The sequence below is a fragment of the Pseudomonas sp. PvP100 genome (assembly GCF_017833055.1).
Classification (GTDB): domain Bacteria; phylum Pseudomonadota; class Gammaproteobacteria; order Pseudomonadales; family Pseudomonadaceae; genus Aquipseudomonas; species Aquipseudomonas syringae.
Genome location: NZ_JAFIBO010000001.1, coordinates 4,885,775 through 5,116,460, shown reverse-complemented (window position 1 = coordinate 5,116,460; position 230,686 = coordinate 4,885,775). Strand labels below are relative to the sequence as shown.

Annotated in this window: 191 protein-coding genes, 1 other RNA gene, 2 pseudogenes and 1 riboswitch (1 of these 195 only partly in view); of the genes and pseudogenes, 110 read left to right on the top strand and 84 right to left on the bottom strand. The window is 60.5% G+C overall.

The genetic code is table 11. The features are described 5' to 3' along the window. The first annotated feature begins 267 nt into the window (after positions 1–267). On the top strand, positions 268–939 hold the full coding sequence (locus JOE39_RS22115; RefSeq protein ID WP_003318160.1) for a polysaccharide lyase family 7 protein: 672 nt from the start codon (positions 268–270) through the stop codon (positions 937–939). Positions 940–1,022: 83 nt separating this feature from the next. Here the strand turns inward: JOE39_RS22115 and putP are convergent, their stop codons facing one another. Continuing rightward, a complete protein-coding gene (gene putP, locus JOE39_RS22110; protein ID WP_010419844.1) occupies positions 1,023–2,510 on the bottom strand; it encodes a sodium/proline symporter PutP in 1,488 nt (495 codons plus the stop codon). A 129-nt stretch (positions 2,511–2,639) separates the two neighbouring features. Here putP and JOE39_RS22105 point away from each other — a divergent pair, with 129 nt between their 5' ends. Together JOE39_RS22105 and putA are read left to right on the top strand one after the other, a co-directional pair. Further along, positions 2,640–2,810: a hypothetical protein gene (locus JOE39_RS22105; protein WP_154218214.1), complete on the top strand. Its 171-nt coding sequence runs from the start codon at positions 2,640–2,642 to the stop codon at positions 2,808–2,810. A 157-nt stretch (positions 2,811–2,967) separates the two neighbouring features. Next, a complete protein-coding gene (gene putA / locus JOE39_RS22100) occupies positions 2,968–6,921 on the top strand; it encodes a trifunctional transcriptional regulator/proline dehydrogenase/L-glutamate gamma-semialdehyde dehydrogenase (RefSeq protein ID WP_004414757.1) in 3,954 nt (1,317 codons plus the stop codon). Between the two features lie 228 nt (positions 6,922–7,149). Here the strand turns inward: putA and JOE39_RS22095 are convergent, their stop codons facing one another. Next, complete coding sequence (locus tag JOE39_RS22095) at positions 7,150–7,989, bottom strand: syringactin (RefSeq protein WP_003392183.1); 840 nt, start codon at positions 7,987–7,989, stop codon at positions 7,150–7,152. 242 nt (positions 7,990–8,231) lie between these two features. On the opposite strand from JOE39_RS22095, the gene JOE39_RS22090 reads away from it, so the two are divergent. Further along, a complete protein-coding gene (locus JOE39_RS22090; RefSeq protein ID WP_210078275.1) occupies positions 8,232–10,034 on the top strand; it encodes an acyl-CoA dehydrogenase in 1,803 nt (600 codons plus the stop codon). A gap of 22 nt (positions 10,035–10,056) precedes the next feature. Here the strand turns inward: JOE39_RS22090 and JOE39_RS22085 are convergent, their stop codons facing one another. Further along, positions 10,057–12,678 carry a DUF6543 domain-containing protein gene (locus JOE39_RS22085; RefSeq protein ID WP_210078665.1) on the bottom strand — a complete coding sequence of 874 codons (2,622 nt, stop codon included), beginning with the start codon at positions 12,676–12,678 and terminating at the stop codon, positions 10,057–10,059. Positions 12,679–12,814: 136 nt separating this feature from the next. After that, positions 12,815–15,946 carry a DUF6543 domain-containing protein gene (locus JOE39_RS22080; RefSeq protein ID WP_210078277.1) on the bottom strand — a complete coding sequence of 1,044 codons (3,132 nt, stop codon included), beginning with the start codon at positions 15,944–15,946 and terminating at the stop codon, positions 12,815–12,817. A gap of 249 nt (positions 15,947–16,195) precedes the next feature. Here JOE39_RS22080 and JOE39_RS22075 point away from each other — a divergent pair, with 249 nt between their 5' ends. Together JOE39_RS22075 and mscK are read left to right on the top strand one after the other, a co-directional pair. After that, on the top strand, positions 16,196–17,938 hold the full coding sequence (locus JOE39_RS22075; RefSeq protein ID WP_003422423.1) for a potassium/proton antiporter: 1,743 nt from the start codon (positions 16,196–16,198) through the stop codon (positions 17,936–17,938). 38 nt (positions 17,939–17,976) lie between these two features. Beyond that, complete coding sequence (gene mscK, locus JOE39_RS22070; protein ID WP_024648809.1) at positions 17,977–21,366, top strand: mechanosensitive channel MscK; 3,390 nt, start codon at positions 17,977–17,979, stop codon at positions 21,364–21,366. Positions 21,367–21,431: 65 nt separating this feature from the next. On the opposite strand, the gene JOE39_RS22065 is transcribed toward mscK, so the two are convergent. Genes JOE39_RS22065 through JOE39_RS22045 form a run of 5 tightly spaced genes read right to left on the bottom strand, consistent with a single transcriptional unit; the run spans position 21,432 to position 27,586 of the window. Then, positions 21,432–23,165, bottom strand: a complete 1,734-nt coding sequence (locus tag JOE39_RS22065; protein ID WP_210078279.1) for a biotin carboxylase N-terminal domain-containing protein — start codon at positions 23,163–23,165, stop codon at positions 21,432–21,434. After that, positions 23,162–24,766: a 5-oxoprolinase/urea amidolyase family protein gene (locus tag JOE39_RS22060; protein ID WP_210078281.1), complete on the bottom strand. Its 1,605-nt coding sequence runs from the start codon at positions 24,764–24,766 to the stop codon at positions 23,162–23,164. Before JOE39_RS22060 ends, JOE39_RS22065 begins: the two co-directional genes overlap by 4 nt. 9 nt (positions 24,767–24,775) lie before the next feature. Continuing rightward, the gene (locus JOE39_RS22055) at positions 24,776–25,570 is read right to left on the bottom strand and encodes a putative hydro-lyase (RefSeq protein WP_046265962.1); all 795 of its coding nucleotides are present in this window, start codon (positions 25,568–25,570) and stop codon (positions 24,776–24,778) included. Between the two features lie 2 nt (positions 25,571–25,572). Beyond that, entirely contained in the window at positions 25,573–26,337 is a 765-nt protein-coding gene (locus JOE39_RS22050; RefSeq protein WP_003422431.1) for a 5-oxoprolinase subunit PxpA, read from the bottom strand. 16 nt (positions 26,338–26,353) lie between these two features. Further along, positions 26,354–27,586, bottom strand: a complete 1,233-nt coding sequence (locus JOE39_RS22045; protein WP_003345192.1) for an NRAMP family divalent metal transporter — start codon at positions 27,584–27,586, stop codon at positions 26,354–26,356. A gap of 253 nt (positions 27,587–27,839) precedes the next feature. Between JOE39_RS22045 and JOE39_RS22040 the strand changes: the two genes are divergently transcribed. Both JOE39_RS22040 and selO read left to right on the top strand, forming a co-directional pair. Continuing rightward, entirely contained in the window at positions 27,840–28,505 is a 666-nt protein-coding gene (locus tag JOE39_RS22040) for a GntR family transcriptional regulator (protein ID WP_080341290.1), read from the top strand. 138 nt (positions 28,506–28,643) lie between these two features. Further along, entirely contained in the window at positions 28,644–30,107 is a 1,464-nt protein-coding gene (gene selO, locus JOE39_RS22035) for a protein adenylyltransferase SelO (RefSeq protein WP_210078283.1), read from the top strand. 190 nt (positions 30,108–30,297) lie between these two features. Here the strand turns inward: selO and JOE39_RS22030 are convergent, their stop codons facing one another. Genes JOE39_RS22030 through pilG form a run of 6 tightly spaced genes read right to left on the bottom strand, consistent with a single transcriptional unit; the run spans position 30,298 to position 40,262 of the window. Further along, positions 30,298–30,768: a chemotaxis protein CheW gene (locus JOE39_RS22030; protein ID WP_003392217.1), complete on the bottom strand. Its 471-nt coding sequence runs from the start codon at positions 30,766–30,768 to the stop codon at positions 30,298–30,300. Then, a complete protein-coding gene (locus JOE39_RS22025; protein ID WP_210078285.1) occupies positions 30,761–36,745 on the bottom strand; it encodes an Hpt domain-containing protein in 5,985 nt (1,994 codons plus the stop codon). Before JOE39_RS22025 ends, JOE39_RS22030 begins: the two co-directional genes overlap by 8 nt. Before the next feature lie 47 nt (positions 36,746–36,792). Further along, a complete protein-coding gene (locus JOE39_RS22020) occupies positions 36,793–38,835 on the bottom strand; it encodes a methyl-accepting chemotaxis protein (protein WP_003414357.1) in 2,043 nt (680 codons plus the stop codon). A gap of 50 nt (positions 38,836–38,885) precedes the next feature. Then, entirely contained in the window at positions 38,886–39,425 is a 540-nt protein-coding gene (locus tag JOE39_RS22015; RefSeq protein ID WP_024682800.1) for a chemotaxis protein CheW, read from the bottom strand. A 14-nt stretch (positions 39,426–39,439) separates the two neighbouring features. Continuing rightward, positions 39,440–39,805: a twitching motility response regulator PilH gene (gene pilH / locus JOE39_RS22010; RefSeq protein ID WP_003316741.1), complete on the bottom strand. Its 366-nt coding sequence runs from the start codon at positions 39,803–39,805 to the stop codon at positions 39,440–39,442. 46 nt (positions 39,806–39,851) lie between these two features. After that, positions 39,852–40,262 carry a twitching motility response regulator PilG gene (gene pilG / locus JOE39_RS22005; protein ID WP_002551738.1) on the bottom strand — a complete coding sequence of 137 codons (411 nt, stop codon included), beginning with the start codon at positions 40,260–40,262 and terminating at the stop codon, positions 39,852–39,854. 254 nt (positions 40,263–40,516) lie between these two features. Between pilG and gshB the strand changes: the two genes are divergently transcribed. The 7 genes from gshB (at position 40,517) to JOE39_RS21970 (ending at position 46,673) form a co-directional block, all read left to right on the top strand. Next, positions 40,517–41,476 carry a glutathione synthase gene (gshB, locus tag JOE39_RS22000; protein WP_003316740.1) on the top strand — a complete coding sequence of 320 codons (960 nt, stop codon included), beginning with the start codon at positions 40,517–40,519 and terminating at the stop codon, positions 41,474–41,476. Positions 41,477–41,642: 166 nt separating this feature from the next. Further along, entirely contained in the window at positions 41,643–42,545 is a 903-nt protein-coding gene (locus JOE39_RS21995) for an energy transducer TonB (protein ID WP_003316738.1), read from the top strand. A gap of 75 nt (positions 42,546–42,620) precedes the next feature. After that, the gene (locus tag JOE39_RS21990; protein WP_003392236.1) at positions 42,621–43,193 is read left to right on the top strand and encodes a YqgE/AlgH family protein; all 573 of its coding nucleotides are present in this window, start codon (positions 42,621–42,623) and stop codon (positions 43,191–43,193) included. Continuing rightward, positions 43,193–43,633 carry a Holliday junction resolvase RuvX gene (gene ruvX, locus JOE39_RS21985; RefSeq protein WP_002551734.1) on the top strand — a complete coding sequence of 147 codons (441 nt, stop codon included), beginning with the start codon at positions 43,193–43,195 and terminating at the stop codon, positions 43,631–43,633. The genes JOE39_RS21990 and ruvX overlap by 1 nt, the downstream gene beginning before the upstream one ends. Before the next feature lie 242 nt (positions 43,634–43,875). Next, positions 43,876–44,388 carry a bifunctional pyr operon transcriptional regulator/uracil phosphoribosyltransferase PyrR gene (pyrR, locus tag JOE39_RS21980; RefSeq protein ID WP_003316735.1) on the top strand — a complete coding sequence of 171 codons (513 nt, stop codon included), beginning with the start codon at positions 43,876–43,878 and terminating at the stop codon, positions 44,386–44,388. 12 nt (positions 44,389–44,400) lie between these two features. Then, the gene (locus JOE39_RS21975; RefSeq protein ID WP_003316734.1) at positions 44,401–45,405 is read left to right on the top strand and encodes an aspartate carbamoyltransferase catalytic subunit; all 1,005 of its coding nucleotides are present in this window, start codon (positions 44,401–44,403) and stop codon (positions 45,403–45,405) included. Beyond that, the gene (locus JOE39_RS21970; protein WP_003366140.1) at positions 45,402–46,673 is read left to right on the top strand and encodes a dihydroorotase; all 1,272 of its coding nucleotides are present in this window, start codon (positions 45,402–45,404) and stop codon (positions 46,671–46,673) included. The genes JOE39_RS21975 and JOE39_RS21970 overlap by 4 nt, the downstream gene beginning before the upstream one ends. A gap of 282 nt (positions 46,674–46,955) precedes the next feature. Here the strand turns inward: JOE39_RS21970 and JOE39_RS21965 are convergent, their stop codons facing one another. Further along, a complete protein-coding gene (locus tag JOE39_RS21965; protein ID WP_003345171.1) occupies positions 46,956–47,360 on the bottom strand; it encodes a TM2 domain-containing protein in 405 nt (134 codons plus the stop codon). Positions 47,361–47,610: 250 nt separating this feature from the next. Here JOE39_RS21965 and JOE39_RS21960 point away from each other — a divergent pair, with 250 nt between their 5' ends. Further along, positions 47,611–48,291 carry a C40 family peptidase gene (locus JOE39_RS21960; RefSeq protein ID WP_096124419.1) on the top strand — a complete coding sequence of 227 codons (681 nt, stop codon included), beginning with the start codon at positions 47,611–47,613 and terminating at the stop codon, positions 48,289–48,291. A 94-nt stretch (positions 48,292–48,385) separates the two neighbouring features. Here the strand turns inward: JOE39_RS21960 and JOE39_RS21955 are convergent, their stop codons facing one another. Beyond that, positions 48,386–49,420, bottom strand: a complete 1,035-nt coding sequence (locus tag JOE39_RS21955; protein ID WP_003345166.1) for a type IV pilus twitching motility protein PilT — start codon at positions 49,418–49,420, stop codon at positions 48,386–48,388. 55 nt (positions 49,421–49,475) lie between these two features. Between JOE39_RS21955 and JOE39_RS21950 the strand changes: the two genes are divergently transcribed. The 8 genes from JOE39_RS21950 to JOE39_RS21915 all read left to right on the top strand — a co-directional run bounded on the left by JOE39_RS21950 (position 49,476) and on the right by JOE39_RS21915 (position 55,823). Beyond that, complete coding sequence (locus JOE39_RS21950; RefSeq protein WP_003422448.1) at positions 49,476–50,162, top strand: YggS family pyridoxal phosphate-dependent enzyme; 687 nt, start codon at positions 49,476–49,478, stop codon at positions 50,160–50,162. Between the two features lie 21 nt (positions 50,163–50,183). Continuing rightward, positions 50,184–51,002: a pyrroline-5-carboxylate reductase gene (gene proC / locus JOE39_RS21945; RefSeq protein ID WP_003422450.1), complete on the top strand. Its 819-nt coding sequence runs from the start codon at positions 50,184–50,186 to the stop codon at positions 51,000–51,002. A 25-nt stretch (positions 51,003–51,027) separates the two neighbouring features. Beyond that, entirely contained in the window at positions 51,028–51,618 is a 591-nt protein-coding gene (locus JOE39_RS21940; RefSeq protein ID WP_003345162.1) for a YggT family protein, read from the top strand. Positions 51,619–51,884: 266 nt separating this feature from the next. Then, complete coding sequence (locus JOE39_RS21935; RefSeq protein WP_003316725.1) at positions 51,885–53,024, top strand: homoserine O-acetyltransferase; 1,140 nt, start codon at positions 51,885–51,887, stop codon at positions 53,022–53,024. A gap of 7 nt (positions 53,025–53,031) precedes the next feature. Then, positions 53,032–53,652: a methionine biosynthesis protein MetW gene (metW, locus tag JOE39_RS21930; protein WP_024650313.1), complete on the top strand. Its 621-nt coding sequence runs from the start codon at positions 53,032–53,034 to the stop codon at positions 53,650–53,652. Positions 53,653–53,685: 33 nt separating this feature from the next. Next, entirely contained in the window at positions 53,686–54,279 is a 594-nt protein-coding gene (gene rdgB, locus JOE39_RS21925; protein WP_003366128.1) for an RdgB/HAM1 family non-canonical purine NTP pyrophosphatase, read from the top strand. Beyond that, a complete protein-coding gene (gene hemW, locus JOE39_RS21920) occupies positions 54,276–55,490 on the top strand; it encodes a radical SAM family heme chaperone HemW (protein ID WP_003316722.1) in 1,215 nt (404 codons plus the stop codon). The genes rdgB and hemW overlap by 4 nt, the downstream gene beginning before the upstream one ends. Positions 55,491–55,499: 9 nt before the next feature. Next, positions 55,500–55,823: a DUF3392 domain-containing protein gene (locus JOE39_RS21915; RefSeq protein ID WP_002551720.1), complete on the top strand. Its 324-nt coding sequence runs from the start codon at positions 55,500–55,502 to the stop codon at positions 55,821–55,823. A 68-nt stretch (positions 55,824–55,891) separates the two neighbouring features. On the opposite strand, the gene ilvD is transcribed toward JOE39_RS21915, so the two are convergent. Beyond that, positions 55,892–57,739, bottom strand: a complete 1,848-nt coding sequence (gene ilvD, locus JOE39_RS21910) for a dihydroxy-acid dehydratase (protein WP_003316721.1) — start codon at positions 57,737–57,739, stop codon at positions 55,892–55,894. Positions 57,740–58,076: 337 nt separating this feature from the next. Between ilvD and alaC the strand changes: the two genes are divergently transcribed. The 7 genes from alaC to otnI all read left to right on the top strand — a co-directional run bounded on the left by alaC (position 58,077) and on the right by otnI (position 65,384). Continuing rightward, the gene (alaC, locus tag JOE39_RS21905; RefSeq protein ID WP_003392250.1) at positions 58,077–59,285 is read left to right on the top strand and encodes an alanine transaminase; all 1,209 of its coding nucleotides are present in this window, start codon (positions 58,077–58,079) and stop codon (positions 59,283–59,285) included. A 173-nt stretch (positions 59,286–59,458) separates the two neighbouring features. Continuing rightward, positions 59,459–59,914, top strand: a complete 456-nt coding sequence (locus JOE39_RS21900; protein WP_002551717.1) for a YkgJ family cysteine cluster protein — start codon at positions 59,459–59,461, stop codon at positions 59,912–59,914. Positions 59,915–60,139: 225 nt separating this feature from the next. Further along, positions 60,140–61,045, top strand: coding sequence for an L-threonate dehydrogenase (gene ltnD, locus JOE39_RS21895; RefSeq protein ID WP_003316718.1), 906 nt, complete (start codon positions 60,140–60,142; stop codon positions 61,043–61,045). Between the two features lie 10 nt (positions 61,046–61,055). Beyond that, complete coding sequence (gene otnK, locus JOE39_RS21890; protein WP_004414687.1) at positions 61,056–62,345, top strand: 3-oxo-tetronate kinase; 1,290 nt, start codon at positions 61,056–61,058, stop codon at positions 62,343–62,345. Continuing rightward, positions 62,345–62,983, top strand: coding sequence for an aldolase (locus JOE39_RS21885; protein ID WP_210078288.1), 639 nt, complete (start codon positions 62,345–62,347; stop codon positions 62,981–62,983). The genes otnK and JOE39_RS21885 overlap by 1 nt, the downstream gene beginning before the upstream one ends. Before the next feature lie 135 nt (positions 62,984–63,118). Beyond that, positions 63,119–64,576 carry a GntP family transporter gene (locus tag JOE39_RS21880; RefSeq protein ID WP_003414329.1) on the top strand — a complete coding sequence of 486 codons (1,458 nt, stop codon included), beginning with the start codon at positions 63,119–63,121 and terminating at the stop codon, positions 64,574–64,576. Between the two features lie 22 nt (positions 64,577–64,598). Beyond that, a complete protein-coding gene (gene otnI / locus JOE39_RS21875) occupies positions 64,599–65,384 on the top strand; it encodes a 2-oxo-tetronate isomerase (RefSeq protein ID WP_116817244.1) in 786 nt (261 codons plus the stop codon). Positions 65,385–65,501: 117 nt separating this feature from the next. Here otnI and JOE39_RS21870 read toward each other — a convergent pair whose 3' ends face one another. Then, positions 65,502–65,897 (bottom strand): hotdog domain-containing protein, encoded by a 396-nt coding sequence (locus JOE39_RS21870; RefSeq protein ID WP_003316713.1) that lies wholly within the window; start codon positions 65,895–65,897, stop codon positions 65,502–65,504. 220 nt (positions 65,898–66,117) lie between these two features. Then, positions 66,118–66,228, top strand: a riboswitch (S-adenosyl-L-homocysteine riboswitch). A 23-nt stretch (positions 66,229–66,251) separates the two neighbouring features. On the opposite strand from JOE39_RS21870, the gene ahcY reads away from it, so the two are divergent. The 3 genes from ahcY to JOE39_RS21855 all read left to right on the top strand — a co-directional run bounded on the left by ahcY (position 66,252) and on the right by JOE39_RS21855 (position 70,897). Next, positions 66,252–67,661 carry an adenosylhomocysteinase gene (gene ahcY, locus JOE39_RS21865; RefSeq protein ID WP_003392259.1) on the top strand — a complete coding sequence of 470 codons (1,410 nt, stop codon included), beginning with the start codon at positions 66,252–66,254 and terminating at the stop codon, positions 67,659–67,661. Between the two features lie 189 nt (positions 67,662–67,850). Next, on the top strand, positions 67,851–68,696 hold the full coding sequence (gene metF, locus JOE39_RS21860) for a methylenetetrahydrofolate reductase [NAD(P)H] (RefSeq protein ID WP_003346344.1): 846 nt from the start codon (positions 67,851–67,853) through the stop codon (positions 68,694–68,696). Between the two features lie 311 nt (positions 68,697–69,007). After that, on the top strand, positions 69,008–70,897 hold the full coding sequence (locus JOE39_RS21855) for a DEAD/DEAH box helicase (protein ID WP_003316710.1): 1,890 nt from the start codon (positions 69,008–69,010) through the stop codon (positions 70,895–70,897). 424 nt (positions 70,898–71,321) lie between these two features. Here the strand turns inward: JOE39_RS21855 and JOE39_RS21850 are convergent, their stop codons facing one another. The 3 genes from JOE39_RS21850 to JOE39_RS21840 all read right to left on the bottom strand — a co-directional run bounded on the left by JOE39_RS21850 (position 71,322) and on the right by JOE39_RS21840 (position 74,708). Further along, a complete protein-coding gene (locus JOE39_RS21850; RefSeq protein WP_003346342.1) occupies positions 71,322–71,900 on the bottom strand; it encodes a YceI family protein in 579 nt (192 codons plus the stop codon). 27 nt (positions 71,901–71,927) lie between these two features. Beyond that, on the bottom strand, positions 71,928–72,476 hold the full coding sequence (locus JOE39_RS21845) for a cytochrome b (protein WP_003316708.1): 549 nt from the start codon (positions 72,474–72,476) through the stop codon (positions 71,928–71,930). Between the two features lie 357 nt (positions 72,477–72,833). Continuing rightward, positions 72,834–74,708, bottom strand: coding sequence for a flavin monoamine oxidase family protein (locus tag JOE39_RS21840; protein ID WP_210078290.1), 1,875 nt, complete (start codon positions 74,706–74,708; stop codon positions 72,834–72,836). A gap of 209 nt (positions 74,709–74,917) precedes the next feature. On the opposite strand from JOE39_RS21840, the gene JOE39_RS21835 reads away from it, so the two are divergent. Both JOE39_RS21835 and JOE39_RS21830 read left to right on the top strand, forming a co-directional pair. Next, the gene (locus JOE39_RS21835) at positions 74,918–76,324 is read left to right on the top strand and encodes an adenosylmethionine--8-amino-7-oxononanoate transaminase (protein WP_011266413.1); all 1,407 of its coding nucleotides are present in this window, start codon (positions 74,918–74,920) and stop codon (positions 76,322–76,324) included. A gap of 131 nt (positions 76,325–76,455) precedes the next feature. Further along, entirely contained in the window at positions 76,456–77,175 is a 720-nt protein-coding gene (locus JOE39_RS21830; RefSeq protein WP_210078292.1) for a 16S rRNA (uracil(1498)-N(3))-methyltransferase, read from the top strand. A gap of 266 nt (positions 77,176–77,441) precedes the next feature. On the opposite strand, the gene JOE39_RS21825 is transcribed toward JOE39_RS21830, so the two are convergent. Then, complete coding sequence (locus JOE39_RS21825; protein ID WP_074997482.1) at positions 77,442–78,056, bottom strand: hemolysin III family protein; 615 nt, start codon at positions 78,054–78,056, stop codon at positions 77,442–77,444. A 156-nt stretch (positions 78,057–78,212) separates the two neighbouring features. On the opposite strand from JOE39_RS21825, the gene JOE39_RS21820 reads away from it, so the two are divergent. Beyond that, entirely contained in the window at positions 78,213–79,139 is a 927-nt protein-coding gene (locus tag JOE39_RS21820; RefSeq protein WP_024649800.1) for a LysR substrate-binding domain-containing protein, read from the top strand. A 174-nt stretch (positions 79,140–79,313) separates the two neighbouring features. On the opposite strand, the gene madM is transcribed toward JOE39_RS21820, so the two are convergent. From madM to mdcA, 9 genes are all read right to left on the bottom strand, one after another. Continuing rightward, complete coding sequence (gene madM / locus JOE39_RS21815) at positions 79,314–80,078, bottom strand: malonate transporter subunit MadM (protein ID WP_003316700.1); 765 nt, start codon at positions 80,076–80,078, stop codon at positions 79,314–79,316. Position 80,079: 1 nt separating this feature from the next. Next, positions 80,080–80,496: a malonate transporter subunit MadL gene (gene madL, locus JOE39_RS21810; protein WP_003366092.1), complete on the bottom strand. Its 417-nt coding sequence runs from the start codon at positions 80,494–80,496 to the stop codon at positions 80,080–80,082. Positions 80,497–80,565: 69 nt separating this feature from the next. Continuing rightward, on the bottom strand, positions 80,566–81,501 hold the full coding sequence (gene mdcH, locus JOE39_RS21805; RefSeq protein WP_032663030.1) for a malonate decarboxylase subunit epsilon: 936 nt from the start codon (positions 81,499–81,501) through the stop codon (positions 80,566–80,568). Further along, positions 81,498–82,136, bottom strand: coding sequence for a malonate decarboxylase holo-ACP synthase (locus JOE39_RS21800; protein ID WP_032663028.1), 639 nt, complete (start codon positions 82,134–82,136; stop codon positions 81,498–81,500). The genes mdcH and JOE39_RS21800 overlap by 4 nt, the downstream gene beginning before the upstream one ends. Then, positions 82,130–82,930 carry a biotin-independent malonate decarboxylase subunit gamma gene (mdcE, locus tag JOE39_RS21795; RefSeq protein ID WP_032663027.1) on the bottom strand — a complete coding sequence of 267 codons (801 nt, stop codon included), beginning with the start codon at positions 82,928–82,930 and terminating at the stop codon, positions 82,130–82,132. The genes JOE39_RS21800 and mdcE overlap by 7 nt, the downstream gene beginning before the upstream one ends. Then, complete coding sequence (locus JOE39_RS21790) at positions 82,927–83,778, bottom strand: biotin-independent malonate decarboxylase subunit beta (RefSeq protein ID WP_032663025.1); 852 nt, start codon at positions 83,776–83,778, stop codon at positions 82,927–82,929. Before JOE39_RS21790 ends, mdcE begins: the two co-directional genes overlap by 4 nt. After that, a complete protein-coding gene (locus tag JOE39_RS21785; RefSeq protein ID WP_003346322.1) occupies positions 83,771–84,070 on the bottom strand; it encodes a malonate decarboxylase subunit delta in 300 nt (99 codons plus the stop codon). The genes JOE39_RS21790 and JOE39_RS21785 overlap by 8 nt, the downstream gene beginning before the upstream one ends. A 1-nt stretch (position 84,071) precedes the next feature. Continuing rightward, positions 84,072–84,947, bottom strand: coding sequence for a triphosphoribosyl-dephospho-CoA synthase (locus JOE39_RS21780; protein WP_210078295.1), 876 nt, complete (start codon positions 84,945–84,947; stop codon positions 84,072–84,074). Continuing rightward, a complete protein-coding gene (gene mdcA, locus JOE39_RS21775) occupies positions 84,947–86,623 on the bottom strand; it encodes a malonate decarboxylase subunit alpha (protein WP_003402963.1) in 1,677 nt (558 codons plus the stop codon). The genes JOE39_RS21780 and mdcA overlap by 1 nt, the downstream gene beginning before the upstream one ends. Before the next feature lie 262 nt (positions 86,624–86,885). Here mdcA and JOE39_RS21770 point away from each other — a divergent pair, with 262 nt between their 5' ends. Then, complete coding sequence (locus JOE39_RS21770; RefSeq protein WP_003392277.1) at positions 86,886–87,281, top strand: PAAR domain-containing protein; 396 nt, start codon at positions 86,886–86,888, stop codon at positions 87,279–87,281. 313 nt (positions 87,282–87,594) lie between these two features. Here the strand turns inward: JOE39_RS21770 and JOE39_RS21765 are convergent, their stop codons facing one another. Then, the gene (locus tag JOE39_RS21765; RefSeq protein ID WP_003304810.1) at positions 87,595–88,374 is read right to left on the bottom strand and encodes a ParA family protein; all 780 of its coding nucleotides are present in this window, start codon (positions 88,372–88,374) and stop codon (positions 87,595–87,597) included. A 307-nt stretch (positions 88,375–88,681) separates the two neighbouring features. Here JOE39_RS21765 and JOE39_RS21760 point away from each other — a divergent pair, with 307 nt between their 5' ends. The 18 genes from JOE39_RS21760 to JOE39_RS21675 all read left to right on the top strand — a co-directional run bounded on the left by JOE39_RS21760 (position 88,682) and on the right by JOE39_RS21675 (position 104,175). Next, positions 88,682–89,401, top strand: coding sequence for a beta-ketoacyl synthase chain length factor (locus tag JOE39_RS21760; protein ID WP_003316690.1), 720 nt, complete (start codon positions 88,682–88,684; stop codon positions 89,399–89,401). Continuing rightward, on the top strand, positions 89,377–90,189 hold the full coding sequence (locus tag JOE39_RS21755; protein ID WP_003392280.1) for a lysophospholipid acyltransferase family protein: 813 nt from the start codon (positions 89,377–89,379) through the stop codon (positions 90,187–90,189). The genes JOE39_RS21760 and JOE39_RS21755 overlap by 25 nt, the downstream gene beginning before the upstream one ends. Continuing rightward, a complete protein-coding gene (locus tag JOE39_RS21750; RefSeq protein ID WP_003316688.1) occupies positions 90,164–90,424 on the top strand; it encodes a phosphopantetheine-binding protein in 261 nt (86 codons plus the stop codon). The genes JOE39_RS21755 and JOE39_RS21750 overlap by 26 nt, the downstream gene beginning before the upstream one ends. Before the next feature lie 9 nt (positions 90,425–90,433). Then, a complete protein-coding gene (locus JOE39_RS21745; RefSeq protein WP_003316687.1) occupies positions 90,434–90,688 on the top strand; it encodes an acyl carrier protein in 255 nt (84 codons plus the stop codon). Continuing rightward, positions 90,685–91,230 (top strand): hypothetical protein, encoded by a 546-nt coding sequence (locus JOE39_RS21740; RefSeq protein WP_003346314.1) that lies wholly within the window; start codon positions 90,685–90,687, stop codon positions 91,228–91,230. The genes JOE39_RS21745 and JOE39_RS21740 overlap by 4 nt, the downstream gene beginning before the upstream one ends. 10 nt (positions 91,231–91,240) lie before the next feature. Further along, on the top strand, positions 91,241–92,923 hold the full coding sequence (locus JOE39_RS21735; protein ID WP_026175223.1) for an acyl-CoA synthetase family protein: 1,683 nt from the start codon (positions 91,241–91,243) through the stop codon (positions 92,921–92,923). After that, positions 92,916–93,650, top strand: a complete 735-nt coding sequence (locus tag JOE39_RS21730; RefSeq protein WP_003316683.1) for a glycosyltransferase family 2 protein — start codon at positions 92,916–92,918, stop codon at positions 93,648–93,650. The genes JOE39_RS21735 and JOE39_RS21730 overlap by 8 nt, the downstream gene beginning before the upstream one ends. Further along, positions 93,647–94,594 (top strand): glycosyl transferase, encoded by a 948-nt coding sequence (locus JOE39_RS21725; protein ID WP_024692114.1) that lies wholly within the window; start codon positions 93,647–93,649, stop codon positions 94,592–94,594. Before JOE39_RS21730 ends, JOE39_RS21725 begins: the two co-directional genes overlap by 4 nt. A 65-nt stretch (positions 94,595–94,659) precedes the next feature. Then, positions 94,660–95,109: an acyl-CoA thioesterase gene (locus JOE39_RS21720; protein ID WP_024663862.1), complete on the top strand. Its 450-nt coding sequence runs from the start codon at positions 94,660–94,662 to the stop codon at positions 95,107–95,109. Beyond that, positions 95,106–95,720 carry an outer membrane lipoprotein carrier protein LolA gene (locus JOE39_RS21715; protein WP_003402978.1) on the top strand — a complete coding sequence of 205 codons (615 nt, stop codon included), beginning with the start codon at positions 95,106–95,108 and terminating at the stop codon, positions 95,718–95,720. Before JOE39_RS21720 ends, JOE39_RS21715 begins: the two co-directional genes overlap by 4 nt. Then, positions 95,704–98,067, top strand: a complete 2,364-nt coding sequence (locus JOE39_RS21710) for a hypothetical protein (RefSeq protein WP_057419697.1) — start codon at positions 95,704–95,706, stop codon at positions 98,065–98,067. Before JOE39_RS21715 ends, JOE39_RS21710 begins: the two co-directional genes overlap by 17 nt. Before the next feature lie 54 nt (positions 98,068–98,121). Then, on the top strand, positions 98,122–99,369 hold the full coding sequence (locus JOE39_RS21705) for an NAD(P)/FAD-dependent oxidoreductase (protein ID WP_029573026.1): 1,248 nt from the start codon (positions 98,122–98,124) through the stop codon (positions 99,367–99,369). Then, complete coding sequence (locus tag JOE39_RS21700; RefSeq protein WP_029573027.1) at positions 99,366–100,100, top strand: class I SAM-dependent methyltransferase; 735 nt, start codon at positions 99,366–99,368, stop codon at positions 100,098–100,100. Before JOE39_RS21705 ends, JOE39_RS21700 begins: the two co-directional genes overlap by 4 nt. Then, the gene (locus tag JOE39_RS21695; protein ID WP_003422500.1) at positions 100,097–100,579 is read left to right on the top strand and encodes a lipoprotein; all 483 of its coding nucleotides are present in this window, start codon (positions 100,097–100,099) and stop codon (positions 100,577–100,579) included. Before JOE39_RS21700 ends, JOE39_RS21695 begins: the two co-directional genes overlap by 4 nt. After that, on the top strand, positions 100,576–101,772 hold the full coding sequence (locus tag JOE39_RS21690) for a beta-ketoacyl-[acyl-carrier-protein] synthase family protein (RefSeq protein WP_057419696.1): 1,197 nt from the start codon (positions 100,576–100,578) through the stop codon (positions 101,770–101,772). Before JOE39_RS21695 ends, JOE39_RS21690 begins: the two co-directional genes overlap by 4 nt. Then, a complete protein-coding gene (locus JOE39_RS21685) occupies positions 101,769–102,224 on the top strand; it encodes a hotdog family protein (RefSeq protein ID WP_210078297.1) in 456 nt (151 codons plus the stop codon). Before JOE39_RS21690 ends, JOE39_RS21685 begins: the two co-directional genes overlap by 4 nt. Further along, positions 102,221–102,949, top strand: a complete 729-nt coding sequence (gene fabG, locus JOE39_RS21680) for a 3-oxoacyl-ACP reductase FabG (RefSeq protein WP_017278453.1) — start codon at positions 102,221–102,223, stop codon at positions 102,947–102,949. Before JOE39_RS21685 ends, fabG begins: the two co-directional genes overlap by 4 nt. Continuing rightward, on the top strand, positions 102,949–104,175 hold the full coding sequence (locus tag JOE39_RS21675) for a beta-ketoacyl-ACP synthase (RefSeq protein WP_017278454.1): 1,227 nt from the start codon (positions 102,949–102,951) through the stop codon (positions 104,173–104,175). The genes fabG and JOE39_RS21675 overlap by 1 nt, the downstream gene beginning before the upstream one ends. 152 nt (positions 104,176–104,327) lie before the next feature. Here the strand turns inward: JOE39_RS21675 and JOE39_RS21670 are convergent, their stop codons facing one another. Both JOE39_RS21670 and JOE39_RS21665 read right to left on the bottom strand, forming a co-directional pair. Next, entirely contained in the window at positions 104,328–105,170 is an 843-nt protein-coding gene (locus tag JOE39_RS21670) for a serine protease (protein WP_029571733.1), read from the bottom strand. A gap of 122 nt (positions 105,171–105,292) precedes the next feature. Next, a complete protein-coding gene (locus tag JOE39_RS21665) occupies positions 105,293–106,183 on the bottom strand; it encodes a LysR family transcriptional regulator (RefSeq protein ID WP_003316669.1) in 891 nt (296 codons plus the stop codon). A 115-nt stretch (positions 106,184–106,298) separates the two neighbouring features. On the opposite strand from JOE39_RS21665, the gene JOE39_RS21660 reads away from it, so the two are divergent. Beyond that, a complete protein-coding gene (locus JOE39_RS21660; protein WP_096134664.1) occupies positions 106,299–107,567 on the top strand; it encodes an MFS transporter in 1,269 nt (422 codons plus the stop codon). Between the two features lie 143 nt (positions 107,568–107,710). Here the strand turns inward: JOE39_RS21660 and JOE39_RS21655 are convergent, their stop codons facing one another. Beyond that, positions 107,711–108,847 carry a hypothetical protein gene (locus JOE39_RS21655; protein WP_210078299.1) on the bottom strand — a complete coding sequence of 379 codons (1,137 nt, stop codon included), beginning with the start codon at positions 108,845–108,847 and terminating at the stop codon, positions 107,711–107,713. A 420-nt stretch (positions 108,848–109,267) separates the two neighbouring features. On the opposite strand from JOE39_RS21655, the gene JOE39_RS21650 reads away from it, so the two are divergent. The 3 genes from JOE39_RS21650 to JOE39_RS21640 are packed head-to-tail and all read left to right on the top strand — an operon-like array spanning position 109,268 to position 112,957. Next, positions 109,268–110,617, top strand: coding sequence for a GntP family permease (locus JOE39_RS21650; RefSeq protein ID WP_096113184.1), 1,350 nt, complete (start codon positions 109,268–109,270; stop codon positions 110,615–110,617). After that, the gene (locus tag JOE39_RS21645; RefSeq protein WP_003316665.1) at positions 110,618–111,478 is read left to right on the top strand and encodes a MurR/RpiR family transcriptional regulator; all 861 of its coding nucleotides are present in this window, start codon (positions 110,618–110,620) and stop codon (positions 111,476–111,478) included. Positions 111,479–111,481: 3 nt separating this feature from the next. Next, positions 111,482–112,957 (top strand): D-aminoacylase, encoded by a 1,476-nt coding sequence (locus JOE39_RS21640; protein WP_003392298.1) that lies wholly within the window; start codon positions 111,482–111,484, stop codon positions 112,955–112,957. A 44-nt stretch (positions 112,958–113,001) separates the two neighbouring features. On the opposite strand, the gene JOE39_RS21635 is transcribed toward JOE39_RS21640, so the two are convergent. The 14 genes from JOE39_RS21635 to JOE39_RS21570 all read right to left on the bottom strand — a co-directional run bounded on the left by JOE39_RS21635 (position 113,002) and on the right by JOE39_RS21570 (position 135,568). Beyond that, entirely contained in the window at positions 113,002–114,183 is a 1,182-nt protein-coding gene (locus JOE39_RS21635; protein ID WP_003341370.1) for a Fic family protein, read from the bottom strand. 229 nt (positions 114,184–114,412) lie between these two features. Next, positions 114,413–115,477 carry a uroporphyrinogen decarboxylase gene (gene hemE / locus JOE39_RS21630; protein WP_003392301.1) on the bottom strand — a complete coding sequence of 355 codons (1,065 nt, stop codon included), beginning with the start codon at positions 115,475–115,477 and terminating at the stop codon, positions 114,413–114,415. A 139-nt stretch (positions 115,478–115,616) separates the two neighbouring features. Further along, on the bottom strand, positions 115,617–118,877 hold the full coding sequence (locus tag JOE39_RS21625) for a DUF6543 domain-containing protein (protein WP_116826596.1): 3,261 nt from the start codon (positions 118,875–118,877) through the stop codon (positions 115,617–115,619). A gap of 323 nt (positions 118,878–119,200) precedes the next feature. After that, complete coding sequence (locus tag JOE39_RS21620; protein ID WP_122220509.1) at positions 119,201–120,748, bottom strand: amidase family protein; 1,548 nt, start codon at positions 120,746–120,748, stop codon at positions 119,201–119,203. A gap of 165 nt (positions 120,749–120,913) precedes the next feature. Further along, a complete protein-coding gene (locus JOE39_RS21615) occupies positions 120,914–122,332 on the bottom strand; it encodes an FAD-dependent oxidoreductase (protein WP_003422526.1) in 1,419 nt (472 codons plus the stop codon). Positions 122,333–122,453: 121 nt separating this feature from the next. Beyond that, positions 122,454–126,899: a glutamate synthase large subunit gene (gene gltB, locus JOE39_RS21610; RefSeq protein WP_024665235.1), complete on the bottom strand. Its 4,446-nt coding sequence runs from the start codon at positions 126,897–126,899 to the stop codon at positions 122,454–122,456. Between the two features lie 357 nt (positions 126,900–127,256). Continuing rightward, entirely contained in the window at positions 127,257–128,873 is a 1,617-nt protein-coding gene (locus tag JOE39_RS21605) for an AAA family ATPase (protein WP_003316656.1), read from the bottom strand. 10 nt (positions 128,874–128,883) lie between these two features. After that, complete coding sequence (gene aroB, locus JOE39_RS21600) at positions 128,884–129,987, bottom strand: 3-dehydroquinate synthase (protein WP_024665234.1); 1,104 nt, start codon at positions 129,985–129,987, stop codon at positions 128,884–128,886. Between the two features lie 115 nt (positions 129,988–130,102). Beyond that, the gene (gene aroK, locus JOE39_RS21595; RefSeq protein ID WP_003341387.1) at positions 130,103–130,621 is read right to left on the bottom strand and encodes a shikimate kinase AroK; all 519 of its coding nucleotides are present in this window, start codon (positions 130,619–130,621) and stop codon (positions 130,103–130,105) included. A 4-nt stretch (positions 130,622–130,625) separates the two neighbouring features. Further along, positions 130,626–132,731: a type IV pilus secretin PilQ gene (pilQ, locus tag JOE39_RS21590; RefSeq protein WP_024665233.1), complete on the bottom strand. Its 2,106-nt coding sequence runs from the start codon at positions 132,729–132,731 to the stop codon at positions 130,626–130,628. Positions 132,732–132,778: 47 nt separating this feature from the next. Next, on the bottom strand, positions 132,779–133,306 hold the full coding sequence (gene pilP, locus JOE39_RS21585; RefSeq protein ID WP_003316653.1) for a type 4a pilus biogenesis lipoprotein PilP: 528 nt from the start codon (positions 133,304–133,306) through the stop codon (positions 132,779–132,781). After that, positions 133,303–133,926, bottom strand: coding sequence for a type 4a pilus biogenesis protein PilO (gene pilO, locus JOE39_RS21580; protein ID WP_003316652.1), 624 nt, complete (start codon positions 133,924–133,926; stop codon positions 133,303–133,305). Before pilO ends, pilP begins: the two co-directional genes overlap by 4 nt. Continuing rightward, complete coding sequence (locus tag JOE39_RS21575; RefSeq protein ID WP_003316651.1) at positions 133,923–134,504, bottom strand: PilN domain-containing protein; 582 nt, start codon at positions 134,502–134,504, stop codon at positions 133,923–133,925. The genes pilO and JOE39_RS21575 overlap by 4 nt, the downstream gene beginning before the upstream one ends. Then, the gene (locus JOE39_RS21570; protein WP_003341394.1) at positions 134,504–135,568 is read right to left on the bottom strand and encodes a pilus assembly protein PilM; all 1,065 of its coding nucleotides are present in this window, start codon (positions 135,566–135,568) and stop codon (positions 134,504–134,506) included. The genes JOE39_RS21575 and JOE39_RS21570 overlap by 1 nt, the downstream gene beginning before the upstream one ends. Before the next feature lie 206 nt (positions 135,569–135,774). Here JOE39_RS21570 and JOE39_RS21565 point away from each other — a divergent pair, with 206 nt between their 5' ends. Beyond that, entirely contained in the window at positions 135,775–138,219 is a 2,445-nt protein-coding gene (locus tag JOE39_RS21565) for a penicillin-binding protein 1A (RefSeq protein ID WP_003341396.1), read from the top strand. A gap of 218 nt (positions 138,220–138,437) precedes the next feature. On the opposite strand, the gene JOE39_RS21560 is transcribed toward JOE39_RS21565, so the two are convergent. The 3 genes from JOE39_RS21560 to rpmE form a co-directional block, all read right to left on the bottom strand. Next, complete coding sequence (locus JOE39_RS21560; RefSeq protein ID WP_003316648.1) at positions 138,438–139,706, bottom strand: malic enzyme-like NAD(P)-binding protein; 1,269 nt, start codon at positions 139,704–139,706, stop codon at positions 138,438–138,440. 182 nt (positions 139,707–139,888) lie between these two features. Then, entirely contained in the window at positions 139,889–140,692 is an 804-nt protein-coding gene (locus JOE39_RS21555) for a thermonuclease family protein (RefSeq protein ID WP_210078301.1), read from the bottom strand. 13 nt (positions 140,693–140,705) lie between these two features. Next, on the bottom strand, positions 140,706–140,927 hold the full coding sequence (gene rpmE / locus JOE39_RS21550) for a 50S ribosomal protein L31 (RefSeq protein ID WP_002551648.1): 222 nt from the start codon (positions 140,925–140,927) through the stop codon (positions 140,706–140,708). A gap of 169 nt (positions 140,928–141,096) precedes the next feature. Here rpmE and JOE39_RS21545 point away from each other — a divergent pair, with 169 nt between their 5' ends. The 6 genes from JOE39_RS21545 (at position 141,097) to JOE39_RS21520 (ending at position 148,682) form a co-directional block, all read left to right on the top strand. Beyond that, positions 141,097–143,316: a primosomal protein N' gene (locus tag JOE39_RS21545; protein WP_003341399.1), complete on the top strand. Its 2,220-nt coding sequence runs from the start codon at positions 141,097–141,099 to the stop codon at positions 143,314–143,316. 97 nt (positions 143,317–143,413) lie between these two features. Beyond that, positions 143,414–145,150, top strand: a complete 1,737-nt coding sequence (gene argS, locus JOE39_RS21540; RefSeq protein WP_210078303.1) for an arginine--tRNA ligase — start codon at positions 143,414–143,416, stop codon at positions 145,148–145,150. A 1-nt stretch (position 145,151) separates the two neighbouring features. Next, positions 145,152–145,847 carry an SPOR domain-containing protein gene (locus JOE39_RS21535; protein WP_004414617.1) on the top strand — a complete coding sequence of 232 codons (696 nt, stop codon included), beginning with the start codon at positions 145,152–145,154 and terminating at the stop codon, positions 145,845–145,847. Positions 145,848–146,261: 414 nt separating this feature from the next. Then, positions 146,262–146,792 carry an ATP-dependent protease subunit HslV gene (gene hslV / locus JOE39_RS21530; protein WP_003392345.1) on the top strand — a complete coding sequence of 177 codons (531 nt, stop codon included), beginning with the start codon at positions 146,262–146,264 and terminating at the stop codon, positions 146,790–146,792. A 66-nt stretch (positions 146,793–146,858) separates the two neighbouring features. After that, positions 146,859–148,196 (top strand): ATP-dependent protease ATPase subunit HslU, encoded by a 1,338-nt coding sequence (hslU, locus tag JOE39_RS21525; RefSeq protein WP_003316641.1) that lies wholly within the window; start codon positions 146,859–146,861, stop codon positions 148,194–148,196. Positions 148,197–148,310: 114 nt separating this feature from the next. After that, entirely contained in the window at positions 148,311–148,682 is a 372-nt protein-coding gene (locus JOE39_RS21520) for a DUF971 domain-containing protein (protein ID WP_003392349.1), read from the top strand. A gap of 152 nt (positions 148,683–148,834) precedes the next feature. On the opposite strand, the gene JOE39_RS21515 is transcribed toward JOE39_RS21520, so the two are convergent. From JOE39_RS21515 to JOE39_RS21505, 3 genes and pseudogenes are all read right to left on the bottom strand, one after another. After that, positions 148,835–149,566 carry a phasin family protein gene (locus JOE39_RS21515; protein WP_096113178.1) on the bottom strand — a complete coding sequence of 244 codons (732 nt, stop codon included), beginning with the start codon at positions 149,564–149,566 and terminating at the stop codon, positions 148,835–148,837. A gap of 10 nt (positions 149,567–149,576) precedes the next feature. Continuing rightward, positions 149,577–149,775: pseudogene (locus JOE39_RS21510) on the bottom strand (phasin family protein); the annotation flags it as partial. A 65-nt stretch (positions 149,776–149,840) separates the two neighbouring features. After that, complete coding sequence (locus JOE39_RS21505; protein ID WP_003316638.1) at positions 149,841–150,119, bottom strand: polyhydroxyalkanoic acid system family protein; 279 nt, start codon at positions 150,117–150,119, stop codon at positions 149,841–149,843. A 144-nt stretch (positions 150,120–150,263) separates the two neighbouring features. Here JOE39_RS21505 and ubiE point away from each other — a divergent pair, with 144 nt between their 5' ends. The 11 genes from ubiE (at position 150,264) to JOE39_RS21450 (ending at position 160,521) form a co-directional block, all read left to right on the top strand. Then, positions 150,264–151,034: a bifunctional demethylmenaquinone methyltransferase/2-methoxy-6-polyprenyl-1,4-benzoquinol methylase UbiE gene (ubiE, locus tag JOE39_RS21500; RefSeq protein WP_003341410.1), complete on the top strand. Its 771-nt coding sequence runs from the start codon at positions 150,264–150,266 to the stop codon at positions 151,032–151,034. After that, on the top strand, positions 151,034–151,657 hold the full coding sequence (locus JOE39_RS21495; protein WP_003392353.1) for an SCP2 sterol-binding domain-containing protein: 624 nt from the start codon (positions 151,034–151,036) through the stop codon (positions 151,655–151,657). The genes ubiE and JOE39_RS21495 overlap by 1 nt, the downstream gene beginning before the upstream one ends. Continuing rightward, positions 151,654–153,273 carry a ubiquinone biosynthesis regulatory protein kinase UbiB gene (gene ubiB, locus JOE39_RS21490; protein WP_004414605.1) on the top strand — a complete coding sequence of 540 codons (1,620 nt, stop codon included), beginning with the start codon at positions 151,654–151,656 and terminating at the stop codon, positions 153,271–153,273. The genes JOE39_RS21495 and ubiB overlap by 4 nt, the downstream gene beginning before the upstream one ends. Before the next feature lie 67 nt (positions 153,274–153,340). Further along, a complete protein-coding gene (gene hisI, locus JOE39_RS21485) occupies positions 153,341–153,733 on the top strand; it encodes a phosphoribosyl-AMP cyclohydrolase (RefSeq protein ID WP_003341415.1) in 393 nt (130 codons plus the stop codon). A gap of 2 nt (positions 153,734–153,735) precedes the next feature. Next, positions 153,736–154,068 carry a phosphoribosyl-ATP diphosphatase gene (locus JOE39_RS21480; protein WP_002551631.1) on the top strand — a complete coding sequence of 111 codons (333 nt, stop codon included), beginning with the start codon at positions 153,736–153,738 and terminating at the stop codon, positions 154,066–154,068. Between the two features lie 44 nt (positions 154,069–154,112). Beyond that, positions 154,113–154,388, top strand: coding sequence for a twin-arginine translocase TatA/TatE family subunit (locus JOE39_RS21475; protein WP_003316632.1), 276 nt, complete (start codon positions 154,113–154,115; stop codon positions 154,386–154,388). 4 nt (positions 154,389–154,392) lie between these two features. Beyond that, complete coding sequence (gene tatB / locus JOE39_RS21470; RefSeq protein WP_003316631.1) at positions 154,393–154,869, top strand: Sec-independent protein translocase protein TatB; 477 nt, start codon at positions 154,393–154,395, stop codon at positions 154,867–154,869. Beyond that, positions 154,866–155,666, top strand: a complete 801-nt coding sequence (gene tatC / locus JOE39_RS21465) for a twin-arginine translocase subunit TatC (RefSeq protein WP_003392361.1) — start codon at positions 154,866–154,868, stop codon at positions 155,664–155,666. The genes tatB and tatC overlap by 4 nt, the downstream gene beginning before the upstream one ends. Next, on the top strand, positions 155,663–156,370 hold the full coding sequence (locus JOE39_RS21460; RefSeq protein WP_024664069.1) for a 16S rRNA (uracil(1498)-N(3))-methyltransferase: 708 nt from the start codon (positions 155,663–155,665) through the stop codon (positions 156,368–156,370). Before tatC ends, JOE39_RS21460 begins: the two co-directional genes overlap by 4 nt. Before the next feature lie 88 nt (positions 156,371–156,458). Further along, a complete protein-coding gene (locus JOE39_RS21455) occupies positions 156,459–158,375 on the top strand; it encodes a methyl-accepting chemotaxis protein (RefSeq protein ID WP_024664070.1) in 1,917 nt (638 codons plus the stop codon). 202 nt (positions 158,376–158,577) lie between these two features. Further along, positions 158,578–160,521: a methyl-accepting chemotaxis protein gene (locus JOE39_RS21450; protein ID WP_024664071.1), complete on the top strand. Its 1,944-nt coding sequence runs from the start codon at positions 158,578–158,580 to the stop codon at positions 160,519–160,521. A gap of 1,166 nt (positions 160,522–161,687) precedes the next feature. Here the strand turns inward: JOE39_RS21450 and mdoH are convergent. The 4 genes from mdoH to pip all read right to left on the bottom strand — a co-directional run bounded on the left by mdoH (position 161,688) and on the right by pip (position 167,918). Then, complete coding sequence (mdoH, locus tag JOE39_RS21445) at positions 161,688–164,270, bottom strand: glucans biosynthesis glucosyltransferase MdoH (RefSeq protein WP_003427702.1); 2,583 nt, start codon at positions 164,268–164,270, stop codon at positions 161,688–161,690. Then, positions 164,263–166,206, bottom strand: coding sequence for a glucan biosynthesis protein G (locus tag JOE39_RS21440; protein WP_210078304.1), 1,944 nt, complete (start codon positions 166,204–166,206; stop codon positions 164,263–164,265). Before JOE39_RS21440 ends, mdoH begins: the two co-directional genes overlap by 8 nt. Before the next feature lie 263 nt (positions 166,207–166,469). Continuing rightward, positions 166,470–166,907, bottom strand: a complete 438-nt coding sequence (dtd, locus tag JOE39_RS21435) for a D-aminoacyl-tRNA deacylase (protein WP_210078306.1) — start codon at positions 166,905–166,907, stop codon at positions 166,470–166,472. A 39-nt stretch (positions 166,908–166,946) separates the two neighbouring features. Next, a complete protein-coding gene (pip, locus tag JOE39_RS21430; RefSeq protein WP_003365948.1) occupies positions 166,947–167,918 on the bottom strand; it encodes a prolyl aminopeptidase in 972 nt (323 codons plus the stop codon). Between the two features lie 280 nt (positions 167,919–168,198). Here pip and JOE39_RS21425 point away from each other — a divergent pair, with 280 nt between their 5' ends. From JOE39_RS21425 to JOE39_RS21400, 6 genes are all read left to right on the top strand, one after another. Then, positions 168,199–170,649 (top strand): glycogen/starch/alpha-glucan phosphorylase, encoded by a 2,451-nt coding sequence (locus tag JOE39_RS21425; protein WP_003427706.1) that lies wholly within the window; start codon positions 168,199–168,201, stop codon positions 170,647–170,649. Between the two features lie 437 nt (positions 170,650–171,086). Further along, positions 171,087–173,900: a DUF2339 domain-containing protein gene (locus JOE39_RS21420; protein ID WP_210078308.1), complete on the top strand. Its 2,814-nt coding sequence runs from the start codon at positions 171,087–171,089 to the stop codon at positions 173,898–173,900. A gap of 26 nt (positions 173,901–173,926) precedes the next feature. Then, positions 173,927–175,276, top strand: a complete 1,350-nt coding sequence (locus tag JOE39_RS21415; RefSeq protein WP_192874856.1) for a DUF3999 domain-containing protein — start codon at positions 173,927–173,929, stop codon at positions 175,274–175,276. Between the two features lie 133 nt (positions 175,277–175,409). Continuing rightward, on the top strand, positions 175,410–176,420 hold the full coding sequence (locus JOE39_RS21410; RefSeq protein WP_003341445.1) for a class 1 fructose-bisphosphatase: 1,011 nt from the start codon (positions 175,410–175,412) through the stop codon (positions 176,418–176,420). Positions 176,421–176,671: 251 nt separating this feature from the next. Next, positions 176,672–176,926, top strand: a complete 255-nt coding sequence (gene bamE / locus JOE39_RS21405; RefSeq protein WP_003304592.1) for an outer membrane protein assembly factor BamE — start codon at positions 176,672–176,674, stop codon at positions 176,924–176,926. A 3-nt stretch (positions 176,927–176,929) separates the two neighbouring features. Continuing rightward, positions 176,930–177,508: a lipocalin family protein gene (locus JOE39_RS21400; RefSeq protein WP_004409176.1), complete on the top strand. Its 579-nt coding sequence runs from the start codon at positions 176,930–176,932 to the stop codon at positions 177,506–177,508. A 180-nt stretch (positions 177,509–177,688) separates the two neighbouring features. Here JOE39_RS21400 and JOE39_RS21395 read toward each other — a convergent pair whose 3' ends face one another. Continuing rightward, positions 177,689–179,053: a formimidoylglutamate deiminase gene (locus JOE39_RS21395; RefSeq protein ID WP_210078310.1), complete on the bottom strand. Its 1,365-nt coding sequence runs from the start codon at positions 179,051–179,053 to the stop codon at positions 177,689–177,691. 204 nt (positions 179,054–179,257) lie between these two features. Here JOE39_RS21395 and hutC point away from each other — a divergent pair, with 204 nt between their 5' ends. The 6 genes from hutC (at position 179,258) to JOE39_RS21365 (ending at position 183,799) form a co-directional block, all read left to right on the top strand. After that, positions 179,258–179,968, top strand: a complete 711-nt coding sequence (gene hutC, locus JOE39_RS21390; protein WP_161420743.1) for a histidine utilization repressor — start codon at positions 179,258–179,260, stop codon at positions 179,966–179,968. After that, complete coding sequence (locus tag JOE39_RS21385) at positions 179,965–180,561, top strand: HutD family protein (RefSeq protein ID WP_032662993.1); 597 nt, start codon at positions 179,965–179,967, stop codon at positions 180,559–180,561. The genes hutC and JOE39_RS21385 overlap by 4 nt, the downstream gene beginning before the upstream one ends. Positions 180,562–180,610: 49 nt before the next feature. Continuing rightward, the gene (gene nhaA / locus JOE39_RS21380) at positions 180,611–181,786 is read left to right on the top strand and encodes a Na+/H+ antiporter NhaA (RefSeq protein WP_210078311.1); all 1,176 of its coding nucleotides are present in this window, start codon (positions 180,611–180,613) and stop codon (positions 181,784–181,786) included. Positions 181,787–181,891: 105 nt separating this feature from the next. Then, positions 181,892–182,425, top strand: a complete 534-nt coding sequence (locus JOE39_RS21375) for a DUF3455 domain-containing protein (RefSeq protein WP_003392415.1) — start codon at positions 181,892–181,894, stop codon at positions 182,423–182,425. A gap of 103 nt (positions 182,426–182,528) precedes the next feature. Continuing rightward, positions 182,529–183,095 carry a sigma-70 family RNA polymerase sigma factor gene (locus tag JOE39_RS21370; protein WP_210078313.1) on the top strand — a complete coding sequence of 189 codons (567 nt, stop codon included), beginning with the start codon at positions 182,529–182,531 and terminating at the stop codon, positions 183,093–183,095. After that, on the top strand, positions 183,092–183,799 hold the full coding sequence (locus JOE39_RS21365; RefSeq protein ID WP_003392419.1) for an anti-sigma factor: 708 nt from the start codon (positions 183,092–183,094) through the stop codon (positions 183,797–183,799). The genes JOE39_RS21370 and JOE39_RS21365 overlap by 4 nt, the downstream gene beginning before the upstream one ends. A gap of 12 nt (positions 183,800–183,811) precedes the next feature. Here the strand turns inward: JOE39_RS21365 and epsC are convergent, their stop codons facing one another. Then, entirely contained in the window at positions 183,812–184,765 is a 954-nt protein-coding gene (gene epsC, locus JOE39_RS21360; RefSeq protein ID WP_003341466.1) for a serine O-acetyltransferase EpsC, read from the bottom strand. 197 nt (positions 184,766–184,962) lie between these two features. Between epsC and JOE39_RS21355 the strand changes: the two genes are divergently transcribed. The 12 genes from JOE39_RS21355 (at position 184,963) to JOE39_RS21300 (ending at position 198,319) form a co-directional block, all read left to right on the top strand. After that, entirely contained in the window at positions 184,963–185,961 is a 999-nt protein-coding gene (locus JOE39_RS21355; protein ID WP_003317287.1) for a D-cysteine desulfhydrase, read from the top strand. A gap of 220 nt (positions 185,962–186,181) precedes the next feature. Then, entirely contained in the window at positions 186,182–186,979 is a 798-nt protein-coding gene (gene tcyJ / locus JOE39_RS21350; RefSeq protein ID WP_003317288.1) for a cystine ABC transporter substrate-binding protein, read from the top strand. After that, the gene (tcyL, locus tag JOE39_RS21345) at positions 186,976–187,644 is read left to right on the top strand and encodes a cystine ABC transporter permease (protein WP_003341471.1); all 669 of its coding nucleotides are present in this window, start codon (positions 186,976–186,978) and stop codon (positions 187,642–187,644) included. Before tcyJ ends, tcyL begins: the two co-directional genes overlap by 4 nt. Positions 187,645–187,647: 3 nt before the next feature. Further along, positions 187,648–188,391, top strand: coding sequence for an L-cystine ABC transporter ATP-binding protein TcyN (gene tcyN, locus JOE39_RS21340; RefSeq protein ID WP_003430230.1), 744 nt, complete (start codon positions 187,648–187,650; stop codon positions 188,389–188,391). A 577-nt stretch (positions 188,392–188,968) separates the two neighbouring features. Next, positions 188,969–189,688 carry a hypothetical protein gene (locus JOE39_RS21335; RefSeq protein WP_003430232.1) on the top strand — a complete coding sequence of 240 codons (720 nt, stop codon included), beginning with the start codon at positions 188,969–188,971 and terminating at the stop codon, positions 189,686–189,688. A 538-nt stretch (positions 189,689–190,226) separates the two neighbouring features. Continuing rightward, a complete protein-coding gene (locus JOE39_RS21330; protein WP_235815277.1) occupies positions 190,227–191,399 on the top strand; it encodes an SfnB family sulfur acquisition oxidoreductase in 1,173 nt (390 codons plus the stop codon). 25 nt (positions 191,400–191,424) lie between these two features. Further along, on the top strand, positions 191,425–192,630 hold the full coding sequence (locus tag JOE39_RS21325) for an SfnB family sulfur acquisition oxidoreductase (protein ID WP_003392430.1): 1,206 nt from the start codon (positions 191,425–191,427) through the stop codon (positions 192,628–192,630). Continuing rightward, positions 192,630–193,988, top strand: coding sequence for an LLM class flavin-dependent oxidoreductase (locus JOE39_RS21320; RefSeq protein ID WP_024649743.1), 1,359 nt, complete (start codon positions 192,630–192,632; stop codon positions 193,986–193,988). Before JOE39_RS21325 ends, JOE39_RS21320 begins: the two co-directional genes overlap by 1 nt. Positions 193,989–195,089: 1,101 nt before the next feature. Continuing rightward, complete coding sequence (locus JOE39_RS21315; RefSeq protein WP_057406573.1) at positions 195,090–195,878, top strand: MetQ/NlpA family ABC transporter substrate-binding protein; 789 nt, start codon at positions 195,090–195,092, stop codon at positions 195,876–195,878. Continuing rightward, positions 195,875–197,005: a methionine ABC transporter ATP-binding protein gene (locus JOE39_RS21310; protein ID WP_103362818.1), complete on the top strand. Its 1,131-nt coding sequence runs from the start codon at positions 195,875–195,877 to the stop codon at positions 197,003–197,005. The genes JOE39_RS21315 and JOE39_RS21310 overlap by 4 nt, the downstream gene beginning before the upstream one ends. Beyond that, positions 196,995–197,639: a methionine ABC transporter permease gene (locus JOE39_RS21305; protein ID WP_003341491.1), complete on the top strand. Its 645-nt coding sequence runs from the start codon at positions 196,995–196,997 to the stop codon at positions 197,637–197,639. Before JOE39_RS21310 ends, JOE39_RS21305 begins: the two co-directional genes overlap by 11 nt. 56 nt (positions 197,640–197,695) lie before the next feature. After that, positions 197,696–198,319, top strand: a complete 624-nt coding sequence (locus JOE39_RS21300; RefSeq protein WP_003392437.1) for a class I SAM-dependent methyltransferase — start codon at positions 197,696–197,698, stop codon at positions 198,317–198,319. Positions 198,320–198,388: 69 nt separating this feature from the next. Here JOE39_RS21300 and JOE39_RS21295 read toward each other — a convergent pair whose 3' ends face one another. From JOE39_RS21295 to JOE39_RS21245, 11 genes and pseudogenes are all read right to left on the bottom strand, one after another. Then, a complete protein-coding gene (locus tag JOE39_RS21295; protein ID WP_003426051.1) occupies positions 198,389–201,490 on the bottom strand; it encodes an efflux RND transporter permease subunit in 3,102 nt (1,033 codons plus the stop codon). After that, complete coding sequence (locus JOE39_RS21290) at positions 201,487–202,572, bottom strand: efflux RND transporter periplasmic adaptor subunit (protein WP_210078315.1); 1,086 nt, start codon at positions 202,570–202,572, stop codon at positions 201,487–201,489. The genes JOE39_RS21295 and JOE39_RS21290 overlap by 4 nt, the downstream gene beginning before the upstream one ends. Further along, entirely contained in the window at positions 202,569–203,687 is a 1,119-nt protein-coding gene (locus tag JOE39_RS21285) for an efflux RND transporter periplasmic adaptor subunit (protein WP_044312640.1), read from the bottom strand. Before JOE39_RS21285 ends, JOE39_RS21290 begins: the two co-directional genes overlap by 4 nt. A 451-nt stretch (positions 203,688–204,138) precedes the next feature. Further along, positions 204,139–204,368, bottom strand: a pseudogene (locus JOE39_RS21280) (RHS repeat-associated core domain-containing protein); the annotation flags it as partial. Positions 204,369–204,564: 196 nt separating this feature from the next. After that, positions 204,565–205,623 carry an RHS repeat-associated core domain-containing protein gene (locus tag JOE39_RS26415; RefSeq protein WP_074996787.1) on the bottom strand — a complete coding sequence of 353 codons (1,059 nt, stop codon included), beginning with the start codon at positions 205,621–205,623 and terminating at the stop codon, positions 204,565–204,567. A 70-nt stretch (positions 205,624–205,693) separates the two neighbouring features. After that, on the bottom strand, positions 205,694–206,641 hold the full coding sequence (locus JOE39_RS21270; RefSeq protein WP_024661706.1) for an RHS repeat-associated core domain-containing protein: 948 nt from the start codon (positions 206,639–206,641) through the stop codon (positions 205,694–205,696). A gap of 110 nt (positions 206,642–206,751) precedes the next feature. Continuing rightward, a complete protein-coding gene (locus JOE39_RS21265; RefSeq protein WP_003392450.1) occupies positions 206,752–206,967 on the bottom strand; it encodes a hypothetical protein in 216 nt (71 codons plus the stop codon). A 493-nt stretch (positions 206,968–207,460) separates the two neighbouring features. Continuing rightward, positions 207,461–208,480, bottom strand: coding sequence for an ABC transporter substrate-binding protein (locus tag JOE39_RS21260; protein ID WP_003341510.1), 1,020 nt, complete (start codon positions 208,478–208,480; stop codon positions 207,461–207,463). A gap of 38 nt (positions 208,481–208,518) precedes the next feature. Next, the gene (locus JOE39_RS21255; RefSeq protein WP_003317308.1) at positions 208,519–209,385 is read right to left on the bottom strand and encodes an ABC transporter permease; all 867 of its coding nucleotides are present in this window, start codon (positions 209,383–209,385) and stop codon (positions 208,519–208,521) included. Between the two features lie 232 nt (positions 209,386–209,617). Beyond that, positions 209,618–210,499: an ABC transporter ATP-binding protein gene (locus tag JOE39_RS21250; protein ID WP_016566951.1), complete on the bottom strand. Its 882-nt coding sequence runs from the start codon at positions 210,497–210,499 to the stop codon at positions 209,618–209,620. Positions 210,500–210,515: 16 nt separating this feature from the next. Next, on the bottom strand, positions 210,516–211,412 hold the full coding sequence (locus tag JOE39_RS21245) for a TauD/TfdA family dioxygenase (protein ID WP_024664039.1): 897 nt from the start codon (positions 211,410–211,412) through the stop codon (positions 210,516–210,518). A 218-nt stretch (positions 211,413–211,630) separates the two neighbouring features. On the opposite strand from JOE39_RS21245, the gene JOE39_RS21240 reads away from it, so the two are divergent. Further along, positions 211,631–214,729, top strand: coding sequence for an autotransporter domain-containing protein (locus JOE39_RS21240; RefSeq protein WP_024664040.1), 3,099 nt, complete (start codon positions 211,631–211,633; stop codon positions 214,727–214,729). Between the two features lie 115 nt (positions 214,730–214,844). Here the strand turns inward: JOE39_RS21240 and JOE39_RS21235 are convergent, their stop codons facing one another. Continuing rightward, positions 214,845–216,071, bottom strand: coding sequence for an MFS transporter (locus tag JOE39_RS21235; protein ID WP_017278830.1), 1,227 nt, complete (start codon positions 216,069–216,071; stop codon positions 214,845–214,847). Positions 216,072–216,249: 178 nt separating this feature from the next. On the opposite strand from JOE39_RS21235, the gene JOE39_RS21230 reads away from it, so the two are divergent. After that, positions 216,250–217,503 carry a lipase family protein gene (locus JOE39_RS21230; protein ID WP_017278831.1) on the top strand — a complete coding sequence of 418 codons (1,254 nt, stop codon included), beginning with the start codon at positions 216,250–216,252 and terminating at the stop codon, positions 217,501–217,503. Positions 217,504–217,760: 257 nt separating this feature from the next. Here the strand turns inward: JOE39_RS21230 and JOE39_RS21225 are convergent, their stop codons facing one another. From JOE39_RS21225 to JOE39_RS21210, 4 genes are all read right to left on the bottom strand, one after another. After that, a complete protein-coding gene (locus JOE39_RS21225; RefSeq protein WP_003317320.1) occupies positions 217,761–218,543 on the bottom strand; it encodes a MetQ/NlpA family ABC transporter substrate-binding protein in 783 nt (260 codons plus the stop codon). Between the two features lie 203 nt (positions 218,544–218,746). Further along, positions 218,747–219,697 (bottom strand): sigma 54-interacting transcriptional regulator, encoded by a 951-nt coding sequence (locus tag JOE39_RS21220; protein WP_024664945.1) that lies wholly within the window; start codon positions 219,695–219,697, stop codon positions 218,747–218,749. An 83-nt stretch (positions 219,698–219,780) separates the two neighbouring features. After that, a complete protein-coding gene (locus JOE39_RS21215; RefSeq protein WP_003317322.1) occupies positions 219,781–220,362 on the bottom strand; it encodes an alpha/beta hydrolase in 582 nt (193 codons plus the stop codon). A 213-nt stretch (positions 220,363–220,575) separates the two neighbouring features. Further along, entirely contained in the window at positions 220,576–221,859 is a 1,284-nt protein-coding gene (locus tag JOE39_RS21210) for an MFS transporter (RefSeq protein ID WP_210078666.1), read from the bottom strand. A 637-nt stretch (positions 221,860–222,496) separates the two neighbouring features. Here JOE39_RS21210 and JOE39_RS21205 point away from each other — a divergent pair. Further along, positions 222,497–223,489: an AraC family transcriptional regulator gene (locus JOE39_RS21205; RefSeq protein ID WP_198705505.1), complete on the top strand. Its 993-nt coding sequence runs from the start codon at positions 222,497–222,499 to the stop codon at positions 223,487–223,489. Between the two features lie 171 nt (positions 223,490–223,660). Here the strand turns inward: JOE39_RS21205 and JOE39_RS21200 are convergent, their stop codons facing one another. The 4 genes from JOE39_RS21200 to JOE39_RS21185 all read right to left on the bottom strand — a co-directional run bounded on the left by JOE39_RS21200 (position 223,661) and on the right by JOE39_RS21185 (position 228,090). Continuing rightward, a complete protein-coding gene (locus JOE39_RS21200) occupies positions 223,661–224,890 on the bottom strand; it encodes a 2-octaprenyl-3-methyl-6-methoxy-1,4-benzoquinol hydroxylase (protein WP_046266888.1) in 1,230 nt (409 codons plus the stop codon). A gap of 51 nt (positions 224,891–224,941) precedes the next feature. Next, positions 224,942–226,129, bottom strand: coding sequence for a 2-octaprenyl-6-methoxyphenyl hydroxylase (gene ubiH, locus JOE39_RS21195; protein WP_032662969.1), 1,188 nt, complete (start codon positions 226,127–226,129; stop codon positions 224,942–224,944). Continuing rightward, a complete protein-coding gene (gene pepP / locus JOE39_RS21190) occupies positions 226,126–227,460 on the bottom strand; it encodes a Xaa-Pro aminopeptidase (protein ID WP_210078318.1) in 1,335 nt (444 codons plus the stop codon). Before pepP ends, ubiH begins: the two co-directional genes overlap by 4 nt. Positions 227,461–227,535: 75 nt before the next feature. After that, positions 227,536–228,090, bottom strand: a complete 555-nt coding sequence (locus tag JOE39_RS21185; RefSeq protein WP_004414488.1) for a YecA family protein — start codon at positions 228,088–228,090, stop codon at positions 227,536–227,538. 150 nt (positions 228,091–228,240) lie between these two features. On the opposite strand from JOE39_RS21185, the gene JOE39_RS21180 reads away from it, so the two are divergent. The 4 genes from JOE39_RS21180 (at position 228,241) to JOE39_RS21165 (ending at position 229,691) form a co-directional block, all read left to right on the top strand. After that, positions 228,241–228,450, top strand: a complete 210-nt coding sequence (locus tag JOE39_RS21180; protein WP_002551573.1) for a TIGR02449 family protein — start codon at positions 228,241–228,243, stop codon at positions 228,448–228,450. Further along, complete coding sequence (locus tag JOE39_RS21175) at positions 228,447–228,776, top strand: cell division protein ZapA (protein ID WP_003317331.1); 330 nt, start codon at positions 228,447–228,449, stop codon at positions 228,774–228,776. The genes JOE39_RS21180 and JOE39_RS21175 overlap by 4 nt, the downstream gene beginning before the upstream one ends. A gap of 30 nt (positions 228,777–228,806) precedes the next feature. Next, positions 228,807–228,985: non-coding RNA, 6S RNA (ssrS, locus tag JOE39_RS21170), on the top strand. 94 nt (positions 228,986–229,079) lie between these two features. Beyond that, positions 229,080–229,691 carry a 5-formyltetrahydrofolate cyclo-ligase gene (locus JOE39_RS21165; RefSeq protein ID WP_210078321.1) on the top strand — a complete coding sequence of 204 codons (612 nt, stop codon included), beginning with the start codon at positions 229,080–229,082 and terminating at the stop codon, positions 229,689–229,691. Positions 229,692–229,736: 45 nt separating this feature from the next. On the opposite strand, the gene JOE39_RS21160 is transcribed toward JOE39_RS21165, so the two are convergent. Continuing rightward, positions 229,737–229,889, bottom strand: coding sequence for a hypothetical protein (locus tag JOE39_RS21160; RefSeq protein ID WP_003317333.1), 153 nt, complete (start codon positions 229,887–229,889; stop codon positions 229,737–229,739). A gap of 193 nt (positions 229,890–230,082) precedes the next feature. On the opposite strand from JOE39_RS21160, the gene JOE39_RS21155 reads away from it, so the two are divergent. Further along, positions 230,083–230,532 (top strand): EVE domain-containing protein, encoded by a 450-nt coding sequence (locus tag JOE39_RS21155; protein ID WP_122336176.1) that lies wholly within the window; start codon positions 230,083–230,085, stop codon positions 230,530–230,532. Between the two features lie 6 nt (positions 230,533–230,538). Here the strand turns inward: JOE39_RS21155 and JOE39_RS21150 are convergent, their stop codons facing one another. Continuing rightward, positions 230,539–230,686: the 3' portion of a flagellar basal body-associated protein FliL gene (locus tag JOE39_RS21150; protein WP_003392476.1), read on the bottom strand. 260 nt of this gene lie beyond the right edge of the window; the window shows 148 of its 408 coding nt (coding positions 261–408); the start codon falls outside the window, past its right edge; it ends in the stop codon at positions 230,539–230,541.

Below are 230,686 nucleotides of genomic sequence, written 5' to 3'. Positions count from 1 at the left end.
TTTGGAATAACTCTAGCCTCGTCTCGCCAAAAGCAGAAGCAAGGCGCCTCTTCCCTACTGTCAAAGTTCGATCTAGCCGACTAACGGTCATTCTCTACACCCCTTGCAGGCTCTGCCCTGCAGAAGAAGTGACAGCACTTTGACGCCATCCGTTCGACATTTTTTTATTAACAAATTGTCCTACAAGTCGTATAAAAGTCGGCTGAAGCCTCGCGCCAGAGGCTTTTTCTATGAGCGATACAAAGACATTTAGGGACGGAGACAAAAATGGTAGATCTTGGATCGTGGAATCTCAGCATCCCGGTGGGGTCACCCCCCAAGACCATCGAAACCGCTCAGTTAGTAAAAGGCTACGACGGTAAATATTTCAAATCCAAAACCGACGCCATTGTGTTCTGGTCGCCCGTCACCGGCAGTAAAACCGAGAACGCAAAATATTCCCGTAGCGAACTTCGGGAAACATGGGCAGACGGCTCTCTGCATAATTGGGTCTATCCGGACGCCGACAACTATCTGAACGCCAAACTGGAAGTCGACCAGGTGCCGTCCAGCGGCAAGATTGTCATCGGACAAATACATGCATACGAAAGCACAGAGCCGCTCCTGAAAGTCGAGTTCCAATACAAGGAAGACACCAAGACCGGCGACATCGTTGCAAAAGTCCGCAACCGCTATGACGACGACGAAAGCAAGGTTTACACCATCGTAGAAGGTGTGAAGCTGAATGAGACATTCAATTACGTGATCAACCTGAGCAAGGGCGGAAAACTGTCCGTCAGCGCCAAGGATAAGGACTGGAGCACGCGCATCAGCGAGACCTGGCGGGACAAGCCTCTGTACTTCAAGGCGGGGGTGTATACCCAGGACAATACCGGGTACACCTCGGAGGGCGGCAAGGCGACGTTCTACAACCTCGACATCGATCACAACCAGAGCTGATCGGCACGCTGTTCACAGCCCGCATACAAAACGGCCCGCGCTTCACGAAGAAGAACGGGCCGTTTGTGTTTCAGTCAGACCTGTCAGCGGTTAGCTTTGAAATCCTGTTCGGCTGCCAGGAAACGGGTCTGCATGGACGCAGAAGCGGGCTTGCCGATCAGGCTGAACACCACGATAGCGATGCTGGCCAGGATGAACCCGGGGATGATTTCATACAGCCCCATCGTACTGAACTGTTTCCAGAGCACCACAGTGGCCGCCCCCACAATCACTCCGGCCAGTGCGCCGTTACGGGTCATGCCCTTCCACAGTACCGAAATCAGCACCACAGGGCCGAAAGCTGCGCCGAAACCGGCCCAGGCGTAACTCACCAGACCCAGCACGCGGTTTTCAGGATTGGCCGCCAGCAGAATGGCAATGATCGCGATCAGCAGTACCATTGCCCGACCTACCCAGACCAGTTCGACCTGCGAAGCGTCTTTGCGCAGATAAGCCTTGTAGAAGTCCTCGGTCAACGCACTGGAGCACACCAGCAACTGGCAGCTCAGCGTACTCATCACCGCAGCCAGGATGGCCGACAGCAGCACGCCCGCAACCCAAGGGTTGAACAGCAGCTTGGCCAGCTCGATGAACACCCGCTCCGGGTTTTCAGTCACCGGCCCGGCAACATCCGGGTGCGCCGAGAAATAGGCGATGCCGAAGAAACCCACCGCCACGGTGCCGCCCAGGCACAGGATCATCCAGGCCATCGAGATGCGTCGGGCGCTGGCAATCGACTTGACCGAATCGGCCGCCATGAAACGCGCCAGGATGTGCGGCTGGCCGAAATAACCCAGGCCCCAGCCGAGCAGGGAAATGATGCCGATGAAAGTCGTGTTCTTGAACATGTCGAAGCTGGTCGGATCTTTCGCTTCAATTGCCAGAAAGGTGGTATCGACACCGCCCGTTGCCAGCAGAACGATGATCGGCGTAAGGATCAGCGCGAAGATCATCAGCGTGGCCTGCACGGTGTCTGTCCAGCTCACTGCCAGAAAACCACCGACGAAAGTGTAGGCGATGGTCGCCGCAGCACCGGCCCACAGGGCGGTTTCATAGGACATGCCGAAGGTACTTTCAAACAGACGCGCACCCGCAACGATGCCCGATGCGCAATAGATGGTAAAGAACACCAGAATCACGATGGCCGAGATGATGCGCAGCAGGCCGCTGTTGTCTTCGAAACGGCTGCTGAAGTAATCCGGCAGGGTCAGTGCGTCGCCGTTGTGCTCTGTCTGCACGCGCAGACGGCCGGCCACGAACAGCCAGTTCAGGTAGGCGCCGATGATCAGGCCAATGGCGATCCAGCTTTCCGACAGGCCGGACATATAGATGGCACCGGGCAAGCCCATCAACAGCCAGCCGCTCATGTCAGAGGCACCTGCTGAAAGAGCGGTGACCACGCTGCCAAGACTGCGTCCGCCGAGGATGTAATCCGAAAGGTTGTTGGTAGAGCGATAGGCCATCAGGCCGATCAATACCATTGCCGCTATATAGATCACGAACGTGATCAAGGTAGGGTTGCTGACACTCATGAGTTCTGCCTTGGCATTATTTTTATGTTGGCACCCGATGCCAAAGGGAATAGCGACCGAAATTCGGCACATCCCTGCTTTTGCACCCGACACCGCGTTGACTGATCGCTCCGCAAGGATTGGCAATCAATGACTGGCGGTTGCACCGCGGGAACGAATCCTATTAAACAAAGCAAACAAGGTGCAACCCATTTCATCATGCAAGTTACACCTGTTACAAAAAACCCGGCGCAGGTGCATTTACGCGCCATTTTAGGGCGTTTTCCGCGCAATCTACAAAAAATCACGCACCAGCATTGAGCGTCGCGCTGGTTTTATGGGTCACCCGCCGGAAACGTCACAAAATATTCTGCAAATAGGGTTGCACCCGGTTGCACCTGACCCCGTCCCGAGGCTAATCTGCGCCAAAGCCGATGCCACCTTCGCGTGCCTATAAAGCCTATAAAGAGGACAACACATGGCCACCACCACTCTTGGCGTCAAACTTGACGACCCGACCCGCGAGCGATTGAAAGCCGCAGCCCACTCTATCGACCGTACACCGCACTGGTTGATCAAGCAGGCGATCTTCAATTACCTGGAAAAGCTCGAGAGTGGTGCAACCCTGTTGGAGCTCGACGGTGCTGCCGGCAAGGAAAACGAAGACCGCGGCGAGCTGGCAGAAGACGCGGGGCTGCAATGCTTTCTGGATTTTGCCGAGAGCATTCAACCGCAGTCCGTATTACGTGCAGCCATCACTTCCGCCTACCGCCGCCCCGAGCAGGAAGTGGTGCCGATGCTGCTCGAACAGGCCCGCCTGAGCGCGCCTGTTGCCGAAGCAACCAACAAGATGGCCGCTTCGATTGCAGAGAAACTGCGTAACCAGAAAAGCGCGGGCGGTCGCGCAGGCATCGTTCAAGGCCTGTTGCAGGAGTTTTCGCTGTCCTCTCAGGAGGGCGTTGCGCTGATGTGTCTGGCCGAAGCGCTGCTGCGTATTCCGGACAAGGGCACCCGCGATGCCTTGATTCGCGACAAGATCAGCAACGGCAACTGGCAGCCGCACCTGGGCAACAGCCCGTCGCTGTTCGTCAACGCCGCCACCTGGGGCCTGCTGCTTACCGGCAGGCTGGTTGCCACTCACAATGAGGCGGGCCTTACGTCCTCGTTGAGCCGCATTATCGGCAAAAGCGGCGAACCGATGATCCGCAAGGGCGTCGACATGGCCATGCGCCTGATGGGCGAGCAATTCGTCACGGGCGAAACCATCGGTGAAGCCCTGGCCAACGCCAGCCGCTTCGAAGCCAAAGGCTTCCGCTATTCCTACGACATGCTGGGTGAAGCGGCGCTGACCGAACATGACGCACAGAAGTACCTCGCGTCCTACGAGCAGGCTATCCACTCCATCGGCAAAGCCTCCCACGGTCGCGGCATCTACGAAGGCCCGGGGATTTCCATCAAGCTGTCGGCACTGCATCCACGCTACAGCCGCGCCCAGTACGAGCGGGTGATGGATGAGCTGTACCCGCGCCTGCTGTCGCTGACCCTGCTGGCCAAGCAATACGACATCGGTCTGAACATCGACGCCGAAGAAGCCGATCGCCTGGAGCTGTCGCTGGATCTGCTCGAGCGCCTGTGTTTCGAACCACAGCTCACCGGCTGGAACGGTATCGGTTTCGTTATTCAGGCGTATCAGAAGCGCTGCCCTTATGTGATCGATTACGTGATCGACCTGGCACGCCGCAGCCGCCATCGTCTGATGATCCGCCTGGTCAAGGGCGCGTACTGGGACAGCGAAATCAAGCGCGCCCAGGTCGAAGGCCTGGAAGGCTATCCGGTGTACACGCGCAAGGTGTACACCGACGTGTCCTACATTGCCTGCGCCCGCAAGTTGCTCGCGGCACCGGAAGTCATCTATCCACAATTCGCTACGCACAACGCCCATACCCTGGCGGCCATCTACCAGATTGCCGGTCAGAATTATTACCCCGGCCAGTATGAATTCCAGTGCCTGCACGGCATGGGCGAGCCGTTGTACGAGCAGGTCGTGGGCAAAGTCGCCGACGGCAAACTGAATCGCCCTTGCCGCGTGTACGCCCCGGTCGGCACTCATGAAACACTGCTGGCCTATCTGGTGCGTCGCCTGCTGGAAAACGGCGCCAACACGTCGTTCGTCAACCGGATTGCCGACCACTCGATCTCCATTCAGGAACTGGTGGCCGATCCAGTCAGCCAGATCGAACGCATGGCAACCCAGGAAGGCGGTTTCGGCCTGCCGCACCCGCGCATTCCGCTGCCACGTGATCTGTACGGAACCGAACGCGCCAACTCCAGCGGCATCGACATGGCCAACGAACATCGTCTGGCTTCGCTGTCTTCGGCCCTGCTGGCTACCGCGCACAACGACTGGAAAGCCGCCCCGATGCTGGGCTGCCCGGCCAGCGCTGGCACGCTGAGTGCTGCGCTGAACCCATCGGATCTGCGCGACGTGGTCGGTCATGTGCAGGAAGCTTCCCTGCCAGATGTCGATAACGCCATCCAGTGCGCCTTGAGCGCCGGTCCGATCTGGCAGGCCACTCCGCCTGGCGAGCGCGCTGCGATTCTGGAGCGTGCCGCTGACTTGATGGAGGCTGAAATCCAGCCGCTGATGGGCCTGCTGGTCCGTGAAGCGGGCAAGACTTTCGCCAACGCCATCGCCGAAGTGCGCGAAGCCGTGGACTTCCTGCGTTACTACGCCGTGCAGGCGCGCAACGACTTCACCAACGACGGCCATCGTCCGCTGGGTCCGGTGGTCTGCATCAGCCCGTGGAACTTCCCGCTGGCAATTTTCAGTGGTCAGGTGGCTGCTGCGCTGGCTGCGGGTAACCCGGTGCTGGCCAAACCTGCCGAGCAGACACCACTGATCGCTGCACAGGCCGTGCGCCTGCTGCTTGAAGCGGGCATTCCGGAAGGCGTGGTGCAATTGCTGCCGGGTCGCGGCGAAACCGTAGGTGCCGGGCTGGTCGGCGACGAGCGTGTCAAAGGCGTCATGTTCACCGGCTCCACCGAAGTCGCCCGCCTGCTGCAGCGCAACGTGGCAGGTCGCCTCGACTCACAGGGTCGCCCCATTCCGCTGATCGCCGAAACCGGTGGCCAGAACGCGATGATTGTCGACTCTTCGGCGCTGACCGAACAGGTGGTGATCGACGTGGTGTCTTCGGCGTTCGACAGCGCCGGTCAACGCTGCTCGGCACTGCGCGTGCTGTGCCTGCAGGAAGACTCTGCCGATCGCGTCATCGAAATGCTCAAGGGCGCGATGGCCGAGAACCGCCTCGGCAATCCGGAGCGCCTGTCCGTGGACATCGGCCCGGTGATCGACGCAGAGGCCAAGGCAGGTATCGAAAAACACATCCAGGCCATGCGCGACAAGGGCCGCACGGTCTATCAGGTGGCCATTGCCGACAGCGCCGAACTCAAGCGCGGCACTTATGTGATGCCGACCTTGATCGAACTGGAAAGCTTCGATGAGCTGCAACGCGAAATCTTCGGTCCGGTACTGCACGTGGTGCGTTACAAGCGCAAGGAGCTCGGTCTGCTGATTGATCAGATCAATGCTTCCGGTTACGGCCTGACCCTGGGCGTGCACACCCGCATCGACGAGACCATCGCCAAGGTCATCGACAACGTCAATGCCGGCAACGTCTACGTCAACCGCAACATCGTCGGCGCGGTGGTGGGTGTTCAGCCATTCGGCGGCGAAGGCCTGTCCGGCACCGGCCCCAAAGCCGGTGGCCCGCTGTACCTGTATCGCCTGCTGTCGACGCGCCCGCAGGACGCTATCGAGAAATCGTTCGTCCGCAGCGACGCGCTGTCTGCACCGGATACACGCCTGCGTGAAGTTTTGGGCAAGCCGTTGCAGGCACTCAAGGCCTGGGCTGCCAGCAACCAGCAAAGCGATCTCGACGCCCTGTGCAGTCAATACGCCGAGCAATCGCAAAGCGGCATCACCCGCCAGCTGGCGGGCCCGACCGGCGAACGCAACAGCTATGCGATCCTGCCGCGTGAACACGTACTTTGCCTGGCTGACGACGAGAACGACCTGCTGATTCAACTGGCAGCCGTACTGGCGGTCGGCAGCTCTGCCGTGTGGCCGGAAACCGACATCAGCAAACCGCTCCGGGCTCGCCTGCCAAAGGACGTTCAAGCGCGCATCAAGCTGGTACCTGACTGGGCCAAGGACGAAGTCACCTTCGACGCCGTCCTGCACCACGGCGACTCCGATCAGCTACGTGCCATCTGCCAGCAGATCGCACAACGCAGCGGTGCCATCGTCGGCGTCAACGGCCTGTCCCACGGCGAAACCAACGTGCCGCTGGAACGTCTGGTGATCGAGCGGGCATTGAGCGTCAACACTGCGGCGGCGGGTGGCAATGCGAGCCTGATGACGATCGGCTGATGCCGCCCGGTAACAGATGACGCGGAGCGTCACGAACGGCATTCCCACGCTGGAGCGTGCGGAACGAGAGGTGTCCGAAAGACACCGACCGTTCCCATGCTCTGCAATGAATATCGTGCTACTCAGCGATGGCACGCAGTGATGGACGCTCTGCGTCAGCAATCTTCAAACTGTCAATACAGTACGCATAGACCGCCGCTAGTACAGCCACATTAAAACGGACATTTACTATGAACCTGCACTGTAATGGTCATAGTCCTGCTTGGTTACTGCGCCTCCAACAACCCCTTCAGTAGCGGCATACATGGCTGCACCTCGCCATGCGGCACTTTCCGGCTTAGGATCAAGCGTCATACCAATCAGTGCTCCCTTGGGCGCTTTTTCAGTAATACTCTTTTTAAGCTTCTCATAAAACCCTGACTCATTAACTCTGCTACCTGACAGCACCAGGTTTTTATAAAGCAATGAGCGAACATCAACATTAGTTCTTTGCACAGCCAGCACAATCGTATCGGCCAAGATATTAATAGAATCGTCAGACAATGCGAACTGAGGATCGAACGAGCCTTCCCAATTATTTTTGGTCAGCTTCAGTGCCGCCGAAGGAAGTAGTACACCCTGAAAAACAGGGTCAACCGTGATGATAGCCGTTTTTTTATCCGTCCTTATTGCGACCCCGGTTACATTCGGAACCGTTTCACCCTCCAGCGTCGTTTTTGTACGATCCAATGAAAAAAGAATTGCAGAAGCAGCCGACTTCAGAAAAACCCCCTTCAGCCTATATTTGTCGTCGTCAAAGCTTAGCTGAAGAAGCTTTTCCTTGCCCGCCTTCGGCATCAGCGAGGGGACGACATACATAATCGTCACCTCGTCATTGTCTGACCATTTAAACTTATCCAGCAGTACCGTATCCAACAGCGCTGAAACTGCCCCCCACTCGACAACCTCTCCCTGTCCATTGAAAAGCTTCTCCGGCACCGGGAGGTCAACACTGGGCACAGCCTCTCCCCTCCAACCTGCCTGAATAGTAGCCGGACTTATATCCATTACAATAACCTTTGAGTCCATAACTCTTCTCCTTGATAGTCGTAGCTCATTAACTTACGCCTATACTCTGAAATAAAAATCGGGCAGGAGAACCTGATAAAAATACCAGCAGTTAGATTTTTTTCGACAACAGATGCGTGGAAAGCTGACGGCCGATTTCCAGGCGTGTCCTTTTTACACCCCCATCACGCTCGTCAATCCTCCTGTTCATCGCGTACGCCCGGCTCTAGACTCGGAAGATTCCAAAAATCAGGTACGCCATCATGTCCGAGTCGCTGCTCAGTTCCAGAAATCTGGCTTTCGAGCTGTATGAAGTTCTGGACGCCGAAGGTCTGACGCGTCGCGAGCGCTTTGCCGAGCATTCGCGGGAAACCTTTGATGCGGCGCTGGGAACGGCGCGCGCCATTGCGGAAAAGTACTTTGCACCGCACAACCGCAAGGCCGACGAAAACGAGCCACGCTATGAAAATGGCGAAGCCATCCTGATACCGGAAGTCAAACCCGCGATAGACGCGTTTCTCGAGGCCGGCTTTCTCAATGCATCACGCGATTTCGACGCAGGCGGCATGCAGTTGCCTACCCTGCTGTCGCAAGCCTGTTTTGCCCACTTTCAGGCGGCCAATGTCGGGACCACGTCGTACCCGTTTCTGACGATGGGCGCGGCCAATCTGATCGAGAGTTTTGCCGACGACGAGCAGAAGCAGCGTTTTCTGCAACCCATGATCGAAGGCCGCTTCTTCGGCACCATGGCGCTGACCGAGCCGCATGCCGGTTCGTCGCTGTCAGATATCCGCACACGCGCCGAACCGGCAGGCGACGGCACTTATCGGCTGCGTGGCAACAAGATATTCATTTCCTGCGGGGATCATTCGCTGTCGGAGAACATCGTGCACATGGTCCTGGCAAAACTGCCGGATGCGCCGGCCGGGGTCAAAGGTATCTCGCTGTTCATCGTGCCCAAGTTTCTGGTCAGCGATGACGGCAGCCTCGGCCAACGCAATGATGTGCTGCTGGCGGGTCTGTTTCACAAGATGGGCTGGAAAGGCACCACCTCCACCGCGCTGAATTTCGGCGATAACGGCGAGTGTGTCGGCTATCTGGTGGGCAAGCCTCATCACGGCCTGAATTACATGTTCCAGATGATGAACGAAGCGCGCATCGGCGTCGGGCTTGGCGCGGCGATGCTGGGTTATTCCGGCTACCTTTATTCACTGGAGTACGCCCGCGAGCGGCCGCAAGGGCGCTTGCCGGATAGCAAAAGCCCGGACAGCAAACCGGTATCCATCATTGAGCATGCTGATGTGCGGCGCATGCTGCTGACCGAGAAAGCTTACGTGGAAGGCGCGTTTGACCTGTGCCTGTACGCCTCGCGGCTGTTCGATGACACACAGACCGGCGAAAGCGAAGACGATCGCAAGCACGCGCATGAATTGCTGGACCTGCTGACCCCGGTGGTCAAGTCATGGCCGTCGGAGTTCTGCCTGAAGGCCAACGAACTGGCGATCCAGGTCCTGGGCGGCCACGGTTACACCCGCGAATACCCGGTCGAGCAGTATTACCGGGATAACCGCCTCAATGCGATCCATGAAGGCACTCACGGCATCCAGTCGCTCGACCTGCTTGGCCGCAAGCTGGCGCAGAATGGCGGCACCGGCCTCAAGCAACTGCTGCGCCTGATCTCGGCGACCTGCGAACGCGCCCAGGCCCATCAGACACTCGACGAACTGCGCCAACCCCTGCAGCAACTGCTCGCACGCGTGCAGACCGTCACCCTCGGGCTGCTGACCGATCTGGCACAGGGCAGAATCACCAGCACGCTGGCCAACTCGGCGCTGTACCTAAAGGCATTCGGCCACACGGTAGTCGGTTGGCGATGGCTCGAACAGGCGATCCGCGCAGAAGAAGGTTTGATTGGTGGCAATCAGGCCGACGGCGACTTTTATCGCGGCAAACTGCAGGCAGCCAGGTACTTCCTGACGTGGGAAGTACCGGGTTGCCATCACGAACTGACGATTCTAGAGAACCGCGATGACACCTGCCTGGCAATGCGCGACGACTGGTTCTGATAAAAACCTGACTAGCACTTGATCAGTGAAAGCCGAACAGATCCGCCAGTGGCTCCTGCGGGAAAAACCGGTCGACCAGTGGCTTGGCATCGTTACCCAGCTTGAGTGCGTACTGCTCTCGGCTGAAGGGCTCGCCCGTGCGCATGTCGTAAAGCGCGCGTCCTTGAGCAGGACGATCCACCTCCTGCATCTGGATTTTCATGATGCGGTAAAACTCGCCGCTCACCTCTTCGATGCTGTCGATCTGAAAGTAGCAGCCGGGCAAAAAGATTGATTCGGCTTCCTCGGGCGAGGCTGAAAACGGTGCAATCGGCGTGGCCCTCAGGTATCGGCCCTTGGGCAAAACGAAGACCACCGACGTGTCATCGAAAGTTACCGGGCCAATCATGGCGTTAATGGGCGCACCGGCCCGACTGCTGGCGAAGGCGCTGACCACATAGGGGTTTTCACTGAACGAGGTGACATCGGTATTGACCAGCACATCACCGACCTTGATCTGCCCGCTGCGGAACACGGCACCCGAAGTCCCGCGATCACCACTGCCGCCGCGGTACAACTCGACATCATTGTTGTACCCCACCACCTGGATGTCATCGGCCAGTCGTTCGATGAGTTGTACCTGATTGGCCCTTTTGCTCTCGCCCGTGCGCAGGAACTGATTGAATTCAGCGTCATCCTGGGTATAGAGCATGATATTTCTGCCGTAATAGTCGTCCTCACCGAGCTTGAAAACCCGGTGTTTGCCATGCCAAGGGTCTTTGTACACCTCGTCGCCGTCGGGTGATGAGTCCGACATAGGGGCCTCCTCAGGGCCTGGCTCCCAAATCGTCATCACGTCTTTCTGCCGAGCCAACGCCACTTCGGCATAGTGCTGCTCATTGAACAGATCGGTTTGCAGATACCTGTCCCAAAAGGCCGAGTGCACGGTCACATAAGGCTTGCCCGTCGCGGCGGATGCACTGCTTGACGGCACCGGCACATCCATCGGGGCACCGCCCTGCAGACCGGGCGAGTCAAGTAACGCCCACTCCCCGTCGGCACTCAGACGCACCGGCTTGCTGCCTGCGAATGCAAACGGGTTGTCTGGGTTGACGATAAGCCAGCATTGCTGCTGCTCATTGAACATCACGCGATAGGGCAGTTGCGCAAGCTTGATCCAGGTTTCGCCATTGCCCAGCGTGTAGATGCCGCGAAACCTGCCCTCCGCAGTTGAAGGCGTCAGGCTGTCGAGCAGCAGGTTACCTTCCATATTGTCCAGTGGATGGGCCGGCGCGCTGCTGCTTTCCAGCACCTCGCTGGAGATCGGCAGCCCTTCGGTTGCAGCCACCGGCACAGGCTGAGGGACGGCACGCAGGGACATCAACAGCGGCAGGTTGAAGAGCAGATAAATAATGTTGTTGATCGCGCCCAACACGCCAGCCTTGCGCTGCGCCGCGGTCTCGCCATTGACCGCCTGATCAATGTTCAAACCGGTATTGGCGAGACTTGCGCCAACCAGCGTCAAGGCGATTGGCCAACCCAAAGCCGCAAGCCCGCCAAACGCCTGCATGAACGCGCCCAGGTAGCCGATCCACATCTGCTTGCGCAGATCCGCGTTGGAAGTCAGCCGTTCACGCGCATCGGCGGCCATGCCCTGTCGAACGACGTCTCGCAGATACACGAAGGGGTCACCCACAATAGGTGCCTGCCCCAGGTTGACGAGTGGGATGTCGGCACGCCAGTCGTGCGCGAGCAACTGGCTCACCGCGCGAAAGAATCGCTCACCGTCCTTTTTACGGGACGCCTCACCACGCAGAAACTGACGTGTTATCGCCTTGTCTGTGTGCTCGCCCATGAACCGGGCCTTGAGCCAGCGGTACACCGCACGTTCGCTATCGAACGCCATGAACGGCTGCTCGGCATCGGGCCAGTAGATGATCTCGCGGCCAGCGGCGGTGACGATACGCAAAATGTCATGGGCCTTGATGCCATCGATATCCAGCGTATGTAGCGTGATACCGGGAGTCGCAGGGAGCGGGCCCTGCAACGCCTTCAGCGTAGGCGTCTGCAAGGGGTCGGCGATGACGACGCTCGTGACATGCTTGAAATCGACGGCTGAAAGCTGGCCCTTGCGCAGACAATGACTGGCTGCAACCAGATAGCGTGCCTTGGCCAGGGTGCAGAAGTTCTCGCTGTGCAGGCTCCAGAAACGCTCCATACGGCGGGTGTACAGCGCGCTGAAATCAAGCGTCCACATGTCTCTGAGCACGTCCTGAGGCAGCATGGGCACCTCGTTGCGCTCGTCGAAAACCCCATGATCCGGGCCATCGGTATAGAAACCGCCGTACAGGGAAAGCTCGTCGCTGGCTTCCTGATCGTGGGCGCTGAAGTGCCGCATGAGCAACTCGATCAAAGTCATCGACTGCACCGGCGTTCCGGAATGCTGCCAGCCGGTAAACGTGCGTGGACTGCTGCTGGCACTGCTGAAACGATGCCAATACACCCGCTCCGGAGCGAACACGCGGTGGGTGTGCTGAAGAATGATCCTGCTGGCGGCGCTATGGGCCAAATCGTAAAGATCGGGATAATCGAGAACGAACTGCTGCGCACAGGCGCGCAGCTGTTGCTGGTCGGTTTCAGGTGTTTCCAGAGAACTCAGTGGCATGACGTCTTCCTGTATGAGAGAAGTCATGCACGTAATCATTCATCAGGGCGTTCGTGGTGCTAACTATCTATACCTTCACGGACGTATGAATGCAGGTGGCGGCTCAGCCGACGAACCGCTGCAAACACTGAATGCCTTACCAACCATTCTCGGAGCCTGGTGTAATTTTTGCCCTGCCCTTGAATGGAAAATAAAAGTCCACGGCCTCGTTCAGGTGTTCGATGTACAACACAGACAAGACCTCATCGACCGGTAAATAGGAACGCTCCAGCAGATCGAAATAGTCAGGTCGCAGCTTTCTCAAGACGTCTGACATGAGTTTGGGACCGGTCAGATCGGAAATGCGCGTCATGTACGGTGTCATCCGGTCTCTGGAGGCGCTGCGCGAGGCTTCGCTGCTGTGGTCAGTGAAGGGTCTGCGCGTACTGAAAAACGCCTTGTTGGTCTGCTTTTCATTCTGAAAGCGCATGTTTATTTCTTTCAGGATCCTCTTCAGCACCGGGTTGTCCGGGTGGCTGGCGAAATGGCTGTTACCCGGGCCGGTGTAGCTCAGTTGCTGCGCATCCAGACGCCTGCCCAGCAATACATCATTGGGCCCTGCTTTCAATGGCGTGCCTGCGAAAGGGACATTAATGGTGTCATCGCAATCCAGATAAATGCCGCCGTATTCGTTGATCAGCCGATAGCGCAGAATGTCCGACGCCGCCGCATAATTACGATTCTCCGAGTGCATGAAATAGTTGAACGCCTCGCCATTTTCACCCTTCAGGAACGTGGGGAAAAACGCTTCTTCCTTGAGCCTGGAAATCCGCATCTGCGGATGTTCGCTGAAGTAATCCAGCAACTGCTGATGCGCCGTCGGGTGGTGGATGTCGATATGCAGTTCGAAGCGCAAGTCCGGGCTGGTGCGCATGTTATCCAGCATCTTTTCCAGCAGGTTATCGCCCGGCATGCGTTCGCCCAGCCATATGTGATGAATCACACGGCTGATGGGCTCGGCATCTGCAGGCAACCTGGGCACGCGAGGGAAAGAATAGATTTCGAACCGGCGGCTCTGTGGCAGTTTTGCCTCTACCTTCCTGAATGCATCCTCCGACCCACTGTTCCAGAAACCGTTGCGGTCCAGCCAGACCAGGCCGTTTGAAGACGAGTCAGTGCGCCAGCATGGAATATCGGCATCGTAATAGACGTTCTTCCTGATCCCTCCGATCTGAATGAAGTACTTCTCTACGACCGTCCCTTTTGCCTGGCTCTGTACCTCCTCGACCATGATCTGATCCAGTGGCAACTCGACCTGTACCTTGGGGCCCCAGCGCTGTACCTCGATTGCGGGCTCGTCAGGTATGACCGCCACCACCGCGCTGTCTGCCTCACTGGCCGGCGGTAATCGCGAGCCGTCGAAGCTTTCCCCGCCACGCAAACCAAGCTTGAGGTCCAGATCCCAATAGCCGGTGTCGATAGTCTTCACGTAAGGCCCCCAGACACGCGGATCAGAATCAGAGCGAATCCGGTACTGCTTTTCCTGTGGCACCCACTCGACCCGAAACGCCTGATCATGCAGCTCGATGTAACTTTTGCCTTGCAGCGGATAAATACCCGCCACTTCGCCCGAGGCCAGTCCTGGCAGGTCTTGAGTCACTTCGAGCGCGCGCAACAGGCGGCGCATTTTGGCATCGAGCGAACGCAAGGCCGGCGGCTCTTCCCTGAACACCGGAATCGGCTCGACCTCGATAACAGGGTCGATCGGTGTGGTGGGGCCAGAAACCTCATAACCGCCTCGCGCCTCGTCAATCAGCCTGGTTTCGGCACCAGCCTCAACCGCAGCGCCCCCCTCGGCAATAATCGGTAACGCGTTCAATACACCGAAGGCAATCCGCCATAGCCCCGTCTGGCGCGCGTCCAGCGTACGGCCATTGACCGCGGCATCGACGCCCAGCCCGACCAGCGCGAGAGACAGCCCCGCGATGACCGGAATCAGTTCAGGAAAGACGATCGCGACGCCGCCCAGGACAGACACGCACTCACTCAACCCGCTGCTGGCTTCCTCTTTCCAGTAATCGCTATGGCTGCGTATTTTTTGCAGCGCGTCCGCTTCAGACTTCGCCTTGACCCGATGCTTGAAGTGCGAGAACGGCCAGGGCTGTAGCGGCTCGCCGAACTGCACCAGTTTGCGCGGGTTCCACCCGCCGGTCGCCGCGTCCAGCAGTTTGGGGTAGACAGCGAAGCCTCTGAGGGCGGTGGCAACGCCGCTGTAGAAAAAGCCATCGACGTCATCCGCAGCACTGAAATGCCCCTCGAAAGACCTACGTTTGCCTGGATCCTTGCACATCAGCGCGATCCAGTCCTTGAGCGCGTCGGCGTTGGCGAAGGTATGAATCGGTGACGAGTTGCCAGGGATGTAGAGCAGCACGGTCGGCGAATCGGCACTGCGTATGACCATGATGTCGGCGGCGCTGTAGCCATGCACCTGCAATTCGGAAATCGTCACGCGAGTGGAAATCGGCGCGGCGACAAAAGCGCCGAAACTCAGCTGTTTCCAGCCCTGATCGGCAGGCAGCCCGAGCGCCTCCAGCACCATGTCCTTGTGCTCGGCCTTGAGCGTGTTTTCCTCGGCTTGCAGCCAGGCCGCCCTGAACAGACCGGCCTTGAGCATCAGGTTGTAGTCGTCGGCGTGCGCCTGCCAGAACTGTTTCAGGTAGGCGAGATAGCCGGCTTGCAGGTTGTGATCCCAGATGTACTGCTTGAACGCCTCGGCAGTCAGGCGCAGTTGCGTCGTCGAATTGTAGTGCTGCGGAGCGGTTTTCCGGTACACCGCTTCATAAGCGACGCAGTCATAGGACGGCAGTTTTTCATCCATGACCTGACAGTCGAGACCGTCCTCATGATGGGGCTGCAAATGCCCGAGGTGATCAAACCAGTCGCCATTACCGTTTTGCTGCCAGTTGCGCAGCAGCGCCTCGGTCAGCGTCATCGAGTGAGCGACATTGGCGCGGTGAGGAGCGGGATAGAGCTTCGGGTCCTCGATATACAGCGTGGCGATCAAAGTGTCGTCCGGATCGATCTCGATACCCCACCTTGACTGGCATTCTTGTGCCACGTCCCGCGCAGCAAGGGCGGCAGGTGACTGTAGGCTGATCGGGTTGAGGCGGAAGTAATCGCTGACCGAATAGTCTTCGTCTACCCGCGCCCAGAACTCTGCGTCAGAGTCATCATCGCCAGCCCTGTCGTCATCGCCGAAGTCGTACTGTGCTGCAAATTCATCGTCCATGATGAAAACCTTCTTGGTGGTTGGAGCCCCTACAGTAGGGGGCAAGAAGGCCTGGTCTGCGGTATATAACTATGTGTCAGCCGCTGGATTGCAACCAATCGTGAGCCCGGAATCGCCGGTCTGGGTCAATCGCTCGAAATTGCTCTTTGACAGCCAAGCAATTCAACAGGTTAAATCCCTTGGCACGCGGACTGCATGGTCAGCTTTCGCCCTTCCCGCTTCAATTCAGTTTTCTACGGAGTACCGCCTTTGGACGCCACCACCATCAACAGCCTGTTCCTGATCGGCGCGTTGCTGGTAGCCGCGAGCATCCTGGTCAGTTCTCTTTCGTCACGCCTCGGCATTCCGATCCTGGTCATCATCCTCGCAGTAGGCATGGTCGCAGGCGTCGATGGCGGCGGGATCATCTTTGATAACTACGCGACCGCCTACCTGGTCGGCAACCTTGCGCTGGCGGTCATCCTGCTCGACGGCGGGCTGCGAACGCGGGTGGCCAGTTTCCGGGTTGCGCTATGGCCGGCCTTGTCGCTGGCGACGGTGGGCGTGCTGATCACCACGGTACTGACCGGCATGATGGCTGCGTGGCTGTTCAATCTCAGCGTTATTCAGGGCCTGTTGATCGGCGCGATCGTCGGCTCCACAGACGCCGCGGCGGTGTTCTCACTGCTGGGCGGCAAAGGCTTGAACGAGCGCGTTACCGCCAGCCTCGAGATCGAGTCGGGCAGCAACGACCCCATGGCCGTATTCCTGACCGTCACCCTGATCGGCATGCTGGCCAGTGGGCAGACCGGCTTGCACTGGGGACTGCTGGGGCACCTGATCCAGGAATTCGGTATCGGCAGCTTCATCGGTCTGGGCGGCGGCTGGATCCTGCTGCAACTGGTCAACCGCATCAATCTGGCCGCCGGCCTCTACCCGATTCTGGTGATCGCCGGTGGCCTGGCAATCTTCGCCCTGACCAACGCCATCCACGGCAGCGGCTTTCTCGCGGTCTACCTGTGCGGTCTGGTACTCGGCAACCGGCCGATTCGTAGTCGCCACGGCATCCTGCACATGCTCGACGGCATGGCCTGGCTGGCACAGATCGGCATGTTTCTGGTGCTGGGCCTGCTGGTCACGCCGCACGATCTGCTGCCGATTGCGATACCGGCGCTGGGTCTGGCGCTGTGGATGATTCTGGTGGCACGTCCACTGTCGGTGATGGTCGGCCTGCTGCCGTTCAAGGCCTTCCATGATCGCGAAAAAGCCTTTATCGCCTGGGTCGGCCTGCGTGGCGCGGTACCGATCATCCTCGCGGTGTTCCCGCTGATGGCCGGCCTGCCCAACGCACAGCTGTACTTCAACCTGGCGTTCTTTATCGTGCTGGTTTCGCTGTTGCTGCAAGGCACCAGCCTGCCGTGGATGGCCAAACTGCTCAAAGTGACGGTTCCGCCTGATCCCGCGCCGATTTCCCGGGCCGCGCTGGAGGTGCACGTCACCAGCGAATGGGAGTTGTTCGTCTACCGCCTGGGCGCCGAAAAGTGGTGCATTGGCGCGGCTCTGCGTGAACTGAAGATGCCGGAAGGCACGCGTATCGCGGCACTGTTCCGCGGCCAGCAACTGCTCCATCCGTCCGGCAGCACGACGCTGGAAGTGGGTGATCTGCTGTGCGTGATAGGCCACGAACATGACCTTCCAGCGCTGGGCAAATTGTTCAGCCAGGCACCGCAGCGTGGGCTGGACCTGCGTTTCTTCGGCGACTTCGTGCTCGAAGGCGACGCAAGGCTGGGTGAAGTGGCGGCCCTGTATGGCCTGAAACTCGACGGCATCGACCCAGGCATGCCGCTCAGCCAGTTCATTGTGCAGAAGAACCGTGGCGAGCCGGTGGTGGGCGACCAGATTGAATGGAATGGAACTATTTGGACAGTTGCCGTCATGGACGGGAACAAGATCCAGAAAGTGGGCGTCAAATTCCCCGAAGGAACCCGCCCGGGCCCCGGACTGTTCCTTTAAACTGCCAACCCACACGTATCATCATGCGACCGGTGTCTATGTTTTCCCTGCGTTCCTTTTGTGCTGCCGCACTGTTTGCGCTCTGCCTGTCTTCCTTCCCGGTGCTCGCCGCCGACCCGCCCAGCAGCGACGCTGTTCAGCAAAGCCTCGACAAGATTGCCGACCGCAAGCTGCCAGACGCCGAGCAAAAGGCACTGCAACAAGTGCTCGAGCAGACACTGGCCTTTCTGGCCAGCAAGAAGGACAGCGAACAGAAACTCGAAGCGCTCAAACAGCAGCTTGCCCAGGCGCCAAAACAGACGTCGGAAAACCAGCGTGAACTGGCCCGCCTGAAAGAAAGCAAAGTGGTGCCCGTGGCCCAGCGTTATGGCGGCCTCGACGTACCGCAGCTGGAGCAACTGCTCAGTCAGCGCAGCACCCAGCAAAGTGATCTGCAGAGCGAACTCAACGACGCCAACAGCCTGGCCATTACCGCGCAAACGCGGCCGGAGCGTGCGCAGACTGAGATCAGCGCCAACCAGACGCGCATCCAGCAGATCAACGCCATCCTCAAGAATGGCAAGGACAACGGCAAACCGCTGAGCGCCGACCAAAGAAACCTGCTCAATGCAGAGCTGGCCTCGATCAACGCCCTCAACCTGCTGCGTCGCCAGGAACTGGCCGGCAACAGCCAATTACAAGACCTGGGCAACAGCCAGCATGACTTGCTGACCGAGAAGGTGGCGCGCCAGGAGCAGGAAATTCAGGACCTGCAGACCCTGATCAACGACAAGCGTCGTGCCCAGTCGCAAAAAACGGTCGCCGACCTGTCCCTGGAAGCGCAGAAGTCCGGCGGCAGCAGCCTGCTGGCCACCGAGAGCGCCGCCAACCTCAAGCTGTCGGACTACCTGTTGCGCGGCACCGATCGCCTCAACGAGCTAACTCAGCAGAACCTCAAGACCAAGCAGCAACTCGACAACCTGACCCAGACCGATCAAGCCCTCAGCGAGCAGATCAATGTGCTGAGCGGCAGCCTGCTGCTGTCCAAGATTCTCTACAAGCAGAAGCAGGCGTTGCCGCATCTGGAGCTGGACAAGGGCCTGGCCGACGAAATCGCCAACATCCGCCTGTATCAGTTCGACATCAACCAGCAACGCGAACAGATGAGCACGCCGACCGCTTACGTCGAGCGGCTGCTCGCTACCCAGCCGCCTGAAAACGTCACCCCGCAACTGCGTCGGACGCTGCTGGACCTGGCCATCACCCGCAGTGACTTGCTGGAGCGCCTCAATCGCGAGCTGAGCGCGTTGCTCAACGAATCCATCACGCTGCAATTGAACCAGAAACAGCTGACCAGCACCGCTCAAGGGCTGCGCGCCACACTCGATGAGCAGATGTTCTGGATCCCCAGCAACAAGCCGCTGGACGTGGAATGGTTTCAGAATATCTGGCCACGCCTGCAAAAGCAGGTCTCCACCCTGCCCTGGACGTCCAGCCTAAGCGAACTGTCAGACGGCCTGACCCAGCGCCCGCTGCTGTTCCTGCCCTTGCTGCTGTTGATCGGCATACTGACCTGGAGACGCAAGGCGCTGTACCAGAAGCTCAATCGCCTGCACGCCGATATCGGTCACTTCAAGCGTGACAGTCAATGGAAAACGCCACTGGCGCTGCTGTTCAACGTACTGCTGGCCATGCCCGTCGCACTGGGACTGGCCCTGTGCGGCTACGCCCTGCAGATCGACGCCCGTGGTCAAAACGCCAACCTCGGCGAGGCATTGCTGCAGATCGCACTCGCCTGGCTGGTGTTCTACACCGCCTATCGCGTACTTGCACCGCAAGGCGTTGCGCAGTTGCACTTCCGCTGGGAGACCGCGCAGGTCGAGTTCCTGCGTGGCTGGGTACGGCGTCTGGGGCTGGTCGTTCTGGCCCTGGTGGCGGTGGTGGCCGTTGCTGAACACCAGCCTGCCGCACTGGCCGACGACGTACTGGGGATCGGCGTAGTTCTGACCTGTTACGCCCTGATGACCTGGCTGCTCGCCCGCCTGCTGATCTCCAGCCCCACGCATCACAATGCCTCACTGTTTCGCAAAACCGTCGGCGTGGTGTTCACGGCATTGCCGGTCGCGCTCTTCCTCGCGGTTTGCTTTGGCTACTATTACACCGCGCTCAAGCTCAGCGACCGCCTGATCGACACCCTGTACCTGATGATGATCTGGCTGATGGTCGAGGCGACGTTCGTCCGTGGCCTGAGCGTGGCCGCCCGGCGTCTGGCCTATCAGCGCGCGCTGGCCAAGCGTCAGGCAGCCAGAGAAAACGGCGACAGCGACATTCCGGTCGAAGAACCCAAGCTGGACATTGAACAGGTCAACCAGCAGTCGCTGCGCCTGATCCGTCTGGCCCTGCTGGCCGGATTCGTCGGCGCGCTGTACCTGGTGTGGGCCGAGCTGATCACCGTGTTCGCCTACCTGGACAACATCATTCTCTACGAATACACCAGTGGCACCGGGGCCAACATGAGCATGGTGCCGATCAGCCTGAGCGACTTCCTCGGTGCGGGGGTGATCATCGTCATCACCTTCGTACTCGCCGGCAACCTGCCCGGCCTGCTGGAAGTGCTGGTGCTGTCACGCATGAACCTCGCGCAGGGCAGTGCCTACGCGACGACCACGCTGCTGTCATACACCATCGCCGGCGTCGGCTTCGTCACCACGCTGTCGACGCTGGGCGTGAGCTGGGACAAATTGCAGTGGCTGGTCGCGGCGCTGTCGGTGGGTCTGGGCTTCGGCATGCAGGAAATCTTCGCCAACTTCATTTCCGGCATCATGATCCTCTTCGAACGTCCGGTGCGGATCGGCGACACCATCACCATCGGCGCCCTGTCGGGGACGGTCAGCAAGATCCGCATCCGTGCCACGACCATCACCGACTTCGACCGCAAGGACATCATCGTCCCGAACAAGACGTTCATCACCGGCCAGCTCATCAACTGGTCGCTGACCGACACCGTCACCCGCGTAACCCTCAAGCTGGGCGTGGATTACGGCTCGGACCTGGACCTGGTGCGCTCCCTGCTGCTGCAAGCCGCCCGGGAAAATCCTCGGGTGCTCAAGGAACCAGAGCCGATCGTCTACTTCCTGAACTTCGGCGAAAGCACCCTCGACCACGAACTGCGCATGCACGTACGCGACCTGGGCGACCGCAACCCGGTGCTCGACGAGATCAACCGCTTCATCAATCGCGAGTTCAAGAAGCAGCACATCAACATCTCGTTCCGCCAGATGGAGATCTACCTCAAGAACACCCAAGGCCTGGAATACAAACTGGTGCCCGCAGAGCCGGTCGACAAGCACGGCGCACCGGCTGGGCAAACAACGCTGCAACCGGTGAATACCCAAGTGACCCCGGCGACCAAGGATGCGCCCGAGCCGCCTGAGTTGCGGCTGGATTGAGAAGAGTGAAAGTGTGTGTCGACCGGGCTACAGCACGGTCGACACGCTAGCGATTAGCGATTAAATCAGGCCTCAACCCGCCCAATCACCACCTTCGCCTCCAGATACCCCCCAGGCTCCTTGCTGATCTGCACGGTTCCGGCACACGGTGCCAGTATCGATGTTTCCATCTTCATCGCCTCCATGATCGCGATCACCTGTCCCTTCTCTACCGTCGCACCGTCTTCAACCGCCCAGGCATGCAGGTTGCCCGCGACCGGCGTCAGCACTGCGTGCGGGTCCGGGGCGTCGGCCGCTGGCTGGCTGGCGTCAGCCGGGGCGGCAGCGTTCAGGCTCATGCCGGCCAACAGCGCAGCAGGCAGGCCCAGTTCGTGGCGTTTGCCGTCGATTTCAACGAAGGTACGCAGCACGCCGGGGTCGACCGGTTCTGCGTTGCGCGGGGCGATGGTGACGTGCTCGGCGAAGTCGGTTTCGATCCAGCGGGTGTGGACGGCGAAGGTATTGGCCGCGGTGAAGTCGTCATGGTCCATGACCGCCCGGTGGAACGGCAGCACGGTGGCCACGCCTTCCACCTTGAACTCGGCCAGCGCACGGCGGGCGCGGCTGATGGCCTGTTCGCGGGTTGCGCCGGTGACGATCAGCTTGGCGATCATCGAGTCGAAGTTCGGTGAGACCCTTGAGCCTTCTGCAACGCCGGTGTCCAGGCGTACGCCCGGACCGGACGGCGGCTGAAATAAAGTGATAGACCCCGGCGTCGGTAGAAAGCCGTTGCCCGCGTCCTCAGCGTTGATACGGAATTCAAAGCTATGGCCGCGTGGCACAGGCGTGCCATCGAACGACAGCGGCAGGCCGTCGGCGACGCGAAGTTGTTCGATGACCAGGTCCACGCCGCTGGTTTCTTCCGTCACCGGGTGCTCGACCTGCAAGCGCGTGTTGACCTCCAGGAACGACAGGGTGCCGTCGCCGCTGAGCAGGAACTCCACCGTACCGGCACCGACATAGCCCGCTTCGGCGCAGACCGCGCGAGCCGACTCGTGAATGCGCTGGCGCAGTTCGTCATTCAGATAAGGCGCTGGCGCTTCTTCGATCAGCTTCTGGTTGCGACGCTGCAACGAGCAGTCACGGGTGCCGACCACAACCACCCGGCCATGACGATCGGCGATGATCTGCGCTTCGATGTGCCGTGGGCGGTCCAGAAAGCGCTCGACGAAGCACTCGCCACGACCGAACGCGGTCACCGCTTCACGCACCGCAGACTCGTACAGCTCGCTGACTTCATCGAGCTTCCAGGCGACTTTCAGGCCGCGACCACCGCCGCCAAAGGCTGCCTTGATGGCAATCGGCAGGCCGTGCTGCTCGGCAAACGCGACCACTTCAGAGGCATCTTTTACCGGGTCTTCTGTACCGGCCACCAGCGGTGCGCCGACTTTCAGGGCAATGCGCCGGGCCTGGACCTTGTCGCCCAGTGCGTCGATGGTCGCAGGATCGGGACCGATCCAGATCAGACCGGCGTCGATCACCGCGCGGGCGAATTCGGCGCGCTCCGAGAGGAAGCCGTAGCCCGGATGAACCGCATCGGCACCGGCGCGCGCGGCAACCGCCAGCAGCTTTTCGATGTTCAGGTAGGTGTCGGTCGGGCGCTCACCCTGCAGACCATAGGCTTCATCGGCCTGACGCACGTGCAGCGCGTCGATATCAGCATCGGCGTACACCGCCACCGAGGCGACTCCGTAGTCACGGCAGGCACGGGCAATACGAACGGCGATTTCGCCACGATTGGCAATCAGAACCTTTTTCATCTGTTCTTGGTCTCGTCTGAAGTGGCGGGGCGCACTGGCTCGAAGGCGCTCAGCGGGTTGAAGCGAATGCGGGCATTGACCGGAATCTGCCCGGCCTTGTCCAGGTGATAGGTGGCAACTGCGCCGATGACCGGGTAACCGCCGGTCAACGGGTGATCGGCCAGAAACAGCACCGGCTGGCCACTGGGCGGCACCTGAATGGCGCCGACCGTGGTGCCCTCGCTGGGCAACTCGCCAGCGACGGCACGTTGCAGCGATTGCTCGCCTGCCAGGCGAATGCCGATACGGTTGGATTGCGGCGTGACCAGCCAGGTCTGTTGCGCCAGCAGTTGCTGGGCTTCGGCGCTGAACCAGTCACTGCGCGGGCCCATGACCACATCCAGGATGATGACCTCATCGCTACGCGGCATCTCGAAGGCCGGTTGTTCGGCAGTCGACACCGCAGGGCCACCGGTTCTGCGCGTGAAGCCCAGCCGGTCACCCGCGGCCAGCGCCGCGGGCCCAACCTGGGCCAGCGTGTCTGTGGACAGACTGCCAAGCACCGGCTCATGAATGAAACCGCCACGAACCGCCAGATAATTGCGCAGGCCGGCGCTGGGCGAACCGATGCTCACCTGATCGCCGTTCTGCAAAGCCAGCGGTGCATACAAGGGCGCCTGCAACTTTTGCCCTTCGGCGGTCTGCACTTCGACGCTGGCCTGAGCACCGGTAATCGCCACAACGGTCTGCCCCTGACAGGTGAAGGTCAGACCACCCATGAGAATCTCCAGACACGCGGTCGCCGGATCGTTACCCACCGCGCGGTTGGCAGCGCGCAAGGCGCCGCGATCCAGCGCGCCCGATGCGGACACACCCTGCCCCGCCCGACCGGGACGCCCCATGTCCTGAAACAGGGTTTGCAGACCTGGCGTCTCGATCTGCAGATAGTCTTCGCTGACCGTCGTCGCCTGCGGTCGGACAGGTGCAGCAACCTGCACACGGGTCTCCGGGAGCGGACCGGCATCCTGGAAACGCACGCGGTAGCCAGGCTGGAGCAAGGCGGGCTCGTCGCGGCCCAGATCCCACATGGTTGAGGTGGTCACCCCGATAATCTGCCAGCCGCCGGGGCTGGCCTGAGGATAAATGCCACTGAAACCACCGGCCAGTGCCACGGCGCCAGCCGGAATACGTGTGCGCGGCGTGCTGCGCCGTGGCACCACAAACCCGGCACCGCCGCTGAGGTAGGCAAAACCGGGTGCAAAGCCGCAGAAGGCAACGTTGTAGTCGCTGCCGGTGTGGCGCTTGATCACTTCCTCGACGCTGATGTCCAGCTCGCGGGCGACATCGGCCAGGTCTTCGCCGTTGTAATGCACAGGTATTTCGATCAGCTTGCCCGCCTCGCGGGCCTTGCCACGAATGTCGCGCGAGGCGATCTGTGTGGCGAGCGCTTTGAAACCGATGGCTGACGGACGAAAGTGCACCAGCAACGTTCGGGCGGCCGGGACGATTTCCTCGACGCCAGCGATGGGCATCTGCTGTAACGATTCGAACAGGGCCAGGGTCTCGTCCAGATTCGACAGTTCAACCAGGAGTGCATCCAGGTTGGCCGGGTAGAAACGCATGAGCCTCTCCTATACGTGGTAGTAGCTGTCCGGAATATCGGTAATGAACATGTGGCCCGGCGCGTGGGAAATCGCAAACGGCACACGGGACGCCATGACTACTGCCTGCGGGGTCACACCGCAGGCCCAGAACACCGGAATCTCGCCGGGCCTGATCGTCACCGCATCACCAAAATCAGGGCTCGCCAGGTCGGTGATGCCGAGCAGTCCAGGCTCGCCGACATGTACCGGCGCGCCGTGCACACCGGGGTAGCGACCGGTGATGCGCGCCGCTTCGGCAACCCGGTCCGCGGCGATCGGGCGCATCGACACCACCATGTTGCCCTGCAGGCGTCCGGCCGGGCGGCAGACGCGGTTGCTGCGGTACATCGGCACATTGCAGCCTTCGCTGATGTGGCGCACATCGATGCCGGCGTGCATCAGGTCGGTTTCGAAGGTGAAACTGCAGCCAATCAGAAAGCTGACCAGATCAGTGTGCTGCGCCCAGATGTGGCTCACGTCACTCAGTTCTTCGGCCAGTTGCCCGTCGCGCCATACCCGGTACAGCGGCAGGTCGGTGCGCAGATCAGCCTGCTCGGCCAACAGCGTGGTGTGGCTGCCGGGCTCGGTCACATCCAGCACCGGGCAGGCTTGCGGGTTACGCTGCGCGAACAGCAGAAAGTCATACGCCCATTCACGCGGCAGCGTGATCATGTTGCACTGGGTCAGACCGGGCGCCTGGCCAGCGGTCGGCGCGACGAATCCCTGGCGATAACGGGCACGGGCGGCGCTGGCTGCCTCGCGGGCGAGTTGCAGTGAATTCATGATCAGCCTCGATTGAATGCGCGGACAGTGACGCCTGCGTCGTGCAAACGGTCTTTCAGAATACGCGCGATGTTCACCGCGCCCGGACTGTCGCCATGCACGCAGATTGAATCGGCCTGCAGGCTGATTTCGCGGCCATCTTCAGCCTCGATGACGCCTTCGCGCACCAGGCGCAGCATGCGCTCGGCGATCCGTTCGGCGTCGTGCAGAACCGCACCGGGCCGCGAGCGCGAGACCAGCGTGCCTTCAGCGGTATAGGCGCGGTCGGCGAACGCTTCGGCAACGCAAGAAAGCCCGGCTTCGCGTGCCCAGTCGAGCAGCGGCGAGTTGGCCAGGCACACCAGCTTCAGTGCGGGATCAATGCGCAGCAGCGCCTGAATGACCGCCGCGGCCTGACGCTGATCACCGGCAATGGTGTTGTACAGCGCGCCGTGAGGCTTGACGTAGCTCACGCTCGTCCCGGCGCTGCGAGCCAGGCCCTGCAGTGCGCCGATCTGATAAATGACATCGGCGGTCAGCTGGTCGCTCGGGATGTCCATGTTGCGGCGGCCGAACCCTACCAGGTCCGGGTAGGCCACATGCGCGCCGATGGCAACGCCCCGGGCCGCAGCGGCCTCGAGGGTGCGCAGGATCCCGGCCGGGTCACCGGCATGGAAACCGCAGGCCACGTTGGCGCTGCTGACCACATCGAGAATCGCCTCGTCATCGCCCATGCTCCAGGCGCCGAAGCTTTCACCGAGGTCACTGTTGAGGTCTATCGCAGGCATTTTTTGTTCTCCGAAATCAGGCTGCATTGATGAAGGCAAAGATGGGACCGACTGATTTGAACGCCATGTACCACGACAGCAGACAGGTCAGCACGCCCAACACTAATAGCCAGCGCGGGTAGTGGTAGCCGTCCATCATGTCGGACCGGCGCCAGCCGACGTACATGAAAATGCTCAGGCCCAGTGGCAGGATCAAGCCGTTGAAGCCCCCGGCAAAGACCAGCAGCGCGGCTGGTGGTTTGCCCCACATGACGTATACGACAACGGTGATCAGGATAAAGCCGACCGTCGCCAGGTTGCGCGCGCGTTCGGTGATGCGTTTGGAAAACACGGTGATGAACGACATCGACGTATAGGACGCGCCGATCACGCTGCTGATGCCGGCCGCCCAGAGCACCAGGCCGAACATGATCAGGCCGAAGTTGCCAGCGGCAGCGGTGAACGCCTGGGCTGCGGGGTTTGCACCCTTGCCGGACACATCGATGACGACGCCGCTGGCGACCACGCCGAGGATCGCCAGAAACAGTATGTAACGAACAACGCCGGTGACCAGAATACCGGTCAGCGCCGCCTTGGACACCACATCGATGTTCTCGACCCCGACGGTGCCGCGATCCAGCAATCGGTGAGCACCGGCGTAAGTGATATAGCCGCCGACCGTGCCACCGACAATGGTGGTGATGGCCGCGAAATCGACCATGTCCGGCAGAATGGTCTGGCGCAGCGCTTCACCCAGCGGCGGGTGCGAGGCAAAGGCGGCGAACAGGATCAGGCAGACCTTCAGGGTGCCCAGCACCATCATGATGCGGTCCATCGCGATGCCGGCGCGGTGCGACGAGAAGATCGCAATGGCGATCAGCGCGCTCAAGGCGCCACCCCATTTGGGGTCAAGACCGGTCAACGCATTCAAGCCCAGGCCCGCACCGGCGATGTTGCCCAGACTGAACACCAGGCCGCCGAAGATGACCAGTACCGCGAGCAGATAACCGCTGCCCGGAATCGCCGCGTTGGCCAGATCGGCCGCGCGCATTTTGGTCAACGTGACGATGCGCCAGACATTCAGTTGCACCACGAAGTCGATCAGGATCGAGGCCAGGATGCCGAAAGCGAACGCTGCCCCCAGCGTCGCAGTAAACGTAGCTGTCTGGGTCAGAAAGCCAGGACCGATGGCAGACGTCGCCATCATGAAGATCGCGGCGATCAAAGAGGCGCGGCGCGCCTTGGTGAACTCATTGGCAGTCTGTGTCACGGCGGCATTCCTGAGATGAGAGGTATTTTGCCAGAGCAATGACCATGCCAAAGGTCATTCAAGTACGCCAACTTGTAGATACATAAAGATAATATTGTTGAACAATGCATGCGGTATGGATCAACCATATGCACCATGTTGTTACGCAGGGACTCAGGTGTGCTACCTGATGATGCATCTGCTGACCTTCGTCCTTGCCAGCCAATGAGCTGTCGTGGAATATCGACCTGGCTTTTCTTTCTCTGGACCCTTTATGAACGACGCTGCCTCTGCCCTCCCTCGCACCCTCGGAGAATCGATCACCACTGAGCTTCGCAGAATGCTGGTCGAGGGCGAGCTGGTACCTGGTCAGCGCCTCTCGGAAGCCGCTCTCGCCGAGAGTCTGGATATTTCCCGTAACACCCTGAGAGAAGCCTTCAGAGTGCTGACCCGCGAAGGGCTGCTGACCCACGAGCCCAATCGCGGGGTCACCGTGGCCAAGCCTGATATGGCTTCGATCATCGATATCTACCGCATTCGACGCTTCATCGAATGTGGAGCGATTGCCCAGGCTTATCCACAGCATCCCGGTGTGCTGCACATGCGCAATGCGGTCGAGGCCGGCGTGCAGGCGCGTGAGGCCAAGGACTGGGTTGCCGTGGGCACCGCCAACATGATGTTTCACAAGGCCATCGTCGAGCTGTCCGACAGCCCGCGACTGGTGGCGTTTTATGCGCAGATATCGGCAGAGTTGCGGCTGGCCTTCGGCTTGCTCAACAATCCGGAGCTGCTGCATTCGCCTTATCTGGACATGAATGCTGCGGTACTCGGGCGCCTGGACGCGGGCAAGACCGATGAGGCGACGCGCATGCTCGAGGATTATCTGGTGCAATCGGAACGAACGATTCTGGCCGCCTTCGAGCGAAGCCGGAACCGGTAGTCCGGGCGCAGCCCCCATCACCAGAACTACCACCCAGGGACCCGGTCTACGGGTTCTGACCGTTGCAACACGCCCGACGAGCCAGGCAGGCCGCCGCTTCGTTGAAAGCCTGAAATTCCCCTCTGGAGGCGATACGCTTTGAAAGCACTCGACGAACTCATTCTCGACAACCGCTTTGCCCGTCTGGGCGATGCGTTTTCTACTTCCGTGCTGCCTGAGCCCATTGATGCGCCGCAGCTTGTGGTTGCCAGCCAGTCAGCACTGGCACTGCTGGACCTGGCGCCTGGACAGGCCGATCTGCCGTTGTTCGCGGAAATCTTCAGCGGCCACAAGCTGTGGTCCGAAGCAGAGCCTCGGGCGATGGTGTATTCCGGGCATCAGTTCGGCTCCTACAACCCGCGCCTGGGGGATGGCCGTGGCCTGCTGCTAGGCGAGGTGTACAACGACGCCGGCGAGCACTGGGACCTGCACCTCAAGGGCGCCGGCCGCACGCCGTATTCGCGGATGGGTGACGGGCGCGCCGTACTGCGCTCGTCGATCCGCGAGTTTCTGGCTTCCGAGGCTCTGCACGCACTGGGCATCCCCAGCAGCCGCGCGGGGTGTGTGGTCAGCTCCAGCACGCCGGTATGGCGCGAAACCCAGGAACATGCCGCTATGGTGCTGCGTCTGGCACAGAGTCATGTGCGCTTCGGCAGCCTGGAATACTTCTTCTACACCAAGCAGCCAGAGCAGTTGAAGACCCTCGCCGAGCATGTGCTGACGATGCATTACCCGCATTGCCAGGAGCAGCCGGAGCCGTATCTGGCGATGTTCCGGGAAATCGTCGAGCGCAACGCCGAGCTGATTGCCAAGTGGCAGGCCTACGGCTTCTGCCATGGTGTGATGAACACCGACAACATGTCGATTCTGGGCATTACCTTCGATTTCGGACCGTTCGCGTTTCTGGACGATTTCGATGAGCATTTCATCTGCAACCACTCCGATCACGAAGGTCGCTACTCCTTCAGCAATCAGGTGCCTATCGCGCAATGGAACCTTAGCGCGCTGGCGCAGGCGCTGACCCCGTTCATCAGCGTGGAAGCGCTGCGTGAGGCCATCGGTTTGTTCCTGCCGCTGTATCAGGCCCACTACCTGGACCTGATGCGCCGCCGACTGGGCCTGACCGTTGCTCAGGAGCAGGATGAACAACTGGTCAGCCAGTTGCTGAAATTGATGCAGAACAGCGGCGTGGATTACACCCTGTTCTTCCGCCGCCTGGGTGATCAGCCAGCCGCCGAGGCGTTGCGCACGTTGCGTGACGACTTTGTCGATATCAAGGGCTTCGATGGCTGGGCGCAAGCGTATCAAGCGCGTATTGCCCTTGAGGACAACGGCACCGAGCAGGAGCGTCAGACCCGCATGCATGCAGTCAATCCGCTGTACATCCTGCGCAACTACCTGGCGCAGAACGCCATCGCTGCTGCGGAAAAAGGCGACTACGAAGAAGTCCGCCGCCTGCATCAGGTGCTCTGCACCCCCTTCACCGAACAGCCCGGCATGCAAGGCTACGCCCAACGACCGCCGGACTGGGGCAAGCACCTGGAAATCAGCTGTTCGTCGTGAGGCTTTGATTCCCTATCGTGCCCATGCTCAGCGTGCTCCGCGCCCTGTCTTGACTGTGCGGCGCGGCGCAGATCTGTGACGCGGAGCGTCACGCACGGCATTCCCACGCTGGAGCGTGAGGAACGATCATCACCCTATCGTGCGGCGCTCCGCGTCGCATGCAGTTCTGGACGCTCCGCGTCCTCTTTAACTATGACAGCCCTGCATCCACCAACCATTGTTCCAGCCCTTCGAGGTCGGGAATGCGGGCTACGGTTTCGCCGATCTGTACGGCGGCCAGTTCCAGTTCGGCCAGCGGGACGTCGACGTAGCTCAACTGGCTGTCGACCTTGCACGAGCGCGGGATGCCCTGGGTCAGCAGGGCGATGAATCTGACGTCGTTGCGTCCGCCCAGCGCGTTGAGCACCACGATCCGGGCTCGACCGCCAACGCGGGTGCGGCCTCCGCAGGCAGCTTCGAAGCTGAGCAGTGGCAAGGTCAGTTCGCGCCAGCTGATCGGCCCGAGGTACCACTCAGGGGCGTCCGGCTCTGCGCTGCAATCCTGATAATCGATCAACTCGGCGACCGCGACATTGGGCAGCAGCAGATGCCGGTCACTCAACGGCACCAGCAAGCCGGTCAGGCTGGTCAGACGGCTTGTCTGAAACGTGCCTTCAGACATGTGCCTGGCTCCAGTAAGCGATGCTCTCCAGCAATACGGTTTCCTGATACGGCTTGCTCAGGTACTCGTTGACGCCCACCGCCATCGCCCGATCGCGATGCTTCTGGCCCGAGCGGGAGGTGATCATGATGATAGGCAATTCCTTGAGCTGTTCGTCTTGGCGGATCTGGCTGGCGACTTCAAAGCCGTCCATGCGCGGCATTTCGATATCGAGCAGCATGATGTCAGGCGTGTGCTCCTGCAACAGGGTCATGGCATCGACACCGTCCTTGGCGGTCAGCACGTGCATGCCGTGGCGTTCCAGCAAGCGGCTGGTAACTTTGCGCACCGTCACCGAATCGTCCACTACCATCACCAACAGCGGTCTGGCGTGCTCGGCTTCGTGGTAGGCAGGCGCCATGCCTCCTCTGAAAGGCAAGCCCTGCAAGGTACGAATCTTCGCCATCAGATCAAGAATCAGCACCACTTGCCCGTCACCCAGGATGGTCGCACCGGAAATGCCCTGCACCCTGGAGAACTGCGGGCCGAGGCTCTTGACCACGATCTCGCGCGAGCCTGCCAGCGCATCGACCTGCACCGCCACCCACTGATCCTGCAGATGCACCAGCAACACCGGCAGCGGCTGCAATTGCCCGGCCAGCCGGGGCGGACTGCTGCCCAGCAACTCGCCCAGATAGCGCAACTCGTAACTGCGCCCACCATATTGATAGCGCGGCGGGGTGGTCTGGTAATAGCCGTCCAGTTCATTGGCCATGACGCGCACGATGCCATCGACGGTATTGAGCGGCACCGCATACTGTTCTTCGCCGCACGTCACCATCAACGCCCGATTGACCGATACCGAAATCGGCAGTCGAATACGGAAGCGCGTGCCCTGGCCCGGTACCGAGTCGATGACCATCGAACCGCCCAGTTGCTTGACCTCGGCGTGCACCACATCCATGCCCACGCCACGGCCGGAAATCTGGGTGATGATCTCGCTGGTGGAAAAACCCGCCTGCAGGATGAACGGCAGCACTTCATGGTCGGACAGATCGGCATCCGGATGGATCATGCCGCGCTTGATGGCTTTGCGGCGTACCGCAGCGAGGTCGACACCCGAGCCGTCATCGCTCAGTTCGATGACCATATCGCCGCCTTCGTACATCAATTCCAGACTGATATGGCCCTGTTCCGGCTTGCCGGCAGCGATGCGTTTTTCGGTGCTTTCAAGCCCGTGATCGACGGCATTGCGCAGCATGTGCTCCAGTGGCGCGACCATTCGTTCCAGCACGTTGCGGTCCATTTCACCGTCGGCGTTGCCCACTTCGAAATGGACTTTCTTGTGCAGTTCCGAGGCCACCTGGCGCACCACGCGACGCAGGCGCGGCACCAATCGTTCGAACGGCACCATGCGCGTACGCATCAGGCCTTCCTGAAGCTGGGTGTTGACCCTGGCCTGTTGCGACAGCAGCGTTTCCGCGTCGCGTGCACGCGCGCCGAGGGTTTCCTTGAGGTCCATCAGGTCGGACGCCGATTCGAACAGCGCGCGCGACAACTGCTGCAACTGGGAATGGCGGTCCATTTCCAGCGGGTCAAACTCTTCATAGCCCAGCCGCTCGGCCTGAACCTGCTCACGGCTGAGAATGCGCCCCTGGGTTTCCATATCAAGACGACGCAACTGATCGCGCATCCGCTCGATGGTGGTTTCCATCTCTACCAGGGCGATCTGTGAATCAATAATCTGCTGTTCAATACGTCCACGGAAGATGGAGGTTTCGCCGGCCAGGTTGACCAGGTCTTCCAGTTGCTCGGCAGGCACCTTGACCATTTCCGGACCACTGCGCTCGACCTCGCCCTCGGCGACCGGGGCCACGGCGACCACCGACTCCGGATGGACCTCCAGGCCCTGCGCAGCCAGCACTGCGCCCGACGGCTCGTCGGTGGCCAGTCTGCGAATGCTCTCAATCAGCAAGGTCGCGTCAGGCAGCGGCTTGTCACTGCGCACGGCATCGAGCATGTCGGCCAGCACATCCTGGCCGCTCTGCAACAGCCCCATCATCAACGGCGCGGGCTGCAGGCTGCCGGCGGAAAGCCCCTCGTAAAGCGTCTCCAGCTCGTGGGCCAGATCGCCTATCGGAGCAATTTCCACCATCCGCGCGCCGCCCTTGAGGGTGTGCAGGTCGCGCAGCAGGTTTTCGACTTCCAGCATGTTGTGCGGATCGGCCTGCCAACGCGCCAATGCTGCGCCCGAGCTTTCCATGATGTCGAAACCTTCCTCGAGGAAGACTTCACGCAGCTCGGTGTCATGCTCTGGAGGATCTTCACTGGCGGCAGGCGAGGCCTGCGCCTCAGGCCCGGCGCTCTCGAGCGTGCGGCAGCTGCGCAGCGCCTCGATCAAAGCCGAAGGGTCGCTGAGCGCTTCCTGCCGATACAGCTGCTCAAGCAGAATGGCCAGATGGTCGTGGCTCTCGTGCAGCAGCTCGGCCAGCGTCGGCGAATGGTTGAAGCGCCGGTCGATCAATCCCTCGTAGAGGTTTTCCAGTTCGTGGGCCAGGTCGCCCACCTCGGCCACCTCAGCCATCCGCGCACCGCCCTTGAGGGTGTGCAGGTCGCGCTGCAAGGAGGCCAGCGGCGCAGGGTTTTCCGGATCGGCCAGCCAGCGCTGCAAGGCTTGACCGGCGCTGTCGAGGATATCGACGGCCTCTTCCAGAAATATCTCGACGATTTCGTCGTCCGGCCCGGCAACTTCAGTCTCAGTGTGCCCGGCCTCGCTGGCCAGCTGCGCGGTGGCGGCGTTGAGCTCGGTAACGCTCAAGGTGCGGTGGCCGTCGCTCTTGACCAGCCCGGTCGCCGAAGGGTCAAGCGCCTGATCCAGCAACTGGTTCAAGGCACGCACGCATTCGGGACGTGGCTCGACATCCTGACCAGCGGCCACCTGATCAAGCATGTTGATCAGCGCTTCGTGAGCATTTTCTGCCACATCGAAAAAGCGCTCGCTGACTGCCAGACTGCTTTCCTCGACCGCGCCGTAGAGATCGAGCAAGGCTTCGCACAGCTCATCGACCTGCGGCAGGTCGGCCAGATGCGCGCCATGACCGAGGGTGGTCAGCTCGTCGAGCAGCGCGCTCAGTTCCTGGCGTTCGCCGGGGTGCTGCCTCCAGCCCCGCAGCAGGTTTTCCGCATCCAGCACGATGTCCATGCCTTCGGCCAGAAAACCGGCGAGCAACGTGGGGTTGCGCTTGATACGCAGGCCGCTGTCCGACTCACGCAGCACCACGGTGAGGCGGTCGTTGAGCATCGCCAGGGCAGCCTCGATCAGCGGCGCGGCGCCCGGAATATCGGCCAGCGGCGTGCTGTCCAGTTGTTCGAGGCCCTTGTGCAGCAACGGTTCGGCGCTGCGCAGCAGGACGAGCTCCGGTGAACCGATATCGATCAGGTTAGCCTTGTATTCACGCACTAACTGGTCGAGCGGGCTGGCCAGTTCGGCAATCGGCAGCACCCCGGCCATGTGCGCGCTGCCCTTGAGCGTATGCAACGCACGCAGCACCGCGTCGCTGATCGCCGGCGACGCTGATTGTTCGGCGTTGTCGAGGAAGCGACCGAGGGTATTCAGATGGCCGAGCGCTTCCTGACGAAAAATCTCCAGCAACTGTGGATCGAGCGGTTCGTCGGCAACAGGCTGGCTTGGCGCATGATCATCCGCGGCTGGCAGCATCGGTGGCTCCAGCCCGTTGGCCAACGCATGGGCGCGAGCCGCCAGCAGGTCGACATCATCGCGCTGACACTGTGCACCTTCGGCAAAGTCGCGGATGACCGACGGCAGCAGCGCCTGCACTTCACTCATCAGTTGCTGCACTTCCAGGCCCGGCAGCACTTCGCCTTCCAGCACCCGGTTGAGCAGGTTTTCCACCGACCAGGCCAGTTCGCTGAGGATCAGCGCACGCACCATCCGGCCGCTGCCCTTGAGGGTATGAAACGCACGACGCACTTCGGTCAGCGCCGTGCTGTCCCAGTGGCCGTCGCGGCCGAGCGAGGCGAACCAGCGCGGCAGGTACTCACGCAGCGCGTCGAGCACCTCGTCGGCCTCTTCGAGAAACACATCGCGCAACTCGTCGTCCACCGCCTCTTCCCCGGCCGAGGGCGGCAACAGGCTGGTGGGGACGTTACGGGCGGGCGGGTTAACGGCGGAGACCGGGCTGGCGAGGACCTGGGCAATGGTTTGCGTGGGGCTGACCAGCGCCTTGCGGTCATCCAGTTCCAGCAACTCGTCCTGAGTGATGATTTCTTCGAGCAACGGCACTTCGAGGGTGTCCGCAGCAGGCGTATAGCCCAGCCGTGCCAGGCTTTGCTGGGCCATGTCGAGCACCTGGTCGCCCGGCGCCTGATGATCTTCGAGCATGCGCTCCAGGTAATACTCGATGCCAGTGATGGTGTCGGCCAGGCAATCGAGCTGAACCCAGGTGGGACGGGTTTCGTCCACCAGCAGGTGTTCCTGAATGTATTCGTTGCAGGCGGCCAGCAGGCTGGCCGCACGGGCCAGCGGGATCATGGCCAGCGCACCACGAACCTGCACGATCAGCGCGCACAGCGGATCGAGCCGCTGCCGGTCCCACTCGCCGTCGATGTAATCGAGGATCACATCCTTGGCCTGCTGCAACACGGTGCGGGCTTCGCGAATCACCAGTTGATGAATCTGCGTCAGGTCGGTGGTCGGCAGGCGGCTTTCTTCGCGGCTGACCTGCTCGTGGCTCCCGGCCATGCCGGCAAGGGTCGATTCGACGTAGAGCAAGGCACCCGCCACATCCATCAGCGCCGCGTCGCTGGGCTCGCGCTGCCCCTGGGCCAGACCGAGGACCACAGACAACTGATCGATGATCACCTTGCGCGGCTGGCCGAAACCCAGCACCGCCAGGGTATCGGCAATCTGCCGCAACGGCGGCAGCAACGCGTTCAGCTCGCTGACATGCTGACGGTCGCCGCGCACGAACACGTCGAGCCGTTCCTTGACCCTGACCAGCCCTTCGCACAAGGCCACGATCACCGAACGCATGGCGTCTCGGTCCGGACCGGCCATGCGGGCGCGCTCTTCGTTGACCACGTCGTTGCCGGGCAAGGCATCGGTCAGCGCGTACTGGTCCTTTAGGTCGAGCATCTTCGGCGCCAGGCTGTCGGACTTGGCGATGTAGAACAGCAGGCTTTTCAACAGCTCTTCGGGGGCGGGCTGATTGATGCCGATGACGCCCTGCTCGGCCAGACGCTTGAGTTCCTTGTCGGCGTCCTTCAACAGACTGCGCAGCGCCGGACTGTTGGTGAAGTTGCCGTTGAGCATGGTTTCGACCAGTGCCGAGGCGATCCGCCAGAGCGCACCGAGCGGCGCGTCTTCGCACAACTGCTCAAGCCGGGCAAACACCTTGGCCATGTAACCGAGCTGGGTCTGCACGCCCTGCTCGCGCATCAGGCCGGCCAGCGCCGCCTGCAGGGTCTGGCGCAGCTTGCGCAGCAGGTTGGGCAATTCAGGGGTATTGCGCCGCGCCAGCTCCTGCTCATCAAGCGGCGGCACGACGACCAGTTGCGGGGCGAACAGGCTGGTTTCCGAGAGCAGACTTTCGCCCCGCGCGCTGCGCAGGTCATTGAGCAGTGGCAAGACCACCAGCGGCAGATCGCGGCGCGCGGAATGAATGCGCTCCAGGTAAACCGGCAACTGACTCATGGCCTGGATCAGCAGTTGCTCGGACTCGACCGGATGGCTGACACGGTTCTGCTGGACCGCCAGCGCCAGTTGCTCGATTTCCTCGGCCAGCAACGCGGCGCCGTAGAACTCGATCATCTGCAGACTGCCGTGAACCTGATGCACCAGGTTCAGGCACTCGGCCATCGCCGCAGCATTGGCCGGGTCTTCGATGAACAGGTCCAGCGCCTGACGGGCCTGGCGCAGCGTTTCGGCGATCTCGCCCTTCAGCCACTCAAGAGCAACGTAATCGTGACGATCAGCCATGACGAGTACCGTCCGTTACCCAATCAAGGTTGTTCATGAGCGGCACATCATCCGGCTTTCTTCGATGACGGCAGGGCAAAGCCCGATACCGAGCGGCGCATTTCGCTGGCCATTTTCGCCAGGTTGCCGATGCTTTCAGCGGTGGCCGATGTGCCCGAGGTGGTCTGCGAAGTGGTCTGCTGAATGACGGTCATGATCTGCGAAATCTGCCCGGCAGACTCGGCCTGTTGGTGGGCGGCGTCGGTGATACTTTCGATCAGCTCGGCCAGCACCCTGGACACCCCTTCGATTTCCCCCAGCGCCACCCCGGCGTCCTGCGCCAGGCGTGCGCCGCGCACCACTTCGCTGGTGGTCTGCTCCATGGAGATAACCGCCTCGTTGGTGTCGTTCTGGATGGCCCGGACCAGCGTTTCGATCTGCTTGGTCGCGGACGACGAACGTTCGGCCAAGCGTTGTACTTCGTCAGCCACCACGGCAAATCCCCGTCCGGCATCGCCGGCCATCGACGCCTGAATAGCGGCGTTCAAGGCCAGGATGTTGGTCTGGTCGGCAATGTCGTCGATCAGGCTGACGATGTCGCCAATCTCCTGGGATGACTCGCCAAGACGTTTGATGCGCTTGGAGGTGTCCTGAATCTGCTCGCGAATGTTGTCCATGCCGTGAATGGTGTTTTGCACCACCTCGTTGCCTTTATTGGCAATTGTCACGGAACGCTCCGCCACGGCCGAGGACTCCGAGGCGTTGGTCGAAACCTGATCGATGGACGCTGCCATGTCGTTGATCGCTGTCGACGCCGCACTGATCTGCAACGCCTGATGCTCTGAGGCAGCCGACAACTGCATGGCCGTCGCCTGGGTTTCGGTCACCGCTGCCGCCACCTGCTCGGCGGTCAGGTTGATGGTCACCACCAGCTCGCGCAACTGGTCGATGGAGTAATTGATGGAGTCGGCAATCGCCCCGGTGAAGTCCTCGGTCACCGAGGCCGTGACCGTCAGGTCGCCGTCGGCGAGGTTCTCGATCTCGTCCAGCAGACGCATGATCGCCGTCTGGTTGCGCTCGCTCTTCTGCGCGGTTTCGCGCAACTGGCGATTGGTCTCGCGCACCATGACCAGACCGATGAGGATGATCGAGGCCAGTGCCAGCAAGCCCAGCACATAGCCGCCGACGGTGTTCACAGTGCGGCGCTTGGCGAGGTTTTCCAGGCTGTTGGCGAGTACCGAGGTTTCATCCAGCAGGGTTTGTGAGGTGTTGAAAATGTTGCCCGAGGCCTCGCGCACCTGATACAGCTCGGGCGAGGTTTCGAGAATCTCGTCCACGGAGCCTGAGACGAATTCGAACAGTTCGGCGATCTCCGCCAGCCGCGCCCGCGCATCGCGGTCCTCGACCTGGGAGATGCGCAGCGTGGCGTTGCCCTCCAGCATGCCGTTAAGCACACGCCCGAACTGGCTGGCATCGCGGCCAAAGGCATCGGCGGCCTGCACAGCCGTTTCATCGCCAGCCAGCACGGTGTTGACCGAGCCGAGAATTCGTTCTGCGAGCAATGCCTGACGTTGCGCAACCACCACCTGTGCGGCAGGGGCACGGCTTTGCAGGAGGTTCTCGACGACTTTTTCGTATTCGGCCTGCAATTGCGGAATGGTTTCGGCCAGCGTTGCCGCCACCTGATGCAGCGACAGAACGGTTTGTTCGCTGGCCAGAATCACGTCGGTGCTCTTGCGCAGCCCTTCCCAGTCACGTTGCACGGTGCGCAACTCGTCGCGTATCAGATCAGGAGCCGCAGGCAGGCCGGTGGCCGGGTCGCCTTTTCTCAGGTAGCCCCAGCGCACGTCGAAATCATTGCGCGCATCGGCCAGCAACTTGAACGCCTGGGTTTTGCCGGCAGCCGCTTCGGTGGCGTTTTTCGCGATGCGTTGCGACAGGACGCGCAGCTCACCGGCATGCCCGATGTACTGTTTGTCGTAGTTGGACTGAGTGTTGAGGTAGGCGAAGTTGGCGAACAGCAACATGATGAAAACGATAAGCGCCACGAACAGCAGAATAATCTGCGTCCGGCTTCTCGCGCCTTCCCTTGACCGGTCTGTACTACTCATTAATCAGGCCCCCGCCTGGATCAATTGTGAAACACACCAGGCCCGACATGCTAGGACGCCAGGTCCATGAAATCCGCAGACTGCACCAGCGCCCACGGGCTGAATATCTGCCACGCCTGCTCGCGGATAAATTGCCCGCGCAGGAACGGCACCATACGCTGATCCATGTCCTGCGGGGTCTGGGGTATGAGGCTCAACTGACTGAAACGTTGCATGCCGAACACTTCGTCGACCAGCAGACCGGCAAATACATCATGGTGCTCGACCACCAGCACCCGGCGCTGTTTGCGCACCGGCACCAGTTCATGGCCGAAAAACCCGCACAGATCCATGAGTGGCAACAACCGACCGCGCAGATTGGCGATACCCGCCACCCAGAACTTCACCCCGGGCATTACCGCATGATGGGGTTCGTGGAGGATTTCGGCGATCTCGCCAATCGGCGCGACAAAGCGTTGCTCGCCCATGCGAAAACCGATGCCGACCCAGTCCTGCTGATGGGCTTCCTGCAGCGGCAGGCCCGCCGCCAGCGAACGACAGCGTCGATCCATATCCAGAAGCAGTTCAAAAGCGGTGCGCGGCTCGGCCATGGCGATTCCGGCAATCAGCCGGCCAGCACCGCATTCAGGGTTTTCATCAGGGTTTCTTCGTCCACCGGCTTGGTCAGGTAATCCCGCGCGCCCTGGCGTTTGCCCCAGACCTTGTCGGTCTCCTGATCCTTGGTGGTGATCATGATCACCGGGATCATGCTGGTGTCGGCATCCTTGGTCAGCTGGCGCGTGGCCTGAAAGCCGTTGAGCCCCGGCATGACGATGTCCATCAGCACGGCATCGGGCTTTTCCTGACGGGCCAGGGCCACGCCATCAGCACCGTTTTCGGCCTTGAGCACTTCATGACCGTGCTTTTCCAGCATGCCGGTGAGTTTGTACATTTCAGTCGGCGAGTCATCGACGATCAATATTCGAGCCATGGGTGTTCCCCGTCAGATTACGAGCGCGCTACATCAGGCGCGGGCGTCATGATATGTGTTGTTCTGCTGCAACGAAGCCCGGCACATGAGCCTTGATCGCGCTGAGCAGTTCTTCCTTGCTGAAAGGCTTGGTCAAAAACTGATCGGAACCGACAATCCGCCCCTTGGCCTTGTCGAACAGGCCATCCTTGGAGGACAGCATGATGACCGGCGTCGACTTGAATGCCCGGTTGTTCTTGATCAGCGCGCAGGTCTGATAACCGTCCAGACGCGGCATCATGATATCGACGAATATGATTCGCGGGTGGTTATCGGCAATCTTGGCCAGCGCGTCGAAACCGTCTATCGCAGTGATGACTTCACAACCTGCGTTCTTGAGCAGTGTTTCGGCGGTGCGGCGGATGGTCTTCGAATCATCGATGACCATGACTTTCAGGGCGGAGGCGTGTTGTTCCATAGCTGCTCTTCCATCGCCGCAGCGAATTTTTGCGCATTCTGCGAGGCACTGGGAGCCTGACGGTATCGCTTCGTTGATCGACTGGGACCGAAGACCGGATGCCGAGCCTTTTTAGCACACTCTCCAGACGCAATCCATAAAGTGCACCTTGGCGCATCGCGGCAGGCCTGCCCCTTGACCGGGAGCAATCGGAGCGCCACCCTGATGCCAATTTTACGGCCGTTGCGGCCCTTACCGATCAGAGGATATTGCCCATGAGCGTTCGCCTAGGGATTGTCATGGACCCCATTGAGCGCATTTCCTATAAAAAGGACAGCTCGCTGGCCATGCTGCTTGCCGCCCAGGAACGCGGCTGGTCACTGTTCTATATGGAACAGAAAGACCTGTATCAGAACGCTGGTCAGGCCCGCGCACGCATGAAGCCGCTCAAGGTGTTTGCCGATCCGGCCAAGTGGTTCGAGTTCGAAGCCGAAGTCGACGCAGGTCTCGACGACCTGGACGTGATCCTGATGCGCAAGGATCCGCCGTTCGATATGGAATTCGTCTACGCCACTTACCTGCTGGAGCAGGCCGAGCGTGCCGGGGTACTGGTGGTCAACAAGCCGCAGAGCCTGCGCGACTGCAACGAGAAGCTGTTCGCCACACTGTTTCCGCAGTGCACGCCGCCGACGCTGGTCAGCCGCCGCGCGGACATCATCCGTGAATTCGCCGAACAGCATGGCGACGTGATCCTCAAGCCGCTGGACGGCATGGGCGGCGCGTCGATCTTCCGCCATCGGGCGGGCGATCCGAACCTGTCAGTGATCCTCGAAACCCTGACCGCCCACGGTACGCAGCAAATCATGGCGCAGGGTTACCTGCCGGCCATCAAGGACGGCGACAAACGCATTCTGATGGTCGATGGCGAACCGGTCCCGTACTGCCTGGCGCGCATCCCGGCAGCCGGCGAGACGCGTGGCAACCTGGCGGCCGGTGGACGTGGCGAGGCCCGTCCGTTGAGCGACAAGGACCGCTGGATCGCCGAACAGATCGGCCCGACCCTGCGTGAAAAAGGCCTGCTGTTCGTCGGCCTCGACGTGATTGGTGAGCACCTGACCGAAATCAACGTCACCAGCCCGACCTGCATCCGCGAGATCGACAACGCCTTCGGCACCAACATTGGTGGCCTGCTGATGGACGCGATCGAGAAGAAGCTGCAAGCGCGCAAGGGCTGATCAGCCGCTGACGCCGCTGGCCGCGGGCAACACCGTGCGCCACGGCGTCAGATCGATTCCCTTGGTCCGATCCGCAGCAGAGCGGCGCGGCACATTGCGTTATCATGCGCCACCTGTAACACGACACGGATTTTGACATGCAGGCTGACGAGATGCTGAACCGCCAATGACATCCATGGCCAACAACGACCTCCCCCTGGAACTCGCCAACGCCGGTGTGCGCCCTGCCGATCGCCTGGGTTTTACCATGATGATCGCGGCGCTGATTCACCTCGCGGTGATCCTTGGCGTGGGCTTCACCTATGTAAAGCCGGAGCAGATCTCGCAGACGCTGGAAATCACCCTGGCCAGCTTCAAAAGCGAAGAAAAGCCCAAACAGGCTGACTTTCTGGCGCAAGACGATCAGCAGGGCAGCGGCACTCTGGACAAGGCCGAAACGCTCAAGACCACTGAGCTGGCGCCCTATCAGGACACCAAGGTCAACAAGGTCACGCCGCCCCCGGCCAGCAAGCCGGTGGTCAAACAGGAAGCACCGAAGACCGCCGTCGCGACCACCGCGCCCAGTCAGCAGAAAACCGTTGCCAAGCGCGATGAGGTCAAGCCCGAGCCCACCACCAAGGCCGCACCGACCTTCGACAGCTCGGAACTGAGCAACGAAATTGCCAGCCTCGAAGCCGAACTGTCGACCGAACAGCAGCTTTACGCCAAGCGCCCGAAGATCCACCGCCTCAATGCGGCCTCGACCATGCGCGACAAAGGTGCCTGGTACAAGGATGACTGGCGCAAGAAGGTCGAGCGGGTCGGAAACCTGAACTATCCTGAGGAAGCACGACGCAAGCAGATCTACGGTAATTTGCGACTTCTTGTGTCAATCAATCGGGACGGCTCGTTGTATGAAGTGCTGGTGCTCGAATCTTCAGGACAGCCTTTGCTGGATCAGGCCGCACAGCGGATCGTGCGTCTGGCGGCGCCTTTTGCGCCGTTCACCGGCGATCTGGCGGATATTGATCGACTGGAGATCATTCGCACCTGGAAATTTGCACGCGGAGACAAGCTGTCAAGCAACTGAACTTTTTGCCAGCTGACGCCCGACACCCACACGTGTCAGTTGTCAGCCGGGCAAGGCAACGCCAAACTAGGGCTCATGAAAAAAGTCTCTCCGAGTTATCTCAAGCATCATTTCCTCATCGCCATGCCTCATATGCACGATGAGAACTTTGCTCAGACCTTGACCTACATTGTCGAGCACAACGCCAATGGCGCCATGGGGCTGGTGATCAACCGCCCGCAAAGCCTGACCCTGGCCGATGTGCTCGAACAACTGCGACCGGAGCTTCCGGCACCGAGACACTGCCAGGACATCGTCATTCATACCGGCGGGCCGGTGCAGACCGATCGGGGCTTTGTCCTGCATCCCAGCGGCCAGACCTTTCAGGCGACGGTCAATCTTCCGGGCGGGATTTCCTTGTCGACTTCTCAGGATGTGCTGTTCTCCATCGCCGATGGCTACGGGCCTGATCAAAATGTGATCACTCTGGGCTACGCGGGATGGGATGCCGGTCAACTGGATGCTGAAATGGCCGACAATGCTTGGCTGACCTGCTCGTTCGACCCGGCCATCCTGTTCGATGTCGACAGCGAGCAGCGTCTGGATGCTGCCGCCAGACGCCTGGGCATCAACCTCAACCTGATCTCGACCCAGGCGGGGCACGCTTGATGGCCGCCTTACGGCTGCTGCTGGGCATTGATTACGGCACCAAACAGATCGGCGTTGCGGTCGGCCAGGCGATTACCGGTCAGGCACGTGAACTCTGTACGCTCAAGGCGCAGAATGGCGTGCCGGACTGGGACAAGGTCCAGGCGCTGATCAACGAATGGAAACCTGATGCGATCGTGGTGGGCCTGCCGTTGAACATGGACGGCACGCCCAGCGACATGAGCGCGCGCGCGGAAAAGTTTTCGCGCAAGCTCAACGGACGCTTTGGTGTAACGGTCTACACCCATGATGAACGCCTGACCACCTTCGAAGCCAAGGGCGAGCGCATGGCGCGCGGCGGCCAGAAAGGCAGCTATCGCGACAATCCGGTGGACGCCATTGCCGCTGCGCTGTTGCTGCAAGGCTGGCTGGATGAGCACCCCGAACTATTGAATGTGTGACTTTTTCTGCCTTTATCGCTTCGAGATACCCGGATTCCACGTTATCGCTTGAGCATCGCGCCACGGACCAGACTGTGTAAAAACGTCACGAGCGAAGGCAAGACAAGGCAAAAACAGGCGAAAAAGCGGAGTCTAGGTGTTCTAAATGAGCATTTTTCGCCTGTTTTTAACGCAGTATTGCCAAGCGCAGTAGTTTTTACACAGTCTGGGAAGGACGCTGCCCGAGCCTCAAAGGAGCAAATATGAGCCTGCCCGATCCCGCCGAACTGATTCGTCAGATGGCCACTGACCTGAACGCTCACCTGAGCAAGCGCGGCATCAGCGACCCTCGTTTCATCGGCATCCGCACCGGCGGTGTCTGGGTTGCCCAGGCGCTGCTCAAGGCACTGAACAACCCCGCTCCGCTGGGCACCCTGGACGTTTCGTTCTATCGCGATGATTTCAGCCAGAACGGCCTGCACCCTCAAGTGCGCCCTTCTGAACTGCCGTTCGAGATCGAAGGCCAGCACCTGGTGCTGATCGATGACGTGCTGATGAGCGGCCGTACTGTCCGTGCCGCACTCAACGAACTGTTCGATTACGGCCGCCCGGCCAGTGTCACGCTGGTCTGCCTGCTGGACCTGGACGCCGGTGAACTGCCGGTACGTCCGAACGTGGTCGGCGCCACCCTGGCGCTGGCACCGAATGAACGCATCAAGCTGTCCGGCCCCGAGCCGCTGGCGCTCGAACTTCAAGACCTCTCCACCGCCCTTTAAGAGTCCATTGCGATGACGCCTCTCGACGCCAAGCGCCCGCTGCAGCTCAACCACCTGGGCCAGCTGCGCCATTTCCTGTCTCTGGACGGCTTGCCCCGCGAGCTGCTCACCGAAATTCTCGACACGGCCGACTCGTTCCTCGAAGTCGGCGCCCGGGCGGTCAAGAAAGTCCCGTTGTTGCGCGGCAAGACGGTGTGCAACGTGTTCTTCGAGAACTCCACGCGCACCCGGACCACTTTTGAGCTGGCGGCCCAGCGCCTGTCAGCCGACGTGATCACGCTGAACGTCTCGACCTCGTCCACCAGCAAGGGTGAAACGCTGTTCGACACCCTGCGCAACCTCGAAGCGATGGCCGCCGACATGTTCGTCGTGCGCCACGCGGATTCAGGTGCGGCGCACTTCATTGCCGAGCACGTATGCCCGGACGTCGCGATCATCAACGGCGGCGACGGCCGCCATGCTCACCCGACCCAGGGCATGCTCGATATGCTGACCATCCGCCGCCACAAGGGCGGTTTCGAGAACCTGTCGGTGGCCATCGTCGGTGACATCCTGCATTCACGGGTGGCACGCTCCAATATGCTCGCGCTCAAGGCGCTGGGCTGCCCGGATATCCGCGTGATCGGGCCGAAAACCCTGCTGCCGGTGGGCGTCGAACAATACGGGGTCAAGGTCTACACCGACCTCAACGAAGGTTTGAAGGACGTGGACGTGGTCATCATGCTGCGTCTGCAGCGCGAACGCATGACCGGTGGCCTGCTGCCCAGCGAAGGCGAGTTCTATCGCCTGTTCGGCCTGACCACTGCGCGTCTGGAAGCCGCGAAGCCGGATGCGATAGTCATGCACCCCGGCCCGATCAACCGCGGCGTGGAGATCGAATCGGCAGTGGCCGACGGCGCGCATTCGGTGATTCTCAATCAAGTGACTTACGGTATCGCGATCCGCATGGCGGTGCTGTCCATGGCCATGAGCGGACAGAACGCACAACGCCAATTCGAACAGGAGAACGCCCAGTGAAGCTCAGCATCCTCGGCGCTCGCGTCATCGACCCGGTCAGCGGGCTGGATCAAATCACTGACCTGCACCTCGAAGCAGGCAAACTCAGCGCCATCGGTTCGGCACCGGCGGGTTTCGAGCCCACCCAGACCATCGACGCTACCGGGCTGGTTGCAGCACCGGGCCTGGTCGACCTCAACGTATCACTGCGCGAGCCGGGCTACAGTCGCAAGGGCAGCATTGCCAGCGAAACCCGCGCGGCGGTGGCAGGCGGCGTGACCAGCCTGTGCTGCCCGCCACGTACCAAACCGGTGCTCGACACCTCGGCGGTGGCCGAGCTGATTCTGGATCGCGCCCGTGAGGCCGGGTTCAGCAAGGTGTTCCCCATCGGGGCGCTGAGCAAGGGTCTGGAAGGCGAACAGCTGGCAGAACTGATCGCCCTGCGCGACGCAGGCTGCGTGGCCTTCGGCAACGGCCTGAGCAGCTTCAGCAACACCCGTACGCTGTGCCGGGCGCTGGAATATGCGGCGACCTTTGACCTGACGGTGATTTTCAACTCGCAGGATCGTGATCTGGCCGAAGGCGGTCTGGCGCACGACGGTCCGACGGCCAGCTTCCTGGGCCTGGCGGGCATTCCCGAGACGGCCGAGACCGTGGCGCTGGCTCGCGACCTGTTGCTGGTCGAACAGAGCGGTGTACGCGCGCACTTCAGCCAGCTGACCAGTGCACGTGGCGCGGCGCTGATTGCCCAGGCGCAGGCGCGCGGTCTGCCGGTGACGGCGGACGTCGCGCTGTATCAGTTGATTCTGACTGACGAGGCGCTGATCGACTTCTCCAGCCTCTATCACGTGCAGCCGCCACTGCGCACCCGCGCTGATCGCGATGGCCTGCGTGAAGCGGTGAAGAGTGGTGTCATTCAGGCGATTTCCAGCCATCACCAGCCGCACGAACGCGATGCCAAGCTGGCACCGTTTGGCGCTACGGAACCAGGCATCAGCAGCGTCGAACTGCTGCTGCCGCTGGCCATGACGCTGGTGGATGACGGCCTGCTGGACCTGCCGACCCTGATCGCCCGCCTGAGCAGCGGCCCTGCCGCCGCGCTGCGCCTGCCAGCCGGCAAGCTGAGCGCAGGAGCGCCTGCCGACATCGTCCTGTTCGACCCTGCCGCCTCGACGGTTGCCGGCGAGACCTGGCTGTCAAAAGGCGAAAACTGCCCCTTCATCGGCCACTGCCTGCCCGGCTCGGTACGCTACACACTGGTGGATGGACGGATCAGCTACAGCCGTTGAGCCCGCTCCGGGCTCTCGCTCCCGCACAGAGTGCTCATCGTTATGCACAAGTCCGCTTTTGATTCTGGCCGAAGGCCGTAGGAGCGAACTTGTTCGCGAAGGGTTTCGACTATCGTGCGACGCTCCGCGTCGGCATGCCGTTCTGGACGCTCTGCGTCCGGTCTTGAGCATGCGACGCGGCGCAGAGTTGTGACGCGGAGCGTCACGACAGGCATTCCTAAGCAGAGCGTGAGGAACGATAGGTGTTCGGGCCGCGCTCTGCGTCAGCCCTTCGTCCCAGCCTTACCCGCGTCGGGCGTTCTTCATCGAGATCTGGTCATTCAATGTCCAGAAGTCATAGAGGATACCGACCAGAAACAACCCGCCGGTAAACAGGTAGATGATCCCGGTGATCCACTTGCCCTGATACATGCGGTGCACACCGAAGAGACCGAGGAAGGTCAACAGCACCCACGCCACGCTGTAGTCGGTGGAGCCAGGTGTAAAGCGCAGGTCGGCGTCACGGTCCATCGACGGGATCAGGAACAGGTCGATCAGCCAGCCGATGCCAAACAGACCGAACGTGAAGAACCAGATGGTCCCGGTAACCGGTTTGCCGTAGTAGAAGCGATGCGCTCCTAGGAACCCGAAAATCCACATCAGGTAGCCCATGACCTTGCTGTGTGTGTCTGAACGATAGGCGTTCATTTTTGCCCTCTTTGTGCTGATAGAAAAAAATACATAACAAAATTGTGACTTGGTTTCCCTATTCCGACGTATGGCACATGAGGCGGTTTAATGCCGCCAAGCCCTTGTCGCTAAAGGGATTGGGCCAAAAAAAGAAAGAGTCTGTCGCATAAAACGCAATGATGCCACTGTGATGCGCTCGACAAATGGGGTCAGTTTTTTTCAAAAAGCTGTTATAAAGTTGCGCGCTGACCACCATGAGCCCTGCCGAATGCGTCCTTTTTTCAAGACATGGCTAACCATTTGCCTATTTATGCCTCTGGCCGCCCACGCCACCAATCGTGAGCAACAACTTCCTGCGAGCTTCTCGGGCTACACAGCCAAAAGCCACTCTTCATCGGCACTCGCGACTCGCAATGCCCCCCAGGAAGCCACCACCACCCGAACTCAGTACGGCACTGGTACCCACGCCGTCCAGAAGCCGCTTTCACGCAAGAACGCCAAGAAAGTCGCGGCCTTGCAGGCTTCTGCCCCTGCCAAGCAAGGCAACGCCGTTGTAAAGCGCGCCTTGCAGGCTGTGGGCACGCCGTATCGCTGGGGCGGCAACACGCCCGGTAAAGGCCTGGATTGCAGCGGACTGGTCAAATACGCCTACACGGATGTCCGTGAGGTCGACCTGCCACGCACCTCCAATGCCATGGCCCAGGGTCATGGTCAAACGGTGGATCGCAAGGATCTGAAACCCGGTGATCTGCTGTTCTTCAACATCAAGAGCCGCAACATCAACCACGTCGCCATTTACCTGGGCGACAACAAGTTCGTTCATGCGCCGCGCCGTGGCAAGGCCGTAACTGTCGATACGCTGAACAAACCGTATTGGAACAGCCACTACAAGATTGCCAAGCGTGTGTTGCCCAAGCAACCAGGGCAGATGCGTGTGGTTCAGCGCTGATCCTGGTCTGAATCTACATTCTGCACGCTGCATCTGAAAAAGGGGTCTTGAACGCGTTCAAGACCCCTTTTTCGTTCCTGCAGCATCCCTGTGATCAGAAGTTATCCGGCACCTTGGCGCGTTCGCGTGCGCTTTCGCGGGTGATCAGCCCCTTCTTCACCAGATCGGCCAGGCACATGTCCAGCGTCTGCATGCCCATCGAGCCGCCCGTCTGGATCGACGAATACATCTGCGCCACCTTGTCCTCACGGATCAGGTTACGGATCGCCGGGGTGCCCATCATGATTTCGTGCGCCGCCACGCGTCCGCCGCCGACCTTCTTGAGCAACGCCTGCGAGACCACGGCGTGCAGCGATTCGGAGAGCATCGAGCGAATCATCGATTTTTCCTGAGCCGGAAACACGTCGACGATCCGGTCGATGGTCTTGGCCGCTGACGTGGTGTGCAGCGTGCCGAATACCAGATGGCCGGTCTCAGCAGCGGTCAGCGCCAGGCGGATGGTCTCCAGGTCACGCATTTCACCGACCAGAATCACGTCCGGGTCTTCACGCAACGCCGAGCGCAGCGCCTCCGAGAAGCCCAGCGTGTCGCGGTGCACCTCGCGCTGGTTGACCAGGCACTTCTTCGACTCGTGGACGAATTCGATCGGGTCCTCGATTGTCAGGATATGGTGATGCTTGTTGCAATTGAGGTAGTCGATCATCGCCGCCAGGGTGGTCGACTTGCCTGAGCCGGTCGGACCGGTGACCAGGATCAGGCCTCGCGCCACGTCGGTAATCTTGCGAAACACATTGCCCATGCCCAAGTCTTCCATGCTCAGGATTTTCGAGGGAATGGTCCGGAATACCGCGCCGGCACCGCGATTCTGGTTGAAGGCGTTGACCCGAAACCGCGCCACGCCCGGCACTTCGAAGGAAAAGTCGGTTTCCAGCCGCTCTTCGAAATCCTGCCGTTGCTTGTCGTTCATGATGTCGTAGATCAGCGCCTTGACCTCCTTCGCGTCCAGCGGGGGCAGGTTGATACGCCGTACATCGCCGTCGACGCGGATCATCGGCGGCAGACCTGCAGAGAGGTGCAAGTCCGACGCGCCCTGTTTGGCACTGAAGGCCAGCAGCTCGGTAATATCCATACAGCTCCTCAATCACATAGAATGCCGCAGACTTTAGCCCTGCTGGCGCAAATCAATGTCCACGATAGCAGCGAACATTTCAACGCTCGAACAGCGAATTCGCGACGCAGCGCTTGCCGCTGAGCGCGATCCGGCGTCCGTCGGCCTGCTGGCGGTGAGTAAAACCAAGCCCGCCAGTGACCTGCGTGAAGCTTACACCGCAGGTTTGCGCGATTTTGGCGAAAATTATTTACAGGAAGCCCTGGGCAAACAGCTCGAACTGAGCGACCTGCCCTTGTGCTGGCACTTCATTGGCCCCATTCAATCGAACAAGACGCGAGCTATCGCCGAGAACTTCGACTGGGTACATTCCGTGGACCGCCTGAAAATCGCTCAACGTCTGTCCGAGCAACGCCCTGAAGCGCTTGAACCGCTGAACATCTGCATTCAGGTGAACGTCAGTGGCGAAGCCAGCAAGTCGGGCTGCACGCCTCAGGACTTGCCTGCACTGGCCGCTGCCATCATCGCCCTGCCGCGACTCAGGTTGCGCGGCCTGATGGCCATCCCCGAGCCCACAGACGATCCTGCGGCGCAGGATGCATCCTTCGCCGCAGTGCGCACGCTGCAGGAGCAGTTGAACCTGCCGCTCGACACACTTTCCATGGGCATGAGCCACGACCTGGAAGCCGCCATTGCACAAGGCGCGACCTGGGTACGCATCGGCACCGCTCTTTTTGGTGCCCGCGACTATGGCCAGCCATAACCTCTTCATAAGGACCCCTTCATGAGCAAGACCCGTATTGCCTTCGTCGGTGCCGGAAACATGGCCGCCAGCCTGATCGGCGGCCTGCGCGCCCAAGGCGTGGAGGCGGCACTGATCAGTGCCAGCGCGCCGGGTGCCGAAACCCGCGAGCGCATCGCCAACGACCACGGTATCAAGGTATTCGCTGACAACGCCGAGGCGATCCAAGGCGCCGACGTGGTGGTGCTGGCGGTCAAGCCGCAGATGATGAAAAACGTCTGTCAGGCTTTGAAGCCCTGTCTCGAACCTCACCAACTGATTGTTTCGGTCGCGGCCGGCATCACCTGCGCCAGCATGACGCAATGGCTGGGCGAGCAGCCGGTGGTGCGTTGCATGCCCAACACCCCCTCGCTGCTGCGTCAGGGTGCCAGCGGGCTGTACGCGACCGACAACGTCACGTCCGAGCAGCGTGAACAGGCCGAGACGTTGTTGGCCGCGGTCGGCGTCGCGGTCTGGGTCGAGCAGGAAAAACACATGGACGCTGTTACGGCAGTGTCCGGCAGCGGTCCGGCGTATTTCTTTTTGATGATGGAGGCGATGACCGCGGCAGGCGTGAAACTAGGGCTGCCGGAGGACATCGCTAAAAAGCTGACCCTGCAAACAGCGCTGGGCTCGGCCTTGATCGCGACCGGCAGTGATGTGGACGCAGGCGAACTGCGGCGGCGTGTCGCCTCACCGGGCGGGACCACCGAGGCCGCCATCAAGGCATTCCAGGCGGGCGGTTTCGAGGCACTGGTGGAAACGGCACTGACCGCCGCAGACCATCGTGCAGCCGAGCTGGCTGAACAACTGGGCAAATAATTTTCGGGTTTTCTGGAGCAGATCGATGATCGGATTGAACACCGCTGCAATTTACGTCCTGCAGACGCTTGGCAGTCTTTACCTGCTGATCGTGCTGTTGCGCTTCGTCCTGCAACTGGTACGGGCCAACTTCTACAACCCGCTGTGCCAGTTCATCGTGCGCGCCACCCAACCGCTGCTCAAGCCGCTGCGGCGCATCATCCCCAGCCTGTTCGGGCTGGACATGTCGTCGCTGGTGCTGGCGATCATCGTGCAGATGATCCTGATGGCTCTGACCCTGCTGCTGATGTTCGGCACCACGGGCGACCCGCTGCACCTGCTGCTGTGGTCGATCATCAGCGTCACCGCGCTGTTCCTGAAGATCTTCTTCTTTGCCCTGATCATCAGCGTGATTCTGTCGTGGGTCGCACCGGGCAGCCATAACCCTGGCGCGGAACTGGTCAACCAGATCTGCGAACCGGCACTGGCACCGTTCCGCAAGATCGTCCCGAACCTTGGCGGTCTGGATATCTCGCCGATCCTCGCATTCCTGGTGCTCAAGCTGCTGGACATGCTGGTCATCAACAACCTCGCCGCCATGAGCGGCATGCCGGATGTGCTGCGGCTGTTGATGTAAGCACTCTTGTTCCCACGTTCCAATGCTCGACGTTACACACAAGTCCGCTTTTGATTCTGGCCGTAGGCCGTAGGAGCGAACTTGTTCGCGAAGGGGTAGGTACATCCAAAGAGGATATATCGACCCAAGCAACGCCTTCGCGAACAAGTTCGCTCCTACAACAGCCTTAACTATCGTGCCGTTGATTTACGCCTCACAACATCCCTTATTGCCGCTGCACCCCGCGGTCTTTAGACTTACGCCTCATTCACGCGAGAGCAGGGTCGATGCCCACGGTATTCCCCCACGATTCTGTCGGACTGGTCACACCGCAAACGGCGCATTTCAGCGAGCCTCTGGCGCTGGCCTGCGGTCGTTCGTTACCAGCCTATGACCTGATTTACGAAACCTACGGTCAACTCAACGCCGCACGCAGCAATGCCGTGCTGATCTGTCATGCGCTGTCCGGGCATCACCATGCCGCAGGTTTCCACAGCGCCGATGACCGCAAACCCGGTTGGTGGGACAGCTGTATCGGTCCCGGCAAGCCTATCGACACCCAGAAATTCTTCGTCGTCAGCCTCAACAACCTGGGCGGTTGCAATGGCTCCACCGGGCCGAGCAGCATTGACCCGGACACCGGCAAGCCGTTCGGCGCCAACTTCCCGGTGGTGACCGTCGAAGACTGGGTCAACAGCCAGGCCCGACTGGCCGATCTGCTCGGTATCGACACCTGGGCTGCGGTGATTGGCGGCAGCCTGGGCGGTATGCAGGCGCTGCAATGGACCATCAGCTATCCGCACCGCGTGCGCCACTGCCTGGCAATCGCCTCGGCGCCCAAGCTGTCGGCACAGAACATCGCGTTCAACGAGGTGGCCCGCCAGGCCATTCTCACCGACCCGGAATTTCACGGTGGTTCGTTCCAGGAACGCGGTGTGATTCCCAAGCGCGGTCTGATGCTGGCGCGGATGGTCGGGCACATCACCTACCTGTCGGATGACTCGATGGGCGAGAAATTCGGCCGTGGCCTGAAGAGCGAAAAACTCAACTACGACTTCCACAGTGTCGAGTTCCAGGTCGAAAGCTATCTGCGCTATCAGGGTGAAGAGTTTTCCGGGCGTTTCGACGCCAATACCTACCTGTTGATGACCAAGGCACTGGATTACTTCGACCCTGCGGCGAACTTCAATGACGACCTGGCCAAGACCTTCGCCAACGCCACCGCCAAATTCTGCGTGATGTCGTTCACCACCGACTGGCGCTTCTCGCCGGCCCGCTCGCGGGAACTGGTGGACGCGCTGATGGCCGCGCGCAAGGACGTCTGCTACCTGGAAATCGACGCACCGCAGGGCCACGACGCTTTTCTGATCCCGATTCCGCGCTACTTGCAGGCTTTCGGTAATTACATGAACCGAATTTCGTTGTGAGGACGCCATGAGAGCCGATCTGGAAATCATTCAGGAATGGATTCCCGCGGGCAGCCGCGTGCTCGACCTGGGCTGCGGTGACGGCGAATTGCTGACCTGGCTGCGTGACCACAAGCAGGTCACTGGCTACGGACTGGAAAACGACGCGGCCAACATTGCCGAGTGCGTCGCCAAGGGCATCAACGTCATCGAGCAGGACCTCGACAAGGGGCTGGGCAACTTTGCCAGCAACAGCTTCGACGTCGTGGTCATGACCCAGGCCCTGCAAGCGGTGCATTACCCGGACCGAATCCTCGACGAGATGCTGCGCGTCGGTCGCCAGTGCATCATCACCTTCCCGAATTTCGGTCACTGGCGCTGCCGCTGGTACCTGGCGAGCAAGGGCCGCATGCCAGTGTCCGAATTCCTGCCGTACACCTGGTACAACACGCCGAACATTCACTTCTGTACCTTCGGCGACTTCGAAGAGCTGTGCCGCGAGCGCGATGCGCAGGTGCTCGACAGGCTGGCGGTCGATCAGCAGCACCGTCATGGCTGGGCCAGCAAGCTCTGGCCCAATCTGCTCGGCGAGATCGGTATCTATCGCGTCACCAGCCCCGGGCTGCCGGACCACAAGATTGCCGTTTAACCGACCGTTTTCATGCACCACGACAGGCCAACCATGAACCTCACACAACTCGTACTGGCCAGCCACAATGGCGGCAAACTCAAGGAACTCCAGGCCATGCTCGGCGGCAGCGTAACGCTGCGCTCGGTCAGCGAGTTCAGTCTGGTGGAGCCGGAAGAAACCGGCCTGTCATTCGTCGAGAATGCGATCCTCAAGGCACGCAACGCCGCGCGCCTGTCCGGCCTGCCTGCGCTGGCCGACGACTCGGGGCTGGCAGTGGACTTTCTCGGCGGTGCGCCGGGTATCTATTCCGCACGTTACGCCGATGGTCAGGGCGATGCCGCCAACAACGCCAAGCTGCTGGAGGCGCTCAAAGACGTACCGGACGACCAGCGTGGTGCGCAGTTCGTGTGCGTGTTGGCGCTGGTACGCCACGCCGACGATCCATTGCCGATCCTCTGTGAAGGGCTGTGGCACGGGCGCATTCTGCATGCCGCCAGCGGTGAACACGGCTTCGGCTATGACCCGCTGTTCTGGGTGCCGGAGCGCAACTGCTCGAGCGCGGAACTGGGCCCGACCGAGAAAAACCAGCTCAGCCACCGCGCCCGCGCCATGGTCCTGTTGCGGCAACGCCTGGGTCTGCAATGACCCACGATTCGCCTGCGCAGCCGCTGTTTCTCGGCGAGAGCGGCTTCTCGTCAGAGAGCCCGCGCCCTGCACTGCCGCACCTGCCGCCGCTGTCGCTGTACATCCATATTCCGTGGTGCGTGCGCAAATGCCCGTACTGCGACTTCAACTCGCACACCGCCAGCCCGGTGCTGCCGGAACAGGAATACGTCGACGCCTTGCTCGCCGACCTTGACCTTGACCTGCCGCACGTCTATGGCCGCGAGCTGCAATCGATCTTCTTTGGTGGCGGTACGCCAAGCCTGTTCAGCGCCGATGCGCTGGGGCGCCTGCTAAAAGGCGTCGAACAGCGCATCCGCTTTGCCAGCGACATCGAGATCACCCTGGAAGCCAACCCCGGCACCTTCGAACAGGCCAAGTTCAGCGCCTATCGCGGCTTGGGCATCAATCGACTGTCGATCGGCATCCAGAGCTTCGAAGAGTCCAAACTCAAGGCGCTGGGCCGCATTCACAACGGCGACGAAGCGATTCGTGCTGCCGACATGGCGCGCCAGGCCGGTTTCGACAACTTCAATCTGGACCTGATGCACGGCCTGCCGGATCAATCCCAGGACGAAGCGCTGGCGGATCTGCGCCAGGCCATTGCCCTCGCACCGACCCACCTGTCCTGGTATCAACTGACCCTGGAGCCCAACACGGTATTCTGGAATCAGCCACCGGTGCTGCCCGAAGACGACATTCTCTGGGACATTCAGGAAACCGGGCAGCAGTTGCTGGCCACTCATGGCTACGCGCAATACGAAGTGTCAGCTTATGCACAGCCCGGGAAACCGGCGCGGCATAACCTCAACTATTGGGCGTTCGGTGATTTCATCGGCATCGGCGCAGGCGCACACGGCAAGCTGAGCCACCCGGACGGGCGCATCATGCGCACCTGGAAAACCCGGCTGCCCAAGGATTACCTGAACCCGGACAAACCGTTTCAGGCCGGTTCCAAGCTGTTGCCGCTCGATGAATTACCGTTCGAATTCCTGATGAACGCACTGCGACTGACAAATGGTGTGGACGCTGCGTTATTTCGCGAAAGAACCGGTCTAAGCCTCGATTCGCTGGCCGAGGCGCGTCGACAGGCTGAACAAAAGGGGTTGCTGCACCAGGACCCGACACGCCTGATCGCCACGCCACAAGGCCAGCTGTTCCTCAACGACCTGCTGCAATACTTTCTGATCTAAGGACCCTGCATGGATTTCGTACTCGATTTGCTCGCCACCGTCTCGCGCTGGAGCCGCAGCAATCTCTCGGAAATCGCGCTCGCGCTGGTGGGCTGCCTGCTGGTGCTGTTCGGCTCGGACATCAAAGGCTGGCTGGAACAGCGAATCAGCGGCATTACCGGCGCCCTGCGCATCCCGCTCATCGCCCTGCTGTGCGCAGTCGGCAGTGGCGCAGCGCTGATCTACGCCACGCCGTGGGTGGTACGCGGCCTCAGCCAGTTCAACAACTACAGCCTGGCGCCAGTGCTGCTGGTGGTGCTGGTGCTGATCGGGGTGATTGCCGACCGCAAGTGAGTGCAGCTTTTCAAACACAGCAAAAAGCCCGGCATCTCTGCCGGGCTTTTTAGTGTTGCCGATGCTTATCAAGGCACCAGCTTGTCCAGCAACGCCTTGTCACGCACCGCGCCCTTGTCGGCGCTGGTCGCCAGCAGGGCGTAGGCCTTGAGGGCGGTGGTCACTTTGCGTGGACGCGACTCGACAGGCTTCCAGCCTTTCTTGTCCTGTTCGGCGCGACGCTCGGCCATTTCGGCATCGTCGATCAGCAGGTTGATCGAGCGGTTGGGGATGTCGATCAGCACCTTGTCACCGTCGCGCACCAGACCGATCGCTCCGCCTGCCGCAGCTTCCGGTGAGGCGTGGCCAATGGACAGGCCGGACGTACCGCCCGAGAAGCGGCCGTCAGTCAGCAGCGCACAATCCTTGCCCAGCCCCTTGGACTTCAAGTAGGACGTCGGGTAGAGCATTTCCTGCATGCCCGGACCGCCTTTCGGGCCTTCGTAGCGGATGATGACAATGTCGCCCGCTTTGACTTCGTCAGCGAGAATCCCGCGCACCGCGCTGTCCTGGCTTTCGAAGATCTTCGCGTTGCCTTCGAAGACGTGGATCGACTCGTCGACACCAGCGGTTTTCACCACGCAGCCGTCCAGTGCGATGTTGCCGTACAGCACGGCCAGGCCACCTTCTTGTGAATAGGCGTGCTCGACACTGCGGATGCAGCCGTTTTCACGGTCGTCATCCAGGCTTTCCCAGCGGGTCGACTGGCTGAACGCGGTCTGCGTCGGGATGCCCGCCGGGCCTGCCTTGAAGAAGGTGTGCACGGCTTCGTCGTCCGTCTGGGTGATGTCCCATTTGGCGATGCCTTCGGCCAGGGTCTTGCTGTGTACGGTCGGCAGGTCGGTGTGCAGCAGACCGCCACGGGCCAGCTCGCCGAGGATGCTGAAGATCCCGCCCGCGCGGTGCACGTCTTCCATGTGGTACTTCTGGATGTTCGGCGCGACCTTGCACAGCTGCGGCACCTTGCGCGACAGATGATCAATGTGGCGCAGGTCGAAGTCGATCTCGGCTTCCTGAGCCGCCGCCAGCAAATGCAGGATGGTGTTGGTCGAACCGCCCATGGCGATGTCCAGCGTCATGGCGTTCTCGAACGCCTTGAAGTTGGCGATGTTGCGCGGCAACACCGAGTCATCGTTTTCCTTGTAGTACTGACGGCACAGGTCAACGATGGTGCGGCCGGCCTGCAGGAACAGTTGCTCGCGGTCGCTGTGGGTGGCGAGTGCGGAACCGTTGCCTGGCAGGGCCAGGCCCAGTGCTTCGGTCAGGCAGTTCATCGAGTTGGCGGTGAACATGCCGGAACACGACCCGCAGGTCGGACAGGCGCTGCGCTCGTACTCGGCGACTTTTTCATCGCTGGCGGTCGAATCGGCGGCGATGACCATCGCATCGACCAGATCCAGGCCGTGGCTGGCCAGCTTGGTCTTGCCTGCTTCCATTGGCCCGCCGGAGACGAAGATCACCGGAATGTTCAGGCGCAGCGACGCCATCAGCATGCCGGGGGTGATCTTGTCGCAGTTGGAAATGCACACGATGGCGTCGGCGCAATGCGCGTTGACCATGTATTCGACCGAGTCGGCAATGATCTCGCGGCTCGGCAGCGAATAGAGCATGCCGTCGTGGCCCATGGCGATGCCGTCGTCGACCGCAATGGTGTTGAATTCCTTGGCCACGCCACCGGCGCGTTCGACTTCACGCGCGACCAGCTGGCCCATGTCCTTTAGGTGGACGTGGCCTGGCACGAACTGGGTGAAGGAGTTGGCGATGGCGATGATCGGTTTCTTGAAATCTTCGTCCTTCATGCCCGTGGCGCGCCACAGGGCACGGGCGCCGGCCATGTTGCGGCCGTGGGTGGAGGTTTTCGAGCGGTAATCAGGCATTGGAGCACTCCGGCAAAAATAAGGCTGATCAGGAAGGGAGTGAGCTTCTATTGACGTCGCGGACGAGCGGCAGTGACCGCAGGCAGCGAAGAAACCGAACACCACGGGATCACCGTGTACTCGGCCTGAGCTCATAAACCCGCCGGGGATGACTGGCGATGAATAGCGCCGATTCTACACCGCCGGGTGGTTTGGTGGGGTCCGAATATCGGTCTTGGCACGGCGTTGCAAATCCCGATGGACAAAAGGTTATCAGCCCATCTATCTTCCTCGGCAGGCCGCCTCATGTGGCCACGTCGCTCGGACGGTTCCGGGCGCTTACGTACGCGAGATACTCATGGCAGACCAAGGTTCGCCGCGCCGCTTTGCGCGCATCGATCGACTCCCCCCTTACGTGTTCAACATCACCGCCGAGCTGAAAATGGCTGCTCGTCGTCGCGGTGAGGACATTATCGACCTGAGCATGGGCAACCCCGATGGGGCCACACCGCCGCACATTGTCGAAAAACTGATCACCGTCGCCCAGCGCGAAGACACCCACGGCTACTCCACCTCGCGCGGCATTCCACGCCTGCGCCGGGCGATTTCCAACTGGTACAAGAAGCGCTACGAGATCGATATCGACCCTGAAAGCGAAGCGATCGTGACCATTGGTTCCAAGGAAGGCCTGGCCCACCTGATGCTCGCCACGCTGGATCAGGGCGACACGGTGCTGGTGCCCAACCCCAGTTACCCGATCCACATCTACGGTGCCGTGATTGCCGGCGCCCAGGTGCGATCGGTGCCGCTGGTGCCAGGCGTGGACTTCTTCGACGAACTGGAAAAAGCCATTCGCGGCTCGATTCCCAAGCCGAAGATGATGATTCTGGGCTTCCCGTCCAATCCGACTGCGCAATGCGTGGAGCTGGATTTCTTCGAGCGCGTGGTGGCCCTGGCCAAACAGTACGACGTACTGGTGGTGCATGACCTGGCGTACGCCGACATCGTCTACGATGGCTGGAAAGCCCCGTCAATCATGCAGGTCCCGGGCGCCAAGGACATTGCCGTCGAGTTCTTCACCCTGTCCAAGAGCTACAACATGGCAGGCTGGCGGATTGGCTTCATGGTCGGCAACCCCGAGCTGGTGAATGCACTGGCGCGGATCAAGAGTTACCACGACTACGGTACCTTCACGCCACTGCAGGTGGCGGCGATTGCCGCGCTGGAAGGCGACCAGCAATGCGTGCTCGACATTGCCGAGCAGTATCGCCAGCGCCGCAACGTGCTGGTCAAGGGCTTGCACGAGCTGGGCTGGATGGTCGAGAACCCCAAGGCTTCGATGTACGTCTGGGCGAAGATCCCCCAGGCTTATGCGCACCTGGGTTCGCTGGAGTTCGCCAAGAAGCTGCTGGCCGAAGCCAAGGTGTGTGTCTCGCCGGGCATCGGTTTCGGCGAGTACGGCGACGATCACGTGCGCTTCGCCCTGATCGAGAATCAGGACCGCATCCGCCAGGCCGTTCGTGGCATCCGCAGCATGTTCAGGGCCGACGACAAGCTCAAGTCCTGAGTGCCTTCTGATACACCGCGCCTGCTGACCGACTGCGCTCGGCAGGCGCGGACGCTGCAGCCGACTGCCTGCCCACACCAGACCGACAGTCGCCTCGGCAATTTTTGATTTCTGCAAATCGCTGCAGACCGGTATGATCGCGCGCCCCGATACACCCGGAAGCCTGACCTGAAATGAAACCCACCTTGATCGCCGCCGCAGAACTCGATCGCATCGACACCTGGGCCAAATACTCCAGCCACATGTGCGGGGGCTGCGTGTCCAGTTGCTGCACGTTGCCGGTCGAAGTGAAGATCAAGGACCTGATCCGCATCGGCATCGTCGATGAGTTCGAACGCGGCGACCCGGCGAAGAACATCGCCAAGCGGCTGCAGAAAGAAGGCATCGTCGAGCGCTACAACCAGAAGTCCGAGATCTTCACCTTGCAGCGCATGAGCAACAACGACTGCCTGTACCTGGACCGCAAGAGCCGCCTGTGCACCATCTATGACAAGCGCCCGGACACCTGCCGCAACCACCCGAAAGTCGGGCCGCGCCCCGGTTATTGCGCGTACAAGCCCAAAGAAGTCGTGCGTCAGGAAAGCGGCTCACTGCGAAACGCCACCAGCGCACCAGTGCCGAAATTCTGATTCGTCAAAGACGGCGCAGCACGCCGAACATCATGGTTTTCAATCAAGCCCCGCACAGGGGCTTTTTTGTGCGCGATGGAAAAAGCCTATCGATGTTAAATTTTGTGAAAAATAAAAATACTTCACATTATTTACTCATTGATTCACTATCCGATTCACAGATCAGAACAATAACGTCCGAATGCCGGCTTCACAGGCATCGGCACTGACTTCGAGGACTACTGCATGACTGGCAAGAACGTTGGCGTTATCGGCCTGGGTGCGATGGGTCTGGGCATTGCCCGCTCGTTGCTGCGTAGCGGCTTCACTGTGCATGCCTGTGATGTGCGCACCAGCGTGACCGAAGCATTCGCCCAGGAAGGCGGGGTTGCCTGTGATTCTCCGGCCAGCATGGCCGCTGCCTGCGATGTGATCATCACCGTCGTGGTCAACGCCGAGCAGACCGAAACCGTGCTGTTTGGCGAGAACGGCGCCATTGCCGCGCTGCGTCCGGGCTGCCTGGTCATCGGTTGCGCCACCGTCGCGCCCACTTTCGCCGTCGAACTGGGCGAGCGTCTGGCCGCACAGAACCTGCTGTACCTCGATGCGCCGATCTCCGGCGGTGCCGCCAAGGCTGCCGCTGGCCAGATGACCATGATGACCTCCGGCCCGGCCGAGTCCTACGCCAAGGCAGAAGCCATCCTCAACGGCATGGCCGGCAAGGTCTATCGCCTGGGCGACGTCCACGGTCTGGGCTCGAAAGTCAAAATCATCAATCAACTGCTCGCTGGCGTACACATCGCCGCCAGCGCCGAAGCCATGGCTCTGGGCCTGCGCGAAGGTGTCGACGCTGACGCGCTGTATGAAGTGATCACCAACAGTGCCGGTAACTCGTGGATGTTCGAAAACCGCGTGCCGCACATCCTCAATGCCGATTACACGCCGCTGTCGGCCGTGGATATCTTCGTCAAGGACCTCGGTCTTGTGCTGGATACCGCACGCAGCAGCAAATTCCCGCTGCCACTCTCGGCCACCGCGCACCAGATGTTCATGCAGGCGTCCAGCGCCGGCTTCGGTCGCGAGGATGACTCGGCCGTGATCAAGATTTTCCCGGGCATCGAGTTGCCGAAAGCCAAGCCAGAAAAAGCCTGAGGAGCGACTGATGAGCCTGAATAACGCTCGCCCGCTGCTGGGCTGCATTGCCGATGACTTCACCGGCGCCACCGACCTGGCCAACATGCTGGTGCGGGGCGGCATGCGCACCGTGCAAAGCATTGGCATACCCAGCGCCGAGATGGCTGCCGGTCTGGACGCTGACGCGATTGTCATCGCGCTGAAATCGCGTACCACGCCCAGCGCCGACGCGGTGGCTGAATCCCTGGCGGCTCTGGAATGGCTGCGCGAGCGCGGCTGCGAGCAGATCTTCTTCAAATACTGCTCGACCTTCGATTCCACTGCCGCGGGTAACATCGGCCAGGTCAGCGAAGCACTGCTGGAGCAACTGGGCAGCGATTTCACCCTCGCCTGCCCGGCCTTCCCGGAAAACGGCCGCACGATCTTCCGTGGTCACCTGTTCGTGCAGGACCAGTTGCTCAGCGAATCGGGCATGCAGAACCACCCGCTGACGCCCATGACCGATGCCAATCTGGTGCGTGTGCTGCAAGCGCAGACCCGCCACAAGGTCGGCCTGTTGCGCTATGACAGCATTGCCCAGGGCGTCGAAGGCGTGCGTAACAGAATTGCCGAGCTGCGCGCCGAAGGTGTGAGCATGGCAATTGCCGATGCCCTGTCGGATGCGGATTTGTACACCTTGGGCGAAGCCTGCGCCGACTTGCCGCTGCTGACCGGTGGCTCGGGGCTGGCGCTGGGCCTGCCGGGCAACTTCCGCAAAGCGGGCAAGCTGCGCGATATCGATGCCGCCAAACAGGTCGCCATCAGTGGCGGCGAAGTGGTACTGGCGGGTAGCGCATCGGTCGCCACCAATGGTCAGGTTGCGGCCTGGCTGGAAGCTGATCGCCCTGCGCTGCGCATCAATCCGCTGGACCTGGCCGCTGGCAAGCCAGTGGTCGAGCAGGCGCTGGCCTTCGCCAAAGATGCCGGGCAGACCGTATTGATCTACGCCACCAGCACCCCGGACGAAGTCAAAGCCGTGCAGAAAGAACTGGGCGTCGAACGCTCCGGGGCCATGGTCGAAGCCGCACTTGGTGAAATCGCCAAAGGGCTGCTGGACGCAGGCGTACGCCGTTTCGTGGTGGCCGGTGGCGAAACCTCCGGTGCCGTAGTTCAGGCACTGGGCGTGCAGTTGCTGCAAATCGGCGCACAGATCGATCCGGGCGTTCCGGCCACGGTGAGCAGCGGCGCACAACCGCTGGCCCTGGCCCTCAAATCCGGCAACTTCGGTGCGCGCGACTTCTTCACCAAGGCGCTCAAGCAACTGGCGGGGGCTGCCTGATGATTGATGAAAACGCACTGCGTCAGGAAATCTGCGACGTCGGCCGTTTGCTGTATGGCCGTGGCTATACGGTTGGCAGCGCCGGCAACATCAGCGCACGACTCGACGACGGCTGGCTGATTACCCCGACCGACGCCTGCCTGGGCCGCATGGACCCGGCCGATATTGCCAAGGTCAATCTGGCCGGTGAATGGGTGTCCGGCAGCAAGCCGTCCAAGACCCTGGCCCTGCACCGCGAAGTCTACGACCGCAACCCGCAGGTCGGCGGCGTGGTGCACACGCACTCGACGCATCTGGTCGCCTTGACCCTGGCCGGGGTGTGGCAGGAAGACGACATTCTTCCGCCACTGACGCCGTATCAGGTCATGAAGGTTGGGCACATCCCCTTGATCCCTTACGAACGTCCGGGCTCGCCGAAAGTCGCCGAGCGTGTGGCGGAACTGGCCAACAGCGTGCGCGGCGTGATGCTCGAGCGCCTCGGTCCGGTGGTCTGGGAAAGCTCGGTGGCCAAGGCTTGCTATGCCCTGGAAGAGCTGGAAGAGACTGCCCGCCTGTGGCTGATGAGCAACCCCAAACCTGCACCGCTGGACCCGGCGACGCTTGAAGAGCTGCGTCAGGTGTTCGGCGCCAGGTGGTAATGAACGCACGGTGATCGGGGAGTGCATTGCGCCTCCCGGTCGAACAACAATAACAACAGGAATCGAGAGCATGACTCACCCCTACCCCGCTGTTTCGTTGTCAGCCTTTACCACCATTGACCGGAGTGCACGGGCATGACGCCGCTCATGTTGATGGTCGTGGCCGGTGCGGGCATCGCACTGCTGTTGTTTCTGGTGCTCAAGTACAAATTCCAGCCCTTTGTCGCCCTGATGCTGGTCAGCATTATCGTGGCGCTGGTCGCCGGCGTTAAACCGGCCGACCTGGTTGCCACCATCGAAGGCGGCATGGGCAAGACGCTCGGCCATATCGCGATCATCATCGCCTTGGGTGCAATGATCGGGCGCATCATCGAGCTGTCCGGCGGGGCCGAAGCGCTGGCCAAGACCCTGATCAACCGCTTCGGCAACAGGCGCACGCCACTGGCCCTGACCGTTGCCGGCTTCATGGTCGGTATTCCGGTGTTCTTCGAGGTCGGCGTGATCATCCTCATGCCGCTGGCCTACGGTGTCGCACGTGCGGCACGCAAGCCGCTGCTGATTTTCGCGCTGCCAATGTGCGCCGCACTGCTCGCCGTGCATGCGTTTCTGCCGCCGCATCCTGGCGCTGTCGCCGCCGCCAGCCAGTTGGGCGCGGACCTGGGCCGGGTGCTGATGCTGGGCATTCCGATCGTTGCCGTGCTGTGTATGATCGGCTACTTCGTCGCGGGGCGTATGACCCGAAAGACTTACCCGATGACCGATGACATCCGTGCCGAAGTCTATGGCCCGCATGTCACCAACGAAGACCTGGAAGCCTGGGCGCGCAACGATTACTCCGCTGTGCGCGAAGCGACCGAAACCCGAACAATGGGCGTTGAAGAGAGCGCCAGCAGCCTGGCAAGCAAGCTGCCGCCCGCGCCCGCACCGGGTTTCGGACTGATCATCGCGCTGATCCTGCTGCCGATCGTGCTGATTCTGATGGGCACGCTGGCCACCACCATGTTGCCGGACACTTCCACGCTGCGCGCGGTGCTGACCGTGCTCGGCGCGCCTCTGGTTGCGCTGCTGATCGATACCCTGCTGTGCGCCTGGCTGCTGGGCTCACGTCGCGGCTGGAGCCGTACCCAGGTGTCCGATGTGATCGGCTCGGCCTTGCCGGGTGTCGCAATGGTGATCCTGATTGCCGGCGCCGGTGGCGTATTCGGCAAGGTGCTGGTCGACACCGGCATTGGTGCCGTGGTCTCCGAGGCGCTGCGCAACACCGGTCTGCCGGTACTCGCGCTGGGCTTCCTGTTGACCCTGCTGCTGCGCGCCGTTCAGGGCTCGACCACCGTTGCACTGGTCACCACCGCAGGCATTCTCAGCCCGCTGATCGCCACGCTGGACCTGAGCGCCAACCACCTGGCCCTGCTGTGTCTGGCCATGGGCGGTGGCGGTCTGGCCATGTCGCACATCAACGATGCCGGTTACTGGATGTTCACCAAGCTGGCGGGCCTCAACGTCGCCGACGGCTTGCGCACCTGGACTGTACTGGTCACGCTGCTTGGCACACTGGGCTTCGTGATCACCCTGCTGCTTTGGCCATTCGTCTGACCTTTTGAAGACTGGAGTTAACATGCCTCGTTTTGCCGCCAACCTCAGCATGCTGTACCCGCAGCATGATTTTCTTGAGCGCTTTGCCGCAGCCGCTGCCGATGGTTTCGGCGCGGTCGAGTACCTGTTCCCCTACGCCTACAGCACTCAGGAACTCAAACAGCGCCTGAGAGACAACGGTCTGGTGCAGGCGCTGTTCAACGCTCCGCCGGGCGACTGGGAGGCAGGCGAGCGAGGCATTGCCACGCTGCCGGGCCGTGAAGCGGAGTTTCGCAGCGGTATCGAGCGGGCACTGGAATATGCGCAGGTGCTGGGCAATGACCGTGTGCATGTCATGGCCGGCCTGCTGCCCAATGAAAGCTTGCGTGAGCGTCATCAGGCGGTCTACCTGGAAAACCTGGCGTTCGCGGCTGAGCAAGCCAAGGGCGCAGACGTCACCATTCTCATCGAGCCGATCAACACCCGCGACATGCCGGGCTTCTTCCTCAACCGTCAGGATCAGGCGCAGGAGATCTGCAAGCTGGTGGGTGCCGACAACCTGAAGGTGCAGTTCGACTGCTACCACTGCCAGATCGTCGAAGGCGACCTGACCAGCAAGCTGCGTCGTGACTTTGCAGGCATTGGCCATATCCAGATCGCCGGAGTACCGGATCGCCATGAGCCGGACCTGGGTGAGCTGAACTACGAGCACCTGTTCAACGTCATCGACGAACTGGGCTACAGCGGCTGGATCGGCTGCGAATACCGTCCGAAAGGCGATACCAGCGTGGGTCTGGCGTGGTTGCGCGAGTTGGAGGCCAGGGGCTGAAACCAGCGGGATGGGCGACGCGGAGCGTCGTGAACGGCATTCCCACGCGCGTGAGGAACGATCATTCTGTAACGGTCGTGTCGGACGCTATGCGTCCGATGTTCAGCGACCTGAGCGTCAGTCCTCTACGTCGAACTGGTCCTTGATGTAGCGGATTTCAGTCCGGCCATGCGGCGCAGGCTGGCCGTCTTCGTCGAGGTTGACGAAGACGATCTTGTCGACGGTCAAAATGCTTTTGCGGGTGATCTTGTTGCGCACCTGGCATTTGAGGGTGATCGAGGTGCGACCGAAATCCGTGGCGGTGATGCCCAGTTCGATGATGTCGCCCTGACGCGAGGCACTGACGAAGTTGATTTCAGAGATGTACTTGGTGACCACCCGCTGATTACCCAGTTGAACAATCGCGTAGATCGCCGCCTCTTCATCGATCCAGCGCAGCAGGCTACCGCCGAACAATGTGCCGTTGGGGTTGAGGTCTTCGGGCTTTACCCACTTGCGGGTGTGGAAATTCATAGTCACTCCTGAGCGTCTGGCCGATGGATAGCTGCATGATGGCAGAGCTGGCGACCCGCGCCCATGCCTGCGTCATAGCGACTGTGCATCGACCCTATTACAGAAAGATGGTAATTGGATGGCCTTTAAACCGACAGAAAGCCTTGGGTAGAATCGCGAGCACCGCTATACTGCCAAACGTTTCAAAACGGTCATCTACGCTTGATACCGTTCCCGCCACCTGTCCGAGGGGCGCTGCAGCAGGTTTTCCCTGTCAGGCTCGGATGGGGCGTTGTTTGCCAGGACGATCCTCGACCGGCAAACCTTAAACGCACAACGGCGCCCATTCGCATTTTTATGGAATGGAGACTCTCAATGAGTGCTGTAATGACGCCCGCAGAATTCAATGACTACAAGGTTGCCGATATTTCCCTGGCTGCCTGGGGCCGCCGCGAAACCATCATCGCCGAATCCGAAATGCCTGCCCTGATGGGTCTGCGTCGCAAATACGCCGGTGATCAGCCGCTGAAAGGCGCGAAGATTCTCGGTTGCATCCACATGACCATTCAGACCGCCGTACTGATCGAAACCCTGGTTGCCCTCGGTGCCGAAGTTCGCTGGTCGTCGTGCAACATTTTCTCCACTCAGGACCAGGCTGCTGCGGCCATCGCTGCTGCCGGCATTCCTGTGTTCGCCTGGAAAGGCGAAACCGAAGAAGAGTACGAGTGGTGCATCGAGCAGACCATCCTCAAGGATGGCCAGCCATGGGACGCCAACATGATCCTCGACGACGGCGGCGACCTGACCGAGATCATCCACAAGAAATACCCGGCGATGCTGGACAAGATCCACGGCGTCACCGAAGAAACCACCACTGGCGTGCACCGCCTGCTGGACATGCTGGCCAAGGGCGAGCTGAAAATCCCGGCCATCAACGTCAACGACTCGGTGACCAAGAGCAAGAACGACAACAAGTACGGCTGCCGTCACAGCCTGAACGACGCCATCAAGCGCGGCACCGACCACTTGCTGTCCGGCAAGCAGGCGCTGGTGATCGGCTATGGTGACGTGGGCAAGGGCTCGGCTCAGTCCCTGCGTCAGGAAGGCATGATCGTCAAAGTGACCGAAGTCGACCCGATCTGCGCCATGCAGGCCTGCATGGACGGTTTCGAGCTGGTCTCGCCGTTCATCGACGGTGAAAACGACGGCACCGAAGCGAGCATCGACAAGGCACTGTTGGGCAAGATCGACCTGATCGTGACCACCACCGGTAACGTCAACGTTTGCGACTCCAACATGCTCAAGGCGCTGAAAAAGCGTGCTGTGGTGTGCAACATTGGTCACTTCGACAACGAAATCGACACCGCTTTCATGCGCAAGAACTGGGCATGGGAAGAAGTGAAGCCACAGGTTCACAAGATCCATCGTACCGGCCCAGGCTCGTTCGACGCACAGAACGACGACTACCTGATCCTGCTGGCCGAAGGCCGTCTAGTAAACCTGGGTAACGCCACTGGCCACCCAAGCCGCATCATGGATGGCTCGTTCGCCAACCAGGTTCTGGCGCAGATCTTCCTCTTCGAGCAGAAGTACGCTGACCTGGCACCCGCCAAGAAAGCCGAGCGTCTGACCGTTGAAGTACTGCCGAAGAAGCTCGACGAAGAAGTGGCCCTGGAAATGGTTCGCGGCTTCGGTGGCGTGGTGACCAAGCTGACCAAGACCCAGGCCGATTACATCGGCGTGACCGTCGAAGGTCCGTTCAAGCCAGACGCTTATCGCTATTGATAGATAGCTGCAAGCGATAAGCTTCAAGCTGCAAGCAAGTGCATTTCTCTTGTTTGCAGCTTGAGCTTGACGCTCGTTTCTTTATCGTTATTACACAGCCGTGAGCGGTAAGCATGAGGCTGCGGAGCCAGGCATACAGCCCTCTTGCAGCTTGTAGCTTGCAGCTAAAAGCTGGAGGCCTCCTACCCCATGTCTCAAGAACGCCGCTTCAGCTTCGAGTTCTTTCCTACCAAAACCGACGCTGGACATGAAAAGCTGCTGACCGTTGCTCGTCAGCTCGCTACGTACAACCCCGATTTTTTCTCCTGCACCTATGGTGCCGGTGGCTCGACCCGCGACCGCACGCTCAATACCGTGCTGCAGCTGGAAAACGAGATCAAAGTCCCTGCTGCGCCGCATTTGTCCTGCGTGGGCGACAGCAAGGACGACCTGCGCAACCTGTTGGCGCAGTACAAGGATGCGGGCATCAAACGCATCGTGGCACTGCGCGGCGACCTGCCTTCCGGCATGGGCATGGCCAGCGGTGAGCTGCGTCACGCCAATGACCTGGTGAGCTTCATTCGCCAGGAAAGCGGCAGCCATTTCCACATTGAAGTCGCCGCCTACCCGGAAATGCATCCGCAGGCGCGCAATTTCGAAGACGACCTCAAGCACTTCGTCAACAAGGCCAATGCCGGCGCCGACAGTGCGATCACTCAGTACTTCTTCAACGCCGACAGCTATTTCAACTTCGTCGAGCGTGTCGAGAAGATGGGCGTCAGCATTCCGATCGTGCCGGGCATCATGCCGATCACCAATTACAGCAAGCTGGCGCGCTTCTCGGACGCCTGCGGTGCAGAGATCCCGCGCTGGATCCGTAAACAGCTGGAAGCCTACGGCGATGACGTGCAAAGCATCCAGGCGTTCGGCGAAGAAGTCATCACGCAGATGTGCGAACGACTGCTGCAAGGCGGCGCCCCTGGCCTGCACTTCTACACGCTGAACCAGGCAGAACCGAGCCTGGCGGTGTGGAACAACCTGCAACTGCCGCGCTGAAAACGGCTGCGGCACCGCGATCCAACCGGCCGTTTCCGGGGGATCGCGGCCTCATACACCGTTGGGCAGCAGGAAAGCGGCGTATTGCGCTCGCTCTGTTATACTCCAGCCTTCCCGCCAGGCTTACGCCCGGACGCCCGGTCTTGCAATCGTCATCCGTTCACGCCAACAGCGCAATTTTCATCAAGCGCAGACGTCACGGAATGCACTGAAGACCCGGCAGGACCGGACGGGATCGCGTTGTCTTTACACGCCATTCGCGCCAGGCAAGACATCCCTTGAGCTTAAGCTCCAACAGAACAGGATTACTCATGTCCTTTGCTTCCCTCGGTCTCTCCGAGGCTTTAGTCCGCGCCATCGAGGCAGCGGGCTATACCCAGCCTACCCCCGTGCAACAGCGGGCCATTCCCGCCGTGTTGCAAGGTCGCGACCTGATGGTTGCGGCACAGACCGGTACTGGTAAAACCGGTGGTTTCGCCCTCCCTATTCTGGAGCGGCTTTTTCCCAATGGTGTTCCGGACAAATCCCAGCGTCACGGCCCGCGTCAACCACGCGTTCTGGTCCTGACCCCGACCCGCGAACTGGCCGCACAGGTGCACGAGAGCTTCAAGCTCTATGCCCGCGACCTGAAATTCGTCAGCGCCTGCATCTTCGGCGGCGTCGGCATGAACCCTCAGGTTCAGGCCATGTCCCGTGGTGTGGACGTCCTGGTGGCCTGCCCTGGCCGCCTGCTCGACCTGGCCGGTCAAGGCAGTGTCGACCTCTCCCACGTCGAGATCCTGGTGCTCGATGAAGCAGACCGGATGCTCGACATGGGCTTCGTGCATGACGTCAAGAAGGTTCTCGCGCGGCTGCCGGCCAAGCGCCAGAACCTGCTGTTCTCGGCTACCTTCTCCAATGACATCACGTCGTTGGCCGGCAAGCTGCTGCACAACCCAGAGCGCATCGAAGTCACGCCGCCGAACACCACGGTCGAGCGTATCGAGCAACGGGTTTTCCGCCTGGCAGCCAACCACAAGCGTTCGCTGCTGGCGCACCTGATTACCGTCGGCGCCTGGGAACAGGTGCTGGTCTTCACCCGCACCAAGCACGGTGCCAACCGTCTGGCCGAGTACCTGGACAAGCACGGCCTTGCGGCTGTCGCGATCCACGGCAACAAGAGCCAGAACGCCCGGACCAAGGCGCTGGCCGACTTCAAGGCAGGCGATGTACGCATCATGGTCGCGACCGATATCGCCGCACGCGGCCTGGATATCGATCAGTTGCCGCATGTCGTCAACTTCGAGCTGCCCAACGTCGACGAAGACTACGTTCACCGTATCGGTCGTACCGGCCGTGCCGGTCGCTCTGGTGAAGCCATTTCGCTGGTTGCGCCGGACGAAGAGAAGCTGCTCAAAAGCATCGAGCGCATGACCAAGCAGAAGATCGCCGACGGCGACCTGATGGGCTTCGACATCACTGCAGTCGAGGCTGAAAAGCCTGAAGTGCGTGAGCGCCCGGATGTTCGCAACTCACGTGGCGCACGTCCTGCACGTGGCGATGGCGACAAGAACAACGGTGGTCGTCGCGACAAGGGCAAGGATAAAGGCAAGGAAAAACCTGCTGCTGCCTCCGCCACTGGCGAACGCCCTGCAAGGCAGCCACGCGAAAAAAAACCTCGTGAGGGCACGCCTCGCAGCGAACAGCGTGCATCGCAACCCGCCACACCGCGTCCGGCAGCCGATCGTGCCCCTGACGAGTTCCGTGACGATGAAGTAGACAACTTTGGCAACCGCGCGGACTACGTCAGTCCTTATCAGGGCAAAGGCCAGAACCGTGGTCGTCGCCCTGCTGCCGCGCCTGGCGCAGCCGCACCGGCCGCTGGCGGCGCTGCTCGCCCGGCCAATCCGGGTCGCCCTGCCGGTGGCGCTCGCAACGGCTCGGGCAGTGGCGCGCCAAAGCGCAACGGCTCGGGTTCATCGGCACCCCGCTCGCGTGATGGTCAGCCACGTGGCCGTCGCCCGGCACGTGAAGAGCAACCCTTGCCACGTGAAGGTCAGGAGCCAGTCGCACGCGCACCCCGCGACGGCCAGCCTCAGCCAAAGATCGTGCACAAGGAATCCAAGATCGACCGCTTCCCTTCTGCCGAGCAACTGGACCAGTTGCCAAGCCGTCCACGCGGTGAAAAACCGGCCCTGCTGACCCGCAATCGCGACAGCTGATAGCCACGCAACACTAAAAACGCCCCGACTTGCTCGGGGCGTTTTTGTTTGTTGTATCGATGATCGTCGTGCGAGATGATCGCTCCCGCACTCTGCGTATACGTAAATCTGTTTTTGATTCTGGCCGAAGGCCGTAGGAGCGACCGGGGCGGCGATCCGCATTGTTCGCGAAGGCTTCAGCTCAGACGATGCATTTTCGGTGAATATACAGGCCCTTTCGCGAACAAGCGAAGCGTCGCCCGGTCCGCTCCCACGCCCTGCGGGCAGAAACCTGAAAGCGCCGTCCTCCGAGCTTTTCAGGGCTTGTATATGAAGATAAGCGCTCCGCGTAGTAGCGCAGCCTTGGACGCTCCGCGTTCGATCCTGGGCAGCACCAACAAAAACGCCGACCCAAGGGTCGGCGTTCTGTCGATCAAGCGTGCAATTACTTCTTCTGTACGCCTTCGAAGCTGATGTCCAGATCCAGCGTCTGCGACGTCGGGCCTGGGCCTTTGATGCCGAAGTCGTTCAGGTTCAGCGTCGAAGTACCGTTGAAGCCGGCACGGTAGCCGCCCCATGGATCCTTGCCTTCGCCGTTGAAGGTTGCCTTGATGACGATTGGCTTGGTCACGCCGTGCAGGGTCAGGTCGCCAGTGACGTCAGCCGTTTTCTCGCCAGTCGATTTGACTGCGGTGGAAACGAATTTGGCCTCAGGGTATTTGGCAACGTCCAGGAAGTCTTTGCTGGAGATGTGTTTGTCGCGCTCAGCGTGGTTGGTGAACAGGCTGGCGGTTTTCAGATCGACATTGATTTTACTGGCTTCAGGCTTGGCAGCATCGAAGCTGAACGTGCCGTCCCAGTCCTTGAAGGTACCGTGGATGAAGCTGTAACCCAGGTGGCTGATCTTGAAGTCAACGAATGCGTGTTGACCTTCCTTGTCGATAACGTAGTCGGCAGCCATGGCCTGGCCAGCAGACAACAATGCGGTACCCAGAGCCAGAGCGGCGAGAGACTTCTTCAACATGCGTTTATTCCCGTTTTGGTTGAACAATCAATTACGACCCAGCATACGCTTGAGGGTCACATCGCGATCGATGAAGTGGTGTTTCAATGCAGCAAGACCATGGAGCCCCGCGAATATCACGATGACCCAGGCCAGATACAGGTGAATCCAGCCAGCCGTTTCTGCCTGATCAGGAAGGCCCGAAACCAGCGCGGGCACATCGAACAGGCCGAATATCGGAATCCCCACGCCATCGGCGGTGGAAATGAGATACCCGGCGAACATCACGGCAAACAACGCGACGTACAAAAACAGATGGCCGAATGCGGCACCGATGCGCGTCAACTTACTGTAGCTGGTCAACGGCGGCGGTGGCGGACTGAGCAGACGCCAGACCACGCGGATCAACATGACCGCAAACAACGTGATGCCGATGCTCTTGTGCAGATCAGGACCCGCCTTGCGCCACGTGTCGTAGTAATCCAGCCCAACCATCCACAGCCCCAGCGCAAACATTCCAAACACGACAGCTGCCACACCCCAGTGCAGCACTATGCTGACCAGACCGTAGCGAGAGGATGAATTACGTAGCTGCATTACCAGTACCTTGTCAGAAGTGTTACCAGACTAGCTTTTTATCTATCGAATGAAAGCGCAAAATTTTGCTCGGACGCATCGAACAATACGATAGGTCTGGTGGGCAGTTCGTACCTCGATTCTGTTGCTTCCCTCAACACCTGAACCTCTGTTCAGCGGTGTCAGGCTGTCCGCGCTGCAGCAGCATCCCGATAATTTGCCGTCAGTAACACTTTGCAATGACCATCGGCCTTTCGATACCGATGAACGGCACGATCAGGCCCGACAAGGGCTACCCACAGGGATAGAACGAATCGAGCGCGCATAAAAAAAGGGATGCGGTATGAACCGCATCCCTTTCAGTCAGCCATCGGACGGTCAGTTATTGGCGTCTGCAGGCGCTGCTTCAGCAGGGGCCTTGGCTGGCGCCGGTTTGCTCTGAGCCTTTTTCGCGGCCTCTTTTTTGGCCGCTTCCTTCTTCGCAGCCTCTTTTTTAGCCGCTTCTTTCCTGGCCGCTTCCTTGCTTTGCACTTTCTTCGCAGGCTCGGCCTTGGTCGCTGGTTTCTTCGCTGGCTCGGCTTTTACCGGCGGTTTGGCAGGCTGGACAACCGGCGCAACCACGGGTGCCGAAGGGGCAGCCGGTGCAGGCGCTGGAGCAGGCTCTACAGCTTTCTCTACCGGAGCAGGTGCCGGGGCCGGTTCTTCACCGCCACCGAACATGCGCGAGAAGAAACCTGGCTTGCCAGCCTGCGGCTTGGCAGGTTCAGCCGGTTTGTCGGAGGAACCGCCGAACAGGTTACTGAAGAAATTGCCTTCGGACTTCTGCGAAGCAGGGGCCGGTGCTTTCGGCGGTGCAACCTTGACCGGCTCGAACGACTTGCCAGCGGCCAGATCCTGCACCTGACCGGCTGCACGCTGACCGCTGCGCAGGGCGCCTTCCAGAGTGCCGGGGTACAAGGTGTCGGTGTGCTCGCCAGCAAAGGCTACGCGCAGGATCGGCCGCTCCCACAAGCGCCAGTATTTGCTGATCTGGCCGGGACCGAACGCCAGGTAAGAACCGCCGGTGGAAGGATCGACGCTGTAACGGCGGATTTCATAGCCGGTGTAGGCGCCGCGTGCCTCAGGGTAGAACGCATGCAGACGGATCAGCACCTGATCGACCATCTGCTTGTCACCGAAGGCCTGCATGATGCGTGCGTTGTCGCCAGACAGGTTGATCACCACGTTGGCGCCACCTTTAAGCGCCGGCTCTACCCACAACATGCCCAGACCGGTGTTACTGAACACTTCACCGGACATGCGCGCCTTGCTGTCCCAGACCGGAGTCTTGAACTTGAGCATGATCTGGTCGCGCCAGCCGTAGTTGGTACTCTTGATCGCGCCCATGTGCTGCGCGTCCAGTGCAGGCGTCATCTGGATCTTGCCCAGCGAACGCAACGGCACGGCCATCACTACATAGTCTGCTGTATAGCTGGTGGCGCCAGCCTTGACCGTGACCTTGTCCTTCTCTTGAATGACTGCCGTCACCGGCGAGTTGGTCTTGACGGTCTTGAGTTGCTTGACGAACGCCTGGGTCAGCACCGCACTGCCACCGGGCAGGCGTGCAGCACGCAAGTCACGCTCGTCGACCGAACGATACACCCGCGATTGCTGGGCGAGGTACAGCAGCGACAGGCGCGAAGGCTCGTCGTAGCGGGTACGGATCTGCTGGTTGATCAACTGACGCGCCGTGACAGGCAGGTTCAGGCGGTCCAGCCAGTTGGCGACGTTGATCTGGTCGAGCGCAAACAGCGTGCTGTTGGACGCCGGGTTTTCCGGGTCGTCGACCGAACGCGCGAGGTTATCCAGCGTGTCGTTGTAGCGTTTGATGGCTTCGGCGGTCGCCGGCTGTTTGGCGGCCAGGTCAGCTTGGGTGAAGTACACACCGTCGATCAGGTAACTGGGCGTGCGCACGAATTCAGGCGCGGGCACGGTAGACAGCTTGAAGCTGTCCAGGTAGCGGTTCAGCACAGGCTGAGCCTTGGTGTTGCCGATCCACTCGCTGGTCGCCAGACCGGAGCGGCCACCCAGGCTCGGCTTGGCTTCCAGCACCGTCACCTGCCAGCCTTTGGCCTGCAGTTCATAGGCGGCAGTCAAACCTGCCAGACCACCACCGACGACAATGGCGGTTCGTTGTTTTTCATCGGCGAGCGTCGAAACGCTGACCAACCCTGCCACTATCAGCGCACACGCGCGCAGCCAACCAGAAAGCATTCGGCGAACTCCAGAAAACATAGGGAAGATAGGGCAAGTCAGCCCGACACATCGACTCGCTGCGCAGGATACGCGAGCCATCAAATAGCCGCCAGCAATGTCCATCGACCGTTAAAACTGCATCAAAGGTTGTTCCGCAGCCGGGCATTGCATAGGCTTGCGCGATTGTTCGTCCTCGCATCAGGCGAGTCGCTACCCGGAGATTGAAAATGGGCCTCAATGACCAGTGGATGCAACGTGACCTGAAGGTCCTGTGGCACCCCTGCACCCAGATGAAAGACCACGAAAATCTGCCGTTGATACCGATCAAGCGCGGTGAAGGCGTATGGCTTGAAGACTTCGAGGGCAAGCGTTATCTGGACGCGGTCAGCTCCTGGTGGGTCAACGTTTTCGGACATGCCAACCCGCGCATCAATCAGCGCATCAAAGACCAGGTCGACCAGCTGGAGCACGTTATCCTCGCCGGTTTCAGCCATCAGCCGGTGATCGAGCTGTCCGAACGGCTGGTCAAACTCACGCCTGACGGCCTGACCCGCTGCTTCTACGCTGATAACGGCTCTTCGTGCATCGAAGTTGCACTGAAAATGAGCTTTCACTACTGGCTCAATCGCGGCCAGCCGGACAAGAAACGCTTCGTCACCCTGACCAACAGCTACCACGGCGAGACCATGGCGGCGATGTCGGTCGGTGACGTGCCGCTGTTCACCGAAACCTACAAGGCGCTGCTGCTCGACACCATCAAGGTGCCGAGCCCCGATTGCTACCACCGCCCGGACGGCATGAGCTGGGAAGAGCATTCGCGCAACATGTTCGTCGCCATGGAGCAGACCCTCGCCGAGCACCACGCCAGCGTCGCGGCAGTGATCGTCGAACCGCTCATCCAGGGTGCAGGCGGCATGCGCATGTATCACCCGATCTACCTCAAGCTGCTGCGCGACGCCTGCGACCGCTATGGCGTGCACTTGATCCATGATGAAATCGCTGTCGGTTTCGGCCGTACCGGGACCATGTTCGCCTGCGAACAGGCCGGCATTCGTCCGGACTTCCTGTGCCTGTCCAAAGCGTTGACCGGTGGCTACCTGCCGCTGGCCGCCTGCCTGACCACCGATGATGTATACGACGCGTTCTACGACGACTACCCGACCCTGCGTGCGTTCCTGCACTCGCACAGTTACACCGGCAACCCGCTGGCCTGTGCGGCGGCGCTGGCGACCCTGGATATCTTCGAGCAGGACAACGTCATCGAAAACAACAAGGCTTTGGCGCAACGCATGGCGACGGCCACTGCGCATCTGGTCGATCATCCCCATGTCGCGGAGGTGCGTCAGACCGGCATGGCCATCGCCATTGAAATGGTTCAGGACAAGGCCACCAAGACCGCCTACCCGTGGCAGGAACGCCGCGGCATGAAAGTCTTCCAGCACGCACTGGAGCGTGGCGCACTGCTGCGGCCACTGGGCAGTGTGGTGTATTTCCTGCCGCCGTATGTGATCACGCCGGAGCAGATCGACTTCCTCGCCGAGGTGGCCAGCGAAGGTATTGATATCGCGACACGCAGCAGTGTCAGTGTTGCCGTGCGCGAGAACTTTCATCCGGATTTCAGGGATCCGGGTTAAGGCTGGAAATTGCGGCGTCATGACTGACGCCTTCGCGGACAAGTCCGCTCCTACAGGGGCCTGGCTGCACATGCGGGAGCGAGCCGGGTGACGGCGTCATCACAAAACGAACACTGGAACCGAGACACACCATGAGACTGTCCCGCTTTTTTACTGAAACGCCGCTGAGTCTGGGCGAGCATGAACTGCCTGAGGCCCAGGCGCATTACATCAGCCGCGTGCTGCGCATGACCGAAGGTGACGCGCTGCAACTGTTCGACGGGTCGGGTCAGGAGTTTCGCGGCACCTTGCTGGAAGTCGGCAAGAAGCGCGTGCATGTGCAGCTCACTGAAAGCTTCGCGGGCCAGGTAGAGTCAGGCCTGCGCATTCATCTCGGTCAAGGCCTGTCGCGGGGCGAGCGGATGGACTGGGCCATTCAAAAGGCCACCGAGCTGGGCGTCAGCGAAATCACGCCGATTGTCAGCGAACGCTGCGAGGTGCGCCTGAAAGACGAACGCGCCGAGAAGCGTCAGGCGCACTGGCAGCAGATCGCGATCAGCGCCTGCGAGCAATGTGGCCGCTCCGTGGTGCCGGTTATTCATGCGCCGATGCCGCTGGCCGAGTGGATCAAGCACACCGAGGCCGACCTGAAACTGGTCCTGCACCCGGTGGCCGAACCCCTGACCAGCCATGACAAGCCCGCCAGCCTGGCCTTTCTGATTGGTCCGGAAGGCGGTCTGAACGATGCGGAAGTCGCTCAGGCGCAAGACGCCGGCTTCCACGCCGCGCGCCTCGGCACACGCGTGCTGCGCACTGAAACCGCTCCCGTGGTCGCGCTCAGCGTGGCGCAGCAGTTGTGGGGCGATTTCTGATCGCTGATGATGGTCCCCACGCTCATGCGCTCATCGTTATACACAAGTCCTGATGGGCTTCTGCCCGGAGGGCGTAGGAGCAAACTTGTTCGCGAAGACAGTTGTTCAGGCGATGCATTTTCGACGAATATACTGGCCCTTTCGCGAACAATGCGGATCGCCGCCCCGGTCGCTCCTACGGCCTTCGGCCAGAATCAGAAGCAGACTTACGTATAACGCAGAACGCTGGAGCGTGGTAACGGGTGTCAGGTCCCGACCGCCCATCCTCACAGCACATAAAAACAAATCGCCACGAAGTGCATCAAACTGCCGCCGATGACGAACAGGTGCCAGATGCCGTGAAAGTGACGGATCTGGTCGTAGGCGAAGAACAGGATGCCGACGGTGTACAGCACGCCGCCTCCGGCCAGCCAGATGAAACCCGATACACCGAGCGCAGCCAGCAGTGGCTTGACGGCCACCAGCACGATCCATCCCATCACCGCGTAGATCACGATGGACATGATGCGCGCTTCGGAGCGCGGTTTAATCTCTTGCAGGATGCCGATCAGCGCCAGCCCCCAGACAATTCCGAATAGGGTCCAGCCCCACGCGCCGCGTAATGTCACCAGACAAAACGGGGTGTAGCTGCCGGCAATCATCAGGTAGATCGAAAAATGATCGACCTTCTGCATGATCGATTTCGAGCGTCCCTTGACGCTGTGGTAGACCGTCGAGACGCTGTACAGCGTCACCAGACACACACCATAAATGGCTATGCTGACCACTTTCCAGACATCACCATGCAGGCACGCCATGACCAATAACCAGATCGCACCGACGGCCGCCAGTACGGCGCCAATTAGGTGCGACCAGGCGTTGAATTTTTCTCCGTAGTACATCCGCTCAATACCTCTCTTAATGGCGAAAACACTGGAAACAGAGACTCCGGCTTATTGAAACAAACCGCAACACCTGTGTCAGTGACGGATATTTTAAGCAGCTATCGACGCATGAGTTGTGCACAATCAGCGCACCTCAACCATAAGCGCCACGACATGCAGATCGATGACGAACTGACGCTCAAGAAACTGGAAATATTCCTGGCCTTCATGCGCACCGGCAATCTGGCGCGGGCGGCGGAAGAGTTGCAGACCAGTAACGTCAGCGTACACCGCGCCATTCACTCGCTGGAAAGCGCGCTGCGTTGCCCGTTGTTCAAACATGAGGGACGCAACCTGACGCCGCTCGAAAGCGCGTATGTGCTGGAAGAACGTGCACAGAAACTGGTCCAGGATGTGCTCGCCACGGTAGAGCTGACCCGTCAGGCGGCAGGCTTCTCAGCGGCGCGGTTTCGCCTGGGGGCGTTGTATTCGCTGACGGTCAAGACGGTGCCGCAGTTGATCATGGGCCTGAAGATCCGCCGCAGCGAGCTGAATATCGACCTGATTCTGGGCTCGAACATGGACCTGCTCTACAAGCTCAAGAACATGGAAGTCGATGCGATGCTGGTGTCGCTAGATGAAAGCACCCATGACCCGGACTGCGAGCACCTGGCGCTGTTTTCCGATGACATCTTTCTCGCCGTCCCCACCGACTCACCGTTCGCCGAACACCCTGAAGTGGACCTGGGCGACCTGCGCGAAGCGACGTTCATCACCCTGACCCAAGGCTTCGCCACGCACCGCGACGGGATCCGGGTGTTCCAGCAGGCCGGTTTCGAGCCCAAGGTGGCGATGCAGGTCAATGACATCTTCACCCTGCTTAGCATGGTCAGCTCCGGCGTCGGCTACGCACTGCTGCCGGGGAGAATCGCCGCGGTCTATGAGAACCGCGTGCGCCTGATCCCGTTGCAGAGCCGCTACCGGATGCAGCAACACATCGGCATTGTTTTTCTCAAGTCCAAACAGCGCGATCCCAACCTGCTCGCGCTGTTGGCCGAGTGCCGGATGTACACCAACCGGCTGCTGGAACAGACGACCTGACCTTGGTTCTGTACGAAAAGTCGGCGAGCGAAGGTCAGGCGAGGCAAAAACAGGCGAGGAACGGCCGGGGTCGCGTTCGACTCTACGTGTTGTAAATGAGCATTCCGATTGGACTCGCATCCGAGCCTGTTTTTAACGAAACATCACCGAGCGCAGCCACTTTTAGTACAGAGCCTAGCCGACGATGGCGCGCACGATGAAGTACAGCACCGATGGCCCGAGCAGACAGCCCAGACCGGTGTGGAACGTAGCGGTCAGCGCGCCATAGGGCACCAGACGCCGGTCGGTTGCCGCCAGCCCTGCGGTAACGCCACTGACAGTACCCGCCAGACCACCGAAAACCATCGCCGAGCGCGGATTGTCCAGCCCCATCCAGCGCGCCGCCATGGGCGTGCCGACCATCACCAGAATTGCCTTGATCAGGCCGGTGGCAATCGATAGCGCCATCACATCGGAGGTGGCACCCAGCGCAGCACCGGTCACCGGGCCGACAATGTAGGTTACTGCCCCGGCACCGATGGTGGTCATGCTGATCGCGTCCCGATAACCGAATACCCAGGCAATGCTCGCGCCGACGATAAACGGCAGAATCGTGCCCAACAGCAAGGCAATCACACCGATCAGTCCGGCCTTGCGCGCTTCGGTGGCCTGCACTTCGAAAGCAGTGGCAACGATGGCAAAGTCACGCAGCATCGCCCCGCCCATCAGGCCTATGCCCGAGAACAGCGTGATGTCCGCCAGCCCTTTCTGACCGCCGGTCAAGGTGCCGCCGACCCAGGCCAGAATCAGCCCGATGACAATCGCAATGGCCGAACCATGCACTCGGCCAAACGTCAGGCGTCTGGAAAGCACCACCGAGACCCACATGATGATGCCGACGAAAGCGAAAGCGGTGATCAGGCCGTTGTGTTCAAGTCCCTTCTCGATGAGGTCCCACATATCAGCGACCTCCGGCCGGGGCGATTTCAGGCGTCAGCAGCGGCTCTTCCTTGGGTAACGGCTCACCGCGATTAGTGCGGCTGATCACTGCGATGGTGCAGGCACACAGCACCACCGAACCCACAGCGGCCAGTACCGCCACCGGCCCGCCCTTGAGCGCGGTGACAACGTTTTGTTGTGCGGCCATCGCCACGACGACCGGAATGTATAGCGCGCCCCAGAAACCCACGCCCATTTCGCAGTCCTTGCTCATGCCGCCGTGTTTTTCCATCCACAGGCGCGCGCAGATCAACAGGATCATGGCGATCCCGACCCCGCCCACATTGGATTTCACGCCCAGCAGAACGCCGAGCATGTCGCCGAGAATCACGCCCGCAAGCGTGCAGATGGCCAGTAGTGCAACACCGTAGATAATCATTGTTGTTATTCCTCTGTTTGCATTGCTGAAGTTGTTGTTTTTGTCCTTCGTAGCAGCTGCACGGCGGCTCTATGGAGTGCGGCGACCCTCCTCGTGCGACAGCGCGACCAGGCTGTCCAGACGCGCAGCCTGAAAAGCCAGCGCCGTGCCTTGCTGGAATACCTTGCGCGCCAGCCCGGTCAGCACACTGCCGGGCGGCAATTCGATGTGCAGGCGCACGCCCCGCTCCCAGGCGGTTTCCACGGTGCTGCGCCAGTCGATGACCCGGCACATGTTGAACGCCAGGTCGTCACGCAGCTTCTCGGCATTGCGCACAGGTCGCGCCGTGCTGCCGCTGAGGTAACGTATCGTGGGTGCCTGCAGCGCAACGCTCGAAAACGCCTCGGCCAGTTGCTGCGCGGGAGCGTCCAGCAAGGCGCAATGCGACGGCACGCTGACCGCAAGACGCTTGACCGCTGCCGCGCCGGCGGCCTTGGCCAGTTGACCGACCTGCTGCATCGCCTCGGCACTGCCGGAGATCACCATCTGGTTGTCGGCGTTGATATTGGCGAGAAATACCGGTGTCTTCGCGCTGTGTACCTGCACGACCAGCGCTTCTACCTGCGTCTGGTCCAGACCGATGAGCGCGGTCATGCCGTAACCCTGCGGCCAGGCGCTTTGCATCAGCTCGCCACGCAGCGCGACCAGGCGCACGGCGTCGTCAAAGGCCAGCGCACCCGAAATCACCGCTGCCGGATAAGCGCCAATGGACAGCCCTGCCAGGTAGTCCGGCACGCAATCACGCGCCTGCAGCACGCGCGCGCATGCGACGCCAGCGATCAGCAGGCAAAGCTGAACGGCACGGGTGGCTTGCAGTGCCTCGGCGGTGTCCAGCGCAAGCACGTCTTCGCCCAGTGCATCGGCCGCCTCCTGCAGGCAGTCGCGCACCGCAGCATCGTCCGGTAACTGATGCAGCATGCCGGCCTGTTGCGCGCCCTGGCCGGGAAATACCCACAGGCTGCTCATGCGCACACCTGACCCAGGTGCCAAGGGTCTGCAACCAGCCGCGCGCCGGTGGCGGTCTTGAGCAGCACGCGCCCCGTTGGCCGTGCCCACTCACGCAGCGCCACGGCACCCTGCTCGAGTTGCAACTGGACGTCGACCCGACAGACCGAGGTTTCCAGCGCCTCGACCAGCTCGGCGGCACAGCGGCGGTTCAGGCGCTTAGGGGTGCGCAGAATCAGGTCCAGATCGCTGTCCTGATGCAACGCTGCAATACCGCTGGCCAGCTCGAATCCGGCACTGCCGCCGACGCCCCAGTCCAGCTCCAGCGCCTCCATGACTGGACGGATCTGGCGCAAAGCATGCAACGCCGGCCAATGCTGATGGCGCTCGGTCGGGGCGTCGATCAACTGCTCGGGCATGACCCTTCGGCAGACATCGGCCAACGGCATGCTCGCGGCATAGCGCTGCTCCCGACCACGACCGCGCAAGCCCACGGCCACCTGACCGACGGGCATTGCCTGACGCCGGACCACCACCGGGTGCCCTGCAAGCACGGCGTCGACCGCCCATTTGGGCGCATCATCCGGCAACGCAGTCATCGGCATGCCCCACAACAAATCATGGGGCCGCACTGCGCCAGTGTTGCTGATCACCATTGCGCGCGCAGCAACTGGCGCACACTGGTCGACGCCGCACGGTTGCTCGCGCCCAGGCGGCTACTCAGATCGACGCCACGGGCCTGCACGTCCTTGATCGCCCTGCTCAGCACATCGAGCACCTGGGTGAGATCATCCGCAGCGGGCTGTTCGATCTGGCTGACCGCCAGGGTTTCCCAGAGCAGACCGAGACTGGCGTAGCTGTCGATGTCGTAAGCCATCGGCGGGATGCTGGCGGCGAGCTTTTCCAGGTCCTCGACGCTGCGCAGGGTTACGCGGGCTGCCGAGGCCTTGCCCATCGCATGCACCATCACGCCGGGATCACGCAGCGCGATCAATCGATTGGCTTGATAGCCGTGGGCCAGGAATGCGCCGGACATCGCTTTGCCGACCAAAAGGCCGATCACCGGGTGCCCCGCCAGACGTGCTCGTGCGTAACTGTCCACGGCCCCGGCCAATGCCTGATGGATACCGAGCGCTTCCTCGCGACGCCCGTAGGCCTGGCTCGGGACGTCGACGATGGCAATCAGTGCGCGCTTTTCGGCGCGGTCGCGATCCTGCTCGATGGCCTCGTCCACCGCCTTGGCCAGCCCCCAGCCTTCCAGCAGGCCGACTTCACCCTGACGCGCCCGGGGAAAGCGGTTGTCGGTATCGGCAATCACGGCCAGAAAGCGCACCGGCTGTTCGCCCAGCACGCCATCCGCGACCTTGAGTGAGGCAGGCAGGCCAGCGACTTCACGGGCGCCTGCGCTCAAGGCGTTGAACCAGTTCAAACCCCGCTGTGAAAGACTCATGACCGGGCTCCTTGGTAGAGGGTGCGCACGCTTTGCGGATCGATTTGCGGCTCAGTGTCGAGGCTGGCCAGGCGTTGCAGGAACAGTGGGTACTGACTGCTGCGATGCGTGTCGGGCATACCCTGCTTTAGCCAGCCGCTGACCTGCTGGCGGACATCGGCGACATCATCGGCAGCAAAACCATCCACCAGAGCGCTGGCAAAGCGTTGCTCGCCACCGGTCAGGCTCCAGATGAACGGGCGGTCGCGGGAGTCGTATTCTTCGATGCCGGCTTCCTGCTCGATCACCTGCGGACCGTTCAGGCCCAGACGCGCTTCCTGAGTCACCAGCAGGTAACTGCAAAGCCCTGCGGCGATGGACATCCCGCCAAAGCAGCCGACGCTGCCTGCCACCACGCCAATCACTGGCTGGTACTGACGCAGGTCGACTATCGCGGCATGAATCTCGGCAATCGCTGCCAGGCCCAGATTGGCTTCCTGCAAACGCACGCCACCGGTTTCCAGCAGCACGATCGCGGCAGTGGGAATGCCGTTGCGGTTGTCTTCGGCGGCCAGTTCCAGCGCGCCGGCCATCTTTGCGCCGCCGACTTCGCCCATGCTGCCGCCCTGAAACGAGCCTTCGATGGCGGCGATAACCACTGGCCGACCATCGACAGTGCCTTTGGCGACCACCACGCCATCATCAGCCTGAGGCACCACGCCCTGCATGGCCAGCCACGGCGACATGACCCGATCGAACGGACCGAGCAATTCGCGGAAGCTGCCAGCATCCAGCAAGGCGCGGGCGCGCGCTCGGGCACCCAGTTCGATGAAACTGTGCTGATTCAGCAAACGTGCGTTATCAGTCATGACCGATCTCCTCGAAGCCTTGCTCCAGGCGCAAACGCACGACGCCGGGCGTCGCGCCGAAGTCATGAATATCGATGCTCAGCGCAGGCGGGGTCTGACCGTCGAACATGCGCTCGAACAGGTGCTGCCAGCGCAGCGCGGCACCGTTGACCGACGTCACTACCTGAATCGACAAGGTGCCCGGTTTGCCGGGTTCCAGCAGCACCTCCAGATCACCGGAGCCCACCACACCCACCAGCGCACGGCCCTTGGGCGGCTGTCCGGCAGGAAATTCAAAAGACAGGGTTTCCATTTCAGACACTCCTCGAAACAGGGCCGAGCGCAGGCTCAAGGCCATCGATGAACAGGCAGGCAGCCAGCAGATCCGCCGCGCCACCGGGCGAAGCATTGAGGGCCAGCAGGTGCTGATCCAGCGCGTTCAGTGCGCGGCGGCCCGCCAGACTGGCGCTGCCTCCGGCGTCCAGCACGCGCTGTGCTCCGTGCTGCATGGCGTTCAGCCCTTCGATGCCGGCGCGATGCAGCACGCAGGTGTCGTCCAGCGTAGTCATGATTGCCAGCAGCGCGTCCAGCCGGGCGTTCTGCTCGCCGCTGCCTGCCGCACGGCTGCGTTGCAGTTGCGGCAAGGCGAACAGCCTGACCGCCGGGAAACCTTGCTGTGCCTGCTCTCTGGCGCCCATGACACCGTAACGACGAACCACCTGATCACCGTGGCTGTTTTGCCTGAGCACCTGGCGGTCCTTGATCTGGGCCAGAGCGGCAGCGCGCGCGCAGATGGCCTCGGGCGCACACTCCTGGGGATCCAGCGCGGCAGCGGTTACCAGCAGGCCCAGCGCCCAGATCGCGCCGCGATGCGTATTCACCCCACTGGTGGTGCGCAGCATCGTGGCTTCGCCTTCACGGCCAAGCCTGCCCAATGCCTCACGCAATGGCTGGCCCACGGCACCGAACTGCGTGGCGGCATCCGCCATCCACTTGAAAGTCGGCCACAACGACAGCGCCGAAGAATGCATCAACCCCAGGTGCAGGTCGTTGTGCGCGCCGCTGCCACGTCGGTCCACCAGAGCCGGTTTGGGCGACAGATCGGCTTCGTCGATCAAAGCATCGACCGCCAGATCGGCCAGTCGCTCGGCCAGCGAGGCAGATTGCGGTGTCCATTGAAGTGCGCTCATTACCAGCTCCTGAATTTGGCAGGCGGGTTGTAGAGGCCACCGGACCACTGAACCAGGTCGGCAATGCTCTTGGCGGCCAGCAGTTCACGGCTGGCGTCGGTGCGCCGGATACCGAGGTCTTCAGGCAGCGCGATCAGCCCTTCACGGCGCATGCGCGCGGTGTCTTTGGGGTTATGGCGCAAACCGATCACGGTCACGCCCGCCACTGCCGCAATCATCGCCTGGCGTTCCTCAAGGCTGCGCGCCTTGTAGAGGTAGGCGATGCCTTCTTCGGTCAGCAGGTGGGTCACGTCGTCGCCGTAGATCATGATCGGTGCCAGCGGCATGCCGCTTTTCTTCGCCACCTCGACGGCGTCCAGGGTTTCGACGAAGGTCGGTTTGCCACCCTCCTGGAACGTCTCGACCATCTGCACCACCAGTTTCTTGCCGCGCTCCAGGTAGGCAGCCGGGCCGTCATCGTGCTGCTGACGCATGTCGAGCCAGGCGGGCGTGGCATGACGCCGGCCGCGTGGGTCATGGCCCATGTTCGGCGCGCCACCAAAGCCGGCCAGACGACCACGGGTGACCGTCGAGGAATGCCCGTCGCCATCGACCTGCAAGGTTGCGCCGATGAACAGGTCCACCGCGTACTGCCCGGCCAGTTGGCAGAGCTGGCGGTTGGAACGCAGCGAGCCGTCGCGTCCGGTGAAGAACACATCCGGGCGGGCGGCGATGTAGTTCTCCATGCCCAGCTCGGTGCCGAAACAATGCACGCTCTCGACCCAGCCGCTTTCGATGGCCGGGATCAGCGTCGGATGCGGGTTGAGTGTCCAATTGCGACAGATCTTGCCCTTCAGGCCCAGCGATTCGCCGTAGGTCGGCAGAATCAACTCAATGGCGGCGGTATTGAAACCAATGCCGTGGTTCAACGACTGAACGTTGTGTTTCTCGTAAATGCCACGAATGGCCATCATCGCCATCAGCACATGCACCGGCTTGATGTGGCGCGGGTCGCGGGTGAACAGCGGCTCGATGTAGAACGGCTTATCGGCGACCACCACAAAGTCGACCCACGAGGCCGGGATGTCTACACGTGGCAGCTCGCTGACGTCATCGACCAACTGATTGACCTGGACGATGACGATGCCGTCGCTGAATGCCGCCGGTTCGATAAGTGCGGGGGTGTCTTCGGTGCTGGGCCCGGTGTAGATGTTGCCGGCACGGTCGGCCATGAAGCCTGCCGCCAGCACCACGTTGGGGATGAGGTCCACCACCAGCCGTGAATAGAGTTCGATGTAGGTGTGGATCGCACCGATTTCCAGCAGGCCGTCTTCCAGCAGCTGACTGATGCGCAGGCTTTGCGTACCGGCGAACGAAAAGTCCAGCTTGCGCGCAATGCCCTGCTCGAACAGGTCCAGGTGCTCGGCGCGGCCGACGCTCGGCATGATCATGTGCAGGTCATGCACCTTGCCCGGATCGACTTTGGCCAGCGCGCGGGAGAGGAAGTCAGCCTGCTTCTGGTTGTTGCCTTCAAGTACCACACGGTCGCCGGAAACCAGCAGGGCCTCCAGCGCAGCGACGATGTTGTCGGTCGGCAACACCACACCATCGGCCAACGCCCGCACTTGCTCCAGACGCCGCTGCTTCTCGCTGCGACGACGTGTCCAGCGCGCGTCGGGGGAAGTTGTTGTTGTCATGATCACTCCACGATTTTGCTGTCGTCGACCACCATAGGAGCGATAGCGGTCGAACATCAATCAAGCAGCACGTCGAATCATTACGGCTGGAGTAACGATAATGGAACGGACATTTCGCCGAGCGCGTCGTTGCGCGTGCAACATGCTCGAAACGCCCGGCTGGTAATTGCGTAGGACCGGTCTTTAAAGGGCCTGGGGTGCTATCGGAATCTGTGTTTACGCCTAGCCTTGAGGTTTTCCGTAACCCAGAGGCAGTAGCGCGATGTCATTTATAGTCAGGGAAGGCGATCTCACCACCACCGGCGGCTTCGTGCTGGCCGCATCGGCAAGCGAAGTCATCGAACGGCGTCGTGTGGCGCGTATGGGGGACCCGGTGTGGTGCCCGGCCTGCAAGCAGATTGGCTTCATCGCCCAAGGCAACCCCACCTACATAGACGAACGTGTGGCGGTCGCCACTCAGGGTCATGAAGTGCAGTGTGGCTGCACACCCGGCAGCAACACGCTGATCACCTCGCAGGAGCATGTCCAGGCCGACATGGACGCGACCATCACCATCCCCGAAGAACTGGCCAACACTGCCCGCCAGCATGCCGAACACCTGGCCCGTTCGATGAAGGATGGCAGCTTCACGCCTGATGTATTGAGGCCGCTGACGTAGCGAGAGTTGCGCGGTAGAAACGCACGTCAAAGGGCTTAGGGGCGAACCGGAAGTTTGCGGTGCCCTGTAGGAGCGGACTTGTCCGCGAAGAGGGCGTCATAGTCGATGGATTTTCTGCGTCAGGAATATAGCCTTCGCGAACAAAGCGGATCGCCGCCCCGGTCGCTCCTACGGCCTTCGGCCAGAATCAAGAGCGGACTTCTGCATGACGAGCCTTCGCGAACAAGGCGGGTCGCCGCCCCGGTCGCTCCTACGGCCTTTGGCCAGAATCAAGAGCGGACTTGGGTATGACGAGTGCTCTCACCGTGGCCCATCACGGATGGGCGTTGGTCTCGAGCAAGTGATGCAGCTCCACGAACTGCTGCGTCAGTTTGTGCCGTGGGTCGAGGTGGATCAGCGGCAGGTTGGCCTGATGCGACTCGCGCATTTTTACCGAGGCGTTGAGGTACACCGGCAGCACCGGCAAGCCTTCGGCAATCAGTTCGTCGAGCATTTGCTGCGGCAGGCTGGCCCTGGGCTGGAACTGATTGACGATGATGCCTTCCACCTGAAGACCTTCGTTGTGGTCCTCTTTCAATTCCTCGATCTCGCGCATCAGCCCGTACAGCGCCTGTCGCGAGAAGCTGTCGCAGTCAAAAGGGATCAGCACCCGATCCGACGCGATCAACGCCGAAACCGCATAAAAATTCAGCGCGGGAGGCGTATCCAGGTAGATACGCTCGTAATCTTCGCTCAACTCGTCGAGCAGTTTGCGCAGCTTGTTGATCTTGTGCTTGGCCTCGAGCTTGGGCTGCAGGTCAGCAAGCTCTGCAGTCGCGGTCACCACATGCAGGTTGTCGAACGGTGTTTCGTAGATATCGACATGGTTCTTCTTCGCGACCGGTGAGCCGGACAGCGTGTTCTTGAAGAACTCGGCAATCCCCATCGGAATATCCTGACCGGTGAGGCCGGTGAGGTACTGAGTCGAGTTGGCCTGGGCATCGAGATCGATCAATAACGTCCGATAGCCTTCGTGAGCGCTGACTGCAGCCAGATTGCAGGCGATGCTCGATTTGCCGACACCGCCCTTCTGATTGAATACCACGCGACGCATGCTTTGGATTCCTTGAAAGATGAAGAAACAGCAGCAGTGGCCGATAACGACCGTAAGAGGAGGTCGATTCTAGACAGCGCATATGACAACGGTGAGCTTAACGCAAAACAGTTGCCAGCCGGTTGTCATACAGAAAAACGACTTCAACCTTAAAATACACGCCTGTAAACGGTTTTTATGTAACAAATTTGCTAGTAATGAGCCCCATCAGGATAATGCGCGCACTGGTCAATTACCGCACCCAGGCTGATATCGACCTGATATCGATGTAGCGAGAAACAAGCCCGCAGGGGCGGGAAGAGAAGCCTTGATCACCTTCAACATTGCACGATGGCAAGCCTGGGCGCCGGGCCTGGCGAGCGCGGAAGACTGGCAGAGATGGAGCCTCGATCCGACGTTGCTGGAAACCAGTGACGCAGCGCCAGACGTGTCTTTTCTTCCTGCGATGCAACGCCGCCGCCTGGGCCGTATGGCAAGAATGGCGTTTGCCGTCGGTTGGCCATTGACTGAAGGGCTTGAGCGCGTCCCGCTGGTGTTTGTCTCGCGCCACGGAGAAACCCCGAGGACCTTTGAAATCCTGCGTGATCTGGCCGCGAGCGAGCCGCTTTCACCGACCCAGTTCAGCCTTTCAGTGCATAACGCCATCATTGGTCTGTGGTCGATCATGCGCGGTGAAACAAGTGAGATGACAGCCCTGGCCGCCACAGGCGACGGGCTGGAGTATGGAGCATTCGAGGCCGCAGCGTTGCTGGCCGAGGGAGCAGAAGCAGTATTGCTTGTGGTGACTGAAGAACAGCCACCGCAAGCCTATGCCCAATGGATTGATGACGTGCCCTTTCCCTATGCGGTCGGCTTGCTGCTGACACCGGGGAATGAGTGGCAACTGTCTCTGAACACCGATACGCAAGGCACAAAGCGCACTCAGTGGCCTCACGCCCTGAACCTGCTGCGGGCCTTGCACACTGATCAATCCGTCTGCCTGCACCCTTGGAATAACCGGTTATGGAACTGGCAACGCAGTCACTGAAGAAAGGTCGGGACGCCTATTACTGGCGTCTGCTGGCAACAGGCATCAGCTTTGCCCTGTTCGGGTTGAGCGGTTTATGCCTGCGGTTGTTCGTTTTTCCAGTATTGGGTTGCCTGCCTGGCAGTGTGGCCAGCCATCAGCGTCGCGCGCGGCGGACCATCAGCCGCCTGTTCTGGCTGTTCATCCGCATCATGGCGCGCATGCGTGTGCTGACCTATGACGTTCAAGGCGCCGAAAAGCTTGGCCGTCCCGGGCAGATGATCATCGCCAACCACCCGTCACTGATCGATGTGGTGTTCCTGATCGGGCTGGTGCGTGACGCCAACTGCGTGGTCAAACGCAGCCTCTGGGAAAACCCGTTCACCCGCGGCCCTGTGCGCTCCACCGGTTACATCAGCAACGACGGCAGCATGGACATGCTCGACGCCGCTGTAGAGCGCCTGCAAAGCGGCCAGACACTGATCATCTTCCCGGAAGGCACGCGCACCCAGCCAGGTCAGCCGCCGGTCTTTCACCGCGGCGCGGCAGCCATTGCGCTGCGTGGCGCAAGCGTCATCACCCCGGTGACGATCAAGGTCCAGCCGACCACCCTGACCAAGGCCGAGCCCTGGTATCGCATTCCGCAACGCCGCGTGCACTTCACTTTGCGCGTCGGTGCCGATATAGACCCAACCGCCTTCAGTGCGCTAGGCCCACCGCCCCTGGCGTCCCGCAAGCTCAACGATTACCTGCATGACTATTTCACCAAGGAGCTCGCCTCAGATGAGCGATCTGCACCAGGACATTAAATTGTTGATCATCGATGCCCTGGGCCTCGAAGACATCACCCCGGAAGATATCGGCAACGATATGACGCTGTTTGGCGAAGGACTGGGACTGGACTCGGTGGATGCACTCGAATTGGGCCTGGCCATCCAGAAGCGTTATGGCATCAGGATCGATGCCGATGCAAAGGACACCCGTAACCATTTCGCCAGCGTCGACAGCCTTGCGGCCTTCGTCAGCGCCAGACAACCGGCCTGAGAATTGAACATGCAAACCCGTGAAGACATCTTCGAAATCCTGCGCACCGCAATGGTGGAACTGTTCGAACTGGAGCCTGAGCGAGTCACGCTTGAAGCCAATCTGTATCAGGACCTGGAAATCGACAGTATCGATGCCGTGGACCTGATCGATCACATCAAACGCAAGACCGGCAAGAAGATTGCGGCTGAAGAGTTCAAGTCTGTGAGAACCGTGAATGACGTGGTAGAGGCCGTCTACAAACTGGTCAACAGCGCCGAATGAAGCGGCTGATTGGCCTGATTCTGGTGCTGGCCGGCGTGCTCTATCCATTTGCTGTCTATTGGGGGACCGAGCATTTCGCGCCTTGGCAGTTCGCGCTGCTACTTGGCAGCCTGTGGCTGGCGCGCGCCCTGACCGGAGAGCGCAAGCAAGGCAGCCTGGCGATGGCGATTGTCGCGCTGATCTTTTGCGTGGTGCTCGGCGCCCTCGACAGTCACATGATGCTGCGCTGGTACCCGGTACTGGTCAGCACCTTCATGCTCGGCCTGTTCGGCTCAAGCCTGGTCTACGGCCCGCCGATCGTGGAAAAGATGGCGCGCCTGAACCGCCCCGATCTGCCTGAGGCGGGTATCCGCTACACCCGTAGAGTCACGCAGATTTGGTGCCTGTTCTTCCTCGTCAACGGCCTCACCTCAGCCATCCTGACGCTGTGGGCACCGTTGTCATGGTGGACGCTGTACACCGGCCTGATTTCCTACGGCCTGATGGGCGTGTTATTCGCTGTCGAATGGATCGTCCGCCCACCCTCTGCGGGCGGCAAATGAAATGGATCGCATGAACTGGTTGAACCTGGAACACCTGCTGCTCGATGCGCTGCCCGACCGGCTGCTGACGCTGGCCCCGAGCCTGGACCACGCGCAGTTTCGTGATCAGGCGCTCAGCGTGGCCGCTGGACTGCAGGCGCGTGGCATCACGCACCTTGCAGTGCACCTCGAAGATGCCGCCGACCTGGCCATTGCGTTGTTCGCGGCCTGGCGCGCAGGTGTGCACGTGTTGCTGCCCGCCGACTTGCAGGGCCAGACCCGCGAGCGCTGGGCGAATCAGGTCGACCTGTGGCTGACCGACCTGCCGGGTGACACCTACCTGAGCGATCTGCGTGCCGCGCCTCTCCCTGCGGCAGCGCTGGACCTTGACCAGTGCCGGCTGAGCCTGTGCACCTCAGGCTCCAGCGGCGAACCCAAACTGATCGAAAAACGCCTGCGGCAACTGGCCAACGAAGTCTGCGGGCTGGAGCAACTGTGGGGCGCGGAGCTGGGCTCGGCATGCATGATCGGCAGCGTGGCGACGCAACATATTTACGGGCTGCTGTTTCGCTTGCTATGGCCGCTGTGCGCGGCACGCCCGTTCGTGCGCCGTCAGTTGCCGTTCGCCGAAGACCTGCAACGCGCCAGCCGTGAATACCCGTCATTCGCCTGGGTCGCCAGCCCCGCGCTGCTCAAGCGCATGGGCGACAATCTCGACTGGCCGGGTCTTGCGGCCGTGCGCCGGGTGTTCTCTTCCGGTGGTGCATTGCCGGCCGAAGCCGCACAAAGCCTGCAGCAACGCCTCGGTCAGTGGCCGACGGAGATTCTCGGCAGCTCGGAAACCGGCGGCATCGCCTGGCGTCAGGGCGGGCAGCGCTGGCAGGCCTTCGACGGCGTAGAGCTGAGTCAGGACGCGCAAGGTGCGCTGCGCATCAGCTCGCCCTATCTGCCGCCCGGCCATGTCGAGCAGACCGCCGATGCGGCGCTGATCGGTGCAGACGGGCGCTTCGAACTACTGGGCAGGCTCGACCGCATCGTCAAACTCGAAGAGAAGCGCGTGTCCTTGCCGCTGATCGAGCAGGCCCTCGCGGCTCACCCGTGGGTGAGTGAAGCGCGCCTTGGTGTGGTGCAGGCAAACCGTGCCTCGCTGGGCGCGCTGCTGGTGCTGAGCGACGCGGGCTTGCTGGCCCTGCGCAACCAAGGCCGTCGGGCGCTCACCGAAGCCTTGCGACACTACCTGCAGCCGCATTGCGAAACCATCGCCCTGCCGCGTCGCTGGCGGCTGCTGCGGCAGATGCCGCTCAACGCCCAAGGCAAGCTGCCGCAAGCAGACGTCGAGGCGCTGCTGCTGGCGCCACGCTCGAAACAGCCGGAAGTGCTTGAGCAACAGAACATCGAAGGCGAGTTGCACCTGCAATTGAGTGTCCCGCCCGATCTGGCGTTTTTCAGCGGCCACTTTCCCAAGGCGCCGATTTTGCCGGGCGTGGTGCAGGTCGACTGGGCGATCAGCCTGGGCCAGCGACTGCTCGACCTGCCATCCGGATTCGCTGGTATGGAAGTGCTCAAATTCCAGCAACTGGTACGCCCCGGCGACCGCCTCACGCTGACATTGCGCTTCGATGCAGCACGTTCCAAGCTGCACTTCGCCTTTCGCAACGCCGACAACGCGCCCTGCTCCAGTGGCCGGATCCTCCTGGTGGACGACCATGCATAAGCCTTGCGTGATCATTCCGGTGTTCGACCACGAGCGGGCCGTGCCCAACGTGGTCCAGGCCGTGCGCAACGCCGGGTTGCCGTGCATCCTGGTGGACGACGCCAGCAGCCCGGCCTGCGAAGCCGTGTTACAGCAGTTGGCGCAGGGTGAGGCTATCTATCTGCTGCGCCTGCCGGTCAATCAGGGCAAGGGCGGCGCGGTGATGGCCGGCTTCCGCGAGGCGATCCGGCTGGGTTTCAGCCATGCGTTGCAGGTCGATGCCGATGGCCAGCATGATCTGAGCGATATCCCGGTGTTTCTGGAGCAGTCGCGCCAGCACCCGCATGCGCTGATCTGCGGCTATCCGCAGTTCGACGAGAGCGTGCCCAAGGGCCGTCTGTATGCGCGTTACCTGACCCACGTCTGGGTGTGGATCAACACCTTGTCGTTGCACATTCGCGATTCCATGTGCGGCTTTCGCCTGTATCCCCTGGCCCCTGTCCTGGCGCTGATCGACAGCGTGCAGATCGGCAGGCGTATGGATTTCGACTCGGAAATCCTCGTGCGCCTGTCCTGGCGCGGTCAGCCGATGCGCTGGCTGCCGACCCGCGTTCACTACCCGCAGGACGGCCTGTCGCATTTCCGCCTGTTTCACGACAACGCCCTGATTTCGAAAATGCACGCCAAACTGTTCTTCGGCATGCTGCTACGTCTGCCAATGATCCTCTGGCGACGGTGGCGGCCATGAGCATCGACAAGTCGCCCAAGGAGCACTGGGCCAGTCATCAGGAACGCGGCAGTTTCATGCTCATGAAACTCACCGCCTGGGGCATGCGGGTGCTCGGTCGGCGCCTGCTCAGCCCGGTGCTGTATGGCATCGTTCTGTATTTCTTTGTCTTCGGCCGACGTGCCCGGCACAGCATCTGGCAATACCAGCAGCACCTGGCGGACTGGAGCGGCAAGCCCGAGCTGCGGCCCAGCCAGCGCCGGGTGTTCGGCCAGTTCATGGCATTTGCCGATTCCTTGCTCGACAAGCTCGACGTGTGGAACGGCAGGCTGGGTATCGATCAGATCGAGATCGTCGACCAGGCCCTGCTGCGCCAGAACCTGCGTGGCCAACGCGGGCAGATGCTTGTCGGCGCGCACTTGGGCAACCTTGAAGTGTGCCGCGCACTGGCCGAACTCGGCGAAAAGGTCACCATGAATGTACTGGTGCACACCAAACACGCCGAACGTTTCAATCGCCTGCTCGGTGAAGCCGGCGCGACCCATCTGCGTCTGATTCAGGTCAGCGAGCTGGACCCGGCCATCATGCTGCAATTAAGCCAGCGCCTGGACGAAGGCGAGTGGCTGGCCATCGCAGGTGACCGCGTCGCGCTGCACGGCGGGCGTAATGTGCGGGTCGACTTTCTCGGCCAGCCGGCGACCTTCCCGCAAGGCCCCTGGCTGCTGGCCGGGCTGCTCAAGTGCCCGGTCAACCTGTTCTTCTGCCTCAAGGGTGCGAAGGGCTATCGGGTGATTCTCGAACCGTTCGCCGACGCCATCGAATGGCGGCGCAGCGACCGTGCTCAGGTCATCGAGCAATGGGCCACACGTTATGCCGAGCGTCTTGGGCACTATTGCCTGGAAGCGCCGCAGCAGTGGTTCAATTTCTACCCATTCTGGAAGTCTGCCGATGAATCAGGCTCATGAGCTGATCGCGCTCGGCGATCATGTGCTGCGTTGTAAAATCAGCGCGGGTCGCCACAGGAGGTTACATGCGCAGTAAGGGTTTTCTGCACATCGACACTGAAATCGTCGTGCCGTTTTTCGACGTCGACATGATGAACATCGTCTGGCACGGGCACTACGTGAAATACCTCGAAGTGGCGCGTTGCGCGCTGCTCGATCATATCGGCCATAACTACATGCAGATGCTCAAATCCGGTTATGGTTGGCCGGTGATCGATCTGCAGTTGCGCTATGTGCGCAGCGCCGTGTTCGGTCAGACACTGAACGTGCGCGCCAGCCTGGTGGAGTGGGAGAACCGTCTGAAGATCAATTACCTGATTACCGATGCACACACCGGCGAGCGCCTGACCCGCGCCAGCACTGTGCAGGTCGCCGTCGACAGCCAGAGCCGGGAAATGCAACTGGCCTCGCCGCAGGTGTTCATCGATGCCGTGAAAAATGCCCTTGAGAGCACAATAGAGAGCGCCTCGCCATGAACCGCCCGCTTCGTACTTTGATCCTGCTGGGCCTGCTGTGCCTTTCTTCCCTGGCGCAGGCGTTCGACCTGCAACAACTGAGCGACCAGCTGGCCAAACCTGCGGTGGTGCAGGGTCGTTTCGTCCAGGAAAAACACCTGCGCGCCCTGCCGCAACCGCTGCTCAGCAAGGGCCGCTTCGTGCTCGCCAGGGATTTCGGGCTGCTCTGGCTGCTGGAAACACCGCTCAAGCAGGATTACCGCATCAATGCCGACGGTATTGCCCGTCGTGAAACCGATGGCAATGTCAGCACCTGGAAGCCGGTGCCGAACAAGAACGCCGGCGCCGAGCAGAACCGTCTGTTCCTGGCGGTCCTGCAAGGCGACAGCAGCGGCCTGCAACGGGATTTCGACTTGCAGCTCAAGGGCGAGGCGACTGCCTGGCACCTCACCCTGACGCCACGCTCGATGCTGCTGCAACAAGTGTTCAAGCAGATCAACATCGACGGTGGCGAACTGGTACAGCGTATCGAGCTGCTGGAAACCCAGGGCGACAGCACGGTCCTGAAAATGATCGACAGCAGCAGTGCTCCGACCCTGACCGATGCGCAGCGTAATGACTTCAAAGACTGAGCGGCTGTTGCCGCGACTGTTCCTGCTGATTCTGGCAGGCGTACTGGCGCTCGCTGGCTGGCAGTGGCACGACCGCTCGCCGCTGTCGGCCAACCTGATGGAGCTGGTGCCAGGCACCGATAACGACGAACTGGTCGTAAGCGCCGAAAAGCGCATGCAGGAACCGCTCAACCGCGAAATGCTGGTGCTGGTGGGCCACAGCGATCGGCAGAAGGCCGTGGAACTGGCGCGCACGCTGGCTGAACAATGGCAGTCGACCGGCCTGTTCGAGAAGGTCCAGTGGTCGCTGCAGGCCGACCTGCCCGCGTTGCGCACCCAGTTGCTGAAAGGGCGCATCGCCATGCTGCCGACAGCGGACCGCACACTGCTGATCGACGACCCGAAAACTTTTATCGAACAGCGCGTACAGACGCTGTTCGACCCGTTTGCCGGGTTCAGCCTGGTGCCTGGCCAGGATGACTGGCTAGGGCTGACCGGACGTATCCAGAACGGCCTGCCGAAACAGGGCTCGGTCGAGGCAGATCTGGCCAGCGGTGCGCTGGTGGCCAGCGCCGAGGGTAAAAGCTGGGTTCTGCTGCGCTCGCGAACCCGAACCGATGCCTTCGATATGCACCTGCCCGGCCAGGTTGCCGACCTGCTGGCGCAAGCGCGGGTGCAGGCCAGTCAGGCAGGTGGTCAATTGCTCGCGGCCAGCGGGCTGCTTTACGCTGCCAACGGGCAGAAGCAGGCCAGCCGGGAAATCACCTGGGTCGGCGGTGGCGCAACAGTCGGTATCCTGTTGTTGCTGTTGCTCGCCTTCCGCCGCTGGAGCGTGCTGCTGGCATTCGTGCCGGTGGTGGTCGGCATGCTCTTCGGCGCGGTGGCCTGCGTCGCGCTATTCGGCAGCATGCACGTCATGACGCTGGTGCTGGGCTCGAGCCTGATCGGGGTGGCGGTGGATTACCCGCTGCATTACCTGTCCAAGAGCTGGAGCCTCAAGCCCTGGCGCAGCTGGCCCGCCTTGCGCCTGACTCTGCCGGGCCTGAGCCTGAGCCTGATCACCAGTTGCATCGGCTACCTGGCGCTGGCCTGGACGCCGTTCCCGGCACTCACGCAAATTGCGGTGTTCTCGGCGGCCGGCCTGATCGGCGCCTACCTGACGGCGGTGTGCCTGCTGCCCGCGCTGCTCGCAAAAGTCGAGATCAGCCCTGCCCAGTGGCCGCTGAAACTGGCGCAATTGATGCTCGATTGCCGCGCCGCCTTGCTGCTGCGCATCAGCACACCGATCCTGCTGGTGCTGCTGTTGGCCTTCTGTGGCGGCGGACTCTGGCACCTGACCACCAAGAACGATATCCGCCAATGGGTGGCAGCACCTCAGGCGTTGACCGATGAAGCCCAGGCCATCGCACGGATCACCGGTTATCAGCCCACCAGCCAGTTCTTTCTGGTGCGCGGCAAGGACCAACAGCAGTTGCTGGATCGGCAGTCCGAATTGACCCAACGGCTCGACCAGTTGGTCAGCATGGACAAGCTGCAAGGCTACATGGCGCTCAATCAGTTGCTCGATTCGCCTGCCGAACAACAAGCCACCCGCGATGCACTGGGCAAATTGCCGCAATACTGGGCGCCGCTAGTAGAACTTGGCGTTCCGGCCAGTGCCTTGAAGGCTGAACTGGCCCAATTGCAGGCACTGCCGACGCAAGATATCGATCACGCGCTTCAAGGCCCGCTGAGCGAACCGTGGCGCACGCTCTGGCTGGGACCGACCCGCGATGACAACGGCGATCAAGGTGTCGCCAGCATCGTCAGCCTGCGTGGCATGAACAGCATGGCGTTGCTGCGCGTGCAGGCCATCGGGCTGGAGGGCGTGCAACTGGTCGACCGTCTGGGTGAGCTCAACGAAGTGTTTGCCCACACGCAGATCAGCGCAGCGCAATTGAAGCTGGCATCGTGCGTCCTGATCGTCCTGCTGCTGATCGCTCCGTTTGGCTTCGGCGGTGCGTTGCGCATCGTCGCCCTGCCCCTGCTGGCGGCGCTGTGCAGCCTCGCCAGCCTGGGCTGGCTCGGTCAGCCGCTGACTCTATTCAGCCTGTTCGGCCTGTTGCTGGTCACGGCGATCAGCGTCGATTACGCCATCCTGATGCGCGAGCAGATAGGCGGCGCAGCGGTCAGCCTGCTGGGCACGCTGCTGGCAGCGCTCACCACCTGGCTGTCGTTCGGCCTGCTGGCCGTTTCCAGCACCCCGGCGATCAGCAACTTCGGCCTGTCGGTCAGTCTGGGGCTGGCGTTCAGCTTCCTGCTGGCGCCCTGGGCCAGCCCGCGTAAAGCGCTTCATTCGCCAGCCAATGCTGAAGGGCCACACGCATGAATCTTGCAGCGCTGTCGTCACTCCCCGCCACAGCCCAACCGAAAAGGAATACCTGTGCCCATCACTGATAGGGAAATTCGTCAGGTCGTCGTCATCGGTGCCGGCCCGGCCGGTTCAATAGCGGCTGCCCTGCTCAAACGCCAGGGTCATGACGTGCTGATCATCGAGCGCCAGCTGTTTCCGCGCTTCTCCATCGGCGAGAGCCTGCTGTGCCATTGCCTGGACTTCGTCGAAGAAGCCGGGATGCTGGAGGCCGTGCAGGCCGCCGGTTTCCAGCCCAAGAATGGCGCAGCCTTCGCGCGTGGCGAGCAATACAGCGATTTCGACTTCAGCGATACGTTCAGCAACGGCAAGCCGACGACCTTTCAGGTGCAGCGCAGCGAGTTCGACAAACTGCTCGCCGATCAGGCCGCACTGCAAGGCGTGGACATCCGCTACCAGGAAGAGATCGTCAGCGCCGACTTCGAGGGCCCGCAGCCGGTTTTGCGTGTGAGGCGTGAGGACGGCAGCGAATACAGCGTGCAGGCCAGCTTCGTACTCGACGCCAGCGGCTATGGCCGCGTGCTGCCGCGCTTGCTGAATCTGGAAGCGCCGTCAGGTTTCCCTGTGCGCCAGGCGGTGTTCACCCATATCGAAGACCGCATCGAAAGCCCACCCTTTGACCGCCGCAAGATTCTGGTCAGCATCCATCCGCAGCACAGCGATGTGTGGTTCTGGTCGATTCCGTTCAGCGAAGGCCGCTGTTCGATAGGCGTAGTCGCCTCGGCTGAACGCTTCAAGGACAAGCCCGAGGATCTGGATACCTGCTTACGCGCCTTTATCGATGAAACACCGCAACTGGCCAGCGTGCTGAAAAACGCGGTCTGGGATACGCCAGCCAGAACCATCGGCGGCTACTCGGCCAACGTCAAGACCCTGCACGGCAAGGGCTTTGCGCTGCTGGGCAATGCGGCGGAATTCCTCGACCCGGTGTTTTCATCGGGCGTGACCATCGCCATGCGTTCGGCGAGCATGGCGGCTGGCGTGCTGAGCCGGCAGTTGCAGGGCGAAAACGTGGATTGGGAAAGCGAGTTCGCGGTGCCATTGAAACGTGGCGTCGACACCTTCAGGGCCTATGTCGAGGGCTGGTACGACGGTACGTTCCAGAACGTGATTTTCTACCCCGGCAGCGCTCCGGACATCCGCCGCATGATCAGCTCGATTCTGGCCGGCTATGCCTGGGACGAACGCAATCCATTTGTCAGCGAGCCCAAGCGCCGCCTGCGCACGCTCTCGGAAATCTGCGCGGACAGTGGTTCATGAATCGACCGTTCCTGAGTGACAGTTACGTCGAGGAAACCCGCTTCGGCCTGTGGTTTCTGCGCAGCAACATCTGGCAGTACCGCGTGCTGCGCGTGGCGATAGACGACTTGCGCAGCCTGTTCACCAGCCCGCCGCCGGTTGCGCCGGTGTTGCTCGACGCAGGATGCGGGCAAGGCCGGTCGTTTCAGCAGCTGGACAAGGTTTTTCAGCCGTCCAGGCTCATCGGCGTCGACGCCGATCCACACAGTCTCGACATGAGTGGTGAAGAGGCGCGGGCCAGAGGCGTAGAGGTCGAACTGATCGGCAGCGACTGCGCAGCCCTGCAAGTACCCGACGCCAGCGTCGATATGCTGTTCTGCCATCAGACTTTCCATCATCTGGTCGAGCAGGAACAGGCACTGGCCGAGTTTTATCGTGTGCTCAAGCCGGGCGGCTACCTGCTGTTTGCCGAGTCGACCGAAGCGTACATCGACACCTGGGTGATTCGCTGGCTGTTCCGCCACCCGATGCACGTTCAGAAAAGCGCGGCGCAGTATCTGCAGATGATCCGCGACCAGGGCTTCGAGTTCGATGCACAGAATGTTTCTTACCCTTACCTGTGGTGGAGCCGCGCCAGGGACTTCGGGCTGCTCGAAGTCTTGAAACTGCAAAAGCCCAGGCCGTTCGGGCAACGTGAGGAAACGTTGGTCAATGTCGTGGCCCGCAAACCCCTGGAAGTTGGAGCATCATGATTCGCGTACTGTTTTTAGCCTTCCTGCTGCTCGGCGGCTGTGCGGCACAAGCCCCGCTGCCGACCAGCGCACCGACCATGCAATTGCCGATGCAACTGCACATCGAGCGTCGCCAGGCCGATCAGCATCAGGACTGGCTGCTGATCATCCAGCGCGAAAACGGCGGATTGCGCTGGTCAATGATGGACCCGCTGGGCATTCCCCAGGCGCGCCAGTTGCTGATCGACGGGAAATGGCAGGCCGATGGTTTGCTGCCGCCCAATCCGGAAGCCCGCGAGCTGTTCGCTGCGCTGATGTTCGCCATGACCCCGGACCTGGAAATGCATGGCCGCTACCCGACGGCTTACCGCCAGGGCATGCAGCGTCGCCTGGATGACCGCTGGCTGGTCGAATACCAGTCGGCCAACGCGTTCACTATCCGCCTCAAGGACAAGCTGAGCTACAAAGTCACACCGCTGAACAACGAGAGCCTGCCATGACCGCCTACCTCAACGCGCTGGGCGTGATCTGCTCGCTGGGCGACAGCCGTGAAGAGGTGTCGCGCAGGCTGTTCGCAGGCGACAGCTCGGGCATGGTGTTCGAAAGCGGCTGGGTGCCGGAACGCGCGTTGCCGGTCGGTGCAGTCAAATCCGCGCTGCCGCCCATTCCGCCTGCCGTGCATTTGCATCGCAGCCGCAATAACCAGTTGCTGCTGGCCGCCGCCTTGCAGATCGAGGAGGACATCAGCCAGGCCATCACCCGCTTCGGCGCCGGGCGGATCGGCGTGATCATTGGCACCAGTACTTCGGGCATTGATGAAGCGAGCGAGAGCATGGCCGTCTGGCTGCGTGAGCGGACCTTCCCCGACGATTACGATTATCGGCAACAGGAACTGGGCGCACCGGCGAACTTTCTCGCCGCCTGGCTGCAATTGAGCGGCCCGGCCTACGTCATCTCGACAGCCTGCACGTCCAGTTCGCGGGCGTTGCTCAGTGCGCGTCGGGCGCTGGACATGGGCCTGTGCGATGCCGTGCTGTGCGGCGGCGTCGACAGCCTGTGTAAGCTGACTCTGCAGGGGTTCTCGGCACTCGAGGCCATGTCGCCGCAACTCTGCAACCCGTTCTCCAGCAACCGCAACGGGATCAATATCGGCGAGGCGGCGGCGCTATTCCTGATGACTCGCGAAGCTGACAGCAAGCACTCGATTGCCCTGCTGGGCGCGGGTGCCAGCTGCGACGCTCACCACATCTCGGCCCCCGAACCCACCGGACGTGGTGCGCGTGATGCCATGCTGCAAGCGTTGCGTAACGCCCGGCTCGAAGCGGAGCAGATCGGTTATCTGAACCTGCACGGCACCGCCACGCAGCACAACGATGCGATGGAGAGCCTGGCCGTGCAGGGCGTATTTCCCAGCGGCGTGCCCTGCTCGTCGACCAAACCGCTCAGCGGCCACACCCTGGGCGCGGCGGGCGCGCTGGAAGCGGCGTTTTGCTGGCTGAGTCTGGCCCCGCAGAATACCGAACAGGCCCTGCCCCCGCACCTGTGGGACGGCGAGGCCGATCCGCTCTTGCCTGCGCTGCAATGGACACACGCAGGCTCGTGCCTGACACCTGAAAACGCTCGTTACATGATGAGCAATTCGTTTGCCTTCGGTGGCAACAACATCAGCCTGATTATCGGAGATGCCCCATGACCGAGTGGCCGCTCGCCGAACTCATCCCCCATGCCGGCGACATGATTCTCATCGATCAGGTGCTGAGCGTTGACGAAGAACAGATTCGAACCCGCCTGACCGTCCGCGCCGACGGCCTGTTCAATCATGCCGACGGCAGCCTGCCGGCATGGCTGGGCATAGAGCTGATGGCGCAGAGCGTCGCGGCCTATGCCGGTTGCAAGGCGCGCAACAAGGGCGAAGCGGTCAACCTGGGTTTTCTGCTTGGCAGTCGCAAGTTCGACTGCAACGTGACGCGCTTCCCGCTGGGCAGTGAACTGCACATCCATGCCGTGCGCTCCCTGCAGGACGACAACGGCATGGGCATGTTCGAATGCACCCTCACCGGACCGGGTATCGAGGCTTTTGCCCGACTCAATGTATATTGCCCGCCCAACACTGCTGACTACCTGGCTGAAGGAGCCCCGGCATGACTGAATCGATACTGGTCACCGGCTCCAGCCGTGGCATCGGCCGCGCCATCGCCCTGCGTCTGGCGCAGGCCGGATACGACCTGATCCTGCATTGCCGCACTGGCCGCAGCGAAGCCGAAGCGGTGCAGGCCGAAGTCGTTGCGCTGGGCCGCCAGGCACGCGTGCTGCAATTCGATGTCTCGGACCGGGCCGCCTGCAAGGCCATTCTGGAAGAGGACGTGGAGACGCACGGCGCCTATTACGGCGTGGTACTCAACGCCGGGCTGACCCGCGACGGCGCGTTTCCGGCACTCAGCGACGATGACTGGGATCAGGTGCTGCGCACCAACCTGGATGGCTTCTATAACGTGCTGCATCCGTTGACGATGCCGATGATTCGCCGTCGTGCAGCAGGGCGTATCGTCTGTATAACCTCGGTTTCCGGGCTGATCGGCAATCGCGGCCAGGTCAATTACAGCGCTTCCAAGGCAGGGCTGATCGGTGCCGCCAAGGCGCTGGCCATCGAACTGGGCAAGCGCAGGATCACCGTCAACTGCGTCGCGCCGGGCCTGATCGATACGGCCATGCTCGACGAGAACGTGCCCGTGGACGAACTGATGAAAATGATCCCGGCACAACGCATGGGCACGCCCGAGGAAGTGGCGGGTGCGGTGAACTTTCTGATGTCGGCCGAAGCGAGCTACATCACTCGTCAGGTTCTGGCCGTCAACGGGGGACTGTGCTGATGAAGCGTGTGGTAGTGACCGGCATGTCCGGCATCACCTCGGTGGGCAGCGACTGGCCGACTATCGATGCCAGCTTCACGGCCAATCGCAGCGGCATTCGCCGGATGGACGAGTGGAACCGTTTTGCCGAGCTCAATACCCGCCTGGCTGGCCCCATCGACGATTTCGCCGTGCCGGGGCACTGGACGCGCAAACAACTGCGCAGCATGGGCCGCGTGTCACGTCTGGCCGTGGCGGCTGCGGAGCAGGCCCTGATCGACGCCGGGCTGCTGAATGACCCGATCATTCGCGATGGCCGCATGGGCACGGCCTGCGGCTCGTCCACCGGCAGCACCGACGAGATCAAGGCCTTCGGCAACATGCTGATCAACTCGGTGGCCGTGGGCCTGAACGCCAACTCCTACGTGCGGATGATGCCGCACACCACTGCCGCCAACATCAGCATCTTCTTCGGCCTGACCGGACGCCTGATTCCGACCTCCAGCGCCTGCACCAGTGGCAGTCAGGGCATCGGCTATGCCTATGAGGCGATCAAGTTCGGCCGTCTGCCGCTGATGCTGGCGGGCGGGGCCGAAGAGCTGTGCCCGACCGAGGCCATGGTCTTCGACGCGCTGTACGCCACCAGCCTCAAGAATGACGCGCCACACACCACGCCACGCCCCTACGACAGCGGACGCGACGGCCTGGTGATCGGTGAAGGCGGCGGCATGCTGGTGCTTGAAGAGCTTGAGCATGCCCAGGCACGTGGCGCGCACATCTACGCCGAGATCGTCGGCTTCGGCAGCAACGCCGACGGCGCGCACAGCACTCGCCCCGAGCAGGCCACCATGCGCCGCGCGATGGAGCTGGCCCTCGAAGACGCCGACCTTTCGCCTGACGCCATCGGTTACGTCAACGGTCACGGCACCGCCACCGAACAGGGCGACATCGCCGAGACGCTGGCCACCAGCAGCCTGTTCGGCCCGCGCATGCCGCTCAGCTCGCAGAAAAGCTTTCTCGGTCACACGCTGGGAGCGTGCGGCGCGCTGGAGTCATGGTTCAGCATCGAAATGCTCAACAGCGATCGCTATATCCATACGCTGAACCTGGTCGACATCGACTCACAATGCGGCGAACTGGACTACATCGTCGGCGAACCAAGGCACATGAGCAACGAATACGTGATGAACAACAACTTCGCATTTGGCGGCGTGAACACCTCGCTGATCTTCAGGCGCTGGGGTTGAGCGGCGCCTTCCCGAGCACCTATCGTTCCCTACGCGGCAGCGCAAAGTCATGCTTTGCCTGTAGTCACTGCACATAAAAACGCTTTTTCTCACAGTGGCACTAACGACGCAAAGTGCGACGTCAGTGACGGCTGAGTCCTGGCGCTCAGTGGTCAACAGCCAGAAGAGCCGACAGAACGCACAGAAACAGTACCTTCAGGCTTCTCCTGCTGGCCGCACTTGTCATTTGCAATGATGTTCGTGATCCAGTCCTTGTAGAACGAAATTCGAGTCATCTGACTAGCGTCGAGCAAACCACGACTTACCAGCGCAACGCCGACGTAGCCGCTCTGCGTTTTGAAGAGCAACGGCCCGCCTGAATCGCCGCCGCCAGAAATCTTGCTCGAACACACATTCAAGAGAGGATCAAAGTAGGTAGGTGGATAGCCCGGCGGCACGTCTATGCATTTGCGGTCTTCCAGAATCGAGCCGTCAACATGATAAAGCTCGTTCGGCATGGTGCCGGTTTCTCTCACTCCGAAGCCTGCCAGCGTGACGGGCATCCCGACTTCGTGCGCAACCACCTGATCAATGCCGTCCAGCTTGAGGATGTCTCTACTTTCGGTTGGACGCTCAAGTTTCAATAGCGCAATGTCGTAAAGCCCCGATCCCTTTTCGTCGCCTGTTTTAGAGTAAACCTGCCAGCCTTTGAAATCCGCAGGAATAAACGCTTCAGCGATCCTGATCTTGTCCCGGCTGACGACGGGAGGCCCGTACTTCTCTATAGCAATCTGGACAAACGCAGGCGACTGACCACGTATACAGTGTGCCGCAGTAAGCACCCATTGCGCAGCGATCAACGCCCCCCCGCAGAGGTGCTGGCCATCCTCCTTGGTCAATGAAGTGAAAAAAGGATAAGCACCTGCGGGTGCGGGCGTACCACCGATAATTTTCTCGTCTGCCGCCACTGTCAGCGACAGGCTCAATAAAGCCATCATCCATATTTGTTTGCGCATGCTTCTCTCCCTGTTCCTGTCATTCCGTCCTGGAGCATCAGGTGCACATAAGATTCAACGCAAAAAACACTGATCTGCCTACTGTCAATAATGATAGTGAGTACCGGATATACGCCAGGCATTCACCCGACGTTACGCGTTAACAGCTCGGTGAACGCCTTGGCCATGGGCGATTGTTCGTCCTTGCGTTGCACCAGCCATACCGCGCTGGTTGCGCCGGGGTCGAGGACGTTGCGGTAGACCACGCCGTCGATGCGCATTCGCCGGTAGGACGCAGGTAGTACGGTGACGCCCAATCCTGCTGCGACCAGGCCGATGATGGTCATCACTTCGCCCGCTTCCTGGGTGATCAGCGGGCTGAACCCTGCGGCGCGTGCCAGGCTCAGGACTTGCGCGTAGATGCCGCTGCCATAAGTGCGCGGGAAGAACACGAACGGCTCGGCGGCCAGCGCCGCCATGTAGATTCCCTCCTCGCTTTCTGCCGCCAGCGGATGGTCGGCACGCATGATCGCCACCAGCGGCTCACTCAGCAATTCGAACACCACCAGTGAATCGGGCAATGCCAGCGGGCGCATGATGCCGACCTGAATGGTTTTGTCCTCAAGACCTGCCGCCACTTCCTGGCTGGTGATCTCGGTCAGGGTCAGGTGCACATCCGGGTAGGCCTGACGGAAGGCGAAAATCGCCTGCGGGATACTCGACGTAAACGGCGCAGACGATGTGAAGCCGATCTTCAGCTCGCCGATTTCACCCAGTTGCGCGCGCCGGGCCACGTCGGTGGCTTTGTCGACCTGCGCCAGCACCAGCCGTGCCTCGTCGAGAAACAGCCGCCCGGATTCGCTCAACTCGACGCGCCGGTTGGTGCGCTCGAAAAGACGCGTGCCCAGTTCCTGCTCCAGCGTCTGAATCTGCTGGCTGAGCGGTGGCTGAGAAATCCCCAGCGCCTGCGCGGCGCGGCCAAAATGCAGCTCTTCGGCAACCGCGATGAAGTAACGCAGATGACGCAATTCCATGCGGCCTCCATTAAGTCGTTTTACCTATCAAACAGGTCGAACAATATATTGGATGGAATGATTAGCGAGCTATATGATTTTTTCATTGCCTGCTCAACCGTGCCCTGAGGTCCTTGTGAACCCTGCCGTCGCCCCGTCCACTCCCGACTTGAACACCTCGCCCGTACAGTCGTCGACACTGCCCGGCGATACCTACATCGAAAAGAACACGCCGCTTTTCAAACGCACGGCATTGGCGCTGTTCGCTGGCGGGTTTTCGACCTTTACCCTGCTGTACTGCGTTCAGCCGATGATGCCGACGCTGTCCAGCGAGTTCTCCCTGACGGCGGCGCAAAGCAGCCTGATCCTGTCCGTAGCCACGGCAATGCTCGCCATCGGCCTGCTGATCACCGGGCCGATATCTGATCGGCTAGGGCGCAAGCCGGTGATGGTCATGGCGCTGTTCTGTGCCTCGCTGTTCACCATCGCCAGTGCCTTGATGCCCAGCTGGGAGGGCGTACTGATTACCCGCGCCCTGGTAGGCCTGTCACTGAGCGGCCTGGCGGCAGTGGCGATGACCTACCTGAGCGAGGAGATCCACCCCACCCATCTGGGCCTGGCGATGGGGCTGTATATCGGCGGCAGCGCCGTCGGTGGCATGAGCGGAAGGCTGATCGTCGGGGTGATGATCGACTACGTCAGCTGGCACGCGGCGATGCTGGTGGTCGGCGGGCTGGCGCTGATCGCCGCAGCGGTGTTCTGGAGGATCCTGCCGGCGTCGCGCAACTTCCGCCCGCGCTCGCTGCACCCTCGCAGTCTGCTCGACGGGTTTGTCGTGCAGTTTCGTGATGCAGGCTTGCCGCTACTGTTTCTGACCGGCTTCCTGCTGATGGGCGCGTTCGTCACGCTGTTCAACTACATCGCCTACCGCTTTCTGAGCGCACCCTACAACTTGAGCCAAGCCGTGGTCGGCGTGTTCTCCGTGGTGTACCTGTCGGGCATCTACAGCTCGGCAAAGATCGGCTCACTGGCTGACCGCCTTGGCCGCCGACAGGTGCTGTGGGCGGTTATCGTGATGATGCTGGCCGGCCTGCTGCTGACCCTGTTCACCCCACTGCCGCTGGTGATCGTCGGCGTACTGATCTTCACCTTCGGCTTCTTTGGCGCACATTCAGTGGCCAGCAGCTGGGTCGGACGCAGGGCCACCACCGCCAGAGGCCAGGCCGCGTCCCTGTACCTGTTCTGTTACTACGCAGGCTCGAGCGTGGCCGGAACTGGCGGCGGCGTGTTCTGGCACTACGCGGGCTGGAACGGCATCGGGGTGTTTATTGGCGTGTTGCTGATGATCGCCCTTGGTGTGGCGTTGAGGTTGGCAAGGTTGCAGCCGCTGGAGGCGAAGGTTTAGACGCACACCGAGCGATGGCAGGTGGGTTGAACCAGAGCGCACTGACGCATCCGCCTATGCTGGCGGACAAGCCCTGCATGGGCTGTTGATCGTAAAAACCGGCGTCTGCGGAGATTCTTTCACAGCGTGTCTTAATGCATTCGTTATTTCTTGGTGGGCGCTACTGTAGCTTGCCAGCCATTAACCAATTGCATGTTTTGAGCGACGATTCGACAGGCTTTACCCGTTGCAACGCGGCAATTGCCGAGCGCTCTTTGTCGGGCTGTCTTGATTGAACGCGCGCCGTAAAACCAGAAGAGCCCATCTGCTTCTGCGGACTTTGCCATGGCCTTTTCGGTAACACTCAGCAGATACGCATTAGCTTCTGCACGGTCGGCGGGGGACAGTTTTGAAAGCAACGGCATTAATGCTTCATCGTCCATGCCAGGAAGACGATTGGCCTTTAAGAAGTCCTCGATGTGGGGTTTCAACAGTTTATTGGCCCCATTTTTATAAAGTGTATGACCGTCCTGACCAAACGGTGGCAGCGCCACATAATCTGCGTGACCACCCTGCGAGCGATAGCCAGCAACCATCCGTGTAACCAGGTCGGGGCTGAAATACGGATCATTTTCAGCATACATCCAGAGCGTCGGCGTCGGGTTATTTGTGCCGAAGGTGGTGAAGTTTCGTACCAGATCCGCCTGATACAGTGAGCAGTCAGCTTCAGGAGAACCCATCGTGGAGTAGTGATAAACACCGCCGGAGATGTTGATCACCGCTGCCAATGGATGATCAGGTCGAGCGGCCAGGTCCAGCATGGAAGCTGCGCCGATCGAAATCCCTACACCCAGTGCCAAGGATGGATCGACATCCGGACGCTTGCGCAGAGCTGCCAATGCGGCTCCAAGCTCTTCTCCATGTGTATCCAGAAATCGAGCCACATCGGGGTTGGTGCAGTTGCCGGCTTCATCCATGAAGCGTCCGGTCGAGCGGCCATAACCGGGCCACACAATCGATGCGGCAAGCCAGCCCCGGTGCGCAAAGTCATGAGCGATGTGAGCGAGCCAGTCGGCATGTACAGACGAAGGCTGTGCGGCTGAGCCATTAATGATCAATGCAACAGGGAACTTTCCGGCGCGCGCAGGACGGACAATCAATGCTTCGACTTTTTCACGGTGGGCGTCGATGTGAATAGGCAAAAGGAGTTGCTGTTCACGTACTGCTTCATCGGCACAGGCCTGGCCTGAATAAACCAGCAATGCACACACGAGGGTCATCAAACGCAGCATCGATTGCATGATAGAAAACTCGCCCAGGTACTCATCAACTCTCTTCAAGCTAACCCAGATCGTCTTCTGCGGCTTGTGAAGCTTTCGAACAAGTTCTTTCCCAAAGCGCTGCGTCAGGCCTGTCTCATAACACCGGCCTGTCAGCGCCGATGCAGAGGCGACTCAGGATGTGCGCCTACCTGCGCATACTCAAAAGAAGACAGGAAAAGAAATTTATTTTCATATATTTGTTTATATTTCATTTTCGTGTAATTTATTTTCATCACGAAAACAGAGATAAAAATAATGAATACCTGTGATCGCCCTGAAACGCCCCTGCTCCATCTTATTGCGTCGTCCCTGCCGAGTACTCCCGAGTCGCCTTCAGGCTGACAGCTTCAGCTGTTGGTGTTGCGCCCTCGCCTACCCACTTTGCAAGGAACCGTCGCTATGTCGCCGTCACCCGGTACTTCGCTATTGGTCTACGCCGCTGTCGCCATCATCGCCTTGATCGTGCTGATCGCGCGTTACCGCCTCAATCCGTTTATCGTCATTACGCTTGTTTCGGTCGGTCTGGCCCTGGTCGCCGGAATGCCGGCCAGTGGCGTGGTCGCCTCTTATGAGGCAGGGGTTGGCAAAACGCTGGGGCATATCGCGCTGGTCGTGGCACTGGGCACCATGCTTGGCAAGATGATGGCCGAGTCTGGCGGTGCCGAGCAGGTGGCGCGCACCCTGGTCGACCGCTTTGGCGAACGCAACGCGCACTGGGCCATGGTCTGCATTGCGTTTCTGGTGGGCTTGCCACTGTTCTTCGAAGTCGGCTTCGTTCTGCTGGTACCGATTGCCTTCACTGTGGCCCGGCGTGTCGGGGTGTCGATTCTGATGGTCGGCCTGCCGATGGTCGCCGGTCTGTCGGTGGTGCATGCGCTGGTGCCGCCGCACCCTGCTGCGATGCTCGCCGTGCAGGCGTATCAGGCGTCGGTAGGGCAAACGCTGTTCTACGCCATCCTGATCGGCATCCCTACGGCGATCATCGCCGGTCCGGTGTATGCCAAATTCATTGTGCCGCGCATCCACTTGCCAGCTGAAAACCCGCTGGCCAAGCAGTTTCTCGACCGCGAACCACGCCAGAAGCTACCCAGCTTCGGCCTGACCATGGCCACGATTCTGCTGCCGGTGGTGCTGATGCTGCTGGGTGGCTGGGCCAACCTGATCAGTACACCGGGCAGCGCGTTCAACAGCTTTCTGCTGTTCATCGGCAACTCGGTGATTGCCCTGCTGCTGGCCACCCTGCTGAGTTTCTGGACACTGGGCATCGCGCAGGGCTTTAACCGCGACTCGATTCTGAAATTCACCAACGAGTGCCTGGCACCGACCGCGAGCATCACGTTGCTAGTAGGTGCCGGTGGCGGCTTGAATCGCATTCTGATCGACAGCGGCGTGACCAATGAGATCGTGGGTCTGGCGCAGGACTTTCATCTGTCGCCCCTGCTGATGGGCTGGTTGTTCGCGGCACTGATGCGGGTTGCGACCGGCTCGGCGACGGTGGCGATGACCACGGCATCGGGCATCGTCGCACCTGTCGCATTGGGGCTGGGTTACCCGCATCCCGAATTGCTGGTGCTGGCAACGGGCGCAGGCTCGGTGATCTTTTCCCACGTCAACGACGGTGGTTTCTGGCTTATCAAGGAGTATTTCAACATGACCGTCGCGCAAACATTCAAGACCTGGACGGTATTGGAGACGCTGATTTCGGTCGTCGCTTTCGCCCTGACGCTGGGCTTGGCGCAGGTGATTTGAGTGGACATTCTGTACCAGATACGTGCCCGTCAGGATTCCCTCAGCGCGGGTGAAGGACGAATTGCCAGGCTGTTGCTCAGCGATATCGCCTTCGCGGCCAGTGCCAGTCTGGATGAGCTGGCCAGCCGCGCCGAAGTCAGCAGTGCGACGCTGTCACGCTTCGCGCGCAGTATCGGTTGCCGGGATCTGCGCGACTTACGCCTGCAACTGGCCCAGGCCAGCGGCGTCGGCAGCCGCTTTCTGCATCCAGAACCGGCGCCGGAGCAGTCGGCTTTTTTCACCCGGATCGTCGACGACATCGAAGCCACCCTGCGCCAGCACCTGGCCGGCTTTGAAGCAACGCGCTTTGCCGCCGCCATCGCCTGTGTCGCCGATGCGCGCATGATTCACACATTCGGCATGGGCGGCTGCTCCAGCCTGTGCAGCGAGGAACTGCAAACCCGGCTGGTGCGCCTGGGTTACCCGGTGGCCGCCTGCCGCGACCCGGTGATGATGCGCATGGTCGCCGCCACGCTTGGTCCGCAACACAGCCTGATTGTCTGCTCGCTCAGCGGACGCACACCGGAACTGCTCGACGCCGTAACTCTGGCGCGCAGCTACGGTGCCCGCGTGTTGGCCATTACGCTGCCTGATTCACCACTGGCACAACTGGCCGAGGTCGTGCTGCCGTTACAAATTGCTGAAACCAATTTCATCTATAAACCCACCGCAGCGCGTTACGGCATGCTGCTAACCATCGATGTGCTGGCCACCGAACTGGCGTTGGCGAGCCCTGAAGACAATCAGGAGCGACTGCGCCGGATCAAGCTTGCGCTGGATGAATACCGTGGCGGCGAAGATGGCCTGCCGCTGGGAGACTGAACCATGCTTTATGACCTGATCATTCGCGACGCACTGGTCATCGACGGCAGTGACACACCGGGAGTGCGCGCCGATGTGGCAATCAGCAAAGGACGCATCCAGCGCATCGGCAGTCTGAGCAATGCCAGTGCCCGGGAAGAAGTCGATGCGGCCGGTCGCGTACTGGCCCCCGGGTTTATCGATGTGCACACCCACGACGATACGGTGGTCATCCGCAAACCCGAGATGCTGCCGAAAATCAGCCAGGGCGTGACGACCGTCATCGTCGGCAACTGCGGGATCAGCGCGTCGCCGGTTTCGCTAACGGGCAATCCTCCCGACCCCATGAACCTGCTGGGCGACGCGGCTGCGTTCGTCTATCCACGCTTCACCGACTACCGCGCCGCCGTCGAGAACGCCCGGCCCGCCGTCAACGTGGCGGCCCTGATCGGCCATACCGCCTTGCGTAGCAACCACATGGATGACTTGTTACGCAGCGCCAGCCCGGAAGAAATCGCCGCCATGCGCGTGCAGTTGCGTGACAGCCTGGAAGCGGGCGCGCTGGGGTTATCGACCGGCCTTGCCTACGCCTCTGCGTTCTCGGCCGAAACCAGCGAGGTCAAACAACTGGCGGAAGAGCTCAGCGCGTTCGGCGCGATTTACACCACCCACCTGCGCAGCGAATTCGAGCCGGTGCTGGAGGCCATGGCGGAAGCATTCGATATAGGCCGCCATGCGCGCTCACCGGTCATCATCTCGCACATGAAATGCGCTGGTGCCGGCAACTGGGGACGCAGCCCGCAACTGCTGGCAGCCCTGGAAAAAGCCGCGCAGGACCATCCGGTAGGTTGCGACTGCTATCCCTATGCGGCCAGCTCTTCGACGCTGGACCTCAAACAAGTTACAGACGCGTTCCGCATCACCATCACCTGGTCTACGCCGCACCCGGATCAGGGCGGCAGGGATCTGCAGGAGATTGCCGCCGACTGGGGGCTGTCATTGCTGGACGCCGCACGCAAGTTGCAGCCTGCAGGCGCGGTGTACTACGGCATGGATGAGGGCGACGTCGAGCGCATCATGTCTCACCCGCTGGCGATGATCGGCTCCGATGGTCTTCCGGAAGACCCGTTTCCCCATCCGCGCCTGTGGGGCGCGTTCCCCAGAGTGCTCGGGCATTTCAGCCGCGACAAGGGGCTGTTTGCGTTGCACACCGCCGTACACAAAATGACCGGGCTGTCGGCCGCGCGCTTCGCCTTGCACGAGCGCGGTCTTATTCGCGAGGGCTACTGGGCAGACTTGGTGCTGTTCAACCCGCAAACCGTACGCGACGTTGCAGATTTCAAAGACCCTCAGCGAGCGGCACAGGGCATCGACGGTGTCTGGGTCAACGGCCGCTTGAGCTATGCCGACGGCAAACCGCATGGCGAGCGACAGGGCCGGTTCCTGCCCCGCAGCGGTTCGCTGCTCGAAGGCTTTGCGGATGCGAAAGCGCCGACGTAGTCGTCGGCGCTGAAAAGGGAAGGATGACCCTGGTGCGTACAGGGTTACCAGAGGTAGGGAAACAGGAACTCGATCGAGTGCCGGGATAGGTTCAGGGCTACCGGCTTGCGGCCGTCCAACGTTATCAAGCCCTCTTTGGCCATCTGGCTCAACAGACTGCGTGTGGTGCGCTCGCCGACGCCCAAGCGGGCCTGAATATCAGCGCGCTGCTGATCGCCCTGGTAGAGCAACGCCTTATAGACATCTCGGGCCTCTATACGGAGCTCAGGAAGAGTCTCGCCCTTGCTGTCCGAAAGCGCGCGACGGCTGCGCATCTCGAAATAAACGTCGATCCGCTCGCCAAGCCTTTCCGGTTCAAGCTGCGCGCTGAAGTATTGCACCTGATCCAGGGCAGTCTCCGTGAAGAAACGGGTCCAGCGCAACAGGCCACTATCCGAAAGCTCACCCCGCCCGTCCAGCTCACCTTTGCGCGGATGGTCGGCGGCGCCAAGCATCTCGTAGTAGGCGGTGACGTTGCGGGCAAATCCACGGCTCATGGACCACAGACCATACCCACCAAAGCCAGCTGCCTTGAGGTACTGATCCGTGAACAGGCGGCCGGTGCGACCGTTGCCATCCATAAATGGGTGAATCCACATCAGCCTGTGGTGCGACGCTGCAGCCGCAAAGAAGCCCGAAAGGCCGTGAATCCAGTCCAGGCGGTACATTCGCTCAAAATCGTTGAGGTATGTGGGCATCTGCTCGACGGTTGGAGGGATGTGCTTGCCGACGCGAACCCCCAGATGCCGGAATTCGCCGGGGACCATACGCACGGTATCGCCCTTCTCATTGAGTTGAATATCCAGCATATCTTCGGGCACGCCAACATAGAACTCGCGGTGCATGCGTGAGATAGCGCTCTTCGTGCACACGTCGACCTGATTGATAGGCTCATCGGTAAGTCGACGCTGGGCTTCAATGTGACGCTTGATCTCCTGCAGGTCCTTTGCACCCTTGAACTCCTGAGGCGCATCCTCGGCACGCAGAATGTCGGCGGGAATAGTGGAATTACCCTCGATCTTGTTGCTGTAGTAAGAATTCACCACCCGAAGCAGATTCATCATCGGCAAGCGCAGCGGGCCCGGAATTTTCGCGTGGAGGGCCGCATCGAGCCGCATGATCTGGACGACCTGATCCTGCAACTCATCGGGCGCTTTGTCTTGGGGAATGTACGGTGTGAATGCCATTTGCCGGTTTTAAACCCCACCTAATGCCCCTAATTATAGGGGCTGGGTAATTTTTAACCGGCTATTTTTGCCGGCTTGCTTGCCGGCAATTTATCACTCCTTGTCCCTAAGAGCACTACCGTCGTCCGATGACCAGCGATCAGCCCTGAGAATCAGCAAGAGGAATAGTCTTTTCTATTTCCTCTCCCATAGGTTCAGCTCTCAAAAACCAACATCGTCAGCCCAGCAACTACTGGTGATACTGCGCCGACAACTCGTGTACCGCGTTGATGAACGCACCGGCATTGGCCGGGTCGACTTCAGGGGTGATGCCGTGGCCGAGGTTGAAGACGTGGCCGGTGCCGCTGCCGTAGCTGGCAAGGATGCGTGCGACTTCCTGGCGGATGGCTTCCGGGCGCGCGTACAGCACGGTCGGGTCCATGTTGCCTTGCAGCGAAACCTTGCTGCCGACACGCTGACGCGCTTCGCCGATGTCGCAAGTCCAGTCCAGCCCGAGGGTGTCTGCACCGATGTCGGCAATGCTTTCCAGCCACAGGCCGCCGCCTTTGGTGAACACGATCACTGGCACCTTGCGCCCGTCGTTTTCGCGAATCAGGCCGTTGACGATCTTGCGCATGTAGGCCAGCGAGAACTCCTGATACGCCGCCGAAGACAGGCTGCCGCCCCAGCTGTCGAAGATCTGCACGGCCTGCGCACCGGCCAGAATCTGGCCATTGAGGTAGGAGGTCACTGACTGCGCCAGCTTGTCGAGCAGCAGGTGCATGGCTTGCGGGTTGTCGTAAAGCATGGCCTTGGATTTGCGGAAGTCCTTCGACGAACCGCCCTCGACCATGTAGGTCGCCAGCGTCCACGGGCTGCCAGCGAAACCGATCAGCGGTACACGACCGTTGAGTTCGCGGCGAATGGTGCTGACCGCATCCATCACGTACCCCAGATCCTGCTGTGCATCAGGGATCGGCAACGCTTCGATGTCGGCCAGCGTGCTGACGGTTTTCCTGAAGCGCGGACCTTCGCCGGTTTCAAAGTACAGCCCCTGGCCCATCGCATCGGGAATGGTCAGGATGTCGGAGAACAGAATCGCTGCGTCCAGCGGGTAGCGATCCAGCGGCTGCATGGTGACTTCACAGGCGAACTGCGGGTTCTTGCACAGGCTCATGAAGTCCCCGGCACTGGCGCGGCTGGCGCGGTATTCCGGCAGGTAACGACCTGCCTGACGCATCATCCATACCGGCGTGACGTCTACGGGTTGCTTGAGCAAAGCGCGAAGGAAACGGTCGTTCTTCAGGGCAGTCATGTCGGCATCCGCAATAAAAGTGCCGGCATTTTCTCAGAGCTCGACGCAAAAGGCACGGCGGGAGCCGTGCCTTTTGTCTATCGAGGCGATTTGCTGTGGTTATACAGGGTCATGCGCCTTCAGAACCGGCCGATTTCTCTCACATGTTCTTATGGTTGACGATATCGAAAGGCTCAAGCATGCCTTTTTCCACCCGCTTGAGCCCCAGACGCCAATCACCTCTCCCAGTGCTATCGCCAATGGAAGTCAGGTCCAGGAAATAAAACTTTCCGTTTTTATCCAGTTTATTTTTTGCAGTGGGCTTCCATTTATGCAGGTGAGCAGCGCCATCAAGAACGTACTTCTCAACAGCATTCTTGACTGAGGCTTCCAGATCCTTGGCCTGTATATGCTCATACGCCGCTTTGAACTCGGCAGTGTCGAAAAAATCATTCATGTGTATTTTGTACCTGAGCTTTCCAGCGCTCTTGCCCGGCGTACCGGCACCGCCTGCTGATTCCATGGGCAGTTTGGTTATGCGGTGTCTGCCACCGCCGCGCAAACCGGTCGACGCATGCACCCAGACACCTTGATCGTCAAGCTGGATCGGCAGTTGGTAGTAAGCATCTGGCCGCCGCGAATCGATAACCCGCCACGCTGCCGAGTCGGAGTCATATGTGACGGCATAGGCTTTTTCCTGTTGCACGGCATAAAAGCGACTCGGCACACCCTCTTGAGCTTTCTCATGGATGCCCCGGTAAATCCCGTCGTCGCGCATTTTCAAACCGACAGGCGTTTTGGATACGGCTGTTTTCGGGTCGAGCACAGAGCGGCCTGTCTTTGCCGCAGAAGACGTCCTGACCCGCCGCCCTTTTGACAGCGTCAGTGCATCGGCCAACAACAGCGCCGCCTGAACGAAATACAACGGAGCGATACCCTGTTCGCTGGACTTCTTTCCAACGCCCTGCCAGATGGCGTAAAAACTGCGAAGGGCAGCGATCGGCAACTGCACTTTGAAAGGCGTGAAGATGAGGACGATGTCGCCCACGACTTTGGTGATTTCCCAGGCACTTTCCCAGTAGGTTTCCCAGTTGGTATTGGTCTGTTCATCGACGGCAGAAATCACCCGAGCGACTTCAGACTCATAGACCGCCTCGAGAAAATTCCCGGTACACGGCTGCAGATCCATGAACAGCGTGTCACGGCCAGCGGTCAGCACATGCCTGACATCGGCCTGGGCGGCCAAAGGTGCCTTGCCCACCAGATAGTCCAGAAAATCGGGCTCAAGCAGGATCCGCTGCCGAAACTCCTGCGAATTGCTCATCTCCCGAAAGCATATTCCGTCAGGAGCCTGCGGGGTAAAGACCATCAGCGTGGCGACGCTGGAGCGCGACTCTGTGCCGATCACCAATACACCACTCAATGAAACACCATTGATGAGTAACTGGCTGACCTGAATGCGATGCCCCTCCACCATTGCGCGATCATCACTGTCAGTTGGATGATCAAGCACCGCGGCAACCCATTTGTAGCCTCTGTTCGCCAGCTCGGGAGGAAGCCCGCCATCGCCCAGAAAGTCGCCCGCCATCTTCGCCTCGATCGCGTCGAGGCGCATTTGTGCGCGCATGACGCGTGCATAACGCTCACAGTGCCATTGTCCTGCCGCCGACGTGGACAGAACCGTGCTGAGGTATCTGGAGTAACTCTCACCAATGTTCAGATCACGAATCAGGCCAAACAGATAACCAGCGTTGAGGAAACGGACCAATTGCCCTTGATCGTCAAACGCGCGACTGGTGAGTAGAAAGTTGATATTGGTGAAGGCAATGTTTTCCAGCGACAGATCTGTAAGGCTGCGCTCTTGAGTTTCGTAATGCGGCTCCAGCTCGGAAGGGCCGACATATTCGTAATCGATATCAATGCCGACACCCGGATCAATCTCGACGCTGATGGTATGGACGGTGATAAGGTCAGGATCCACTGTCATACCGTGGTCGAGTAAAATTCGCTCTTGTAGCCTCGCCCGGGCGTAGTGACGCAACCGGTCCGGCTGTCCGTAAATGGAAGGATCCAGCAGGTCAGGTGCCTGGGCTTCGAGCAAGGCCTGACTGTAGTCCTGCACCGCCACTTTCCAGCGCTGTTTTTCGACATCGGTCGCGTTCGCGAACCAGTCAGGCAGACAATCGCTTTCGATTTCAGTGGGTTGCTCAGGGTCAAACCAACCGCGATTTTTCTCAATGGCACGCCGGGTCAGAACGTCGCGAATCCCTTTCACATCCTGCTCGAACTGCATGCCCAGCGCAGAACGCTCTTCGGTTTTCAATTGCGAACCGATCGCGAGATAGAAGCTGTCGGTACCCGGCTTGAATGAGACAAACTCACCGTTCTCGGCGTCCCGTGCACTGTAATTACCGTAGCCGTCATGCCGCAAAACGATACGGGTATCGTCAGGGTCTGCCGGGAAGGACTCGCTATCGCCGGGCTCGAAGATCAGCAACGCTCGCCCCGATTCAGCAGCCAGCAATTCGCTTGTGATCTCGCGGGCCAGCTCATCGGTGCAGGCGTTGAAGCTCCGTGTTCGCGACAGGCCGTCGATAGCCAGACTGCTGCTCCATTCCTGCACAGAAATGTTCAAGGCCTCGTCGAAAGAGTCTGGCAGAACACCATTATCCAGAAAGTCAGCGTCGTCCTGCACTGTCAGCGGCAACTGCTCCAGCAGCTCTTCAAGACGTCCGACGGGAACCTGTGGGTATAAAGCGCACAGTTCGCTCAGAGCAGCGGAAAGCAGAGTCTGCTGACGAATCCACAGGGGCAGGAAGGGATTTCGTGTGCGGGTATCCAGCTGAACCTTCGAGGCGCCCTCACCGGCCGCCACAAGTGCATCGAATAACAGCGGCCTCTGGTCATTTGCCAGCCCCGCTATTTGCTCGCGCAGGGTGACGATTCGTCCGCTATCACTGTGACTACCGGGAAAGTTGCCGCCCATTCCGACCCTGGAACCTACCGGCAACTGACTGAACACCCAACGCAGCAATGGCTCGTCATCGGCGACCGGAATATTATCCGGAACGATATAAGCATCAGCGTTCTGCATCAGGACAACACTGTTCTGAACGACGCTTTCATCGTTGCCTTTCAAAAAAATCGCGAGGACTTCGTCGTTCTCGTTGTGAATCCGGATCGACAGGTCTGCAGGCCATTCAGGCAACTGAACCAGTAAGGCAAACAAAGCCTCATCGCCGTCATCCGGGAAAAAGTCTTTCTCTGTGAAGCGCTCGACGAACTGGTCGATTATCCGGTCTGCCCGTTCACGGTTGCGGTGTTCGCGGACGGCAACGCTACTGGGCGTGAACCTGTCCGGGCCGAGAGATTGCTGTTCAGTGGAGCGCGCAAGCTTGCCCATGGGTGCTGCGTTCAACATGGCTATTTCCTTATAGCAACATGGATGGAGGGAGTATCCAAGGCGATGAGCTCCCGATGAGGATCAGGAGCGTAATCCTTTTCAGGCGTCGGTAAAGGGGGCGGAAAACAGCTGTAAACAATCACCTGTCACCTACACCGCAACAGGCTTTGATCGGCATTCAAAAGAGGGATTGAAACCTTGATACACCGCCTGCGGCAGGGCGGTGAAACTTAATGAAAAGCGCTTTTCAATACCGGGATCAGGTTATTTCAAAACGTCACGAAACCGTTTTCCCAGGCCCCCCAATCCAGGCATGACCTTGGCCACGCTGGAATATGGAATCAATTATCCTGACTGATACCCGAATGCCCCGAAGCTGCAGATGCTGCTAGCGCCTGTTCAAGTGCGTAGGCATAGCTCAGCAAATCAGCTTCATCCCAGGCAGTGGAAAGAAAATATAACCCTCTTGGCAGGCCATTCTCTTCGAGCCCGACGGGCACGGTTATTCCCGGATATCCCGCGATTGCGCCAACCGCTTTGAACGAAACCTCTGACCAGTCAATGAGCGCGTCAAGCGAGTGCTGTTGCAGGAGCCCATCGATCAATTGCCGATGAGCAGTGCGCAAATGGGTTGCAATGGACAGGTAATTCTCCTGATCGAGAGTCGCGCCCGAGGAGTCAATCAATAAATCCTGGTCATAGGCTTGCGCGCCATCAGACGCGGTATTGAATGCAATGATGTCATCCAGCGTGCTGACCCCCAGCCCGGTGCGTGTGCTCAAGTAAGCGTTAAGCTCACGCTTGAAGTCATGCAGCAGCACTCGATACTCCGGGGTGCTGTCAATCGACGGAACGTCGACTGGAACCAGTATCGCCCCGGCCGAACTCAAACGACTCTTCACCTTTTGGAATTCAGGATCGTCGTCCATCAGCATGCCGTCATGGGTGTGGCTCGAATAGCCCAGGCGCTTGCCGTTCAACGCGTCCGCTCTGAGCTGATCGACATAGTTCACGGTGTCAGCGCAGGCTCGGGCGGTGGCTTCGTCGAGAGGGTCGGTACCGCTCATCGCCGTCAGCAGGATGGCGGTATCCGTGACCGTTCGCGCCATGGGCCCGGGGGTGTCCTGACGACTGGAGAGCGGAATCATGCCGGTACGGCTGAGCCGGCCCAGCGTAGGCCTCAGCCCTACGACACCACTCGTGGCTGCAGGCTGGATGATCGACCCATTGGTTTCGGTGCCCACCGCCAGGGGTGAAAATCCAGCCGCAAGAGCCACTGCCGAACCGGAGCTGGAGCCAAGCGGATCAGCGTTCAAGTCATAGGGATGACGCGTCTGCCCGCCGCGACCACTCCAACCGCTCGGCACCTCGTACCCACGAAAATGCGCCCATTCGCTGAGATTGGCTTTGCCGATGATGATCGCGCCGGCCTCGCGAAGCCGCTGCACCACGAAAGCATCGTGGGGCGCAGGCGCCCCGACCATAGCGAGCGCACCCGCAGTCGTCTGCATCCTGTCGGCCGTATCGAGATTGTCTTTTATCACGATGGGGATGCCATGCAGCGGCCCACGTTGCTCCCCACGGGAACGCTCCCCGTCCAGTTGCGCGGCTATCTGCAGAGCGTCGGGGTTGATTTCAATGAGGGCGTTAAGCGCCGGGCCATTTTTGTTCAGCACTTCGATGCGCTGGAGCAGGTCTGTCACCAGCCCGGCAGAGGTCAGGCTGCCTGCGCTCATGCGTCGCTGGAGCTCGACACTGGACTCAAAGTAAACCGCCTTGTTTTCGATGATCGAACCGAAAACCGGTCCATCGAAGTTGGCGTACGCCTGGCTGGCAAATGTGCAGGGCGCTATCGAGAGCGCGAGACAGAAACCAAACTGATTGTTCATGATGTCCTTCCCTGGTTGATAAAACGCTCGTCTTGAGCGAGTTACACCAAGCTTAGGAAGGAGGGGGCAGAAGGGATGTCAGAGAAATCGGTAAATTACCCGTGATGGGTAGACGCTTGTTGCCAGAGCGCGCCTGAGTAGCGGCACGCTCTGGCAACACAAGGCTCAGACGCCCAGGTAATCCAGAATCCCTTCAGCCGCATTACGGCCTTCGAAGATAGCGGTCACCACCAGGTCGGAGCCGCGCACCATGTCGCCACCCGCGAAGATCTTCGGGTTGCTGGTCTGGTGCTTGTACTGCGCCTGTTCCGGGGCCACGACGCGGCCCTGGCTGTCGGTGCTTATGGTGAACTGCTCGAACCAGGGCGCCGGGCTTGGGCGGAAGCCGAAGGCGATGACCACGGCTTCTGCCGGGATGATCTCTTCGGAGCCCGGAATCGGTTCGGGACTGCGACGACCACGGGCATCCGGTTCGCCCAGGCGCGTCTCGACCACTTTCACGCCTTCAACCTTACCTTCGCCAATGATGGCGATAGGCTGACGGTTGTAGAGGAACCTCACGCCTTCTTCCTTGGCGTTTTTCACTTCCTTGCGCGAGCCAGGCATGTTTTCTTCGTCGCGACGGTAGGCGCAGGTCACTGACTTGGCGCCCTGGCGGATCGAGGTGCGGTTGCAGTCCATCGCCGTGTCGCCACCGCCCAGAACCACGACCCGCTTGCCCTTCATGTCGACAAAGTCTTCCGGCGCCTTTTCAAAACCCAGGTTGCGATTGACGTTGGCGATCAGGAAGTCGAGCGCATCGTGCACGCCCGGCAGATCCTCACCGGGGAAGCCGCCTTTCATGTAGGTGTAGGTGCCCATGCCCATGAACACCGCATCGTACTCGGCGAGCAGTTGATCGATGGTGACATCCTTGCCGACTTCGGTGTTGAGACGGAATTCGATACCCATGCCGGTGAACACTTCACGGCGATGGCTCAGCACGGATTTCTCCAGCTTGAATTCCGGGATACCGAAGGTCAGCAGACCGCCGATTTCCGGGTTCTTGTCGAACACCACCGGGGTCACGCCGCCGCGCACCAGCACGTCGGCACAGCCCAGGCCCGCAGGCCCCGCGCCGATGATCGCGACGCGCTTGCCGGTCGGCACGACCTTGGACATGTCCGGACGCCAGCCCATCGCAAAGGCAGTATCGGTGATGTACTTCTCGACCGAACCGATGGTTACCGCACCAAAACCGTCGTTCAGTGTGCAGGCACCTTCACACAGGCGATCCTGCGGGCACACACGGCCGCAGACTTCCGGCAGGGTGTTGGTCTGGTGCGACAATTCCGCAGCCGCGAGGATATTGCCCTCGGCGACCAGCTTGAGCCAGTTGGGAATGAAGTTGTGCACCGGGCACTTCCATTCGCAATACGGGTTGCCGCAGCCCAGGCAGCGGTGCGCTTGATCGGCAGACTGCTGGGGCTTGAAAGGCTCGTAGATTTCCACGAACTCTTTCTTGCGTTGACGCAGCAGTTTCTTCTTCGGGTCTTTACGTCCGACGTCGATGAACTGGAAGTCGTTACTGAGACGTTCAGCCATTCTCTGGAGCCTCTTTGCGGCAGCTTCAGGTTACAAGCCTGAAGCTGCGGGAATCATGATCGCAGGCAATTGGCGCACTGCTGTTAACGTGCGGCGTGAAGCTTGCCGCTCGCAGCTGCTGTTATTGCGGGTTGGCCCGAGTGCTGGAGAGCAGCGATTTCAGGTTGGCAGCCTTGGGCTTGACCAGCCAGAAACGACGCAGGTAATCGTCCAGGTTTTCCGCGATATTACGGCCCCATTCGCTGTCGGTTTCTGCGACGTATTCATTCAGGACGCTTTGCAGGTGAGTGCGGTAAGCCTCCATCGATTCGCCGCTGATACGCTGGATCTCGACCAGTTCATGGTTGACGAGGTCAACGAAGGTGTTGTCCAGGTCGAGCACGTAGGCGAAACCGCCGGTCATGCCGGAACCGAAGTTGTAGCCGGTCTTGCCCAGTACGCAGACGAAACCACCCGTCATGTATTCGCAGCAATGATCGCCAGTGCCTTCAACAACAGTGTGAGCACCAGAGTTACGCACGGCGAAACGCTCGCCTGCCGTACCTGCCGCAAACAGCTTGCCGCCGGTTGCGCCGTACAGGCAGGTGTTGCCGATGATCGCGCTTTCGTTGGTCTTGAACGGGCTGCCCTTGGGCGGCACGATCACCAGCTTGCCAGCGGTCATGCCCTTGCCGACGTAGTCGTTGGCATCGCCTTCCAGATACATGTTCAGGCCACCGGCGTTCCACACCCCGAAGCTCTGACCGGCAGTGCCCTTGAAGCGGAAGGTGACAGGTGCCTTGTTCATGCCCTGGTTGCCGTGCAGTCTGGCGATTTCGCCAGAGATGCGCGCGCCGATCGAACGGTCGCAGTTGCAGATATCCAGCTCGTAGTCGCCGCCACTGAGCGACTCGATGGCCGGCTTGGCCATCTCCACCATCTTCTCGGCCAGCAGGCCCTTGTCGAACGGCGGGTTGCGATCCACCTGGCTGAACTGAGGCTTGTCGGCCGGAATGTGGTCACTGCCCAGCAACGGTGTCAGGTCCAGATGCTGCTGCTTCTCGGTTTCGCCCGGCAGGATGTCCAGCAGGTCGGTGCGGCCGATCAGCTCTTCCAGTGAGCGAACACCCAGCTTGGCCAGCCACTCGCGGGTTTCTTCCGCCACGTAGGTGAAGAAGTTGATCACCATGTCGACGGTGCCGATGTAGTGGTCCTTGCGCAGCTTTTCGTTCTGGGTCGCTACGCCGGTGGCGCAGTTGTTCAGGTGGCAGATACGCAGGTATTTGCAGCCCAGCGCGATCATCGGCGCGGTGCCGAAGCCGAAGCTTTCGGCCCCGAGGATGGCGGCCTTGATCACGTCCAGGCCGGTTTTCAGACCACCGTCGGTTTGTACCCGAACCTTGCCGCGCAGGTCGTTGCCACGCAGGGTCTGGTGGGTTTCGGCCAGCCCCAGCTCCCACGGTGCGCCGGCGTACTTGATCGAGGTCAGCGGCGATGCGCCGGTGCCACCGTCGTAACCGGAAATGGTGATCAGGTCGGCATAGGCCTTGGCGACACCGGCGGCAATGGTGCCGACGCCCGCTTCTGCCACCAGCTTGACCGAGACCAGCGCCGCCGGGTTGACCTGTTTCAGGTCAAAAATCAGCTGCGACAAGTCTTCGATGGAATAGATGTCGTGGTGTGGAGGCGGCGAAATCAGCGTCACGCCCGGTACTGCATAACGCAGCTTGGCGATCAGGCCATTGACCTTGCCGCCGGGCAGTTGCCCGCCCTCGCCTGGCTTGGCACCCTGCGCGACCTTGATCTGCAGCACATCGGCATTGACCAGATACTCGGGCGTCACGCCAAAGCGGCCCGTCGCGATCTGCTTGATCTTGGAACTGCGGACCGTGCCGTAACGGGCCGGGTCTTCGCCACCCTCACCGGAGTTGGAGCGCGCGCCCAGACGATTCATCGCCTCGGCCAACGCTTCGTGGGCCTCGGGCGACAAAGCGCCCAGAGAAATACCGGCCGAGTCGAAGCGCTTGAAGATTTCGCTCAGCGGCTCGATTTCGTCGATGTTCAGCGGCTGATCGATTGTCCTGACCTGCAGCAGGTCACGAATCATCGACACCGGACGCTGGTCCACCAGTGAGGTGTATTCCTTGAACTTGCTGTAGTCGCCCTGCTGCACGGCAGCCTGCAGGGTGCTGACCACGTCCGGATTGTAGGCGTGGTACTCGCCACCAAACACGAACTTGAGCAGGCCGCCTTGCTGGATCGGCTTGCGCGGGCTCCAGGCCTCGGCAGCCAGCGCCTTCTGTTCGGCTTCGATGTCGACAAAGCGCGCGCCCTTCAGGCGGCTCGGTACACCGCGGAAGCTGAGGTCGCAAACTTCCTCGGACAGGCCAATGGCTTCGAACAACTGCGCGCCACGGTAGGACGCAACGGTCGAGATGCCCATCTTCGAGAGGATCTTGAGCAGGCCCTTGGTGATGCCTTTGCGGTAGTTCTTGAAGACTTCGTACAGATCGCCCAGTACTTCGCCGGTACGGATCAGGTCGCCCAGCACTTCGTAGGCCAGGAACGGATAGACCGCCGAGGCGCCGAAGCCGATCAGCACGGCGAAATGGTGCGGGTCACGCGCCGTTGCGGTTTCGACCAGGATGTTGCTGTCGCAGCGCAGACCCCGCTCGGTCAGACGGTGGTGAACCGCGCCGACCGCCAGCGAGGCGTGCACCGGCAGCTTGCCCGGCGCGATGTGTCGGTCGCTCAGCACGATCAGTGTATGACCGGCACGCACGGCCTCTTCGGCCTGATCGGCAACGCTGCGCACAGCGGCTTCAAGGCCCAGGCTTTCATCGTAGTTCAGGTCAATGATATGGCGCTCGAACCCTGGACGCTCCAGGTTCATCAGCGAGCGCCATTTGGCTGGCGAAATGACCGGCGAGCTGAGGATCACGCGCGAGGCGTGCTCCGGTGACTCCTGGAAGATATTGCGCTCGGCACCAAGGCAGATCTCCAGCGACATGACGATGGCTTCACGCAGCGGGTCGATCGGCGGGTTGGTCACCTGCGCGAACTGCTGACGGAAGTAATCGTAAGGCGAGCGCACACGACGCGACAGCACGGCCATTGGCGTGTCGTCACCCATCGAGCCTACGGCTTCCTGACCCTGCTCGCCCAGCGGACGCAGCACCTGATCACGCTCTTCGAACGTGACCTGATACATCTTCATGTACTGCTTGAGCTGCTCGCTGTCGTAAAAAGCCGAACCGTGGTCATTGTCTTCCATGGTCGCCTGAATGCGCAGGGCATTCTTGCGCAGCCATTGCTTGTACGGATGACGCGACTTGAGGCGGTTGTCGATAGCATCGGTGTCGAGGATCTGACCGGTTTCGGTGTCCACGGCAAAGATCTGCCCCGGACCGACACGGCCCTTGGCGATGACATCTTCGGGTTTGTAATCCCACACGCCGATTTCCGATGCGAGGGTGATGTAGCCGTTCTTGGTCGTGACCCAGCGCGCCGGGCGCAGGCCGTTGCGGTCTAGCAGGCAGACCGCATGACGACCTTCGGTCATGACCACGCCCGCAGGGCCGTCCCACGGCTCCATGTGCATGGAGTTGTACTCATAGAACGCCCGCAGGTCCGGGTCCATGGTCTCGACGTTCTGCCACGCAGGCGGAATGATCATGCGCACGCCACGGAACAGGTCGATGCCGCCGGTGACCATCAGCTCAAGCATGTTGTCCATGCTCGATGAGTCAGAACCCACGCGGTTGACCAGCGGGCCCAGTTCGTCCAGGTCCATCAGATCGTTGGTGAACTTGGTGCGCCGCGCCTGTGCCCAGTTGCGGTTGCCGGTAATGGTGTTGATCTCGCCGTTGTGGGCGAGGAAGCGGAACGGCTGCGCCAGCGGCCATTTCGGCAGGGTATTGGTGGAAAAGCGCTGGTGGAACACGCAGATAGCGGTCTGCAGACGCTCGTCGCTCAGGTCCGGGAAGAAGGCCGTGAGGTCGGCCGGCATCATCAGGCCTTTATAAATGATGGTCTTGTGCGAAAAGCTGCAGATGTAGTGATCGGTATCTGCGGCGTTGGACACCGACGAGCGGCGACGCGCACTGAACAGTTTGATGGCGAATTCCTGATCGCTCAGGCCTTCACCGCCAATGAATACTTGCTCGATTTTCGGCAGGCGCTCCAGCGCCAGGCGACCCAGAACGCTGGTATCGATCGGCACCTGACGCCAGCCCACCAGATCCAGGCCTTCGGCGAGGATTTCGCGGTTCATGTTTTCGCGCGCGGCGTCGGCCCTGGCGTCGTCCTGATTGAGGAACACCATGCCCACAGCATATTGGCGGGGCAGATCGACGTTGAAGTGTTGCTTGGCGATCGCACGCAGGAAGCCATCGGGCTTCTGAATCAACAGACCGCAACCGTCGCCGGTCTTGCCGTCGGCGTTGATACCGCCACGGTGGGTCATGCAGGTCAGGGCCTGAACGGCCGTCTGCAACAGGTGATGACTGGGCTCGCCCTGCATATGAGCGATCAGGCCGAAGCCGCAGTTATCCTTGAATTCATCTGGTTGGTACAGACCTGCTTTCATAGACACTTTCTCACCAGGCTGCCTCTATGCGAGGCAAATTTCCTTTTAATTCAACCAATTACCTGTCACGCCGAACGTGCGCCAGCTTCGGACAGGCAAAACGGAGGTCATTGTACACAGCGACACAAGGGCTAACAAATTTAACGACGATTGGCTGATAATCAATGTCGCAATTATGAAAGTTTTAAAACGGGTCGCTGTGCTAGTCAAAGTATTTCTTCGTGAATCTGACTGACGCGACGGGAGACTGTAGGGCGCTTGTAACGCAGACGCCGCAAGGCACGGGCCGATAGGCCGCGCGCGCAGGCGGGTTAAGTCAGGTAGGTCGGCGGCGGCCCGGGTAGGGCCGCTGCGACTTTAACGAGTGGCGCCGAGCTCTTGTTGGACGCTGGCGACAGTACGAGGCCAAGGTTTACCAGCCTGAACCTTGGCTGGCAATACCTTGATGGCTGCCAGGGCGGCAGCACGGTCAGGAAAGTTGCCATACGTCACAACGTACAGCGGCTTGCCCTGCAGGGTTTTCTTGAAATAACGATACTCACCACCCTGCTCTGCAACGTAGGCTTGGGCCGTCGCTTCGGAGCTGGTGCCGAGAATCTGCACCACATAGTGGCCTGGTGCCTGGCTGCTGTACCAGCTACCGCCGGCAGCCGGTTTGGCCGCGGCCGCTGCCGGTTTTTCAGCCGGTTTGGCAGCAGGAGCCGGGGCTGGCTTGGCTGTGGCGACCTGAGTTTGCGCAGGTGCCGGCTTGGCAGCTGGCGCCGGGGTCGGTGCAGGGATGGACGAACGAGGCGTCTGCGCTGCGGCCTGACCTGCCGGAACACCGGCTGGCGGCGCAGTAGTGGTCACGGTCGGCGGCTGGGCAGGCGAACCTGTCGGCACGGCGTCTTCGTCGGAATCACTGGAACCGGCGGCTTCGGCCAGAGGACCGCGCATCACCGGCTGGTTGCCATTCATCGGCAACGGCATCGGCTGGGAATTGCCAGCGAATTCGATGGCCGGGCTGCCGTTGTTGGATTGTTGAGCAGTTGGCTTGCCTTCACCCAGCGGCAGTTGCGCCTGAGCGGAAGCCGGGGCATTGGCGGGTGTACCCGTCTTGTCGCCGCGACCCGGGATCAGCACGGCTGCTGCCACGGCCACTATGACAACGGCACCCAAGGCCAATACGTGTTTTTTCGGCATTTTGAACCCCACACTTGGACGCTTGACCGCGGAACGACTCGCGATCATCGCCTCGATCATTGAATCGCGGGCTACCTGGTTGATTGCGCCAGGCCAGCCATCGGACTGTTCATGAATATCGGTGATCTGGTCGGCGGTGAACAACGCGATTCCCTGCCCTGCACCCTCCAGACGCTGAGCCAGATACTCCCGGGTTTCCTCTTCCGTATAGGGTTGCAGCTCGATGACGTGAAAGCGTTCGCCTTCAACATCGCCCTGCAGGTCGGCACACATCTGATCGAGACGATCGAGCAGCGATGGCTCTCCGAACAGGAATACATGCGGACGCCCTTCAGGCGTTCCCGCAGCAAGACCCAGCAACGCTTCGAGCGCCGAATCGCCAAGTTGTTCCGCATCGTCAACCAGCAAGTAGACTTCCTGGCCGGTCAGCCCGAGTTGCACGACCTGCGACAGGATCGACTGCATTTCAGCCTGCGCGACGCTCAGCGCCTGCGCGACCTGCTGCAGCACGCCCGCGGCATCGCCGGCACCGCGCGCAGAAATCACGACACTTTGCACAGACTGCTTGTTGGTGCTTGCCACCAGCGCCTGGCGCAGCAGGGTCTTGCCGCTGCCCTGAGGCCCGGTTACCGCCAGCAGCAGCTGACTGTAGCGCGCCAGATGATGAAGCTGACCCAGCACAGGCTTGCGTTGGGCAGGAAAGAATTTGAAGCCAGGTACCCGCGCCGCAAAGGGGTCATGACTCAACTGATAATGGCCGAGGAAGGCCTCGTCGGCATGCAAACTAGTCATGGGGTTTCCGTTAACCTCTGAGCTGATCCACCAAGGCGCGATAATCCGCAACCAGGGTGGCCTGTAATACTTCTTTTGGATATTCGTCTGTGATAACCGCTTCGCCCATCCGGCGCAACAGCACCAGACGCAGGCGACCGTCGATGACTTTCTTGTCGATCGCCATGTGTTCGAGGAAATTGTCTTCCGTCATCTCCTGCGGAGGCACGACCGGCAGCCCGGCACGCTGAAACAGGCGAATGCCGCGATCCCGTTCCTGTGTGCTGATCCAGCCCAGGCGCGAGGACATTTCCAGCGCCATGACCGTCCCGGCAGCAACCGCCTCGCCATGCAGCCAGACACCATAGCCCATATGCGTCTCGATGGCGTGCCCGAATGTGTGACCCAGGTTCAATGTCGCACGAACACCGGACTCGCGCTCATCGGCGCCGACCACCAGCGCCTTGGCGGCGCAGGAACGTTCGATGGCTACGGTCAGCGCCGCCTGGTCCAGCCCGCGCAGCGCATCGACGTGCTCTTCGAGCCAGGTCAGGAAGGGCTCGTCGCAGATCAGGCCATATTTGATGACTTCCGCCAGCCCTGCGGACAGCTCACGCTCGGGCAGGGTATCGAGCGAGGTGGTATCGATCAGCACCACACTCGGCTGATAGAAGGCACCCACCATGTTCTTGCCCAGCGGATGGTTGATGCCGGTCTTGCCGCCAACCGACGAATCCACCTGAGACAGCAGTGTGGTCGGGATCTGGATGAAGTTCACGCCGCGCTGATAACAAGCGGCAGCGAACCCGGCCATGTCGCCAATCACCCCGCCACCCAGGGCGATGACCGTGGTGCGACGATCATGACGGGCGGTCAGCAAGCCATCGAAAATGGTCTGCAGGGTTTCCCAGTTCTTGAATGCTTCGCCATCGGGCAGAACAATCGGCAGAACGTTGTAACCGGCCAGGGTTTGCGTCAGGCGCTCCAGGTACAGCGGTGCCACTGTCGTATTGGAGACGATAGCAACCTGACGCCCGACGATATGCGGGGCCAGGAGCTCGGGCTGATCCAGCAGGCCTTCGCCAATATGGATCGGGTAGCTACGCTCACCAAGCTCGACCTTAAGTGTCTGCATGTGTCCCCACATTGATTACCGATTGGACGGTTTGTGCTTCAGCAGGTCATGACGCAAGGCCACGAACCGACGCTGTTTTGCTGGGCGACGAGAATAGCGCATTTTCGCCTGCGCTTTAACGGGGAGGAAGCTCTGCCAGTCGCGCCAGTATCTCGAGAACCACCATTCGGGGTGGCCGCTCATCGGTTTCAATCACGATATCGGCGATTTCCCGATAAAGCGGGTCGCGGATGGCCAGCAGTTCGCTCAGCACACGGGCAGGATCAGCGGTACGCAGCAAAGGACGATTGCGATCACGCGCGGTGCGCCCCACCTGCTGCTCGATCGAGGCGTGCAAGTAAACCACGCGCCCGCCGGCCCGCAGTGCCTGGCGATTTTCGCTGCGCATGACCGCGCCACCGCCGGTCGCCAGAACCACGCCATCGGCGTCGCACAGTTCGGCAATCATGGCCTGCTCGCGATCACGAAAACCCGGTTCGCCTTCCTTGTCGAAGATCCAGGGAATGTTGGCGCCCGTACGCAGCTCGATTTCCTTGTCGGAATCCTTGAACGGCAGTCGCAATTCTTTGGCAAGCAAGCGGCCGATGGTGCTCTTGCCAGCACCCATCGGCCCCACAAGTATTAAATTTCGCACAAAATCAACGACTCACAGAAATCGCCTGGTTGTTCATGATACGCGGAGTCAGAAATACCAACAGCTCGGATTTGGACTCAGATACCACATCGCGCCTGAAAAGCCGGCCAAGATACGGTACATCGCCAAGAAATGGCACTTTATCGACAACTTTACTTTGCGTATTCGAGAACACACCACCGATGACGATGGTCTCGCCGTCGGAAATCAGCACTTTGGCGTTGACCTCGTTCTTCTTGATCGGCGGCACACCCAGCACCGCATTCAGGTAGTCCGGCTCGTCCTTGGTGACCTTCACTTCCATGATGATGCGATTGTCCGGCGTGATCTGCGGCGTCACTTCAAGCGACAGGGAAGCCTCCTTGAAGCTCACGGTGGTCGCACCGCTGGAGCTGGATTCCTGATACGGGATCTCCGTACCCTTGAGGATCTTGGCGGTTTCCTTGTCGGAAGTGACCACCTTGGGCTGGGAGACGATTTCACCGTTGCCGGTTTTCTCCATGGCACTCAGTTCAAGGTCCAGCAACGTGTTGTTGGTCACGAAACCAAGGCCGATACCCGAGGTGGCGCCGGCTGCGCCCAGGTCCACGAACGGCACGTTGGGGGTCAGGTTGCCGCTGGTGTTACCGGCCTCGTCGCCATTATTGTCAAGCCCGTAGGTTGTCCATTTTCTGTTACCGCTGGTGTTCGTAGAGCCGCCCCAGCGAACCCCGAGCTGCTTGTTGTAATCGACGTTGGCCTCGACGATGCGCGCCTCGATCATCACCTGGCGTACCGGGATGTCCAGTTGCGAAACGATACGACGCAGTTCGTCGAGTCGTTCCTGGGTCTGGTAGGCAATGATGTTATTGGTCCGGTCGTCCACCGTGATCGAGCCGCGCTCATCGGCCTTGGACTCGGCACTGGTCACAGACTGGAACAGCTTGGCGATGTCGGCAGCCTTGGCGTAATTGACCTGCAACAGCTCACGGCGCAGGGGCGCCAGCTCGGCGATCTGCTTGAGCGACTCCAGCTCCTGACGCTCGCGGGCGGCAATTTCATCGGCTGGCGCAACCAGCAGCACGTTGCCGACCTTGCGTTTGTCCAGGCCCTTGGTTTTCAGCACCAGGTCCAGCGCCTGATCCCACGGCACATTCTGCAGACGCAGAGTGATACCACCCTGGACCGTATCGCTGGCCACCAGATTGAGGTTGGTGAAGTCGGCAATCAGCTGCAGCACCGAACGCACGTCGATGTCCTGGAAGTTCAGCGACAGCTTTTCACCGGTGTACGCCGGTTTGTCAGCGGCGCGGCGGTCGACGTCCTCGTTGGTCAATGGACGCACGCTGATCGTCAGCTTGTTTTCGGTCTGAAACGCCGAGTAGTCGAAGGCGCCCGACGGCTCGATCAGAATGCTGGCCTTGTCACCCGACGCCGAAGCACTGACGAACTGCACCGGCGTGGCGAAGTCCTTGACGTCCAGGCGGACGCGCAGCGGTTCGGGCAGTTGGGTCTTGGCGAAGTCCACGCGGATCTTGCCGCCCTGCTCCTGAATATCCGGGGCAATGCTGGGGTTGCTCAGGTCGATGACCACATTGCCTTCACCCAGCTCGCCACGCTGGAAATCGACATTCCTGATGGCCTTGACGCCAGCGGGGATGAACGGCCTGGCGGATGCCGGCGTGGGCGGCGGCACCGCGACCCGTTGCGCGCCCATCGCAGTGGTCGGCTGGGAGGCTTGCGCGGCGCCGGCACCCTGGCCGATGACCACGAACAGGTTGTTGCCATCGACGCGGGAGCTGTAAGGCGAAAGCGTGGTCAGGTTGATGATCACCCGAGTGCGGTCCTGAGCCTGAACCACAACCACACTGCGCGCATTGCCGCTGCCCAGATCACGACTTTTGGTCGCCAGCTGGCTGGTAACACCCGGCAGATCCAGCGCAATGCGCGCCGGTTGCGACGTGGTGTAACCGCGCGGTGCAGGCACCGGGGCATCGAATGCCAGCTTCAGCTCGATGCGATCGCCCGGCAGGGCGGCGACATCCAGGGTCTTGAGGTTGGCAGCCTGGAGAACCGGCGACAGCATCGCGATGCATAACGACACGCCGATAATCGAGAGAATCCGGGTCATGATCAATTTCCGTTGAGCGCTACTGTGCATACTTGGCCTTGCCCACTTCATGAGCGTTCTTTGAGGGCGATCGTGCGCGGCCTTTCCAGCCACGCCCCCTCTCCATCAGGAACAATTTCGATGACATCAACCTGCGCGTCGCCGATCGACACTACCCGGCCGTTGTTACGCCCAAGGTAGTCGCCCACCTTGACGCGATGAACACCTCCGGCACCGCGCAGCAGGGCAAAGGTCCCTGACTCGTTGCCAATCGTGCCGACCATCTCGAACGACTCGATATTGAAGCCTTCAAGGAACTGCCTGACCCGGTGTTCGTCCGGCGCCACCAGGCGTGAACCCTTCTGCCGGTTGAGCAGGTCGATCTTGACCGGCGGTTGAAACGGACTGCGCAGCGTGGAGGCGTTATAGGTGAACGCCTCATACGGCCGAAACTTGGGGAGCGGCTCGACGTTGCCACTCGGGCGGGCTCTGGCCTGATCCATGAATTCAGACAGATCGGCAAAATCATTGTCATTACCGCAACCGGCGAGCCCTGCCAGAACCACACTGACGCACAGCAATCGCGCCGCCCTCATTTCTTCAGCCCTTCATCGTTGTAGCGGTAGGTCTTGGCCAGAATGCTCATGCGCAATTTGGTTGGCACTTTGGGATCGACCGGCTTGATCTCGAAATCATGCAGCGTGACGATGCGCGGCAGGCTGGCTACGCCGCTGACGAAGGTCGCCAGGTCGTGATAACCCCCGACCACGGTGATCTGTATCGGCAGCTCGATGTAGAACTGCTGGACCGCCTCGGGCAGCAGCTTGATTTCCTCGAACTCGAGCCCGCTTCCCAACCCGGTGCGCGTGATGTCCTCAAGCAGGCCGGGCACTTCGGTGTCGCTGGGCAATTGCCGCAGCAGCGCGCCGAAGGTGTTTTCCATTTCTTCCATCTGCTTCTTGTACGGCTCGAGGTTGGCCGCCTGGAAGGCCTTGTTGGAGAACTGCTCCTTGAGCGTCACCTCGCTGCTCTGGGCACTTTCCAGCTGGGTTTCCAGGTCCTGGATAAAGAAGAAATAGCCCAGTGCGAAAATCGTGACCGCAACCAGCAGCCCGGCAATGGCCTTGACCGCTGCTGGCCATGAGCCCAGGTTGTTCAGGTCCAGTTCGCTCAGATCGACCTTGCGCAGCCCTTCCAGCCATTCGGACATATTCATGGCTTGGCTCCTGCGGCAGGGACAGCGGCAACCGGGGGCTGAGTCTGACGTACGGTCAGCTGAAAGACGTTGGCTTGATCCACAGCACCGGCCGTAGTGGCCTTGACCTCAGTGAGGCTCGGCGCTTCCAGCCAGTCAGAGGCTTCAAGGTTACGCATCAGGTCGGAAACCCGGTTGTTCGACTCGGCAGCGCCACTAATGGCAATCAGCTTGTCGGTCATTTTGACCTGCGAGTAATAAACGCCATCCGGCAGGGTCCGCGCCAGTTGATCGAAGACGCGTCCGGTGATCGGGCGGTTGCCTTGCAGGTCCTGAATGATCTTCATGCGCTCGAGCAACTGTTTGCGACGGGCCTTGAGATCACTGATCTCCTTGATACGGATATCGAGCTGAGCAATCTGCGTCTGCAGAAAGGCATTGCGCGCCATCTGATGCTCGATGCCATTGCTGACGTAACGATCGATCAGAAACAGAATGCCGACTGACACCACCAGCACGCCGACCAGTGCGGTCAGGAAGCGTTTCTTTCGTTCTTCGCGAAGCTCTTCGCGCCACGGTAATAAGTTGATCCGCGCCATCAGTCGAAGCTCCTCAACGCCAGGCCGCACGCGATCATCAGCGCCGGCGCATCACTGGCCAGAGCGCCTGCATTGACCTTGGAGCTCAGTGCCATGTCGGCAAACGGGTTGGCGACCATGGTCGGCGTGCCGATGCGCCGCTGGATCAGATGCTCAAGCCCTGAAATCGAGGCCGTGCCGCCTGCCAGCATGATGTGATCCACTGAGTTGTATTGACCGGCCGCGAAGAAGAACTGCAGGGATCGGGAAACCTGCTGCACCAGCGCTTCCTTGAAGGGCTCGAGCACCTCGCTGACGTAATCGTCGGGCAAGCCGCCCTGCTTCTTGGCAAGCCCGGCTTCCTCCATGGAGAGCCCGTAGCGGCGCTGGATTTCGTCAGTCAACTGGCGCCCACCAAACAGCTGCTCGCGGGTATAGATGATCCGTCCATGATGCAGCACGCTCAGGGTGGTCATGGTGGCGCCGATATCGACCACGGCCACCGTCAGCTCGTCATGGCCATTGCCCAGTTGCGCCGCCAGCAAACCGAACGAACGCTCAAGCGCGTAGGCCTCGACATCGACAACGCGTGCGGTCAGCCCGGCCAGTGCCAGCGCGGCCTCGCGTACTTCGACGTTTTCCTTGCGGCAGGCAGCCAGTAACACCTCGACGCGCTCGGGGTTGCGCACCGAATAGCCCTGCACTTCGAAATCGATGGCGACTTCTTCCAGCGGATAGGGGATGTACTGGTCAGCTTCAAGCTTGAGCTGGTTTTCCATGTCATCGTCGGAAAGCCCGGCGTCCATCTCGATGGTCTTGGTGATCACCGCCGAACCGGCCACGGCAACCGCCACGATCTTGACGCTGGTCTTGGCCTTGACGAGCACGCGTGACAACGCCTGCCCGACCCCTTCGAGTTCGGCAATGTTCTTTTCGACGACCGCGTTGGCCGGCAATGGCTCTACTGCGTAAGACTCGACCTTGTAACGGGTGCCGGAACGACTCAATTCCAGGAGTTTTACCGAGGTGGAGCTAATATCGATCCCTAGAAGGGTGTTGGCCTTCTTACTGAAGAGTTCGAACACAACCTGATTCCTATGAGTTTCCGTCACTTACGGAGTTATTTCGGGCCAACGTCACTGTCGACAGCCTTGACAGTAGCGCAAATCACGCTTGGGGACGAAAAATGCTTATAATGCCCAGCGTTTTTTTCATTTAACAAAGCTTCAAGGCATGTTCATTTGTAAATGCCTGCGCTTAACCCATTATTTTTTCTGGAAATCCAAAAGCCTTGATACGCCTGCTGAAGTTTTTCTGGTGGTCCCTCGTCGCGGTATTCTGCTCGCTGTTGCTTGGCCTGAGCGGCGCGTTTCTTTACCTGAGCCCGACCCTGCCATCCGTTGATGCGCTGCGAAGCATTCAACTGCAAATCCCCCTGCGCGTGTTCACCAGCGACGGCAAGCTGATTGCCGAGTTCGGTGAAATGCGCCGCACGCCGATTCGCTTCGCGGAAATCCCGCCCAATTTCATCAACGCACTGCTGTCGGCCGAAGACGACAACTTCGCCAACCACTATGGCGTCGACCCGGGCAGCCTGATGCGCGCCGCCACTCAGTTGGTCAAGAGCGGCCATATTCAGTCAGGCGGCAGTACCATCACCATGCAGGTCGCGAAAAACTTCTTCCTGACCAGCGAGCGCAGCTTTTCGCGCAAAACCACCGAGATTCTGTTGGCCTTGCAAATCGAGCGCCAACTTACCAAGGACGAGATTCTCGAGCTGTACGTCAACAAGATTTATCTGGGTAACCGCGCCTACGGGATCGAGGCGGCGGCGCAAGTCTACTATGGCAAATCGATTCGCGATGTAAGCCTTGCGCAAATGGCCATGATTGCCGGTCTGCCCAAGGCCCCGTCACGTTTCAACCCGTTGGCCAACCCGACCCGCGCCAAGGAACGTCGCGACTGGATCCTCGGCCGCATGTATCGCTTGGGCAAGATCGACCAGACCGCTTACCAGGCCGCTTTGAGTGAGCCGCTCAACGCCAGCTATCACGTGCCGACACCGGAAGTGAATGCGCCGTACATCGCTGAGATGGCGCGGGCAGAAATGGTCGGCCGTTATGGCAGCGAGGCCTATACAGAAGGCTTCCGCGTCACCACGACGGTACCTAGTGACCTTCAGGAACACGCCAACAAGTCCATCCAGCAGGGCTTGATCGATTACGACCAGCGCCACGGTTACCGTGGTCCGGAAAGCCGCTTCCCGGGCATGACCCGAGTCAACTGGGTACAGGAACTGACCAAACAGCGCACGATCAACGGCCTTGAGCCCGGCATCGTGACGCAGGTCGACAAGACCGGTCTGCGTGTTCTGACCCACAACGGCGAGAAGGAAGAAACCGTCGACTGGGCCACTATGAAGTGGGCACGGCCTTACCTGAATACCAACAGCCTGGGCGCCAATCCGAAGCAGCCGGGTGATGTTGCAAAGGTTGGCGACCTCGTCCGTCTGCTGCGCCAGGACGATGGCTCGCTGAAATTTAGTCAAATTCCCGTCGCGCAAAGCGCGCTGGTATCGCTTGATCCGCAGAACGGTGCCATTCGCTCGCTGGTCGGCGGCTTCGCGTTCGAGCAGAGCAACTACAACCGCGCCATGCAGGCCAAACGCCAACCGGGCTCGAGCTTCAAGCCGTTCATCTATAGTGCCGCACTCGATAACGGTTACACCGCTTCCAGCCTGGTGAACGACGCGCCTATCGTGTTCGTCGACGAATATCTGGACAAGGTATGGCGTCCGAAAAATGACACCAACACCTTCCTTGGGCCGATCCGCCTGCGCGAGGCGCTGTACAAGTCTCGCAACCTGGTATCGATCCGCCTGCTCCAGGCCCTCGGCATCGACAGCACCATCGACTACATCACCCGCTTCGGCTTCTCCAAGCAGGACTTGCCGCGCAACCTGTCGCTGGCACTGGGTACGGCGACGTTGACCCCGATGGAAATCGCCACCGGCTGGGCGACCTTCGCCAACGGTGGTTACAAGGTCAGCCCTTATCTGATCCAGACCATCGAGAACCGTGACGGTCAGACCCTGTTCGTCGCCAACCCGCCAAGCGTTCCGGTCAACGATGTGAACACAGCGCCCAATACGTCGACGTTTGCCGTGCATGACAGCCCGAGCGTCGTTGCGGGTCCACCGGGCGCACCCGCCCAGCCGCAAGCGCCTGCCGTTGCCGAGCGCATTGTCGATGGCCGCACCACGTACATTTTGAACAGCATGCTGCAGGACGTGATCAAGCGCGGCACCGGGCGCCGCGCGCTGTCCATGAACAGACCGGACATCGCGGGCAAGACCGGTACCACCAACGATTCCAAGGATGCGTGGTTCTCGGGCTACAACGCGGATTACGTGACGACGGTGTGGAGTGGTTTCGATCAGCCTGAAAGCCTTGGCCGTCACGAATTCGGGGGGACGGTCTCGCTGCCGATCTGGATGGACTACATGAGCGCCGCGCTCAAGGACAAGCCACCGCATCAGCAGGCCGAACCGCCAGGCATTCTCAGCCTGCGCGTCGACCCATTGAGTGGCCGCGCCGCCACGCCAAGCACGCCGAACGCATTCTTCGAGTTGTTCAAAAGCGAAGACACACCGCCAAGCGTCAACGAACTGGGCGGCAGCAGCGCACCGGGCAGCCCGTTGCCGGCAGATGAGTCCGCGCCGATCGATTTGTTCTGATAGCACAGACTTAATGGATCAGTAGATTTTCAGCGGCTGCATAGGCCTCTTCGTGAGCAAGCTCACTCCCACGGATTCGGGGATGATCCGGGCTATGTGGGAGCGAGCTTGCTCGCGAAGAGGCCAGTTCAATCCCTGAAAATGCCCCACAAGAGCAGGGTATCCAAGGCATAAAAAAACCCCTGCATCGCTGCAGGGGTTTTTTATTGGGTCAGGGATCAACCCTTGAACACGTCGTCCACGCTGGTCAGCGGGTAGTGCTTCGGATACGGCAGGGTGGCAACACCGGTCTCGATGGCGGCCTTGGCCACTGCATCGGAGATCAGGCCCAGCAGGCGGGTATCCATTGGCTTCGGAATGATGTACTCACGACCGAATTCCAGTTTGATACCGCCGTAGGCGTCGCTGACTTCCTGAGGCACAGGCAGCTTGGCCAGTTCGCGCAGGGCGTTGGCCGCGGCGATTTTCATTTCTTCGTTGATGCGCTTGGCGCGAACGTCCAGAGCACCACGGAAAATGAACGGGAAGCCGAGCACGTTGTTGACCTGGTTCGGGTAGTCCGAACGACCAGTGGCCATGATCACGTCGCTGCGGGTGGCGTGAGCCAGTTCCGGGGAGATTTCCGGATCAGGGTTCGAGCAGGCGAACACGATCGGATCCTTGGCCATCAGCTTGAGGTTTTCAGCGCTCAGCAGGTTAGGACCGGACAGGCCTACAAATACGTCAGCGCCATCCAGCGCGTCAGTCAGCGAGCGCTTCTCGGTCGCGTGAGCGAATGCAGCCTTGTACTGGTTCAGGTCGGTACGGCCGGAGTGGACAACGCCGGTACGGTCGACCATGAAGATGTTTTCGATCTTCGCGCCCATGCTCACCAGCAGCTTCATGCAGGAGATGGCCGCAGCGCCAGCGCCCAGGCAGACGATCTTCGCTGAATCGAGGGTCTTGCCGACGATTTCCAGTGCGTTGATCATGCCGGCCGCCGTCACGATAGCGGTGCCGTGCTGGTCATCGTGGAAAACCGGGATGTCGCACTGTTCGATCAGCGCCTTCTCGATTTCAAAGCACTCAGGCGCCTTGATGTCTTCCAGGTTGATGCCACCGAAGGTGATGGAAATACGCTTGACGGTGTCGATGAACGCCTGCGGGCTTTCGGAATCGACTTCGATATCGAAAACGTCGATACCGGCGAAGCGCTTGAACAGAACCCCTTTACCTTCCATAACCGGCTTGGAAGCCAATGGCCCCAGATCGCCGAGGCCGAGAATCGCGGTACCATCGGAAATAACTGCTACCAGATTGCCTTTGCCGGTGTACTTGTAAGCCAGCTCGGGGTCACGGGCAATTTCACGCACGGGTTCAGCAACGCCAGGGCTGTAGGCCAGAGCCAGGTCACGAGCGGTTGCAGTCGGCTTGGTGAGTTCGACGCTCAGCTTCCCCGGACGAGGATTGGCATGGTATTCGAGCGCGGCAGTTTTCAGATCTGACATGTATTGGATTCCGCTTTTTTTACTGTGGGACAGACGGACCGCCGAGGATACGCAAGATGCATAGTCCTAACAAGACTGACCAGTCACTGCTGTCAATAGGCTCGGGCTTAGACTTTACGCTTAGAGGGCTGAAACGTGAACACTCGGTCACGCTCGTCAGATCACTGGTTTGAAGGGCGCTTCTAACGGCGTGAAAGGTCCAGCATTGCGGGATGAGTCAGTGACAGCTGCCAGCGGGACTGCCCTTTTTTCAGGCCCCCACGCCGGGAGCGATCGACCACCCAGCCACGCGCTTCGACCTGCCGTCCTTCGAAGCGCTTGAGCATCGCCGTATCGAAGGCACTCAGGTGGGCAGGCGCGATACGCAGGACCAGCGAGCCCTGCAACTCGATCCAGATGCCGCCGCGGTTGCGCTGCACACGCTTGACCTGACCGGACACAATCGCGAAACCGCTTTTGCTCAGTCGGGCCGAGGACTGCACCGGCGAATGGCGCCACACACCCAGCCGCGCCTGACGTGCCTGACGCTCCGCGACCTGCTGGCAATCGACCAGAGTCACATTAGGCGCAACGGCCACCAGGTAACCCAGCCCTTCGCTGAGCAACTGCGCCTCAAGGTTGGCGCCTCTACGGTCATAGACGTTGGCCAGCGTGCGGCCGTAATGATCCTTGCCCTGCAGGCCGATACGCAGCCTGACCTTGCCGCCGCTTTCATTGACCAGCGTCTGCAAGCGCTTTTTCGCCGCCTCGGCAAACGGTTCGGCCGACCGGCCTTTCCTGCCGGTTTCAGGCGTATTGAGCCCGATCATCCGCACATTGCGGCCATCGGTCAGCTTCAGGGTATCGCCGTCGACCACACGCTGTACCTGCGCGACCGGCAACGAGGCAGGTGCCGGGCAGAAGGCCTGCGCGCCGGACACCCAAATCGCGGGCATAAAAAAGACGCCCACAAGGAGCGCCTTTTCAAGCAGCCTGGAGATGCCCATCGGGCAGCCAGTCTTACTTCGCTTTGGTAGCGCCGAACGCACCGAAACGGGATTTGAACTTGTCGACACGGCCGCCAACGTCAAGCGTCTTCTGCTTGCCGGTGTAGAACGGGTGGCACTCGTTGCACACGTCCAGGCTCAGAGGAGCGGCCAGGGTGGAACGGGTCTTGATGACATTGCCGCAGCTGCAGGTAGCGTCAATGGCTTCGTAAACTGGATGGATATCAGCTTTCATCGGTACTTCCTCGGTCTAACGCGCCGCCACTCAACACTATTGTTGAATACCGCACGGAAATAGGCTGCGGATAGTACCAGACAATCGCAACGACGCAAGCGAACCTTCACACCGGTCGTCTGCTAAGATCGCGCCTCCGTCATCACTTATCACCACAGGGAAACACCGCGTGCCCGACGCCATCCTGCGCCTTGCCCTGCCCTCGCCGCTTCGCCGCCTGTTCGACTACCGCGCCCCAGCGGGCGTGTCGCGCAGCGCCTTGCAGCCGGGCATGCGTCTGCGAGTGCCGTTCGGACGCCGGGAAATGATCGGCATTCTGGTAGAAGTGGTCGATCACAGCGAAGTGCCCGCCGACAAGCTCAAGCCGGCGATCGCCCTGCTCGACAGCGAAGCGCCGCTGCCACCTGCGCTGTTCAAGCTGTGCCTGTGGACCTCGCAGTACTACCAGCACAGCCTCGGAGACACACTGAGCTGGGCCTTGCCGGTGCTGTTGCGTCAGGGCGAACTGGCCGAAAGTCGCCAGGAACGCTTCTGGCACGTGGCCCCGGGCGCCAGCGTCGACGATCCGCGCATCGCCCGCGCGCCCAAGCAGCGCGAGGCCCTGACCACTCTTGCCCAGCACCCGCACGGGGTGGCGCATCAACTGCTCAGCAAGCTGATGCTTAACAAGGACAGCCTCAACCTGTTGCTGGCCAAGGAGCTGGTGTACGTCGAGGTCCGCAGCCATGCGCCCAGCGCACGCCATGAACACTGGCTGGCCCAGCCTGAATTGCCGCTCAACACCGAACAACGCGCCGCTTACGAAGCGATCCGCGCCGGGTTCGACAGCTTTCATGCGTTTCTGCTGGCCGGCGTCACCGGCAGCGGCAAGACTGAAGTCTATCTGCAACTGATCCGCGAAACCCTCGAAGCCGGCAAGCAGGCGCTGGTGCTGATCCCGGAAATCAACCTCGGCCCGCAGACCCTGGCGCGCTTCGAGCAACGCTTCAATGCGCGCATTGCGCTGGTCCACTCGGCGGTCAACGACCGCGAACGGCTGGATGCCTGGCTGGCAGCTCGCGATGGCGAGGCGGACATCATCATCGGCACGCGTTCGGCGCTGTTCACGCCGATGAAAAACCCCGGCCTGATCATCATCGACGAAGAACACGACGGCTCCTATAAACAGCAGGAAGGTCTGCGCTATCACGCCCGCGATCTGGCCTTGGTGCGGGCGCGTCAGGAAAACATTCCGATTGTCCTTGGCTCGGCCACACCGTCTTTGGAAAGCCTGCACAACGCTTACACCGGCCGCTACGGCCTGCTGCGCCTGAATGAGCGCGCGGGCGGCGCACAGCAGCCGCGTTTCATGCGCCTGGACGTCAAGAGCCGACCGCTGGACAGCGGCATCTCCGGGCCCATGCAGCAGGCCATCGGCCAGACGCTCGCGGCAGGCCAGCAGGTCTTGGTATTCCTCAACCGTCGCGGCTTTGCGCCAACCTTGCTGTGCCACGACTGCGGCTGGATGTCCGGCTGCCAACGCTGCGATGCACGCATGACCGTGCACCAGCGCTCGGGCGAGCTGCGCTGCCATCACTGCGGGTATGTCGAACGCGTACCGCGTCAGTGCCCATCGTGTGGCAAAGTGGATTTGCGCCCGGTAGGCGCGGGAACAGAGCGCGCCGAAGAGCGCCTGGCGATTCTGTTTCCGGACTACCCCGTACTGCGTGTCGACCGCGACAGCACGTCGCGCAAGGACGCCATGAACCAGCTGTTCACGACGATCCAGCGCGGTCAGCCATGCATTCTGGTCGGCACGCAAATGCTAGCCAAGGGCCATCACTTTCCCCGGGTCACGCTGGTCTCGATTCTGGACGCCGACGGCGGGCTGTTTTCCGGCGACTTCCGCGCCAGCGAGCGCATGGCGCAATTAATCGTGCAGGTGGCAGGTCGTGCCGGGCGCGCCGAAGAGCCTGGCAAGGTGATCATCCAGACCCACCTGGCCGACCACCCACTGCTGATCCAGCTGACCGAGCAGGGTTATTTCGCCTTTGCCGAACAGGCCTTGAGCGAGCGCCGTTCGGCGGGGCTACCACCGTTTTCACACCTCGCCCTGCTGCGCGCTGAAGCGCACAAGCCGGGACAGGCCGAGGCCTTTCTCGATCAGGCCTGCAGCGATGCGGAGCAACTGGTTGCGCAGATGGCGCTGGGCGGCATCGAGCTGCTGGGCCCGGTTCCGGCACCGATGGAACGCCGCGCCGGGCGTTATCGTGCGCAACTGCTGGTGCAGTCCAGCGCCCGCGCACCCTTGCATAAATTGCTTGCCACCTGGCTGCTCGCGCTGGAGCAAATGCCCAGCGGTCGGCAGGTCAGATGGTCGCTGGATGTGGATCCTGTGGATCTTTATTAAGTCACGCCGTTGGCAAGCAGGCTTGAGCAACGGATAATGCGGAGTTTTTCCACCCGCGCATCGAAGCGCCACCGCGCTTGCGGTCGAAGAGAGCACCATGAAAGACACGATTCGCCAGCTGATTCAACAAGCCCTGACCCGTCTCGTCACCGAGGGCGTCTTGCCAGAAGGGCTGACGCCGGCGATCCAGGTGGAAAACGCCCGCGACAAGACGCACGGCGACTTCGCCAGCAATATCGCGATGATGCTCGCCAAGCCTGCCGGCATGAAACCGCGCGATCTGGCTGAAAAGCTGATCGCCGCGCTGCCGGCCGACGAGCAGGTCAGCAAGGTCGAAATTGCCGGCCCGGGCTTCCTGAACTTCTTCCAGAACACTGCCGCGCTGGCCGCACGCCTCGACGCTGCACTGGCCGACGCGCACCTCTCGGTGCGCAAGGCGGGCGCTGCACAGCGCGTGGTCGTCGATCTGTCGGCACCGAACCTGGCCAAGGAAATGCACGTTGGCCATTTGCGCTCGACCATTATTGGCGACGGCGTGGCGAACGTCCTGACGTTTCTCGGCGACACGGTCATTCGTCAGAACCACGTGGGCGACTGGGGTACCCAGTTCGGCATGCTGCTGGCCTATCTGCAGGAAAAGCCGGCGACCAGCGACGAGCTGTCCGACCTGGAAAACTTCTACCGCGCCGCCAAGCAGCGCTTTGACGAGTCCGAAGAGTTCGCCGAGCGTGCTCGTGGTCTGGTGGTCAAGCTGCAGGCCGGCGATGCCGAGTGCATGGCGCTGTGGACGCGCTTCAAGGACATCTCGCTGTCGCACTGCCAGGAAACCTACGAGCGCCTCAACGTCAAGCTGACCCCGGCCGACGTGATGGGCGAAAGCGCCTATAACGATGACCTGGCCAATGTGGTCAACGACCTGAAAGCCTCGGGCCTGCTGGTCGAGAGTAATGGCGCAAAATGCGTGTTCCTCGAAGAATTCCGCACCGCCGATGACACGCCGTTGCCGGTCATCGTGCAGAAGGCCGGTGGCGGTTATCTGTATGCCACCACAGACCTGGCAGCGATCCGCTATCGCAGCAAGGTGCTCAAGGCCGACCGCGTGCTGTATTTCGTCGACCAGCGTCAGGCCCTGCACTTCCAGCAGGTGTTCGAAGTGGCGCGCCGCGCAGGTTTCGTGCATGACGGCATGCAACTGGAACACATGGGCTTCGGAACCATGAACGGCGCCGATGGCCGCCCGTTCAAGACCCGCGATGGCGGCACGGTCAAGCTCATCGACCTGCTCGATGAAGCCGAAGAGCGTGCCTACACCCTGGTCAAGGAAAAGAACCCGGAAGTCGCCGAAGCGGAATTGCGCAGCATCGCCAAGGCCGTGGGCATCAGTGCGGTGAAATACGCCGACCTGTCCAAGCACCGCGCCAGCGATTACAGCTTCAACTTCGATCAGATGCTCAGTTTCGAAGGCAACACCGCGCCCTATCTGCTGTACGCCTACACCCGTGTGGCCGGCGTATTCCGCAAGCTGGGCAGCGCGTTTGACGCCAGCAAGGGCCAGATTGTCCTCGCCGCGCCGCAGGAACAGGAACTGGCCGCACGTCTGGCGCAGTTCACCGAAACACTGAACAACGTCGCAGAAAAAGGCACGCCGCACGTACTTTGTGCTTACCTGTATGACCTTGCGGGTCTGTTTTCGAGCTTTTACGAAAACTGCCCGATCCTTGGTGCGGAAAACCCCGATCAGCAACAGAGCCGTCTGCGGCTGGCTGCACTGACCGGCCGCACCCTCAAGCAAGGCCTGGACCTGTTGGGTCTGGAAACTCTGGAGCGTATGTAAGTTGGCAGTTGCGAAGAAGAAACCGGCACCCAAGCGGGGCGCCAGCCGTTATCAGGCACCCGCGAAGAAGCCTATTCCAGGATGGTTGTGGCTGGCGATTGGCTTGACCGTGGGCGCGTTCGTGGTCTTTTTGATGAAGCTCGAACCCGGTGGTGATGACGTCAAGCGGGTCAGGGCAGACGCCAAGGCTGCAAAGATCGCCGAAGCGAACAAGACACCGCCAAGCCCTACGGCGCCGGTCAAACCCAAGTACGACTTCTACACATTGCTGCCGGAGTCGGAAGTGATCGTGCCGAACGAAGCCGTGCCGGAGAAGACCCCGCCGCCCGTGGCACCGACAGCACCGGTCTCGCCGGAACAGGCAGCCAAGATCGACACGGCACGCGCCCAGGCAGCCCTCAGCGGCCTGACGCCTCCGCCAGCGCCCGCAGTTGCGACGACCAAGCCGGCAGCGGTGACGACGTTCTTCCTGCAGGCGGGCTCGTTCCGCAAACAGGCTGACGCCGAGAAAGTCCGCGCGCAAATCATCCTGCTGGGCCAGACCTCTACCGTCGAGTCGGGCACCGTCAAGGATGAAACCTGGTACCGCGTACTGGTCGGCCCGTTCAGCAACCGCGAACAGCTGACCACCGCGCAGAAACAACTGGCAAGCGGCGGATTTAGTAACCTGTTGTTGCAACAGCGTCAGAGCCGCTAGCCAAAGCGCCGCTGTTTCCGTGCTCATCGCGTGTTTTCGATGAGCACGGAGAACGGAGCTTCTGCCCGAAGGGCGTAGGAGCGGACTTGTCCGCGATCTGCCGGGAACCGGCAGCAAAACCAGCCGCATCGGTGTATCAGACCCAGCCGAGGCAGCCTGTTTGGGGGCCGCTTCGCAGCCCATCGCGGACAAGTCCGCTCCTACGCCCGTTGGGCAGAATCAAAACGGCCTTCTGTCCGCTACAAAAACCGGGAGATCGCGGACAAACGAAGCGTCGCCCGGTCCGCTTAAAGAGTTGGGACAAGAATCATACGGTCATTCCCCCCGATTCATCCCCAAGGTTGAAATACTCACCCACACCCCCATATGAGTTTGCATCAGGGCATTTTCGCCCCGCAGTGTGGAGACTCTCCCTTGACCACCATCGTTTCAGTGCGCCGCCACGGTAAAGTCGTCATGGCTGGCGACGGCCAGGTTTCTCTGGGCAACACCGTCATGAAAGGCAACGCCAAAAAGGTACGCCGCCTGTATCACGGTGAAGTGATCGCCGGATTCGCTGGCGCGACCGCCGATGCATTCACGCTGTTCGAACGCTTCGAGGCCCAACTGGAAAAACACCAGGGGCATCTGGTTCGTGCAGCCGTCGAACTGGCCAAGGACTGGCGCACCGATCGCTCGCTGAGCCGTCTCGAAGCCATGCTGGCCGTCGCCAACAAGGACGCCTCGCTGATCATCACCGGCAACGGTGACGTGGTCGAGCCCGAGGACGGCCTGATCGCCATGGGCTCCGGCGGCGCATTCGCTCAGGCCGCAGCACGCGCCCTGCTGCTCAAGACCGACCTGTCGGCCCGCGAAATTGCCGAGACTTCCCTGCATATCGCCGGCGACATTTGCGTGTTCACCAACCACAACATCACCATTGAGGAGCAGGACCTCGCTGGCTAAGCCGCTGCCGGGCCGCACACCCTGCGGCCCCATCGACTTGCCCGCAACAGAGGACCGTGAATAACCATGTCAATGACTCCCCGCGAAATCGTCCATGAACTCAATCGCCATATCATCGGCCAGGACGATGCCAAGCGCGCCGTGGCCATTGCCCTGCGCAATCGCTGGCGCCGCATGCAGTTGCCTGAAGAACTGCGTGTCGAAGTAACCCCCAAGAACATTCTGATGATCGGCCCGACCGGTGTCGGCAAGACCGAAATCGCCCGTCGTCTGGCCAAGCTCGCCAACGCACCGTTCATTAAGGTCGAAGCCACCAAATTCACCGAAGTGGGTTATGTAGGTCGCGATGTAGAGTCGATCATCCGTGATCTGGCTGATGCCGCGATCAAGCTGCTGCGTGAACAGGAAATCGTCAAGGTGCGTCATCGTGCCGAAGATGCCGCCGAAGAGCGCATCCTCGATGCCCTGTTGCCACCGGCTCGGGTCGGCTTCAACGAAGATCCGGCGCAGAGCAGCGATTCCAATACCCGTCAGCTGTTCCGCAAGCGCCTGCGCGAAGGCCAGCTGGATGACAAGGAAATCGAGATCGAGATCAACGAAGCGGTTGGTGTCGATATCTCTGCGCCGCCTGGCATGGAAGAGATGACCAATCAGTTGCAGAGCCTGTTTGCCAATATGGGCAAGGGCAAGACCAAGAGCCGCAAGCTCAAGGTCAAGGAAGCGCTCAAGCTGGTACGCGAAGAAGAAGCGGGCCGTCTGGTCAATGAAGAAGAGCTGAAAGCCAAGGCGCTGGAAGCGGTCGAGCAACATGGCATCGTGTTCATCGACGAGATCGACAAAGTTGCCAAACGCGGTAATTCGGGCGGTGTCGACGTATCCCGTGAAGGCGTGCAGCGCGACCTGCTGCCGCTGATCGAAGGTTGCACGGTGAATACCAAACTGGGCATGGTCAAGACCGACCACATCCTGTTTATCGCCTCGGGTGCGTTCCATTTGAGCAAACCCAGCGATCTGGTCCCCGAGCTGCAAGGCCGTCTGCCGATCCGCGTTGAACTCAAGGCGCTGTCGCCCCAAGACTTCGAGCGCATCCTCAGCGAGCCGCATGCGTCGTTGACCGAACAGTACCGCGAGCTGCTCAAGACCGAAGGCCTGAAGATCGAGTTCAAGCCTGAAGGCATCAAGCGCCTGGCCGAGATTGCCTGGCAGGTCAACGAGAAGACCGAGAACATCGGTGCCCGCCGCCTGCACACGCTGCTTGAGCGCCTGCTTGAGGAAGTCTCGTTCAGCGCCGGTGACCTGGCCATCAGCCCTGACGCAGCGCCGATCGAGATCGACGCGGAATACGTCAACAGCCACCTCGGTGATCTGGCAGAAAACGAAGACCTGTCGCGTTATATTCTCTGAAGCTGCAAGCTATTAGCTGCAAGCTGCAAGCTGCAAGCTGCAAGCGGTTGTTCACGCTTGCAGCTTTTTTGCTTCTGCTTGAAGCTTGCAGCTTAAAACTTGAGGCTGTTCTTAATGCTCCCAACCGCCATCCAACTGCATAAAGCCTCCAAAACCCTGACGCTGAAATACGCGCCGGATGAGGAATACCATTTGCCCGCCGAATTTCTGCGGGTGCATTCCCCTTCTGCCGAGGTTCAGGGCCACGGCCGGCCGATCCTGCAATTCGGCAAACTGGGAGTCGGCCTGACCAAGGTCGAGCCCGCCGGGCAATATGCGCTGAAACTGACCTTCGATGACGGCCATGACAGCGGCCTGTTTACTTGGGAATACCTGTACGAACTGGCCACACGCCAGGCGTCGCTGTGGGAAGACTACTTGCAGGAACTCGAAAAAGCCGGCAAGTCCCGCGACCCTTCCGAACACGTCATCAAACTGATGCTCTGAACCGCCTCGCAGGTGTCCGCAAGAACACCATCGTACCGATGCTGGAGCGTGAGGAACGATAGGTGCCCGTAAGAACACCATCGTGCCCATGCTCCGCGTGGGTATGCCGTTCGGGACGCTCTGCGTCCGGTCTGGTTTGTTGCAGCCGGGTATCAGGACTGAATAGCGGGTTTTTCCGATGCGGCCGGCGTAGAGGGCTTGGTAGCAGGTTTGGCCGCCGGCTTTCTTGCCGCTGGCTTTTTTGCTGCTGCAGGTTTGGTCGGGGTGCTGGTTTTGCCGGTGCTCGCAGCGGCAGGCTTGTTGGCAGCCTCGACGGGCCTGGCCGCTGCTTTCTTGACGGCTGGCCTGGCCGCTACGCTCTTGTCCGCCGCTTTGGCGACAGGCTTGGCCGCAGCCTTGTCCACAGGTTTCGCCGCGCTTTTCGCCGCTGTAGGTTTGGCCGCCAACGTGCGTGAGGCAGCCGGTTTGGCTTTCGCGTCCACCAATAGCTCGATCTGCCGGGTCAGCTGGTCGACCTTGCTGTGCAGCGCCTGTACTTCACTGCGGCTCGGCACACCCAGACGCGAAATCGCGCCGTTCAGGCGCTTGTCGAAAGCCTCTTCCAGCTCGTTCCACTTGCCAACCGCGAGGTCTTTCACGTCGTCCACGCGGGACTTGGCCGACTTGCTGGTGTTCTTGACGTCATCGAGCTGTTTCTGCGCTTCGACCTTGGTCAGTTTCTCGGCCTTCTCGCCGTCCTTCACCAGGGTATCGAACAGCTTGCTGCCATCATCGCTGATCTTGGAATACGCGCCCAAACCAGCCAGCCAGATCTGACGAGAGTACTTCTCAACCTCGCCCATCCAGGAGCTGCCATCTTTGTCGGTTTTTTTCTTGCCAGCCATCCTGTTCTCCTTATCGTCCAGACTTGGAACGCCCGAGTCGTTTCGGCACGCAGCGTTCGAGCTTTTATCGGCCCGACACGCTCAAGCAATGCCCTCAGCTCATCGAGCCAGGCAAAGAGCGTGTCTACATCATGTTTAGACGGGATACCGACCCGGTTCAAGGCCTTTGCGACTCGAAGGTCGAAAGCACGCTCGATTCTGTCGATTTGCGCTCATAAAAGAGCGCATGAACACACGGAGGGCGAAGAAAAATCAGCAGGTCTGCATACGGCGTTCAGGCAGCGAGCGCCTTGTCCAGAACGCGCTCGACTTCTGTCTTGATCGAACCGCTCATGGCCGACAGGATAAAGTTCAGCTCGATGTTGACGCGGATCAAAGCCTCTTCGACCTCGACCTCGCCCTTGGCGCCCTTGCCCTCCAGTTTTACGGTATCGCCAGCCCATTCGTGAGCCAGTCCGTATCGGGTGGAAAGCTTCTCGACCAGTTGCTCGGCCTTTTCGCGAGCCTTCTCGAGGCCCAGGGCGTGCGGGCGTTCAACGGTTATCTTGGCCATCGGAGGCTTCCTTGATCGTCATATGAAATGCGGCGCAACTATATACACCCGCCCGCATCCAAGAAAGCGTTGCAGGTGAGCCTTGTCAAGACAAAGCCGGCCTTGGCGATTAGAATGACCCGCACTCTATTCCGGTGAAGCGATATGAACGATCAGCGCAAAGGCAGCGATGCCGAACCTACGACTCACTTCGGTTACAAAAATGTACCGGAAAGCCAGAAGGCAGAAAAAGTCGCTGAGGTTTTCCATTCGGTGGCGGCCAAGTACGACCTGATGAACGACCTGCTGTCCGGCGGCATGCATCGCCTGTGGAAGCGTTTCGCGATCGAGCTGTCCGGCGTCCGCACCGGTAACCGCGTGCTGGACATTGCTGGCGGCACGGGCGACCTGACCCGCAAATTCTCTAACCTGGTCGGCCCGACCGGCCAGGTGGTCCTGGCTGACATCAACGCTTCCATGCTCAAGGTCGGCCGTGATCGCCTGCTGGACCTGGGTGTGGCGGGCAACGTCGAGTTCGTCCAGGCAGACGCCGAAAAACTGCCATTCCCGGACAATCATTTCGACTGCGTGACCATCGCATTCGGCCTGCGCAACGTGACGCACAAGGAAGACGCGCTGCGTTCCATGCTGCGCGTGCTCAAGCCGGGTGGTCGTCTGCTGGTGCTGGAGTTCTCCAAGCCGACCAACAAGCTGATGTCCAAGGCCTACGACGCCTACTCGTTCGCGTTCATGCCGTTGATGGGCAAGCTGGTCACCAATGACTCGGAAAGCTACCGTTATCTGGCCGAATCGATCCGCATGCACCCCAACCAGGAAACCCTCAAGTCGATGATGGTAGAAGCCGGTTTTGACCGCGTGACCTATCACAACATGACTGCCGGCGTCGTTGCCCTGCATCGCGGTATCAAACCCTGATGTTGCTCCGGGGGCTGCTCGCCAGTATCGAGCACGGCATCAATCGGGTGCTGCGCCTGGACAGCACCGCGCTGCCACGCATGGCGCGTCTGTCCGGGCGAGTCATTGCGGTGGACTGTCGCGATCCGTCCCTGAAGCTGTTCATCCTGCCCAGCGACGAAGGCTTGCTGCTCGCCGCTGACTGGGCAGCCGAGGCTGACTGCACCCTGCGCGCGCCGGCTTCCAGCCTGGTGCGCCTGGCCCTGAGCAAGGACAAGACCGCTGTGCTGCACGGCCCGGACGTCGAACTCGACGGTGACAGCGGCGCGCTGCTGGAACTGGTCGGCATTCTTCAGGACCTGGAACTGGACTGGGAGCACGAGCTGTCCAACTGGATCGGCCCGGTGGCCAGCCAGTTGTTCAGCAGTCACCTGCGCAACAGTGGGCGCTGGACACGGGAAAGCTTCAACAGCCTCAGCCAGAACATTGCCGACTACCTCAGCGAAGAATCGCGCACCCTTGTAGGCAAACACGAAGCCGAAGCACGATTCGCCGAACTCGATCAGATCAAGCTCGATCTGGAACGCCTCGAGGCGCGCTTTGCCCGCCTTGCCCACTCCCTCAATACCAGCGATAACGCATGAAGCTGCTTGCCGTCCGCCGTCTGTTTCGCATTCAACGTGTCGTTATCCGCTATCGCCTTGATGACCTGTTGTTCGCCCTGCCCCTGCCGTGGTGGATGCTCGCGCTGCGTTTCGTGCTGCCCTGGCGCTGGCTGCCACGGCGTAAATCCGAGCTGAGCCGGGGCGTACGCTTTCGTCTGGCGCTCCAGGACCTGGGGCCGATTTTCATCAAGTTCGGGCAACTGCTGTCCACCCGGCGCGACCTGCTGCCCGAGGACATCGCCGACGAACTGATGCTGCTGCAGGACCGCGTGCCGCCGTTCGATCAGCAATTGGCGATCAAGCTGATCGAAGAACAGCTCGGCGCGCGCATCTGTGACGTGTTCAGCCGCTTCGACGAGAAGCCGCTGGCGTCCGCTTCGGTCGCTCAGGTGCATGCCGCCTGCCTGAAGACCGGCGAAGAAGTCGTAGTCAAAGTGGTACGCCCCGGCCTCAAGCCGATCATCGGACAGGATCTTGCGTGGCTGTTCATTCTGGCCCGCACCGCCGAGCGCGTTTCCGCCGATGCCCGCCTGCTGCACCCGGTGCAGGTGGTGATGGATTATGAAAAGACCATCTACGACGAACTCGACCTGCTGCGTGAAGCGGCCAACGCCAGCCAGTTACGACGCAACTTCGAAGGCTCTGACCTTCTCTACGTGCCACAAGTCTACTGGGACTGGTGCCGCCCGAAAGTGTTGGTCATGGAGCGCATCTACGGCCTTCAGGTCACCGACATGGCCGGGCTGGCGGATCAGCGCACCGACATGAAACTGCTCGCCGAGCGCGGCGTGGAAATCTTTTTCACGCAGATTTTTCGCGACAGTTTCTTCCACGCCGACATGCACCCCGGCAACATTTTCGTCAGCACGGTCAACCCGTGGGCGCCGAAGTACATTGCCATCGACTGCGGCATCGTCGGCAGCCTGACCCCGGAAGATCAGGATTACCTGGCGCGTAACCTGTTTGCCTTTTTCAAACGTGACTATCGTCGCGTTGCGCAACTGCACATCGATTCGGGCTGGGTGCCGGCAGAGACCAAGCTCAATGAATTCGAAGCGGCCATCCGTACGGTCTGCGAGCCGATTTTCGAAAAGCCGCTCAAGGATATTTCCTTTGGTCAGGTGCTGATGCGTCTGTTCCAGACCGCGCGACGCTTCAATATGGAAGTCCAGCCGCAACTGGTCCTGCTGCAAAAGACCCTGCTCAACATCGAGGGGCTGGGTCGTCAGCTGTACCCTGAACTGGACCTGTGGAGCACCGCGCAGCCTTATCTGGAGCGCTGGATGCGTGAACGGGTCAGCCCGAAAACCCTGCTGGGCAATCTGCAATCACAGGTCGAGCAATTGCCGCACATCGCAGGCATGACCCGTGATCTGCTGGAGCGCATGTCCCGCCCGCACGCCTCGGATCCGCCGCGCCCATGGCACGGTCGTAAGGACGAGCCGGTCCTGCGGCTGATCGGTGCGGCATTGCTGGTCGGCGGCGCGATACAGGGCTGGGTGATGAGCGAGGCCGCTACCCAGTTGCTGACGCTCACCGCATGGCCGGCGGCGATCATGCTGATCGCCGGGCTGTATCTGATCGTTCGCCGATAGCCAGCAGCGAACGGCGCTGGCACACTGTTCAATCCGCCGGGCATGAAAGCCGGCTGCCGGAGTAGATATGAAAGACTGGCTGGACGAGATTCACTGGAACAGCGACGGTCTGGTGCCTGCAATCGCTCAGGATCACAAGACCGGCCGGGTGTTGATGATGGCCTGGATGAATCGCGAGGCCCTGAGCCTGACGGCGTCCGAGAATCGTGCCATCTATTGGTCGCGTTCGCGTGGCAAACTCTGGCGCAAAGGTGAAGAATCGGGTCATGTGCAAAAGCTGCATGAACTGCGCCTGGACTGTGACGCCGACGTCATTATCCTGATGGTCGAGCAGATCGGTGGCATCGCTTGCCATACCGGCCGCGAAAGTTGCTTCTACCGAGTGTATGAAAATTCAGGCTGGAAGACCGTAGACCCGGTGCTGAAAGATCCTGATGCTATTTACCCTGCAGGCCATTGAACATGACTGATACGTTGTCCCGTCTGGCCGAAGTGCTGGAATCGCGCAAGGACGCCGCTGCCGACAGCTCCTATGTCGCAAGCCTGTATCACAAGGGCCTGAACAAGATTCTGGAAAAGCTCGGCGAAGAGTCGATCGAGACCATCATCGCGGCCAAGGACGCTGCGGTCAGCGGTGATTGCAGTGACGTGATTTATGAAACCGCTGACCTGTGGTTCCACAGCATGGTGATGCTCGCCGCGCTGGGTCAGCACCCACAGGCCGTGCTCGATGAACTGGACCGCCGATTCGGCTTGTCCGGCCACGCGGAAAAAGCCGCTCGCACGGCAGAGTAACGCTCTCCCTTTTCAAGCTTGAAATCTTTTACGAGGACTGTTTCATGGGTATTTTTGACTGGAAACACTGGATCGTCATCCTGATCGTCGTTGTACTGGTTTTCGGGACCAAAAAACTCAAGGGCCTGGGCAGCGACGTCGGCGAATCGATCAAAGGCTTTCGCAAGGCAATGAATGATGACGACAAGCCAGCCGAACAGCCTGCGCCTCAACCCCAGCAGGCCCAGCCAGCCCCACAGGGCTCGCCGCTGAATCAGCCACATACCATCGACGCTCAAGCGCACAAAGTCGACGAGCCGATCCGCAAAGACCAGGTTTAAGCCCATGTTCGGTATCAGCTTCTCTGAACTGCTGCTCGTTGGCCTGGTTGCCTTGCTGGTACTGGGTCCCGAGCGCCTGCCGGGTGCTGCACGCACCGCAGGCTTATGGATCGGCCGGTTGAAGCGCAGCTTCAATGCGATCAAACAGGAAGTTGAACGTGAAATCGGGGCTGACGAGATTCGTCGGCAGCTGCACAACGAGCACATTCTCTCGCTGGAAGACGAAGCGCGCAAAATGTTCGCGCCCAATCAACCGCCTGAAAACAGCTCCGAGCCGGTAAATCCGTCGCCAGCACCGGCAGCGGCCGAAGCCGCAAGTCCCGCGCACGATGAAGCCGCACACCACGAAATCGGCCCTGCACAACCTGCGGCACCGAAGACCGCGCTGTCGCTGGAGAAAACCGCGAAACCGGCTGACGCCGGCACACCGGTCCCGACGCCTTCCGACCACGATTCGTCATTGCCACCGCGAGCACCATGAGCGCTGATATCCCGGAAAACGATCAGCAAATGCCGCTGATCTCGCACCTCACCGAGTTGCGTACACGTCTGTTGCGCTGTGTTGCGGCAGTCTTCCTGATTTTCGCCGGCCTGTTCTACTTCACGCAGAAGATCTACACACTGGTCTCGGCGCCGCTGCGGGTCTATCTGCCTGAAGGCGCAACGATGATCGCCACCGACGTGGCTTCGCCGTTCATCACGCCGTTCAAGCTGACCATGATGGTCGCGCTGTTTCTGTCCATGCCGGTCATCCTGCATCAGATCTGGGGCTTCATCGCGCCGGGCCTGTACAAGCACGAGAAACGCGTCGCGGTGCCACTGCTGGTGTCGAGCATCATCCTGTTCTACGCAGGCATGGCGTTTGCCTACTTCCTGGTCTTCCCGCTGATTTTCCACTTCTTCGCCAGCGTGACGCCGGAAGGCGTGTCGATGATGACCGACATCGCCAGCTACCTGGACTTCGTAATGACGTTGTTCTTCGCCTTTGGCGTGGCCTTCGAAATCCCGGTGGCCGTGGTGTTGCTGGTGTGGATCGGCATCGTCGACGTCAAGTACCTGAAGAAGATCCGCCCTTACGTGATCATCGCCTGCTTCGTGGTCGGCATGATCCTGACGCCGCCGGACATCTTCTCGCAAACGCTGCTGGCAGTGCCGATGTGGCTGCTCTTCGAGCTGGGCGTACTGTGCAGCACGATGATCAAGAAGCGAGGTGAACATCCGGACGACCAGGCCGAGGACGCTGACAAGCAGGACCAGCCGCCCGCGACCACACCGTGAATCTGCTGCTGCTTGAGGAAGCCGATTTCATTGCGGCTGACCGGGTGGTCCTGCGTGACCGCCGCCTGAAGCACATGCAGGAGGTGCACCGCGCAGAGGTCGGCGACAGTGTGCGGGTGGGCCGTGTCAACGGCCTGCTGGGCAACGCCGAACTGCTGCGCCTTGAAGCCCATGAAGCAGAGCTGCGTGTCGAGCTACAGAGTGCGCCTCCGGCAAAACTGCCGCTTACCCTGTTGCTGGCGTTGCCACGCCCCAAGATGTTACGCCGGGTGTTTCAGACCGTCGCGACCATGGGCGTGCCGAAAGTCATCCTGCTGAACAGTTACAGAGTGGAAAAAAGCTTCTGGCAGACGCCGTTTCTAGAGCCCGAGGCCATCCGCGAGCAACTGATTCTGGGCCTGGAGCAGGCGCGCGATTCGGTGCTGCCTGAAATCGTGATCGAAAAGCGCTTCAAGCCTTTCGTTGAAGATCGCTTGCCACAGATCGCGCTCGATACACTGGGCCTGGTTGGCCATCCTGGTGATTTCCCCGCCTGCCCGCGTGCAGCCACAGAGCAAGTCACATTGGCCATCGGCCCTGAAGGTGGCTGGATACCCTACGAAATCGATCTGTTGCGTCAGTCAGGTTTGCAGCCCGTGCAACTGGGCGAACGCATCCTGCGCGTCGAAACCGCTGTAACGGCCCTTCTCGCCCGCTTGTTCTGAGCTGTCAGTGTCGACTCAATCGCTTCAGTTAACCGATAACTGGCCGATGCAGTCGAATACTTAGGACAAAAGACGTCAAGGAGTGATCATGTCTCGTGGGTTATCCAAAAGCCTCGCCAATGCGAGTGTCAGCCTGAAATTGGCGATCGGCTTTGGTCTGGTGCTGTTGATGACGCTGATGATTTCAGCCACCGGCTGGTTCAGCAATCAGGCGCTGATCGAGCGTGGGGACCGTGTCACTGCGATTGCAGAGGTCAATGAGCTGACCCTTCAGTTGCGCATCAACCGTATGCGTTACGAGGACCTTTACAACGCAGAGACCGCAGCGCAAGTCAGAAGTACGCTCGATCAGCTCGACGCAGCACTGCAAACGGCCAGAAACCTGTTGCGCTCCGCCGAGAACCTGCAATTGCTGGATGTCCAGATTCAGGCAACCCGCGACTATCGCCAGTCGTTCGAGGACATGAGCAAGGCGATCGAAAGCCGCGAAGTCAGTCGCAGCCAGATGGGCGAAAACGCCGACAAGGCGGTGGATCAGGCCGACAGGATTGAAGCTGAGCTGCTCAAGGAAGATAACATCCTGGCCTTCAATGGCATCGTCGGCGTCAGCAAACTGATTCAGCAGGCGCGCTTTCAGGTACGTGGTTACACCTACAGCGGCCGTCCCGATTTCGAAAAGGATGCCAATAAAGCCATCGATGATGCTGTGACCGGGATCAACACGCTGGCTGGCGACATTTCTTCCACTTATTCGCCCATGCTGCAACAGGCCATCGCCGGGCTGAATGGCTACCGCGCGGCTGTGGGCCGCTACCGCGATGCCCAGGCCGCCTCCAAGGCCGCACTGGAAAAAATGACCACGCTGGGCGTCAGCATGCTCGCCACCAGCAACGACCTGATTACCCGACAGAACAAGAGCCGCGACGCAGAAAGCGCCAAGTCGGTCACGATGATCGCCGCAGCGACTGCGTTGGCACTGGTGATGAGCATTCTCGCGGCCTGGGTCATCACTCGCCAGATCACCACCCCGCTGCAGGAGACCCTTGAGGTCGTAGAGCGGGTGGCCTCGGGCGACCTGAGCCGCAACCTCAACGTTGATCGCAAGGACGAGCTGGGCAAGCTGCAGGCCACGATTCAGCGCATGACGGTGGGCCTGCGCGAACTGGTGGGCGGGATTCGCGATGGTGTCACCCAGATTGCCAGCGCAGCGGAAGAGCTGTCGGCGGTTACCGAGCAGACCAGTGCCGGGGTCAACAGCCAGAAGGTCGAGACCGATCAGGTTGCCACTGCCATGCATGAAATGACGGCGACCGTTCAGGAGGTCGCACGCAACGCCGAGGAAGCTTCGGAAGCAGCGGTGACGGCAGACCGTCAGGCCCGTGACGGGGAACGGGTGGTCAACGAGGCCATCGCACAAATCGAGCGCCTCGCCTCTGCGGTGGGCAACTCCAGCGAAGCGATGGGCGCGCTGAAACAGGAAAGCGACAAGATCGGCAGCGTGCTGGACGTCATCAAATCGGTCGCCGAGCAGACCAACCTGCTGGCCTTGAACGCCGCTATCGAGGCAGCACGCGCCGGTGAAGCCGGTCGGGGCTTTGCGGTGGTTGCCGATGAGGTGCGCAGTCTGGCGCAGCGTACGCAAAAATCCACCGAAGAGATCGAAGCACTGATTGCCCGTCTGCAAAGCGGTACACAGCAGGCCACAACCGTCATGGACAGCAGCCGCGAGTTGAGCACCAGCAGCGTGGAGCTGACTCGTCGGGCCGGTGGATCGCTGGAGAGCATCACCAAAACCGTCTCGGCGATCCAGGCGATGAATCAACAGATTGCGGCTGCCGCCGAAGAACAGAGCGCGACCGCCGAAGAGATCAACCGCAGCATCATCAATGTCCGTGACGTGTCCGAACAGACATCTGCGGCCAGTGAAGAAACCGCGGCGTCCAGCGTAGAACTGGCCAGACTGGGCAACCACCTTCAGGTGCTGGTGAGCCGTTTCACCGTCTGACCTGTCAGGACACGGCCCGCGCCAGCAAACGGCGCGGGGCATTTTTCCCGAAAGAATGTGACACCTTTCACCCCTCCTCCTTGCCCGGAAATCTCCTACGACCTTCTCAGGTCACGCAATGAATCACCACGCCGATGCGCTCACAACGCACGTCCCGACCCGTTCGGAGCGTGCTTTTGTTCGCTCATTGCAGGAGATTCCAATGTTCCGATTGATCAACCAAGCGCTCGGCAACATGAACGTCAGATTCAAACTGTCCCTGGGTTTCGGCCTGGTGCTGCTATTGACGCTGATCATCACACTGACGGGCTGGCATGGCCTGTACACCATGATCGACCGCTCGGAGTCGCTCTCGGACATCGCCCAGCTCAACGGTCTGACCAAAGACCTGCGCGCCGAGCGAATCACCGACCGCGTCCAGAAAACCCCGGAGAGCACGGCGCTGGTTACAGAAAAACTCAATGAAATGAAAGCCCAGCTCACCCTGCTGCACACACAGAGTGAGGAGGAGGCAACCATCAAGCTGCTCAACGGCCAGTTCGAGATGCTGAACAGGCTCGAAAAGACCTTCGCGGACGTTCGCGACAACCGACAGACCCGCAACCAGATACGTACGCGCCTGGAGCAGACCTCCGAACAGGCCTTGCAGGCCATCGCGCAGGTTGAGGTAGAGGTGCTCAAAAGCGTCAGCCAGGAACAGGACAGCAGCGAGCGGATGGAGGAATTCACCAACATTTCCCAACTGAGGCAGCAGGTCCAGACCGCTCGTTATCAGGTGCAGACGTATACCTTCACCACGCGCGACGCGGATGAAAGCGCAGCCATTGCGGCCATCGACGAAGCGCTCAAGGAAATCGGGCAGATCGCGCAGGATCAGGGCAACGAAAGTCTTCAGGGCCTGACGCCGGCGACTGCCGCCCTGCAGAGTTATCGGGAACGGCTAGGCGAGTTCAAGCAGATACAGACCAAGGCTGAAGCGGATCAGGAAATCATGGCGGGTCTTGGCGAAACGCTACTGGACTCCGTCGCGGCGCTGAACCGTCTGCAAACCGCCCAGCGCGACAGCGAGGCGGCCAACGCCAGCGCCATGCTGAGCAGTGTTGCAGGCCTGGCACTGCTGATCGGATTGCTTGCTGCCTGGATCATGACCCGGCAGATCACCGTACCGTTGCAACAGACTCTGGGGGCCGCAGCACGCATCGCTCAGGGCGATCTGAGCCGGGACATATCGGTCACGCGCCGTGACGAAATGGGTCAGTTGCAAGGCAGCATGCAGACCATGACCGTCAGCCTGCGCGAACTGGTTGGAGGCATCAGCGAGGGCGTATCGCAGATCGCCAGCGCGGCCGAGCAGTTGTCCGCGGTGACCAAACAGACCTGCATCGGAGTCACCAGTCAGAAAGACGAAACCGATCAGGTAGCGACGGCCATGAATGAAATGGCCGCAACCGTGCAGGAGGTCGCGCGCAATGCGCAGCAAGCGTCGCAGGCGGCCGCTCAGGCGGATCAACAGGCACGCAGTGGCGATGAAGTGGTCGGGCAGGCGATCATTCAGATCGAGCAACTGGCTCGCGAGGTGTTGAACTCCACGCAGTCGATGAGCGCGCTCAAGCAGGAAAGCAACAAGATCGTCGGCGTTCTCGATGTGATCAAGTCTGTTTCACAGCAGACCAACCTGCTGGCCCTCAATGCGGCCATTGAAGCCGCCCGCGCGGGAGAGGCCGGGCGCGGCTTCGCGGTGGTTGCCGATGAAGTTCGGGGGCTGGCGCAACGCACGCAAAAGTCCACCGAGGAAATCGAAGAACTGATCGCCGCCTTGCAAACCGGCACCCAACAGGTCGCAACCACGCTGGATAACAGCCGCACCCTGACTGATAACACGGTTGAACTGAGCCGTCGTGCGGGAGGCGCACTGGAGCAGATCACCCGCACCGTGGCGACGATCCAGCACATGAACGAACAGATCGCTGCCGCCAGCGAGGAGCAGAGCGTGGTCGCCGAACAGATCAACCGTAACGTTATCAGCGTTCGCGACATTTCCGAACAGACCGCCGCAGCCAGCGAGCAAACCGCAGCCTCAAGCATCGAACTCGCCAGACTGGGAACGCACCTGCAGACACTGGTGGGGAAATTCAGGGTGGGTTGATAGATCTGCGACGCAAGGATTCCGACGCTGGAGCGCTTGGCGTTATACACCAGCCTGCTTTTGATTCTGCCCAACGGGCGTAGGAGCGGACTTGTCCGCGAAGGGGTCGCCAAGCCTTCGAACATGCATCGCCTGAACGACCATCTTCGCGAACAAGTTCGCTCCTACTCCTCGGGCAGAAGGCCGTTTTTGATTATGCCCAACGGGCGTAGGAGCGGACTTGTCCGCGAAGGGGCCGCCAAGCTTTCCGACAATGCATCGCCTGAGCGACCGTCTTCGCGAACAAGTTCGCCCCTACCCCTCGGGCAGAAGGCCGTTTTTGATTCTGCCCAACGGGCGTAGGAGCGGACTTGTCCGCGAAGGGGTCGCCAAGCCTTCGAACATGCATCGCCTGAACGACCGTCTTCGCGAACAAGTTCGCCCCTATCCCTCGGGCAGGAGGCCGTTTTTGATTCTGCCCAACGGGCGTAGGAGCGGACTTGTCCGCGAAGGGGCCGCCAAGCTTTCCGGACATGCATCGCCTGAACGACCGTCTTCGCGAACAAGTTCGCTCCTACCCCTCGGGCAGGAGGCCGTTTTTGATTATGCCCAACGGGCGTAGGAGCGGACTTGTCCGCGAAGGGGCCGCCAAGCTTTCCGACAATGCATCGCCTGAGCGACCGTCTTCGCGAACAAGTTCGCCCCTACCCCTCGGGCAGAAGGCCGTTTTTGATTCTGCCCAACGGGCGTAGGAGCGGACTTGTCCGCGAAGGGGTCGCCAAGCCTTCGAACATGCATCGCCTGAACGACCGTCTTCGCGAACAAGTTCGCCCCTATCCCTCGGGCAGGAGGCCGTTTTTGATTCTGCCCGAGGGGCGTAGGAGCGGACTTGTCCGCGAAGGGGCCGCCAAGCTTTCCGAACATGCATCGCTTGAGCGACCGTCTTCGCGAACAAGTTCGCCCCTATCCCTCGGGCAGGAGGCCGTTTTTGATTCTGCCCAACGGGCGTAGGAGCGGACTTGTCCGCGAAGGGGCCGTTAAGCTTCCCGACAATGCATCGCTTGGAAGACCGTCTTCGCGAACAAGTTCGCTCCTACCCCTCGCTTGCGCGGGTCTTTACCACTAGACGCAATAAAAAAGCCCCCGACGCGCTAAGCGTAAGGGGCTCTTTTCGTAGCCGGGCGGTTTTAGACCGGGACCGGCTCCGATGCTTTACCGACAGGTTGCAAAGGCAGCAAAGGCGCATGTGGATCGGCTTCGATGGAAGCTCTCCACGCGGCCAGCCACTCTTCGTGACCTTCGCTCCAGACACGCTCGTGCAAGCGGCCAAGGGCAACCGGGTCGCTCAGCAGCATCAGGCGTTCCTGATTGCCGAGTTTTGCCGGACCAACCTTGAGTGCCTGATCGACACGCTCCATACGCACCACTTCAATCGGCTGAGCCTGGCGGTGACGCGACGTTGCCAGGGCGCAAGCCAAGGCGTTCTGTCGCGGGTCGACCACAGCCCGAATGAAGCCCTGTTTCAGCGCATGCCAGCGGTTCTCGTAGGTGTACTGATCCGTCGAGATCAGCTCTTGCGGCGGCTCGAACTCTTCAGGAATCAGGAAGAACTTCTCGTCACGTGCCTTGACGCCCAGATTGGTACGGCTGGAAATCACCGACACCGGAATCGACAGCATCAACGACACCACGATCGGTGCAAGCCACCACAGGAAGCTCGGGTTCAACCAGAACACCAGCAAGGCCCAGCACGCGCCCAACAGGGTTTGCGGACCGTGGCGCTTCACTGCTTCAATCCACGGCGTGGAGTCATCGTCGCGTTGCGGCGAGTTCCAGGTCGCGGCCCAGCCCAGGAAAGCGGCCAGTACGAAGCGGGTGTGGAACAGCATGCGCACCGGAGCCAGCAGCACCGAGAAGAGCATTTCCAGCAGCATCGAAACGGTGACCTTGAACTTGCCACCGAAGCCTTTCGCGCCCTTGGCCCAGATCAGAATGACGCTGAGCAGTTTAGGCAGGAACAGCAGGACAATGGTGGTCGAGAACAACGCAACGGCTTTCTCCGGGTGCCATTGTGGCCACAGCGGATACAGCTGACGTGGTTCAAGGAAGTAGGTCGGCTCCATCAGCGTGTTCACTGCCAGCAAGGCCGTGGACAACACGAGGAAGAAGAACCACAACGGCGCCGACAGGTAAGACATCACACCGGTCAGGAACACCGCACGGTGAACCGGGTGCATGCCCTTGACCAGGAACAGCCTGAAGTTCATCAGGTTGCCGTGGCACCAGCGACGGTCACGCTTGAGTTCGTCCAGCAGGTTGGGCGGCAACTCTTCGTAACTGCCTGGCAGGTCGTAGGCAATCCACACGCCCCAGCCGGCACGACGCATCAGCGCAGCTTCGACGAAGTCGTGGGAGAGGATCGCACCGGCGAACGCGCCTTTGCCGGGCAACGGCGCCAGGGCGCAGTGCTCGATGAAGGGCTTCATGCGGATGATCGCGTTGTGACCCCAATAGTGGGATTCACCCAACTGCCAGAAGTGCAGGCCGGCGGTGAACAGCGGACCATAGACCCGGGTAGCGAACTGCTGCATGCGGGCATACAGCGTGTCCATGCCCGACGCACGTGGCGCGGTCTGGATGATACCGGCGTCCGGCGTGGCTTCCATCAGGCGAACCAGACTGGTCAGACACTCACCGCTCATAACGCTGTCGGCGTCCAGCACGACCATGTAGCGGTAGTCACCGCCCCAGCGACGGCAGAAGTCGTCGAGGTTGCCGCTTTTGCGTTTTACGCGGCGGCGACGGCGACGATAGAAGATCTTGCCGAAGCCTTTGGTCTCGCGGCACACGTCCAGCCACGCCTGTTGCTCGGCAACGGCGATGTCGGTTTCGTTGGTGTCACTGAGCACGAAGAAATCGAAACGATCCAGGTCACCCGTGGCAGCTACCGATTCGAACGTAGCGCGCAGACCGGCGAAAACCCGCGGCACGTCTTCGTTGCAGATCGGCATGACCAGCGCAGTACGTGCGCCCTTTTCGATCGGCTCGTTGCCAGCACTGGCACCCGAGATACGGTATTTGTCGCGACCGGTGAGCAGCTCCAGGAAGCCCATCAGCGCGGTCCAGAAACCGGCCGACACCCAACAGAACAGAATCCCGAACAACAACAGAATACTGGTCTGCAAGGCATAAGGCATGACCTGCAAGGCGGTCTGCACGAAGGTCTGACGCGTGATTTCGTCGAGCGAAACCAGCGACCAGCCCTGATACGGCAGGATACCTTTCATATACCAGCCCGCCACGATCGTCTGACCCAGCATGAGGATCAGCAGGATGTAGCGACGGATCGAACCGACGGTACGCCAGCGCGCCTTCGGCAGATCACGCGGCAGATCATCATGCTCGGGCTTGGGCGGGTTGCCTTTGCCGGTCAGGCTACGCCAGCCGCGCACCAGAATGTTGGTGCGCCATGGCTCTGGCACGACCTTGGTCCGGCGAATCGGCGGTGTAGCCTTCAGGCACAGGCGACCGCTGGCGTCGACGCCGAGCATCTCGGCGTCCTCCAGCTGATCTGCGGTGGTCAGCGTCAGACGACGGCCCACCGAAGCCTGAGCGGCCTCGGCAGGGTCATTGACCGGCTGCGCGGAAAGTCGCTCATGCAACTCGGCGAAGGTCGTGCAGCCGGCAAGTTCTGCCCGCTGCTCGTCGCTCATCGGTAAATGCGCCAGGTACTCGTTCAGAGACATTGGCACCGGTAGAGAATTACTCATCGCTCGGCAACTGATAGCTCCAGGTCTCGGTCATGACTTGCAACGTCTTGGCCGGTTCCGGATGGGTGGGTGCTGCCTCGGTTTCAGGCTGCTGAATTTCCTTACCGTCCTTGTCCTTGGCTACGTCAGCCTTGGATGCGTCGGCTTTGCCTGCATCGGCCTTCGCGACTTCGCCTTTGCCTTTGGCTACGTCAGCTTTTGCTGCGTCAGCCTTGCCAGCTTCAGACTTGGCAGTCTCAGGCTTGGCAGCTTCCGGCTTCGGCGCGTCGGCCTTGGCGATTTCTACCTGGTCGTTGGCGGACTCCTTGGCAACTGCCGGCTTGGCAGCTTCCTTGGCGGCGGCCTTCTTCTCTTCGGCTTTGTCAGCCACGAGCAGCGCAGGTTCCTTGCCCGGTTCGGCAGGGATTTCACGCAACAGGTAGGCGCGCATTTCGGTCGGCTTGCTGGAGTCCTTGACCTTTACCCGCAGGGTCAGGCGGTAGCCTTTGGTGACCGGGTTGTAGCGCAGGTTGTTTTCCACCAGCTCGACGTTGTCGTCAGTGGTCACCTGGCTGCGAATGGTCTTGTCTTCCGGCAGTGCGGCCAGCACCGGGCCCACGAAGTCGACCAGGAAGGCAAGGCTGCCGTCCGGCTGACGGATCAGGTTGGACTGACGCACGTCACCAATGGAGCGTTGAGTCTGCTTGACCCAGCCCAGATCCGGCGAGTGAATCGAGTTTTCCTGCATGGTCCAGTGCAGACGGTAGTCGAACGCCATTTCCTGGCCAGGCTCGGCCAGCGTTTCAGGCTTCCAGTAAGCTACGATGTTGTCGTTGGTCTCGTCGGCAGTCGGAATTTCGACCAGCTCGACAGTCCCTTTGCCCCAATCGCCCTTCGGCTCGATCCAGGCACTTGGGCGCTTGTCATAGCGGTCATCCAGGTCTTCGTACTGGCTGAAGTCGCGGCCACGTTGCAGCAGACCGAAACCACGCGGGTTCTCGACCGAGAAGCTGCTGATGGACAGATGTTTAGGGTTGTTCAGCGGACGCCACAGCCACTCACCGTTGGCCGCCTGAATCGACAGACCGCTGGAATCGTGCAGTTCACGACGGTAGTTAGGCACACGCGACGGCTGGTTGGCGCCGAACAGGAACATACTGGTCAGAGGAGCAACGCCCAGCTTGTTGACCTTGTCACGCAGGAACATGCGCGACTTCACGTCAACCAGAGTGTTGGTACCCGGACGCAGGGTCAGCTGATAGGCACCGGTGGCACGCGGCGAGTCGAGCAGTGCAAAGATCACCAGATGGTTGTCATCCGGGCCTGGCTTCTCGATCCAGAATTCCTTGAAGCGCGGAAATTCTTCACCGGACGGCGAGGCAGTGTCGATCGCCATGCCGCGCGCGGAAAGGCCATAAACCTGACCCTTGCCGATCACGCGGAAGTAGCTCGCGCCCAGCATGGTCATGATTTCGTCCTGCTTGTCATCCTTGTTGATCGGATACAGGACACGGAAACCGGCATAACCCAGTTTCTCGGTGGATTTCGGGTCGATCTTCAGATCGCCGAAGTCAAAACGATTCGGGTCGTACTTGATCTCGTCGACGCTGGTCGCGGTCACTTCGTTGATTTTGACCGGCGTATCGAAGTGCATACCCTGGTGGTAGAAAGACACTTTGAACGGAGTCTTTTCACCCGCCCATTCGGCCTTGTCATCACGGAAGCGGATCTTCTGATAATCGGCGAACTTCATGTCGCGCAGCTCGTTCGGCAGATTGCTCCTCGGAGCCTCGAACTTCTGCCCGGCCATTTCTTTGGCCTTCGCCGCTACATCATCAAGGTTGAACGCCCATAGCTGACCTGCACTGAACAGGCATACAAGGGCCGAGCTTGCCAGAAGTGCACTACGCAACCGCTTGACAGGTGTCTTTGGAGCATCACAGGGACTAACAATCACGAGCAACCCTCGCCGAAAAACAGATGAAAAAACCAACGGCCAGCTATCAATGCCGGGTTGGCGAGCATTGTTCCGACTCCGAATGGGCTTAATGATTCCCCAACCAGGTGTCAGAACCGCTTTTGTCATACCAAATGGACCAACAGTGTCGATCCCCGTAGCGCGCGATTATCCAGTAGCGCGCGCCACAACGCATCAGGTATGACAAAGAAATTTATCCCTGCAAGACAGATGAATTCAGGGGAACAACATGAAATCGTAGCTTATGTATCAAACAAAAATGTCACCGGGCCATCATTTATCAGGTGCACCTGCATGTCTGCACCAAACTGGCCCGCAGCTACCGTGGGATACGCGATTCTGGCCTGACTCAACAGATAGTCGAACAGCTCGGCACCCAGCGCTGGAGGTGCGGCTTTAGAGAAGCCCGCACGCAACCCGCTTTTGGTGTCCGCAGCCAGCGTGAACTGGGAAACCAGCAACAAGCCGCCCCCCACCTCGCGCAAAGACAGATTCATCTTGCCCTCGGCATCGCTGAACACTCGATAATTGAGCAACTTGTGCAGCAACTTATCGGCACTGGCGCGGGTGTCTTGAGGCTCTATTCCCACCAACACCAATATGCCCTGTTCAATGGCACCCACGACCTCGGTGCCGACCTCGACGCGCGCACTTCGCACGCGCTGCAACAAACCTTTCATAGACGCCTTTCCAGACTCAAAACCAATACCGGATGACTGTTACGCTTCTTCGGGCGGCAGGTCGAGCAGGTTGCGCGCAACTTCTGCAGCGGCCCGTACCAGCGCGTCGGCGATACCCGGTTCGGCTGCCGAATGCCCGGCCTCGCGAATCACCTGCAGCTCACTGCCAGGCCAGTTCTGGTGCAGCTCCCATGCATTATCCAGCGGACAGATGACATCGTAACGACCGTGCACAATGATTGCCGGCAGGTGCGCGATCTTCGGCATGTCGCGAATCAGCTGGTTGTCTTCCAGAAAAGCGTTGTTCATGAAGTAGTGGCATTCGATGCGCGCGATAGACAACGCACGGTGCGGCTCGGCGAAGCGATCCACCACTTGCGGATTGGGGCGCAAGGTTGCGCAACGCCCTTCCCAGGTCGACCAGGCCTTGGCGGCGTGCATCTGGGCGATCTGATCCGGACCGGTGAGTCGCTTGTGGAAGGCAGCCAGAATGTTGTCACGCTCGTCCAGCGGGATCGGCGCGACATAATCCTGCCAATAGTCGGGGAACAAACGGCTGGCCCCCGCCTGATAGAACCAGTCGATTTCCTGTTGCCGGGCAAGGAATACGCCACGCAGGATCAGCGCGTGCACGCGATCGGGATGGGTCTGTGCATAGGCCAGAGCGAGGGTCGAACCCCACGAACCGCCGAACAGCACCCATTTATCGATCCCGAGGTGCTCGCGAATCGCTTCGAGGTCTTCCACCAGTTTCCAGGTGGTATTGTTTTCAAGGCTGGCATGCGGTGTGGAACGGCCGCAACCGCGCTGATCGAAGGTGACGATGCGGTACAGGTTGGGATCGAAATAGCAGCGACTGTGCGCGTCGCACCCGGAACCCGGGCCGCCGTGGATGAACACCACCGGCAACCCCTCTGGCGAGCCACTTTCATCGACGTAAAGCACATGCGGTTGTTCCACGGCCAGATCGTGCCGGGCGTAGGGTTTGATCTGCGGGTACAAAGTCTGCATAAGTGCTCCATAAGTCCAGTTCAGAGGCTTCTATTATTCTGCCGTGGGGCATCATAAACCCGAAACGAAGAATCAGCATGCTGCACGTCATTGATCAGGATGGAACGAACGATGCAAGCGTTTTGCCAATTTCACCGGTGCGCGAACCAGAGCCGTTGCGCTGGGTCGAAGCGAGAGCTATGCCATGAATTATTTCGCTTTTTTTCAGGAAATAATTGACGACACGCCTACAGTCTAAGAATCACGTTTTCCATTCGTCAGACTACTTGAGGTTTTACCGATGTCTCAGGAACCACTTGTTCGTGACGCTGATGTGGCCGCTTTTCGCGCCGCTGTGCTCGCCAAACTCACCTACTCGGTGGGCAAGGACCCCGACCATGCGTTTGAGCATGACTGGTTTGAAGCTGTCGCCCTTGCCGCCCGCGACCATATGGTCGAACACTGGATGGACCACACGCGGCAGATCTATCGCAAGGTTCAGAAACGCGTTTACTACCTGTCTCTCGAATTCCTGATAGGCAGGCTGCTGTACGACAGCCTCAGTAACCTGGGCCTGCTCGAAGTCGCTCGCGAGGCGCTGACCGAGCTGGGTGTGGACATCGAGCGTATCCGCCTGCTTGAACCGGATGCGGCACTGGGTAACGGCGGCCTGGGTCGTCTGGCTGCGTGCTTCATGGAAAGCATGTCGACCCTGGGCATTGCGGGTCATGGTTACGGCATTCGTTACGAGCACGGCCTGTTTCGTCAGGGCATCGTCGATGGCTGGCAGCAGGAGCAGACCGAGAACTGGCTGGACTTCGGTAACCCATGGGAATTCGAACGCCCTGAGGTGGTGTACTCCATCGGCTTCGGCGGCAGTGTCGACACCGTCCCGACCGAAGCAGGCGACTCGCGTCAGGTATGGCGTCCGGGCGAGACCGTTCGGGCCATCGCCTATGACACCCCGGTAGTGGGCTGGCGCGGCAAGAGCGTCAACACCCTGCGCTTGTGGCGCGCCCGTGCGGTAGAAGACCTGCACCTGGAGCGCTTCAACGCCGGCGATCACTTCGGCGCGGTTGCCGAAGTGGTGCGCGCCGAAAGTATTTCCCGCGTGCTTTACCCGAACGATGCGACCGAAGCGGGTCAGGAACTGCGTCTGCGTCAGGAATACTTTTTCGTTTCCGCGTCGCTGCAGGACTTGCTGCGCCGCCATCTGAACCAGCACGCCACACTGACGGATCTGTCCGAGCATGCGGCGATTCAGATGAACGACACGCACCCCTCGATCGCCGTGGCCGAGCTGATGCGTCAGCTGATCGACAACCACAACATCCCGTGGGACACCGCCTGGAAAATCACCGTCGGCACTCTCGGCTACACCAACCACACCCTGCTGCCTGAAGCACTGGAAACCTGGTCGGTCGGCCTGATGGAGCGGATGCTGCCGCGCCACATGCAGATCATCTACCTGATCAACGCGCAGCATATCGACACACTGCGTGCCAAGGGCGTCGACGACGTCAACGTGCTGCGTGCCGTGTCGCTGATCGAAGAAGACAACGGTCGTCGGGTACGCATGGGCAACCTGGCGTTCCTCGGCTCGCACAGCGTCAACGGCGTTTCGGCGCTGCACACGCAACTGATGCGCAAGACCGTGTTCGCCGAGCTGCACAAGATCTATCCAGAGCGGATCAACAACAAGACCAACGGCATCACCTTCCGCCGCTGGCTGTTCCAGGCCAACCCGAAGCTGACCGAGATGCTTGTCGAGTCGCTCGGCGAGGATGTTCTGGACAACGCCGAGACGCGCCTCAAAGAGCTCGAGCCGTTCGCCGAGAAGTCGTCGTTCCGCAAGCAGATGGCCGATCAACGCCTGCACAGCAAGCGTGCGCTGGCGGCGATCATTCATGAACGTTTGGGCATTGCCGTCAACCCTGCCGCGATGTTCGACGTTCAGGTCAAGCGGATCCACGAGTACAAGCGCCAGTTGCTGAACCTGTTCCACACCGTCGCCCTGTATCAGGCCATTCGGGCCGAGCCAGGTACCGATTGGGTGCCACGGGTGAAGATCTTCGCCGGCAAGGCGGCGGCCAGCTATCACTCGGCCAAACTGATCATCAAGCTGACCAACGATATCGCGCGGACCGTGAACAACGATCCGACCGTACGCGGTCTGCTGAAAGTGGTGTTCATGCCCAACTACAACGTCAGCCTGGCGGAGAGCATCATTCCGGCGGCCGACCTGTCCGAGCAGATTTCCACCGCAGGCCTGGAAGCGTCCGGGACCAGCAACATGAAGTTCGGCCTCAACGGCGCACTGACCATCGGTACGCTGGACGGTGCCAACGTGGAAATGAGCGAGCAGGTCGGGCTGGAGCACATGTTCATCTTCGGCATGTCTTCGCAACAGGTCGAAGCCCGCAAGCAGGCAGGTGAATTCAGCGCGCATGACGATGTGGCTGCTTCCGGACGCTTGAACGATGTGCTGCAGGCGATCCGGGGTGGTGTGTTCTCGCCGGATGATCCGAACCGCTATGTGGGCCTCATCGATCAGTTGCTGGATTATGACCGCTTCCTGGTCTGCGCTGACTTCGACTCGTACTGGGCGGCCCAGGCCAAGGTCGAAGAGCGCTGGCACGACTCCAAGGAATGGTGGCGCTCGGCGGTCCTCAATACCGCACGTATGGGCTGGTTCTCCTCGGACCGGACCATCCGCGAGTACGCCGGAGACATCTGGAAAGCGCTGGACTGACGTTAAAGTTCGAAAAAACGCAGTGTGGGAGCGAGCTTGCTCGCGAAGAGGCCAGTAATGCCTCGGAAAAGAAGGCGTTTGAACCAACGTCTTCGTGAGCAAGCTCACTCCCACAAGGATGTGTATTCGGCCTGCAGTTAGAGTTCAGCCGCGCTTTCCGTACTCATCGACACTTGTTTCTGGACGTTCCGCGTCCGATCTTGAATGCGCGGTGCGGCGCAGATTTGTGACGCGGAGCGTCACCCAAGGCATTCCCACGCTGTGGAGCGTGAGGAACGATAGGCGTTCATGACTATCGCGCCAATGCTACGCGTTAGCATGCAGTTCCTGACGTCCAGTGCCCCATCTCACCCTGCGTAAAACATTACAAGCGATGTCCGCCCGCCCCTATATACTGCGCACGATGAACCTTCACACACCGAAAAGGATGTCGTCGCGTGCTTTGGATTTGTCTGGTGGTGGGCGGTGCGCTATTGGGCTACTCGCTCAGTTATGACGAGTGGGCCGGTACGCTGATGGGTGCAGTCATGGGCTGGGTTTTCTGGGCCGGCATTCGCGTGCGTCTGCTTGGCAGGCAATCCGCCGATCAGCTGCAGCAACTGCTCGCAACCCGCGAATCCCTCAATGTCCTTCAGCAGCGCCTGAGCGCACTCGAACGTCAGTCCGCGCCCGGCGTGCCGCCTGCGCAGGCCCCTGCACCGCTTCCACTCGATGCAGTCATCGTCGAAGCGCCCACCGACGGCCCCGAACTGATCTGGGACCTACCGGACGAAGCGCCGCAGGCAACAACGCCTGCCGAGCCCGCACCACAGATACTCCAGCCAACCAGGACAGCAAAAGCCAATCCGCTGGACAGCGCGATCAACGCCGCAAAAGACTGGCTGCTGGGCGGTAATACCGTATTGCGCGTGGGTGTCGTGGTGCTGTTCCTCGGCCTGGCGTTTTTGCTGCGCTATGCCACCGAAGGCATGGTCGTGCCGCTTGAAGCGCGCTACGCCGCAGTGGCCGCGAGCGCCATGGCTCTGCTCGGTCTGGGCTGGTGGCTGCGGATGCGCAACGGTCCTTACGCCTTGATGCTGCAAGGCGCCGGCGTGGGGGTGCTGTACCTGACTGTCTTCGCCGCGATGAAACTGCACACCCTGCTGGACCCGACGCTGGGCTTCGCGCTGCTGGTCGCAATCACCAGCTTCTCAGCCATTCTGGCGCTGACACAGAACTCGCTGGCCCTCGCCTGCGCCGGTGCGCTGGGCGGCTTCGCGGCACCGTTGCTGGCATCGACCGGGCAAGGCAGCCATATCTCGCTGTTCAGTTACTTTGCCCTGCTCAATGCGGGCATCATCGCCATCGCCTGGTTCAAGGCCTGGCGCATTCTCAACCTGATCGGCTTCTTCGGCACGTTCGGCATCGGCTTCGCGTGGGGCCTGCAGGCCTATACACCCGCATTGTTCTGGAGCACCGAGCCCTTTCTGATGGTGTTCTTCCTGATGTATCTGGCCATCGGCTTGCTGTTTGCCCGCCGCAAACTGCTGGAGCTGGACAGCGCGCCGCCCGACCACACTCGCGAAGCCATGCTGCGCTGGGCTGCCCGCCAGGGCGATTACGTCGACGGCACGCTGTTGCTGGGCACGCCGATAGCCGGGTTCGGCCTGCAATATGCGCTGGTCGAGCATCTGGAATTCGGCGCTGCGTTCAGCGCGCTTGCGCTCGGCCTGATCTACATGGCGCTGGCACGCTGGCTGGCAGCACGTGCGCCAGGCCAAACCGCCTTGCTGATGGAAACCTGCCTGGCGCTGGGCGTGGTGTTTGCCACGCTGGCGATCCCGCTGGGCCTGGGTTCGCAGTGGACAACCAGCGCGTGGGCCGTGGAAGGCGCGGCGATTTTCTGGCTGGGCTTGCGCCAACAGCGCAGGCTGGCACAGGCTTTCGGCCTGCTGCTGCAACTGGGCGCCAGCGCGATTCTGATCAGCGGCGGCACCGAGAGCTCGCCGCAAGCCTTTGCCAACGATTACTGGACGCCGATGATCCTGGCGGTCGCAGCCATGGTCAGTGCCTGGTGCGTGTTCCGCCTCAATTCGCTGACCCTCATCGATCAGCGCACCGCTCGAACACTGCTGATCATCTGGGGCGCGTTCTGGTGGATGGTCTCACTGACCAGCGCTGTGATGCTGCACGCACCAGAGGCCTATCTGGCTGCAGCGTTTTTGCTAGCCCTTGCGCTCAGCGTGGCGCTCTGGGCCGCACTCGCCATACGTTTGCGCTGGCCGGATCTCGCCGCGCTGTGCAGCGCGCTGACGCCTCTCAGTGCCGCGCTGCTGATGATCTCGGTGGACCTGCGAAACAATCCGGCAGGCAACCTGGGCTGGCTGGCCTGGCTGGCGGTGTTCGCCGTGCATCTGCTGACCCTGCGCCATTTGACCGGCATGCAATCCATCCTCGCCCGACGCGTCGCTCACACTATGGGCTGCCTGCTGATCATCGCCGTGCTGGCGCTGGAACTGCGCTTCGGCCTGCTGCAACTGTCCGAACATTACAACGCCTGGCGCTGGCTGGGCTGGGCGATTGTGCCGAGCCTGTTCCTGCTGGCGATGAGCTCGACGCGCCAATGGCCGTGGCCGGTAAAAGCCTGCCCCGAGGCCTATCACCTCGGGGCCGCTGCGCCGCTGGCGGTGTTGATGATGGCGTGGTTCTGGCTGGCGAATACCTTCAGCGACGGCGCGGCGGATCCACTGCCGTATATTCCGCTGCTCAACCCGCTGGAAATCGGTTTGCTGCTGTCACTGGCAGGGGTCTGCCTGTGGCTACGCACACACGTCATGCGCCTTGTTAACGCTGCCTTGCTGGTGGCTGGCGCGTCACTCTTCGCGCTGGTTACGGCAATGGTCATGCGCACGGCGCATCATTGGGCTGATGTGCCATGGAACACCGGGGCGCTGCTCGACTCCATGCGCGTTCAGGCCGGGTTGTCGATAGTCTGGACGCTGATGGCACTGGCCTTGATGATCGGCGGTCACATGCGCTCCAACCGCCAGCTGTGGCTGGGCGGTGCAGCGTTGATCGGGGTGGTGGTGGTCAAGCTGTTCTTCGTCGAGCTGAGCAATCGCGGCGGCATGGAGCGCATCGTCTCGTTCATCGGCGTTGGCATTTTGCTATTGGTGGTGGGATATTTCGCACCTTTACCGCCGAAACACTCTGTCACAGAGGTCGGCGAAAAACCCGGCCCAGGCCCGACTGCCGCACCGGACACGCTATGAGGAAACCGTTCTTGAGTCATCCTGCCATGAAGATCGCCGTGCTTGGCCTGGCCTTGTGCACGGCGATAACCGCCCTCGCCCAGGACAAACCGGCGGACTTCGCCAGCCAGACGCCGCTAAGCCTGAGCGGCGAAGGACCGTGGTATCGCATCGAGTTGCCGCTTGCCGTCCAGTTGAATGCCCGGCAGACCGATCTGAGCGATGTACGCGTGTTCAATGCAGAGGGCCAGCCGCAGGCTTACTCGATCACGCCGCGCCAGCCCGCGCCCGAACAGGAGCCGACGCCGATCGAGGTCAACTGGTTTGCCCTGTACAGCACACAGGAGGCAGGCGACACCGCACCGGTCATCCGTATCGAGCGCTCCAGCAACGGCAGCGTGATCGAGGTCCAGCCACAAAGCGATATCGAAGCAGGCGAAGAAGTGCTGCGCGGCTGGTTGCTGGACACCAGCGCAATCAAGGCACCGCTTGAACAACTGGTCATCGACTGGAGCACCGAGCGAGAGGGCTTCCAGAATTTCAGTATCGAAGCCAGTGACGACCTGCAGCACTGGCGCAACTGGGGCGAAGGACAGGTTGCGCGGCTGTCGTTTGCCGACGAAGTGGTCGAACAGCGCGAAGTCGGCCTGCCCGGCCAGAGCGCCCGCTATCTGCGCCTGCTGTGGCGTTCCCCGCACAGCGCGCCGCTGCTGATCTCTGCGCACCTGCTGAGCGCCAGCAGCGACACTCCGGCCACACCGCTGACCTGGTCGCCACCGGTCAAGGGCAGCGTCGAAAGCCCCAACGAGTATGTCTGGCAACTGCCCACCGGCTTGCCGATAGGCCGCGTCAAAATCGACATCACCCAGCCCAACAGCCTGGCACCGGCGACGCTCTACGGCCGGCTCGATGCCGGGAAGCCCTGGCAGCCGATCAGCAGCGGCCTGCTGTATCGCTTGTCGCAGAACAACAGCGACGTTTTGCAGGACCAGCTGCAACTGTCCGGACGCATCGTTCGGCAGCTCAAGCTGGTGGTGGATGATCGTGGCGGCGGACTGGGCAGTGAAGCGCCGCAGTTGAGTGTGGCCGTGCCTGCCACGGAGGTGGTGTTCCTGGCGCGCGGTAACGGGCCATTCACCCTGGCAATCGGCAACCCGAGCGTCAAGGCTGCCAACCTGTCGCTGGCCACGCTGATTCCTGACCTGAGTGCGGAAAAGCTCGCGACTCTCGGCACAGCGAGCCCAGCCACAGCGGCTGTGGCCAACATGTCCGCTGCGCCGATCGCTGTGCAACAAAGTACTGACTTCAAACGCTTGGGGCTTTGGGCCGTGCTGCTGCTTGGCGTGGTGTTCCTTGGCTGGATGGCGTTCAGCACGCTGCGCGCTGCAAAACGCTGAAACAGGCGGCCTGTCAGGCGCGGTTCGCCTGACATCTGAACTGAAACAGTCTTAAGCCAGTCTCATAGCAGTATTACGTCGCCACTCGCGTTAAACTGCGCGGGTTTTCATACCCCTATTTTCGGAGCTATCCATGTCCCGCGTCACACTAAGTCGTTACTTGATTGAGCAGACTCGCAGCAACAACACCCCTGCCGATCTGCGCTTCCTGATCGAAGTTGTGGCGCGCGCATGTAAGGAAATCAGTCACGCCGTCTCCAAAGGCGCGCTGGGCGGCGTACTGGGCAGCATGGGCACCGAAAACGTTCAGGGCGAAGTGCAGAAAAAACTCGATGTAATCTCCAACGAGATTCTGCTCGAAGCCAACGAGTGGGGCGGTCACCTGGCCGGTATGGCATCCGAAGAAATGGACAACGCCTACCAGATCCCGGGCAAATACCCGAAGGGTGCCTACCTGCTGGTTTTCGACCCGCTGGACGGCTCGTCGAACATCGACATCAACGCACCGGTCGGCACCATCTTCTCGGTACTGCGCTGCCCGAACGAATACCTGAGCCAGAACGAAGCGCTGAATGAAAAGGCCTTCCTGCAGCCAGGCACCGAACAGGTCGCCGCCGGTTACGCCATCTACGGCCCGCAAACCATGCTGGTCCTGACCTTGGGCGATGGCGTGAAAGGCTTCACCCTGGACCGCGAGATGGGCAGCTTCGTGCTGACTCACGAAGACATCACCATCCCGGAGTCCACTCAGGAGTTCGCGGTCAACATGTCCAACCAGCGCCACTGGGAAGCCCCGGTACAGCGCTACGTGAGCGAGCTGCTGGCCGGTGAAGACGGTCCGCTGAAAAAGAACTACAACATGCGCTGGGTCGCGGCGATGGTGGCCGACGTGCACCGTATCCTGACCCGTGGCGGCCTGTTCATGTACCCGCGCGACAGCCGCGAGCCTTCCAAGCCGGGCAAACTGCGCCTGATGTACGAAGCCAACCCGATGTCCTTCCTGGTCGAACAGGCCGGCGGCGCGTCCACTGACGGCCATCAGCGCATTCTCGACATTCAGCCTGAAGGCCTGCACCAGCGCGTTGCGGTGTACCTGGGTTCCAAGGAAGAAGTCGAGCGCGCCACCGCGTATCACAAGGCGTAAGACGTCGTCTGCACCAGTAGTGATCGGGCCATGCTCGATCACTACCGAGTGAACAGATACTTGAAAAAACCAGCAGTCCGCCCTTCTGCCAGCCCCTTCTGCGGGCCAACTGTCTGATCCACGGCATAAATCCTTGCGCCGTCCGGGAACCAGATTCCCTTTTTCTCTTCTAAGCTTGCGGTACTGCGCCAGCGCCAGACTGCACCGGCTTGCACTGCGACGCGACCCCCTTCCGTTCAGGAGCTACATCCATGTCCTTGCGTTCTGTCGCGTTAATCTCGTTCTGCGTCCTGCTGGCTGCCTGCAGCAAGATCACTCAGGAAAACTATTCCAAACTGTCCGCTGGAATGCCCAAGGCTCAAGTCGAGTCCTTGTTGGGCAGCCCGACGGAATGTTCCGGTGCGCTGGGCATGTCGAGCTGCACCTGGGGCGACCAGAACACCTTTATCAGCGTGCAGTATGCAGCGGACAAGGTTGTGCTGTTCTCGGGCCAGGGTCTGAAATAACACATGATCAAGGTACTGGTACGTTTTGGAATTTGTGTCATGGCCAGCTTTTTGGCCATCGGTTTTGCCCACTCGGCTGACAACCTCGAGCCAAAGACTGTCGACAGCGTCGACCTCAAGCAGTATCAGGGCACCTGGTACGAGATCGCCCGCCTGCCGATGTTCTTCCAGCGCAAGTGCGCTCAGTCCGAGGCACGCTATACGCTCAAGGATGACGGCAATATCGCGGTGACCAACCGCTGCCGTACGATTGAAGGTAAGTGGGAAGAAGCCACGGGCACCGCCTCGCCGCAGGTTGCGGGCAAGACCGACAAGCTGTGGGTCGTGTTCGACAACTGGTTCTCGCGCCTGCTGCCGAGCGTTGCCAAGGGTGATTACTGGATTCTGGACGTCAGCGAAGGCTACCGTACCGCCGTGGTCGGCAATCCGGATCGCAAATACCTGTGGCTGTTGTCGCGGACACCGACCGTGTCTGCCTCGGTCAGGGAAGACATGCTCAGCAAGGCCCGCCAGCAAGGCTACGACACCTCACGCCTGATCTGGCGCGAGGATGACTCGAAGATCGGCAAGGGCGAGAAGTAACCGAATCGGGATGATGGCTAAGCCCGGCAGGAGCGAACTTGTTCGCGAAGACGGTCGTTCGAACGATAAATTTCAGAACGCTTTCCGGCCCCTTCGCGAACAAGTTCGCTCCCACGGCCTTCGGCCAGAAGCAGAAGCGGACTCGTGGATAACGCCGAGTGCTCTGCGTCCTCCCTTGCATCAGCCCAGCAACTCCCTCAACACCTGGGCGAACTCGCGGTTGCTTTGTTCTTCTGCGGCGTGTCGCCCCTCGCGTATCACCCATCGTCCGTTGACCGCCACGTCGCGGATCTGCCGATCGCTGCCAGCGAACAGCCAGCGGTTGAGGATGGCGTCGTCCGAAGCCGTGGCGATGTACGGGTCGTTGCCATCCAGCACCAGCCAGTCAGCGCGCTGCCCCACTTGCAGCGTACCCATCTGCTGCCCCAATGCCTGCGCGCCACCGGCGAGTGCAGCGTCGTATAGCGTGCGACCAACCATGGGCTGATCGCTCCGATATAGCCGGTTACGGCGCTGATCGCGCAGACGCTGGCCGTATTCCAGCCAGCGCAGTTCTTCGACCACGCTGAGCGAGACGTGACTGTCCGAACCGATCCCCCAGCGACCGCCCTGAGCAATGTAGTCCACCGCCGGAAAGATCCCGTCGCCGAGGTTGGCTTCAGTGGTCAGGCATAACCCTGCCACCGCGCCGCTTTGCGCCATCAGGGCCACTTCATCCGCCTCGGCATGGGTCGCATGGACCAGGCACCAACGGTTATCCACTGGCGCGTTTTCATACAGCCATTGCAGCGGGCGTCGACCACTCCAGCTCAGGCAGTCATCGACTTCCTTCTGCTGCTCCGCGATATGAATATGCACCGGACACTGCCGGTCACTGGCCGCCAGCACTTCACTGATCTGCTGCGGCGTCACCGCGCGCAATGAGTGGAAGCAAAGACCGAGTTGCTGCGCAGGCTGAGCCGCCAGAACCGGGCGCAGACGAGCCTGCAGATCCAGATAGCTGTCGGTGCTGTGGATAAAACGCCGCTGGCCCTCGTTGGGCGCCTGCCCGCCAAAACCGGAATGGCTGTACAGCACCGGCAGCAAGGTCAGGCCGATACCGACCGAACCGGCTGCCTGGCTGATCTGCAGCGCGAGCTCGGCAGGGTCGGCATAGGGTTTGCCATCGCTGTCCTGATGCACGTAATGAAATTCGGCAACCGAGGTGTAGCCGCCCTTGAGCATCTCGATGTACAGCTGGCGAGCGATAACGCCCAGTTGCTGCGGGCTGATGCGCCCCACCAGGCGATACATCAGGTCGCGCCAGGTCCAGAAACTGTCGTTAGGGTTACCCGCCACTTCCGCCAGCCCGGCCATTGCGCGCTGGAACGCGTGGGAGTGCAGGTTCGGCATGCCAGGCAGTAAAGGCCCGTGAACCTTCTCGGCGCCCTGCTGCTCGGCATTGGCCTCGACGCGGGTCAAAATACCGTCCTGACCGACCTCCAGGCGAACGTTGCTGGCCCAGCCGTCGGAGAGTAACGCGCGCTCGGCAAAGAAGGCTGACATTGACTTCACACCTCATCACTGTAATTTGTATATACATATACAGACGTTTGAGTGACCGGTAAACCGTCTGCATGCTTGCCGAGCAGCTGGTTAATGGTTAGCGTGGACGCTTTGCAGCGTCTGAATGCTCTCGAAAACACCGTCTCGAACAACAAGGACTCCCACGTGTCGACTCCGCCCGCCGCTTCTTCCCTGGCAGCCCAGATGGGCGAAAGTCCTGCACCCTTGTACGCCCGCGTGAAACAGATGATCGCCTTGCAAATCCAGAACGGCACCTGGCCGCCGCACCACCGTGTGCCGTCGGAAAGCGAACTGGTGACGCAACTGGGCTTCAGCCGCATGACTATAAACCGGGCACTGCGCGAGCTGACCGCCGAGGGCCTGCTGGTACGCATGCAGGGCGTCGGCACCTTTGTCGCCGAACCCAAGAGCCAGTCGGCGCTGTTCGAAGTGCACAACATTGCCGACGAGATCGCCGCGCGTGGCCATCGCCATACCTGCAAGGTTATGGTCCTCAAGGAGGAAGCCGCTGGCTCCGAGCGCGCCCTGGCGCTGGACATGCGTGAAGGCCAGCGGGTCTTCCACTCGTTGATCGTGCATTACGAGAACGACATCCCGGTGCAGATCGAGGACCGCTTCGTGAACGCCCAGGTCGCTCCGGACTACCTCCGGCAGGACTTTACCCTGCAGACGCCTTACGCCTACCTCTCGCAGGTTGCGCCGCTCACCGAAGGCGAGCATGTGGTCGAGGCGATTCTCGCCGAAGCCGATGAATGCAGGCTGTTGCAGATAGAGGCGGGAGAACCCTGCCTGCTGATTCGCCGCCGTACCTGGTCAGGCCGTCAGCCGGTCACCGCCGCGCGCCTGATCCACCCCGGCTCCCGCCATCGCCTGGAAGGACGCTTTACCAAATGAGCCAGACCCGCATTTTGCGCGCCGTCGACTACCCGCGCATGCCGTGGAAGAACGGCGGAGGCAGCACCGAAGAAATCGCTCGCGACGCAGGCCAGGACCTGGACGGCTTCGGCTGGCGGCTGTCGATTGCCGACATCGAAACCTCGGGCGATTTTTCGGTGTTTGCCGGTTATCAGCGCATCATCACGGTCCTTCAGGGCGCGGGCATGACGCTGGACGTGGATGGGCTGAGCAGTCGTCCGCTGCTGCCATCGGACCCGTTTGCATTCAGCGGTGACAGCCAGGTCAGTTGCACCTTGCTGGACGGGCCGATTCGCGATTTCAACCTGATTTATGCCCCACACCGCTATACTGCACGCCTGCACTGGATAGACGTGCGGCACCCGCAACGCCTGTTCAGTTCAGCCAGCACCCTGGTGCTGTTCAGCATGGCCGAGCAAGTGGCGATCAGCGTCGACAGTCAGCCGTGGGAAGTCCTCGGCAAACACGATTGCGCTCAGGTGGACAACGCTGGCGGTCTGCTTGAAGTCGAACTGCAATCACCTCGCGCCAGCCGTTGCTGCCTGATCGAGCTCACCGCCACAGGCCAGTAAGCGCTTATCTGCACATCTGATAAAAACAGCTTTTCGTTCAAGGACGACCATGAATCAAGTTCCGAACCGGGAAACGCCCAGAGGCATTGCCATCCTCGCCAGCTTCCTCGCCTCCGAATCAGCCGGCGGCATCGTGTTGATGGCCGCTGCGCTGGCGGCATTGATCGTTGCCAACTCGCCTCTGTCTGCCGGCTATTTCTCGATCCTGCACAGCGTCTGGCTGGGCCTGTCGGTCGAGCTGTGGATCAACGACGGGCTGATGGCGATCTTCTTCCTGATGGTCGGCCTGGAGATCAAACGTGAAGTCCTCGCCGGTGGTCTGGCGACCTGGGGGCAACGCGCCCTGCCCGGCTTTGCAGCCGCAGGCGGCATGCTGGTGCCTGCGCTGATCTATATCGCGATCAATTGGGGCAATCCGCAGACCCTGAGCGGCTGGGCGATCCCGGCAGCCACCGACATCGCCTTCGCCCTCGGCGTGCTGTCGCTGCTGGGCAATCGGGTGCCGACCTCGCTGAAGGTGTTTCTGGCCGCGCTGGCGATCCTCGACGATCTGGGCGCCGTGACGATCATCGCCTTCTTCTACAGCTCCGGTCTGAACCTGCCGATGCTGGCCGCCGCCTTCGTGACGCTGGCGGTGCTGATCGTCATGAATCGTTTGAACGTGCGCCGTCTGCTGCCTTATCTGCTGCTCGGCGCGCTGCTGTGGTTCTTCGTACTGCAATCGGGCGTACACGCCACACTGGCCGGTGTCGCGTTGGCGCTGTGCATCCCGATGGGCAAGCCCGAGGAAGAAGCCCGCTCGCCGCTGCTGTTCCTCGAAGAAAAGATGCACTACTGGGTGGCCTTCGCCGTGGTGCCGATCTTTGGTTTTGCCAATGCGGGCGTGTCGCTGTCCGGCATTACCCTGGGCAACCTGGTCGATCCTGTGCCACTGGGCGTTGCGCTGGGGCTGTTCGTGGGCAAGCAGATCGGCGTGTTTCTCGCCGCCGTGCTGGCCATCCGCGCCGGGCTGGCAGTATTGCCGGAGGGCAGCAACTGGGTGCAGCTGTACGGCGTGGCGATTCTGTGCGGCATCGGTTTCACCATGAGCCTGTTCATCGGCAACCTGGCGTTCCCCGGCTCGCAACACCTGATCGACGAGGTGAAGGTCGGCGTACTGATCGGCTCGGGTCTGGCCGCAATTGCCGGAATTGTGCTGCTGCGCAGCCGTTTCAGTCGGGCCTGAAAAAATATTTTCAAATCACTGCATCCAGATGGGTTTCTCGCGGGTAGTACATTCAGCAGCCACTTCGAGTTGCTGAGCGCGGTCAAACCTTCTGGAGATTTCTGCATGAACGCAAAACGCTTGCTCTGCCTTGCTGGTACCACTCTGGCCTTCACTTGCCTGTCGTCTGTTGCCATGGCTCAGACCGATCTCCCCGAAAGCGTCCGTGTGCCGGCTGGCAACAAGGTCGGCATGCAAACCACCGGGGTGGGCGAGATCACCTACGAGTGCCGCGCCAAGGCCAACATGCCCAATGAGATGGAGTGGGCGTTCGTCGGCCCTAAAGCGGTGCTCAACGACAAGAGCGGCAAGCAGGTCGGCACCTACTACGGCCCGCCTGCTACCTGGGAAGCCAAAGACGGTTCCAAAATAACCGGCACCCAGGTTGCCGTGGCCCCTTCGAGCACTGGCAACCTGCCGTACCAACTGGTCAAGGCCAACCCGGCCGAAGGCAAGGGCGCAATGACCGGCGTGACGTACATTCAGCGTGTGGCCCTGAAAGGCGGCGTTGCCCCGGCCAAAGCCTGCGCAGAGAGCAACAAGGGCGCGAAGGAAGTGGTCAAGTATCAGGCCGACTACTTGTTCTGGACCGCAAGCTGATAGCCATCACTAACCGGGTGACCGCTCAGCATTAAGCTATGCTGCTGGGCGGGAGCCTCGTGATATCAACGAGGCAGCAGTCTTCCATTGATGGCGGATCATCTTGTCTTCGCACGAATCTCTCTTTGATTACGAAGCCACGTTGCAGGCCTGCGCTCGCGGTGAAAAGCAGGCCTTGCAGCGTCTCTATCAACAGGAAAGCGCCCGGTTGCTCGGCGTCGTTCAGCGCTTGGTGCGTGACCGCGCGCTGGCCGAAGACATCGTGCATGACGCGTTCCTGAAAATCTGGTCCCACGCGGCCAGCTTCGATGCCTCGCGTGGTTCGGCACGTGGCTGGATCTTCAGCGTGACCCGCCACCTGGCGCTCAACACGTTGCGCAACACGGCTCGCGAGGTGCGTGTCGAAGACGACGGCAGTGAAGATCATCAGGAACAGGCGACACTGGAAGGCTGGCAGGAAATCGGCGATGCCTTCGATTGGCGGGTCAATCCAGGACGGATTACTTCATGCATGGAGCAACTGGAACCAGTAAGACGAAACTGTATTTTTCACGCTTACGTAGACGGTTATTCGCATCAGGAAATCGCGCAGAAAATTGGCGCGCCATTGGGTACGGTCAAAGCCTGGATCAAGCGCAGCCTGACGGCTTTGCGGGAGTGCATGGGATGACCCGGCCTTTAGACGACAACATTCATGAGTTGGCTGGCGAGTATGTACTCGGCACGCTCTCGGCGCAGAAGCGGCTCGACGTACAGCGTCGCCTGTCGCGCGAGCCCGACCTGCAGGCTGCCGTCAATGCCTGGGAGCAGCGTCTGCTGCCCCTGACCGAGCTGGCCGAACCGGTGACGCCATCGCCTGGCCTGTGGGATCGCATCGAACGTAACCTGCTGGACATGACCACGCCTGCCAGCACGCCGCAAAAACCGCGCGTTCGCTGGTGGGACAACCTGTCGATCTGGCGCGGCCTCGCCGGAGCAGGCCTGGCTGCTTCGCTGGTACTGGGCATGACGCTGCTGACCCGCGCACCGGCGCAACCGTCTTATCTGGTGGTCCTCGTAGGACCGCAGGACAAGGCTCCCGGCTGGGTCGTGCAGGCCAGTAACTCGCAGGAAATACAGCTTATCCCGCTGGGGGTGTTCGAGGTTCCGGCCGACAGGGCGCTGGAGTTCTGGACCAAGGGTGACGACTGGCAAGGCCCGGTTTCGCTTGGCCTGGTCAAGCCAGGAGAGAGCCTGCATGTGCCGCTGGATAAACTGCCGCCGCTGCAACCCAATCAGCTGTTCGAGCTGACACTGGAGAAATCCACTGGCTCGCCAATCGGCAAACCCACCGGGCCGATTCAGTTCATCGGCCGGGCGGTGAAGGTGATCTGACGCAAAGGCAGATTACTTGCGGCTGCAGTCGTCCTGTTGCAGCAGGTTGGCCTGGGTCAGGTTGCAGTCTGCCGGTACGCTGCGCGTCAGCCAGACATTACCGCCGATTGTAGAACCTTTGCCGATGGTGATACGCCCCAGAATCGTCGCGCCAGCGTAGATCACCACGTCGTCTTCAACGATCGGATGCCGTGCATGACCTTTCTGCAACTGGCCGTCCTCGTCCGACGGGAAGCGCTTGGCGCCCAGGGTTACGGCCTGATAAATCCGCACCCGCTCGCCGATGATCGCGGTTTCGCCAATGACCACGCCTGTTCCGTGATCGATGAAAAAGCTCGGGCCGATCTGCGCACCCGGATGAATATCGATACCGGTCGCTGAATGAGCGATTTCCGAACTGATACGCGCCAGCAACGGCAAACCGGCGCGATACAGATAATGCGCCAGCCGATGGTGGATCACCGCCAGAATGCCGGGATAGCACAGCAGCACTTCATCGACACTGCGCGCCGCAGGGTCGCCGTGATAGGCAGCCAGCACGTCGGTGTCCAGCAGCAGACGAATACCGGGCAGGGCCATGGCGAAACCCTGGATCAGCTCCAGCGCTCGCGCATCGATGCTGTTCAGGTCACCACCCTGCTGATGGGCCACGTAGCGCAATTCAAGCCGGGCCTGGGCCAGCAGCGCATTGAGCGCCACATCGAGCGTATGGCCGACATAGAAGTCCTCGCTTTCCTCACGCAGGTCCACCGGGCCCAGGCGCATCGGGAACAGTGCACCGCTCAAGGCCTCAAGAATCTCGCCCATGGCCGCACGCGAAGGCAGCTCACGTCCACCGTGCTCACCGCTCACCCGCCTGTTGCGAGCCCGCCAGTCTTCACGCGCGCCACGCAACTGGCTGACGATGCGCTGCAACTGCCAATGGCTGGAGCGGCCGTCGGCGGACGCTTCTGGAATATCGCTCACGCTTGACTCTCCTTGATGTGACGGGTGGCGACCGACAGTAAGGGCCGCTGCTGTTACCACTCTACGGCAAACATTCAGACGAAAAAAACAACAATTTCTGTCGGAATACGCGAAGAGCGCCGGGCGCACAGATAAGTTGCCGTGCGAGAAACGTCTGCCTATAGTCCGGTGACTCTTTACACGGCTTATCGACGACCATGATCAAAAATCAGCTTGCCCGCTTCAATCGCCTGGACCTGATCAGCGCGCCAACGGCTCTGGAAAAGCTCGAGCGCCTGTCGGTCTGGGCAGATCGTGATATCTACATCAAGCGAGATGACACCACCACGCTGGCCCTGGGCGGCAACAAGGTGCGCAAACTCGAGTACCTGGCCGCCGATGCGCTGGCCCAAGGTGCCGACACACTGATCACCGCCGGCGCCATCCAGTCCAATCATGTCCGCCAGACCGCTGCACTGGCCGCGCGCCTGGGCCTTGGCTGTGTGGCGCTGCTGGAAAACCCTATCGGCACCGAAGACCCCAGTTACCTGAAAAACGGCAATCGCCTGCTACTGGAGCTGTTCGATGCCAAGGTAGAGCTGGTGGAAAACCTCGACAACGCCGACGAGCAACTCCAGGCCCTGGCTGCGCGCCTGAGTTCCAGCGGCAAAAAGCCTTATCTGGTCCCCATCGGCGGCTCAAGCCCGGTAGGTGCGCTGGGTTATGTGCGCGCCGGGCTGGAACTGGCCGAGCAGATCAAACAGACCGGTATCGATTTTGCGGCTGTCGTTCTGGCCTCCGGCAGTGCCGGCACGCACAGTGGTCTGGCGTTGGCACTGGCTCACGAACTGCCGCAATTGCCGGTCATCGGCGTGACCGTATCGCGCAGTGAAGAAGCACAGCTGCCCAAGGTGCAGGGCCTGGCCGAGCGCACCGCAGAGTTGCTCGGCGTTGCGCTGCCTGAACACTTCAAGGTCGAACTGTGGGATGAGTATTTCGCCCCACGGTACGGCGAACCGAACGCCGGCACGCTGTCAGCCATTAAGCTGGTGGCCAGCCACGAAGGGCTGTTGCTCGACCCGGTTTATACCGGCAAGGCCATGTCCGGGCTGCTCGATGGCATTGGCCGTCAACGCTTCAACGACGGCCCGCTGATCTTCCTGCACACCGGAGGTGCGCCAGCGCTGTTTGCCTATCCGGATGCGTTCGACCAGTGACGTTCTAGCCCACGCGGCTTTTATGCCTTTCCAGAGTGAAAATATTTTTTTTTGTTATTTTTCCTCATAAGCAGATGGCTATATAGTCGCGCCCGACAGACCACAACGCTTAACCTTACACCTGACGTAACTGCCTGAAAAAAAGCTGAATAATCAGCACGAAGTTGCTCGAGTCGGGTCAGAAAATGGCCAGACACTTCCATACCAACAAGGGGCTCGCATGAACATTTCCGCTATTCGTCGTACGTTTCTTTTCTCGGCAATGGGCTTGATGCTCGGTGCCGGTATCGCCGGGCAAGCCATGGCTGGCGAGCAACTGCAGAAAATCAAGGACAGCGGTACGCTCAATGTCGGCCTGGAAGGCACTTACCCGCCGTTCAGCTTTGTGGATGAGAGCGGCAAGCTCACCGGCTTCGAAGTCGAGTTTTCCGAAGCGCTGGCCAAGGAACTGGGTGTGAAGGCCAAGATCCAGCCGTCGAAATGGGATGGCATCCTGGCCGCTCTGGATTCCAAGCGTCTGGACGTGGTGATCAACCAGGTGACCATTTCCGACGAGCGCAAGAAGAAGTACGACTTCTCCGAGCCCTACACCGTGTCCGGTATTCAGGCGCTGGTTTTGAAGAAGAACGAAGACGCGATCAAGTCCGCCAAAGACCTGACGGGTAAAAAGGTCGGTGTGGGTTTGGGCACCAACTACGAGGAATGGCTCAAGGCAAACGTTCCAGGCGCAATCGTCAAAACCTATGACGATGACCCGAGCAAGATCCAGGACCTGAGTGTCGGTCGTATTGATGCGATCCTCGTTGACCGTCTGGCCGCTCTGGAAATGGCTGCCAAGACAAAAAACAAACTCGTCCCGGCGGGCGACGCATTCTCCCGCCAGGAGTCGGGCATTGCCCTGCGTAAAGGCGAGCCTGAATTGCTGGCGGCCATCGACAAGGCCATCGACAAGCTGCGTGCGGACGGTACGCTGAAGAAATTGTCGGAAAAGTACTTCAACGCTGACGTCACCAAATGATTGAAGAGAGCCTTCAGCTCGCGCTGGACTCCGCGCCCTTCCTGCTCAAGGGCGCGTACTACACGGTTTTCCTCAGTATTGGCGGGATGTTTTTCGGTTTGCTGCTGGGCTTCGGTCTGGCGTTGATGCGCCTCTCGCGTATCAAACCAGTGAACTGGATAGCGCGTATCTACGTGTCGTTCTTTCGTGGCACGCCCTTGCTGGTGCAGCTGTTCGTGATTTATTACGGCCTGCCGGAGCTGGGTATCCAGCTCGAACCGCTGAGCGCCGCACTGATCGGTTTTTCCCTGAACATGGCCGCCTACGCCTGCGAAATCCTGCGCGCGGCCATCAGTTCGGTGGAGCGCGGCCAGTGGGAGGCAGCGGCCAGTATCGGCATGACCCGCTGGCAGACCATGCGTCGGGCGATCCTCCCGCAGGCAGCACGTACCGCATTGCCGCCACTGGGCAACAGCTTTATCTCGCTGGTCAAGGACACGGCGCTGGCAGCCACCATCCAGGTCCCGGAGCTGTTCCGTCAGGCGCAGTTGATCACCGCACGCACCTTCGAAATATTCACCATGTACCTGGCCGCTGCACTGATCTACTGGATCCTTGCAACGGCGCTCTCGCACCTGCAAAACAAGCTGGAAGCCAGGGTCAACCGGCACGATCTGGAGACCTGACACATGATAGTGGTTGAAAAACTCACCAAGGCATTCAAAGGCAATGAGGTGCTCAAGGGCATCGATCTGCGTATCGAAGCCGGGGAGGTGGTGGCCATCATCGGGCCCAGCGGCTCGGGCAAGACCACCCTGCTGCGCTGCCTGAACCTGCTGGAAACCCCTGACAGTGGCAGCATCAAGGTCGGTGACATCGAGATTGATGGCACTCGCTCCATGAACCAGCAGCAGGGGTTGATCCGCCAGTTGCGTCAGCAGGTCGGGTTCGTGTTTCAGAACTTCAATCTGTTTCCGCATCGCACCGCACTGGAAAATGTCATCGAAGGCCCGGTGGTGGTCAAGAAGGTGGCCCGCGAAGCCGCCGAGGCGCTGGGCAGAAAGCTGCTCGCCAAGGTAGGCCTGAGCGGCAAGGAAGACGCTTACCCGCGACGCCTTTCCGGCGGGCAGCAACAGCGCGTGGCGATTGCACGGGCGCTGGCGATGGAGCCGCAAGTGATCCTGTTCGACGAGCCGACCTCGGCCCTGGACCCGGAGCTGGTCGGCGAGGTGCTGACCACCATTCGCGCTCTGGCTGAAGAGAACCGCACCATGGTCATCGTCACTCACGAGATGAGCTTTGCCCGGGACGTCGCCAACCGGGTGATCTTCATCGACAAGGGAGTGATCGTGGAGCAAGGCGAAGCCAAAGCGCTGTTTGCCAACCCGAAAGAAGAACGCACAAGGCAGTTTCTTGAGCGTACCCGCTCCTGATCAGGAAGATCAGCCTGCGCAAAAAGCAGCGTGTATTCAGTCGCGCTGCTTTTTTCTTACATTTCTGGAAGGATTGATCGTTCAATATCCTTGCTGAATTCCCGCGTAATTTTCCGAAAAATCATCGAAATAATAAAATTAGCGTACGTCCGTTCTGCGCCCTGATCCGTAGCCGGCTGCGCCGTTGCGTGCCCGTCTTGCCAGACATTCCCTTACAGCCTTAATCCCGTCGGTTACAGCCTGTTGCCATTGATACTTTGTGGTAGGACAGTTGTTTAGTGAGGAGTCAACGGTTCCAAACATACAGCGTAGGAAGTATCCGGTTTTCAAGTAAACAAGCCTTAAATGCACTTCGCACATTGACAAGTGCCCGCAAAGCCCATTAGCTCACCTACTTCACTCATTCCAGTGAGGCAGCAAAGTTTCAAGTACACAATTCATACCGTTTGTAATGTTTGCCATAACTTGGATATTTAAGGTACTTATCCCCCTGCCTGAACCGCACACTTTATTACTTGAACATGACAACTTATGACGATTCTTTACTTGAACTATTGATTATCAGGAGCACCCCGACATGAATCAAAGCACTTGCAACGCCCACCCCCTGAGCTTGCCGATCCCTTCTGTACCGCTGGCGAGCCGGCATGGCATAGGCGTGAGGAACGCCTCTCAACTCGTTGTTCATGTTGATCCCTACGGCAGCATGGAAGAAGGCGATCTGATCGAACTGTTTTGGGACGGTTGTTACGTCGCGTCAACAATTTTGAAGGCATCCGACGTCGGCAAGCCGGTCATCCTACGTGTGCCGGAAAGCTTTCTGCAGAATGGCAAGGCGAGAACCTACTACCGGGTCATGAAGATAGGCGGAGTACCCGTGACCTCGCCCTGCCGCAAGCTATGGGTCAAGCTCAACGCACCGGGAGGACAGCTGGTCAGCGCCAATACGGAAGAAAACCAGGGGCTGGCGCCACTCTATGTGGCGCCATCGGTCATACGCCACGGCCTTTCGCGCAGACACCTGGAGGGCGGCTTGCCGATGACCATCGAGCCTTATCTGAACATGGCTGTTCACGACGAGATCACCATACGTTGGGGCGATCTGCGTATGGACCTGCCGCCGCTCACCGCCGACGATGTCGGTGAGCCGGTCGATTTGGTTGTACCGCCTGAGTTGATACGCGAAGGCGGAGACGAGCAACGGCTGGAAGTGAGTTACTGTGTCATCGACCGGGTGGGCAACAACTCGCTTTGGGCACCGCCCCGGATAATAAAGATCCAACCGCTGGGGCATTGAATACCTGACGACGGCCAGTCGGATAAACCGCGTCACTCCACGATACTGTTCAATGGACAGCACCGCACGGAACACTCTAAAAACGCAGCGTTATTTATTCACGCTCACTACGTGTATTAAACATTGGCCACGCGGGTAAGAAAGTTCAACGTCGCTTCGGCATACGCCATGTTTCATCCACACTTGCTTCTGCGCAGGCGTCTAACAGGTTGTGTTACGCAAGGTGAGTACATAAACGGGCATTGGCGACTGACAATAACCATCTATGCTTATTCCAAAAAGCACGTTTTAAAAAATTTTATACGCGCTTAGGGTATATGCACCGGACCACCGGACATCGTGATGTTTTCCAGCCGCACCTGATGCGGTCTACTGCTACGAGGTTCCGATGGTCCCTTTCACAACTACCCCTGTGGACAAACCCAGGGTCGTATCGATTGACGGTGAGCGACGCGAGTCTGATCCGGCAACGGTAGCGACCCACCGCGTCGAGGCTCCACAAGAACCTGACGTTGCCCCCCGCCTGCTGAAGGCAACCGTGTTGCAAAACGACGCGCAAGCCATTGCAGCAGCCCACGACCTGGCGGCGGCCGCGCAGATCAATGCCGCCAATCGCGACAGACAACGCGCCTTGCCATGGGCTGAAATCGAACAGTTCACCCGCAGTGGACTGGGCAGTATTTCCATCCCGCGCACGTACGGCGGCCCGCAAGTGTCGTTCGTCACGGTAGCCGAAGTCTTCAGGATCATTTCTGCTGCCGACCCGGCACTGGGACAGATTCCGCAAAACCAGTTCGGCATTCTGCACTTGCTGCAGAGCAGCGCCACCGAGCAGCAGAAGAAAACGCTGTTCCAGAGCGTGCTGAACGGTTGGCGCATCGGCAACGCAGGGCCCGAGCGTGGCACCAAAAATACCCTGGAACTCAAGGCACGGATCACCACCAACGGTGACCGTCTGAGCATCACCGGACAGAAGTTCTACTCCACGGGTGCGTTGTTCGCACATTGGGTTGCGGTCAAGGCGCTGGATGACCAGGGGCGGCAGATAATGGCCTTTGTCCAGCGTGGCACTCCGGGACTGCGCATCGTTGATGACTGGTCGGGCTTTGGCCAGCGCACCACCGCCAGCGGCACGGTACTGCTCGACAACGTGCCGGTGGACGCTGCGCTGGTGGTCGATAACTGGCGCCTGTCACTGACGCCGAACATTCAGGGCGCGGTTTCGCAACTGATCCAGGCCGCGATCGACGCGGGTATTGCGCGCGGCGCCATCGACGATGCGATTGCTTTTGTACGCGAGAAATCCCGTCCATGGATCGACGCCAACGTCGAGCGCGCCAGCGATGACCTTTACGTGATCGCCGACATCGGCAAGCTGAAACTCGAACTGCACGCGGCAGAAGCCCTGCTGCGCAAGGCGGGCCAGGAGCTCGACGAGATCAGCGCTGCGCCTATCGATGAGCACTCGGCAGCCCGCGCCTCCATCGCGGTGGCGCGAGCCAAGGTACTGACCACCGAGATCTCGCTGCTGGCCAGCGAGAAGCTGTTCGAACTGGCAGGCAGCCGCGCGACATTGGCCGAGTTCAATCTTGATCGCCACTGGCGCAACGCGCGGGTCCACACCCTGCATGACCCGGTGCGCTGGAAATACCACGCGGTCGGCACCTGGCATTTGAACGGCACCCTGCCTGCTCGCCATTCCTGGATCTGAACCAGACCACTGGAGAAACCCCTTCATGAGTTCCAACCCAAAAGCGCGCGATAACGCGGCGCTGATCACCAGTGACGCTCAGGCCCTGCATGTAGCCCGCGAACTGGCCCTGCAATTGAAAACCGACAGCGCACATCGCGATCGCGAGCGCCGTTTGCCGCATGCCGAACTCGAGCTGTTCAGCCAGTCCGGTCTGTGGGGCATCAGTGTGCCGCAAGCCTTTGGCGGCGCGGGTGTTTCCAACATCACCCTGGCCAAGGTGATCCAGCTGATTTCCGAAGCCGATGGCTCGCTGGGCCAGATTCCACAAAACCATTTTTACGCTCTGGAAGTGCTGCGTGTGAACGGCAGTCCGGAACAACAGGCGCGCTTGTACGCCGAGGCACTGGCGGGCGTACGCTTCGGCAATGCGCTGGCCGAACTGGGGACCAGAACCGCACATGACCGCACCACTCGCCTGAGCCGCGACGGAGACGGTTATCGCATCAACGGCCGCAAGTTCTACGCCACCGGCGCGCTGTATGCGCAACGTATTCCCACCTCGGTCGTTGACGACGAGGGTGTGCAGCAACTGGTGTTCGTGCCGCACGACAGCGAGGGTCTCAGTGTCATCGACGACTGGAGCGGTTTCGGGCAGCGCACTACGGGCAGCGGCTCGGTGGTGTTCGACAATGTGTATGTCAGCGCCCGCGATGTCGTGCCGTTCCAGAGCGCCTTCCAGCGCCCCACCACGGTCGGGCCGCTGGCGCAGATTCTCCACGCCGCGATCGACACCGGTATTGCCCGTGCTGCCTTCGAGGACGCCCTGGCGTTCGTGCAGACGCGTACCCGGCCATGGATCGATTCGGGTATCGAAAAGGCTGTGGACGACCCGTTGACGCTGCACAGTTTCGGCAGGTTGGGTATTCGCCTGCATGCCGCCGAAGCACTGCTCGAGCGCGCTGGTGAGTTTCTGGATGTCGCTCAGGCCGACAGCAATGCCGATACTGTCGCCGCCGCGTCGATCGCCGTGGCCGAAGCACGCGCCATCAGCACGGAGATTTCCCTGGCAGCTGGCAGCACGCTGTTCGAACTGGCGGGCAGTCAATCCACGCTGGCCGAACACGGCCTGGATCGCCACTGGCGCAATGCGCGCGTTCATACGCTGCACGACCCGGTACGCTGGAAGTTTCATGCCATCGGCAATTACTACCTCAACGACACTAATCCTCCCTTGCGAGGGACGATCTGATGGCGCGTAAAAAGATCCTCCTCAACGCGTTCAACATGAACTGCATCGGCCATATCAACCATGGCCTGTGGACCCATCCACGGGACACCTCGACGCAATTCAACAGCCTGGAATACTGGACTGACCTGGCGAAACTGCTGGAACGCGGACTGTTCGACGGCCTGTTCATCGCCGACATCGTGGGCGTGTATGACGTCTATCAGAACTCGGTGGACGTCACCCTCAAGGAGGCGATCCAGTTGCCGGTCAACGATCCGCTGCTGCTGGTCTCGGCCATGGCCGGGGTCACCAGACATCTGGGCTTCGGCCTGACCGCCAATCTGACCTACGACGCGCCCTATCTGTTTGCCAGGCGCATGTCGACGCTGGATCACCTGAGCCGTGGCCGGGTGGGCTGGAACATCGTCACCGGCTACCTCGACAGCGCGGCGCGGGCCATGGGCCTCAGCGAGCAGAACGAACATGACCGCCGTTACGATCAGGCCGACGAGTACCTGGAGGTGCTGTACAAGCTCTGGGAAGGCAGTTGGGAAGACGATGCCGTGATCAACGACCGCGAACAGCGCGTCTACGCCCAGCCGGGCAAGGTCCACAAGGTCAGGCATCAGGGCGAGTTCTATCAGGTCGAGGGTTATCACCTCTGCGAGCCGTCGCCGCAACGCACGCCGGTGCTGTTTCAGGCCGGCAGTTCGGAGCGCGGCCTGCAGTTTGCCGGACAGAACGCCGAATGCGTGTTCATCAGCGGGCAGAACAAGGCAGCGACCCGCGAGCAGGTCGACAAGGTGCGCGCCAGTGCCGTGCAGGCCGGGCGCAATCCGGAGGACATCAAGGTGTTCATGGGCCTGAACGTGATCGTCGCGGCCACCGAAGCACTGGCTCGGGAGAAACACGCCGAATACCGCCGCCATGCCAGCGCCGAAGCCGGCGTGGCGCACTTCGCAGCCTCGACGGGCATCGATTTTTCCCGATACGAACTGGACGAACCCATTCAGTACGTGAAAAACAACGCGATTCAGTCCGCGACCAAAAACCTGAAAAACAACGACTGGACGCGCCAGAAACTGCTCGACCAGCACGCCTTGGGCGGCCGCTACATCACCTTGATCGGCTCGCCCGAACAGGTCGCCGACGAACTGGAATCCTGGATCGAGGAAACCGGCCTGGACGGCTTCAACCTGACCCGCATCGTCACCCCGGAAAGTTACGAGGATTTCATTGACCTGGTGATCCCGGAGCTGCAACGCCGGGGCTCATACAAGACCGCTTACCAGGACGGCAGCTTGCGCAAAAAACTGTTTCCGCAAGGCACCGACCGTTTACCGCAACGGCATGCGGGGGCGGCACACCGACATATTTGATGAAGACATGCGCCCCACGCCAAAGCGCTTGGCGTTGTACACAAATCTTGTGGGAGCGAGCTTGCTCGCGAAAGCGATTGTCCAGACGCCCTGTTTTCTGTGGCTGCACTGGCCTCTTCGCGAGCAAGCTCGCTCCCACAGGACAGATGTGCTGCCGAGGACGGCACACCGGCATATTTGATGACGACATGCGCCCCAACGCTGAAGCGCTTGGCGTTGTACACAAATCTTGCTCGCGAAAGCGATTGTCCAGACGCCCTGTTTTTTGTGTCTGCACTGGCCTCTTCGCGAGCAAGCTCGCTCCCACAGGACCGAGGCGCTGCCGGGGACGGCACGCCGCCGTATTTGATGACGACATGCGCCCCCCCGCTGAAGCGCTTGGCGTTGTACGCAGGCTTTGTGGGAGCGAGCTTGCTCGCGAAAGCGATTGTCCAGACGCCCTGTTTTCTGTGGCTACACTGGCCTCTTCGCGAGCAAGCTCGCTCCCACAGGACCGATGCGCTGCCGGAGACGGCACGCCGCCGTATTTGATGACGACATGCGCCCCAACGCTGAAGCGCTTGGCGTTGTACACAAATCTTGTGGGAGCGAGGCGCTGCCGAGGACGGCACGCCGCCGTATTTGATGAAGACATGCGCCCCCACGCTGAAGCGCTTGGCGTTGTACACAGGTCTTGTGGGAGCGAGCTTGCTCGCGAAAGCGATTGTCCAGACGCCCTGTTTTTTGTGTCTGCACTGGCCTATTCGCGAGCAAGCTCGCTCCCACAGGACCGAGGCGCTGCCGGGGACGGCACACCGGCATATTTGATGACGACATGCGCCCCCACGCCGAAGCGCTTGGCGTTGTACACAGGTTTTTGTGGGAGCGAGCTTGCTCGCGAAAGCGATTGTCCAGACGCCCTGTTTTTTGTGTCTGCACTGGCCTCTTCGCGAGCAAGCTCGCTCCCACAGGACCGATGCGCTGCCGGGGACGGCACGCCGCCGTATTTGATGACGACATGCGCCCCCACGCTGAAGCGCTTGGCGTTGTACACAGGTCTTGTGGGAGCAATAAGCACAAGGCGTGGGGACGAGACTTAGGGATTTTTAAAAGGACCGCATCATGAGCAAAACCCTCGCTGCACTGGCCCTCGGTCTGTTGACCCTGACCGCTTACGCCGACGATAAACCCCTGAAAGTCGGGACCACGGCAGCCTTCGCCATACCGCTCGAAGCCGCTGTCGAAGAGGCTGGCAAGCAGGGCCTGAAGGTCGAGCTGGTCGAGTTCACCGACTGGATCGCGCCCAATGTCAGCCTCGCTGCCGGCGATATCGACGTGAACTACTTTCAGCACATCCCGTTCCTGACCAACGCCAACGAAGCCGCCGGCTTCGGTCTGGTGCCTTACGCACCGGGGATCATCAACAACGTAGGTCTGTACTCGAAAAAGTACAAAAGCTTCGACGAACTGCCGACCGGCGCTACCGTGGCCATCGCCAATGACCCGATCAACAGCGGACGCGGCCTGCAACTGCTGGCCAAGGCCGGGCTGATCACGCTCAAGGAAGGTGTTGGTTACAAGGCCACCGAGGAAGACATCACGGCCAACCCGAAAAAACTCAAGCTCATTCAGGTCGAAGCCGTGCAATTGGTGCGAGCCTACGACGATGCCGATCTGGTGCAGGGCTACCCCGCCTACATCCGTCTGGCCAAGACCTTTCCCGCTGACTCGGCGATCCTGTTCGACGGCATGGACCACCCGGAATACGTGATTCAGTTCGTGATCAAGCCTGATCACAAGGATGACCCGCGTCTGGCAAAATTCGTCGATATTTACCAGCACTCGCCGCTCGTCCGCGCCTCACTGGACAAGGTCAACGGCAAGCTTTACCAGGCCGGGTGGAAAGAATGACCGCAACCGCGCAACGCCAACGGCCACTCGACATAGCGGGCGCAGGTCAGTGGGCGCAACAGGCCGAACTGCACCCGGAGCTGAATCGCGCGCATGTACGCTTCATCAACCTGGGCAAGACCTATCATGGCAAGCAAGGCCCGGTGGAGGCGCTGGGCAATATCGATCTGGCCGTCCAGCGCGGCGAGATCTTCGGCATTATCGGTCGCAGCGGCGCAGGCAAATCCTCGTTGATCCGCACCATCAACCGCCTGGAACAACCCAGCAGCGGTCGCGTGTTGATCGATCAGGTGGACATCGGCGAGTTCGACGAAGACAAGCTGGTGGAGCTGCGCCGACGCATCGGCATGATCTTCCAGCACTTCAACCTGATGTCGGCCAAGACCGTCTGGCAGAACGTCGAACTGCCACTCAAGGTCGCCGGCGTGCCGAAGGAGCAACGCGCGCGCAAGGTCTCGCAGTTGCTGGAGCTGGTGGGTTTGCAGGACAAGCACAAGGCGTATCCCGCGCAGCTGTCCGGCGGGCAGAAACAGCGTGTCGGCATCGCCCGCGCGCTGGTGCACGACCCGGCGATTCTGTTGTGCGACGAAGCCACTTCGGCACTGGACCCGGAAACCACCCAGTCGATCCTCGGCCTGCTGCGCGAGATCAACCAGCGCCTGGGCCTGACCATCGTGCTGATCACCCATGAAATGGCGGTGATCCGTGACATCTGCCACCGCGTCGTAGTGCTGGAACAGGGGCGAGTCGTCGAGCAGGGGCCGGTATGGCAGGTGTTTGGCGACCCGCAGCACCATGTCAGCAAAACCTTGCTGGCGCCGCTGCAAACCGGGCTGCCGAAAGAGTGGGCCGAGCGCCTGAGCGATCAGCCGCAACGACCCGATGCGGCCCTGCTGCTGGACGTGCATTTTACCGGTGTCAGTGACGAAGGGCCGGATCTGGCTGCGCTGTTTGCCGCGCTGGGCGGTAAGGTGCAATTGCTGCAGGGCGGGGTCGAGCGGATTCAGGAGCGCGCCATCGGGCATCTCATTCTGTCGGTTGCCGGCTCGCCGCACAGCCGGGACGAGCTACTGACGCGCGCCCGCACACTGGCGCCACGCGCGGAGGTATTGGGTTATGTGGGTTGATCGCTTGCTACAAGGCACCCTCGACACATTTCTGATGGTCGGTGTGTCGTCATTGATCGCACTGCTGCTGGGCATTCCGCTGGCAGTGATCCTAGTGACCAGTTCCAAAGGCGGCATCTATGAAGCACCGGGGATCAACCGGGTGCTGGGCGGCTTCGTGAACCTGTTTCGCTCGATTCCGTTTCTGATCCTGATGGTCGCGCTGATTCCGTTCACGCGGATGATCGTCGGTACCACTTATGGCGTATGGGCAGCCGTCGTGCCGCTGACCATTGCCGCCACGCCGTTCTTTGCGCGGATCGCCGAAGTGAGCCTGCGCGAGGTCGATCATGGTTTGGTCGAGGCCGCGCAGGCGATGGGCTGTCGGCGCTGGCACATCATCTGGCATGTGCTGCTGCCGGAAGCGCGCCCCGGTATCGTCGGTGGCTTCACCATTACCCTGGTGACCATGATCAACTCATCGGCCATGGCCGGTGCCATCGGTGCAGGCGGATTGGGCGATATTGCCTATCGCTATGGCTATCAGCGCTTCGACACGCAGGTGATGCTGACAGTGATCGTCTTGCTGGTTGCGGTCGTCGCGCTGGTGCAACTGGGCGGCGACCGATTGGCACGCAGCTTCGACAGGCGCTAAGCAGCCGCAACGCAGCGAGGGTATATTGGCGGTCTTCCTTTACCGGACCGCCCTTGATGAAACTCGACCCACAGACCCTCGCGCAGATCACCGCCGCGACCCTCGGCAATTACAACAGCGTGGCCGACGACTTCCGCGAAGGCACCCGCGACCACGACGTCAGCCAGAATATCGACGCCCTGCTGCGGCATATCGAAGGGCCGGCACCCTGGCAGATTCTCGACTTTGGCTGCGGGCCGGGCCGCGACCTGAAAGCGTTTACCGCGATGGGCCATGTGGCGGTCGGGCTCGACGGCTCCGAACGTTTCGCCGAGATGGCCCGTGCCGAGACCGGTTGCGAAGTGCTGCAGCAGAACTTCCTCGAACTCGACCTGCCGCACGGACGCTTCGATGGCCTCTTCGCCAACGCAGTGTTGTTCCACATCCCCAAACAGGAACTGCCACGCGTTCTGCGTCAGTTGCATGCCACGCTCAAACCGGGCGGCGTGCTGTTCAGCTCCAACCCGCGCGGTGAGAATCAGGAAGGCTGGAACGGCGAACGTTACGGCGCTTATCACGACCTGGAATCATGGCGCGAATTGCTGACCGAAGCAGGCTTTGTCGAACTGGAACATTACTACCGCCCCGCCGGATTGCCGAGAGAGCAGCAGCCGTGGTTGGCGAGTGTCTGGCGGCGCTAGAGCGTCGAGAAATGCATCCCCACGCAGAGCGTGGGGACGATCATCAAAAGCGGAGCGTTGGAACGATCATCAATGCGCAGGCTGCGCGTTTTCATCTTCGTTCTTTTCTTCGGCTTCCTGACGCTGTTCGTCGGTTGGCTCCTTGATGCGGTACCAGGCCACGTATAGCGCTGGCAGGAACAGCAAGGTCAGCAGCGTGGCGATGATGATACCGCCGATCATGGCGTAGGCCATCGGCCCCCAGAATACTTCGCGAGCAATCGGGATCATGCCCAGGCTGGCCGCTGCAGCCGTCAACAGGATCGGACGACGGCGATGCTCGGTGGCTTCGACCACGGCGTCCCACGGCAAATAACCGCTTTTTTCATAGGCATCGATCTGGGTCACCAGAATCACCGAGTTACGGATGATGATGCCGATCAGCGCCAGCACCCCGAGAATCGCCACGAACCCCAGTGGCGTCCCCGTCGGGATCAGCGCCAGCACCACGCCGATAAGCCCCAGAGGCGCGACACTGGCTACCAGGAACATCTTCTGAATGCTGTGCAACTGAATCATCAGGAACGTCGCCATGAGAAACAACATCAGCGGCGCAACGCTGGCAATCGGCCCCTGTGCCTTGCTGCTTTCTTCGACCGTACCGCCGGTTGCCACCTTGTAGCCGACCGGCAGGCCTGCGGCAAACTTGTCGATTTCCGGTTGCAGCTGTTTGACCAGATCAGTTGGCTGAATCGCGTCGCGGACGGCGCCTTTCACAGTGATGGTCGGCTTGCGATCGCGGCGCCAGACCAATGGCTGCTCCAGCTCGTAACCTACCGTGGCAAACGCCAGCAGCGGAATCGACGTACCGGTCGGTGTCACGATTTGCAGGTTCTGCAGGGTTTCCGGTGTGCCGCGCTCGGCATCTTCGGCACGCCCGACCACATTGATCAGATAGATATCATCGCGCACCTGAGTCACGGTAGAACCACTGACCACGCTGTTCATCAGCTTGGCGACGTCTTCCGACGACAGCCCCAACTGCCGGGCCTTGTCCTGATTGATGTCGATGCGCAGGACCTTGCCCGGCTCGTTCCAGTCGTAGATCACTTCGCCCACATGCGGGTTGTGGTCGAGCAGCGTGGCCAGCTCGATGGCGTGCTGACGCACCTTGTCGATGTTCTCGCCGCTGACGCGATACTGCAACGGACGACCCACCGGCGGGCCCATTTCCAGCGCCTGCACATACGACCCGATGCCGACGAAGTCATCACGCAGGCGTTTTTGCAGACGGGCAGTCAATGCGCCACGCTCTTCCAGGCCTTTGCTGACAATGACCAGCTGGGCGTAGAACGGATTTTCCAGTTGCTGATCGAGTGGCAGGTAGAAACGCAACGCGCCCTGGCCGATGTAGGTGCTCCAGCGCTCGATGTCCGGGTCGTCCTTGAGGCTCGCTTCAAAACGATCAACCACCTTGCGCGTTTCGTTGATCGAGGCGCTCTGCGGCAGGTTCAAGTCGACCAGAATTTCCGGGCGGTCCGAAGACGGGAAGAACTGGTTCTGCACGAACTGCATGGAGAACAGCGACGCGGCGAACAACCCTACCGTGATGGCAATCGCCAGCCAGCGATGACGCATGGCCCAGAGCATGCTGCCGTTGAATGCCCGACCTATGCGGCCTGGCTCTTCGGATTTCGGTTTGATGTTGGCGCTCAGAATGTGCACGCCGATCACCGGCGCAAACAGAACGGCAACCACCCACGACACCAGCATCGCCACGGCGATGACAGCAAACAGCGTGAACGTGTATTCCCCCGCCGAGCTGTTGTTCAGACCGATCGGCACAAAGCCGGCCACGGTCACCAGCGTACCGGTGAGCATCGGGAACGCTGTCGAGGTGTAGGCGTACGTGGCCGCCTGCTCCTTGGATTCACCCATTTCCAGCCGTGTGACCATCATTTCCACGGTAATCATGGCGTCATCCACCAGCAGGCCGAGGGCGATGATCAGCGCGCCTAGGGAAATCCGTTGCATGGTAATGCCGCTGTATTCCATGAATACAAACACCATCGCCAGTACCAGCGGAATTGAACACGCGACCACCAACCCTGCACGAAACCCAAGGCTGACGAAGCTGACCAACAGCACGATAATCACCGCCTCGAACAACGCGCTGGTGAAGCCGCCCACGGCCTTGTTCACCACCTCGGCCTGATCCGATACCTTGTGCACACCAATGCCGACTGGCAGCTCCGCCGTTGTAGCGTCCATACGCTCATGCAGCGCCTTGCCGAACGACTGGATATTGCCACCCTTCTGCATCGCGATGGCCAGGCCGATCGCCGGTTTGCCATCGAAGCGGAACAGCGGCTTGGGCGGATCGGTGTAACCACGAGAGATGTCGGCAATGTCGCTCAGACGGTAAAAGCGATCATTGATGCGCAGATTGACGGCAGCCAGATCCTTCTCGGAAGCAAACTGGCCGGAGGTACGCACCGAAATCCGCTCCGGCCCGGCTTCGATCACCCCGGCAGGCGTCACCGCGTTCTGCGATTGCAGGCTTTGCACCACCTGGCTCTGGTCAATGCCCAGTGCCGCGAGTTTGCGTGTCGAGAAGTTCAGGTACACCACTTCGTCCTGCTGACCGATCATCTCGACTTTGCCAAGGCCGGGCACGTCACGGATGTCGGCGCGGACCTTCTCGACGTAGTCACGTAACTGACGCATCGAGAAACCGTCTGCTGTAAACGCATAGATCGAGCCGTACACATCACCGAACTCGTCGTTGAACGACGGGCCTTGCAGCCCCTGCGGAAACTGGCCACGGATGTCATCGACTTTCTTGCGCACCTGATACCAGATTTCCGGTATCGCCTTGGCATTGGTCGTATCACGCAAGTACACGAAAACCGTGGACTCACCCGGTCGGGTATAGCTCTTCACGTAGTCCAGCGAGTCCAGCTCTTCGAGCTTCTTCTCGATGCGGTCGGTGACCTGCTCGAGGGTCTCGTCCACCGTCGCGCCCGGCCAGCGGGTCTGGATAATCATCGTCTTGATGGTGAAGGACGGGTCTTCCTCGCGCCCCAGTTTCATGTAGGAAAACACGCCCATCAACAGCGCGACGAACATCAGGTACCAGACGAACGACTGATGCTTGATGGCCCACTCGGATAAATTGAAATTCCCTTTCATCGCGGGCTTTCCTCATCGACTTTGACTTTCTGGCCCGCCTTGAGACTGTTGACGCCCGCGCTCACCACTTTTTCACCTGCTTTGACGCCATCGGTCAGCACAAAGGAGTCGCTGTCACGGCTGGCAATAGTCACCGCTCTGGGGTTCACCGTCTGGCTCTGCGAGTCGACGATCCAGACCTGGCGTTTGCCATCGACTTCCTGCAGGGCATTGATCGGCAGACGCATGCGCGGCGTGATGGTCGAGCTGAGCGTCACACTGATGGCCGTGCCCAGCCTGAACGCCGCTGGCGTTTGCGCCAGCGACAGACGCGCACGGCGAGTACGTGTCGTGCGGTCGGCCTGGGGTTCGATTTCGCGAATGGTGGCAGTGGTGTTCACTTCCGGATTCAGCTGACTGGCGACGGTGAATACCACGTCGGACGGTAACTGATCGGCCAGTGTATCGGGCAGGTCGATCACCGCCTCCTTGATGTCCGGCCGCGCCAGGGTCACGACTTCCTGACCGGCTGTCACCACCTGCCCGGCTTCGACCTTCCATTCGGTGACCACCGCATCGTGATCACTGCGCAGCTCGCTATAACTCAATTGGTCGCGGGCCTGTTGAGCCGCGGCTCTGGCTTGCTCCTGCGACGAACTGGCGGTCTTCAGATCGGTCAGGGCGATGTCCAGTTGCGCCTGGGCACCGACGCCGCGATCGAACAGCTCCTGCTGACGGCGGGCATTGGCCTGGGCGTTGATGTACTGCGCCTGAACATTGGCCAGGTCGCCCTGCCGGGCACGCACGGCGTTCTGCTGATCGGTCGGATCGAGGGTTGCGAGCAAATCGCCTTTCTTGACCTCAGCACCTACGTCAACGTCGCGTCGGGCAATGCGCCCCGCGACACGAAAGCCCAGCACACTTTGATAACGCGCCTGGATGTTGCCGGCGAAACGCCCGAAATCCTGATTCGACTCAGGCTTTGCTTCGACGAAGACGACGGGGCGCACCGGCTCGGGAGGTGTTTCATCCTTGCCACAGCCGCTCAATAGAAAACCGCTCAACAGCAGGCCGCCCAGCGGCAGGCACGACATACGCTTCATGGCTGCACCTGTGCGTTCTGTTGCTTGGGCTGTTCGGCAATTTCGACCTGCATGTCCGGATGTAACAACTGTCCGCCTGCCACCACGACTTTCTCTCCACTCTTGAGCCCGTCGCCAATGATGACTTTGGCGGTCAGGTAACGGGTGACGGTGACCTTGCGCAAATTGACCTTGCCCTGCTCGTCCACCACCCACACGGCAGGCTTGCCCAACTGTTCGCCGAGGTCCTTGGTCAGCGCTGCCCATGGCAACTCGACACTGGCGTTGGCCGGTGCGCTCAGCGCCACGCTGACCACCGAACCCAGGTCCATGCCTTCAGGCAACGGGTCCAGAGCGATCTTGACCTGCAAGGTGCCGGTCTGCGCGGATACCGCCGGGGTCACTTCGCGCACTTTGCCGCTGACCTTGATGTTCGGGTTATCGAGTAACGTGACCTGCACAGCCTGATTGGTCGGCGGCTTGACGAACAGCGACTCGTAGACATTGAACACCGCATCGCGATCACCGTCGCGTGCCAGATCGAAAATCGGCATGGTGGCCTGCACCACTTGCCCGACTTCAGCCTGACGCGCGGTGATCACACCCGGTGCATCGGCCACCAGAGCGGTATAACCCAGTTGTTCACGGGCATTGGCCAATTGCGCCTGCGCCGCCTTCAACGAACTTTCACTACCGCGCAAGGCGGCCTGTGCAGAGTCATATTCGCTACGACTGGTGTAGCCCTTGGGCAACAGTTTTTGTTGTCGAACGAAAGCAGCGCTGGCCTGATTCACGCGGGCCTGCTCGGCGGCCACAGCAGCAGCGGCCGAGTCGACATTGATCTGCAGATCCTTGGGATCGAGCCGCGCCAGCACTTGCCGGGCAGTGACCCGATCGCCCACATCGACATTACGCTGAATGATCTTGCCATTGACCCGGAACGAAAGACGGGTCTGCACTCGCGCCTGAACATCACCGGTCAGGGCGACACTGGCGGCGAAGTCGGCACTTTTTACCGTCTGCACATAAACTCTGGGCAGTTCGGGCGCCGCCGGTTTTTCCTCGCCACAACCGGCCAGCGCCGCCAAGGCAGCGGCCAGACCGAACGTAACCAGTCTTGAAATACGAACGGGCATGCAGACTCCTTGTGCAACTGCCGGATGCGGGCGTGATCAGGGCGAGAGAATAGCGTGAGTATGCGACTGTGTGCGAGAGGGAGGGTTCATTGGGGGAGTGATCAGAACACGTTTACGATGACTCGGACGTTGCGACATGAGACGGCTGATTCACAAGCTCTTTGCCCTGAAGATAGGTCCGGGCGCGCTCTGCCTCCGGCTTTTATAGTGTTGCCCGTTCAAATTTCAGGAAAGAAATGACCTTGGGCCTCTTTGAAAAAGTGCAGGTAGCTTATAGGACTAAACGACCAGGACTAAACGACTCTCAATGACCTGCACGAATTGAATCGACAGGCTCTTCTACTATTGCTTCCATCTTGTCTACTTCTGACAAATGTTGCTTGAATCTTTTCTTGGTTAACCTCTTGTTTTTGGGATAGCCCGTTCTATGAATGGTAGGCAACTGTTCTGAACTGTTGTGCAGGTCGCTGGCAATCATATTGTCACGACCTCATCGCCCTCCCGACTCTGTTGCGCCAGCCATTGTGCGCCTGCACGGATACAGGTTCGTTGCCTGTCGCCGTGCAGCTCGGTCATCAGTTGCTCGCCGTTATAGAACCGGTTGGCGACGGCCTGGGCCGAGGGCGTCACTGTGGATACGCGGTCCAGCGGGTCATAGGTGTACTTGCAGAGGATGGCCATTATCGTTCCCTGATGATGACGAAGTCAGGGCCTTAGCGTGAGCCCGTCGGGGCCGACCGTCCACTGGCAAAACTATCAGTAGGTCACCCGAAAGCAAGAGTCCGGGTGACCTGGGTAACAAGCTCATGGGTTGTCATGGCTCTGTAAAATCGCCCAGGTTCTGGCAGAAGGCTGGATGGCATCAAGACGGCATTCACTAAGTGGGCGTTCTGATATCTGCGCTAGTAGCCTGAGCGTTGCTCCCCACGTTCTGTAAAGGGATGTCGGACGAATCCCTTGACCTTATTGATGAGCCAGAAGTGTCAAAAGCCCTCGTCCTAGCGATGTCTCGGGAGCGAGAATCTGGATATGCCTGATCATACGATGGCGGTAGCTCATACGGAGGCGGTAGATCGTTGTTGGGGTTAGGAGCTTGCGCTGCTCTTTTCGCGTCGTTCTGCCTTGCTCTAGCTTGAATAATGCGTCTTTTACTGATTCGTCTCGCAGCTAAGGAGCCCCGCCTAAGCACTGTCGAAGCGACTCCTAAGCCAAATCCTACATAGTTAAGTATTGAGCTGGTCTCGGGGTGCGCGTCTTTCGTCAACATTGACCCTATCGTTGGAATAACGCCAGCACCACCTGTTAATAAGCCGGCGGCCGAGACTGCCATTGTCTTGGCCCCCCTCGATGCGATCATTCCTCGCACCCCTCCAAGCGCGCCGAGTACCGACAGACCTAAACCCACCCAAAACCACGCGCTTTCATGCCCTGTCGGATCAACCCGGTTGACCGGATCTCCCGCGCAATACGCATACGCATTCACGCCACCCTTGCCAAACGGGCTCAGGCTGTCCGGGCTGTTGAAGCGCATCAGCACTGGGTTGTAGGCGCGATAACCGTTGCCAAGCAGGTAATAACCGGTGAGAGGGTCGCTCGGTTCGCCGTTGAAACCGGGCATTCCATCGAGGGCCTGGGCAATGTCATGGTGACCGTAAGGCGAGTAGGCAATGTCCGCCTGGTGTCCGTCTTCACTCGCATGCAGAACGCTGTTGTGCAGGTCGCTGGCGACCATCATTGTCACGACCTCATCGCCCTCCCTACTCTGTTGCGCCAGCCATTGTGCGCCTGCACGGATACAGGTTCGTTGCCTGTCGCCGTGCAACTCGGTCATCAGTTGCTCGCCATTGTAGAAGCGGTTGGCGACGGCCTGCGCCAATGGCGTCACTGTGGATACGCGGTCCAGCGGGTCGTAGGTGTACTTGCAGAGAATAGCCATGATCGATCCTTGATGATGGAGTAAGCACTCAGGTGAGTCAGGCTGGAGAAATCATGTACAGATAAACATATCAATACGACATAGCTGTACCAGGATCGTTTGCCTGATCACCCCCGACGGATGGTCTTCGAATGTTTACAGCGGCAGTAGCAACTACACCGTTTGAAGGCCTTTGCTTAACCAGCTTTATATTGGTCCCTGCATCCTCCCAACGCTTGATGCGTGGGCTGACTGTCCGAACGGCTAGCACTGGAATCAACAAGCCTATTGCCGTCGCGAGCAAAATATTCGCAGCAGGAGTGTCAGGATCGACCGCATTGATTACCCGGCTTACTGTAAACACGCTGCTGGCTGCAAGCTGGCCGACTGCTGAGGCCGCTATCAGTTTCGTTGATAAGGGTTCACCGCCCTTGGCGATAGCCTTTATCGCAGGAACAGCCGTCTTTACACCCACGAAAGCACCGAACAAGCCGAGCCCTATCCAGACAAATGAAAGTACCTGACCAACATCCACCTCATGCCCGGTCGGATCAGACCGATTAACCGGGTCCCCCGCGCAGTACGCATACGCATTCATACCACCCTTGCCAAACGGACTCATACTGTCCGGACTGTTGAAACGCATCAGTGCCGGGTTGTAGGCACGATAACCATTGCCCAGCAGATAATGACCGGTCAACGGATCGGGTCGCTCACCGTTGAAGCCTGGCAACTGGTTCAATGCTTGCCGATGCCCGTAGGGGGTGTAGGCGATAGGTCCAGGCAAGCCGGCCGATACGGTGTGGAGCACGCTGTGCTGTTGGTCCGAGCCGATCAACAACGTGGCGAGCGCTGACTGCATGGCCAGCAACTGACGGTCGCGATGCAGGAAACGAAGGTGTTCCGCCCCCTGAACCTCGCTGACCAGCGTGTCGGACTGATAGAACGAACGGGCAATGGTTCCTATCGCAGGCGTGCGAGCCGCGAGCCGGTCAAGCGCGTCGTAGCGGTAACGGCACAGAGGGGTTGGCTGGCGCATGGCGAGTAACCGGAGTGGTCTTGATCAGCGAGGCAGGCCTCTTCAAGCACACAATGCACCGCAGGGACCGCAGCGGCTACTCGTAGAACTGCTAGGTTTCATCATTATTGTCAGGGGTTCTGAACGCATTCCAGCGAGCGCTCCAGCTCGGCCTTGGCCATATTGATCAGATGCACCACCGAGAACGCCAGATCACGTTTCAGGCCGTCAAGGTTGTCACCGGTTTCATACGCGGTGGCCGAGGCACAGCGCAGTATGTCGCTGACCTGCATCAGAGAGTCTTCCAGAGAGTTGGGGAGCGGCGGGGATGGGGTTGAGTTGATCATCGCTTATTCCTTTAGCTGACAAGACCACCAGATGCCTGCTGCTAAACAAACAAGGGTGGCGACTTTGACGCGGGTTAGCAGACCGGTGTGGAACAAGCGCAAGCAACCGGCGCACCCGAAGGTGCCCCACGCAAAGCCCCCATAAACGGCACTTGCGCCACTTGTTATCCACAAACAGGCTGCTAAACCCGATCGCTGGAAAAATCAGCGACCGACGCAGCCTAGTGTGCAGAGTTGGCAGGCACAAGGGCCCGGGATTTTCTAGGAAAGGTCATACGCAGGAAAGGGAAAAGACTGAAGGAAAGGTCCTGCAGGACAGGTTTTTCGTGAGCGGAAGTAACCTGAATCTTTCAGAAGAGGACGCAGAGCGTCCAGAAATGCATACCCACGCGGAGCATGGGTACGATGACATTCCTCAGATCGCCTATCGTTCCTGACGCTCTGCGTGGGAATGCCGTTCGCGACGCTCCGCGTCGTCTGCAAACCGCGCCGATCAGCTGCCCTCGGTGCCGTGTGCTTCTTCGAAGAAGAAATCCTTCCAGCTCGCCGCCTTGTTTTTCAACACGCCCAGCTCATGCAGTTTCTCGGCGTAGATGAAGGTGCGCTGCGGCGTGACGGTGAAGTCGATTTCCGGGTCGGCGACGATTTTCTCTACCAGTGGCAACGGCAGCTTCGATTGCTCGACGCGGATGTACGTCTGCGCGGCAGCGGGCTTGTCGGCCTTGATGATCTTCTCGGCTTCAGCCAGCGCGTCGTAGAACGCCTTGTAGGTCTTGGGGTTTTTGTCGTGGAATTTCTCGGTGGTGTAGAGCACGTTGAACGTCGCCTGGCCGCCCAGCACGTCATAGGAACTGAGCACCTTATGGACGTTGGGGTTCTCCAGTTCCTGATACTGGAACGGCGGGCTGGAAAAGTGCGAGTTGATTTCCGAACCACCGGCAATCAGCGCGGAAGTCGCATCCGGGTGCGCGAGGCTGACCGAGATGTTGTCGAATTTCTTGTAGTTGTCGTTACCGAACAGCTTGGCGGTTTCGATCTGCAATGTGCGCGACTGGAAGCCCACGCCCGCAGCCGGTACAGCGATGCGGTCCTTGTCGGTGAAGTCCTTGAGAGTCTTGACGTTGGGGTTGTTGGTCAGCAGGTAATTGGGCATCGAACCCAGCGAGGCAATCGCCTTGACGTTCTGTTTGCCCTTGGTGCGGTCCCAGACGGTCAGCATCGGCGGCACGCCTGCCGACACCACGTCCAGTGCGCCGGCCAGCAGCGCTTCGTTCATCGCCGTGGCACCTGAAATACTGTTCCAGTCGACCTCAATGTCCAGGCCCTGCTCCTTGCCGTGTTTCTCGATCAGTTTCTGATCGCGCACCACGTCGAGGATCAGGTAGCCGATGCCGAATTGCTGAGCGATGCTGATCTTGCCTTCCGCCTGAGCGCCGCCGCTGAGCAGCGCGCCAAACAAGCCGAGCGTCGCCGCCAACACAGTCAGTGCCGGGCGTTGAAATGCAGTATTCATGTGGTTCTCACCCTGATTATTCAAAAAAAGACGGCGTTTCAACGCTGCATGCCCCAACGCTTGACGGTCAGGCGCTCGATGTTGGCGAACAGCAGGTTCTCGACCAGCAGGCCGATGAGGATCACCGCCGCCAGACCCGCAAAAACCTTGTCGGTATACAGCTCGTTACGATTCTGAAAGATGTACCAGCCCAGACCGCCCTTGCCGGAGGACGCGCCAAACACCAGTTCGGCAGCAATCAGCGTGCGCCAGGCAAAGGCCCAGCCGATTTTCAGACCGGCGAGAATCGATGGCAGCGCAGCAGGAATCAGGATGTGCCAGACAAAGCGCAGGCCTTTGAGACCATAGTTGCGACCTGCCATGCGCTGGGTTTCCGAGACACCCAGAAAGCCCGCGTAAGTATTGAGCGCCAGTGCCCACAACACTGAATGCACCAGCACGAAGATCAGGCTGTTCTGACCCAGCCCGAACCACAGCAGCGCCAGCGGCAGCAGGGCAATGGCCGGTAACGGATTGAACATCGCAGTCAGCGTGCTGAGCAGGTCGCGGCCCAGTTGGGTGGACACTGCCAGAGTGGTCAGGGCGAACGCCAGCACGATGCCGATCAGGTAGCCCTGAATCAGCACGGTCAGGGAGATCCAGACCTTGCCCGGCAACTCACCGGAGATCAGCCCGTCATAAAAAGCGGCAGCCGTTTGTAGAAAGCTCGGCAACAGCAGGTCGTTGTTCTGCAGACGTGCGGCCAGTTCCCAGATCACCGCCAGGGCGATCATGATGACGCATTTGCGCACCCAGCTCAGTTGCCAGATGCGCTGTGCCAGGGGCAGATCGCGGGCCAGGTCTTCCTGAGTGAAAGGCTCCAGCGTGATTTCATATTCTTCGCGAGCGGGAGGTGCGAGGCTCATGATTCGGGTTCTCGGTAGTCGTAAAAAGCGTATACAGAACGCTCTGGGAAGCGTTAATACGCACAGCATTCATTATTTAGCCTTTGATTCTGCTCGCAGGGCGTGGAGCGAGTTTGTTCGCGAATGGGCCGTTACATTCTCAAAAGATGCATTGTCTGAACTACCGTCTTCGCGAACGAGTTCGCTCCTACGGCCTTCGGCCAGAATCAAAAACCTGTACCAGTGCGGCCAGTCAATAAGCAATCCGGATGTCCTGAAAATTCAGATCCTGCTCCACCGGCCCGGCCTCGCCCTCATCGAACAACAACCGATGAATACGCTGCGCGGTTTGCTGAAAGCCGACGCCGCCGAGACTTTTCAGGTCGTATTGATGGCTGTTGATTTCCGCCCGTACACGGCCCGGATGCGGCGACAGCAGCAGGATGCGGTTACCGACCACCAGCGCTTCTTCGATGGAGTGCGTGACGAACAGCAACGTAAAGCGCACCTCGTCCCACAGCTCCAGCAGCTCTTCCTGCATCTTGCGGCGGGTCAGTGCATCCAGCGCGGCGAACGGCTCATCCATCAGCAGGATTTTCGGCTGCATGGCCAAGGCTCGGGCAATTGCTACACGGGCCTTCATGCCACCGGACAAGGTGTGCGGATAGGCATCGGCAAACGCGCTGAGGCCGACCTTTTCCAGGTAATAACGTGCGCGCTCCAACGCTTCGGGGCGCTTCAGCGTGCGTGATGCCAGCAGCGGAAACATGACGTTCTCGATCACGGTTTTCCACGGTGGCAACTGGTCGAACTCCTGAAACACCACGATGCGGTCCGGGCCAGGCTCGGTGACCTGATGCCCCGCCAGGCGAATCTCGCCCTCACTGGGCTCGATGAAACCGGCCACCGCCTTGAGCAACGTCGACTTGCCGCAACCGGATGGCCCGAGCAGCACGAAACGATCGGCCGGATCGACTTCGAAACTGACCTGATGCGTCGCCCGCACCACGCGTTCTGGCGTGCGGTATTCGAGGCTGACGCCGCGAACTTGCAGCAAGGCTTCAGCAGTGGGCTGTGCCGCCGGCTGCGGTTGGGTGCTGGTGCTGGCCGTGTGGCCTTGCGCGACAGCATTCATGAACGGCTCTCCTGAATCAAAATGGCGCGGTGCCTTGAATGGTCGTGCGATGCAGTTTGCGACGCAGATGCGCCGGGCAGCCGGCAGCCAGATGGATCAGGGAACGGTTGTCCCAGAACACCATGTCGTTGGCCTGCCACTGGTGCCGATAGATGTGCTCGGGCTTCACGCTGTGCGCGTAAATCTCGTTGAGAATCTGACGGCTCTCGTCTTCCGGCAGACCGAGGATGCGTGTCGTGAAACCCTCGCTGACGAACAGCGCCTTGCGCCCGTTTTCAGGGTGGGTGCGAACGATCGGGTGGCTGACTTCCACCACCTGCGCCAGTTGCTCGGCGGTCAGGGTCGGACGCCAGTTGGCGGCGTTGTGGCCCTCGGCGTAGCGTGCGGTGTAACTGTGCACCGCTGAACGCCCTTCAACCGCATCGCGCAGGTGTTGCGGCAACGTTTCCCACGCCAGGTGCATATCTGCAAACAGCGTATCGCCGCCTTCACTCGGCAGTTCCTGGGCGTAAAGCATCGAGCCCAGGCTCGGCAGCTCCTTGTAAGACAGGTCCGAATGCCAGTACTTGCCGGCATCGCCCAGGCCCACGGGCTTATCGTTCTCGACAATATTGGAGACGATCAGGATTTCCGGGTGGTTGGCCAACAGAAACTGCTTGAGCACATGGATCTGCAGCACCCCGAAGCGCCGGCTGAAATCGATCTGCTGCTGCGGCGTGATCTGCTGATCGCGGAACACCACCACATGGTGATCCAGATGTGCCTGATGCATACGAGCGAAGTCGGCATCGTTCAACGGCCTGGACAGATCCAGCCCAACGATTTCCGCGCCCACCTTTTCGGTGAATGGACGCACTTCGAAGGATTGCGAAGCAGGTTGAGCGGACAATGAAGCGAGGGAGGCTGCTGGCATGAGAACTCCGACTCCAGGACTGTGTGACTGAAAGACGAAACTCTATAGGTATAAGAAAGAGAATTTAAATACCGTTGGGGAATAACGATAGCGCCGAATATTTCATGCGGGTGCCTCGCAGGCCCAATCCAGCATAAATGTGTCATGACAGTTACATCGAAGTGTCAGAACGGCTTGCTAGGGTCGGCGCCTTATTCGACCTGAGTGAAGCGCCTGCTATGCGATCCAATAAACCGGTTGTCCATGTAATGGTGTCGTCATTGATACTGTCGCTGCTTGCCGTCTCGGTTCAGGCTGCGAGCCGTGCCAATGACAATCGTATAAACGGTGTCGATCTGCTCTCCGGGTTCAACACCCTGTGGACAACCGGTGCAACCTGGGACACTGGCACGCCGACGGCCCTCGGTCAGAGCCTGCTTCGGCGCAACCTGCAGATCGTGGTCGACCGTGCCAACTCGCGCACGCTGGCGCAGGAAACCGCCGCCTACTTCGATGACCGCCGCGACCAGAGCTACAGCGCCATCAGCGGCCTGGGCTCGCTGAGCGATGCTTACAAAGCAGGCGCGGGCGCGTTCACGACGATCACGCAATTCGACGACAGCAACAAAACCGTCAAGTACGACGACAAAGGCAATGGCGCAGGCAGTTCGTCTTCAGCGCTGGGCAAGGTGGTCGATCTGGTCGGCGCCGTGCGCAACGATGCCTCCACGACTCCGGCCAAGTCCCACTATCTGTATCCACGGCCATGGCGGCAGAGCCTCGACGGACAGAGCCTGGCATTCGTCGTCGCGCCGTCCCTGCGCCCGGCCGAAAGCACCACGCCGGCCAGTGACTCGGGTTTCCCCAGCGGTCACACCAACGCCGCTTACCTGTCAGCCTACGCCTTGGCCTACGCGATCCCGGAGCGGTTCAGCGAGCTGATGCTGCGTGCTTCGGAGATCGGCGACAACCGCATCGAAGCGGGCATGCACTCGCCCTTCGACGTGATGGGCGGGCGAATCACCGCGACCTATTTCGCAATCGACAATCTGTCCAATTCCGCCAACACGCAATTGCGCGCCGATGCTCGCGCACAGGCGCTGGCCTATTTCACTGCTCAGTGCGGCGGCGACGTCAACAATTGCATGACGGCCATCGACCCGGCCACCGACCGCACTTCCCAGCACGCACAGGACAAGGCGCTGTACACCGCGCGCATGACCTACGGCTTCGACCCGGTCGGCCCGACCAACCTCGCCCCGGTCGTGCCAACCAACGCTGAAGTGCTGCTGGAAACACGCTTCCCGTACCTGGACGCCAGCCAGCGCCGCGAGATTCTGGCGACCACTGAACTGTCGTCGGGCTACGCAGTGATCGATCAGTCAGGTGGCTACGGTCGCCTGAACCTGTATGCCGCAGGCGATGGTTACGGCGCGTTCAATTCCAACGTCACCGTCAACATGAACGCCAGCCTGGGTGGCTATAACGCCATCGACGCCTGGCGCAACGACATCAGCGGCAGCGGCGCACTGATCAAGAACGGTACGGGCAACCTGATCCTGACCGGCAACAACACCTACTCGGGCGGCACGCTGATCAACGGCGGCACCCTGACCGGTCATGCCCAGGCCTTCGGCAGCGGCACGATCACCGATAACGCAACGCTGATGGTCGATCAGTCCACCAACGACACCCTCGCCAACACCCTGACCGGCAACGGTGCGCTGATCAAACGCGGTATCGGATCGCTGAACCTGACCGGCAACAGCAGCCTGTCCGGCGCGACGTCCGTGCAGGCCGGTCGCCTGGCAGTGAATGGCAACCTCGGTAACTCCATCGTCAGCGTGCAGCAAGGCGCAACGCTGGGTGGCAACGGCACCGTCGGCGGCATCAACGTCGCTCAGGGTGGCGTGGTCGCACCGGGTAATTCGGTCGGGCAACTGAACGTCAACGGTGACGTCAACCTGGCTCAGGGTTCGGTTTATCAAGTGGAGTCGGACGCCAGTGGCAAAGCCGACCGCATCGTCGCCAGCGGCCGCGCCACGATCAATAACAGCACGCTGTCACTGGTCGAGGGCGGTAACTGGCTGGCCGCCAGCCGTTACTCGATCCTCTCCGCAGCCGGTGGCGTGAGCGGTGCATTTGCCGCCGTACAAACCAACTTCGCGTTCCTTACCCCGACGCTGAACTACACCGCTACCGATGTCGGGCTGACGCTGGATCGCAACGCACAAACCTTCGCCAGCCTGGCGACCACGCGCAACGCCAAGGCGGTCGCGCAGGGGCTGGACAGCGCGGGCGCAGGCAACGCGCTGTGGCGTCAGGTGGTACAGGACGACGCCTCGACGGCGCAGGCCACGTTCAGCGCGCTGTCCAACGAGCTGCATGCATCGACCCAATCTGCACTGATCGAAGACAGCCGGCTGGTGCGCAATGCCATGAATGCTCGCATGCAACAAGCCCAATCCGCACAGGCATTCGGCAGCACCACGCAAACCCTCGCCGGTGACGCCTCGCGCGGTGTGGTGTGGACCCAGGCCATCGGCGCGACCGGCCAGACCGACAGCAGCCGTGACGCCTCGGGCCTCGAAACCCGCACCAGCGGCCTGTTGTTCGGCGCCGACGTACCGCTCGACGACACCTGGCGTGTGGGTGCATTGGCAGGCTTCAGCAACAGCAGCTTCGACCTGCGCCACGCGTCCGGCTCGACCGACAGCGACAACTATCATCTGGGTGTCTACGGCGGCGCGAAATGGGGCCAATTGGGCCTGCGCCTCGGCGCGATACGCACCTGGCATGAGCTGACCGCCAAGCGCACGCTGGACCTGCCGGGCTCGTCCGAGCACTTCAAGGAAGACTACAAGGCAGCGACCAATCAGGTCTTCGGCGAACTGGGCTACACCCTGGAAATGGGCAACGCACAGCTTGAACCCTTCGCCAACCTGGCACACGTACGCCTGGACACCGACGCCTTCGACGAGAACAGCAACGCCATCAGCCTGCAGAACAAGTCCCAGGACAACCACATCACCTTCAGCACCTTGGGCCTGCGTGCAGCGACCCGCCTGAACGCAGGCAGCGTCGTGATCAAACCCAACGCCACACTGGGCTGGCGTCGCGCCTACGGTGACGTCACCCCGGAAAGCCGCTCGGCCTTCAGCGGCGGTGACACCTTCGAACTCTCCGGCGCCCCCATCGCCCGCAGCGCAGCGGTGCTCGGCGCAGGTGTCGACCTGGGGTTGAGCGATACCTTGAGCGTAGGCCTGAGCTACGACGGTCAGGTGAGCAACGACGCATCGGATCAGTCGCTGAATGCCCGGGTGACATTGGCGTTTTAAGGCTGAAGCGGCGGCTGCTCTCTGTAGGGGCGGAGAGCAGCCTGCCGAAGTTATCAGGGGGTCTGAGCGCTCTTGCGTTGACCCTCAATTCCATAACACGCCAACCCTCTCGCTTTCATTTCCCAGCATCCCGATCAGCCTCAACAATCGGGGTCGGGAATGGGCTGCGTGCCTTTGCAAACCACCACAGGGCACCCGCCCCGATAACGCTCGTCAGCATGGCCAAACTCAGGATGATCTGGCGGATGCCCAAGGGCGCTGCGAGCAGGGCCACCAGCAAACCCGCCAGAGGCTGCGACAGGTTGTTGAGCAAGGTGATCACGCCCACCGTCTTGCCGAAGTCCTGAGGCGGTATCACCCGCTGCCGGAGGGTGCGCATGTAGACGTTGAACATCTTGTCGAAGCCGACGATCAACAGGAACCCCAGCGCATAGCCAATCAGGTTCGGGCTCAGGGCGCTGATGAATGCCCCGGTCGCGATCATCGAAAAGCCGACGCTACCCAGCACGCGCATAGGCAGAGCCACGCGGGCCAGGAAGAACAGGATCACAATGGTCGTCACCGCGCCCGCCGCCTGCAGTCCGGCATAGCTGTCTTTGCCGGCGCTGTACTCACCGATCACCATGGCTGCCGAGGTCGCCAGCGTGACACCGACGATCAGGTTGACGCCTACTGCCAGCGTGATGATCTTTTTCAATTCCGCCAGGCTGCGGATATGCCCGAACGCAATCCGCAATGGCTGCAGCCAGATGTCCTGATGCTGCTCGAACACCTCAAGCGTGATACGGCTGAGACGTTGCCACGCGAGCATGCTCAGGTCCGCCAGCAGGAACAGGCCAGCGGTCAACAGTACGACCCAGTGCCAGGCCCACACTTCAAGCATCAGTGCCGCGACCAAGGGCCCGAGAACCAGCCCGGACTGGTCGGCGATCTGGGAATAGGAAAACGTTCTGGTGTAGCTGTAGTGCTGAAAGATATGCGGCATGAGCACTTCGCGCGCCATGATGCCTTGCGTGGTCAGCACCCCGCACAATGCCGACAGCACCACCAGCCATCCGATACCGCCAAAGATGGCGTAGAGCACCATCGCCAGCACGCACAGCGATGCCCGGTAGATCTGGCTGATATGCAGAATTTTGACTGGCGGGTATTTGTCGCAGAGGGCACCACACAACGGAAACGCGAGAAACCTCGGCAGCGATTCAACGAAAAACGCCAGCCCGGCCCACGATGCGCTGTTGGTGGTCTGAAACACCACCAGCGGCACAATGAACAACAGAATCTGATCCGCCAGCCTGGACAGGAAAAGCGAGACGAAGAAAGCGAGGTAATCCTTACGCATGGAAAACTCCTGTAGGCCGGGACGTGCATCGCGATTAACCGAGCCAGGCGTTGGAGCTTATTGGATTTACGATTTTAATGCTGGCGGCGCTCGCTACAGTTAGTATTCCTCAGGTCATACCTGGCTTGATACATCCATGCTGAGACGCCCTCTCCTGTGAGCTCGTGGAGAAATACTGATGAACTCATTGCCAAGGTCCTCGGCCATTCTGGCCATCCTGTTGACGGTCCTGCTCGCAGGTTGCAGCGCCGCACCAGGGTCTGCCAGGCCATCTGGTAATGCGACCAGATATGGCGAGGGCGGTGTTTCTGCCTTTTACACATGGCCGGATAAAGTGCCGTCGACACCGGGCCGACTGCTGCGCTCCGAACCGCTGACGGACAAGCAGAGTCTCGAAAATGCCGGACAGAATGTCCGCATCCTGTACACCTCAACAGACGGGCTCAACAATCAGCCAGTCGCAGTGTCAGGTGCTCTGTTCATGCCCAGAGGTAAGTCGCCAAAGGGCGGATGGCCACTGATGGCGTGGGCGCACGGTACTGTCGGTAGCGCGGACATCTGTGCGCCTTCATTCACAGGGCGCAGTGATCGCGATACGCGCTACCTGAATGAATGGCTTGGCCGGGGTTATGCGATTGTGGCTACTGACTATGAGGGTTTGGGGACGCCGGGGCTGCACCCGTTCGGGCTGAGCAGTCCGCTGGCATATGGTGTGCTCGACAGCATTCGCGCCGTTCAAGGTGCTGGGTTCAAGCTGTCTTCGCGGGTGGTTGTGTTTGGGCAGTCCCAGGGTGGCCGTGCCGCTTTCGCTACGGCCGTGTATCAGAAGACTTACGCGCCCGAATTGAACATTGTCGGTGTGGTCGCGACCGGGACGCCTTATCCGATGGCTCAATTGCATGAGAAACATACCGGACCGGATAACTTCCGCGATCAGGTCTCGCCGTCGCTGGCCTACAACCTGTTGCGATTGAGTACCGCCGCGCTGATCAACCCGTTGCTGCATCCCGCCGATTACCTGAGCGACCGCGCGAAGCCCGCGTTTGAAACCAGCCAGCGTGAATGCCTGCAAGCCATCGAGCGCAAGGTGGTCGCGGATGGACTGACATTCAACAACAGTTTCAAACGCTCACCCGAGAAAGCACTGGATCAGGTCAATCGCCATTCGGACTACCCGACGGTAAAGTCGGACATTCCGGTATTTATCGGTACCGGGGGCAAGGACGTCATCTCACCTGTTCGCAGCCAGATCGCGCTGGTCAAGGACGCGTGCAGGGCAGGCGACCGCATCGAATGGCATTACTACCCGCAACTGGATCACTCCGGCGCAGTGAATGGCTCACTGCCGGACTCGACACGTTTTGTCGAGAAAGCATTTTCGGGGGAGTTTATGACGGGGAATTGTGGGGAGACGCAGAGCGTCGCACGATAGTTGAGGTTATCGTTCCTCACACCAGAGCGTGAGGAACGATAAGTGCCCGCAACATGCTCCGCGCTCAGCTTTACACACATGTCTTTGTGGGAGCGAGCTTGCTCGCGAAGAGGCCGGTGCAGCCCCCGGAAATATGGCGTTTGGACCAACGCCTTCGTGAGCAAGCTCACTCCCACCAAGATTTCTGTCCAGCCCCATACAGCATGTAGCTGCGACGCGGAGCGTCGCACGATAGTTGGGAGAGCGAGAGTCAGTAATCAGAACGCAGGCAATACCGCGCCGTCGTACTTCTTGTTGATGAAGTCTTTGACTTCCTGGCTGGTCAACGCTTTCGACAGCTTTTCGATGGCGTCGGTGTGGGCGTTGTCTTTGCGGGTGACGAGGAAGTTCACGTAAGGCGAATCGGCACCCTCGATGATCAGCGCGTCTTTCTTCGGATTGAGCTTGGCTTCCAGCGCGTAGTTGGTGTTGATCAGGGCAAGGTCAACCTGCTTCAACGCACGTGGCAGTACAGCTGATTCGAGTTCGCGGAATTTGAATTTCTTCGGGTTGGTTGCGATGTCTTTCGGCGTGGACAGGGCGTTGGTCGGATCCTTCAGGGTGATCAGGCCACCTTTTTGCAACAGCAGCAGTGCGCGGCCTGCGTTGCTGCCTTCGTTTGGAATGGCGATGGTTGCGCCTTCAGGCAGATCCGCCAGTGTCTTGTACTTGCTGGAGTAGCCACCGAACGGTTCCACGTGTACGCCCACGCCAGTCACCAGATTGTCGCCCTTGGCTTTGTTGAAGCCATCCAGGTAAGGCTTGGTCTGGAAGTAGTTGGCGTCCAGACGCTTCTCGTTCAGTTGCACGTTCGGCTGTACGTAGTCAGTGAAGACCTTGATTTCCAGGTCCACACCTTCCTTGGCCAGGGTCGGCTTGATCAGCTCAAGGATTTCCGCGTGCGGTACGGGCGTCGCGCCGACTACCAGCTTTTCACCTGCGTGAGCCAGGCCAATCGAGAACACAGCCGCCAGAGCGGTCAGCAAAAACGTCTTTTTCATGCAATGTCCTTAACGAAATCCGAGAGCGTCATCCAGAAAATGACACCTTATTATTCAATGGTTTGCCACAGCTATCCGAACCCTGCGACATCATGCTGACATTACCGGTGTTTTATATTCCGATAAAATACTTTTTAATCGAGTGCTTATGCTTTTTTGCATCAGGATCTACTTTACCTCATCAAGACCGCGCTGGGGCGCGCTCAAGCGGGACGCCGCGCCAGCTCCGAGGTGACTGTTTCAAGCAATTGCCTGAGCGCGGAAAGCTGCCTGCGATCACCACCATCGAGCAATAGCTGCGTCTGGCGCTCGATCAGCGTCAACGGATCGGCGATGTCCGGCAGATTGATATCGTGTGCGCGAATTTCATCACCGCTGCTGACCAACAAGGCAAAGTGAATGACGTTCTCCAGCTCACGGGTATTACCGGGCCAGCTGTGAGCCTCCAGCGTGCGCTGCGCATCCTCACTGATCAGTTGCACCGGCAGGTTCAGACGCTGGCTGTAGATCCCCACAAAATATTCGGCTAACGGCAGGATGTTGCCCGGCTGCTCGCGCAAAGCAGGCAGATCAAGGCGGCCCTCGCTCAGGTAATGATAAAGACGCTCGTGGAATTTCCCGGCGGCCACGGCCTGGGCCAGATCGATACTGGTGGCGGCGACCAGACGCACATCGACCGGGCTCGGCTGCTGGGCGCCCACTCGCGTGACTTCGTGATTTTCAAGGGCCGCGAGCAGCTTGACCTGGATCGGCAACGGCAGGTCGCCGATCTCGTCCAGGTACAAGGTGCCGCCATTGGCTGAACCGAACCAGCCTGCGCGACTGCTGACCGTCCCACTGTGAGCTCCGGCGGCGTAGCCGAATAATTCGGCGTCGGCATAGGTCGGACTGATGGCACCGCAGTTGACTGAAACGAACAACCCGGAGCGATCGCTGCCGCGATGAATATGCCGCGCCAGCAACTCCTTGCCGGTCCCGGACTCGCCACGGATCAGTACCGGTAAAGAACGGGGAGCCAGTTGCTCCATTTCTTCACGCAACCGACGCGAGCGTGGATCGATAAACACCAGCGCCTTGGCGCGAATGCTCAGTGGGCTTTTTTCCGCATCGGGAAAGGTCAGCAGCGGCTGACCGAAGTTTTCGTGAAGGCTCATGACACACTCCCGCCTGAGCCCTTGCGATGGCTCAAGCGTTTAAAAAGACGGGACCCGGTGAGTCCGATAAACAAGCTGCCCGGTCATGCACGACGACGCGCGTGTTGCTCCAGACGGTTTTGCAGGCGATACAGGTAGGCGAAACCCTGCTCCCAGCGTTGATGGCCGGACTTGACGTTGATATGCCCGGCCTGACTCAGAAAGCCTAGCTCGGCACCCCAGTGACGCGCCATCTCCATGGCCCGCTGGGAGCTGACCGCAGGATCGTTGTCAGAGCTGACGATCTGCGTCGGAAACGGCAACAGATCAGTAGGGATCGGTGCAAAATTACGCAACGCAGGCGGGCAATTCGGACGATCGACGTCGGCCGGTGCCACCAGCAGTGCGCCCTGCACCTGACGCAAGGTTTCCAGCGGCGCGAGTCGGGCCCAGTGCGCGACGGTGACGCAACCCAGGCTATGCGCGATCAGGATCACTGGCGTGTCGTGCGCGGCGATCGTGCGTTGCAACTCACCCACCCAGTCTTCACGACGTGGCTTGAGCCAGTCGGCCTGCTCCACGCGCGTGCTGTTGGGCAGACTGTTCTGCCAGTGGGTCTGCCAATGATCATCAGGAGACCCTTGCCAGCCTGGCACGATCAGATACCGGATCGACTCGTTATGCATGGATTCGCCTCCTGCATGTATGCGTTCATGAGACGAGTATAGGGATGGAAGGTATATTCGCTAAGGAATAAGAAGCTATTTGTTAATTCCCAAAACGAATATCAGCTGACAGGCAAAAAAAGAGGCCACTCCCTGCCTTCGAGGAACGGCCTCCAATAAAAATCACTTTCAGGGCAAAGACTATCCACACTTCGTTACAGGATTACGACGGCCTCAGGTTGCAGGCACAGTACGCGGCCCCTGCTCGCCCGCAGCCAGCGGTAATGGTTCGTCGTGCTGCGGGACTTCACGGGCAACGTTCCAGACCACGATTGCAGCGACAATGTCGAAGATCGCCAGCACCACGAATAGCGGGCTGTAGCCGATTTTGGTGACCAGCACGCCGAATACCATGGTGAACGCCGCCGCCCCGAAAAAGCCGAACATTCCGCCCATCCCGGTCGCTGTTGCAACCTCGTTTTTACCGAATGAATCCGAGGTGATCGAATACAGCGCGCCCGACAGGGTCTGGTGGGCAAAGCCGCCGATGCACAGCAAGGCGATGGCGGTGTAGGGACTCTCGACCAGCCCGATGCACGCTGGCCCGATCATGCAGGAACAGCCGAACAGCATGACCATCTTGCGCGAAGTGAACAGCGACACCTTACAGTACTTGTGGAACAACGGACTGAGGTAGCCGCCGAGTACGCAGCCGATGTCAGCCGCCAGAAACGGCAGCCAGGCGAACATCGCGACTTCCTTGATATTCATGTGACGCTCAGTCATCAGGTACAGCGGGATCCACGCATTGAAGGTCTGCCAGGCAGGCTCGGAGAGGATCCGCGCCGAGGCAATTGCGTAGAAATTACGGTTTTTGAACAGTCGCTTCCAGCTGCCTTTCTGGGCAGGTGCATCCTTCAGACGCGCTTCCTGGCCGCTGAGGATGTAGTCACGTTCGGCATCGCCAAGACGCTTCTGATCGCGCGGGTGCCTGTACAGCAGTAGCCACAGGCCGCTCCACACAATGCCAAGACCGCCGACAATCAGGAACGCCAGCTCCCAGCCACTCTGCAGAATGGCCCAGACCACCAGCGGCGGCGCAAGCAATGCGCCAAACGACGAGCCGATGTTGAACCAGCCGATGGCCACCGAGCGCTCTTTGGCCGGAAACCATTCGGTGGTCGCCTTGACGCCTGCCGGCAGCCCTGCGGCTTCGGTCAGGCCGAGCATGCCGCGGAAGATCGCCAGACTCTGCCAGCCGGTTGCGAATGCGGCAGCAGCGCAGGCGGCAGACCAGGCGATGGCGAAAATCGCAAAGCCCATCTTGGTGCCGATCAAATCGATGATGTAGCCCGCCACGGGCTGCATGACGGCGTAACACAATTGCCAGGCGACCACGATGTGCGCGTACTGCTCGGTGGAAATGCTCAGTTCGCTCATGAGCGTCGGTGCTGCGACGGACAACGTGTTGCGTGCCAGGTAGTTGACGACCAGGCCGGCCGTTACCAGCCCCACCATCCACCACCGAATGCCTTTTATCTTCATCTCTTCACCCTGTTTATTTTTAGATTGGCGATGAGCGTCCCGCGGCCAAGGCCGTGAGGCGGCTGGTTTTATGTAACTTCAGATTACGGTTTCTTCAGAAGACTTTTAGGCGCTTTCTGCCGACGATCATGCGTAAAAACAGATTTTTCGCACGAGGAGCACGCGTTTATGGCCTGAGAATTCAGACTGATCATGAGGTTGTTACTCTTTGAATTATTTTTGTGGTTGTAATTTTTTTCAAGTCTTATGTTGTCGTACAACATGATGCACTTATAGTCATTTGCCATTCCAGTGTCAAATGACAGAAACGCTCTGACCTGCATCAGGGACGGGTTAGCGAGGGATCGAGAATGGAAGAAGCGATTTCGCGTTATACGACGACTCTGCAATCAGCGTCTGCACATCGCTTGTCTGCGTCTATCGGACGTCGCTTAGAGATTAAAGCGCGGGAATTTTCTGCCTGACGGCAAGAAACGCGTCATGACACTTGCACAACTGTCACAAATGCTCTCATTCTTGAAGGCGGCGTCAGGCAAGGGAGTTGCCCGGTGAGACCTTATCGGCACTGGCCTGACGCTGAAGTCACCCCATGTCAGGAAGAGGCGTGTGCATGCCTGAGCCAAGCAGTCTCGCCAGCTGGACCCCCGCTCTGCGCAAGCAGCTCACGGCCTTGGGCATGGACAGCGATGCGTTGTGCCAGAGCGCGGGCATTGACCTGAACAGGCTGAGTGATGCCAATGCGCAATTCTCGCCGGATGTCACCGCCACCCTCTGGCAACGCGCAGTTCAGGCCAGCCTTGATCCGGCTCTGGGTCTACGTGTTTCACGCTTCGTCAGCCCCACGGCGTTTCATGCGCTGGGCTACACACTGGTGGCCAGCGGCTCGCTGCGTGAAGTTTTCGAGCGCATCGTACGTTACCGCTCGATGGCCGAGGACTCTCTGGAGCTGGACTTCAGAACAGTCGGCGAGCGTTATGAATTCCGCTTCGGCACACCATCCTCCTGCCAGTCACCGGTCCATGAGCTGCTCGATGCATTTGCCGCGATTTACGTGCGCACCTGCCGCAATCGGCTCGGCCGGGGCTATGCGCCGCTCGCCGTGCACCTGCAACGTCCCGCGCCCGAGGACCCGCGGCCATGGCACGACCTGTTTCGCTCGCCGGTCATGTTTGCGGCGCAGGAGAACTTGCTGGAGTTTGACGGTGATCAATTCGACAGCCACCTGGATGACGGCCCGGTACAGCTGAACAATCAGGAATCCCAAGGGGATCCGCTACCGTCACTGATCTGGGAGCAGCGCGTACGCTCGGCCATCGAGACCCTGCTGCCGGACGGCGAGCCCACTGTCAGAAGCATTGCCGAAGCCCTGCACCTGAGCCCGCGCAGCCTGCAGCGCCATCTGGCCGACGAGGGCTCCTGCTATGACCTGCTGCTCAATCAATGCCGCCAGAACCTGGCGCTTTTGCACATGAACGATCAGCAAAGCTCGCTGAACGAAATCGCCTACCTGTTAGGATTTTCCGACACCGACTGCCTGAGCCGCGCCTTCAAACGCTGGACCGGGCTGACACCGGAACAGTACCGCAGCGCCGTGGTGCGTTGATGGAGGGCACGCCATCGTGCCCATGCTCCGCGTCCACTCTTGATTAAGCGGCGCGGCGCACATCCATGACGCAGAGCGTCACGATAGGCACTCCCACGCTGGAGCGTGAGGAACGATGATGTTCTTGAGAACACCGTCGCGCCTGGGCTCCGCGTAGGTATGTCTTGGCTTCTAGCGTGCTTCGATCCGCGCCAGCTCAGGCAGATCCCCAGACAACCCCAGCGCTTCGCGGACGAACAGCGCCTTGGCTTCGGGCATGCGGTTGACCATTTTCAGGCCGGTGTTGCGCAACCAGCGCAAGGGCAGCGGGTCGGCCTGGAACAGGCGCTCGAAGCCTTCCATCGCGGCCATCAGCGCGAGGTTGTGCGGCATGCGGCGGCGCTCGTAGCGGCCCAGCACACGCAGGTCAGACCAGCGCTCGCCACGCTTTGCAGCATGGGTCAGCACTTCAGCCAGCACTGCGGCGTCGAGAAAACCGAGGTTCACGCCCTGCCCGGCCAGCGGGTGAATGGTGTGTGCCGCATCGCCAATCAGTGCCAATCCTCTGGCAACGTAACGCTTGGCGTGACGTTGACGCAGCGGCACGCACAGGCGGCTATCGGCAGACAGCACCTGGCCCAGTCGTCCTTCGAATGCCTGCTCCAGTTCGCGGCAGAACAGGTCATCCTCCAGCACCATCAGGCGCTCGGCTTCGGCAGGTGTGACTGACCAGACGATGGAGCACCAGTGCTCGCCCTCACGCTCCAGCGGCAGAAAAGCCAGCGGCCCGTCATCGGTGAAACGCTGCCAGGCGGTTTTTCTGTGGGGGTCGGCGGTGCGCACGCTGGTGACGATCGCGTGATGCAGGTAATCCCATTCACGCGTCGGCGTTTCAGTCAGGCGGCGCACGGCGGAATTGGCACCGTCGGCAGCCACCACCAGCGGTGCGCGCAGCTGACGGCCATCAGCCAGGGTCAGCAGCCAGTCATCGCCGGAGTGACGCATCTGTTCAAGCCGCGCATTGGCCAGCAGGCCGATGTCGCTGGCATGCAGACGGTCGAGCAGCGCGTCCTGCACCACACGATTCTCGATGATGTGCCCCAGCACGTCGGCATGCACACTGGAGGCCGAGAAGTGAATCTGCCCGGTGCCGCTGCCATCCCAGACCTGCATATGCGCATAGGGGCTGACGCGGCGCGCAGCGATGCCGTCCCATACGCCCAGCCGCTGGAGGATTCGCTGGCTGGCCGCTGACAAGGCGCTGACCCGCGGCTCGAAGGTCGACCGTTGATCAAACGGTTCGACGCTCAGCGGCCCACCGTCGACCACCAGCACATCAAGGCCGCTGCCCTGCAATGCCAAGGCAAGGGCACTGCCGACCATTCCGGCTCCGACAATCAGCACATCTGCGCGCGTTTCCATGGTCAAACCGTTCTCGCTTGCGGCCGAAGCCCTATGTTTAAAGTGTGTGATTCACACATCGGATCGAGTCCCCAAACCCATGGCCTGGCGGGCAAACCAGCGCTTGGCGGCAGGCAGCAGGTCCAGCCCGAGCAACCCGACGTTACGCCCGGTGGCAACCGCCGACCGGGAGCTGCCGAACAGGCGCGTCACCTTGTCGGAAAAGCCCACGGTCAATTGCTGATCCTGGCGCTGGCGCTCACGGTAGAGCTGCAGCGTCGGCAGCGCACCGGGCGGCGCGTCGCTGTCCAGCAGCGTCTCGGCCAGTGCATCGGCGTCACGCAAGGACAGATTGAACCCCTGTCCGGCGACCGGATGCAGGCTGTGCGCCGCGTTGCCCAGGATCACCAGATGCGAGCGCACCTGCTCTTCGGCTTCGATCAGTGCCAAGGGGTAGACATGCCGAGCACCGACCTGACGCAGCGTGCCCAGGCGATAGCCAAATACGCCCTGCAGCTCTTCCAGAAAACTGCGGTCGTCCAGCTCGGCCAGGCGCTGGGTATCGTTGCCCGGACGTGTCCAGACCAGCGCACAGCGGTTATCCGGTAATGGCAGCAGCGCCATCGGCCCGTCCTCGGTAAAACGTTCGAACGCCTGACCACAGTGAGCTTCGCTCGGCGTGATATTGGTAATCAGCGCATGCTGGTCGTAGGGCCGTTGCCGCACCCCGATACCCAACTGCTCGCGCAGGCTGGAACGGCCACCGTCGGCCAGCACCGCCAGGTCGCAGTCCAGCTCGCTGTCGTCACTCAGGCTCAGGCGATAACCGTCGGCCAATGGCTGCATGTGTTTGACCTCGGCCGGCACACGCCAACTGACCACATCACGATCCAGCCCGGCCCACAGAGCCTGACCGAGCCAGGCGTTTTCGACCACGTAGCCGAGCGCCGGAACGCCCTCTTCGATCGCAGACAGGCGCGTGGCGCCGAAGCGACCACGGTCAGACACCTGGATTTGCAGGATCGGCTCGGCGCGTCGGGAAATCTGCTGCCACAGGCCAAGCCGTTCATAGATGCGTCGCGAGCCAAACGACAATGCCGAAGAACGCGCATCGTAGCTGGGCTGCCAGGCTTCACCCGGCGCAAAGGGCTCGATGAGCACGATTTTCCAGCCGCGCGCCTTGGCACCGGCCTGCAGCGACAACGCAAGGCTTGCACCGACCAGTCCGCCGCCGACGATGGCGATATTGAAGCGGCTCATGCGACGTGTTCCTGTGCAGCCGCCATCAGCGCCTCGATCTCGGCGACGGTCTTGGGCACGCCGCCGGACAGAATTTCACACCCCTGCCTGGTCACAACCACGTCATCCTCGATTCGCACACCAATACCTCGCCATTTTTTCGCGACTTCCAGGTTGTCGGGGGATATGTAAATCCCGGGTTCAACGGTCAGCGTCATGCCGACCTCCAGTACGCGCCACTCGCCGCCGACCTTGTATTCGCCGACGTCGTGTACATCCATGCCCAGCCAGTGCCCGGCACGGTGCATGTAAAATATTTTGTAGGCCTCGCTTTCGATCAGCTCGCCGACGTCGCCGCGCAGCAGGCCCAGCTCGACCAGTCCGGCCGTAATCACCTTGACCGTCGCCTCGTGCGCCTGGTTCCAGTGCTTGTCGGGACCAATGGCCGCGAAGGCCGCATGCTGGGACTTGAGCACCAGCTCGTAAATGGCCTTCTGCTCGGTAGAAAACCTGCCGTTCACCGGAAAGGTCCGGGTGATGTCGCTGGCATAGCAGTCGATTTCGCAGCCCGCGTCTATCAGCACCAGATCACCGTCCCTGAGCACCGCGTCGTTCTGCTGGTAATGCAGGATGCAACCGTTGCGACCCGAGGCGACGATCGAGCCGTAGGCAGGCATCTTCGAACCGCCCTTGCGGAACTCGTAGTCCAGCTCGGCCTCCAGGCTGAATTCATGCAGCCCCGCGCGGCAGGCCTGCATAGCGCGCACATGGGCCCGCGCGGAAATATCCGCCGCGCAACGCATGACTTTGATTTCCGCAGCGGACTTGTACAGGCGCATGTCGTGCAACAGGTGGTCCAGCGCCACGAACTCCTTGGGCGGCTGGGCACCGAGGTGCGCCTTGGAGCGAATCACGTTGATCCAGTCCATCAGGTGCCGGTCGAATTCAGGATTGCTACCCATCGCCGAATACACCCGATCCCGGCCTTCGATCAGGCCGGGCAGGATTTCGTCGATGTCATTGATAGGGAACGCATCGTCCGCACCGTACTCGCGGATCGCGCCTTCCTGTCCTGCACGCAGGCCTTCCCACAGCTCGCGCTCGGGATTGCGCTCGCGGCAGAACAATACGTACTCGCCATATTCACGACCGGGGATCAGCACCACCACCGCTTCCGGCTCGGGAAAGCCGCTCAGGTACTGAAAGTCGCTGTCCTGCCGGTAAACGTGCTCGACGTCACGATTGCGAATGGCAACCGCAGCGGCGGGCAGGATGGCAATGCTGTCCGGCTCCATCTGAGCCATCAGAGCCTTGCGGCGGCGGGCGTACTCGGACTTCGGGATCTGAATCATGGGCAGCAGGCGTCCTGATGGAGTCCACCGGCTCGCGCTGTGGCACGCGCAGGCCGGTGTCGCAGTGATCGGCTATCAGTGCAGTGAAGGCTTGGGTTGCGGCGCGGACGGCTCGTTGAATTCAGTGAACAGCAGCAGCGGCGCTACGCGCATGTACTCCATGACTTCCATGTAGTCGGTTTCGCCGTCTTCGGACTCTTCCAGCGCGTCCTGAACCTGGGCAATCGCCGCCAGATCCTCCAGAACCGCCTTGGCTTCAGTGCCCAGCGGCTTGTCGCCAATGGCCAGACCGAAACCTGCCAGGAACCCCTGACACCATTGGCCCAGCGCAGCAGCACGCTCGGTCAGCGGTTCGTCGTCGCCCGGCAGCAACAGCACGACGGTCATGTCGTCACCGGTGAGCTCGCCCTTGACCATCTCTTGCAAGCCGACGAGCGCCTGACGGATATTGTCTTGCGGCTCGGTTTCGAGCAGGACCGACGCGTCGGCGAACCAGCCTTCGTTGTCGAAACCGGCACCTGCGCAACTGCGCCCCAGCAACAGGCCATGCAGCTCGGCAGGAGATACCTGGTGACCGCCACTGTTGAGCAGAGTGGCGAACGCTTTGTACGGAGAATTCTGAATGGGCATGGGTAGCTAGTCGCCAAACGGCGCAATGTCTAGAATGAAGGCCTTGTATCCTAGACTATCCGCGCGACAAGATCACCCGGACGGCGGTTCGAGCTTGAGCACAAGCATCGCTCCCCCTGCCATTCATCAGAAAGTATTCAGTGGAAAACAATGGAAGACACCGACCTGCAAGCGCTGATGAAACGTGTGGAGCTGCTCCTGAAGTATGCCGAGCAACTTAAAGGCCAAAACGCACTCTTATTAGCTCAGGAAAAGACCTGGCGCGAGGAACGTGCCCAACTGATTGAAAAAAACGAAATCGCCCGGCAGAAGGTCGAGTCAATGATTTCGCGCCTTAAAGCCCTGGAGCAAGACTCATGAGCAATGGCAACAGCGTTACCGTTCAGATCCTGGACAAGGAATATTCGATCATCTGCCCTCAGGAAGAGCGCACCAACCTGGTCAGCGCCGCCCGCTACCTGGATGGCAAGATGCGTGAGATCCGCAGCAGCGGCAAAGTCATCGGTGCAGATCGCATCGCCGTGATGGCTGCCCTGAACATCACTCACGACCTGCTGCACAAGGAACATCTGCCTGACGTACAGACCAGCGGTTCGACCCGCGAACAGGTCCGCGATCTGCTCGACAAGGTCGATCTGGTGCTGGCGACAGACACGCCCGGCACACCGGATTCAACTCGGGGCTGATTATTGCGGGGCATTTCTGTATACTCGCGCTGCTCCCTGGAGTGCTTGCCAGTCGGTCATGTCCCTGAGCCGATACGCACAACCACGGGGGTTGCACGTTGGGGTTGGTGTGCATGTCCGCTCGACGGAAAGCCTTAAAACCTCCTGCAATCTCCACCTTGAACTTTCGGGTTCAAGGGCTAAACCGACAGCGGTTCGTCGGGGAGTCCATATTCAGTTCGTTGCCAGCCCTGTTGTCTGGCAACGACGACCCCGCTCCGGCTTCAACCTCCTTTCCGGATCAGCCTGCATGACCTTCTGCTCATGATCAGCGCCCAATCACTTACTCGTCCGCAATTGCGCCGCCAGCTACGCAAGGCACGCAAAGCCCTGAGTCAAAGCCAGCAACGCGAAGCCGCACGGGATATTTATCGTCAATTGGCGCAGCACCCGCTGTTTCGACGTGCCCGGCATGTTTCGCTGTACCTGCCGATGGATGGCGAGATCGATCCGCGGCTGTTACTGCATGAAGCCCAGCGTCGCGGCAAGGCAACCTATCTGCCGGTGCTCAACGCATGGCCGCGCACCCGCATGGTTTTTCAGCGCGTAAGCCCCGGCGAGACATTCATCCCCAACCGTTTCCGCATCCCTGAGCCGCGCATCGACCGGGCAAAGCAGCGCACTATATGGGCGCTCGACCTGATTCTGATGCCGTTGGTAGGTTTCGATGACGAAGGCGGTCGCCTGGGCATGGGCGGAGGTTTCTACGACCGCAGCCTGGCGTACCTGGCGCGCAGAAAGACCTGGCGCAAGCCGGTGTTACTGGGGCTGGCTCACGAGTGTCAGAAAGTCGATCGACTGGCGCAGGCCAGTTGGGATGTACCGCTGCTAGGCACGGTATCGGATAAAGGCTGGTATGTGACGCAGACACTCTGATCGTTCAGCCAAAAAGGCTATCAACGATCAGAGTACAAGCAGGGCTCAATGCCTGCCGGGGACTTTTTGCTGCTGCTGTGTGATCTCGACTGGAGCATCATCCTTGGTGGACCACAAGCTCTGTGCATAACCGGTTGTCACGACACCCAAGCCAAACAGAATAACCAGAATCCAGAGTAAATCAGGCTTGCGTTTCATTGACTGCCCTCCTTAGGCAAATCAATACGATGTCAGCATCGGTTTTGTATAGGCCGTGCAACAGCGTGGAACTTTGAAGGGCGGCATTTTGCGGTAACGTGAACCAGTACGCAAATAGTGGCGCGAACCGATTGTCGGTTTGTCATCAAACTGTTCGTATTACCGTGAACCTTTTGTCTATGGAGTGAGCACAATGGCCTATTGGCTGATGAAATCCGAGCCTGATGAATTCTCGATCAGCGACCTGCAACGACTGGGCAGCGCTCGCTGGGACGGGGTGCGCAACTATCAGGCGCGCAATTTTCTGAGAGCCATGGCAGAGGGCGACGCGTTCTTTTTCTATCACTCCAGTTGCCCGGAGCCGGGAATCGCCGGCATCGGAAAAATCGCCAGATCAGCCTACCCGGACCCCACTGCACTGGACCCCGAGAGCCACTATCACGACGCCAAGGCCACGGAGGAAAAGAATCCGTGGAGTGCCATCGACGTCGAGTTCGTAGAGACCTTCAAGCGCGTGCTGGGGCTGGGTTATCTCAAGCAACAAAGTCAGCTGGAGCAACTGCCTCTGATACAAAAAGGCAGCCGGCTCTCGGTCATGCCGGTCACCGCCGAACAATGGGCGGCGATCCTGACATTGCGCTGACGAACGTTATTGAACGATGAAGTTATTGAACAGCAAGTCTTCGACAATCGGCTTGCCTTCTTCATCGTTCATGACGCGCTGAACCTGCTTGAGCGCTTCCTGACGAATGTTTTCCTTCGCTTCGGCGCTGCTCATGGTATCGACGGTCTGCTGA

Coding starts and splice junctions, on each gene's coding strand:
- alaC (WP_003392250.1), top strand. CDS start 58,077: ATGGCAGACCAAGGTTCGCCGCGCCGCTTTGCGCGCATCGATCGACTC.
- dtd (WP_210078306.1), bottom strand. CDS start 166,907: ATGAAAGGTTTGTTGCAGCGCGTGCGAAGTGCGCGCGTCGAGGTCGGC.
- JOE39_RS21335 (WP_003430232.1), top strand. CDS start 188,969: ATGAATCAAAGCACTTGCAACGCCCACCCCCTGAGCTTGCCGATCCCT.
- JOE39_RS21520 (WP_003392349.1), top strand. CDS start 148,311: ATGCTCCCAACCGCCATCCAACTGCATAAAGCCTCCAAAACCCTGACG.
- tcyJ (WP_003317288.1), top strand. CDS start 186,182: ATGAACATTTCCGCTATTCGTCGTACGTTTCTTTTCTCGGCAATGGGC.
- JOE39_RS21185 (WP_004414488.1), bottom strand. CDS start 228,090: ATGCCCATTCAGAATTCTCCGTACAAAGCGTTCGCCACTCTGCTCAAC.
- putA (WP_004414757.1), top strand. CDS start 2,968: ATGGCCACCACCACTCTTGGCGTCAAACTTGACGACCCGACCCGCGAG.
- mdoH (WP_003427702.1), bottom strand. CDS start 164,270: ATGAGTAATTCTCTACCGGTGCCAATGTCTCTGAACGAGTACCTGGCG.
- pyrR (WP_003316735.1), top strand. CDS start 43,876: ATGAGCCTGCCCGATCCCGCCGAACTGATTCGTCAGATGGCCACTGAC.
- hemE (WP_003392301.1), bottom strand. CDS start 115,477: ATGACTGCCCTGAAGAACGACCGTTTCCTTCGCGCTTTGCTCAAGCAA.
- JOE39_RS22065 (WP_210078279.1), bottom strand. CDS start 23,165: ATGAAAAAGGTTCTGATTGCCAATCGTGGCGAAATCGCCGTTCGTATT.
- fabG (WP_017278453.1), top strand. CDS start 102,221: ATGACTGAATCGATACTGGTCACCGGCTCCAGCCGTGGCATCGGCCGC.
- hemW (WP_003316722.1), top strand. CDS start 54,276: ATGACCCACGATTCGCCTGCGCAGCCGCTGTTTCTCGGCGAGAGCGGC.
- JOE39_RS22030 (WP_003392217.1), bottom strand. CDS start 30,768: ATGTCTGAAGGCACGTTTCAGACAAGCCGTCTGACCAGCCTGACCGGC.
- JOE39_RS21830 (WP_210078292.1), top strand. CDS start 76,456: ATGAGACTGTCCCGCTTTTTTACTGAAACGCCGCTGAGTCTGGGCGAG.
- JOE39_RS21425 (WP_003427706.1), top strand. CDS start 168,199: ATGTCTCAGGAACCACTTGTTCGTGACGCTGATGTGGCCGCTTTTCGC.
- JOE39_RS22090 (WP_210078275.1), top strand. CDS start 8,232: ATGTCCGAGTCGCTGCTCAGTTCCAGAAATCTGGCTTTCGAGCTGTAT.
- JOE39_RS22055 (WP_046265962.1), bottom strand. CDS start 25,570: ATGAATTCACTGCAACTCGCCCGCGAGGCAGCCAGCGCCGCCCGTGCC.
- JOE39_RS21820 (WP_024649800.1), top strand. CDS start 78,213: ATGCAGATCGATGACGAACTGACGCTCAAGAAACTGGAAATATTCCTG.
- JOE39_RS21710 (WP_057419697.1), top strand. CDS start 95,704: ATGACTTCAAAGACTGAGCGGCTGTTGCCGCGACTGTTCCTGCTGATT.
- JOE39_RS21270 (WP_024661706.1), bottom strand. CDS start 206,641: ATGCGCCAGCCAACCCCTCTGTGCCGTTACCGCTACGACGCGCTTGAC.
- hisI (WP_003341415.1), top strand. CDS start 153,341: ATGAAAGACTGGCTGGACGAGATTCACTGGAACAGCGACGGTCTGGTG.
- JOE39_RS21855 (WP_003316710.1), top strand. CDS start 69,008: ATGTCCTTTGCTTCCCTCGGTCTCTCCGAGGCTTTAGTCCGCGCCATC.
- JOE39_RS22095 (WP_003392183.1), bottom strand. CDS start 7,989: ATGGACTCAAAGGTTATTGTAATGGATATAAGTCCGGCTACTATTCAG.
- JOE39_RS21755 (WP_003392280.1), top strand. CDS start 89,377: ATGGAACTGGCAACGCAGTCACTGAAGAAAGGTCGGGACGCCTATTAC.
- mdcH (WP_032663030.1), bottom strand. CDS start 81,501: ATGAGCAGCCTGTGGGTATTTCCCGGCCAGGGCGCGCAACAGGCCGGC.
- JOE39_RS21655 (WP_210078299.1), bottom strand. CDS start 108,847: ATGCAATCGATGCTGCGTTTGATGACCCTCGTGTGTGCATTGCTGGTT.
- JOE39_RS21825 (WP_074997482.1), bottom strand. CDS start 78,056: ATGTACTACGGAGAAAAATTCAACGCCTGGTCGCACCTAATTGGCGCC.
- JOE39_RS21720 (WP_024663862.1), top strand. CDS start 94,660: ATGCGCAGTAAGGGTTTTCTGCACATCGACACTGAAATCGTCGTGCCG.
- JOE39_RS21745 (WP_003316687.1), top strand. CDS start 90,434: ATGCAAACCCGTGAAGACATCTTCGAAATCCTGCGCACCGCAATGGTG.
- madM (WP_003316700.1), bottom strand. CDS start 80,078: ATGTGGGACCTCATCGAGAAGGGACTTGAACACAACGGCCTGATCACC.
- JOE39_RS21235 (WP_017278830.1), bottom strand. CDS start 216,071: ATGCGTAAGGATTACCTCGCTTTCTTCGTCTCGCTTTTCCTGTCCAGG.
- JOE39_RS21200 (WP_046266888.1), bottom strand. CDS start 224,890: ATGGAAACGCGCGCAGATGTGCTGATTGTCGGAGCCGGAATGGTCGGC.
- otnK (WP_004414687.1), top strand. CDS start 61,056: ATGAGCCTGAATAACGCTCGCCCGCTGCTGGGCTGCATTGCCGATGAC.
- pip (WP_003365948.1), bottom strand. CDS start 167,918: ATGCAGACTTTGTACCCGCAGATCAAACCCTACGCCCGGCACGATCTG.
- JOE39_RS21675 (WP_017278454.1), top strand. CDS start 102,949: ATGAAGCGTGTGGTAGTGACCGGCATGTCCGGCATCACCTCGGTGGGC.
- JOE39_RS21265 (WP_003392450.1), bottom strand. CDS start 206,967: ATGATCAACTCAACCCCATCCCCGCCGCTCCCCAACTCTCTGGAAGAC.
- JOE39_RS21840 (WP_210078290.1), bottom strand. CDS start 74,708: ATGCTTTCTGGTTGGCTGCGCGCGTGTGCGCTGATAGTGGCAGGGTTG.
- JOE39_RS21695 (WP_003422500.1), top strand. CDS start 100,097: ATGATTCGCGTACTGTTTTTAGCCTTCCTGCTGCTCGGCGGCTGTGCG.
- JOE39_RS21240 (WP_024664040.1), top strand. CDS start 211,631: ATGCGATCCAATAAACCGGTTGTCCATGTAATGGTGTCGTCATTGATA.
- mscK (WP_024648809.1), top strand. CDS start 17,977: ATGTTTTCCCTGCGTTCCTTTTGTGCTGCCGCACTGTTTGCGCTCTGC.
- JOE39_RS21505 (WP_003316638.1), bottom strand. CDS start 150,119: ATGGCCAAGATAACCGTTGAACGCCCGCACGCCCTGGGCCTCGAGAAG.
- JOE39_RS21625 (WP_116826596.1), bottom strand. CDS start 118,877: ATGTTGAACGCAGCACCCATGGGCAAGCTTGCGCGCTCCACTGAACAG.
- JOE39_RS21880 (WP_003414329.1), top strand. CDS start 63,119: ATGACGCCGCTCATGTTGATGGTCGTGGCCGGTGCGGGCATCGCACTG.
- metF (WP_003346344.1), top strand. CDS start 67,851: ATGTCTCAAGAACGCCGCTTCAGCTTCGAGTTCTTTCCTACCAAAACC.
- JOE39_RS22020 (WP_003414357.1), bottom strand. CDS start 38,835: ATGAGTAGTACAGACCGGTCAAGGGAAGGCGCGAGAAGCCGGACGCAG.
- JOE39_RS21230 (WP_017278831.1), top strand. CDS start 216,250: ATGAACTCATTGCCAAGGTCCTCGGCCATTCTGGCCATCCTGTTGACG.
- pilG (WP_002551738.1), bottom strand. CDS start 40,262: ATGGAACAACACGCCTCCGCCCTGAAAGTCATGGTCATCGATGATTCG.
- JOE39_RS22060 (WP_210078281.1), bottom strand. CDS start 24,766: ATGCGTTTCTACCCGGCCAACCTGGATGCACTCCTGGTTGAACTGTCG.
- gltB (WP_024665235.1), bottom strand. CDS start 126,899: ATGAAAGCAGGTCTGTACCAACCAGATGAATTCAAGGATAACTGCGGC.
- JOE39_RS22050 (WP_003422431.1), bottom strand. CDS start 26,337: ATGCCTGCGATAGACCTCAACAGTGACCTCGGTGAAAGCTTCGGCGCC.
- JOE39_RS21990 (WP_003392236.1), top strand. CDS start 42,621: ATGAAAAAAGTCTCTCCGAGTTATCTCAAGCATCATTTCCTCATCGCC.
- JOE39_RS21690 (WP_057419696.1), top strand. CDS start 100,576: ATGACCGCCTACCTCAACGCGCTGGGCGTGATCTGCTCGCTGGGCGAC.
- JOE39_RS21770 (WP_003392277.1), top strand. CDS start 86,886: ATGTCATTTATAGTCAGGGAAGGCGATCTCACCACCACCGGCGGCTTC.
- JOE39_RS21395 (WP_210078310.1), bottom strand. CDS start 179,053: ATGTCAGCCTTCTTTGCCGAGCGCGCGTTACTCTCCGACGGCTGGGCC.
- JOE39_RS21665 (WP_003316669.1), bottom strand. CDS start 106,183: ATGGAATTGCGTCATCTGCGTTACTTCATCGCGGTTGCCGAAGAGCTG.
- JOE39_RS22085 (WP_210078665.1), bottom strand. CDS start 12,678: ATGCCACTGAGTTCTCTGGAAACACCTGAAACCGACCAGCAACAGCTG.
- bamE (WP_003304592.1), top strand. CDS start 176,672: ATGTCCTTGCGTTCTGTCGCGTTAATCTCGTTCTGCGTCCTGCTGGCT.
- JOE39_RS21260 (WP_003341510.1), bottom strand. CDS start 208,480: ATGAATACTGCATTTCAACGCCCGGCACTGACTGTGTTGGCGGCGACG.
- JOE39_RS21155 (WP_122336176.1), top strand. CDS start 230,083: ATGGCCTATTGGCTGATGAAATCCGAGCCTGATGAATTCTCGATCAGC.
- JOE39_RS21975 (WP_003316734.1), top strand. CDS start 44,401: ATGACGCCTCTCGACGCCAAGCGCCCGCTGCAGCTCAACCACCTGGGC.
- JOE39_RS21215 (WP_003317322.1), bottom strand. CDS start 220,362: ATGCATAACGAGTCGATCCGGTATCTGATCGTGCCAGGCTGGCAAGGG.
- JOE39_RS21560 (WP_003316648.1), bottom strand. CDS start 139,706: ATGTCAGATCTGAAAACTGCCGCGCTCGAATACCATGCCAATCCTCGT.
- JOE39_RS21835 (WP_011266413.1), top strand. CDS start 74,918: ATGGGCCTCAATGACCAGTGGATGCAACGTGACCTGAAGGTCCTGTGG.
- JOE39_RS21685 (WP_210078297.1), top strand. CDS start 101,769: ATGACCGAGTGGCCGCTCGCCGAACTCATCCCCCATGCCGGCGACATG.
- JOE39_RS21670 (WP_029571733.1), bottom strand. CDS start 105,170: ATGCGCAAACAAATATGGATGATGGCTTTATTGAGCCTGTCGCTGACA.
- madL (WP_003366092.1), bottom strand. CDS start 80,496: ATGATTATCTACGGTGTTGCACTACTGGCCATCTGCACGCTTGCGGGC.
- JOE39_RS21300 (WP_003392437.1), top strand. CDS start 197,696: ATGAAACTCGACCCACAGACCCTCGCGCAGATCACCGCCGCGACCCTC.
- rdgB (WP_003366128.1), top strand. CDS start 53,686: ATGAACCTCACACAACTCGTACTGGCCAGCCACAATGGCGGCAAACTC.
- tatC (WP_003392361.1), top strand. CDS start 154,866: ATGAGCGCTGATATCCCGGAAAACGATCAGCAAATGCCGCTGATCTCG.
- JOE39_RS21455 (WP_024664070.1), top strand. CDS start 156,459: ATGTCTCGTGGGTTATCCAAAAGCCTCGCCAATGCGAGTGTCAGCCTG.
- JOE39_RS21935 (WP_003316725.1), top strand. CDS start 51,885: ATGCCCACGGTATTCCCCCACGATTCTGTCGGACTGGTCACACCGCAA.
- JOE39_RS21515 (WP_096113178.1), bottom strand. CDS start 149,566: ATGGCTGGCAAGAAAAAAACCGACAAAGATGGCAGCTCCTGGATGGGC.
- hslU (WP_003316641.1), top strand. CDS start 146,859: ATGTCAATGACTCCCCGCGAAATCGTCCATGAACTCAATCGCCATATC.
- ubiB (WP_004414605.1), top strand. CDS start 151,654: ATGAAGCTGCTTGCCGTCCGCCGTCTGTTTCGCATTCAACGTGTCGTT.
- JOE39_RS21750 (WP_003316688.1), top strand. CDS start 90,164: ATGAGCGATCTGCACCAGGACATTAAATTGTTGATCATCGATGCCCTG.
- aroB (WP_024665234.1), bottom strand. CDS start 129,987: ATGCAGACACTTAAGGTCGAGCTTGGTGAGCGTAGCTACCCGATCCAT.
- JOE39_RS21800 (WP_032663028.1), bottom strand. CDS start 82,136: ATGGTGATCAGCAACACTGGCGCAGTGCGGCCCCATGATTTGTTGTGG.
- ubiH (WP_032662969.1), bottom strand. CDS start 226,129: ATGAGCCGCTTCAATATCGCCATCGTCGGCGGCGGACTGGTCGGTGCA.
- JOE39_RS21385 (WP_032662993.1), top strand. CDS start 179,965: ATGAGCCAGACCCGCATTTTGCGCGCCGTCGACTACCCGCGCATGCCG.
- tcyL (WP_003341471.1), top strand. CDS start 186,976: ATGATTGAAGAGAGCCTTCAGCTCGCGCTGGACTCCGCGCCCTTCCTG.
- JOE39_RS21475 (WP_003316632.1), top strand. CDS start 154,113: ATGGGTATTTTTGACTGGAAACACTGGATCGTCATCCTGATCGTCGTT.
- JOE39_RS21290 (WP_210078315.1), bottom strand. CDS start 202,572: ATGAAGCGTATGTCGTGCCTGCCGCTGGGCGGCCTGCTGTTGAGCGGT.
- pepP (WP_210078318.1), bottom strand. CDS start 227,460: ATGATTCAGATCCCGAAGTCCGAGTACGCCCGCCGCCGCAAGGCTCTG.
- JOE39_RS21620 (WP_122220509.1), bottom strand. CDS start 120,748: ATGAACAATCAGTTTGGTTTCTGTCTCGCGCTCTCGATAGCGCCCTGC.
- JOE39_RS21415 (WP_192874856.1), top strand. CDS start 173,927: ATGAAGATCGCCGTGCTTGGCCTGGCCTTGTGCACGGCGATAACCGCC.
- JOE39_RS21225 (WP_003317320.1), bottom strand. CDS start 218,543: ATGAAAAAGACGTTTTTGCTGACCGCTCTGGCGGCTGTGTTCTCGATT.
- JOE39_RS21850 (WP_003346342.1), bottom strand. CDS start 71,900: ATGTTGAAGAAGTCTCTCGCCGCTCTGGCTCTGGGTACCGCATTGTTG.
- ruvX (WP_002551734.1), top strand. CDS start 43,193: ATGGCCGCCTTACGGCTGCTGCTGGGCATTGATTACGGCACCAAACAG.
- JOE39_RS21160 (WP_003317333.1), bottom strand. CDS start 229,889: ATGAAACGCAAGCCTGATTTACTCTGGATTCTGGTTATTCTGTTTGGC.
- JOE39_RS21495 (WP_003392353.1), top strand. CDS start 151,034: ATGTTGCTCCGGGGGCTGCTCGCCAGTATCGAGCACGGCATCAATCGG.
- JOE39_RS21950 (WP_003422448.1), top strand. CDS start 49,476: ATGTCCACGATAGCAGCGAACATTTCAACGCTCGAACAGCGAATTCGC.
- JOE39_RS21325 (WP_003392430.1), top strand. CDS start 191,425: ATGAGTTCCAACCCAAAAGCGCGCGATAACGCGGCGCTGATCACCAGT.
- JOE39_RS21180 (WP_002551573.1), top strand. CDS start 228,241: ATGGAAGACACCGACCTGCAAGCGCTGATGAAACGTGTGGAGCTGCTC.
- JOE39_RS22040 (WP_080341290.1), top strand. CDS start 27,840: ATGAACGACGCTGCCTCTGCCCTCCCTCGCACCCTCGGAGAATCGATC.
- ahcY (WP_003392259.1), top strand. CDS start 66,252: ATGAGTGCTGTAATGACGCCCGCAGAATTCAATGACTACAAGGTTGCC.
- gshB (WP_003316740.1), top strand. CDS start 40,517: ATGAGCGTTCGCCTAGGGATTGTCATGGACCCCATTGAGCGCATTTCC.
- JOE39_RS21605 (WP_003316656.1), bottom strand. CDS start 128,873: ATGACTAGTTTGCATGCCGACGAGGCCTTCCTCGGCCATTATCAGTTG.
- JOE39_RS21450 (WP_024664071.1), top strand. CDS start 158,578: ATGTTCCGATTGATCAACCAAGCGCTCGGCAACATGAACGTCAGATTC.
- otnI (WP_116817244.1), top strand. CDS start 64,599: ATGCCTCGTTTTGCCGCCAACCTCAGCATGCTGTACCCGCAGCATGAT.
- JOE39_RS21165 (WP_210078321.1), top strand. CDS start 229,080: ATGATCAGCGCCCAATCACTTACTCGTCCGCAATTGCGCCGCCAGCTA.
- JOE39_RS21255 (WP_003317308.1), bottom strand. CDS start 209,385: ATGAGCCTCGCACCTCCCGCTCGCGAAGAATATGAAATCACGCTGGAG.
- nhaA (WP_210078311.1), top strand. CDS start 180,611: ATGAATCAAGTTCCGAACCGGGAAACGCCCAGAGGCATTGCCATCCTC.
- JOE39_RS21295 (WP_003426051.1), bottom strand. CDS start 201,490: ATGAAAGGGAATTTCAATTTATCCGAGTGGGCCATCAAGCATCAGTCG.
- JOE39_RS22105 (WP_154218214.1), top strand. CDS start 2,640: ATGACTGGCGGTTGCACCGCGGGAACGAATCCTATTAAACAAAGCAAA.
- JOE39_RS21730 (WP_003316683.1), top strand. CDS start 92,916: ATGCATAAGCCTTGCGTGATCATTCCGGTGTTCGACCACGAGCGGGCC.
- JOE39_RS21845 (WP_003316708.1), bottom strand. CDS start 72,476: ATGCAGCTACGTAATTCATCCTCTCGCTACGGTCTGGTCAGCATAGTG.
- JOE39_RS21785 (WP_003346322.1), bottom strand. CDS start 84,070: ATGGAAACCCTGTCTTTTGAATTTCCTGCCGGACAGCCGCCCAAGGGC.
- putP (WP_010419844.1), bottom strand. CDS start 2,510: ATGAGTGTCAGCAACCCTACCTTGATCACGTTCGTGATCTATATAGCG.
- JOE39_RS21575 (WP_003316651.1), bottom strand. CDS start 134,504: ATGGCGCGGATCAACTTATTACCGTGGCGCGAAGAGCTTCGCGAAGAA.
- JOE39_RS21780 (WP_210078295.1), bottom strand. CDS start 84,947: ATGAGCGCACTTCAATGGACACCGCAATCTGCCTCGCTGGCCGAGCGA.
- rpmE (WP_002551648.1), bottom strand. CDS start 140,927: ATGAAAGCTGATATCCATCCAGTTTACGAAGCCATTGACGCTACCTGC.
- mdcA (WP_003402963.1), bottom strand. CDS start 86,623: ATGACAACAACAACTTCCCCCGACGCGCGCTGGACACGTCGTCGCAGC.
- JOE39_RS21995 (WP_003316738.1), top strand. CDS start 41,643: ATGACATCCATGGCCAACAACGACCTCCCCCTGGAACTCGCCAACGCC.
- JOE39_RS21250 (WP_016566951.1), bottom strand. CDS start 210,499: ATGAATGCTGTCGCGCAAGGCCACACGGCCAGCACCAGCACCCAACCG.
- JOE39_RS21310 (WP_103362818.1), top strand. CDS start 195,875: ATGACCGCAACCGCGCAACGCCAACGGCCACTCGACATAGCGGGCGCA.
- pilO (WP_003316652.1), bottom strand. CDS start 133,926: ATGAATATGTCCGAATGGCTGGAAGGGCTGCGCAAGGTCGATCTGAGC.
- JOE39_RS21735 (WP_026175223.1), top strand. CDS start 91,241: ATGAACTGGTTGAACCTGGAACACCTGCTGCTCGATGCGCTGCCCGAC.
- JOE39_RS21700 (WP_029573027.1), top strand. CDS start 99,366: ATGAATCGACCGTTCCTGAGTGACAGTTACGTCGAGGAAACCCGCTTC.
- JOE39_RS21320 (WP_024649743.1), top strand. CDS start 192,630: ATGGCGCGTAAAAAGATCCTCCTCAACGCGTTCAACATGAACTGCATC.
- JOE39_RS22015 (WP_024682800.1), bottom strand. CDS start 39,425: ATGGCCGAGCCGCGCACCGCTTTTGAACTGCTTCTGGATATGGATCGA.
- JOE39_RS21355 (WP_003317287.1), top strand. CDS start 184,963: ATGATCAAAAATCAGCTTGCCCGCTTCAATCGCCTGGACCTGATCAGC.
- pilH (WP_003316741.1), bottom strand. CDS start 39,805: ATGGCTCGAATATTGATCGTCGATGACTCGCCGACTGAAATGTACAAA.
- JOE39_RS21640 (WP_003392298.1), top strand. CDS start 111,482: ATGCTTTATGACCTGATCATTCGCGACGCACTGGTCATCGACGGCAGT.
- JOE39_RS21740 (WP_003346314.1), top strand. CDS start 90,685: ATGAAGCGGCTGATTGGCCTGATTCTGGTGCTGGCCGGCGTGCTCTAT.
- JOE39_RS21210 (WP_210078666.1), bottom strand. CDS start 221,859: ATGGTGGGGCTGGTAACGGCCGGCCTGGTCGTCAACTACCTGGCACGC.
- JOE39_RS21555 (WP_210078301.1), bottom strand. CDS start 140,692: ATGGGCATCTCCAGGCTGCTTGAAAAGGCGCTCCTTGTGGGCGTCTTT.
- JOE39_RS21175 (WP_003317331.1), top strand. CDS start 228,447: ATGAGCAATGGCAACAGCGTTACCGTTCAGATCCTGGACAAGGAATAT.
- JOE39_RS21790 (WP_032663025.1), bottom strand. CDS start 83,778: ATGACTGATAACGCACGTTTGCTGAATCAGCACAGTTTCATCGAACTG.
- JOE39_RS21480 (WP_002551631.1), top strand. CDS start 153,736: ATGACTGATACGTTGTCCCGTCTGGCCGAAGTGCTGGAATCGCGCAAG.
- mdcE (WP_032663027.1), bottom strand. CDS start 82,930: ATGAGTCTTTCACAGCGGGGTTTGAACTGGTTCAACGCCTTGAGCGCA.
- hutC (WP_161420743.1), top strand. CDS start 179,258: ATGGGCGAAAGTCCTGCACCCTTGTACGCCCGCGTGAAACAGATGATC.
- JOE39_RS21615 (WP_003422526.1), bottom strand. CDS start 122,332: ATGGCTGAACGTCTCAGTAACGACTTCCAGTTCATCGACGTCGGACGT.
- JOE39_RS21915 (WP_002551720.1), top strand. CDS start 55,500: ATGGATTTCGTACTCGATTTGCTCGCCACCGTCTCGCGCTGGAGCCGC.
- JOE39_RS21960 (WP_096124419.1), top strand. CDS start 47,611: ATGCGTCCTTTTTTCAAGACATGGCTAACCATTTGCCTATTTATGCCT.
- tcyN (WP_003430230.1), top strand. CDS start 187,648: ATGATAGTGGTTGAAAAACTCACCAAGGCATTCAAAGGCAATGAGGTG.
- argS (WP_210078303.1), top strand. CDS start 143,414: ATGAAAGACACGATTCGCCAGCTGATTCAACAAGCCCTGACCCGTCTC.
- pilP (WP_003316653.1), bottom strand. CDS start 133,306: ATGAGGGCGGCGCGATTGCTGTGCGTCAGTGTGGTTCTGGCAGGGCTC.
- JOE39_RS21870 (WP_003316713.1), bottom strand. CDS start 65,897: ATGAATTTCCACACCCGCAAGTGGGTAAAGCCCGAAGACCTCAACCCC.
- JOE39_RS21245 (WP_024664039.1), bottom strand. CDS start 211,412: ATGCCAGCAGCCTCCCTCGCTTCATTGTCCGCTCAACCTGCTTCGCAA.
- JOE39_RS22115 (WP_003318160.1), top strand. CDS start 268: ATGGTAGATCTTGGATCGTGGAATCTCAGCATCCCGGTGGGGTCACCC.
- JOE39_RS21765 (WP_003304810.1), bottom strand. CDS start 88,374: ATGCGTCGCGTGGTATTCAATCAGAAGGGCGGTGTCGGCAAATCGAGC.
- ltnD (WP_003316718.1), top strand. CDS start 60,140: ATGACTGGCAAGAACGTTGGCGTTATCGGCCTGGGTGCGATGGGTCTG.
- tatB (WP_003316631.1), top strand. CDS start 154,393: ATGTTCGGTATCAGCTTCTCTGAACTGCTGCTCGTTGGCCTGGTTGCC.
- JOE39_RS21965 (WP_003345171.1), bottom strand. CDS start 47,360: ATGAACGCCTATCGTTCAGACACACACAGCAAGGTCATGGGCTACCTG.
- ubiE (WP_003341410.1), top strand. CDS start 150,264: ATGAACGATCAGCGCAAAGGCAGCGATGCCGAACCTACGACTCACTTC.
- JOE39_RS21635 (WP_003341370.1), bottom strand. CDS start 114,183: ATGGCATTCACACCGTACATTCCCCAAGACAAAGCGCCCGATGAGTTG.
- pilQ (WP_024665233.1), bottom strand. CDS start 132,731: ATGACCCGGATTCTCTCGATTATCGGCGTGTCGTTATGCATCGCGATG.
- JOE39_RS21205 (WP_198705505.1), top strand. CDS start 222,497: ATGCCTGAGCCAAGCAGTCTCGCCAGCTGGACCCCCGCTCTGCGCAAG.
- JOE39_RS21365 (WP_003392419.1), top strand. CDS start 183,092: ATGACCCGGCCTTTAGACGACAACATTCATGAGTTGGCTGGCGAGTAT.
- JOE39_RS21315 (WP_057406573.1), top strand. CDS start 195,090: ATGAGCAAAACCCTCGCTGCACTGGCCCTCGGTCTGTTGACCCTGACC.
- JOE39_RS22080 (WP_210078277.1), bottom strand. CDS start 15,946: ATGGACGATGAATTTGCAGCACAGTACGACTTCGGCGATGACGACAGG.
- JOE39_RS21715 (WP_003402978.1), top strand. CDS start 95,106: ATGAACCGCCCGCTTCGTACTTTGATCCTGCTGGGCCTGCTGTGCCTT.
- JOE39_RS21375 (WP_003392415.1), top strand. CDS start 181,892: ATGAACGCAAAACGCTTGCTCTGCCTTGCTGGTACCACTCTGGCCTTC.
- JOE39_RS21900 (WP_002551717.1), top strand. CDS start 59,459: ATGAAACCCACCTTGATCGCCGCCGCAGAACTCGATCGCATCGACACC.
- JOE39_RS26415 (WP_074996787.1), bottom strand. CDS start 205,623: ATGGCTATTCTCTGCAAGTACACCTACGACCCGCTGGACCGCGTATCC.
- JOE39_RS21400 (WP_004409176.1), top strand. CDS start 176,930: ATGATCAAGGTACTGGTACGTTTTGGAATTTGTGTCATGGCCAGCTTT.
- JOE39_RS21650 (WP_096113184.1), top strand. CDS start 109,268: ATGTCGCCGTCACCCGGTACTTCGCTATTGGTCTACGCCGCTGTCGCC.
- JOE39_RS21955 (WP_003345166.1), bottom strand. CDS start 49,420: ATGGATATTACCGAGCTGCTGGCCTTCAGTGCCAAACAGGGCGCGTCG.
- JOE39_RS22025 (WP_210078285.1), bottom strand. CDS start 36,745: ATGGCTGATCGTCACGATTACGTTGCTCTTGAGTGGCTGAAGGGCGAG.
- JOE39_RS21305 (WP_003341491.1), top strand. CDS start 196,995: ATGTGGGTTGATCGCTTGCTACAAGGCACCCTCGACACATTTCTGATG.
- JOE39_RS21885 (WP_210078288.1), top strand. CDS start 62,345: ATGATTGATGAAAACGCACTGCGTCAGGAAATCTGCGACGTCGGCCGT.
- JOE39_RS21285 (WP_044312640.1), bottom strand. CDS start 203,687: ATGCCCGTTCGTATTTCAAGACTGGTTACGTTCGGTCTGGCCGCTGCC.
- metW (WP_024650313.1), top strand. CDS start 53,032: ATGAGAGCCGATCTGGAAATCATTCAGGAATGGATTCCCGCGGGCAGC.
- JOE39_RS21725 (WP_024692114.1), top strand. CDS start 93,647: ATGAGCATCGACAAGTCGCCCAAGGAGCACTGGGCCAGTCATCAGGAA.
- JOE39_RS21940 (WP_003345162.1), top strand. CDS start 51,028: ATGATCGGATTGAACACCGCTGCAATTTACGTCCTGCAGACGCTTGGC.
- JOE39_RS21220 (WP_024664945.1), bottom strand. CDS start 219,697: ATGAGCCTTCACGAAAACTTCGGTCAGCCGCTGCTGACCTTTCCCGAT.
- JOE39_RS21410 (WP_003341445.1), top strand. CDS start 175,410: ATGTCCCGCGTCACACTAAGTCGTTACTTGATTGAGCAGACTCGCAGC.
- proC (WP_003422450.1), top strand. CDS start 50,184: ATGAGCAAGACCCGTATTGCCTTCGTCGGTGCCGGAAACATGGCCGCC.
- ilvD (WP_003316721.1), bottom strand. CDS start 57,739: ATGCCTGATTACCGCTCGAAAACCTCCACCCACGGCCGCAACATGGCC.